212 protein-coding genes and 2 tRNA genes (2 of these 214 running past the window's edge) are annotated in these 224311 nt (G+C 64.9%); 108 read left to right on the top strand and 106 right to left on the bottom strand.

What is annotated here, in order from left to right; translation table 11 throughout:
* The 4 genes from infB to rimP form a co-directional block, all read right to left on the bottom strand.
* Positions 1-2505, bottom strand: the 5' portion of a protein-coding gene (gene infB / locus ACTUWL_RS16095; protein ID WP_021082644.1) for a translation initiation factor IF-2. It extends 198 nt beyond the left edge of the window; only the first 2505 of its 2703 coding nucleotides appear in the window; it begins with the start codon at positions 2503-2505; the stop codon falls past the left edge of the window.
* Positions 2506-2613: 108 nt separating this feature from the next.
* On the bottom strand, positions 2614-3300 hold the full coding sequence (locus tag ACTUWL_RS16100; protein ID WP_021082645.1) for an RNA-binding protein: 687 nt from the start codon (positions 3298-3300) through the stop codon (positions 2614-2616).
* A gap of 15 nt (positions 3301-3315) precedes the next feature.
* Positions 3316-4929: a transcription termination factor NusA gene (gene nusA, locus ACTUWL_RS16105; RefSeq protein ID WP_021082646.1), complete on the bottom strand. Its 1614-nt coding sequence runs from the start codon at positions 4927-4929 to the stop codon at positions 3316-3318.
* 3 nt (positions 4930-4932) lie between these two features.
* Entirely contained in the window at positions 4933-5721 is a 789-nt protein-coding gene (rimP, locus tag ACTUWL_RS16110) for a ribosome maturation factor RimP (RefSeq protein WP_021082647.1), read from the bottom strand.
* Between the two features lie 347 nt (positions 5722-6068).
* Here rimP and ACTUWL_RS16115 point away from each other — a divergent pair, with 347 nt between their 5' ends.
* Complete coding sequence (locus ACTUWL_RS16115; RefSeq protein ID WP_021082648.1) at positions 6069-7139, top strand: DUF2336 domain-containing protein; 1071 nt, start codon at positions 6069-6071, stop codon at positions 7137-7139.
* A gap of 129 nt (positions 7140-7268) precedes the next feature.
* Positions 7269-8111 (top strand): phytanoyl-CoA dioxygenase family protein, encoded by an 843-nt coding sequence (locus ACTUWL_RS16120; RefSeq protein WP_021082649.1) that lies wholly within the window; start codon positions 7269-7271, stop codon positions 8109-8111.
* A gap of 113 nt (positions 8112-8224) precedes the next feature.
* On the opposite strand, the gene ACTUWL_RS16125 is transcribed toward ACTUWL_RS16120, so the two are convergent.
* From ACTUWL_RS16125 to murJ, 16 genes are all read right to left on the bottom strand, one after another.
* Positions 8225-8965 carry a tRNA (guanine(46)-N(7))-methyltransferase TrmB gene (locus ACTUWL_RS16125; RefSeq protein ID WP_035653716.1) on the bottom strand — a complete coding sequence of 247 codons (741 nt, stop codon included), beginning with the start codon at positions 8963-8965 and terminating at the stop codon, positions 8225-8227.
* Positions 8962-10086, bottom strand: a complete 1125-nt coding sequence (locus tag ACTUWL_RS16130) for a M20 family metallopeptidase (protein WP_035653778.1) — start codon at positions 10084-10086, stop codon at positions 8962-8964. The genes ACTUWL_RS16125 and ACTUWL_RS16130 overlap by 4 nt, the downstream gene beginning before the upstream one ends.
* A gap of 106 nt (positions 10087-10192) precedes the next feature.
* A complete protein-coding gene (locus ACTUWL_RS16135) occupies positions 10193-10609 on the bottom strand; it encodes a helix-turn-helix domain-containing protein (RefSeq protein WP_021082652.1) in 417 nt (138 codons plus the stop codon).
* 260 nt (positions 10610-10869) lie between these two features.
* On the bottom strand, positions 10870-12483 hold the full coding sequence (gene lnt, locus ACTUWL_RS16140) for an apolipoprotein N-acyltransferase (protein WP_021082653.1): 1614 nt from the start codon (positions 12481-12483) through the stop codon (positions 10870-10872).
* Entirely contained in the window at positions 12480-13592 is a 1113-nt protein-coding gene (locus ACTUWL_RS16145; RefSeq protein ID WP_021082654.1) for a hemolysin family protein, read from the bottom strand. The genes lnt and ACTUWL_RS16145 overlap by 4 nt, the downstream gene beginning before the upstream one ends.
* A gap of 1 nt (position 13593) precedes the next feature.
* Positions 13594-14091: an rRNA maturation RNase YbeY gene (gene ybeY / locus ACTUWL_RS16150; protein ID WP_035653718.1), complete on the bottom strand. Its 498-nt coding sequence runs from the start codon at positions 14089-14091 to the stop codon at positions 13594-13596.
* Positions 14092-14159: 68 nt separating this feature from the next.
* Positions 14160-15155 (bottom strand): PhoH family protein, encoded by a 996-nt coding sequence (locus ACTUWL_RS16155; protein ID WP_021082656.1) that lies wholly within the window; start codon positions 15153-15155, stop codon positions 14160-14162.
* A gap of 65 nt (positions 15156-15220) precedes the next feature.
* The gene (gene miaB / locus ACTUWL_RS16160) at positions 15221-16609 is read right to left on the bottom strand and encodes a tRNA (N6-isopentenyl adenosine(37)-C2)-methylthiotransferase MiaB (RefSeq protein ID WP_021082657.1); all 1389 of its coding nucleotides are present in this window, start codon (positions 16607-16609) and stop codon (positions 15221-15223) included.
* A 58-nt stretch (positions 16610-16667) separates the two neighbouring features.
* Positions 16668-17366, bottom strand: coding sequence for an HAD family hydrolase (locus ACTUWL_RS16165; RefSeq protein ID WP_021082658.1), 699 nt, complete (start codon positions 17364-17366; stop codon positions 16668-16670).
* Between the two features lie 24 nt (positions 17367-17390).
* Positions 17391-17843: a Fur family transcriptional regulator gene (locus ACTUWL_RS16170; RefSeq protein ID WP_021082659.1), complete on the bottom strand. Its 453-nt coding sequence runs from the start codon at positions 17841-17843 to the stop codon at positions 17391-17393.
* 68 nt (positions 17844-17911) lie between these two features.
* Positions 17912-18397: a ribosomal protein S18-alanine N-acetyltransferase gene (gene rimI, locus ACTUWL_RS16175; RefSeq protein WP_021082660.1), complete on the bottom strand. Its 486-nt coding sequence runs from the start codon at positions 18395-18397 to the stop codon at positions 17912-17914.
* Positions 18394-19089, bottom strand: coding sequence for a tRNA (adenosine(37)-N6)-threonylcarbamoyltransferase complex dimerization subunit type 1 TsaB (gene tsaB, locus ACTUWL_RS16180; protein ID WP_021082661.1), 696 nt, complete (start codon positions 19087-19089; stop codon positions 18394-18396). The genes rimI and tsaB overlap by 4 nt, the downstream gene beginning before the upstream one ends.
* Positions 19090-19175: 86 nt before the next feature.
* On the bottom strand, positions 19176-19745 hold the full coding sequence (locus ACTUWL_RS16185) for a NifU family protein (protein WP_021082662.1): 570 nt from the start codon (positions 19743-19745) through the stop codon (positions 19176-19178).
* Between the two features lie 142 nt (positions 19746-19887).
* Positions 19888-20382 carry a universal stress protein gene (locus ACTUWL_RS16190; protein ID WP_021082663.1) on the bottom strand — a complete coding sequence of 165 codons (495 nt, stop codon included), beginning with the start codon at positions 20380-20382 and terminating at the stop codon, positions 19888-19890.
* Between the two features lie 87 nt (positions 20383-20469).
* The gene (gene trpS, locus ACTUWL_RS16195; RefSeq protein ID WP_021082664.1) at positions 20470-21522 is read right to left on the bottom strand and encodes a tryptophan--tRNA ligase; all 1053 of its coding nucleotides are present in this window, start codon (positions 21520-21522) and stop codon (positions 20470-20472) included.
* A 68-nt stretch (positions 21523-21590) separates the two neighbouring features.
* Positions 21591-23129, bottom strand: a complete 1539-nt coding sequence (gene murJ, locus ACTUWL_RS16200; RefSeq protein WP_035653780.1) for a murein biosynthesis integral membrane protein MurJ — start codon at positions 23127-23129, stop codon at positions 21591-21593.
* A 91-nt stretch (positions 23130-23220) separates the two neighbouring features.
* On the opposite strand from murJ, the gene ACTUWL_RS16205 reads away from it, so the two are divergent.
* Positions 23221-24222: an adenosine kinase gene (locus ACTUWL_RS16205; protein WP_021082666.1), complete on the top strand. Its 1002-nt coding sequence runs from the start codon at positions 23221-23223 to the stop codon at positions 24220-24222.
* Positions 24223-24421: 199 nt separating this feature from the next.
* Here ACTUWL_RS16205 and ACTUWL_RS16210 read toward each other — a convergent pair whose 3' ends face one another.
* The gene (locus tag ACTUWL_RS16210) at positions 24422-26155 is read right to left on the bottom strand and encodes an AMP-binding protein (protein ID WP_106940531.1); all 1734 of its coding nucleotides are present in this window, start codon (positions 26153-26155) and stop codon (positions 24422-24424) included.
* A gap of 126 nt (positions 26156-26281) precedes the next feature.
* The gene (locus ACTUWL_RS16215) at positions 26282-27475 is read right to left on the bottom strand and encodes a serine hydrolase domain-containing protein (protein ID WP_021082668.1); all 1194 of its coding nucleotides are present in this window, start codon (positions 27473-27475) and stop codon (positions 26282-26284) included.
* 337 nt (positions 27476-27812) lie between these two features.
* Between ACTUWL_RS16215 and ACTUWL_RS16220 the strand changes: the two genes are divergently transcribed.
* From ACTUWL_RS16220 to ACTUWL_RS16230, 3 genes are all read left to right on the top strand, one after another.
* On the top strand, positions 27813-28136 hold the full coding sequence (locus tag ACTUWL_RS16220; RefSeq protein ID WP_021082670.1) for a hypothetical protein: 324 nt from the start codon (positions 27813-27815) through the stop codon (positions 28134-28136).
* A 184-nt stretch (positions 28137-28320) separates the two neighbouring features.
* Positions 28321-29814: an NAD-dependent succinate-semialdehyde dehydrogenase gene (locus tag ACTUWL_RS16225; RefSeq protein ID WP_021082671.1), complete on the top strand. Its 1494-nt coding sequence runs from the start codon at positions 28321-28323 to the stop codon at positions 29812-29814.
* A 673-nt stretch (positions 29815-30487) separates the two neighbouring features.
* Entirely contained in the window at positions 30488-32482 is a 1995-nt protein-coding gene (locus tag ACTUWL_RS16230) for a TonB-dependent receptor (protein ID WP_021082672.1), read from the top strand.
* A gap of 43 nt (positions 32483-32525) precedes the next feature.
* Here ACTUWL_RS16230 and ACTUWL_RS16235 read toward each other — a convergent pair whose 3' ends face one another.
* Positions 32526-33425, bottom strand: coding sequence for an amino acid ABC transporter substrate-binding protein (locus ACTUWL_RS16235; protein ID WP_021082673.1), 900 nt, complete (start codon positions 33423-33425; stop codon positions 32526-32528).
* Positions 33426-33563: 138 nt separating this feature from the next.
* Between ACTUWL_RS16235 and ACTUWL_RS16240 the strand changes: the two genes are divergently transcribed.
* Both ACTUWL_RS16240 and ACTUWL_RS16245 read left to right on the top strand, forming a co-directional pair.
* Entirely contained in the window at positions 33564-34256 is a 693-nt protein-coding gene (locus ACTUWL_RS16240; protein WP_021082674.1) for a GntR family transcriptional regulator, read from the top strand.
* A 54-nt stretch (positions 34257-34310) separates the two neighbouring features.
* Complete coding sequence (locus ACTUWL_RS16245) at positions 34311-35687, top strand: NAD(P)/FAD-dependent oxidoreductase (RefSeq protein ID WP_035653721.1); 1377 nt, start codon at positions 34311-34313, stop codon at positions 35685-35687.
* Here ACTUWL_RS16245 and ACTUWL_RS16250 read toward each other — a convergent pair.
* The 3 genes from ACTUWL_RS16250 to ACTUWL_RS16260 form a co-directional block, all read right to left on the bottom strand.
* The gene (locus tag ACTUWL_RS16250) at positions 35684-37837 is read right to left on the bottom strand and encodes an SLC26A/SulP transporter family protein (protein ID WP_021082676.1); all 2154 of its coding nucleotides are present in this window, start codon (positions 37835-37837) and stop codon (positions 35684-35686) included. The genes ACTUWL_RS16245 and ACTUWL_RS16250 overlap by 4 nt on opposite strands.
* A gap of 315 nt (positions 37838-38152) precedes the next feature.
* Complete coding sequence (locus ACTUWL_RS16255; RefSeq protein ID WP_021082677.1) at positions 38153-38959, bottom strand: crotonase/enoyl-CoA hydratase family protein; 807 nt, start codon at positions 38957-38959, stop codon at positions 38153-38155.
* 46 nt (positions 38960-39005) lie between these two features.
* Entirely contained in the window at positions 39006-40046 is a 1041-nt protein-coding gene (locus ACTUWL_RS16260; RefSeq protein WP_021082678.1) for a zinc-dependent alcohol dehydrogenase, read from the bottom strand.
* A 303-nt stretch (positions 40047-40349) separates the two neighbouring features.
* On the opposite strand from ACTUWL_RS16260, the gene ACTUWL_RS16265 reads away from it, so the two are divergent.
* A complete protein-coding gene (locus ACTUWL_RS16265; RefSeq protein WP_106940575.1) occupies positions 40350-41678 on the top strand; it encodes an IS1182 family transposase in 1329 nt (442 codons plus the stop codon).
* Between the two features lie 255 nt (positions 41679-41933).
* Here ACTUWL_RS16265 and ACTUWL_RS16270 read toward each other — a convergent pair whose 3' ends face one another.
* Complete coding sequence (locus tag ACTUWL_RS16270) at positions 41934-42638, bottom strand: YggS family pyridoxal phosphate-dependent enzyme (protein ID WP_021078140.1); 705 nt, start codon at positions 42636-42638, stop codon at positions 41934-41936.
* Positions 42639-42747: 109 nt separating this feature from the next.
* On the opposite strand from ACTUWL_RS16270, the gene ACTUWL_RS16275 reads away from it, so the two are divergent.
* From ACTUWL_RS16275 to holA, 5 genes are all read left to right on the top strand, one after another.
* Positions 42748-44439: a sensor domain-containing diguanylate cyclase gene (locus tag ACTUWL_RS16275; RefSeq protein WP_021078141.1), complete on the top strand. Its 1692-nt coding sequence runs from the start codon at positions 42748-42750 to the stop codon at positions 44437-44439.
* 363 nt (positions 44440-44802) lie between these two features.
* Positions 44803-47406: an MASE1 domain-containing protein gene (locus ACTUWL_RS16280; RefSeq protein ID WP_021078142.1), complete on the top strand. Its 2604-nt coding sequence runs from the start codon at positions 44803-44805 to the stop codon at positions 47404-47406.
* A 325-nt stretch (positions 47407-47731) separates the two neighbouring features.
* Positions 47732-50368, top strand: coding sequence for a leucine--tRNA ligase (gene leuS, locus ACTUWL_RS16285; protein ID WP_021078143.1), 2637 nt, complete (start codon positions 47732-47734; stop codon positions 50366-50368).
* On the top strand, positions 50355-50909 hold the full coding sequence (gene lptE / locus ACTUWL_RS16290) for an LPS assembly lipoprotein LptE (protein WP_021078144.1): 555 nt from the start codon (positions 50355-50357) through the stop codon (positions 50907-50909). The genes leuS and lptE overlap by 14 nt, the downstream gene beginning before the upstream one ends.
* 8 nt (positions 50910-50917) lie before the next feature.
* Positions 50918-51949 carry a DNA polymerase III subunit delta gene (holA, locus tag ACTUWL_RS16295; protein ID WP_021078145.1) on the top strand — a complete coding sequence of 344 codons (1032 nt, stop codon included), beginning with the start codon at positions 50918-50920 and terminating at the stop codon, positions 51947-51949.
* Positions 51950-52105: 156 nt separating this feature from the next.
* On the opposite strand, the gene ACTUWL_RS16300 is transcribed toward holA, so the two are convergent.
* From ACTUWL_RS16300 to mnmE, 5 genes are all read right to left on the bottom strand, one after another.
* The gene (locus ACTUWL_RS16300; RefSeq protein ID WP_021078146.1) at positions 52106-52996 is read right to left on the bottom strand and encodes a ParB/RepB/Spo0J family partition protein; all 891 of its coding nucleotides are present in this window, start codon (positions 52994-52996) and stop codon (positions 52106-52108) included.
* A gap of 144 nt (positions 52997-53140) precedes the next feature.
* A complete protein-coding gene (locus ACTUWL_RS16305; protein ID WP_035650830.1) occupies positions 53141-53992 on the bottom strand; it encodes a ParA family protein in 852 nt (283 codons plus the stop codon).
* Between the two features lie 31 nt (positions 53993-54023).
* Positions 54024-54689 carry a 16S rRNA (guanine(527)-N(7))-methyltransferase RsmG gene (rsmG, locus tag ACTUWL_RS16310; RefSeq protein WP_035650833.1) on the bottom strand — a complete coding sequence of 222 codons (666 nt, stop codon included), beginning with the start codon at positions 54687-54689 and terminating at the stop codon, positions 54024-54026.
* A 172-nt stretch (positions 54690-54861) separates the two neighbouring features.
* The gene (mnmG, locus tag ACTUWL_RS16315) at positions 54862-56745 is read right to left on the bottom strand and encodes a tRNA uridine-5-carboxymethylaminomethyl(34) synthesis enzyme MnmG (RefSeq protein WP_021078149.1); all 1884 of its coding nucleotides are present in this window, start codon (positions 56743-56745) and stop codon (positions 54862-54864) included.
* Positions 56746-56979: 234 nt separating this feature from the next.
* The gene (gene mnmE / locus ACTUWL_RS16320; RefSeq protein ID WP_035650836.1) at positions 56980-58305 is read right to left on the bottom strand and encodes a tRNA uridine-5-carboxymethylaminomethyl(34) synthesis GTPase MnmE; all 1326 of its coding nucleotides are present in this window, start codon (positions 58303-58305) and stop codon (positions 56980-56982) included.
* Here mnmE and ACTUWL_RS16325 point away from each other — a divergent pair.
* Positions 58205-58558 (top strand): hypothetical protein, encoded by a 354-nt coding sequence (locus ACTUWL_RS16325; RefSeq protein WP_291734456.1) that lies wholly within the window; start codon positions 58205-58207, stop codon positions 58556-58558. The genes mnmE and ACTUWL_RS16325 overlap by 101 nt on opposite strands.
* A 49-nt stretch (positions 58559-58607) precedes the next feature.
* Here ACTUWL_RS16325 and rho read toward each other — a convergent pair whose 3' ends face one another.
* Both rho and hemJ read right to left on the bottom strand, forming a co-directional pair.
* Positions 58608-59873: a transcription termination factor Rho gene (gene rho / locus ACTUWL_RS16330; protein ID WP_021078151.1), complete on the bottom strand. Its 1266-nt coding sequence runs from the start codon at positions 59871-59873 to the stop codon at positions 58608-58610.
* 251 nt (positions 59874-60124) lie between these two features.
* On the bottom strand, positions 60125-60547 hold the full coding sequence (hemJ, locus tag ACTUWL_RS16335; protein WP_035650863.1) for a protoporphyrinogen oxidase HemJ: 423 nt from the start codon (positions 60545-60547) through the stop codon (positions 60125-60127).
* A gap of 464 nt (positions 60548-61011) precedes the next feature.
* On the opposite strand from hemJ, the gene ACTUWL_RS16340 reads away from it, so the two are divergent.
* The 4 genes from ACTUWL_RS16340 to dnaQ are packed head-to-tail and all read left to right on the top strand — an operon-like array spanning position 61012 to position 63856.
* Entirely contained in the window at positions 61012-61848 is an 837-nt protein-coding gene (locus ACTUWL_RS16340) for a pyruvate, water dikinase regulatory protein (RefSeq protein ID WP_021078153.1), read from the top strand.
* Positions 61849-61858: 10 nt separating this feature from the next.
* A complete protein-coding gene (locus ACTUWL_RS16345; RefSeq protein ID WP_021078154.1) occupies positions 61859-62467 on the top strand; it encodes a Maf family protein in 609 nt (202 codons plus the stop codon).
* Between the two features lie 37 nt (positions 62468-62504).
* Entirely contained in the window at positions 62505-63104 is a 600-nt protein-coding gene (coaE, locus tag ACTUWL_RS16350) for a dephospho-CoA kinase (protein ID WP_021078155.1), read from the top strand.
* A gap of 29 nt (positions 63105-63133) precedes the next feature.
* Positions 63134-63856: a DNA polymerase III subunit epsilon gene (gene dnaQ / locus ACTUWL_RS16355; protein ID WP_021078156.1), complete on the top strand. Its 723-nt coding sequence runs from the start codon at positions 63134-63136 to the stop codon at positions 63854-63856.
* A gap of 132 nt (positions 63857-63988) precedes the next feature.
* On the opposite strand, the gene secB is transcribed toward dnaQ, so the two are convergent.
* Entirely contained in the window at positions 63989-64477 is a 489-nt protein-coding gene (secB, locus tag ACTUWL_RS16360) for a protein-export chaperone SecB (RefSeq protein WP_021078157.1), read from the bottom strand.
* 418 nt (positions 64478-64895) lie between these two features.
* On the opposite strand from secB, the gene ACTUWL_RS16365 reads away from it, so the two are divergent.
* Genes ACTUWL_RS16365 through ACTUWL_RS16375 form a run of 3 tightly spaced genes read left to right on the top strand, consistent with a single transcriptional unit; the run spans position 64896 to position 67781 of the window.
* Positions 64896-65600: a Tim44/TimA family putative adaptor protein gene (locus ACTUWL_RS16365; protein WP_021078158.1), complete on the top strand. Its 705-nt coding sequence runs from the start codon at positions 64896-64898 to the stop codon at positions 65598-65600.
* Complete coding sequence (mltA, locus tag ACTUWL_RS16370; protein ID WP_021078159.1) at positions 65578-67197, top strand: murein transglycosylase A; 1620 nt, start codon at positions 65578-65580, stop codon at positions 67195-67197. Before ACTUWL_RS16365 ends, mltA begins: the two co-directional genes overlap by 23 nt.
* On the top strand, positions 67194-67781 hold the full coding sequence (locus ACTUWL_RS16375; RefSeq protein WP_021078160.1) for a Smr/MutS family protein: 588 nt from the start codon (positions 67194-67196) through the stop codon (positions 67779-67781). The genes mltA and ACTUWL_RS16375 overlap by 4 nt, the downstream gene beginning before the upstream one ends.
* 15 nt (positions 67782-67796) lie before the next feature.
* Here ACTUWL_RS16375 and ACTUWL_RS16380 read toward each other — a convergent pair whose 3' ends face one another.
* From ACTUWL_RS16380 to hslV, 4 genes are all read right to left on the bottom strand, one after another.
* Positions 67797-68921, bottom strand: a complete 1125-nt coding sequence (locus ACTUWL_RS16380) for a hypothetical protein (protein ID WP_021078161.1) — start codon at positions 68919-68921, stop codon at positions 67797-67799.
* Positions 68922-69072: 151 nt separating this feature from the next.
* The gene (hslU, locus tag ACTUWL_RS16385; RefSeq protein WP_021078162.1) at positions 69073-70377 is read right to left on the bottom strand and encodes an ATP-dependent protease ATPase subunit HslU; all 1305 of its coding nucleotides are present in this window, start codon (positions 70375-70377) and stop codon (positions 69073-69075) included.
* Positions 70378-70488: 111 nt separating this feature from the next.
* A complete protein-coding gene (locus ACTUWL_RS16390; protein ID WP_021078163.1) occupies positions 70489-70974 on the bottom strand; it encodes a GNAT family N-acetyltransferase in 486 nt (161 codons plus the stop codon).
* Positions 70975-70976: 2 nt separating this feature from the next.
* A complete protein-coding gene (gene hslV, locus ACTUWL_RS16395) occupies positions 70977-71534 on the bottom strand; it encodes an ATP-dependent protease subunit HslV (protein ID WP_021078164.1) in 558 nt (185 codons plus the stop codon).
* 182 nt (positions 71535-71716) lie between these two features.
* On the opposite strand from hslV, the gene hisB reads away from it, so the two are divergent.
* The 7 genes from hisB (at position 71717) to coaA (ending at position 76495) form a co-directional block, all read left to right on the top strand.
* Positions 71717-72310 carry an imidazoleglycerol-phosphate dehydratase HisB gene (hisB, locus tag ACTUWL_RS16400; protein ID WP_021078165.1) on the top strand — a complete coding sequence of 198 codons (594 nt, stop codon included), beginning with the start codon at positions 71717-71719 and terminating at the stop codon, positions 72308-72310.
* An 88-nt stretch (positions 72311-72398) separates the two neighbouring features.
* A complete protein-coding gene (locus tag ACTUWL_RS16405) occupies positions 72399-72929 on the top strand; it encodes a DUF2628 domain-containing protein (RefSeq protein WP_021078166.1) in 531 nt (176 codons plus the stop codon).
* Positions 72926-73576, top strand: a complete 651-nt coding sequence (gene hisH, locus ACTUWL_RS16410; RefSeq protein ID WP_021078167.1) for an imidazole glycerol phosphate synthase subunit HisH — start codon at positions 72926-72928, stop codon at positions 73574-73576. Before ACTUWL_RS16405 ends, hisH begins: the two co-directional genes overlap by 4 nt.
* Positions 73573-74304, top strand: a complete 732-nt coding sequence (hisA, locus tag ACTUWL_RS16415; RefSeq protein WP_021078168.1) for a 1-(5-phosphoribosyl)-5-[(5-phosphoribosylamino)methylideneamino]imidazole-4-carboxamide isomerase — start codon at positions 73573-73575, stop codon at positions 74302-74304. Before hisH ends, hisA begins: the two co-directional genes overlap by 4 nt.
* Positions 74305-74313: 9 nt before the next feature.
* Positions 74314-75090 carry an imidazole glycerol phosphate synthase subunit HisF gene (hisF, locus tag ACTUWL_RS16420; RefSeq protein ID WP_021078169.1) on the top strand — a complete coding sequence of 259 codons (777 nt, stop codon included), beginning with the start codon at positions 74314-74316 and terminating at the stop codon, positions 75088-75090.
* Between the two features lie 109 nt (positions 75091-75199).
* A complete protein-coding gene (locus ACTUWL_RS16425) occupies positions 75200-75523 on the top strand; it encodes a phosphoribosyl-ATP diphosphatase (RefSeq protein WP_021078170.1) in 324 nt (107 codons plus the stop codon).
* Between the two features lie 15 nt (positions 75524-75538).
* Entirely contained in the window at positions 75539-76495 is a 957-nt protein-coding gene (coaA, locus tag ACTUWL_RS16430) for a type I pantothenate kinase (protein WP_021078171.1), read from the top strand.
* A 168-nt stretch (positions 76496-76663) separates the two neighbouring features.
* On the opposite strand, the gene ACTUWL_RS16435 is transcribed toward coaA, so the two are convergent.
* From ACTUWL_RS16435 to ACTUWL_RS16445, 3 genes are all read right to left on the bottom strand, one after another.
* Positions 76664-78916 carry a PAS domain-containing hybrid sensor histidine kinase/response regulator gene (locus ACTUWL_RS16435; protein ID WP_021078172.1) on the bottom strand — a complete coding sequence of 751 codons (2253 nt, stop codon included), beginning with the start codon at positions 78914-78916 and terminating at the stop codon, positions 76664-76666.
* Between the two features lie 103 nt (positions 78917-79019).
* Positions 79020-79538 carry a hypothetical protein gene (locus ACTUWL_RS16440; protein ID WP_021078173.1) on the bottom strand — a complete coding sequence of 173 codons (519 nt, stop codon included), beginning with the start codon at positions 79536-79538 and terminating at the stop codon, positions 79020-79022.
* Positions 79539-79668: 130 nt separating this feature from the next.
* Positions 79669-81219 carry a YifB family Mg chelatase-like AAA ATPase gene (locus ACTUWL_RS16445; protein WP_021078174.1) on the bottom strand — a complete coding sequence of 517 codons (1551 nt, stop codon included), beginning with the start codon at positions 81217-81219 and terminating at the stop codon, positions 79669-79671.
* Between the two features lie 223 nt (positions 81220-81442).
* Between ACTUWL_RS16445 and ACTUWL_RS16450 the strand changes: the two genes are divergently transcribed.
* Positions 81443-82186: a hypothetical protein gene (locus ACTUWL_RS16450; RefSeq protein ID WP_448214046.1), complete on the top strand. Its 744-nt coding sequence runs from the start codon at positions 81443-81445 to the stop codon at positions 82184-82186.
* Positions 82187-82260: 74 nt separating this feature from the next.
* On the opposite strand, the gene ACTUWL_RS16455 is transcribed toward ACTUWL_RS16450, so the two are convergent.
* The 4 genes from ACTUWL_RS16455 to rsmI form a co-directional block, all read right to left on the bottom strand.
* On the bottom strand, positions 82261-83232 hold the full coding sequence (locus ACTUWL_RS16455) for an MBL fold metallo-hydrolase (protein ID WP_021078176.1): 972 nt from the start codon (positions 83230-83232) through the stop codon (positions 82261-82263).
* 188 nt (positions 83233-83420) lie between these two features.
* The gene (gene gshB / locus ACTUWL_RS16460; RefSeq protein ID WP_021078177.1) at positions 83421-84368 is read right to left on the bottom strand and encodes a glutathione synthase; all 948 of its coding nucleotides are present in this window, start codon (positions 84366-84368) and stop codon (positions 83421-83423) included.
* A 30-nt stretch (positions 84369-84398) separates the two neighbouring features.
* The gene (locus ACTUWL_RS16465) at positions 84399-84797 is read right to left on the bottom strand and encodes a YraN family protein (RefSeq protein WP_021078178.1); all 399 of its coding nucleotides are present in this window, start codon (positions 84795-84797) and stop codon (positions 84399-84401) included.
* Positions 84784-85737, bottom strand: coding sequence for a 16S rRNA (cytidine(1402)-2'-O)-methyltransferase (gene rsmI, locus ACTUWL_RS16470; RefSeq protein WP_021078179.1), 954 nt, complete (start codon positions 85735-85737; stop codon positions 84784-84786). Before rsmI ends, ACTUWL_RS16465 begins: the two co-directional genes overlap by 14 nt.
* A 218-nt stretch (positions 85738-85955) precedes the next feature.
* Here rsmI and ACTUWL_RS16475 point away from each other — a divergent pair, with 218 nt between their 5' ends.
* Entirely contained in the window at positions 85956-87161 is a 1206-nt protein-coding gene (locus ACTUWL_RS16475; RefSeq protein ID WP_021078180.1) for a penicillin-binding protein activator, read from the top strand.
* A 309-nt stretch (positions 87162-87470) separates the two neighbouring features.
* Here ACTUWL_RS16475 and hemW read toward each other — a convergent pair whose 3' ends face one another.
* Genes hemW through rph form a run of 3 tightly spaced genes read right to left on the bottom strand, consistent with a single transcriptional unit; the run spans position 87471 to position 89975 of the window.
* Entirely contained in the window at positions 87471-88628 is a 1158-nt protein-coding gene (gene hemW, locus ACTUWL_RS16480; protein ID WP_021078181.1) for a radical SAM family heme chaperone HemW, read from the bottom strand.
* The gene (gene rdgB, locus ACTUWL_RS16485) at positions 88615-89250 is read right to left on the bottom strand and encodes an RdgB/HAM1 family non-canonical purine NTP pyrophosphatase (RefSeq protein ID WP_035650842.1); all 636 of its coding nucleotides are present in this window, start codon (positions 89248-89250) and stop codon (positions 88615-88617) included. The genes hemW and rdgB overlap by 14 nt, the downstream gene beginning before the upstream one ends.
* 11 nt (positions 89251-89261) lie before the next feature.
* Positions 89262-89975: a ribonuclease PH gene (gene rph / locus ACTUWL_RS16490; RefSeq protein WP_021078183.1), complete on the bottom strand. Its 714-nt coding sequence runs from the start codon at positions 89973-89975 to the stop codon at positions 89262-89264.
* Between the two features lie 182 nt (positions 89976-90157).
* On the opposite strand from rph, the gene hrcA reads away from it, so the two are divergent.
* Positions 90158-91246, top strand: a complete 1089-nt coding sequence (gene hrcA / locus ACTUWL_RS16495; RefSeq protein ID WP_021078184.1) for a heat-inducible transcriptional repressor HrcA — start codon at positions 90158-90160, stop codon at positions 91244-91246.
* Between the two features lie 163 nt (positions 91247-91409).
* Positions 91410-92015, top strand: a complete 606-nt coding sequence (grpE, locus tag ACTUWL_RS16500) for a nucleotide exchange factor GrpE (protein WP_021078185.1) — start codon at positions 91410-91412, stop codon at positions 92013-92015.
* Positions 92016-92054: 39 nt separating this feature from the next.
* Here the strand turns inward: grpE and ACTUWL_RS16505 are convergent, their stop codons facing one another.
* The 4 genes from ACTUWL_RS16505 to ACTUWL_RS16520 all read right to left on the bottom strand — a co-directional run bounded on the left by ACTUWL_RS16505 (position 92055) and on the right by ACTUWL_RS16520 (position 95175).
* Positions 92055-92477 (bottom strand): VOC family protein, encoded by a 423-nt coding sequence (locus ACTUWL_RS16505; protein WP_021078186.1) that lies wholly within the window; start codon positions 92475-92477, stop codon positions 92055-92057.
* Between the two features lie 76 nt (positions 92478-92553).
* Entirely contained in the window at positions 92554-93408 is an 855-nt protein-coding gene (locus tag ACTUWL_RS16510) for a helix-turn-helix domain-containing protein (protein WP_021078187.1), read from the bottom strand.
* 21 nt (positions 93409-93429) lie between these two features.
* Positions 93430-94140, bottom strand: coding sequence for a bifunctional nicotinamidase/pyrazinamidase (gene pncA / locus ACTUWL_RS16515; RefSeq protein WP_021078188.1), 711 nt, complete (start codon positions 94138-94140; stop codon positions 93430-93432).
* A gap of 99 nt (positions 94141-94239) precedes the next feature.
* Positions 94240-95175 carry a hypothetical protein gene (locus ACTUWL_RS16520; protein ID WP_021078189.1) on the bottom strand — a complete coding sequence of 312 codons (936 nt, stop codon included), beginning with the start codon at positions 95173-95175 and terminating at the stop codon, positions 94240-94242.
* A 577-nt stretch (positions 95176-95752) separates the two neighbouring features.
* On the opposite strand from ACTUWL_RS16520, the gene dnaK reads away from it, so the two are divergent.
* From dnaK to ACTUWL_RS16560, 8 genes are all read left to right on the top strand, one after another.
* A complete protein-coding gene (dnaK, locus tag ACTUWL_RS16525; RefSeq protein WP_021078190.1) occupies positions 95753-97654 on the top strand; it encodes a molecular chaperone DnaK in 1902 nt (633 codons plus the stop codon).
* A 160-nt stretch (positions 97655-97814) separates the two neighbouring features.
* The gene (dnaJ, locus tag ACTUWL_RS16530) at positions 97815-98942 is read left to right on the top strand and encodes a molecular chaperone DnaJ (RefSeq protein ID WP_021078191.1); all 1128 of its coding nucleotides are present in this window, start codon (positions 97815-97817) and stop codon (positions 98940-98942) included.
* Positions 98943-99042: 100 nt separating this feature from the next.
* Complete coding sequence (locus ACTUWL_RS16535; protein ID WP_021078192.1) at positions 99043-99645, top strand: class I SAM-dependent methyltransferase; 603 nt, start codon at positions 99043-99045, stop codon at positions 99643-99645.
* A gap of 43 nt (positions 99646-99688) precedes the next feature.
* Positions 99689-100267, top strand: coding sequence for an NADPH-dependent FMN reductase (locus tag ACTUWL_RS16540; protein ID WP_021078193.1), 579 nt, complete (start codon positions 99689-99691; stop codon positions 100265-100267).
* 6 nt (positions 100268-100273) lie between these two features.
* A complete protein-coding gene (pyrF, locus tag ACTUWL_RS16545; protein WP_021078194.1) occupies positions 100274-100996 on the top strand; it encodes an orotidine-5'-phosphate decarboxylase in 723 nt (240 codons plus the stop codon).
* 23 nt (positions 100997-101019) lie between these two features.
* The gene (locus ACTUWL_RS16550; RefSeq protein WP_021078195.1) at positions 101020-101316 is read left to right on the top strand and encodes a DUF1330 domain-containing protein; all 297 of its coding nucleotides are present in this window, start codon (positions 101020-101022) and stop codon (positions 101314-101316) included.
* Positions 101317-101379: 63 nt separating this feature from the next.
* Entirely contained in the window at positions 101380-102192 is an 813-nt protein-coding gene (dapB, locus tag ACTUWL_RS16555; protein ID WP_021078196.1) for a 4-hydroxy-tetrahydrodipicolinate reductase, read from the top strand.
* A gap of 46 nt (positions 102193-102238) precedes the next feature.
* Positions 102239-102862: a 2,3-bisphosphoglycerate-dependent phosphoglycerate mutase gene (locus ACTUWL_RS16560; RefSeq protein WP_021078197.1), complete on the top strand. Its 624-nt coding sequence runs from the start codon at positions 102239-102241 to the stop codon at positions 102860-102862.
* A gap of 201 nt (positions 102863-103063) precedes the next feature.
* Here ACTUWL_RS16560 and purH read toward each other — a convergent pair whose 3' ends face one another.
* The 3 genes from purH to ACTUWL_RS16575 form a co-directional block, all read right to left on the bottom strand.
* The gene (purH, locus tag ACTUWL_RS16565; protein ID WP_021078198.1) at positions 103064-104656 is read right to left on the bottom strand and encodes a bifunctional phosphoribosylaminoimidazolecarboxamide formyltransferase/IMP cyclohydrolase; all 1593 of its coding nucleotides are present in this window, start codon (positions 104654-104656) and stop codon (positions 103064-103066) included.
* Between the two features lie 303 nt (positions 104657-104959).
* Positions 104960-106711: a heparinase II/III family protein gene (locus tag ACTUWL_RS16570; RefSeq protein ID WP_021078199.1), complete on the bottom strand. Its 1752-nt coding sequence runs from the start codon at positions 106709-106711 to the stop codon at positions 104960-104962.
* A 136-nt stretch (positions 106712-106847) separates the two neighbouring features.
* Entirely contained in the window at positions 106848-108194 is a 1347-nt protein-coding gene (locus ACTUWL_RS16575) for an RsmB/NOP family class I SAM-dependent RNA methyltransferase (RefSeq protein ID WP_021078200.1), read from the bottom strand.
* 186 nt (positions 108195-108380) lie between these two features.
* Between ACTUWL_RS16575 and ACTUWL_RS16580 the strand changes: the two genes are divergently transcribed.
* The 4 genes from ACTUWL_RS16580 to ACTUWL_RS16595 all read left to right on the top strand — a co-directional run bounded on the left by ACTUWL_RS16580 (position 108381) and on the right by ACTUWL_RS16595 (position 113261).
* Entirely contained in the window at positions 108381-108608 is a 228-nt protein-coding gene (locus tag ACTUWL_RS16580) for a DUF1674 domain-containing protein (RefSeq protein WP_021078201.1), read from the top strand.
* A 189-nt stretch (positions 108609-108797) separates the two neighbouring features.
* Entirely contained in the window at positions 108798-110918 is a 2121-nt protein-coding gene (locus ACTUWL_RS16585) for a GumC family protein (protein ID WP_021078202.1), read from the top strand.
* 315 nt (positions 110919-111233) lie between these two features.
* Positions 111234-112547 carry a glycoside hydrolase family 5 protein gene (locus ACTUWL_RS16590; RefSeq protein ID WP_021078203.1) on the top strand — a complete coding sequence of 438 codons (1314 nt, stop codon included), beginning with the start codon at positions 111234-111236 and terminating at the stop codon, positions 112545-112547.
* A 105-nt stretch (positions 112548-112652) separates the two neighbouring features.
* Complete coding sequence (locus ACTUWL_RS16595; RefSeq protein ID WP_199196596.1) at positions 112653-113261, top strand: thermonuclease family protein; 609 nt, start codon at positions 112653-112655, stop codon at positions 113259-113261.
* Between the two features lie 51 nt (positions 113262-113312).
* Here ACTUWL_RS16595 and ACTUWL_RS16600 read toward each other — a convergent pair whose 3' ends face one another.
* The gene (locus tag ACTUWL_RS16600) at positions 113313-113828 is read right to left on the bottom strand and encodes a L,D-transpeptidase (protein ID WP_021078205.1); all 516 of its coding nucleotides are present in this window, start codon (positions 113826-113828) and stop codon (positions 113313-113315) included.
* Between the two features lie 365 nt (positions 113829-114193).
* Entirely contained in the window at positions 114194-116140 is a 1947-nt protein-coding gene (gene acs / locus ACTUWL_RS16605) for an acetate--CoA ligase (RefSeq protein ID WP_021078206.1), read from the bottom strand.
* Positions 116141-116889: 749 nt separating this feature from the next.
* Here acs and ACTUWL_RS16610 point away from each other — a divergent pair.
* The gene (locus tag ACTUWL_RS16610; protein WP_021078207.1) at positions 116890-118086 is read left to right on the top strand and encodes a DNA topoisomerase IB; all 1197 of its coding nucleotides are present in this window, start codon (positions 116890-116892) and stop codon (positions 118084-118086) included.
* Between the two features lie 168 nt (positions 118087-118254).
* On the opposite strand, the gene ACTUWL_RS16615 is transcribed toward ACTUWL_RS16610, so the two are convergent.
* The 4 genes from ACTUWL_RS16615 to tsaD all read right to left on the bottom strand — a co-directional run bounded on the left by ACTUWL_RS16615 (position 118255) and on the right by tsaD (position 122060).
* On the bottom strand, positions 118255-118668 hold the full coding sequence (locus ACTUWL_RS16615) for an EVE domain-containing protein (protein ID WP_021078208.1): 414 nt from the start codon (positions 118666-118668) through the stop codon (positions 118255-118257).
* A gap of 96 nt (positions 118669-118764) precedes the next feature.
* Positions 118765-119877, bottom strand: coding sequence for an alpha/beta hydrolase (locus ACTUWL_RS16620; RefSeq protein WP_021078209.1), 1113 nt, complete (start codon positions 119875-119877; stop codon positions 118765-118767).
* 118 nt (positions 119878-119995) lie between these two features.
* Positions 119996-120973 (bottom strand): NAD(P)H-dependent glycerol-3-phosphate dehydrogenase, encoded by a 978-nt coding sequence (locus ACTUWL_RS16625; RefSeq protein ID WP_021078210.1) that lies wholly within the window; start codon positions 120971-120973, stop codon positions 119996-119998.
* A 13-nt stretch (positions 120974-120986) separates the two neighbouring features.
* A complete protein-coding gene (gene tsaD, locus ACTUWL_RS16630; RefSeq protein ID WP_021078211.1) occupies positions 120987-122060 on the bottom strand; it encodes a tRNA (adenosine(37)-N6)-threonylcarbamoyltransferase complex transferase subunit TsaD in 1074 nt (357 codons plus the stop codon).
* A 195-nt stretch (positions 122061-122255) separates the two neighbouring features.
* Here tsaD and ACTUWL_RS16635 point away from each other — a divergent pair, with 195 nt between their 5' ends.
* The 5 genes from ACTUWL_RS16635 (at position 122256) to ACTUWL_RS16655 (ending at position 127273) form a co-directional block, all read left to right on the top strand.
* The gene (locus ACTUWL_RS16635; RefSeq protein ID WP_035650881.1) at positions 122256-122996 is read left to right on the top strand and encodes a uroporphyrinogen-III synthase; all 741 of its coding nucleotides are present in this window, start codon (positions 122256-122258) and stop codon (positions 122994-122996) included.
* Positions 122997-123186: 190 nt separating this feature from the next.
* On the top strand, positions 123187-124461 hold the full coding sequence (locus ACTUWL_RS16640; protein ID WP_021078213.1) for a COG4223 family protein: 1275 nt from the start codon (positions 123187-123189) through the stop codon (positions 124459-124461).
* Between the two features lie 20 nt (positions 124462-124481).
* Positions 124482-126227, top strand: coding sequence for a heme biosynthesis protein HemY (locus ACTUWL_RS16645; protein WP_021078214.1), 1746 nt, complete (start codon positions 124482-124484; stop codon positions 126225-126227).
* 108 nt (positions 126228-126335) lie between these two features.
* Positions 126336-126411: transfer RNA gene (locus tag ACTUWL_RS16650), tRNA-Thr, on the top strand.
* Positions 126412-126607: 196 nt separating this feature from the next.
* On the top strand, positions 126608-127273 hold the full coding sequence (locus ACTUWL_RS16655; protein ID WP_021078215.1) for a hypothetical protein: 666 nt from the start codon (positions 126608-126610) through the stop codon (positions 127271-127273).
* A gap of 31 nt (positions 127274-127304) precedes the next feature.
* Here the strand turns inward: ACTUWL_RS16655 and ACTUWL_RS16660 are convergent, their stop codons facing one another.
* Positions 127305-128306, bottom strand: a complete 1002-nt coding sequence (locus tag ACTUWL_RS16660) for a hypothetical protein (protein ID WP_021078216.1) — start codon at positions 128304-128306, stop codon at positions 127305-127307.
* A 466-nt stretch (positions 128307-128772) separates the two neighbouring features.
* Between ACTUWL_RS16660 and ACTUWL_RS16665 the strand changes: the two genes are divergently transcribed.
* Positions 128773-129267, top strand: a complete 495-nt coding sequence (locus ACTUWL_RS16665) for a hypothetical protein (RefSeq protein ID WP_021078217.1) — start codon at positions 128773-128775, stop codon at positions 129265-129267.
* A gap of 178 nt (positions 129268-129445) precedes the next feature.
* Here ACTUWL_RS16665 and ACTUWL_RS16670 read toward each other — a convergent pair whose 3' ends face one another.
* Positions 129446-129907 (bottom strand): hypothetical protein, encoded by a 462-nt coding sequence (locus tag ACTUWL_RS16670; protein ID WP_146160376.1) that lies wholly within the window; start codon positions 129905-129907, stop codon positions 129446-129448.
* A gap of 247 nt (positions 129908-130154) precedes the next feature.
* Positions 130155-131207 (bottom strand): polysaccharide deacetylase family protein, encoded by a 1053-nt coding sequence (locus ACTUWL_RS16675; RefSeq protein ID WP_021078219.1) that lies wholly within the window; start codon positions 131205-131207, stop codon positions 130155-130157.
* Positions 131208-131424: 217 nt separating this feature from the next.
* Between ACTUWL_RS16675 and ACTUWL_RS16680 the strand changes: the two genes are divergently transcribed.
* Together ACTUWL_RS16680 and ACTUWL_RS16685 are read left to right on the top strand one after the other, a co-directional pair.
* Positions 131425-131730, top strand: a complete 306-nt coding sequence (locus ACTUWL_RS16680) for a hypothetical protein (RefSeq protein WP_021078220.1) — start codon at positions 131425-131427, stop codon at positions 131728-131730.
* A 104-nt stretch (positions 131731-131834) separates the two neighbouring features.
* A complete protein-coding gene (locus ACTUWL_RS16685) occupies positions 131835-132050 on the top strand; it encodes a cysteine rich repeat-containing protein (RefSeq protein ID WP_021078221.1) in 216 nt (71 codons plus the stop codon).
* A gap of 124 nt (positions 132051-132174) precedes the next feature.
* Here ACTUWL_RS16685 and ACTUWL_RS16690 read toward each other — a convergent pair whose 3' ends face one another.
* Positions 132175-133854: an MFS transporter gene (locus tag ACTUWL_RS16690; RefSeq protein WP_021078222.1), complete on the bottom strand. Its 1680-nt coding sequence runs from the start codon at positions 133852-133854 to the stop codon at positions 132175-132177.
* Positions 133855-134005: 151 nt separating this feature from the next.
* Here ACTUWL_RS16690 and ACTUWL_RS16695 point away from each other — a divergent pair, with 151 nt between their 5' ends.
* The 7 genes from ACTUWL_RS16695 (at position 134006) to ACTUWL_RS16725 (ending at position 141826) form a co-directional block, all read left to right on the top strand.
* Entirely contained in the window at positions 134006-135379 is a 1374-nt protein-coding gene (locus ACTUWL_RS16695; protein ID WP_021078223.1) for a branched-chain amino acid ABC transporter permease, read from the top strand.
* A gap of 85 nt (positions 135380-135464) precedes the next feature.
* Positions 135465-136850 (top strand): cytochrome P450, encoded by a 1386-nt coding sequence (locus tag ACTUWL_RS16700; RefSeq protein ID WP_021078224.1) that lies wholly within the window; start codon positions 135465-135467, stop codon positions 136848-136850.
* 34 nt (positions 136851-136884) lie between these two features.
* Positions 136885-138294: an adenylate/guanylate cyclase domain-containing protein gene (locus ACTUWL_RS16705; RefSeq protein WP_021078225.1), complete on the top strand. Its 1410-nt coding sequence runs from the start codon at positions 136885-136887 to the stop codon at positions 138292-138294.
* Between the two features lie 118 nt (positions 138295-138412).
* The gene (locus tag ACTUWL_RS16710; protein ID WP_021078226.1) at positions 138413-138916 is read left to right on the top strand and encodes a tellurite resistance TerB family protein; all 504 of its coding nucleotides are present in this window, start codon (positions 138413-138415) and stop codon (positions 138914-138916) included.
* Positions 138917-139143: 227 nt separating this feature from the next.
* Complete coding sequence (locus ACTUWL_RS16715) at positions 139144-139923, top strand: SDR family NAD(P)-dependent oxidoreductase (RefSeq protein WP_021078227.1); 780 nt, start codon at positions 139144-139146, stop codon at positions 139921-139923.
* A gap of 161 nt (positions 139924-140084) precedes the next feature.
* The gene (locus ACTUWL_RS16720; protein WP_021078228.1) at positions 140085-140900 is read left to right on the top strand and encodes a glutamine amidotransferase; all 816 of its coding nucleotides are present in this window, start codon (positions 140085-140087) and stop codon (positions 140898-140900) included.
* A 116-nt stretch (positions 140901-141016) separates the two neighbouring features.
* Positions 141017-141826 carry an enoyl-CoA hydratase gene (locus ACTUWL_RS16725; protein WP_021078229.1) on the top strand — a complete coding sequence of 270 codons (810 nt, stop codon included), beginning with the start codon at positions 141017-141019 and terminating at the stop codon, positions 141824-141826.
* A gap of 140 nt (positions 141827-141966) precedes the next feature.
* On the opposite strand, the gene ACTUWL_RS16730 is transcribed toward ACTUWL_RS16725, so the two are convergent.
* Positions 141967-142042, bottom strand: a tRNA-Ala gene (locus tag ACTUWL_RS16730).
* Positions 142043-142340: 298 nt separating this feature from the next.
* Between ACTUWL_RS16730 and ACTUWL_RS16735 the strand changes: the two genes are divergently transcribed.
* The 3 genes from ACTUWL_RS16735 to ACTUWL_RS16745 are packed head-to-tail and all read left to right on the top strand — an operon-like array spanning position 142341 to position 143887.
* On the top strand, positions 142341-142631 hold the full coding sequence (locus ACTUWL_RS16735; RefSeq protein ID WP_021078230.1) for a YggT family protein: 291 nt from the start codon (positions 142341-142343) through the stop codon (positions 142629-142631).
* 34 nt (positions 142632-142665) lie between these two features.
* Positions 142666-143001 carry a DUF167 domain-containing protein gene (locus tag ACTUWL_RS16740; protein ID WP_021078231.1) on the top strand — a complete coding sequence of 112 codons (336 nt, stop codon included), beginning with the start codon at positions 142666-142668 and terminating at the stop codon, positions 142999-143001.
* A 1-nt stretch (position 143002) separates the two neighbouring features.
* A complete protein-coding gene (locus ACTUWL_RS16745; RefSeq protein WP_021078232.1) occupies positions 143003-143887 on the top strand; it encodes a bifunctional methylenetetrahydrofolate dehydrogenase/methenyltetrahydrofolate cyclohydrolase in 885 nt (294 codons plus the stop codon).
* Between the two features lie 135 nt (positions 143888-144022).
* Here ACTUWL_RS16745 and ppa read toward each other — a convergent pair whose 3' ends face one another.
* Together ppa and ACTUWL_RS16755 are read right to left on the bottom strand one after the other, a co-directional pair.
* The gene (gene ppa / locus ACTUWL_RS16750) at positions 144023-144553 is read right to left on the bottom strand and encodes an inorganic diphosphatase (RefSeq protein WP_021078233.1); all 531 of its coding nucleotides are present in this window, start codon (positions 144551-144553) and stop codon (positions 144023-144025) included.
* Between the two features lie 166 nt (positions 144554-144719).
* The gene (locus tag ACTUWL_RS16755; RefSeq protein WP_021078234.1) at positions 144720-145229 is read right to left on the bottom strand and encodes a GNAT family N-acetyltransferase; all 510 of its coding nucleotides are present in this window, start codon (positions 145227-145229) and stop codon (positions 144720-144722) included.
* A 361-nt stretch (positions 145230-145590) separates the two neighbouring features.
* Between ACTUWL_RS16755 and ACTUWL_RS16760 the strand changes: the two genes are divergently transcribed.
* From ACTUWL_RS16760 to ACTUWL_RS16770, 3 genes are read left to right on the top strand one after another with little or no spacing between them, the layout of a single operon-like run.
* Complete coding sequence (locus tag ACTUWL_RS16760) at positions 145591-146058, top strand: DUF2269 family protein (protein WP_021078235.1); 468 nt, start codon at positions 145591-145593, stop codon at positions 146056-146058.
* A gap of 16 nt (positions 146059-146074) precedes the next feature.
* Positions 146075-147403 (top strand): SDR family oxidoreductase, encoded by a 1329-nt coding sequence (locus tag ACTUWL_RS16765; RefSeq protein ID WP_021078236.1) that lies wholly within the window; start codon positions 146075-146077, stop codon positions 147401-147403.
* Positions 147404-147461: 58 nt separating this feature from the next.
* Positions 147462-147869, top strand: coding sequence for a thiol-disulfide oxidoreductase DCC family protein (locus ACTUWL_RS16770; protein ID WP_021078237.1), 408 nt, complete (start codon positions 147462-147464; stop codon positions 147867-147869).
* Between the two features lie 99 nt (positions 147870-147968).
* Here the strand turns inward: ACTUWL_RS16770 and ACTUWL_RS16775 are convergent, their stop codons facing one another.
* The 6 genes from ACTUWL_RS16775 to ACTUWL_RS16800 all read right to left on the bottom strand — a co-directional run bounded on the left by ACTUWL_RS16775 (position 147969) and on the right by ACTUWL_RS16800 (position 154822).
* A complete protein-coding gene (locus tag ACTUWL_RS16775; protein WP_021078238.1) occupies positions 147969-149216 on the bottom strand; it encodes a flavin monoamine oxidase family protein in 1248 nt (415 codons plus the stop codon).
* 177 nt (positions 149217-149393) lie between these two features.
* Positions 149394-151217: a translational GTPase TypA gene (gene typA, locus ACTUWL_RS16780; RefSeq protein WP_021078239.1), complete on the bottom strand. Its 1824-nt coding sequence runs from the start codon at positions 151215-151217 to the stop codon at positions 149394-149396.
* Positions 151218-151563: 346 nt separating this feature from the next.
* A complete protein-coding gene (locus ACTUWL_RS16785; protein ID WP_021078240.1) occupies positions 151564-151833 on the bottom strand; it encodes a hypothetical protein in 270 nt (89 codons plus the stop codon).
* Positions 151830-153275 (bottom strand): radical SAM protein, encoded by a 1446-nt coding sequence (locus tag ACTUWL_RS16790; protein WP_021078241.1) that lies wholly within the window; start codon positions 153273-153275, stop codon positions 151830-151832. Before ACTUWL_RS16790 ends, ACTUWL_RS16785 begins: the two co-directional genes overlap by 4 nt.
* On the bottom strand, positions 153256-153975 hold the full coding sequence (locus ACTUWL_RS16795; RefSeq protein ID WP_021078242.1) for a prolipoprotein diacylglyceryl transferase: 720 nt from the start codon (positions 153973-153975) through the stop codon (positions 153256-153258). The genes ACTUWL_RS16790 and ACTUWL_RS16795 overlap by 20 nt, the downstream gene beginning before the upstream one ends.
* A gap of 82 nt (positions 153976-154057) precedes the next feature.
* Complete coding sequence (locus tag ACTUWL_RS16800; protein ID WP_021078243.1) at positions 154058-154822, bottom strand: Crp/Fnr family transcriptional regulator; 765 nt, start codon at positions 154820-154822, stop codon at positions 154058-154060.
* A 199-nt stretch (positions 154823-155021) separates the two neighbouring features.
* Between ACTUWL_RS16800 and ACTUWL_RS16805 the strand changes: the two genes are divergently transcribed.
* Together ACTUWL_RS16805 and ACTUWL_RS16810 are read left to right on the top strand one after the other, a co-directional pair.
* Positions 155022-155396: a response regulator gene (locus tag ACTUWL_RS16805; RefSeq protein ID WP_021078244.1), complete on the top strand. Its 375-nt coding sequence runs from the start codon at positions 155022-155024 to the stop codon at positions 155394-155396.
* 90 nt (positions 155397-155486) lie between these two features.
* A complete protein-coding gene (locus tag ACTUWL_RS16810; protein ID WP_035650892.1) occupies positions 155487-156587 on the top strand; it encodes a hypothetical protein in 1101 nt (366 codons plus the stop codon).
* A 7-nt stretch (positions 156588-156594) separates the two neighbouring features.
* Here ACTUWL_RS16810 and ACTUWL_RS16815 read toward each other — a convergent pair whose 3' ends face one another.
* The 3 genes from ACTUWL_RS16815 to ACTUWL_RS16825 form a co-directional block, all read right to left on the bottom strand.
* Positions 156595-157593 (bottom strand): N-acetylmuramoyl-L-alanine amidase family protein, encoded by a 999-nt coding sequence (locus ACTUWL_RS16815; RefSeq protein WP_021078246.1) that lies wholly within the window; start codon positions 157591-157593, stop codon positions 156595-156597.
* A gap of 138 nt (positions 157594-157731) precedes the next feature.
* Positions 157732-159294 carry an alkaline phosphatase D family protein gene (locus ACTUWL_RS16820; protein ID WP_021078247.1) on the bottom strand — a complete coding sequence of 521 codons (1563 nt, stop codon included), beginning with the start codon at positions 159292-159294 and terminating at the stop codon, positions 157732-157734.
* A gap of 497 nt (positions 159295-159791) precedes the next feature.
* A complete protein-coding gene (locus tag ACTUWL_RS16825) occupies positions 159792-161198 on the bottom strand; it encodes a TAXI family TRAP transporter solute-binding subunit (RefSeq protein WP_021078249.1) in 1407 nt (468 codons plus the stop codon).
* A gap of 313 nt (positions 161199-161511) precedes the next feature.
* Between ACTUWL_RS16825 and ACTUWL_RS16830 the strand changes: the two genes are divergently transcribed.
* Positions 161512-161817 (top strand): 4a-hydroxytetrahydrobiopterin dehydratase, encoded by a 306-nt coding sequence (locus tag ACTUWL_RS16830; RefSeq protein WP_021078250.1) that lies wholly within the window; start codon positions 161512-161514, stop codon positions 161815-161817.
* 82 nt (positions 161818-161899) lie between these two features.
* Positions 161900-162280: a YkvA family protein gene (locus tag ACTUWL_RS16835; RefSeq protein ID WP_021078251.1), complete on the top strand. Its 381-nt coding sequence runs from the start codon at positions 161900-161902 to the stop codon at positions 162278-162280.
* A 100-nt stretch (positions 162281-162380) separates the two neighbouring features.
* On the opposite strand, the gene ACTUWL_RS16840 is transcribed toward ACTUWL_RS16835, so the two are convergent.
* Positions 162381-163361, bottom strand: a complete 981-nt coding sequence (locus ACTUWL_RS16840) for an NADPH:quinone oxidoreductase family protein (RefSeq protein WP_021078252.1) — start codon at positions 163359-163361, stop codon at positions 162381-162383.
* 105 nt (positions 163362-163466) lie between these two features.
* Between ACTUWL_RS16840 and ACTUWL_RS16845 the strand changes: the two genes are divergently transcribed.
* The 6 genes from ACTUWL_RS16845 (at position 163467) to argG (ending at position 169232) form a co-directional block, all read left to right on the top strand.
* Entirely contained in the window at positions 163467-164306 is an 840-nt protein-coding gene (locus tag ACTUWL_RS16845; protein ID WP_021078253.1) for an SDR family oxidoreductase, read from the top strand.
* A 180-nt stretch (positions 164307-164486) separates the two neighbouring features.
* Positions 164487-165080, top strand: a complete 594-nt coding sequence (locus ACTUWL_RS16850; protein ID WP_373011371.1) for an invasion associated locus B family protein — start codon at positions 164487-164489, stop codon at positions 165078-165080.
* 74 nt (positions 165081-165154) lie between these two features.
* On the top strand, positions 165155-166369 hold the full coding sequence (gene rlmN / locus ACTUWL_RS16855) for a 23S rRNA (adenine(2503)-C(2))-methyltransferase RlmN (protein WP_021078255.1): 1215 nt from the start codon (positions 165155-165157) through the stop codon (positions 166367-166369).
* 125 nt (positions 166370-166494) lie between these two features.
* Positions 166495-166980 carry a hypothetical protein gene (locus ACTUWL_RS16860; protein ID WP_021078256.1) on the top strand — a complete coding sequence of 162 codons (486 nt, stop codon included), beginning with the start codon at positions 166495-166497 and terminating at the stop codon, positions 166978-166980.
* 39 nt (positions 166981-167019) lie between these two features.
* A complete protein-coding gene (locus tag ACTUWL_RS16865) occupies positions 167020-167802 on the top strand; it encodes a phosphatase PAP2 family protein (RefSeq protein WP_021078257.1) in 783 nt (260 codons plus the stop codon).
* Between the two features lie 92 nt (positions 167803-167894).
* Positions 167895-169232 (top strand): argininosuccinate synthase, encoded by a 1338-nt coding sequence (gene argG, locus ACTUWL_RS16870; RefSeq protein WP_021078258.1) that lies wholly within the window; start codon positions 167895-167897, stop codon positions 169230-169232.
* A gap of 170 nt (positions 169233-169402) precedes the next feature.
* Here argG and ACTUWL_RS16875 read toward each other — a convergent pair whose 3' ends face one another.
* Complete coding sequence (locus ACTUWL_RS16875; RefSeq protein ID WP_021078259.1) at positions 169403-169990, bottom strand: TetR/AcrR family transcriptional regulator; 588 nt, start codon at positions 169988-169990, stop codon at positions 169403-169405.
* Between the two features lie 95 nt (positions 169991-170085).
* On the opposite strand from ACTUWL_RS16875, the gene ACTUWL_RS16880 reads away from it, so the two are divergent.
* Positions 170086-170451: a hypothetical protein gene (locus ACTUWL_RS16880; protein WP_021078260.1), complete on the top strand. Its 366-nt coding sequence runs from the start codon at positions 170086-170088 to the stop codon at positions 170449-170451.
* Between the two features lie 114 nt (positions 170452-170565).
* A complete protein-coding gene (locus ACTUWL_RS16885; RefSeq protein ID WP_021078261.1) occupies positions 170566-172323 on the top strand; it encodes an alkaline phosphatase in 1758 nt (585 codons plus the stop codon).
* Positions 172324-172473: 150 nt separating this feature from the next.
* Here the strand turns inward: ACTUWL_RS16885 and ACTUWL_RS16890 are convergent, their stop codons facing one another.
* The 3 genes from ACTUWL_RS16890 to ACTUWL_RS16900 all read right to left on the bottom strand — a co-directional run bounded on the left by ACTUWL_RS16890 (position 172474) and on the right by ACTUWL_RS16900 (position 177841).
* Positions 172474-174774, bottom strand: a complete 2301-nt coding sequence (locus ACTUWL_RS16890; RefSeq protein ID WP_106940270.1) for an OmpA family protein — start codon at positions 174772-174774, stop codon at positions 172474-172476.
* Between the two features lie 329 nt (positions 174775-175103).
* Positions 175104-175490 (bottom strand): VOC family protein, encoded by a 387-nt coding sequence (locus tag ACTUWL_RS16895; RefSeq protein ID WP_021078877.1) that lies wholly within the window; start codon positions 175488-175490, stop codon positions 175104-175106.
* Positions 175491-175696: 206 nt separating this feature from the next.
* A complete protein-coding gene (locus ACTUWL_RS16900; RefSeq protein ID WP_021078876.1) occupies positions 175697-177841 on the bottom strand; it encodes a hybrid sensor histidine kinase/response regulator in 2145 nt (714 codons plus the stop codon).
* Positions 177842-178206: 365 nt separating this feature from the next.
* Here ACTUWL_RS16900 and ACTUWL_RS16905 point away from each other — a divergent pair, with 365 nt between their 5' ends.
* From ACTUWL_RS16905 to ACTUWL_RS16915, 3 genes are all read left to right on the top strand, one after another.
* Complete coding sequence (locus ACTUWL_RS16905) at positions 178207-178494, top strand: FeoA family protein (protein WP_021078875.1); 288 nt, start codon at positions 178207-178209, stop codon at positions 178492-178494.
* Positions 178491-180365, top strand: a complete 1875-nt coding sequence (feoB, locus tag ACTUWL_RS16910; protein ID WP_021078874.1) for a ferrous iron transporter B — start codon at positions 178491-178493, stop codon at positions 180363-180365. The genes ACTUWL_RS16905 and feoB overlap by 4 nt, the downstream gene beginning before the upstream one ends.
* A gap of 103 nt (positions 180366-180468) precedes the next feature.
* The gene (locus tag ACTUWL_RS16915) at positions 180469-183219 is read left to right on the top strand and encodes a bifunctional acetate--CoA ligase family protein/GNAT family N-acetyltransferase (RefSeq protein ID WP_021078873.1); all 2751 of its coding nucleotides are present in this window, start codon (positions 180469-180471) and stop codon (positions 183217-183219) included.
* 12 nt (positions 183220-183231) lie between these two features.
* Here the strand turns inward: ACTUWL_RS16915 and ACTUWL_RS16920 are convergent, their stop codons facing one another.
* On the bottom strand, positions 183232-184122 hold the full coding sequence (locus ACTUWL_RS16920; protein WP_021078872.1) for a LysR family transcriptional regulator: 891 nt from the start codon (positions 184120-184122) through the stop codon (positions 183232-183234).
* Positions 184123-184228: 106 nt separating this feature from the next.
* On the opposite strand from ACTUWL_RS16920, the gene ACTUWL_RS16925 reads away from it, so the two are divergent.
* The 9 genes from ACTUWL_RS16925 to ACTUWL_RS16965 all read left to right on the top strand — a co-directional run bounded on the left by ACTUWL_RS16925 (position 184229) and on the right by ACTUWL_RS16965 (position 191940).
* Entirely contained in the window at positions 184229-185098 is an 870-nt protein-coding gene (locus ACTUWL_RS16925) for an SDR family oxidoreductase (protein ID WP_021078871.1), read from the top strand.
* Positions 185099-185141: 43 nt separating this feature from the next.
* Entirely contained in the window at positions 185142-185615 is a 474-nt protein-coding gene (locus ACTUWL_RS16930) for an AtaL-like protein (RefSeq protein WP_021078870.1), read from the top strand.
* Between the two features lie 70 nt (positions 185616-185685).
* Positions 185686-186354 (top strand): NAD(P)-dependent oxidoreductase, encoded by a 669-nt coding sequence (locus ACTUWL_RS16935; RefSeq protein WP_021078869.1) that lies wholly within the window; start codon positions 185686-185688, stop codon positions 186352-186354.
* A gap of 405 nt (positions 186355-186759) precedes the next feature.
* A complete protein-coding gene (locus ACTUWL_RS16940) occupies positions 186760-188217 on the top strand; it encodes a helix-turn-helix transcriptional regulator (protein ID WP_021078867.1) in 1458 nt (485 codons plus the stop codon).
* A 123-nt stretch (positions 188218-188340) separates the two neighbouring features.
* Positions 188341-188523, top strand: coding sequence for a CsbD family protein (locus tag ACTUWL_RS16945; RefSeq protein WP_021078866.1), 183 nt, complete (start codon positions 188341-188343; stop codon positions 188521-188523).
* Between the two features lie 68 nt (positions 188524-188591).
* Positions 188592-188918 (top strand): CsbD family protein, encoded by a 327-nt coding sequence (locus ACTUWL_RS16950; protein ID WP_021078865.1) that lies wholly within the window; start codon positions 188592-188594, stop codon positions 188916-188918.
* A 426-nt stretch (positions 188919-189344) separates the two neighbouring features.
* Complete coding sequence (locus ACTUWL_RS16955) at positions 189345-189839, top strand: hypothetical protein (protein WP_203368942.1); 495 nt, start codon at positions 189345-189347, stop codon at positions 189837-189839.
* Positions 189840-189923: 84 nt separating this feature from the next.
* A complete protein-coding gene (locus ACTUWL_RS16960; RefSeq protein ID WP_021078863.1) occupies positions 189924-190181 on the top strand; it encodes a GlsB/YeaQ/YmgE family stress response membrane protein in 258 nt (85 codons plus the stop codon).
* A 55-nt stretch (positions 190182-190236) separates the two neighbouring features.
* Entirely contained in the window at positions 190237-191940 is a 1704-nt protein-coding gene (locus ACTUWL_RS16965) for a sensor histidine kinase (protein ID WP_146160374.1), read from the top strand.
* A 193-nt stretch (positions 191941-192133) separates the two neighbouring features.
* Here ACTUWL_RS16965 and ACTUWL_RS16970 read toward each other — a convergent pair whose 3' ends face one another.
* From ACTUWL_RS16970 to sdhC, 4 genes are read right to left on the bottom strand one after another with little or no spacing between them, the layout of a single operon-like run.
* Positions 192134-192919, bottom strand: a complete 786-nt coding sequence (locus ACTUWL_RS16970) for a succinate dehydrogenase iron-sulfur subunit (protein ID WP_021078861.1) — start codon at positions 192917-192919, stop codon at positions 192134-192136.
* Positions 192920-192937: 18 nt separating this feature from the next.
* Entirely contained in the window at positions 192938-194776 is a 1839-nt protein-coding gene (sdhA, locus tag ACTUWL_RS16975) for a succinate dehydrogenase flavoprotein subunit (protein WP_021078860.1), read from the bottom strand.
* A 3-nt stretch (positions 194777-194779) separates the two neighbouring features.
* On the bottom strand, positions 194780-195154 hold the full coding sequence (gene sdhD / locus ACTUWL_RS16980) for a succinate dehydrogenase, hydrophobic membrane anchor protein (RefSeq protein ID WP_094194339.1): 375 nt from the start codon (positions 195152-195154) through the stop codon (positions 194780-194782).
* Between the two features lie 14 nt (positions 195155-195168).
* A complete protein-coding gene (gene sdhC / locus ACTUWL_RS16985) occupies positions 195169-195567 on the bottom strand; it encodes a succinate dehydrogenase, cytochrome b556 subunit (protein ID WP_035651297.1) in 399 nt (132 codons plus the stop codon).
* Positions 195568-196258: 691 nt separating this feature from the next.
* On the opposite strand from sdhC, the gene ACTUWL_RS16990 reads away from it, so the two are divergent.
* On the top strand, positions 196259-197119 hold the full coding sequence (locus ACTUWL_RS16990; RefSeq protein WP_035651319.1) for a sulfite exporter TauE/SafE family protein: 861 nt from the start codon (positions 196259-196261) through the stop codon (positions 197117-197119).
* Between the two features lie 6 nt (positions 197120-197125).
* On the opposite strand, the gene ACTUWL_RS16995 is transcribed toward ACTUWL_RS16990, so the two are convergent.
* Together ACTUWL_RS16995 and ACTUWL_RS17000 are read right to left on the bottom strand one after the other, a co-directional pair.
* A complete protein-coding gene (locus tag ACTUWL_RS16995; protein WP_021078856.1) occupies positions 197126-197623 on the bottom strand; it encodes a hypothetical protein in 498 nt (165 codons plus the stop codon).
* Positions 197624-197649: 26 nt separating this feature from the next.
* The gene (locus tag ACTUWL_RS17000) at positions 197650-199179 is read right to left on the bottom strand and encodes a malonate--CoA ligase (protein ID WP_021078855.1); all 1530 of its coding nucleotides are present in this window, start codon (positions 199177-199179) and stop codon (positions 197650-197652) included.
* A gap of 87 nt (positions 199180-199266) precedes the next feature.
* Between ACTUWL_RS17000 and ACTUWL_RS17005 the strand changes: the two genes are divergently transcribed.
* Positions 199267-200028: an SDR family oxidoreductase gene (locus ACTUWL_RS17005; protein WP_021078854.1), complete on the top strand. Its 762-nt coding sequence runs from the start codon at positions 199267-199269 to the stop codon at positions 200026-200028.
* A gap of 201 nt (positions 200029-200229) precedes the next feature.
* Here the strand turns inward: ACTUWL_RS17005 and ACTUWL_RS17010 are convergent, their stop codons facing one another.
* Positions 200230-201630, bottom strand: coding sequence for an MFS transporter (locus ACTUWL_RS17010; protein WP_021078853.1), 1401 nt, complete (start codon positions 201628-201630; stop codon positions 200230-200232).
* 323 nt (positions 201631-201953) lie between these two features.
* On the opposite strand from ACTUWL_RS17010, the gene ACTUWL_RS17015 reads away from it, so the two are divergent.
* The 3 genes from ACTUWL_RS17015 to ACTUWL_RS17025 all read left to right on the top strand — a co-directional run bounded on the left by ACTUWL_RS17015 (position 201954) and on the right by ACTUWL_RS17025 (position 204117).
* Positions 201954-202508: a fasciclin domain-containing protein gene (locus ACTUWL_RS17015; RefSeq protein ID WP_021078852.1), complete on the top strand. Its 555-nt coding sequence runs from the start codon at positions 201954-201956 to the stop codon at positions 202506-202508.
* Between the two features lie 179 nt (positions 202509-202687).
* The gene (locus ACTUWL_RS17020; protein ID WP_021078851.1) at positions 202688-203320 is read left to right on the top strand and encodes a cytochrome b/b6 domain-containing protein; all 633 of its coding nucleotides are present in this window, start codon (positions 202688-202690) and stop codon (positions 203318-203320) included.
* Positions 203321-203331: 11 nt separating this feature from the next.
* Positions 203332-204117 carry a molybdopterin-binding protein gene (locus ACTUWL_RS17025; protein ID WP_021078850.1) on the top strand — a complete coding sequence of 262 codons (786 nt, stop codon included), beginning with the start codon at positions 203332-203334 and terminating at the stop codon, positions 204115-204117.
* Between the two features lie 32 nt (positions 204118-204149).
* Here the strand turns inward: ACTUWL_RS17025 and ACTUWL_RS17030 are convergent, their stop codons facing one another.
* The 3 genes from ACTUWL_RS17030 to ACTUWL_RS17040 form a co-directional block, all read right to left on the bottom strand.
* A complete protein-coding gene (locus ACTUWL_RS17030; RefSeq protein WP_021078849.1) occupies positions 204150-204869 on the bottom strand; it encodes a hypothetical protein in 720 nt (239 codons plus the stop codon).
* A gap of 70 nt (positions 204870-204939) precedes the next feature.
* Entirely contained in the window at positions 204940-206121 is a 1182-nt protein-coding gene (locus ACTUWL_RS17035) for a YbfB/YjiJ family MFS transporter (protein ID WP_021078848.1), read from the bottom strand.
* 89 nt (positions 206122-206210) lie between these two features.
* On the bottom strand, positions 206211-207074 hold the full coding sequence (locus ACTUWL_RS17040) for a DMT family transporter (RefSeq protein WP_021078847.1): 864 nt from the start codon (positions 207072-207074) through the stop codon (positions 206211-206213).
* Positions 207075-207223: 149 nt separating this feature from the next.
* On the opposite strand from ACTUWL_RS17040, the gene leuB reads away from it, so the two are divergent.
* Positions 207224-208336: a 3-isopropylmalate dehydrogenase gene (gene leuB, locus ACTUWL_RS17045; RefSeq protein ID WP_021078846.1), complete on the top strand. Its 1113-nt coding sequence runs from the start codon at positions 207224-207226 to the stop codon at positions 208334-208336.
* 146 nt (positions 208337-208482) lie between these two features.
* Here the strand turns inward: leuB and ACTUWL_RS17050 are convergent, their stop codons facing one another.
* Together ACTUWL_RS17050 and ACTUWL_RS17055 are read right to left on the bottom strand one after the other, a co-directional pair.
* A complete protein-coding gene (locus ACTUWL_RS17050; RefSeq protein WP_021078845.1) occupies positions 208483-208890 on the bottom strand; it encodes a hypothetical protein in 408 nt (135 codons plus the stop codon).
* A gap of 177 nt (positions 208891-209067) precedes the next feature.
* Positions 209068-209862, bottom strand: coding sequence for a hypothetical protein (locus ACTUWL_RS17055; protein ID WP_106940268.1), 795 nt, complete (start codon positions 209860-209862; stop codon positions 209068-209070).
* 115 nt (positions 209863-209977) lie between these two features.
* Here ACTUWL_RS17055 and ACTUWL_RS17060 point away from each other — a divergent pair, with 115 nt between their 5' ends.
* Together ACTUWL_RS17060 and ACTUWL_RS17065 are read left to right on the top strand one after the other, a co-directional pair.
* Positions 209978-211012 carry an aspartate-semialdehyde dehydrogenase gene (locus tag ACTUWL_RS17060; RefSeq protein ID WP_021078843.1) on the top strand — a complete coding sequence of 345 codons (1035 nt, stop codon included), beginning with the start codon at positions 209978-209980 and terminating at the stop codon, positions 211010-211012.
* Positions 211013-211037: 25 nt separating this feature from the next.
* Positions 211038-211589 (top strand): TIGR00645 family protein, encoded by a 552-nt coding sequence (locus ACTUWL_RS17065; protein ID WP_021078842.1) that lies wholly within the window; start codon positions 211038-211040, stop codon positions 211587-211589.
* Positions 211590-211598: 9 nt separating this feature from the next.
* Here the strand turns inward: ACTUWL_RS17065 and ACTUWL_RS17070 are convergent, their stop codons facing one another.
* The gene (locus ACTUWL_RS17070; RefSeq protein WP_021078841.1) at positions 211599-212255 is read right to left on the bottom strand and encodes a carbonic anhydrase; all 657 of its coding nucleotides are present in this window, start codon (positions 212253-212255) and stop codon (positions 211599-211601) included.
* A gap of 145 nt (positions 212256-212400) precedes the next feature.
* Between ACTUWL_RS17070 and ACTUWL_RS17075 the strand changes: the two genes are divergently transcribed.
* Positions 212401-213279: an HpcH/HpaI aldolase/citrate lyase family protein gene (locus ACTUWL_RS17075; RefSeq protein WP_021078840.1), complete on the top strand. Its 879-nt coding sequence runs from the start codon at positions 212401-212403 to the stop codon at positions 213277-213279.
* Positions 213280-213447: 168 nt separating this feature from the next.
* Here ACTUWL_RS17075 and ACTUWL_RS17080 read toward each other — a convergent pair whose 3' ends face one another.
* From ACTUWL_RS17080 to ACTUWL_RS17090, 3 genes are all read right to left on the bottom strand, one after another.
* The gene (locus ACTUWL_RS17080) at positions 213448-214236 is read right to left on the bottom strand and encodes a hypothetical protein (RefSeq protein WP_021078839.1); all 789 of its coding nucleotides are present in this window, start codon (positions 214234-214236) and stop codon (positions 213448-213450) included.
* 94 nt (positions 214237-214330) lie between these two features.
* On the bottom strand, positions 214331-214933 hold the full coding sequence (leuD, locus tag ACTUWL_RS17085; protein WP_021078838.1) for a 3-isopropylmalate dehydratase small subunit: 603 nt from the start codon (positions 214931-214933) through the stop codon (positions 214331-214333).
* Between the two features lie 187 nt (positions 214934-215120).
* Positions 215121-215519, bottom strand: coding sequence for a metallopeptidase family protein (locus ACTUWL_RS17090; RefSeq protein ID WP_021078837.1), 399 nt, complete (start codon positions 215517-215519; stop codon positions 215121-215123).
* A gap of 101 nt (positions 215520-215620) precedes the next feature.
* Between ACTUWL_RS17090 and ACTUWL_RS17095 the strand changes: the two genes are divergently transcribed.
* The 5 genes from ACTUWL_RS17095 to ACTUWL_RS17115 all read left to right on the top strand — a co-directional run bounded on the left by ACTUWL_RS17095 (position 215621) and on the right by ACTUWL_RS17115 (position 218689).
* A complete protein-coding gene (locus ACTUWL_RS17095) occupies positions 215621-215947 on the top strand; it encodes a hypothetical protein (RefSeq protein WP_035651290.1) in 327 nt (108 codons plus the stop codon).
* A gap of 15 nt (positions 215948-215962) precedes the next feature.
* Positions 215963-217024: an AraC family transcriptional regulator gene (locus ACTUWL_RS17100; protein ID WP_146160373.1), complete on the top strand. Its 1062-nt coding sequence runs from the start codon at positions 215963-215965 to the stop codon at positions 217022-217024.
* A gap of 114 nt (positions 217025-217138) precedes the next feature.
* Positions 217139-217555 (top strand): hypothetical protein, encoded by a 417-nt coding sequence (locus ACTUWL_RS17105; protein ID WP_021078834.1) that lies wholly within the window; start codon positions 217139-217141, stop codon positions 217553-217555.
* A 79-nt stretch (positions 217556-217634) separates the two neighbouring features.
* Positions 217635-218024 (top strand): PRC-barrel domain-containing protein, encoded by a 390-nt coding sequence (locus tag ACTUWL_RS17110; RefSeq protein ID WP_021078833.1) that lies wholly within the window; start codon positions 217635-217637, stop codon positions 218022-218024.
* 68 nt (positions 218025-218092) lie between these two features.
* Entirely contained in the window at positions 218093-218689 is a 597-nt protein-coding gene (locus ACTUWL_RS17115) for an HdeD family acid-resistance protein (RefSeq protein WP_021078832.1), read from the top strand.
* A gap of 30 nt (positions 218690-218719) precedes the next feature.
* On the opposite strand, the gene ACTUWL_RS17120 is transcribed toward ACTUWL_RS17115, so the two are convergent.
* Positions 218720-218992, bottom strand: a complete 273-nt coding sequence (locus ACTUWL_RS17120) for a hypothetical protein (RefSeq protein WP_021078831.1) — start codon at positions 218990-218992, stop codon at positions 218720-218722.
* 253 nt (positions 218993-219245) lie between these two features.
* Here ACTUWL_RS17120 and ACTUWL_RS17125 point away from each other — a divergent pair, with 253 nt between their 5' ends.
* Together ACTUWL_RS17125 and ACTUWL_RS17130 are read left to right on the top strand one after the other, a co-directional pair.
* Positions 219246-219488, top strand: a complete 243-nt coding sequence (locus tag ACTUWL_RS17125; protein WP_021078830.1) for a hypothetical protein — start codon at positions 219246-219248, stop codon at positions 219486-219488.
* Between the two features lie 127 nt (positions 219489-219615).
* A complete protein-coding gene (locus ACTUWL_RS17130) occupies positions 219616-219957 on the top strand; it encodes a hypothetical protein (RefSeq protein WP_021078829.1) in 342 nt (113 codons plus the stop codon).
* Between the two features lie 75 nt (positions 219958-220032).
* On the opposite strand, the gene ACTUWL_RS17135 is transcribed toward ACTUWL_RS17130, so the two are convergent.
* Positions 220033-220326 carry a DUF1330 domain-containing protein gene (locus tag ACTUWL_RS17135; RefSeq protein WP_021078828.1) on the bottom strand — a complete coding sequence of 98 codons (294 nt, stop codon included), beginning with the start codon at positions 220324-220326 and terminating at the stop codon, positions 220033-220035.
* Positions 220327-220486: 160 nt separating this feature from the next.
* Here ACTUWL_RS17135 and ACTUWL_RS17140 point away from each other — a divergent pair, with 160 nt between their 5' ends.
* Positions 220487-221074, top strand: a complete 588-nt coding sequence (locus tag ACTUWL_RS17140) for a hypothetical protein (RefSeq protein ID WP_021078827.1) — start codon at positions 220487-220489, stop codon at positions 221072-221074.
* 49 nt (positions 221075-221123) lie between these two features.
* Here the strand turns inward: ACTUWL_RS17140 and ACTUWL_RS17145 are convergent, their stop codons facing one another.
* The 4 genes from ACTUWL_RS17145 to trmD all read right to left on the bottom strand — a co-directional run.
* Positions 221124-221336, bottom strand: a complete 213-nt coding sequence (locus ACTUWL_RS17145; RefSeq protein ID WP_021078826.1) for a hypothetical protein — start codon at positions 221334-221336, stop codon at positions 221124-221126.
* 109 nt (positions 221337-221445) lie between these two features.
* Positions 221446-222852, bottom strand: a complete 1407-nt coding sequence (gene leuC / locus ACTUWL_RS17150) for a 3-isopropylmalate dehydratase large subunit (RefSeq protein ID WP_021078825.1) — start codon at positions 222850-222852, stop codon at positions 221446-221448.
* Positions 222853-223214: 362 nt separating this feature from the next.
* On the bottom strand, positions 223215-223595 hold the full coding sequence (gene rplS, locus ACTUWL_RS17155; protein ID WP_021078824.1) for a 50S ribosomal protein L19: 381 nt from the start codon (positions 223593-223595) through the stop codon (positions 223215-223217).
* A 109-nt stretch (positions 223596-223704) separates the two neighbouring features.
* Positions 223705-224311 carry the 3' portion of a tRNA (guanosine(37)-N1)-methyltransferase TrmD gene (gene trmD / locus ACTUWL_RS17160; RefSeq protein WP_021078823.1) on the bottom strand. Its footprint extends 155 nt past the window's final position, so only the last 607 of its 762 coding nucleotides appear in the window; its start codon lies beyond the right edge, outside the window — the gene reads right to left on this strand; its stop codon occupies positions 223705-223707.

The raw sequence follows: 224311 nt of genomic DNA on the forward strand, positions 1-224311 counted from the left end.
GCGTTCCACGGTGCCGTCGGTGACGCGGCAACCCGCGACCTTGCCGACCTTGGAAATGTTGAACACTTCCAGGATCTGCGCGTTGCCCAGCATGGTTTCGCGCAGCGTGGGCGCGAGCAGGCCGGACATCGCCTTTTTGATGTCATCCACGAGGTCGTAGATGATGTTGTAGTAGCGGATTTCGATGCCGTTGCGCTTGGCGGCGGCCGCGGCTTCCTTGTTGGCTCGGACCGAGAAGCCGATGATCGCGGCGTTGAAGCCTTCCGCCAGCGTGACGTCGGACTCCGAGATGCCGCCGACGCCGGCATGCAGGATGCGGGCGGCGACTTCGTCGGTGCCGAGCTTCTCCAGCGAGCCCAGGATCGCTTCCAGCGAGCCCTGCACGTCGGCCTTGACGATCAGCGGGAACTCCTTGCGGCCCGCGGTCTTGAGCTGCGACATCATCTGCTCGAGCGAGCCGCGCATGCCGGAGATCGAGGCAGCCGCATTCTCGCGCTTCTGGTGCGCGCGATAGCTCGTGACCTGGCGGGCGCGGGCTTCGTTCTCGACCACGGCGAGACGATCGCCGGCTTCCGGCGGACCGTTGAAGCCGAGCACCTCGACCGGCACGGACGGACCGGCCTCTTCGAGATTCTCGCCCTGGTCGGAGATCAGCGCGCGGACGCGGCCCATCTCGGCGCCGGCCACGATGATGTCGCCGACGCGCAGCGTGCCGCGCTGCACCAGCACGGTCGCGACCGGACCGCGGCCGCGATCGAGCTTGGCTTCGATCACGGTGCCTTCCGCCGGACGCTCCGAATTGGTCTTGAGGTCGAGGATTTCGGCCTGCAGCGCGATCATCTCGAGCAGCTTGTCGAGATTGGTCTTGTTCTTGGCCGAGACCTCGACGTCGACGACGTCGCCGCCGAGCGATTCGACCTGCACCTCGTACTGCAGCAATTCGGTGCGCACGCGCTCCGGCCGCGCATCGGGCTTGTCGATCTTGTTGATCGCCACGATCATCGGCACCTTGGCCGCCTTGGCGTGGTTGATCGCTTCGATCGTCTGCGGCATCACGCCGTCATCGGCCGCGACCACCAGCACGACGATGTCGGTGACCTTGGCGCCGCGGGCGCGCATCGCGGTGAATGCGGCGTGGCCGGGCGTGTCGATGAAGGTGATCTTGGTGCCGGTCTCCGGCGAGGTCACCTGATAGGCGCCGATATGCTGGGTAATGCCGCCGGCTTCGCCCGACACCACGTTGGCGTGGCGCAGCGCGTCGAGCAGCGAGGTCTTGCCGTGGTCGACGTGACCCATGACGGTGACGACAGGCGACCGCGGCTCGGTATCGGTGGAATTGTCGACGACGTCGAACAGGCCTTCTTCCACGTCGGACGCGGCGACGCGCTTGACGCTGTGGCCGAGCTCTTCGGCGATCAGCTGCGCGGTGTCGGCATCGATCACGTCGGTGATCTTGTGCATCGCGCCCTGCTTCATCAGCATGCGGATGACGTCGACCGCGCGCTCCGACATGCGGTTCGCGAGTTCCTGGATCGTGATCGCTTCCGGGATGGTGACTTCGCGGATCAGCTTTTCCTTGGGTTCGTTCGACGCATGGCCCTTCAGGCGCTGGGTGCGGCGGCGGAACGAGGCGATCGAACGCTCGCGGACGTCGTCGGCGTTGAGCGCAGTGGTCAGGGTGAGGCGGCCGCGCTCTTTCTGCGGGCCGGGCTTGTGGGTGGTCTTCGGAGCCGCGACGGGGCGCACGGCGCCGCCGGGGCGGCGCACCATGCGCGGACCTTCGTCTTCGTCGGGCCCGGCCGCAACCGCCGCCGGCCTCGGCGCAGAGGCCGGTGTGCGGGCGGTTGTGGTGGTCGTCGGGCGTGCTGCGGGCGCACGGGCGGCCGGAGCAGATGCAGCAGGTGCTGATGTCGCGGGTCTGGCCGGTGCAGCGGCGGGCGCCGCGCCGGGCTTCGCCTCGCCTTCGCCGAAGCGGCGCTTGGCCTCGACCTCGGCCTTGCGCTTGGCCTCTTCCTCGTGGCGATGACGTTCTTCTTCCGCCTTGCGGCGGACCTCGGCGGCCTCGCGCTCTGCCTTCTCCGCAGCTTCGCGGACGGCACGGCGCTTGGCCTCCTCTTCAGCCTGGCGGCGCTCCTCGATGTCGCGCTGGCGGGCATCGGCCAGCGCGCTGGCACGCGCGGAACGCTCGTCTTCAGTCAGGGTCGGCAGCACCACGCCGGAGCGGGTGTTGCGCTGTTGCTGGCCGGGAGGCGGGCCGGAGGGGCGGCCCTGCGGCGGCCGGGGGGCCGGAGCCACCGGCTTTGCAACCACGGGCTCGGGCGCATGCGCCTCGCCGGGACCATCGCCACCGACGCGGCGCTTGCCGCGCTTCTCGACCACGACCTGCTTGGTCCTTCCGTGGCTGAAGCTCTGGCGCACGGTGCCCGTCTCGACGCGCGGCTTCAGCGACAACGTCTTGCTCGGGACACTCAAAGTCTTGTCGCCAGGGGTCTTGGTATCAACCATTCAGCAGTCCTAATCTCGTTTCGCTGTGCGTTTGCCGCACAAATCCTTCAACGTGTCGTCGTTTGCTGAGCATGGTCCGGTCGGAAAGACGGCGTCCGCCTTCCTGGATCACGCTCTGGAATTTCTGGCCGCTTCGGCGGTCTTGTCGTCGTCGGCCATCCGGTATCGGACCAGCATCTGGCAGCGCGACAGGAACGTCTTGCTCGCTGGGCCCGCGAGCAGCGCAGCATGTATCACATTTGACCGCCCAAGTGCCAAATCCAATTCTTCCGACGTCAAAACATTGACGACGGCCATTACCGGCGATTCACCACGTTTTTCGCCCCTTTGCCTGACGATCGCGTCCAATTTGCGGATTCCGTCCGCTGCGCCGTCGGAAGCGTGGATCAGGGCTGCAGTTTCGTTCCGGTTGAGTGCGTCCTCGACCTTGCCGAAGCCCGCGACGACCTGACCGGCCTTGGCGGCCATCGCCAGGGCCTCAGTGACGCTGCGCACCAGCAGTGCCTCGGTGTCGGTGGGAAGGGTCGGCGCGACACGGACATCGCGCTTGAATCCCTTGCTAAATTGGTGACGGCGGACCGCTTCCGCAACGCTGCGCCGCGACGCGGAAATCCATAATCCGCGGCCGGGCAGCTTGCGCTTCAGATCCGGGATCACCTCGCCCGTGGGCGCGACGACGAACCGGATCAGCTCGTCGATCGGACGCACCTCGCGGCTGACCGCGCACATCCGCGTGGTCGCGGACTTCTGTGTCCGCGGCCCATCGTCGAGATCGGGGTCAGCCTGAGCGAGCATCCGTAGGTCATCTCCTTACGACGCCGTTTCTGCTTCGGCGGCGTCGGCCTCCTCGGCAGGCTTGGCGAGGTCGGCCTCGGTGATCCAGCCGGCCTTGAGGCGGGCCTGCATGATCAACGACTCGGCCTCGTCGCGCGAAATCTCGATGCCATCGAGGAACCCGGCATGCTTGGTCGGCTCGCCGCCTTCCTTGCGCTCGGTCCAGCCGACCAGATCGTCGGTGGCGCAGCCGGCGAGATCCTCGACGGTCTTCACGTCGTTCTCGCCGAGCTTCACCAGCATCTTGCCGGTGATGCCGGGGACGTCCTTCATGGCGTCCTCGACGCCGAGTTCCTTGCGCTTGGCTTCCAGTTCGGCCTCGAGCTGCTCCAGATATTCGCGGGCGCGGGTCTGCAGCTCGGTGGCGGTCTCCTCGTCGAAACCTTCGATACCGGCCAGTTCCTTGACGTCGACCATCGCCAGTTCCTCGACCGAGGTGAAGCCTTCGGAGGCGAGCAGCTGGCCGACCACCTCGTCGACATTGAGCGCTTCCATAAATACGCGGGTCGAGTTCTCGAAGTCGGCCTGGCGGCGCTCCGACTCCTCCTGCTCGGTCAGGATGTCGATGTCCCAGCCGGTCAGCTGCGAGGCGAGGCGGACGTTCTGGCCGCGGCGGCCGATCGCCAGCGACAGCTGGTTGTTGGTGTCGGGAACCACGACCTCGATGCGCTCGCGGTCTTCGTCGATCACGACCTTGGCGACTTCGGCCGGCGCCAGCGCGTTGACGACGAAGGTCGCGATGTCGGGCGACCACGGAATGATGTCGATCTTCTCGCCCTGCAGCTCGTTCACCACGGCCTGCACGCGCGAGCCGCGCATGCCGACGCAGGCGCCGACCGGGTCGACCGAGGAATCGCGCGAGATCACGCCGATCTTGGCGCGCGAGCCGGGATCGCGGGCGACCGCCTTGATCTCGACGATGCCGTCATAGATTTCCGGCACTTCCTGCGCGAACAGCTTCGCCATGAACTGCGGATGGGTGCGCGACAGGAAGATCTGCGGACCGCGGGTCTCGCGGCGGACGTCGAAGATAAAGGCGCGGACGCGGTCGCCGTTGCGGAACACTTCGCGCGGCAGCATCTCGTCGCGGCGTACGATCGCTTCGCCACGGCCGAGGTCGACGATCACGCTGCCATATTCGACGCGCTTGACGATGCCGTTGACGATGTCGCCGATGCGGTCCTTGAATTCCTGGTACTGCCGGTCGCGCTCGGCCTCGCGCACCTTCTGCACGATCACCTGCTTGGCGGACTGCGCCGCGATGCGGCCATATTCCAGCGGCGGCAGCGTGTCGGCGATGGTGTCACCGACCTGGGCGCCCGGATTGGCGCGCTGCGCGTCGAACAGCGAAATCTGGTTGGAGGAGTTCTCGACGACGTCCACCACCAGCATGTGGCGGGTCAGCCGCAATTCGCCCTTCTTGGCGTCGATCTCGGCATGGACGTCGGTCTCGCTGCCGTAGCGAGCGCGGGCGGCCTTGGCGATGGCGTCTTCCATCGCCGCGATCACGATGGAGCGGTCGATCGACTTTTCGCGCGCAACTGCGTCTGCGATCTGCAGCAGTTCGAGTTTGTTGGCGCTGACTGCCATGGCTTAGTCTCCTTCGAATGGATCGATCTCGCCACGGCGCGCGCGCTCGGCGGCCAGGCGGTGCTTTTTGGTATTGGTCGGGGCCGGCTTCTTGTCGGGCTTGTGACCAGGCTTTTGATCGGGCTTGGGTTTCGGCTTCTGGCTCTTCGCCGGATCGCTCTTCTTGGCGTGGGCCGGCTGCGGCGGCGCGAGGCCGAGCTCGCGGCGCAGCTCGCGCTCGGCGGCCTTGCCGCGGCGCATCGATTCCTCGATCAGCTCGTCGGTCAGCACCAACCGCGCGTCTGAAATGTCTTCCATCACCAGCAGGACTTCAGCGTCCTCGGTCGGACGCGGATCGTCGCGCTTGACGCGTACTGCATTGCCCTCGACGCCGGCGAGCAGGCCGCGAAACCGCTTGCGGCCCTGGTGCGGCACCGCCATCTCGATCTTGACGAGATGCCCGGTGTAGCGCTCGAAGTCGGAGCGGCGCACCAGCGGGCGGTCGATGCCGGGCGACGAGATTTCCAGCCGGTAGGCGCGCTCGATCGGGTCGGCGACATCGAGCACCGGCGACAGCGCGCGCGAGATCGCCTCGCAATCCTCGAGCTGCATCGAGCCGTCGGGCCGTTCGGCCATGATCTGCACGGTGCAGCCGGCGTCGCCCGAGACCTTGATGCGCACCAGGCGATAGCCCATGCCCTGCAGCACCGGGACTGCGACCGCGGCGACGCGCGCCGCGACCCCGGGCTCGACGACGAGCCTCGGCTCGGCGAGCAGTTCGGTGTCCACGGACGTGGCGGTCGGATCGGTCATATCCAGTGTCAAAGGCTGTCTAGGTCTACAGGTTTGTCTGAGGTCTGTTGTGTTGTTCAGGTGGCCTTAAGGGGCCGCTAACGCTACCCAAACTGGATCCGGCCTCGCTGGGTCCCGTCAGGTAATAAAAAAGAGCGGGTCCCGGGGGGCCCACTCTCCTACGCGATCGTATGAGATACCATAAGTTGCGCTGGATATAGCCCTTTTGCCGGGGTCCGGCAAGGCCTCCGGACCGGGCGGAAGGCGATTTTGCCCCTCCCCGGGTGCAGGTTCGACCTAACCCTCCGTTTACGAACGGGACCATAGATTGCCGAAAATCGGCAGAAGTCGCCGGTTGGACAAGGCTCATGACGACAGCGCCCGCGCTGATCCCGGAACTCGACGACATCGTTCGCCGTGGCGACCCCAAGCGCCGCGCCGAGGCCGCGCGGCGGCTCGGCGAATTGTTCCTGCAGGGCGCTGCGAGCTTCCGTCCCGACCACATCGACCTGTTCGACGGGGTGCTGACCAGTCTGGTGCCGCACGCAGAGCTGGCGGCGCGGATCGATCTCGCCGAACGGCTCGCGCCGCTTACCAACGCGCCGCGCCACCTGGTCGGGCAACTCGCCCGCGAGGACGAGGTCGCGATCGCGGGGCCGGTGCTGCGCAAATCGCCGGTGATTGACGACAAGGTGCTGGTCGAGATCGCCAATGCCAAGGGCCAGGGTCATCTGCTGGCGATGGCCGAACGATCCCGGCTTTCGACCGCGCTGACCGATGTCATCGTCCGCCGCGGCGATCGCGATGTGATCCGATGTGCGGCCGGCAATGAAGGGGCCGCGTTCTCGGACGCGTCCTTTACGACGCTGGTGCGGCGCGCCGGCCAGGATGGCGTGCTGACGCTGCGGATCGGCCGCCGCGACGATCTTCCGCCCGAACATCTGAAGAGCCTGCTGGCCGGTTCGATCGACGTGATCCGCCGGCGGCTGCAAGTCGTCGCCAAGCCGGAGCGGCAGGCCGAGATCAAGCTGGCGATGAGCGAGATCGAGGGCGTCGTCGCGCAGGTCGAGGGCCGCGACTTCGCCGCCGCGCAGCGCACGATCCTGGCGCTGCATCGCGCCGGCGAATTGAACGAGGCCGCGGTGGCAGGCTTCGCAAAGGCCTTCAAATATGAGGAATGCGTGGCCGCGCTCGCCGCGATGACCGCCGTGAAGATCGTCACGCTCGATCGCCTGATCGCCGGCGACCGCTACGACCCGATCCTGATCGCCAGCAAGACGATCGGCTTCGAATGGCCGACCGTGCGCGCCCTGATCCTGATGCGGCTCGGGCCCAACCGCGTGCCGTCGCCGGCCGATATCGAAGGTGCGCGGGTGAACTTCGTCCGCCTGATGCCATCCACTGCGCAGCGCGTCGTGGATTTCTGGAAGTCGCGATAAATCGTTCGCGTCGCAATTCATTTTCCGCGCGGCGACAAATGGATTGCTGCCGTCAAGGCGCTTTCCAAGCCTCCATGCCGACAGCTATGCTTTCCGCAAGGCGCGACACAGCGCCAACGGGAGATCGCCATGCTGACGGACGCCGACATTCAATCGCACGCCGCACGGATCCGCGACGACGGATACACCGTGATCGAGCGCGCCGCCTCGCCGGAGCTGGTCGAGGGATTGAAGGCGGCGGTCCTGCGGATCGAGCGCGAGCACAATCTCGGCCTTGCCCGGACCTCGTTCGAGGGCTTCAAGACGCTGCGCATCAACAACCTCCTGGCCTATGACGATCTGTTCTGGGAGGTGCCGCTGCATGAGAACGTGCTGCCGGTGGTCGAACGCGTGCTGGACAAGGAATGCCTGCTGTCGTCGTTCTGCTCGCTGGTGCTCGGCCCCGGTGAGGTGGCGCAGCCGATTCATGAAGACACCCAATTGATTCCGCTCCCGCGGCCGCACATCCCGATCACGATCAACGCGATCTGGGCGCTGTCCGATTTCCGCGACGACAACGGCGCGACGCGGATCGTCCCTGGCAGCCACAAATTCGATTCGTCGCCGGAATATGGCAAGCACTACGACGCGGTCACCGCGACCATGCCGGCCGGCAGCGTGATGCTGTTCGACTCTGCGCTGTGGCATGGTGGCGGTGCCAACACCAGCGACACCAGGCGCTTCGCATTCTCCTGCGCCTATTGCTGGGGCTGGATGCGGCAGCAGGAGAATTTGCAGCTCGGCATTCCGCGCGAGACCGCGGCGCGCTTCCCGCGCCGCTTGCAAGAGTTGTGCGGCTACAGCGTCTACAAGGGCCAGTTCGGCCACATCGACAATCACGATCCGATCGAACTGCTCGGTCGCGAGCGCGGCAAGCGCATGGTGTGGGAGGCGACCGACGTCAGGAAGGCGCGGATGGCGGGGCAGGGATAATCTCGTCATTCCGGGGCGCGCCTTTTGGCGCGAGCCCGGAATCCATTTCTCCGTCGGCGCATGTGGCGCAATGGATTCCGGGCTCGCGACTTCGTCGCGCCCCGGAATGACGATTAGCCCAATCGCCGAAACCTCAGATACGCCGCCTTGCGCCCTTCGCGCTCGGCCTTGGCGCCGTAGCGCGTCATCGTGTAGTTCGGCCACGGCTCGAGCCAGTCGATCGCGCGCTCGGCGAGCCAGGCGAAGTCGGGCGAGCGCATCAGGTGCGCGAGCGTCCAGGCGCAGTAATCGTCGATGTCGCTGACGAAGCGGAACTCACTGCCGGGCGGCAGCAGCCGCGTCATCGCGGCGACCGTCGCATCCTGCACGAAGCGCCGCTTCCAGTGCCGCCGCCTCGGCCAGGGATCGGGATGAATGAGGTCAATGCGCGTGAGCGAGCGCGGAGGGGCCCAGGCCAGCAGTTCCGCCGCATCGCCGGCGAACAGGCGGATGTTGCCGATATTCTGTGCCTCGATCTGGGTCAGGATCTTCGCCATCCCGTTGACATAGGGCTCGCAGCCGATGAAGCCCATGTTCGGAAAGGCCTGCGCTTCCGCGATCAGATGCTCGCCGCCGCCGAAGCCGATCTCTAGCCTGACATTCTCGATGCCGTCATCGAACAATTCGGTCAGCGCCGCGGGCGCGGGCGCCGAAATGTCGATCGAAAGATGCGGCAGCAGATTGTCGATCAGGTCGGCCTGGTGCGAACGCAGCTTGTGGCCCTTGCGCCGCCCGAAGAACGAGCCGCGCGAATGGGCCATCGCGCCGTCCTCCGGGCAATCGCGATCGTTGGTGTCGTTCGGAGCCGGTGTCATCGCAGCGTCTGATAGAGCCGGTAGAGCAGGCGCGCGCGGGGCTCGATCGAGGAGATGTAGAGCTGCTCGTAATGGGTGTGTGCGCCCTTGCCGTCGACGCCGAGGCCGTCGAGGGTTGCAGTATGCGGTGCGGTGAAATTGCCGTCGGAGCCGCCGCCGGTGAACACATCGAGCAGCTCGAAGCCGAGTTCGGTCGCAAGCTCCCGGGCGTGTTCGTAGAGCGCTGCGCCGGCATTGCTCTTCTCATAGGGCGGACGGTTTAGTTCCCCGGTCACCTTCACGCTGACGCCCTCGGTGCGCGAGGTGATGCCGAGGATCTTCGGCACCAGCTCGTCGGCGTCGGCCATGGTCGGCACGCGCATGTCGACTTCGGCATAGGCCTCTTCGGCGATCACATTCGGCTTGGTGCCGCCGCGGACCACGCCGACATTGACGGTGACGCCGCGTTTGAGATCGTTCATCGCCTCCAGCGTCTGGATCACATTGCCGAGTTCCCGGATCGCGCTGCGGCCGTCTTCGGGGCGGGTGCCGGCATGCGCAGGCGCGCCCTTGATGGAGACGTCGAACCGCGCGACGCCCTTGCGCCCGGTGACGATCTTGCCGCCGTCGCGCGCCGGCTCGGTCACCAGCACGTATTTCGCCTTGCGGCCCTCGGCCTCGATCAGCGCGCGCGAGGTCGGGCTGCCGATTTCCTCGTCCGACACGTAGAGCTGGGTGATGCCGAGCGGCGGGCGCGCGTCATCGGCGCAGATCCGCCGGAACGCATGGTAGGCGAGATAGGCGCCGCCCTTCATGTCGTAGATGCCCGGGCCGAACGCGACGTCGCCGTCGATCTTGAATGGTAACCGTTCGATGAATCCCATCGGATGAACTGTGTCGAGATGGCTCAACACCAGGATGCCCGGGGCGTCCTGCCCCCAGGACGAGCGCGCGACGAGATGATCGCCGCAGCCGTCGCGTCCCGCAACGCGGTCGACGGTGGCCGGCAGGTCGCGATAGCCCGCGGCGACGAGATCAGCCAATCTGTTGACCTGATCCGGCCGCTCCGTCGGCGATTCGATCTCGACCCAGCGGCGAATGCCGTCGAGGATAGCAGCGGTTTCGAACGGGTTGCTGGACATGCTGTTGTCGTCGCCTGCGAATTGCTTTGTCATTCAGCGCACGCCTCGGCGTGCGCCGGAATGACATATTCCAGATTTGATGATCTCTCAAACGGATAAGGCTGAATCAGACCTGTTCGGCAGCCTCGCGCGCCGCGATCTGCTCGACCAGTTCGACGATGCTGCGGCGGAGCTTGGCGTCCGCGATCCGCGTGAACGCGCGGGTCAGGGCCAGGCCTTCGGCGGTTGCCAGAAAATCGGACACATAGGCCGGCGAGGAGCCCTCGCTGAAGCCGTCGGCGGTCTTGACGCCGCTCGGGCCGCCGTCGAACAGGAAAGAGACCGGCACCTGCAGGATCTCGGAGATCTGCTGCAGCCGGCTGGCGCCGACACGGTTGGTGCCCTTCTCGTATTTCTGCACCTGCTGGAACGTCAGGCCTAACGCCTCGCCCAGTTTCTCCTGGCTCATGCCGAGCATGATGCGTCGCATACGGACGCGGCTGCCGACATATTTGTCAACAGGATTGGGCGCTTTGGTGGACATCTCCAACTCTCCTAAGGGATTGCGCGCCCGGGGGTGAGGCAAGTTGGACGTGGAGTATGCCTCAGGCGCCGGTGCCGTCAAATCCTGCAAGGAGGATCGGGACGAAATGCGGACAATTTGCGCAAAGGGGCTGACTTGGCTTGTGATTTCGCGTGGACCCGTACAATGCGAAGTGCACGGTCGATCTGTCAACTGGTGGAATCGCGCTGAGGTAAATTTCGACGTTTTTTCGGGTTCGCGACAACCGGCGATATGCAGGATCAGGCTTTTCGCCTGACAAAACGTCTCCGCAATACGATTGCGAGGGCAACCAACACAATCACGGCGGCCGGGATGTTCCCGGCACGCGCATAGATCGTCGGCGCGATCGCCGCCGGCAGGCCGGCATCGAGCACGCCTTCGACGCCGAGCCCGAGTTGCGCGACGATCCGCCCGAGCGGGTCGATGACGGCCGAGACGCCCGTGTTTGCGGCACGCACCAGCGGCAGGCCTTCCTCGATCGAGCGCAGCCGGGCCTGTTGCAGATGCTGATAGGGGCCGGTCGAAATCCCGAACCAGCCGTCATTGGTGACGTTGACGATCCAGCCGGGACGCTCGTCGCGGCTCACGACATTGCCTGGGAAGATCGCCTCGTAGCAGATCAAGGGCAGCGCGCGCGGCGCATTCGGAATGTCGAGCGTGCGGCGGATCGTGCCGGGAATGTAGCCGCCCTGCACCTTGGTGAGCTGCACGAGGCCGAGCTTCTCCATCCAGTCCTGGAACGGCAGATATTCTCCGAATGGGACGAGGTGCAGCTTGTCGTAGACCGCGAGCACGCTGCCGTCATGGTCGATGACATAGATCGAATTATAGGCGCGGGTGATGCGGACGTTCGGCGGCAGATCGGGCGCGCGCACCGAGCCGGTGATCAGCACGGTTCCCTTCGGCAGGAGATCGGCGATCTGCGCCATCGCGTCGGCTTCCTTGGTCAGGAAGAACGGAAACGCGGATTCCGGCCAGATCAGGATGGTGGAGTCGCTCACGCCGGTCGAATGCGGTCCGGAGGCGCGATCCGACAGAGTGAGATATTTCTGCATCACCGCCGCCTTGGCGGAGTAGTTGAACTTGGCATCCTGCTGCAAATCGGGCTGCATGATGCGCAGCTTGACCCCGGCGACCATGCTGGTCGGCTGCTGCGAGAGGCGGACTGCGCCGAATGCCAGCATCGCGGCGAGGACCAGCACCGCTGCCACCGGCGCACGCCACGGCTTGCGGCCGCGTGAGGCGCCGTCGATCAGCACGGCCGGGCTTGCGAAGATCGCGACGGCCAGGAACGTCATGCCCCACAGTCCGATCAGCGACGCGGCCTGCGCGAGCGCCAGCGGCTCGGTCAGCGCGTAGCCGAACGCATTCCACGGAAAACCGCTGAGCAGATGGCCGCGCAACCACTCTGAAATGGTCAAGCCGACCGCAAGCGCCAGCACGCGCGAGGCGTCGCGCGGCCAGATCAGCCGTGCCAGCGCGAAGCCGAAGGCGGTGAACAAAGCGAGATAGGCGGGGAGGCCGAGCACCGCGAACGGCGTCAGCCAGGCGAAGGTGTCGGCATCGACGAAGAAAGCGTAGCCGATCCAGTACAGCCCCGGCACGAAATAGCCGAGGCCGAACCAGAAGCCGGACAACGCTGCGGCGGGCACGCCGCGCCAGCGTCCGGCAGCAGCGCCGTCAATCAGCCAGACCGCGATGGAAAAGGTCAGGAACAGCACCGGCCAAGCGTTGAACGGCGCCATCGCCAGCGCGGACAACGCGCCGGCTGCGAGCGCGAGCACCGCGCGCTTCCATCCCCAGGTCAAAATGATCGCAAGCCCGACCGAGCGGAGTTTGTCTGACAGCCTCACTGCGGACCGGCTCCCTCGCCGGGCGGCGGCATGTTGTCATTGGCCTGCGGGTTTCCGGAGTCCGGTGCCTGCTCGCGGCGCCGCTCGCGTTCCTTGCGCGGCGCCGGCCGTTCCTTGCGCGTCGTGATCCGCACCCGCTTGACCCGCCGCGGATCAGCATCGAGCACCTCGACCTCGTAATTGCCGGGACCGGAAATCACCTCGCCGCGCACCGGCAGGCGGCCGACGAACGACACCAGATAGCCGCCCAGCGTCTCGACCTCCTCGCCGGCCTCGCCGGTCACGAAGTCTTCGCCGATCACCGAACGGACATCGTCGAGGCTCGCGCGCGCGTCGGCGATGAAGGAGTTGTCCGGCTGGCGAACGATGGACGGCGGCTCGTCGGAATCGTGCTCGTCGTCGATCTCGCCGACGATCTGCTCGACGATGTCCTCGATCGACACCAGCCCGTCGGTGCCGCCATATTCGTCGACCACCAGCGCGAGATGGATCCGCGAGGCCTGCATCTGCGCCAGCAGGTCGATCGCGCGCATCGACGGCGGGATATAGAGCAGCTTGCGGATGATATGGGCCTCGGCCAGCGGCAGCGCGAGATCGACGCTGCGCAGGTCGAGTCCGGCCGGAAACGGCTTCTTGCGCTTCGTCTTGGTCGCATCGGTGACGCGCGCCTTCGCGGTCATGAAGGCGAGCAGGTCGCGGATGTGCACCATGCCCTCGGGGTCGTCGAGGGTTTCGTTGTAGACGACGAGCCGCGAATGCGCCGCGCTCTCGAACAGGCTCATCAATTCGCCGAGCGGAATGTCGCGTTTGACCGCAACGATGTCGGCGCGGTGAATCATGACGTCGGCGATCCGCCGCTCGTTGAGCGAGAGTATGTTGCGCAGCATGGTGCGCTCGATTGCCGAGAAGCCGACGTCGTCGGGCGTCGAGGCGTCGAGCACCACCTGCAGATCGTCGCGCACCGAGCCGGCCTTCCAGCCGAACAGCGTGCGGATCGCGCGTACCAGCCAGCCTTCGGCTGCCGGGCGCTGCACCTCGCCCTCATGCACCACGGCGGGCAGGTTGCTCACGTTGCGCGGATTGTCGTGGGTCGGTTCGGAATCCGGCATGTCAGGCGTTCCGATCCGCATAGGGGTCGGGAATGCCGAGGGAGGACAGGATCTCGCGCTCGAGCGACTCCATGTCCTCGGCATCGTCGTCGTTCTCGTGGTCGTAGCCGATCAGATGCAGGAAGCCATGCACCGCGAGATGGCTCAAATGATGGTCGAACGGTTTCTGTTCGTCATCGGCCTCCCGCCGCGTCGTTTCATAGGCGATCGCGATGTCGCCGAGCATGCGCGGGGCATCGTCGGGTCCGCCGCCGCCTTCCGGCTGCAGTGCCGGAAACGACAGCACGTTGGTCGGCTTGTCGATACTTCGCCAGTTGGCATTGAGCGTGCGGATGCCGGAATCGTCGGTCAGCATCACCGCAAGCTCGGCGCCGGCGACATCGGCGTCGGCGATTTCGGCGGCAGCCTCGATGGCGCGATGAATCACCGCGTCGGCATTGGGCTCGGCCTGCCAGCATTCGGCGGTGACCAGAACCTCGGTGGCAGGAAAAGCGGACACGTTGGTTTCAAAATCCGCGTTATGGCCGGAACCCGCATCGTGCGGGCTCGCAGCCGAAGCTATTGGGCTCAAGATCTGGCGTTTGCCGGCTTTTGCGGCAATCCCTCATAGGCGGCCACAATGCGCGCCACCAATTCATGGCGGATGACGTCCTCGGCCTTGAAATGCACCTGCGCGATGCCTTCGACGCCGTCGAGCAGCTTGACGGCCTCGGCAAGGCCGGAGGTCTGGCCGTTCGGCAGGTCGATCTGCGAGGGGTCGCCGGTGACGATCATCCGGCTGTTCTCACCGAGACGCGTCAGGAACATCTTCATCTGCATCGAGGTGGTGTTCTGCGCCTCGTCGAGGATGATGGCGGCATTGGTCAGGGTGCGGCCGCGCATGAAGGCGAGCGGCGCGATCTCGATCTCGTTGCCCTGCAATGCACGCTCGACGACGCGGGCGTCCATCAGGTCGTACAGCGCATCATAGATCGGGCGCAGATACGGATCGACCTTCTCCTTGAGGTCGCCGGGCAGGAAGCCGAGCCGCTCGCCGGCCTCGACCGCGGGCCGCGTCAGGATGATGCGGTCGACCTCCTTGCGCTCGAACAGCTGCGCGGCATGGGCGACTGCGAGCCAGGTCTTGCCGGTGCCGGCCGGGCCGATGCCGAACACCAGCTCATGCCGCTTCAGCGCGCGGATGTAAGAGTCTTGCGCCGCGGTGCGGGCGCGCACCGGACGCTTGCGCAGGTTGATGGTCTCGAAGGTCGGCTTGGCGGTCTTGTTGTCGAATTCGAACAGCGAGCCCTGCGCGATCACGGCGCGGATCGCGCCTTCGACTTCGCCCTGATCGAGGTCATGGCCCGCGACGGCCTGGGCATAGAGCGTTTCCAGCACGCGACGGGCAGCGTCGCAGCCGTCGCGGGAGCCCGCGATGGTGACGTGGTTGCCGCGGGAATCGACCACGACGCCGAGCCGCCGCTCGATCAGCGCCAGATTCTGTCCGTAGGGGCCGACCAGCGCGGATGCGGCACGGTTGTCGTCGAAATCGATGACGACCTGAGTCTCAGGAGGCATTTGCATGTCGCGGTCAGGTTTGCGGCTGGGAGCAAGCGAAGGCGAATCCGATGCGCTTTTGGGCAAGGATTTCAGGCTCCAATGGTCTGCGAAATGAGGCCGGGTGCGGGTTGCGTTGCGAGTTCGCCGATCAGGCTGTAGCGCTCGAGGCTGTCGATCCGCACGGAGCGGACCTGGCCGATGATGTCGGGCGAAGCCATCACATGGGCGGGCTGCAGATAGGCAGTGCGGCCGACGATCTGGCCAGGATTGCGCGCGGCGCGCTCGAACAGCACATCGACTGTTGTGCCGATCGCAGCACGGTTGAAGGCCGATTGCTGGCTGTCGATCAATTCCTGAAGCCGCCCCAAGCGCTCGTCCATCTCGGCTGCTGACACCGTCTCCCGCATCTCCGCCGCCGGCGTGCCTGGCCGTGGCGAATACTTGAATGAATACGCCGCAGCGTACCCGATTTGCGTGACAAGCGCGAGGGTGGCGGAAAATTCTTCTCTGGTCTCGCCGGGGAAGCCCACGATAAAATCCGATGAAAAAGCAATGTCTTGCCGGGCAGCCCGGAACCGGTCGATGACACGGCAGTAGTCATCGGCGGTATGCTTGCGGTTCATGGCGGCAAGGATCCGGTCCGCCCCCGATTGCACCGGCAGGTGCACGAACGGCATCAGCTGGGGCAAATCGCGATGCGCCGCGATCAGCGAATCGTCGACGTCGCGCGGATGACTGGTGGAATAGCGCAGCCGTGTGACGCCCGGAATCTCCGCGAGCCGCTGCAGTAATCTGCCGAGCGGCCAGACGCCGCCGTCGGGGCCTTCGCCGTGATAGGCGTTGACGTTCTGTCCGATCAGCGTGAATTCGCGTACGCCGTTGTCGGCGAGCTGCTTCACGTCGTCGATGATCCTGGCGACCGGACGCGAGACTTCCGCGCCGCGCGTATAGGGCACCACGCAGAAGGTGCAGAACTTGTCGCAACCTTCCTGCACCGTGACGAAGGCGGAGATGCCGCGGGCGCGGATCGCATCCGGCTTCGGCTGCGGCAGGAAGCCGAACTTGTCCTCGACCGGGAATTCGGTCTCGACCGCGCGGCCGTTTTCCTTTGCGCGCTTCAGCAGTTCAGGCAGATGATGATAGCTCTGCGGTCCGACCACGATGTCTACGGTCGGGGCGCGGTGGATGATCTCGGCGCCTTCTGCCTGCGCGACGCAGCCGGCGACCGCGATCTTCATCTCGCGGCCTGCCCGTGCGGCCTCGTCCTTGGCGACGCGGAGCCGTCCGAGTTCGGAATAAACCTTTTCGGATGCCTTCTCGCGGATGTGACAGGTGTTGAGGATCACGAGGTCGGCGTCCTCAGCACTCGCGGTCTCGACAAAGCCTTCGCCGGCCAGCGTGTCCACCATGCGCTGCGCATCGTAGACATTCATCTGGCAGCCATAGGACTTGATGTGCAGCTTGCGCGGCGTCGTCATGGAACCCTGAATACGATAAGGAAACGGCGCCATCCGCGCGCCGGTGCTGAAATATAGCCTAAACCGGCGAAAATCCAGCGATCGAGCCGTGTTTTTGGCCGGCTTTGGCGATCAAATCGGGCAATTGGCGCATATCGGAGAAGGTGAAGGCCGCGCCGGCCTGGCGCAGCGTGGCCTCATGTTCCGCCGTGCAATGGCTGCCGCCGTGGAAACCGAGCACGGTCATGCCGGCGGCGCAGGCGCCGGTGACGCCGGCCACGCTGTCCTCGATCACGACGCAGCGTTCCGGCCGTGCGCCCATCTGTTCGGCCGCAAACAGGAACAGATCGGGCGCCGGCTTGCCGCGCGTGACCTGGGTGGCGGAGAAAATGTGCGGCGCGAGCTGGTCGTAGAGCCCGGCGCAGGTCAGGCCGTGATGGATCTTCTCCGGCGTGCCGCTGGAGGCCACGCATTTCGGCAAGCCGAGCGCTGTGATCGCATCGCCGACATTCGCGATCGCGTTGAGATCGTCGGCGTACAAGCTCAGTGTCGCGTGCTTGACCTCGGCCTCGAACGTATCGGGCAACGCGCGACCGATTTCGCTTTCGACGATCCGCCGGGCCTCGCGATCGGACACGCCGAGGAAGCGCTTCAGCACGCCGTCCGGCGTGATCGGAAAACCGTGCCGCGTCAGCGTGTCCGCATGCGCGCGACAGGAGATCACCTCGCTGTCGACAAGCACGCCGTCGCAATCGAAGATGACGAGATCGAAGCTCATGGTGTGGCGACGTGTGGCACGCGCCTACGACTTGCTGTCGTCGTCGAGCGGCACGCAATACAGCTCGAGCCGGTGATCGACCAGCTTGTAGCCGAGCTTGCGCGCGATCTCGGCCTGCAGCTTCTCGATCTCCTCGGAGGTGAACTCGATCACCTTGCCGTCGCGCAGATTGATCAGATGGTCGTGATGGCTCTCGGGCATCTGCTCGTAGCGCGCGCGGCCTTCGCGGAAATCGTGACGCTCGATGATCCCTGCATCCTCGAACAGCTTGACGGTGCGATAGACCGTCGAGATCGAGATCTTGTCGTCGACCGCCACGCAGCGGCGGTAGAGCTCCTCGACGTCGGGATGATCCATCGCTTCCGCCAGCACCCGCGCGATCACGCGGCGCTGTTCGGTCATGCGCATGCCGGTCGCGGCGCAGCGCGCCTCGATGCCGGTATTCTTCGGCGCAGGCGGGATTTTCACCGTGGTCATGGGTCTCAGGCCGTATTCTTCAAACCTTGGGCAGCAGAGCAGGGCGCTGTTCTGCCATCGCGCCGATGTTACGACAAGTCGCGCCGCATCAGAAGCGCGTTCAAATGTTCCCCGCCGGGCTGCTTGTAATAGCGTTCGCGGCGGCCGATCACGCCGAATCCGGCCCTTTCATAGAGCCGTCGCGCCGGCGCATTGTTCTCTTCCACTTCGAGGAAGATGGTGCGGATGCCGCGGCCGGCAAGATGGCCGAGATGGGTCAACAGCAGGTCGCGCGACAGGCCGCGCCCGCGCTGATTGGAATCGATCGCGATCGACAGGATTTCGGCTTCGTCCGCCGCCATCCGCGACACCGCAAAGCCGATCACCTTGCGGCCCTGCCGCAGCCGGTGCACCAGCGTGTTGCGCTCGGTCAGCATCGCCTCGAATTCGCCTTCGCCCCAGCCGCGATGAAACGACGCGCCGTGCAGTTGGGCGAGTCGCGCCGCATCACGCAGGGATGCGGGCTCGACCGCGGGCGTAGCGCCGCCCCACCATCGCGACAGAAAGCCGATCATGTCGAAGGCGGCGCGCTGATGACGAGGCGATCCTTCGGCGGCTTCGCATCGGGTGCGCGCAGATAGAACGGACGCGGCGGCGCGGTGTCGGGATCGATCGCCGCGCCGACCCAGGCGACCCAGATGATGTCGGGCGCCGGCTGCCGGTCGACCATGACCGGCGGCGGTGTATCCGCAGGCCAGCGCTCGGCGAGAATATTGGCGGCGTTGCCGACCAGATGCAGCGCGCCGTATTGAGAGGCCGCGAGCGCTTCCGCGATCGGCGCAACCTTCGGCTTGAGGATCGGGCCACCGTCGCCGGCCACCAGCTGGAAATAGACGTGATCATGCCGCGCATCGATCGCCGACAGGATCGCGGGTACGCCATTCTCGGCAACCACGGGCGCAGCGTAGGCGGTGAGCGTCGACAGCCCGACCACCGGTTTCGCGGCTGCCAGCGCGATGCCGCGCGCCGCCGAGAGGCCGACGCGCAATCCGGTGAAACTGCCGGGACCGGTGGTGACGGCGATGCGGTCTAGCGCGGCAAAGCCGATGCCGCTCGCCTTCATCACCCGCGCGATCAGCGGCATCAGCGCCTCGGCATGGCCGCGCTGCATCGCCTGCGATTCAATGGCGATGGTATTGCCGGAGGTGGTGTCGAGCACCGCAGCGGAGCAGGCGTCGAGCGCGGTATCGATAGCGAGAATCATCATGGGAGGGCGAATGGCGAGTGGCGAATAGCGAAAGGACTATCAGGGTGGACCCCTATTCGCCATTCGCTACCCACCATTCGCCTCCATCACATCGGCCGGACTTCCTGCACGTCGGGCACGAAGTGCCGAAGCAGGTTCTGGATGCCGTGCTGCAGGGTGGCGGTCGATGACGGGCAGCCGGCGCAGGATCCCTTCATGTTGAGATAGACGATGCCGTCCTTGAAGCCGCGGAAGGTGATGTCGCCGCCGTCATTGGCGACCGCCGGACGCACCCGGGTCTCGATCAGGTCCTTGATCTGCTCGACCGTCTCGGCGTCGGCCTCGTCGAAGAACTCGTCTTCCTCATCACGCGCATCGTCGTTGCCAATGGTGCCGTCGGCGAGCAGCGGCGCGCCGGACATATAGTGCTCCATGATGGCGCCGAGGATCGCGGGCTTGAGGTGTTGCCAGTCGCCGTCCGCCTTCGTCACGGTGACGAAGTCGGCGCCGTAGAACACGCTGGTGACGCCTGATACGGCGAACAGCCGTTCGGCGAGCGGCGAGCGCGCGGCGGATTCGGCCGACGAGAATTCCATGGTGCCGGTGTCGAGCACCGTGCGGCCCGGAATGAATTTCAGGGTGGCGGGATTGGGGGTGGCTTCGGTCTGAATGAACATTTGCTGTCTCCGGCGTCGCCGGTTCAAGGCCGGCGCGTTGGGTTCCCCTACCAAATGGCAACTAAAAAGCCGTCGATCAAGCCGCAAAACCGCGGTTCCGGCCCGCGATCCATGCCCTGGGAGGGGTTTCAGGTCGAAAACCTTACGACAGGGCGTCGATCTCGGCGTCGGTCAGCCCGCCCGGCACGATGGTCACGGGGATCGGGAACGCGCCCATGGCATTGGCCATGGTGGTGATGATCGGCCCGGGGCCCTCGGCGCCCGGATTGGCGGCCAGCACCAGCATCGCGATATCGACGTCCTGGTCGATCACGTCGAGGATCTGCTCGGTCGGGTCGCCCTCGCGAATCACCCGCTCCGGGGTGATCGCGGCGATCCCGTTGGCGCGGCCGGCGGCGCGGTCGAGCGCCTCGTTGGCGGCTTCCTCGGCCTCGGCGCGCATGATGTCGGCGACCCCGAGCCATTGCTGGTTCTGGTCCTCGGTCTCGATCACCCGCAGCATCACGACGCCGCCGCCGACCCGGATCGCCCAGCGGCTGGCGTAATACACCGCGCGGTCCCATTCCGCCGTGTCATCGACGATGACGAGGCATTTCGGCTTGTGACCTGTTTCGTAGCTGCGTCGCTGGGTGGTCATGCATGTCCCGGTGCTGAACCAAGCCAACCCATGCTGCCACACTCCCTCGCCGTTTGGGAGAGGGAGCGCGCAGATCTGCCGGTGATGTCAGCGCGCTCGGATGAAGCCGACGATGTCCTTGGTCATCCGCATGGTCTCGTCGGCGATGACCCGTGCGCGGTCGGCGCCGTGGGCCAGGATCGAATCGACATGGCCGGGATCGGCAACCAGCCGCTTCATCTCACCGGCGATCGGCGCCAGTTTCGCGACGCAAAGCTCGACCAGCGCGTTTTTGAAGGTGGAGAACTGGCCGCCGCCGAACTGGTTGAGCACCTCCTGTTTGGTGATTTCGGCGAGCGCCGCGTAGATGCCGACCAGATTGTCAGCCTCGGGACGCGCCTCGAGGCCCTTTTCCTCCGACGGCAGCGGCTCCGGATCGGTCTTCGCCCGGCGAATTTTCTGCGCGATGGTCTCGGCGTCGTCGGTGAGGTTGATGCGCGAATTGTCCGACGCATCCGACTTCGACATCTTCTTGGTGCCGTCGCGCAGGCTCATCACCCGTGTCGCCGGACCCGTGATGAACGGCTCCGGCTGCGGGAAATAGAGGCCTTCGTTGAAGCCGCGGCTGCGGATCGAATCGCCGAAATCGTTGTTGAACTTCTGCGCGATGTCACGGGACAGTTCGAGATGCTGCTTCTGGTCCTCGCCGACCGGCACGTGGGTGGCGCGGTACAGCAGGATGTCGGCCGCCATCAGCACGGGATAGTCGTAGAGACCGACCGAAGCGTTCTCGCGATCCTTGCCCGCCTTCTCCTTGAACTGGGTCATCCGGCTGAGCCAGCCGACACGGGCGACGCAGTTGAAGATCCATGTCAGCTCGGCATGGCCGGCGACCTGGCTCTGGTTGAACACGATGTGCTTGTTCGGATCGATGCCGGCGGCGATGAAGGCCGCGGTCACCTCGCGGGTGTTGCGCGCGAGCTCGGCCGGGCCGCCCCAGACGTCCGCTCCTTGCGTGATCGCGTGCATGTCGACGACGCAATAGATGCAGTTATGGGTCTGCTGCATCTTCACGAAGTTGACGATGGCGCCGAGATAGTTGCCGAGGTGCAGATTGCCCGTCGGCTGGACGCCTGAGAAAACCCGTTCAACGAACGCCATGGTCTCGATTCCCGGAAATGGGGCTGCTTTTGCAGCGTCGTTTGCCATTTAAGCCCTGCCTGCGCAAGTCAGGCGGGGCGCCTTTGCCTGACGGCGTTAACCGCCTCGCGCCAGCCGGCGACGCCGAAAAGCTGCAACAGGAGCCCATAACCGGCGATGCCGGCCGCGATCAGCACAACGAGCGACGCCGCCTGCACGAAACCGTGTGCGCCCGCCGCCGGCAGGGCCGTCTCCGCGAGCCACAGCAGGGCGCCCATTGCGAGCGCCGCGGCCAGGATGCGGGGCAGCCGGCGGCGCGCCGCGGCATCGATTGAAAAGCCGAATGTTGTGGCCCCCTTGCGGATCAGCGCCAGCGCATTGCTCCAGGCGCCGAACGCAATGCCGGCGGCAATTCCGCTGGCGCCGAAGATATGGCCGAGCAGGAAGGCCGCCGCAATCGCGACCACGATGGCCTTCAGCGTCGCAAACAGCGGCGTCAGCGTGTCCTCGCGCGCAAAGAACGCCGGCGACAGCGCCTTCACCAGCACGTGCGCCGGCAGCGCCAGCGTCAGCCAGGTCAGCGCCTGTGCGGTGGCCGCGCTATCCTCGGCGGTGAAAGCGCCGTGCTCGAACAACATCCGCACGATCGGTCCGCTCAGCACCATCAGGCCGAGCGTCGCCGGCAGCGCCAGCCCGGCCGCGAGCTCCAGGGCGCGTGATTCCGCATGCGCGATGGCCGACTGCTCGCCGCCACGCACGGCGCGGGTCATCTCCGGGATCAGCACGGTGCCCATGGCGACGCCGACGATGCCGAGCGGCAGCTCGAGCAGCCGGTTGGCGAAATAGAGCCAGGACACCGCCGATGGCGAGGTGGAGGCGATCACCGCGCCCGCCACCATGAGCCATTGCGGCGCGCCGCTCGCGACCATGCCGGGGACCGCGCGGCCGAGAAAGCCGCGCATCTCGGGATCGAAGGAGACGCGCAGCGGTGCGGCGAGCTTTGCCCCGCGCAGCGCCAGCATCGACAGTTGCAGGAAGCCGGCGACGCCGATCGTCGCGGCCATGACGAGCGCGGCCTGCACCGGGTCCTGCTGCCGCACCAGCAGCACCGCCATGACCGCGATCAGCGCGATGTTGAACAGCAGCGGTGAGAACGCCGTCAGGACAAAGCGGCCCTGCGCGTTGAGCAGCGCCATCATCACGGTGACCGGGCCGGCGAAGGCGAGATAGGGCAGCATCAGCCGTGCATCGTCGACGGCGAATTGCAGCGTGTAGCGGCCGACGAAGCCGGGCGCGATCGCCGTGATCACCAGCGGCATCACGACGCCGATCACGAGTGCGGCTGCGATCACGGCGGCGCTGACGGTGCCGAGCACGCGGCCGGCAAACGCTGTTGCCGCGTCCATGCCGTGCGCATCGCGCGCCTTCAGCCATGCGGGCACCAAAGCGGCGTTCAAACCGCCCTCGGCCAGCAGCCGCCGCACAACGTTCACGAGCTGAAACGCCGCCAGGAACGCATCCGCCACCGGCCCCGCGCCCAGCAGCGCCGCGATCACGGAATCGCGCACGAAACCGAGCAGTCGTGAAGCCAGCGTTCCCGAGGAGACGGTGAGGAAGGAGCGGAACATCGGGCCTGTATAGCAGCCGCTTCCCTTGCTGGCGCTAGCCGTAACGTGATAGGCCGCGCTCTTGTTGGTGGCGTTCACACAGGGCAAGTTGATGGCTGACGCAAAATATGACGTTCTCGGGATAGGCAATGCGATCTTCGACGTGCTGGTGCAAACGGATGAGGCATTCCTTGCCCGTCACGGCATGACCAAGGGCTCGATGCAGCTGATCGACGAGGCGCGCGCCACCGCGATCTACACTGACATGGGGGTCGCCACCGAGATGTCGGGCGGCTCTGCCGCCAACACGATCGTCGGCGTCGGCAATCTCGGCGCTCGCGCCGCCTATGTCGGCAAGGTCAAGGACGACCAGATCGGCAAGCTCTACACCCACGACATCCGCGCCGCCGGCGTCACCTTCGACACCGCGCCGGCCAAGACCGGCCCGGCCACCGGCTGCTCCTACATCCTGGTGACGCCGGACGGCGAGCGCACCATGAACACCTATCTCGGCGCCGCGCAGGACCTGACGCCCGACGACATCGATCCGGCTCAGATCGCCGCCGCCGGCATCATCTATCTCGAAGGCTATCTCTGGGATCCGAAGAACGCCAAGGACGCCTTCGTGAAGGCCGCGACGATTGCGCATGGCGCCGGTCGCCAGGTCGCGCTCACGCTGTCGGATTCGTTCTGCGTCGACCGCTACCGCGACGAATTCCTCGACCTGATGCGCAAGGGCATCGTGGATCTGGTGTTCTCAAACGAGTCCGAGCTGCACTCGCTGTACCAGACCGCCGATTTCGACACCGCGCTGAAGCAGTTCGGCAAGGACACCAAGCTCGGCGTCGTCACCCGCAGCGAGAAGGGCTGCGTCGTGATCTCAGGCGACGGCGTCGTCTCGGCGCCGGCCTATCCGATCGACAAGCTCGTCGACACCACCGGCGCCGGCGACCTGTTCGCCGCCGGCTTCCTGGTCGGTCTCGTCCGCAATGTCGGTCATGAGAACGCCGGCCGTCTCGGCGCGCTCGCCGCCGCCGAAGTGATCCAGCACATCGGCGCCCGGCCGCTGGTGTCGCTGAAGGAGCTGGCGAAGGCGAAGGGGCTGCTGGTTTAGGCGGCCCTGTCCTTCAACCTCCCCTGCGGTGGAGGGATAGCGATAGAAACGTCGCTCCACCCTCGTCATTCCGGGGCTCGCCGAAGGCGAGAGCCCGGAATCCATCGGGCCGCATCACGCGTGGAGCAATGGATTCCGGGTTCTCGCTTCGCGAGCCCCGGAATGACGGCGCGGCAAGCGAGAGAGGGAGAAGCGAGCATCAAGCCGTCTTCGCGGCCTTCAATCCCAGCCGCTGCTCCACGGCGTCGCGCATCACGAATTTCTGGATCTTGCCGGTCACCGTCATCGGGAATTCCTCGACGAACTCGACATAGCGCGGGATCTTGTTGTGGGCGATCTGGCCCTGGCAGAAGGCGCGCACCTCGTCTGCCGTGAGCGTTTCGCCTGACCGCACGCGAACCCAGGCGCACAGCTCCTCGCCATAGCGCTGATCGGCGACGCCGAAGATCTGCACGTCCTGGATCTTCGGATGGCGGTAGAGGAACTCCTCGATCTCTCGGGGATAGAGATTCTCGCCGCCACGGATCACCAGGTCCTTGATGCGGCCGACGATGTTGCAATAGCCCTCGTCGTCGATCACCGCGAGATCGCCGGTGTGCATCCAGCCATTGGCGTCGAGCACATCGCCGGTCTTCTCCTTCTCGTCCCAATAGCCGAGCATGACGCTGTAGCCGCGGGTGCACAGTTCGCCGCGTTCGCCGCGCGGCACCACCTTGCCGTCGAGATCGACCACCTTGACCTCGACATGCGGATGGATGCGGCCGACCGTAGAGACGCGGCGCTCCAAGGGATCGTCGGTCGCGCTCTGGAAGCTCACCGGGCTGGTCTCGGTCATGCCGTAGGCGATCGTCACCTCGCGCATGTTCATCTCGGTGTTGACGCGCTTCATCACCTCGATCGGGCAGGGCGCGCCGGCCATGATGCCGGTGCGCAGCGAGGACAGATCGAAGCGAGAGAACTCCGGATGGTCGAGCTCGGCGATGAACATGGTCGGCACGCCGTAGAGCGTGGTGCATTTCTCCTGCGCGATCGTCGTCAATGTCGCGAGCGGATCGAAGCCCTCGCCGGGATAGACCATGGTGGTGCCGAGCGTGACCGAGGCGAGATTGCCCATCACCATGCCGAAGCAATGATAGAGCGGCACCGGGATGCAGATGCGATCCTGCTCGGTCAGGCGCATGGCGCGGCCGGTGAAGTAGCCGTTGTTGAGGATGTTGTGGTGGGTCAGCGTCACGCCCTTGGGCGAGCCGGTGGTGCCGCTGGTGAACTGGATGTTGACGGGGTCGTCGAATTGCAGGCTCGCGCCGAGCGCGACAAGCTGCTCGCGGTGGCGTTCCCCGCCCATCTGCGCGACCTGCTCGAACGGAATCGTGCCCGGCGCCGCCGGTCCGCCGATCTGGATCACGGCGCGCAATTGCGGCAGCCGCGCCGAGCGCAGCTGGCCGGGCTCCGCGCTCGCAAGCTCGGGCAGCAGCGTGTTCAGCATCTCCATATAGGCCGAGGTCTTGAACGCGGTCGCCGTCACGATCGCGGCGCAGCCGACCTTGCCGAGGGCGAATTCGAGCTCGCTCAAGCGATACGCCGGATTGATGGTGACGAGGATCAGCCCGGCCTTCGCGGCGGCGAATTGCGTCAGCGTCCATTCCGGCCGGTTCAGCGACCAGATGCCGATCCGCTCGCCGCGTTGCAGTCCGAGCGCGAGGAAACCTGCGGCGACCGCCTCGACCCGTTCGGCGAATTCGTTCCAGGTCCAGCGGACATTGTGGCTGGGCGAGACCAGCGCCTCCCGATCGCCCCAGCGCGCGCGGGCGCGGTCGAGGCTGCGGCCGATGGTTTCGCCGAGCAGCGGCGTATCGGAAATGCCGCAAACATAGCTGTCTGCCTTGCTGTCTCCCTTGGGGGTGGGTGCCAAATTCGTCCTCCTCACGGTCATGTTCGTGTCGTCGCACTTTTTGCGCGATCTTAGTCGTTTGGCGCCGACGGGACAGGCCCGACCTATGGCGGGTATGAAAAATCCCTCCCCGCGAGAGGAGGGATTTCGCGTTGCTTGGCTGGAACCTTACGCCGCTCGCTGCTCGCTGCCGGCATCGAGCCCGGCATAGATGCCCTTCTCGAAGCCTGCGAAGGCTTCCAGGCTGTGCTTGTCGGCGAACGGCAGCAGCTGGGTCAGGATCACGCCGCAGACATCGCGCGACGGATCGATCCAGTAATAGGTGTTGGCAAGGCCAGCCCAGGCGAGGCTGCCGGGGCTGCGGCCTTCCGGCGTCTTGGCGGTGTTGATAAGGAAGCTCAGCCCCCACTTCTTCACCTGGTCCGGATAGAGGTCGACATCGTTGGTGTAAGGCGGCGCCGCCGTCGTCATCTTGCTGACGCTGAGATCGCCCATCTGGTTCTGCCCCATCGCCGCGACGGTCTCGGGCCTCAGCAGCTGGTTGCCGTTGCCTTTGCCCTTGTTGAGGATCATCCGGCAGAACTTGATGTAGTCGGCCGCGGTCGAATACAGCCCGCCGCCGCCCATGTGGAATTCCGGATTCTGCTCGAGCTCGAACGGCATCGCCGCCAGCGCTCCGTCCTCGCCCCGCGCGTGCATGCCGACCAGCCGCTTGCGCATGTCGTCGGAGATCTTGAAGCCCGTGTCGCTCATGCCGAGCGGCGCGAACATGTTGTCACGCAGATAGGCATCGAGCTTCTTGCCGGATGCGGCTTCGACGGCCTTGCCGACGAAGTCGATATTGATGCCGTATTCCCAGCGGGTGCCCGGATCGCTCGCGAGCGGCGTCTTCAGTGCGGCATTCAGGCAGGAGATGATCCCGGGCGTGCCGGTCTTCTCCATGTATTTCCCCATGTCGGCGTTCCACAGGTCGTAGCAGAAGCCGGCGGTGTGGGTCATGAGCTTGCGCAGCGTGATCGGCGCCTTCGCCGGCCGCAGCTTCGGCTCGCCCTTGGCGTCGAAGCCCTCGAGCACCTGCGGTGCGGCGAGATCGGGCAGCAGCTTGCCGATCGGCTCATCGAGCGACAGCTTGCCCTGCTCGACCAGCTGCATCGCGCCAGCTGAGGTCACCGCCTTGGTCATCGATGCGATCCAGAACACGCTGTCGGCGGTCATCGGATCGCTCTTGGAGAGGTCGCGCTTGCCGAAAGCGCCCTCGTAGATCACGTCCTTGCCGGTGGCCGCGACCGCGACCACGCCGGGAATCTCCTTTGCCTCGCTCTTCTGACGCAAAACCTGATCGATCTGAGCCTTGCTCTGCATTGGGCTTCCTCCGGTGGGTTTATTTGTTTTGAAGTGGGCGGATCATCCTCCCGCTCGTCGGGTCTCGCAAGGCGGGCAAGCGATGCGATTGTGTCGCGATGTCGTGAAAGCCCGGGTCGCGGGAACGAAGACGTTCACCACGAGCGCAGATTTTGCGGTGGACTCCGCGCAAGTCCCGGTGACCCGCAGGGGTGGCCACGGTAACGTGATCGGCAGACTGATTTTCGGACCTGATTTTTTGCATTAACGCATTCAGATCGCTGCACAAACGGCGCGGCGGATTGGGCCTGATTTGACGAAAAGGCTCGTCATTTTCGGCCCTTGCGGGGACGCAGCAATGATTTCGACATGGAGTGAATGGAAGCGCTATCCGCGGCCGGGCCGCGGCGAGAACATCGAGGCGCCGATCAGCCCGGGCCTCTATGAGGTGCGCTACGCAGGTACCGGCGCGCTGCACTCGTTCGAGGCAGTCGACAATGTCGCACAGGCGCTGGCGCTGCTGCAGACCGGAACCAGGTCGTGGTTCGGCCGTCGCGATGCGCGGGCCGAGGCCGATCTCGAGTATCGGACCTGCGCGACCTCGACCAAGGCGGATGCCAAGGCTGCGGCCGAGCGCATGATCGGCCGTCGTGAAACCTACATGTCCGGCGGCGCGATCTGACGACATTCCCCAGTGCGCAAATTGCGCAGCTGCGGTTGGATGCCCTGCATCGCCGGGGAACAACAGCTCGCAACGGTGTCGCGTTTGAGTCCAAGCAGGGTCGCGCCGGCGGCCAGTGCATCGCAGCGGCTTTCCGCCTATATAGGCGGCCAATACCCTCCAAAGACATTCCAGGAGTAACGCCATGACCCCGCCCGCTGCCGTACGCGCCACGCAATCCGCCGCTTCCCTGCACGACCGCCTGAAGGATCCGTCACTGCTGCGCGACCGCTGCTATATCGACGGCGCCTGGGTCGGCACCCCCGAATTCGCCGTCAACAATCCGGCCACCGGCGTCGAACTGATCAAGATCGCGCAGCTGGGCGCCGACGATGCAACCAAGGCCGTCGAGGCTGCGCAGCGCGCGTTTCCGGCCTGGGCCAAGCTGACCGCCAAGCAGCGGTCCAACATCCTGCGTAAATGGTTCGACCTGATCATCGCCAACCGCGAGGATCTCGCGCTGATCCTGACTTCCGAGCAGGGCAAGCCGCTCGCGGAAGCGCTCGGCGAGGTCGACATCGGCGCCGCCTATGTCGAATTCTTCGCCGAGGAGGCGCGCCGCGTCTATGGCGAGACCATTCCGACCCAGCGTGCCGACGCGCGCCTGCTTGCGATCCGGCAGCCGATCGGTGTCTGCGGCGCCATCACGCCGTGGAACTTTCCGAACTCGATGATCACCCGCAAGGTGTCGCCGGCGCTGGCGGCCGGCTGCACGGTGGTGCTGAAGCCCGCCAACGAGACGCCGCTGTCGGCGCTCGCGCTCGCGGTGCTGGCCGAGAAGGCCGGCGTGCCGAAGGGCGTGCTCAACATCATCACCGGCGATGCGCCTCCGATCGGGCAGGTGCTGTGTGAGCATCCGGCGGTGCGCTTCGTCGGCTTCACCGGCTCGACCAATGTCGGCAAGATCCTGTATCGGCAGGCCGCGGTCGGCGTGAAGAAGCTCGGCCTCGAGCTCGGCGGCAACGCGCCGTTCGTGGTGTTCGACGATGCCGACATCGACGCCGCGGTCGAAGGCGCCATCGTCTCGAAGTACCGCAACATGGGCCAGACCTGCGTCTGCGCCAACCGTCTCTATGCCCAGGACAAGATCTACGACCAGTTCGTCTCGAAGCTGTCGAAGAAGGTCGCCGAGATGAAGATCGGCGACGGCACGGAGGCCGGCGTGACCCAGGGGCCGCTGATCAACATGAAGGCGATCGAGAAGGTCGAGCGTCACATTGCCGACGCCGTGAAGGGCGGCGCCAAGATCGTGACCGGCGGCAAGCGCTCCGCGCTCGGCCGCAGTTTCTTCGAGCCGACGGTGCTGTCGGACGTGCGGCCCGACGCGCTGGTGGCGCAGGAGGAGACCTTCGGCCCGCTCGCGCCTGTGATCCGCTTCAAGGACGAGGCCGACGTGATCGCGATGTGCAACGCCTCGCCGTTCGGTCTCGCCTCCTACTTCTATTCGCGCGACATCGGCCGGGTCTGGCGCGTCGCGGAAGCGCTGGAATCGGGCATGGTCGGCGTCAACTCCGGCCTGATCACGACCGAGGTCGCCCCGTTCGGCGGCGTCAAGGAAAGTGGCCTCGGCCGCGAAGGCTCGCGCCACGGCATGGATGAATATGTCGAGATCAAATACGTGATGATGGCCGGCGTCTGATCGCCGTCATCGTGTGCTCGCTCAAGCCCGGCTCTGATTGAATCAGGGCCGGGCTTTTGTTTGATCACACGCTCTTGTCGATCGTTTGCCGACATTCAGAGGCTGCGACAATTCACCGCGTTCGACCGCGACGGCGATCGCATCGAGAATCTCTCTAATCTCGAAATGGTTGTCTGAAGGCCGCATAAGCGCGCAGCCTTCAACGAAACAATGATCCAAGCGTGGAATCTTCCACATCGATGTCGCAGCGTGCGGCCAAGCTTCGTCCCCTCTCTTAGATGCGTTCTAGTTGGCGTCACAGCGCATGCTGTTTATGCCCCGGTGGGTCGCGCTCGAACTCTGACGATGTTCGACGCGAAACCAAGAAGAAGACTCTGGGGACTTCATGCTCGTCACCTCAAACGTTCCATGCGCATTCCGACTGGCATGCGCATCTCTGCTGCTGACTGCAATTCCTTCGCTCGCGCAGACGCTGGAGCAGCCACCCGCAAGCGGTGCCACGTCCCTTCCGCCGGTCGTCGTGGCCGCGCCACAGCATCGAAGCACGCCGGTTCGCAGGCCGTCATCGTCGCGGTCGGCGCGCTCGTCGGCATCGCATCAGGCGAGCAGGCGTGAGCACGCGCCGACACCAGCGGCCACACCGACCGCCGGTGCGCAGCAGGCGGCGTTGCCGGTGCCCTATATCGGCGGCCAGGTCGCGCGCGGCGGGCAACTCGGCCTGCTCGGCAACAAGGACTATATGGACACGCCGTACAGCCAGACGAGCTACACGGAGAAGACGATCCGCGATCAGCAGGCGACCAGCGTCGCGGAAGTGCTGACGAATTCCGATCCGTCGGTGCGCGCAGCGATCGGCAGCAGCAACCGCTACGATGCGTTGACCATCCGCGGTTTCCGGATCGAGAACAGCGAAATCGCCTTGAACGGGCTCTACGGTCTGGTGCCGGCCTATCGCGTCAACCCGGCGCCGCTCGAGCGTATCGAGCTGCTCAAGGGACCGGCTGCCTTCCTCAACGGCATGGCCCCGCAGGGGAGCATCGGCGGCACGGTCAATGTCGTGACCAAGCGGGCAGCGGAAGACCTCACGCGCCTGACCGCCGGCTACATCTCGGATGGACGATTCGGAACGGAGCTCGACCTCGCGCGCCGCTACGGCGAACAGAAGGAGTGGGGCGTTCGCTTCAACGGAGGAATCGACGGCGGCAACACCACCATCGACCGGCAATCCGCGCGCAACGGCTTCGGCTCGCTTGGCGTAGACTATCACGGAGAGCGATTCCGCTGGTCCGCGGACATCATCTCCCAGGACGACTGGATGAAGGCGGCGCAGCGCGGCTATACGCCGGTGTCCGGCATAGCCCTTCCGAACGCACCCGATCCGCGCATCAATCTGGCGCAGCCATTCGACTACGCGCGGTCGCGCAGCCTGACCGGACTGACCCGTGCGGAATACGATCTGAGCAACAATGTCACCGTGTTCGGTGCGATCGGCGGCAACGAATTCCGCTACGACAAGCGGGAAGATCCGGGCGCGACGATCCTCAACACAGCGGGCGATGCGTTGGGCACATCCCGCTTCCAGACCGGCAAGTCCGAGTCGATCTCCGGTGAGGCCGGCGTGCGCGCGCGTTTCGATACCGGCCCGATCGGCCATGAGGTGGTGGTCAGCGGCAGCGCGCAGAACCGGACCGATTGGCTTGGCCAGACCAACTACGGGACCTATCTCACCAACATCTACAGTCCGACCCTGCTGGCGACCGCGGGCACGCCGGTATCGACATTCCCCGAGGGCAAGTCCGGCTTCCTCGGGCTGCGCAGCGTCGGCGTCGCCGATACGCTCACGACGATGGGCGGGATGCTGCAACTGATCGTCGGCGCACGCCAGCAGCAGGTGATCGCAAACAGCTACGCGCCGGTCAGCGGGCTGGAGACAACGCATTACGACCAGAGCGCGACGTCACCGTCGATCGCCCTCGTGGTCAGGCCTGTCAAGCAGCTGTCGCTTTATGCGAACTACATCGAAGGCCTGTCGCCCGGGCCGACGCCGCCCTCCGGCGCGGTCAACACCAGCGCGGTGTTTGCGCCCTTCAAGACTCGGCAGGTCGAGGTCGGCACCAAGCTCGATTTCGGCGGCTTCGGTGCGAGCCTTGCGGCGTTCCAGATCAGCCAACCGAGCGGCGTGATCGACCCGCTCACCAAGATCTACAGCCTCGACGGTCAGCAGAGAAATCGCGGCATCGAGCTCAATACCTTTGGCGAGGTCGCGCCGGGCGTGCGCGTCCTCGGCGGCGTGACCTGGCTCGATGCCCGGCTGACCCAGACCCAAGGCCATCTCTACGACGGCAATCATGCGATCGGCGCGCCCGGCCTGCAGGGCAATCTCGGCGTCGAATGGGATACGCCCTTCGTGCCCGGCCTCACCGCGACGGCGCGCGCGATCTACACCAGACGGGCCTATGTCAGCGCCGACAACACCCAGAGCGTCCCCGACTGGGCGACCTTCGACATCGGTGCGCGCTATGCGACGACGCTCGCGGGGCGTCCGACCACGTTCAGGGCGCAGCTGACCAACCTGTTCGACAAGCATTACTGGATCGGCAATCCGACCGGCTATGTGATCAGCGGCATGCCGCGCACGTTGTGGCTGTCGATGACGGTCGATTTCTAGGAGAAATGCCTGTGACCATCGCACGCGACCGTGCGATGGCCGGTCACACGCCCTTGTCGTTCGGGTTGGCCACCGCGTCCTTCAGCGGCGCCGTCATCGGGAAATTCAGGTTCACGTTCTTCGGCGGAATCGGCCGCGTGAACCATTTGGCGTAGAGCTCCTGGAATTCGCCGCTCTTCATCATCGCGGCCAGCGTCTTGTCGACCAGCGCCTTGAACTCCGGATCGCCCTTGCGAAGGATCAGTCCGTAGGGCTCGGTGCGCAGGCTGTCGTCGATGATGCGCCAGTCCGACGGGGTGGGGCTGCCGGCGATCAGGCTCGCCAGCAAAATGTCGTCCATCACGAAGGCCTCGCTGCGCCCGGTGGTCAGCGCGAGGAACGACGCGGCATGGTCCGGCGTCAGGATGTTCTTGGTCTGAAAGTTGTTCGCTTGGGCGCGCGCACTCAACAGCCCGATCGAGGTCGAGCCCGAGGTCAGCGAGACCGGCCGGCCGCCGAGGTCCTCGAAGGCCCTGATCGGCGCGTCCTTCCGCACGACAGCGCGGATGCTCGACACGAAGATCGTGTCACTGAAGGCGACGACCTTCTGCCGCTCCAGCGTGTTGGTCGCGGGTCCGCAGACGATATCGATGGTCCCGTTCTCGATCAGCGGTATCTGGGTGGAGAGCTGGATCGGCTGCAGCCTGGTCTGCAGCGCGGGCAGCTTCAGCTCGCCCTTCACCGCATCGACGATCCGCGCGCAGAGGTCCATCGCGAAGCCAACCGGCTTCTGGTTGTCGTCGAGATAGGAGAACGGTACCGAGACGTCGCGGTGCCCGAGCCGGATTTCTCCGGTGTCGCGGATCTTGGCCAGCGTGCCGTTGGGGGACTGCGCCTGCGCCGGAGCGGAGACCGCCGCTGAAAGAAATGCTGTATAAATCAATGTCTTGACGGGTCGATTCATCAGGCGCTCGCAGATCTCGATAGTTCTGGATACGATCGGTCAAGATTTTATACACAGCATTGCATAATCACCAAACAGATTTTATACAATCCTGGCTCAGTCGGATATCTCAGTCCGAGCTCACCAGCGAGACGCCGCATGGAACCTGTAACCGCCGCAAGCCATCGAGGAGCCGGGCCCCACGGTTCCGCGCCGGACACCGTGCGCGAGGCGCTGCGGGTTGCGATCAGCTCCGGCGAGCTGGCGCCCGGATTGCAGCTGCGCCAGGACGAGCTCGCCGCGCGGTTCGGAACCAGCCGCATCCCGGTGCGCGAGGCGTTGCGCCAGCTCGAGGCCGAAGGTTTTGTCACCTTCCTGCCGAATCGCGGCGCTGTCGTTTCTGACCTGTCGATCGACGAGGTGATCGAGCTGCTTGAGATCCGTATCGCGCTCGAGTGCCATGCCTTGCGCTTGGCGATCCCCGCGATGGGCGTGATCGATCTCGAGGAGGCAACGAAGATACTTCGTGCCTACGACGCCGAGCCCGATCCCGCGCAATGGGGCGCCTTCAACTGGAAATTCCACGCCACGCTCTATGCGCCGTGCAATCGTCCGCGCCTGCTCTCCATGATCGAGGCGAATTACGGTCATGTCGGCCGCTTTACCCGGGCACTGGTGTCGCAGGCGACCGGCAAGGAGCGTCCGCAGCGCGAGCACTACAGGCTGCTTGAATTCTGCCGCGACGGCGAGGTCAAGAAGGCCGTCCGGCTGCTGCGCGATCATATCGAGGAGACGCAGAAGACGTTGCGCTCGGCGCAGCGCCAGGCGTTGCGCGATGCTGCTCCGGTCTGATCGACATCAGGACCCAATGAACTATTGCCGGCGCCGCCGCGGGCCGATCGGAGAATGCGTGTGAAGACCAATGACGTCGAAATCCTGGTGATCGGTGCGGGCATTGTCGGCATCGCCACGGCCTACTACCTCGCCGTCCAGCACAAGCGTTCGCGCCTGTTGATCGTCGATGAGGGACAGCCGATGGCGCTGACCTCGGCGCAGTCGGGCGAGAACTACCGCAATTGGTGGCCGCATCCGACGATGGCGGACTTTACCAATCACTCCACCGATCTGATGGAGGAGATCGCGCGCCGCAGCGACAACCGCATCCACATGACGCGGCGCGGCTATCTCCTGGTCACGCGTGAGACGAAGTCCGACGAGCTGTTGCAGCAGCTCTACGCCGGCTATGGCGCACAGGCCGCCAAGCTGATCCGCCTGCATGAAGGCGCAAGCCGCGGCTATGTGCCGCCGCATTCGGCGGACTGGCAGACCGCGCCTGACGGCGTCGACGTGCTGCTCGGCCGCGACCTGATTCAGCCGCACTACCCGACCTTCGACAAGGAGGTCTCGACCGCGCTGCATATCCGCAGGGCGGGTGACATCAGCGGTCAGCAGCTTGGCCAGTACATGCTGGAAACCATGCGGCCGTTGGGCGCGCAATTCCAGCAGGCCAAAGTGGTCGGCCTTGCGAAGGCCGATCGCTTCGCCGTCGAGGTGCTGGCCGATGGCGTGCGACAGACCATCAGGGCCGATATCATCGTCAATGCCGCGGGCCCGTTCGCCGCGCAGGTCGCGGCAATGCATGGCGAGCGGCTTCCGATCGTCAATGTGCTGCAGCAGAAGATCGCGTTCGCCGACCGTAACCGCGCGGTCGATCGCAAGATGCCGTTTGCGATCGATCTCGACGGCCAGACGTTGGCATGGTCCGACGACGAGCGCGCGGAGCTCGCGGCGGCGCCGGAATTCGCGCGCCTGCTGGCGCCGATGCCGGGCAGCATCCATTGTCGGCCCGACGGCGGCGATCACGGCGAGTGGATCAAGCTCGGCTGGGCCTTCAACGAAGAGCAGATCACCGCGCCGGTCCGCGAGCCGGAGCTGAATTCCTATTTCCCCGAAGTCGTGCTGCGGGCGGCGAGCCGGCTGCAGCCGCGCCTTGCGCAGTATCTCGCTGCGTTGCCGCGCGACCGGGTGCACTACGGCGGCTACTATCCGATGACGAAGGAAAACTGGCCGCTGATCGGCGCCGCGAAGACGCCAGGCGTGTTCCTCGCCACTGCGCTGTCCGGCTACGGCACAATGGGCGCCTGCGCTACAGGCGATCTCTGCGCCTGTGCCGTGGTCGGCGCGCCGGTGCCCGCCTTCGCCCGCAGCCTCTCGCTCGCGCGCTATGACGACAAGGCGCTGATGGATCAGCTCGCGGCGAGCGAAAGCCGGGGACTACTTTAGCGCCGCAGCACCGCGATGGTGCGGTTCGCGAAAGTCAGCCGCTCCGCCATGACCGACACGAAATAGGTCAGCAGCTTGTGGCTGAGCTCGGGGTCCTCGTCGCGGATCGCCGCGAACTGGCGGGTGTTCAGCACATAGAGCACGCTCGGCATCTCGGCCTGGATTGTGGCGCTGCGTGGAGTGTTCGCGACGAGGCCCATCTCGCCGATCGTGGTGTAGCGGCCGAGGCTGCGCACGCGCGTGGTGCGGCCGTCGTCGGCGGGCACCATGATGCCGACGCGGCCGTCGAGGATGAAGTGCATGGAATCGGCGGCGTCGCCGGCGTGCACGATGACCTCGCCGGCGTCGACCTCGATCCGCTGGCAGCGCCGGATCAACGTATCGGCATCGCCTTCATTGTCGAGCAGCCCGGTGAACCAGCCGCGCAGATCGGCCTCTTCCTGCGCGAGGTCCTGGTGCTGTGCGATGATCTGGTTCTCGCACCATTCCAGCGCATGATCGAGCTCGTCGATCACGGAGACGCCCTCGGTAATGAAATCGCTGGCGCGCAGCACCTGTTCGGCCTTGGCCGACAGATGCACCAGCACCAGCTCGACGCCGACCTCATGCGCGCTGCGCTTGATCTGCGCAAAGCTGTAGGCCGCCGATGAATCGACGCCGGTGACGAGCTTGAAGTCGAACAGCAGGTAGCGGCACTCCGCCCGCTCGCGCAGCAGCGCCTTGACGTGCTGGTACAGCCGGTTGGCGGAGCCGAAGAACAGGTAGCTCTGCAAGGTCAGCCCCTGGATCTTGCCGCCGTGCGCCTGCAGCACGTTCCGGTCGTCGCGCGAGCGATCCAGCGAGCTGCGGTACTCCGAGCCGTCGAAACCGTATTTGATCGCCTCGACCCGCGCTGCGCTGAGCGCAAAGGTGGCGCAGCCGATGATGACGCCGATCAGGATGCCGGGCACGAAGCCCCAGGCCACGATGATGACGATGATCGCGAGCAGCGAGACATACTCGGTCTTCGACAGCCGCTTGCGCGATTCGATCATCCATTTGTGCAGCTGGTCGGCGCCGAGATAGATCAGCAGCCCGCCGAGCACGAATTTCGGCATGTAGCCGGGCAGCTGCGGCGCCACCGCCAGCATCAGCAGCGAGATCGCGGCGACCGTCAGTCCCGACAGCGGGCCACGCCCGCCGCTGGAGAAATTGAGGATCGAGCGGCTGACCGAGATGCAGCCGGCATAGCCGGCCAGCGCGCCGGTCAGGATATTGGCGAAGCCGGTGATGTTGAGCTCGCGCTCGAGATTGGCCTCGCGATGCACCGCGACCTCGATGCCGGTGGTGTTGAACAGCGTGCTCGCCGCCGTGACGAAGACCACGGCGATCAGGTTGCCGAGCAGATCCGGCACCGCCGACCACGGATAATGCGCAATCTCCGCCGCGTGCCACGGCAGCATGAAGGTCGATGCCGGCGGCGGCTCGAAGGTCCAGCCGGTCAGGTGAGCTTCCTCTGGCGTGATGCCGATGATCCAGAACACCAGATGCGCCACGATCACCCCGCCGACCAGGATGATCGGCAGCCCAAACGGGGTGCGCGATCGATGCCAGGTCAGATACAGCACCAGCGCCATCGCGCAGGCGGCGCTGAGCTCGGAGATCGTGATGATATTGGTGAAGTGGATGAGGGTGCCGAGCTGCACGGGGTAACCGGTGATCACCCTGATTGCGCCGAGCACGATCAACAGGCCGGTCGCGCCGAGGAATCCGCCGACCACGGGGTAAGGCACGTAGCGGATGGCGCGGCCGAACCGCGTCAGCCCGAGGCAGCACAACACGATGCCGGTGACGATGGTCGAGAGCCCCAGCGTGATCAGCACTGGTGTGAGCAGCGGCGCAGTCGGGTTGGCGGCGCCGATGCGCTCGACCAGCGAGGCCATCAGGATGCCGGTCACCGCCGCGGTGGAGCTGTCAGGGCCGGCGACTGCGAACGGCAGCGAGCTGCCGAGCGCGATCAAGGTCGCAAGCACCGCCGACGAGATGAATGTCGCCGCGATGCCGTATGACAGATAGGGCGCCAACGGTCCGGCGAAGATCAGCAACGCGTAGGACAGGCCGAAGGTGATGCCGAGCACACTGGCCGCGCTGCCGCCGAGAATGTCATGCATGGCCCGCCGCGCTCGCGAACCGAAATAAAGCGATCGACCAATCACGTTGAAAAATGTCCTGAACTTCCGACGCCAGTGGTAGACGAGCCCGGCGCAGGACGACAACAGGATTTTTGTGACAACCGCTTCTCAATGCGCGCATTTTCAGCGTCGCCCTGCTTGTGGGCCGACGATCGCAACGCGCTGCTCGATGCCGGGCTCGTCGAGCAGCGCACGCTGGGTCGCGACGATGTCGCCGACGGTGATGGCAGGGAAGCATGGCCTGCAGTGCCTTCCCGTCCGCGGCTCGATGCGCGCCGGGTTGGTCGAGCCGGGCTACCCGTTCCCGTCCTCGGTGCCGAACGCGCCGTGACGGCCGATGCCCGAGGCAAAGCGCGTCGCCCCCGACAGCGTCTCGCCTGAGGCGATCACGTCGAGCCCGCCGCGCATTTCGTTCCTGATCGCCTCTTCCTCGTCGAGGTCCCATTGCCGCAGTGCCGACAGCCGGTCGGCCCGCATGCAGGTCTGCGGGAATTTCGCGATGTCCTTGGCAAGCGCGACGGCGTGCGCGCGCGTCTCGCCCTTCGGCACCAGCCGGTTGGCAAGTCCCATGCGATGCGCCTCGGGGCCACCGACCGGGCGTCCGGTGAGGATCAGATCGATCGCCTGCGAATGGCCGATCAATCGCGGCAGGCGGATGGTGCCGAGATCGATCAGCGGCACGCCGAAGCGGCGGCAGAACACGCCGAAGGTCGCGTCCTCCGCGACCACGCGCATGTCGGCCCACAGCGCAAGCTCCATGCCGCCGGCGACCGCAAAGCCCTCGATCGCGGCAATGACTGGCTTCGAGAGCCGCAGCCGGCTCGGCCCCATCGGCGCGATCGTGTTGTGGCCGCCGACCTCGCGCTTCTTCTCGGGATCGCCCGCCGCCACCGCTTTCAAATCGGCGCCGGCGCAGAAATAGCCGCCGGTGCCGGTGAACACCGCGACCGATGCGCTGGCGTCGGCGTCGAAGGCGAGGAATGCGTCATACAGCTTGCGTGCTGTCGCGCCGTCGACCGCGTTGCGGTTGTGCGGGCGGTTGATTGAGATGATGGTGACGGGACCATCGCGCTCGACGAGCACGGTATCTGCATCGGACATGGGTCGCTCCCTGGCTTGTTGGTTGGAGCGAGCCTAACGGTCCCTCTCAGGCAATGCCATCGCGAACGAAGGCGACGCGAATGGTCGGGTCGCCGATCGCCTCATGCGCGTCGTCGAAACGGACGCGGCGCGTGATCACATGCTCGGGATGGTAATGACCTGCCGCAACATGGGCGACGCAATCGGGCAAATCGGCGCGGACATTGACACGCGAGACCCTCAAGGTGATGCCGACGCCGTACATGTGCCGGAGCGGCACCGGCGTGGTCTCGGCGAAGTCGCCATACATGCGCTGGCAGACGCCGTTCGGTTCCGTCGCGCGGAATGCCAGCAGGATGCTGGCGTCGGTCGCAGCCGCATCGATCACGATCGGAAACAGGCCGGGCGGCTCCATCATGAGGCCGGCCGGCGCTTCGACGACGTCGGCGCCGAGCGACTTCGCCTTTGCGAGGCGCGGCGCATGATCGTCGAGATAGACGACGCGGCCCGCGCCATGCGCCACCGCCGCCTGCACCGCGAACATCGCGAGCGATTGCGCGAAGCCGCCGATCACCAGCACATCCGCGCCGGGCCGCTGCTCGAGCCAGCGTGTCACCGCGCTGAAGCCGTCGGTCGCGCCGTCGGCCAACCCGGCGGTTTGCGAGAGGGGATGGCCTTCGGGCTGGCGGACCAGCATGTGATCGGCGAACGGAACGCGGATCAGGTCGGACAGTCCGCCGCCATATTCGACGCCGCAGACCGGCTTCAATCCGTAAGACGACCGGAACGGCACCGCCGCGCAGGCATTGGTGTGGCCGCGCCGGCAGCGGTCGCAGGCGCCGCAACTGATCTGGAACGGAACGATGACGAGATCGCCGGGCGCGAAATTCTTCACCTGATCGCCGACGGCGGTGATGCGGCCGGCGGTCTCGTGCCCGAGCGCAAACGGACCGGGCAGCCGCGATCGGCCGTGGACGATCGCAAGATCGAGATCGCAGCGCGTCACCGCGAGCGGCTGCACCAGCGCGTCGCGATCATCTTGCAGATGGGGCTCGGGAACGTCCCACCATTCGACCTTGTTGCCGCCGACATAAGTCAATTGCCGCATCGCGTGCTCTCCGCTTTGGACGGAGAGTGCCGGGAGGCAGGTGCGGCGACAAAAGGTTTGTCTTCAACGGAGATGAATGGAATTCACCTGTGCCGTCGAGCGAAGCGGCGCGGCGTGTCTAACCCGTCATCTTGAGGAGCCGCGAAGCGGCGTCTCGAAGGATGCACGGCCATCAGCAGGGCCGTCGCCCCTTCGAGACGCGCTCCTCAGAGCGTGTGAATTTTTGTGGCTTGGGCGAAAGATGTAGCGGGAGGGATGGGGGATGTGATTCCCTGCAATCGCTGAATTGCGGGAGAGCGGGAGATGGCTGAAGACCAGCTGTTTGGAGAACTGCCGGAGCAGCCGAAGCCGCAAACTGATGCGGCGCCAGCGGGTTTGCCGCGTCTGCGCGAGCCGCAGCGCGATCAGATTGAACTGCGGGCGGTGGATATCGATAGCCTGATCGGGGAAGATCATCCGGCGCGGGTGATCTGGTGCTATGTCGACGGGCTCGAGCTGCGCGAGCTTGAAGATCGGATCAAGGCGCGGGGCGAGAGGCCGGGTCATCCGGCGACGTCGCCACGGCTTTTGCTGGCACTGTGGCTCTATGCGACCAGCGACGGGGTAGGAAGCGCTCGCGCCCTGGAGCGGCTGTGCGAGAGCCACGATGTCTATCGCTGGCTGTGTGGCGGGGTCTCGGTGAACTACCATACGCTGGCGGACTTCCGGGTCGGATGCGCCGATCTGCTCGATCGGCTGCTCGCCGAACATCTTGCGGCCTTGGCGGAGGTGGGCCTGGTCGACCTCAGCAAGCTGGCGCAGGACGGCGTGCGGATCCGGGCGAGCGCCGGGGCCGCCTCGTTCCGGCGAGAACAGACACTCGATCACCATTTGGAGACCGCGCAGACGATCGTGGCGGAGCTCAAACGCGAGGTCGAGGCGCGCTCCGATGCCAGCAACCAGCGCATCAAGGCGGCCAAGGAGCGAGCGGCGCGTGAGCGCACCGAACGCCTGAAGGCAGCGCAGGCCGCGCTCGCCGAGATCAAGCGGCAGCGCCAGGCGCGCGAAGACAAGCGCAACAACGGCAAGACGCCGAAGGAGCCGCGCGCCTCTACGACGGACCCCGACGCCCGCGTCATGAAGATGGCCGACGGCGGCTTCCGGCCAGGATACAATGTGCAGGTGGCGAGCGCGGCCGGCGAGCAGATCGTGGCCGGGCTCGACGTGACCAATATTGGTTCCGATCGCGGCCTCATGCAGCCAATGCTAGATCGCTTGCGCGCGCGGACCGGCCGCCTTCCGGGCCGCCATCTCGTTGATGGCGGCTTTGGCAGTGCCGAGGACATCGAGTGGGCGCATGATCAAGGGGTTGAGGTCTATTGTCCGCCCACGCAATCCAAGCACGGTACCGATCCCTACCTGCCGCGGCGCGGCGACGGCCCGGGCGTGTTGGCTTGGCGGGCACGGATGGCAAGCGAGCCGGGCAAGGCCCAGTACAAGCTCCGATCGATCTGCGAGTGCATCCACGCTCGATGGCGCAACTGGGGCCTGCGGCAACTCACCGTACGCGGCCTTGAAAAGGTCCGTGCCGTCGCGCTCTGGTTCGCCCTCACCAACAACGTCTTACAAGGGCATCGGCTCTACAGCGCTTAAACACCACATCGGCCACCCGGCCGCAGCTGCGCAAAAAACCAAACCCACCCGACCTACAGACGTAAAAGGCAAAACCCGAAAGCTTCACAAGCTGTCAGGATGACGGGTTTACTGACGGCGTACAGACAATCCGCATCGTCGTCCTGGCGAAAGCCAGGACCATACGCCGCGGCCTCAGGAAGAGGCATGCGGCTAGATATGGAGCCTGCAACTGACTTCGGTGGTTATGGGTCCCGGCCTTCGCCGGGACGACAATTAGTTATGCGGCTTCGTCCGCGTGCCGAAGATCGCCGAACCCACCCGCACGTGGGTGGCGCCCATCGCGATTGCCACGGGGAAATCCGCGCTCATGCCCATCGAGAGATTCTTCAAGCCATTGCGCGCAGCGATCTTGGCGCAGAGCGCGAAATGCGGAGCCGGCGCCTGGTCGACCGGCGGAATGCACATCAGTCCCGAGATCGGCAAATCATACTTTTCGCGGCACGCCGCGATGAAGGTATCCGCATCCTGCGGCGCGACGCCGGCCTTCTGCGACTCCTCACCGGTATTGATCTGGACGAACAGTTCCGGGCGCTTGCCCTGATTTTTGATTTCCTTGGCTAACGCTTCGCAAATGCTGGCGCGGTCGACCGAATGGATCGCATCGAACAGCGCAACCGCCTCCTTCGCCTTGTTCGACTGCAACGGCCCGATCAGATGGAGCAGCACGCCCGGATGAGCCTTGATCAGCTCCGGCCACTTGCCCTTGGCCTCCTGCACGCGATTTTCGCCAAATACGCGATGGCCGGCGCCGATAATCGGCAAAATTGCGTCGGCCGCGAAGGTCTTCGACACCGCGATCAGCGTCACCGACGCGCGGTCGCGCCGCGCTTCCTTGCAGGCATGCGTGATCGCCTGCTCCACGGCGGCGAGACCATGTGGTGAATCAGCCGATAACGGCGTGGTCGGGCTTTGCGTCATGCTTGTGCCGTTCTCTGACAAGATGCGGGGGTTGGCTCGAATTTTACCAAATTCGGGAAAGGCTTTTTGAAGCCCTGCATTCTACCTTGCGCGCGGGCAAGGGAATAGAATGTCGGGCGTTACTTTCAACCGCAACCGGGTCAGGCTCAAGAAGGTTCTGGGTATTCGTGCCCGGCTCGCCCTGCTTGCGGTGATGCTGGTCGCGCCGCTGATGCTCGATCGCGTCCGCACCCTGGAAGATTCCCGCAGCAAGCAGATCGCGCAGGCCGCCGCCGGCTATGCCAACCTCACCGCGCACGCCGCCGAGACCCAGCGCGAGGTGGTCTCCTCGGTCGAGACCATGCTGAAATCGGCGGCCTATATCCGCGCCTCCAGCGGCATTGGGCAGAGCTGCGAGGTGCTGCGCGCCAGCCTGCCGACGGTGCTGCCCTGGATCCGCAGCATCATGTTCGTCTCCCGGGACGGCGTCGTGCAATGCTCGACGCTCAACATGCAGGTCGGGCTCAATCTCGGCGATCGCGAATATTTCAAGAAGGCGCAGGACAACCGTGGCTTCGTGTTCAGCGACTATCTGCGCGGCAGGACCAACGGCCGGCCGATGATGATGGCCGCCTATCCGGTGGCGGCGATCAATCCGGAGCAGGATGCCGTCGTGGTCGCCGGCATCAACATCGACTGGCTGTCGCAGATCATGGCCAATCTCGGCGGCCAGCCCGGCATGTCGGCCGTGCTGGTGGACAGCACCGGGGTGGTGATCGCCGCTCCATCGGATCATGCCAGCCTGATCGGCCACTCGCTCGACACCATCCCTCTGATGTCGGCGATTGCCGAGAAGGCGCTGAGCTACGACGAGCCGTCCGGCACGGTGTCGTTCACGGCCGCCGATGGCGCGCAGCGCACGCTGAGTTTCGCCCGCATCGTCGGAACGCAGTCCCGCCTGATCGTCAGCATGGACGAGGCCAAGGTAACAGCGGCGATCAACCGCGAGATCCGCACCGCCTATCTGCAGCTCGGCTTCGTCTGCTTGTTCGTGCTGCTCGGCGCCCTGGTCGGCGCGGAGCGGCTCGTCATCCATCCGATCGAGCTGATGACCGGCATGGCGCGGCGATTCGGCGAGGGCGACTGGTCGGCGCGCGTCGCCAAGCACAAGCTGCCGTCGGAATTCGTCCCGCTGGCGCGCGCCTTCAACGCGATGGCCGCGCAGCTCAGCCAGCGCGAGCGCGAGCTCGTCGAGTCCAACGACCGCCTCACCGTGATGGCCTCGATCGACGCACTGTCCGGCCTTGCCAACCGGCGCGGCTTCCAGAGCCGGCTCGATTTCGAGTGGATGCGGGCGCAGCAGTATGAATGCGAACTGTCGCTGATGATGATCGATGTCGATCACTTCAAACTCTACAACGACACCTACGGCCATCCCGAAGGCGACGCCTGCCTGACGCGGATCGGTGAGGTGCTGTCCGGAATCGCCGCCGACACGATGGGCTTCGCCGGCCGCTATGGCGGCGAGGAATTCTGCCTCTTGCTGCCGAACACCGACGCCGCCCATGCGCTCGCGATCGGCGAGACCGTGCGCACCGCGGTGCTCGGGCTCGCCGTGCCGCACGCGCCCTCGAGCCATTGCGTCGTCACCGTCAGCGTCGGCGTCGCAACCACAAAGCCGAACGAGACCCAGCGCCCCGGCGACCTGATCGAAGCCGCGGATGCCGCCCTCTACGCCGCCAAGCGCCGCGGCAGGAATGCCGTGATCGAGCACGGCTTCCTGCAGACGCTGGATGAAGCCGGGATGGCGCTGGCGAGCTAGCTGCATCGCCCCGTGCAGGTGGAGCATCTGATCCCTCGCGCCAACAGGCAGAATAACTGCCGGTGCTCTCATCGACACGCAGCGGATCGTACCCAATTTGTATTCCGGATTCCGCCGTGACCTGTTTCGGATCCCGGTGCGCCACCGCTATTAGGTCAATGGTGTTGCCCGATAGCCCCCTCGTTCCGAAATTGCCGGGCGCCCCTCTACTCACTATCGTGCGGCCATGCTTTGGTCAAAACTGCGTTGAGTGCTTGGCGGGAACATCGACGCCATGACGATGCGATTCGCCTCTTTTGGTGACACTGGATCAGGGGACAGGTCGCCACCGCATTCTTGAAATGCCCTCGGCAAAGGCTTGCGATGGAAAGGGCAACGTTCGATCAGGCCAGGGTGCTCGCTTTTGGCGACGCTCGGAGCATTGCGACCTACGCGGTCGAAATCCTGATCATCGCCGCGATTTATGGCGGCCTTGCCGAAGCCGCGCGACTGGTTCCCGCGATCAACCCAACCGCGACACCGCTATGGCCGCCGACCGGGCTTGCGCTCGCGCTGGTCCTGCTGCGCGGCTACCGGATCTGGCCGGCGATCCTGATGGGGGCCGTCTCTCCCTACTTCATGGCCGACCGATCGCTGCTGGAACTTGGCACCGCCGGGACCGGCAGCCTGCTTGCTGCATGTGCCGGGACATGGCTGATCGACCGTTGGTCGAACGGTCGCCAGACGTTTGCCACGCCTGTCGGTGTCGCAAAGTTTGCAATCATTTGCTTTGCGCCGACGACGATCGTCAGCTCAGCCATTGCCTCGGCCGGCTCTGCGCTCGCCAATGAATCGAGCCTCTCCGATTCCGTCGGCGCCGGGGTGACCTGGTGGCTTGCGGACGCTGCCGGAGCGCTGGTGATTGCTCCGCTCATCGTGCTCTGGGCGACGATGCCCTTCCGCATTCCTTCCAAATGGAAGCTGCTGGAATCGATCGCGGTCCCCGCTCTCGCCGGCATCGTCGGAATCGTTGCTTACAGCCCGCTCATCGGCAGCGACCTCATCAGCCCCGACCTCGACGTGCTGCTGCCGCATCGGAGCCTTCTGGGCTTTCTGGCTCTACTCCCCTTGATCTGGGCCGGACTGCGCGGCGATCGACGCACCGTGTCGACGGCTGCGTTCATTTTCGTCGGCATGGCCGTATGGGGGTTCTCGGTCGGGAATGAGCCGTTTCCGAAAACGGATCCGAATGGCGCACTGTTATCCTTGCTCGTGCTTTCGATCAGCGCATCGGCAGCTCCTCTTGCGCTGGCAGCGGCCATTGCGACGCGCCAGACCGCGGAAGCCCATCTCCTTTCTGTCCGGGACCAACTGAACGATCAACTTGAACGGAAAGCCCTGGCGCTCGACAACATCAGGCGGCATTTCCAGACCCTTATCGAAGGCGTCGTCGACTATGCGATTTTCGCGCTCGATCGCGAGGGACACGTCACGAGTTGGAACAGCACCGCTCAAAAGATCATCGGCTACAGCTCGGACGAAATCATCGGCAAGCATTTTGGAATTTTCTATCGGCCGGATGAACGCCGCGCGGGTTCGCCCGCACACGCGCTGGAGACGGCAATCGAAAGAGGCAAGTACGACGTCGAGGGTTGGCGGATCAGAAAGAATGGCACGCCGTTCTTCATCACGGGCTCCGTGTCGTCGAGCCATGATGACGCAGGAAACCTGATCGGCTTCATCAGTATTCTGCGCGACGCAACCGAGCGGCGCGACGCGGAGGAGAAGCTGGTTCAGGCCCGCGAACAGCTCGCGATGTCGCAGAAGATGGAGGCGATCGGCAAACTGACCGGCGGGATTGCGCACGACTTCAACAATCTGTTGATGATCATCGGAGGCAGCGCCCAGATCTTCACGCGCCTGCTTGATCCGAAACTGCCCAAAGCAATCGAAGCCATCCAGACCGCGGCCAAACGCGGCGAGAGCCTCACGCGCCAATTGCTGACCTTCTCTCGTCATCAGCATCTCAGCCCGACGGTCGTCGATCTGAACGCGTCCATCAAGAACATGCGGACGATGATCGAGAGCTCACTGCGCGGAAACATCGTCTACAACGAGAACGTCGGTGAGGGCATAGCGTCGGTCAAGGTGGACCTCGCCGAGCTGGAGCTCGCGATCGTCAACATCGCCGTCAATGCGCGCGATGCAATGCCGAGCGGCGGCACGTTCACCTTGTCCGTCCATGCGGTGACCGCGAACCAGGAGACCGGCGGCGATCGCCGCGCAAAGGCTTTCTTTGCCATCGCGCTTGGCGATACCGGCACCGGTATTCCGCCGAATCTTCTGTCCAAGATGTTCGATCCGTTCTTCACGACCAAGGAGGTCGGCAAGGGGACCGGGCTCGGCCTGTCCCAAGTCTATGGCTTCGCGCATCAGGCTGGCGGAACGGTGACGGCGGACAGCAAGGTTGGTCAGGGAACGACGATTACAATCTATTTGCCGTCCTGCGCAGACGAGCAGACCGCCAGCAAAGACCTCGCCGCCGCCAGAGCAAGGCCGAGACAGCCGCAGCGGCAGACGGTTCTCGTTGTCGACGATAGCCCCGAAGTGGCTGACGTCACATCCTCGCTGTTCGAGCATCTGGGCTATGAAACGATCTATCGGGATTCGGCCGAAGCGGCGTTGAAACTGCTCGATGCCGGCACCAGGATCGATCTCGTCTTCAGCGATATCGTCATGCCAGGAACCATCGATGGCGTCGGGCTCGCGAGAGAAGTGCGGTCACGCTACCCGGGTTTGCCGATCGCCCTGACAACCGGTTACAGCGATGCCGCAAATGCAGCACCGCCGAGCCTGAAGATCCTCCGCAAGCCGTTCGACACCGAGGCACTCAGGGATTTCATCCAGGATCTTGCGCCCCCGAGATCAGCGCGATCATCCGTCGTACCTCTAGCATCAAACACGACCGACGCTTTGCGCAGACATTGACGCCCTCGGCTAAGCACCGGATCGCGTCGCGAAAATGCGGAACCTTGACCACCGGCGAAGCTGTACATTCGGTGTCGTCCTGGCGAAGGCCAGGACCCATTACCCCCGCGGCTGATGATTGCGCGAAGCTGGGGCCGCGACCCCTTTCCCAACAAACGCCTGTGGTTATGGGTCCTGGCTTTCGCCAGGACGACGGGAAGACTGCTGGCGGCGCCCCGGCATGAGCATTTGCCGGGCCCCAAGCCGTTGACCCCATGGGCGTTTTTGTGGCCTAGTCCGCCGTCCCCGGATGGGACCCGAAAATCACCGAAAACCCTGCGATTTCATGACCGCCGAACGCTACAACGCCCGTGAATCCGAACCCCGCTGGCAAGCCATCTGGGACGAAAAGGCGATCTTTGCCTCCAAGAACGACGATAAGCGGCCGAAATATTACGTGCTCGAGATGTTCCCCTATCCGTCGGGGCGCATCCATATCGGCCATGTCCGCAATTACACGCTCGGCGACGTGCTGGCCCGCTTCATGCGCGCCAAGGGTTTCAACGTGCTGCACCCGATGGGCTGGGATGCGTTCGGCCTGCCGGCCGAGAACGCCGCGATCGAGCGCAAGGTGGCGCCGAAGGCCTGGACCTACGACAACATCGCCGCGATGAAGAAGCAGCTGCGGTCGATCGGGCTGTCGCTCGACTGGTCCCGCGAGTTCGCGACCTGCGACCCCAGCTACTACAAGCATCAGCAGAAGATGTTCCTGGACATGCTGGCTGCCGGCCTCGCCGAACGCGAGAAGCGCAAGCTGAACTGGGACCCGGTCGACATGACCGTGCTCGCCAACGAGCAGGTGATCGACGGCCGCGGCTGGCGTTCGGGCGCCGTTGTCGAACAACGGGAAATGAGCCAGTGGGTCTTCAAGATCACGAAGTACGCGCAGGAGCTGCTGGACGCGCTGGATGGTCTCGACCGCTGGCCCGACAAGGTGCGGCTGATGCAGCGCAACTGGATCGGCCGCTCCGAGGGCCTCTTGATCCGCTTCGCGCTGGATCCGGCAACCACGCCGGCCGGTGAGAGCGAGCTGAAGATCTTCACCACACGGCCGGACACGCTGTTCGGCGCAAAATTCATGGCGATCTCGGCGGATCATCCGCTGGCGCAGGCCGCTGCCGCGAAGAATCCTGATCTCGCCGCGTTCATTGCCGACATCAAGAAGATCGGCACCGCGCAGTCGATCATCGACACCGCCGAGAAGCAGGGCTTCGACACCGGCATCAAGGCGGTGCATCCGTTCGATCCGAGCTGGAAGCTGCCGGTCTATGTCGCGAATTTCGTGCTGATGGAATACGGCACCGGCGCGATCTTCGGCTGCCCCGCGCACGACCAGCGCGACCTCGACTTCGTCAACAAGTACAATCTCGGCAACGTCCCGGTGGTCTGCCCTGAAGGGCAGGACCCGAAGACCTTTGTCATCACCGACACCGCCTATGACGGCGACGGCCGCATGATCAATTCGCGCTTCCTCGACGGCATGACCATCGAAGCTGCCAAGGAAGACGTTGCGAAACGGCTGGAGAGCGAAGTCCGCGGCAACGCGCCGGTCGGCGAGCGTCAGGTCAATTTCCGCCTGCGCGACTGGGGCATTTCGCGCCAGCGTTATTGGGGCTGCCCGATCCCGGTGATCCATTGCCCCAAATGCGACGTGGTGCCGGTGCCGGACGATCAGTTGCCGGTGACACTGCCGGAGGACGTCTCCTTCGACAGACCGGGCAACGCGCTCGACCATCACCCGACCTGGAAGCACGTCAACTGCCCGAAGTGCGGCGGCAAGGCGGTGCGCGAGACCGACACGATGGACACCTTCGTGGACTCGTCCTGGTACTTCGCGCGCTTCACCGATCCGTGGAACGAGACCGCGCCGACCACGCCGGCGATCGCCAACCGGATGATGCCGGTCGACCAGTACATCGGCGGCGTCGAGCACGCGATCCTGCATCTGCTCTACAGCCGCTTCTTCACCCGCGCGATGAAGGCCACCGGCCACATCGACATGTCGGAGCCGTTCGCCGGCATGTTCACCCAGGGCATGGTGGTGCACGAGACCTACCAGAAGGCCGACGGCAGCTGGGTCACCCCGGCCGAGGTGAAGATCGAGGTTGATGGTAACGCTCGCCGCGCGGTGCTGCTGGCGACCGGCGAAGACATCGAGATCGGCCCGATCGAGAAGATGTCTAAGTCGAAGAAGAACACCGTCGACCCCGACGACATCATCGCGAGCTACGGCGCCGACGTGGCGCGCTGGTTCATGCTGTCGGACTCGCCGCCGGACCGCGACGTGATCTGGAGCGACGAGCGGGTGCAGGGCGCCGCCCGCTTCGTGCAGCGGCTGTGGCGGCTGGTGAACGAATCGGCGGAGATCGCCAAGGCGGCGCCGGCGGCCCGGCCGGCTTCGTTCGGACCCGAGGCGCAGGCGCTGCGCAAGGCGGCCCATGGCGCGCTCGACAAGGTGTCGTCCGGGATCGAGCGGCTGCATTTCAACGTCTGCCTCGCCCATATCCGCGAATTCGCCAATGCGCTGGCCGAAGTGCTGGCCAAAGGCGACAAGCCGGCGCCGGATGTCTCTCCGGACGTTGCTTGGGCCGTCAAGGAGGCTGCGACGATCCTGGTCCAGCTGTTCTCGCCGATGATGCCGCATCTGGCCGAGGAGTGCTGGGTGGTTCTGGGCCGAACCGGGCTGGTTTCCGAGGCCGATTGGCCGCAAATCGAGCGCGATTTGCTGGTCGAAGACAGCGTGACCCTGGTCGTCCAGGTCAACGGTAAAAAACGAGGTGATGTCACCGTGCCACGCACCGCCCAAAATGCGGAGATAGAGGCTGCCGTTTTGGCGCTCGATGCGGTAAAAGCCGCCTTGGACGGCAAACCCGTCCGCAAGGTGATCGTGGTGCCCATGAGGATCGTCAATGTTGTCGGCTAGGATCAGGATCGCCGCCCGGTTTGTAGCCGTGGCCGCCTTGGCCGCGCTGACGGCCGGATGCTTCCAGCCGATGTATGCCGAGCGCACCCTCGACGGTTCGCCCGCGCTGCGCGAAAAGCTGATGGGCGTCGAGGTTCCGCCGGTCGACAAGCCGAATGCCTCCCGCGAGGCCCGGGTCGGCGTCGAGGTCCGCAATGCCCTCGCCTTCAAGCTCTACGGCACCGCCACTGGCATGCCGCCGACGCACCGGCTGGTGCTGCGCTTCACCACCAGCCGCTCCTCGCTGATGATCGACCCGGCCACCGCGCTGCCGAGCAGCGAGAACTATGGCGTCGACGCCCAGTTCAACCTGATCGAGATCGCCTCGAACAAGTCGGTCATGACCGGTACCACGTTCTCGCGCGTATCCTATGACATGCCGGGCTCCTACCAGCGCTTCGCTCGCACCCGCGCCCTGCGCGACGCAGAGGACCGCGCCGCGCACGAGATCGCCGACAATATCCAGACCCGGCTCGCCTCGTTCTTCTCCAGCGGGACCTGATCGACGCATTGGTCGCACTTCGCGGAAAAGAGATCGACAGCTTCCTCGCCCGGCCGGACGCCGGACGACCGATCATCCTGCTGTACGGCCCGGACTTAGGGCTGGTACGCGAGCGCGCCGACGCGTTGATGGCCTCCGCGGTCGACGATCCCAACGATCCGTTCTCGCTGGTGCGGCTCGATGGCGACGAACTCGCCGCCGAGCCGTCGCGGCTGGTCGATGAAGCGATGACGGTACCGCTGTTCGGCGGCCGCCGCGCCATCCGCGTCCGCGCCGGCTCGCGCAATTTCGCAAGCGGCGTCGAGACGCTGACCGAGACCGCCGCGCTGAAAGACTGCCGCATCGTGATCGAGGCCGGCGAGCTCCGGCCGGAATCGCCGCTGCGCAAGATCTGCGAGCGCGCCAAGAACGCGGTCGCGATCGGATGCTATCCCGACACCGAACGCGACCTGACCAAGTTGATCGAGGAAGAGCTCCGCGTATCCAACCTGCGGCTGGCGAGCGATGCGCGCGCGGTGCTGATGTCGCTGCTCGGCGGCGACCGCATGGCCTCGCGCAACGAGCTGCGCAAGCTCGCGCTGTTCGCGCACGGCAAGGGCGAGATCACGCTCGACGACGTCATGACCGTGGTCTCCGACGCCTCCGAGCTGAAGCTCGACCCGATCGTCGACGGCGCCTTCGCCGGCAATGCCGCGCTGGTGGAAAGCGAGTTCACGAAGGCGATGGTCGCCGGCACCTATCCCGGCGTGATCATCTCGGCTGCGCAGCGCCAGGCGGCGTGGCTGCACAAATCGGCGCTGGCGATCGCGGACGGCACGCCGGCATCCGCGGTGCTCGAAGGCGGATTTCCGCGGCTGCATTTCTCGCGCAAGCCCATGGTCGAGATCGCGCTGCGCAATTTCACCCCGCCGCGGCTGGTGACCATCATCGATCAGCTCGCGACCGCGGCGCTCGACATGCGCAAGCAGGCTTCGCTCGCCGCGGTGATCGGGCAGCGCGCGCTGCTCTCGATCGCGGCGAACGCGAAGCGGCGGGGATAGCCGGGACGTCGCAACCACCGTCATTGCGAGGAGCTCGCGACAAAATTGCGAAAGCAATTTTGCGCTGAAGCGACGAAGCAATCCATCGCTCCGCACATGCAGAGAAATGGATTGCTTCGCTTACGCCCGCAATGACGTGGAGAGATGTCGGATGAGCTAACCGCCCTCGAGCCGCCGCACCACTTCGTCGAGCTGCTCGAGGTTGCGGTAGTTGATCTGCACGGTGCCGCCGGGATCACGATGGCTGACGGTGACGGCGAGGCCGAGCGCATCGCTGACGCGCTTCTCCAGCGCCAGCGTATCGGCATCCTTGTCGACCTTGGCCGCGCTGCCAGAACGCGCCTTCTGCGGCTTGCGCTCCGGCACGCCCTCCTCATGCGCCAGCGCCTCGGCCTGGCGGACGTTGAGGCCCTCGGCAACGATGCGCTTGGCGGCAGCCAGCGGATCCGGCACGCCGATCAGCGCACGGGCGTGGCCGGCGGAGAGATCGCCCTTGGAGATCAGCGCCTGCACCTCGCTCGGCAATTTGGTCAGCCGCATCATGTTGGCGACATGGCTGCGGCTCTTGCCGACGATCTTGGCGATCTCTTCCTGGCTGCGTTTGAACTCGTCGGCGAGCGCGTGATAGCCCAGCGCCTCTTCCATCGCGTTGAGGTCTTCGCGCTGGACGTTCTCGATGATCATGATCTCGAGCGCGTCGGAATCGGAGACCTCGACCGGCACGATCGGCACTTCATGCAGACCGGCAAGCTGCGAGGCACGCCAGCGCCGTTCGCCGGCGATGATCTCGAAACGGTCCTGCGCGCCCTTGATCGCGCGCACCACGATCGGCTGGATCACGCCGCGCGCCTTGATCGAATCGGCAAGTTCGCCGAGCTCGGCATCGGCGAAGCTGCGCCGCGGATTGCGCGGGTTGGGTTTGAGGAATTCGATCGGCACCTTGCGCTGCGTGCGCGGCCGCTCGACATGCGCGGCCGCCTCGCCGCCGACGTCTCCGATCAGGCTTGCCAGCCCGCGCCCCAGTCGCGAACGCGCTTCATCGGCCATTGTTGCGAGCTCCCTTGGATTCACACGCAGTACTCCGAACTTCGATATCTGGATTGTAGGATGGGCAGAGCGCAGCGAAACCCATCATTCTCGTTCAGTGCCGCGATGGGTATCGCTTCGCTCCACCCATCCTACACATCGCCCTCAATGCGCGCGCAGCTCGCGCTCGCGCTGGATCACTTCGGTGGCAAGCTTGAGATACGCGTCGCTGCCGGCGCATTTGAGATCGTAAACCAGCACCGGCTTGCCGTAGGACGGCGCTTCCGAGATCCGCACGTTGCGTGGGATCATGGTGTCATAGACCTTGTTGCCCATGAACTGGCGCACGTCGGCAACCACCTGGTTGGAGAGGTTGTTGCGCGAGTCGAACATGGTCAGCACGATGCCGTGGATCGACAGGGTCGGATTGAGCGTCGAGCGCACCTGCTCCACCGTCTGCAGCAATTGCGACAGACCTTCGAGCGCGAAGAACTCGCATTGCAACGGCACCAGGATCGCGTCCGACGCGGCCATCGCATTGACGGTAAGCAGATTGAGCGAGGGCGGGCAGTCGATCAGCACGTAGGTGTAATCGGAGTCCGGCGAGACGTTGTTGTTCAATCCTGCGATCGCGTCGCGCAACCGGAAGGCACGGCCCGGCGTGGTGCCGAGCTCGAGCTCGAGACCGGAGAGATCCATGGTGGATGCCGCAATGTGCAGCCGCGGCACTGCGGTCGCGACTACGGCATCGCGCAGCGGCGCTTCGCCGATCAGCACGTCGTAGGTCGAGCAGCTGCGGTTGCGGCGATCGATGCCGAGACCGGTCGAGGCGTTGCCCTGCGGATCGAGATCGACGATCAGGACGCGCTCGCCAATCGCAGCGAGTGCGGTCCCAAGATTGATCGCTGTGGTGGTCTTGCCGACGCCCCCCTTCTGGTTGGCGAGCGACAGGATGCGCGGATGGCCCGGCGCTTGGAGCGCCTTATCCCCTTGATAAACCTCGTCCATCACAGTCATACCAAAATACCATTTGCTCTTGCGGAGTCCCCTAGCGCCGCTCGATTGACCCGAGTTCGACGATCCAGCCCTGTCCGCCGGTCCGGCTGGCGTGTAGCTTTGGCTCAATAGTCCAATATTTAGTGGCCTCGGTCAATTCGGCCTCTACATCTTGACCCTTCAAAAACAGCGCCTTGGCGCCCTTTTTGACCCACGGCTCCGCAAAGCCGATGAGTTGATGTAACGGAGCCAGCGCCCGTGCGGTGACGCAATCGATGGGCCCCGCGATTCTATCCACAGTATCCCCGATATCAGCCAGATGCACCGTCCCAGGCGACGCCGTGACGCGGACAGCCTCACGCAGGAACGCAGCTTTTTTGGCAATTCGCTCAACCAAGTGGATGGACGCGCCAGGCGTCTCAGCCAATGCACAGGCAAGCACGACGCCGGGGAAGCCGCCGCCGCTGCCGAGATCGACCCAGGACTTCGCCGTCGGCGCGAGACTCAGGAGCTGAAGCGAATCGGAGATGTGGCGGGTCCAGAGATTCGGCAGCGTGGACGGCGCGACGAGATTGGTCTTGGCCTGCCACTCCAGCAGGAGAGCGACGTAGCGATCGAGCCGGGCTTCCGTTTCACGTGAAACAGGAGTCAGCGCGAGTGCCGCGGCTTTGTCAGCTGCGGAGATTTCGAGGTCTGCGGAACGGGAAATTGAAGCCATTCTCTTGAATGCCAGGTTGGTGTTCGTCATTGCGAGCCAACGGGTCGCGCTTAGGCTCCCCGATGACAGGCTCCACGAAGCGATCCATCTCACAGCTCGCGCAGACATGGATTGCTTCGTCGCTTCGCTCCTCGCAGTGACGGCGTGAGGCCGCGCTGTTTCACGTGAAACGTCAGGCGCTGACCTTGGCCGATTTCCGTCGCGCCTCGCGTCGCAGATAGGCCGCCAGGATACCCAACGCCGCCGGCGTCATGCCGTCGATCCGGCCCGCCTGCCCGACTGTTCGCGGCTGCGCTTTCTGCAGCTTGGCGCGCGCTTCGTTCGAGAGACCGGGCACATCGGCGTAATCGACATCGGTCAGCACCAGGCCCTCGTCGCGCCGGAAGGCATCGACGTCCGCGGTCTGGCGCTTCAGATAGACATCGTATTTGGCGTCGATCTCAAGATGGACCGCGATCGCCGGGTCAATGGCCGACAGCTCCGGCCAGATCGCCTGGACCGCCGGCCACTCGATCTCCGGATAAGCCAGCAGCTCAAAGGCCGAGCGGCGATGGCCGTCGCGATTGAGCGAAAGCCCGTGCTTGGCGGCCTCGTTCGGTGTGATCGCCAGCGACTTCGCCAGTGTCTTGGCGGCGTCCAGGGCTGTCATCTTGGTCCTATGACGCTCCGCGCGCGCCATCCCGACGCATCCGAGCGCGATGCCCTTGTCGGTCAGCCGCTGGTCGGCGTTGTCAGCCCGCAGCGTCAGCCGGTATTCGGCGCGCGAGGTGAACATCCGATAGGGCTCGGTGATCCCCCGGGTCACGAGATCGTCGATCATCACGCCGAGATAGCCGTCCGCGCGGTCGAACACGATCGGGTCGGCGCCGCCGGCCGCCAGGGCGGCGTTGAGGCCGGCAACGATGCCCTGCCCCGCCGCCTCTTCGTATCCCGTGGTGCCGTTGATCTGGCCGGCCAGGAAAAGCCCACGCAGCCGCTTGGTCTGCAGGGTCGGATCGAGCTCCCGCGGATCGACATGATCGTATTCGATCGCATAGCCGGGCCGGACCATCTTCACCCGCTCGAGGCCGGGGATGCTGGCGAGGATCGCGAGCTGGACCTCTTCCGGCAGCGAGGTCGAGATGCCGTTGGGATAGACCGTGTCGTCGTCGAGTCCTTCCGGCTCCAGGAAGATCTGATGGCCGTCGCGATCACCGAAACGGACGATCTTGTCCTCGATCGAGGGACAATAGCGCGGTCCGGAGCTCTTGATCTGGCCGGAATACATCGGTGAGCGGTGCACATTGGCCCGGATCACGTCATGGGTCGCCGGCGTGGTCCGGGTGATGCCGCACTGGATCTGCGCGGTCGTGATCCGGTCGGTCATGACCGAAAACGGCTCCGGCGGATCGTCTCCGGGCTGCATTTCGACCGCCGACCAGTCGATCGTGGTGCCGTCGAGGCGCGGCGGAGTCCCCGTCTTGAGCCGGCCGAGCACGAAGCCTGCCCGCTCGAACGACGCGGACAGACCCATGGCCGGCGCCTCACCGACCCGGCCCGCCGGCCAATTCTTCTCGCCGAGATGGATCAGACCGCGCAGGAAGGTGCCGGTCGTGATCACAACCGCACCCGCGGACAGCTGCCGGCCGTCGCCCAGGCGAATGCCGGTGACGCGCCCCTCGACGACGATCAGCTCGTCCGCCTCGCCCTCGATGACACTGAGGTTCGCGGTCTCGGTGATCGCGGCCTGCATCGCGGCCGCATATAGCTTGCGGTCGGCCTGGGCCCGCGGACCACGGACGGCGGGACCCTTGCGGCGATTGAGCATCCGGAACTGGATGCCGCCGGCATCGGCGACCCGGCCCATCAGACCATCGAGCGCATCGACCTCGCGCACCAGATGACCCTTGCCGAGCCCGCCGATAGCGGGATTGCAGGACATCGCGCCGATGGTCGCGAAACGATGCGTCACCAGGGCCGTCTGCGCGCCCATCCGGGCAGCCGCGCTCGCGGCCTCGCAGCCGGCATGGCCGCCGCCGATGACGATGACGTCGAATGAGTCTGCCCTGGAAGTCATGGCGGGACTTCTATCGCGGAGTGATGAAAGCCGGAAGAACGAAGTTGAGATCGGCTATCTGAGACCCGACCATCTGAGCGAAATATGGATTGATCCGGATCGCTCGCAATGACGAGCTCGAGCTGTTTCACGTGAAACAAGCGCGGTCACGTGAAGCCCAATGTTTCACGTGAAACGCGGGAGGCGAGTTAACCAATCCGAAACCATGTTTAACGTGAAACAAACCGGCCTCAGCTACTTCCCGACGCAGAACTCTCGGAAGATGACGTCCAGGATGTCCTCGACGTCGACCCGGCCGAGCAACCGACCGAGCGAATGGGCCGCCCTGCGAAGTTCCTCCGCTGCGAGCTCCTCGCCCTGCCCGACCACGTCGATGCTGCGCTGGAGCGAGTCGACAGTCTCCTGGAGCAACCCACGCTGCCTGGTCCGGCTGATCAGACCGCCTTCGCTGCTTCCAAAATAGTCGTGCGCGAAACCGACCAGTGCGGCGATCAGCTCGGACAGCCCATCGCCACGAGCGGCCGAGATCCTAAACTCGGGCTGACTGCCTCGCTCACCCGGCGGGGTCCTGACCAAGTCGATCTTGTTTCGCACCAGCCAGGTTGGCACCCCGCCGCTATGCCCGGCCTTGGCGTTGCCATTGTCGGCCAGCCACAGCACGAGGTCGGCTTCCGCAGCGCGGGCCCGGGCGCGGCGGACACCCTCCTGCTCGACCGGGTCGTTGGTTTCTCGGATCCCGGCGGTATCGATGACGGTGACGGGATAGCCGTCGAGATCAAGCTGCACCTCGATCACGTCGCGCGTTGTGCCGGCATGCGGTGAAACGATCGCGACCTCACGCTTGGCCAACTGATTGATCAGGGTCGATTTGCCGACATTCGGCGGACCGGCGATTGCAACCACCAGGCCGTCCCGCAGCCGTTCACTTTGGCCCTGCCCGGCAAGCACTTGCATGATCTCATCGTGCAGCGCCCGGATCCGCTCAAGCGCCGGTGCGATCAGTTCCGCGGGGACATCGCCCTCGTCCGAGAAATCAATGCCGGCCTCGATCAGCGCCGACGCCGCGATGATCCGCTCGCGCCAGTCGCGCGCGCGATCGCCGAGCAGCCCCTTCAGCTGCCGCAACGCCTGCCGCCGCTGGCGGTCGGTGTCGGCATGGATCAGATCGTCGAGACCTTCCGCTTCGGTCAGATCAAGCTTGCCGTTCTCGAAGGCCCGCCGCGTGAACTCACCGGGCTCAGCGGGTCGAACATGGTCGAATGCCGCGATGGCTTCGAATATCGCCGACAGCACTGCGCGTCCGCCATGGACATGAAATTCGGCGACGTCCTCGCCGGTCGCACTTGCCGGGCCAGGGAACCAGAGCACGACCGCATCGTCGATCGGTTGGCCGTCCGAATCGCGAAGCAGCGCCCGGGTCGCCATCCGCGGCGCCGGCCTCTTGCCCGCCAATCCCCCAATGACCGACGCGCCCATTGGGCCAGACAGCCTGACAATGGCGATCGCGCTCGGCGGCCGTCCGGAGGATAGAGCGAAGATCGTCTGGTCGCGCGGATGCATCGCTTATTTCTTCCCAAGCCAATCGGCAAAGGCAATGCCGCTCTCATTTCGCACGCAATATTGCAAAATGCTGCAATGCAATATGATCGAGAATCGTTGCAGCCGCCGCGCAGCAATTTTGCTGCGGCTCATCCGGCCCACCCCAGAAGTCTATATCTTAAATATAAACAATATCAGTAGCTTATATGAATATTCGGCGTACCGGCGGAGCTCGATTTATGCTGCAACTTGGTGCAGCAAATCCGCAGCATGAAAAAAGGCGCCCCGTTTTGCGGAGCGCCCTGTTCTCTTCGGCTGCAGCCTCAGGTGTTCATGGAATCGAAGAATTCCGAATTGCTCTTCGTGTTCCGGAGCTTGTCGAGCAGGAAGTCGATCGCATCCATGGTGCCCATCGGATTGAGGATGCGGCGCAGGACGTACATCTTCTTCAGCACCTGCGGATCGGTGATCAGCTCCTCCTTGCGGGTGCCGGAGCGGGCGATGTCGATCGCCGGGAAGGTCCGCTTGTCCGAGACCTTGCGGTCGAGGATCAGTTCCGAGTTACCCGTTCCCTTGAATTCTTCGAAGATGACTTCGTCCATGCGGCTGCCGGTATCGACCAGCGCGGTCGCGATGATGGTCAGCGAACCGCCCTCCTCGATGTTGCGCGCGGCGCCGAAGAAGCGCTTCGGACGCTGCAGCGCGTTGGCATCGACACCACCGGTCAGCACCTTGCCGGATGACGGCACCACGGTGTTGTAGGCCCGGCCGAGGCGGGTGATCGAATCGAGCAGGATCACGACATCGCGGCCATGCTCGACCAGGCGCTTGGCCTTTTCGATCACCATCTCGGCGACCTGGACGTGGCGCACCGCGGGCTCGTCGAAGGTCGACGACACCACCTCGCCCTTCACCGAACGCTGCATGTCGGTGACTTCTTCCGGGCGTTCGTCGATCAGAAGCACGATCAGATAGCAGTCCGGATGATTGGCGGTGATCGAGTGCGCGATGTTCTGCATCAGCACCGTCTTGCCGGTGCGCGGCGGCGCCACGATCAGCGCGCGCTGGCCCTTGCCGATCGGCGCGACGATGTCGATCACGCGGGCCGACAGGTCCTTCTTGGTGGAATCCTCAAGCTCCATGCGGAAACGCTGATTGGGAAACAGCGGCGTGAGGTTGTCGAAATTGACCTTGTGCTTCGACTTTTCCGGGTCTTCGAAATTGAGCGTGTTGACCTTCAGCAGCGCGAAATAGCGTTCGCCTTCCTTCGGGCTGCGGATGTGGCCTTCGATCGTGTCGCCGGTGCGCAGGCCGAAACGGCGGATCTGCGACGGCGAAACGTAGATGTCATCGGGGCCCGGCAGATAGTTCGCGTCGGGCGAACGAAGGAAGCCGAAGCCGTCGGACAGCACCTCGACGACGCCCTCACCGATAATGTCGGTCTCGGCGATCGCCAGCTGCTTGAGAATTGCGAACATCAGCTCCTGCTTGCGCATGGTGCTGGCATTCTCGACCCCATTCTCTTCCGCGAAGGAGACGAGCTCGGCCGGCGTTTTCGATTTGAGGTCCTGGAGTTTGATTTCCCGCATCGGGGTCGTCCTGTGAGGAAGTAAGTAGGGAAGGGGTGCGAGGTGGCTTGGAAAAAGCGGACGCCAAAGGAAGGTCCGCAGGTCTCAGCCAGGAAAGTGCCGTTTGGGCTTTCAAACCTGATGCGGCGCCGGCCCGAAAAGAACCGAAACGCGACCACATCCGCCTGCGTGGGGTGGGATAAAACCTATATAGAAAATCGATCCGTCCTTCGCAAGAAGGACTGAAGCATGCTTCTTGGGCATCGCAATGTCTAGAACGGCTTCACGACCACCATGATCACGATCAGGATCATCAGAAGCGTCGGCACCTCATTGATAATGCGGTAGAATTTCTGGGTTCGCTGATTCCGGTCCGCGGCGAAGTCCTTCACGCAGCGAGACAAAAAGCCGTGGATACCCGACATGGCGAGCACCAACGCAAATTTGACGTGAAACCAGCCCGATAGGTACCAGTGTCCGGCCCAGGCCAGATAAAGCCCGGCAAGCCAGGTCACGATCATCGCGGGGTTGATGATCGCCCGCAAAAGCCGCCGTTCCATGACCTTGAAGGTCTCGGACTGCTTCGAGCCGGCCTCGGCCTCGCAATGATAGACGAACAGCCGCGGCAGATAGAGCATTCCGGCCATCCATGAGATGACGGCAATCACGTGCAGCGCCTTGATCCAGTCGTACAACATCGCAGCGATGCCTTTCAGGGAACAGCTCGGCGGGAAACAGCTCGGACAGCCTCGGCGTTGCGAACTAAGCTTTGCAAGCGAGGGACGGATACATATCCGCACACACGGCTCTCCTAAACCTAATTAATTTTAGAATCTAAGGTTTGAGTCTTAGTGGCGGTGAATTTGACTCATGCAATACGATCCAGCCGTTCTTGCGGGCTTGTTCACATCCCTCAACATTCAGGCCGGCGGCGGCCGTTATCCGGAATCTATCCCTCAACTCAATCTGTTGCGGACCTCTGTGGCCAGCTTATGAAGAGACAAATCCACACCGGTTCACTATCATCTGTGCGATGACGTCGACTTATCCTTTTCGGCGGTGCTGTGAAGAAGGGGACGAGATATACAGGGACCTGGCGGCGGACCCGGAATCTTCTCCTCGACCTCCACAGGGATTCACAGGATAGACAGGGGCTCTGGTGCCGACGACATCCAATTATTTCCACCTCCATCTGGTGTCGGACTCGACCGGCGAGACGCTGATCACCGTGGCGCGCGCGGTCGCCGCGCAGTACGCCAACGTCACCGCGGTCGAGCATGTCTATCCCCTGGTGCGTAGCCAGAAGCAGCTTGATCGCGTGCTCGACGAGATCGAGGAATCGCCCGGCATCGTGCTGTTCACGCTGCTGGAGAAGGACCTGGTCGGACGGCTCGAAGGCAAGTGCAGGGAGATCAACGTTCCGAGCCTGTCGATCATCGGGCCGGTGATGCAATTGTTCGAGGCGTATCTGGGTGCTGCGACGACCGGGCGGGTCGGCGCGCAGCACGTGCTCAACGCGGAATATTTCGCCCGCATCGATGCGCTGAACTTCACGATGATGCATGACGACGGTCAGCATGTCGAAGGCCTCGAGGAGGCCGATGTGGTGCTGGTCGGGGTGTCGCGTACCTCGAAGACGCCGACCTCGATCTATCTCGCCAACCGCGGCATCAGGACGGCAAACGTGCCGCTGGTGCCGGGCATTCCGCTGCCGCACCAGCTCGAGACCCTGAAGAAGCCGCTGGTGGTCAGCCTGCACGCGACGCCCGAGCGCCTGATCCAGGTCCGGCAGAACCGCCTGCTCACGATGGGCGACCGCGACAACGACACCTATATCGACAAGCAGTCGGTGGCGGACGAGGTCGCCTTTGCCCGGCGCCTGAGCGCGAAATTCAACTGGGCGCTGCTCGACGTGACGCGGCGTTCGATCGAGGAAACCGCCGCTGCCGTGATGAAGCTCTATAACGACCGCCAGCGCGCGCGGCCGTCGGAGTGATCGCCAAATCATGAGCATCTGGCGTGGTCCCCAGGAGCTGATCCTCGCGTCGCAGAGCCGTGCGCGACGGATGCTGCTCGAAAACGCCGGTCTCGCCTTCGAGGCGTTGCCGGCCGATATGGACGAACGCGCGGTGCAGAAGAATTCCGGCCTTTCGGCGCCGGGCGAGGTCGCGTCGCTGCTGGCGCGCGAGAAGGCGCTGTTCGTCTCGAGGCAGAAACCTGGTCAATATGTCGTCGGCGCCGATCAGACGCTGGCGCTGGGCGAACGGATGTTCAGCAAGCCTGCCGGCCGCGCGCAGGCAGCCGAACAGCTCGGTCAGTTGGCAGGCCGGACTCATGAACTGCATTCCGCTGTCTCGGTGGCGCGCGATGGAAAGATCCTGTTCGACGATGTGAGCGTCGCCCGGATGACGATGCGCCAGCTCGCTGCCGGCGAGATCGAGGCCTATCTCGACCAGGCCGGGGAGGCGGTGACGACCAGCGTCGGCGCCTACCAGCTCGAAGGGCTCGGCGTGCATCTGTTCGAGCGGATCGAAGGCGACCATTTCACCATTCTCGGCCTGCCGCTATTGTCGCTGCTCGCATTCCTGCGCCGCGAGAAGCTGCTCGCGGTGTGAAGGTGCCGAGGCCCGGCGACGGAGAGATGCTGAACCGATGCTGATTTTGGGACTGACCGGCTCGATCGGGATGGGGAAATCCACCACGGCCAAACTGTTCATCGAGGCCGGCGTGCCGGTCTACGACGCCGATGCGGCCGTGCATCAGCTCTATGAGGGCGAAGCCGCGCCGGTGATCGAGGCCGCGTTTCCCGGCACCACCGCCAACGGCAAGGTCGACCGCGCAAAGCTCTCGGCCCGCGTGGTGCAAGACCCGGTGGCGATCAAGCAGCTCGAGCAGATCGTGCATCCGATGCTCGGCGCATCGCGCCAGAAATTCTTCGCCGACGCGGAGGCGGCCGGCGCGCCGATCGTCGTCCTCGACATTCCGCTGCTGTTCGAGACCGGCGGCGAGAAACGGGTCGATGCCGTCGTCGTCGTCACCACCTCGCCGGAACTGCAACGCGAGCGCGTGCTGGCGCGCGGCACCATGGATGCCGCCAAGCTGGAGGCCATCATCGCAAAGCAGATGCCCGATGCCGAGAAGCGCAAGCGCGCCGATTTCATCGTGGATACCTCGCACGGACTTGATCCGGTGCGGGCGCGCATCCGCGACATTCTGGCCGAGGTTGTTAAGATGCCGCAGCGGCGGGCCTGATTCGCCCGCGTTTCGGATTACCTCACGTCATGCGCGAAATCGTTCTCGATACCGAAACCACTGGCCTCGATCCGCTGCGCGGCGACCGGCTGGTCGAAATCGGCTGCGTCGAGATATTCAACCGCATGCCGACGGGGCAGACCTACCACGTCTACATCAATCCCGAACGCGACATGCCGGCGGAAGCATTCGCTGTGCACGGGCTGTCGACCGAGTTCCTGGCCTCCAAGCCGCTGTTCACCGAAGTGGTCGACGAGTTCCTGGCCTTCATTGGCGATACGCCGCTGGTGATCCACAACGCCTCGTTCGACATCAGCTTCATCAACGCCGAGCTCGACCGCATCAAGCGCAAGGCGATTCCGAAGGACCGGCTGGTCGATACGCTGCTGCTGGCGCGGCGCAAGCATCCCGGCGTGTCGAACCGGCTCGACGATCTCTGCTCGCGTTATCAGATAGACAATTCCCGCCGCACCAAGCACGGCGCCTTGCTCGACGCCGAGCTGCTGGCCGAGGTCTATATCGACCTGATCGGGGCGCGGCAGTCGCAGCTCATCCTGGCATCGGAAGCATCGGACGCCCGCGCGGGCAGCCACAGTGATGCGCCGCGGCGGCAGCGCGAGATCCCGCTGGTCGCGCGGGTCAGCGAGGTCGACCGGGAAGCCCACCGAGCCTTTGTCGCCACCCTGGGCGACAAGCCGATCTGGAACGATTATTTGCCGCCGCCGGCAGCTGCTGAAGCCCCGGCGGCTTGAAATCTCTGGTTACATTGTGGGCTGTAACTCTTCGTCATTGCGAGGAGCGCAGCGACGAAGCAATCCATCTATCCCTTCTGGGCACAATGGATTGCTTCGCTGCGCTCGCAATGACGGGGGTAGGGTACCCGATCAGCTCGGCTTTGCGCCGGATGCGGCCTGGGCGGCGGCCTGCCGTTCCATGTTCTGACGGTAGAGACCGACGAAGTCGACGGGGTCGAGCAGCAAGGGCGGGAAGCCACCGTCGCGCACCGAGGTCGCGACGATCTCGCGGGCGAACGGGAACAGCAGCCGCGGGCACTCGATCATGACCAGCGGGTGCAGGTTCTCCTTCGGTACGTTCACGATCCGGAAGACGCCGGCATAGGCGAGGTCGAAGCTGAACATCACCTTGCCGCCGGTCTCGGCCTTGCCCTCGATCGAGAGGATCACCTCGTACTCGTTCTCGGAGAGGTTGTTGGCACCGACATTGATCTGGATGTTGATCGCCGGCTGCTGCTGCTGCTGTCCGAGCGAGGCCGGCGCGTTCGGGTTCTCGAACGACAGGTCCTTGGTGTACTGCGCCAGCACGTTGAGCTGGGGAGCGGCCTGTTCGACGGGGGCGCCGTTGCCATTGGTCATGAAATGTCTCCTGGAGCAGCGCTCGATGGACAGGATGTCCGACGGCACGCGTTGAGGTTTGGAAATGCCGATGCCGGCGAGTGGCTATCATAGGCCCGGCTCGGTCCACAAGGACGACGAGCGCGCACGCCGCGGGGCGTTGCGGCCAAATCTCCGGCGAAGGCTTGTGAGCACAGCTCCGCCCAATCTCTTAACGGCTTCCTAAATTATTGAAGATGCGCGATTTCCAGGCAGGAACGGGTTTCCCCCCGGGGTTAAAACGCGCTACACTTGCCCGTGCCAAAAAGCGCCATTGGCCGGGCATAGTTTCGTGCCTACATGCTGCGGACTTAATCGGTGATCTAATCTCTGCCGTTCCCGACCGGGAACGCTTTGATGTCCGGCCCGTTGCCGGCAGAGACCAGAAAGCGAATTCGACGTGGATATCTACACCATCATCTTCCTGGCGCTGGCCGTATTTATCTTCCTGCGCCTGCGCAGCGTTCTCGGACAGCGCACCGGAAGCGAGCGGCCGCCGTATGATCGTGCAGCACCCAACGTCCTGCAGCGCGGCCAGGACAACAACGTCGTGCCGATCCCGGGATCGGTGATCGATCAGCCGGCTCCGGCCGCACCCGCCGAACCGGTCGAGCCGACCGAACGCTGGAAGGGTATCGCCGAGCCCGGCACGGCGCTGGCGCAGGGTCTTGATACGGTCGCCGCCCAGGATTCCTCGTTCGATCCGCGGCATTTCCTCTCGGGCGCCCGCTCGGCCTATGAAATGATCGTGCTGGCCTTCGCCAATGGCGATCGCCGTGCGCTGCGCGACCTGCTGTCGACCGAGGTCTATGAAAGCTTCGAGGCCGCGATCAAGGACCGCGAGAAGCACGAGCAGAAGACCGAGACGCGGTTCGTCTCGATCGACAAGGCCGAGATCGTCAGCGCGGAGACGCGCGATCGCTCGACCCAGCTGACCGTCCGCTTCGTGTCGCAGATGATCTCGGTCACCCGCGACAAGGCGGGAACCATCGTCGACGGCAGCCCGGACAAGGTCGCCGACATCACCGACATCTGGACATTCGCCCGCGACTCGACTTCCCGCGATCCGAATTGGAAGCTGGTTGGCACTGGAAGCGCTCACTAGACATCTCAGCTACGGGCGCCTCGCGATCGCGTGTTGCGCGCTCGCGGTTGTGTGCTCCACCGCGGCGATCGCCGCGCGCTACAGGTCGAGCCGGCACCCGCCGCTCCGGCACGAGCAGTCCCACCCGATCCCCTATCCCGATCTGGAATTGCCGCTGCAGGTCAGCGGCAGCCAGTATGAGCCGCTCGCCTGGACCAATGTCGCCGGCTGGGGCGACGACGATCATCTCGCCGCCTACAAGGCGTTCCGCACGAGCTGCAAGCCGATCGCGGCCCAGCAGGGCGCGCCGGCGGAATCGAAAGCGCTCGGCAGCTCGCTGCGCGATCCCTGCCGGATCGCCAAGGGGCTCGAGCTCAGCGACGGCGTCAAGGCAAAGGAATTCTTCGAGCAGAACTTCGTGCCGCTGCGGATATCGCGGCTCGGGGAGGAGGCCGGCTTCGTCACCGGCTATTACGAGCCGGTGCTCGACGGCTCGAAGACGCAGACCGAGGTCTACAACGTTCCGGTCTACCGCCGCCCGTCCAACCTGTTCGTGCGCGGCAAGACGCAAGCCTCCGTCGGCCTGCCCAACAGCGGTCCGGTGTACCGCAAGATCGGCCGGCGCAAGCTCGTACCGTATTACGACCGCGCCCAGATCGAGGACGGTGCGATCGCCGGTCGCGGGCTCGAGATCGCCTGGCTCAAGAGCCAGACCGATCTCTTGTTCGCCCAGATCCAGGGTTCGGCGCGGATCAAGTTCGAGGACGGCACCACGCTGCGCATCAATTACGACGCGCATAATGGCTACCCCTATACGCCGGTCGGACGCGTCCTGATCGACCGCGGCATCATCCCGCGGGAGCAGATGTCGATGCAGAAGATCCGGGAGTGGATGGAGCAGAACCCCGAGGGTGCCAACGAGGTACGGCGGCAGAACCGCGCCTATGTGTTCTTCCGCGAGGTGCCGCTGTCGGACAAGGACGAAGCGGTCGGCGCGCAGGGCGTGCCGCTGACGCCCGGTCGCTCGATCGCGGTCGACAAGGCGCTGCATGTCTACGGCACGCCGTTCTTCATCGCCGGCCAGCTGCCGATCGAATCCGAGCTGTCGAAGACCCCGTTCCACCGGCTGATGATCGCGCAGGACACCGGATCGGCGATCGTCGGCCCGGCGCGCGCCGATCTCTATTTCGGCGCCGGCGCCGACGCCGGAAAGGTCTCGGGCCGGCTGCGGCACAATATGCAGTTCGTGATGCTGGTCCCGAAAGGTCTCGATCCCGTCGCGCGCGGCCGCAAGCTGCCGATCCCCGACGAGCGGCCGTCGGCCAAAATTGCGAAGCTGTTTCCGCAGACCGATCCGCAGAAGGACAAGCCGGCGGCGAAACCTGCTGACGCGCCGACGGGGACCATCGCCAAGGCCGGCAGCAAGGACGCGGCCAACAGCGCCGCCAGGAGCCCGGCGGCGAAGGACGCCGCGCCCGCCGCTGCTCCAACAACAACCCCTGTCGCGCAGGCCGCGCCTGTGGCAGAACCAGTGCCGTTGCCGGTCGCCCGGCCTGACATTCCGCAGCAACCGGAGAAGCGGCGCACCAGGCGCTATCGCCATCACCGCGAGCAATGAAACGACCCGCGCCGATCCCCGACCTGTCCGCTCCGTCGCGGCGCAAACGCGCGCTGAGCGAGGAGGAACGTGCGCTCTGGGAGAGCGTCGCGAAACAGGTCAAGCCGCTGCGCAAGCGACCCGCCGCACCGAAGGCCCACGCCGTCGCGGCTGATCCCGCCAGCCATCACGCCGCGGCCAAGCCGATTCCGGTCAAGCCAACGGCACCTGCAAAGGCCGTGTCGACACCGCGCCCACAGCCGCCGCTGGCGCCGATCGGCCGCCGCGATCGCGCGAAACTGTCGCGCGGCAGGCAGGAGATCGATGCGCGGCTCGATCTGCATGGCATGACCCAGATGCGCGCGCATCGCGTGTTGTTCGCCTTCCTGCAGCGCGCGCACTCCGAGGGGCTCACCTTCGTGCTCGTCATCACCGGCAAGGGCAAGGTCGGTGGTCTCGAGTCCGAACGCGGCGTGCTGCGCCGCCAGGTGCCGGAATGGCTCAGCCTGCCGGAATTCCGCTCGCTGGTGGTCGGCTTCGAGGAAGCGCATATCGGACATGGCGGCGAGGGCGCGCTCTATGTGCGGGTTAGGCGCGCGCGCTGAGCATGATCCGGAAGATCAGAATGGACGCACGATCCCGACGCGCGGGATCAGCGTGATGATCCAGCCGAGAATTGTCGTCTTGCGATCGTCCGCCGCGATCATCGGCACGTCCTTCGACGCCGGCAGCATCTTCACGGCGTGCAGCATCAGGAACATGCAGACCGCCCAGTTCGAGATCCAGCGCGAATAGTCGAACACGGTCACGAACATCACGACATAGCCGGCGCTTATCATGACGAGCGCGGCGAGCACGATGCGGCGATGCAGTTTGCTGGCTAGCGCTTCGATCAACCGCGAGAAATAGCGCCACAGCGGCGCATGCAGCCAGATCAGCAGCGCGAACACCGGAATGCCGAGGATATTCGAGGGCATCCGCGCCCAGGTGTCGGCGAACTCCTTCGACAGCGGCTGGTACCAGATGTAGCCGAACTGCAGCAGATCGGTCCGCGATGGATCGGCCATCCGGCTTTGCAGGTGGCGGAGGAATTCGTCATAGGGCACGTCGACGGTGCCTTCGAATTGCGCGACCAGGAACAGGATGCCGACCGCGGCGAGCGCTACAAGCCCGACGGCGATGTTTCGCGGCGTCGTGCCCTGCATCAGATAGAAGCGCAGCACCACGATCGCTGCGATCGCTGGCACATACATCAGGACGAAGATGTGATGAACCAGGATCAGCACGATCGAGAACAGCGCTGCAATCAGCACGTACAGGACCGAGCGCGCCGGGATCAGCAGCAGCACGATCGTCAGCGCACAGCCATAGATGTCGAAATGGCCGAGCGTGTGCATGAAGTTCTTCAGGAAGAACGGCGACCCGGCGATGAACACGAACAGCGGCTGATGCGCGTCGTCGAAGCCAAATGTGCGGTGAAAGAGTTTGAGGAACAGTCCAAGCGTCAACAGCCAGATCGCGCCGGCCAGCGCGAACACCAACCACACCGGCACCTTGTCGGTGAACAGCGACACGATCGCCCCGACCAGCGCGCGCTTGGTGAAGCCGTAGTGATAGTCGACCAGCAAGTGGATGTAGGGGACGAAGGGCGGCAGCGCGATCTTGTGCAGGAACACCCCGACCAGCACGGCCGCGTTGACGGCCAGCATCAGGCGCCAGGGGTTTTGCGTCACCCACAGATTCATTGATCGCCCACTCTCGTCGTCCCGGCGAAGGCCGGGACCCATAACCACCGATGGTAGTTTTAGAAGGAATGTCGGCCCGAGTCTTGGTCACTGCTGACTTCGGGGGTTATGGGCCCCGGCCTTCGCCGGGGCGACGAGAGGCTGCAACCGCCTACAAAATAAACCGGCTGAGATCGGCGTTCTTCGCGAGATCGCCGACGTGCTTGGTCACGTAGTCGGCGTCGACCTGGATGGTCTCGCCGTGGCGATCCGGGGCGGTGAAGGAGATCTCGTCGAGCACCCGCTCCATCACGGTCTGCAGCCGCCGCGCGCCGATATTCTCGACCGTGGAATTGACCGCCACCGCGACGTCGGCAAGCGCGTCGATCGCGCCGTCGGTGATGTCGAGCGTCACGCCCTCGGTCTTCATCAGCGCGACGTATTGCTTGATCAGCGAGGCCTCCGGCTCGGTCAGGATCCGGCGCATGTCGTCGCGGGTCAGCGCCTGCAGCTCGACGCGGATCGGCAGGCGGCCCTGCAGCTCCGGCAGCAGGTCCGACGGCTTGGCGATGTGGAAGGCGCCGGATGCAATGAACAGGATGTGGTCGGTCTTGACCGCGCCGTGCTTGGTCGAGACCGTGGTGCCCTCGATCAGCGGCAGCAGATCGCGCTGCACGCCCTCGCGCGAGACGTCGCCGCCGGCGCGGTTCTCGCGCACGCAGATCTTGTCGATCTCGTCGAGGAACACGATGCCGTTGTTCTCGACCGCGTTGATCGCCTCCTGCACCAGCTGGTCGGTGTCGAGCAGCTTGTCGGATTCCTCGTTGACGAGAATCTCGTGCGAGCCTTCCACGGTCAGGCGGCGGGTCTTGCTGCGTCCGCCCATCTTGCCGAAGATGTCGCCGAGCGAGATCGCGCCCATCTGGGCGCCGGGCATGCCGGGGATCTCGAACATCGGCATGCCGCTGCCCGACGACTGGGTCTCGATCTCGATTTCCTTGTCGTTGAGTTCGCCGGCGCGCAGCTTCTTGCGAAACGATTCACGCGTTGCCGGGCTCGATCCCGGGCCGACCAGCGCATCCAGCACGCGCTCCTCGGCGGCGAGCTGGGCGCGGGCCTGGACGTCCTTGCGCTTGCGCTCGCGGGTCTGCGCGATCGCAACCTCGACCAGGTCGCGGACGATCTGCTCGACGTCGCGGCCGACATAGCCGACCTCGGTGAACTTGGTGGCCTCGACCTTGAGGAACGGTGCGGCCGCGAGCTTGGCCAGCCGCCGCGCGATCTCGGTCTTGCCGACGCCGGTCGGCCCGATCATCAGGATGTTCTTGGGCAGAACTTCCTCGCGCAGGGAGCCGGCAAGCTGCAGCCGCCGCCAGCGGTTGCGCAGCGCGATCGACACCGCACGCTTGGCGTCGGCCTGGCCGACGATGAAACGGTCAAGTTCAGAAACGATTTCGCGGGGGGAGAAGTCGGTCATTGGCTCTAGCTAGGTTGAAACAACTGTCTCGGCAAGCGCCGTTCCGCGCCTGTTGTTTGAGCATGATCTTTTCGGAAAACCGCTTCGCACTTTTCCGGCTCATGCTTTGGTTCATTTGTCGCGGACCATCAATAGCGCCGGCCCGTCAGGCGTCTCGACCATGCCGGCTTCCTGGAAGCCGGCCTTCGCATAGGCGCGCACGGCGCGGGCATTGACCGGATTGGGATCGGCGACGATGCGCGGCGCGCCCCGTGCCAGCCGTTCCTCGACAAAGGCGCGGATCAGCGCCGAGCCGTGGCCACCGGCCATCATATCCGGTTCGCCGATGAAGAGATCGATGCCGCGGGTGCCCACAGGTTGCACGCCGAGGCCGCAATTCCATTCCGTCAGGTCGTAGCACTGCAGGTAACCAAAATCGTTGCCCTCGGCGGCGACGATGAACTGGTCCATCGCCGGCTCGCCGAGGTCGCCGCTGACCAGCGCGTATTGCTCAGCCGGATCGCCCCACCACTCCCGGACATGCGGATGCGCCAGCCACAGCTTGATCAGTGGCAGGTCGGCCGTCGTCATCGGGCGGAAATGATAGCGGCCGGCCATGCTCAGCCGCCGATCGTCTCGATCGTCACGTTGCGGTTGGTGTAGACGCAGATATCGGCGGCGATATCCAGCGCGCGGCGGACGATGGTCTCGGCGTCCTTCTCGGTATCGACCAGCGCACGGGCTGCGGCGAGGGCATAATTGCCGCCGGAGCCGATCGCCATGACGCCGGATTCCGGCTCCAACACGTCGCCGGTGCCGGTCAGCACCAGGGAGACGTCCTTGTCGGCCACGATCATCATGGCCTCGAGCCGGCGCAGATAGCGGTCGGTCCGCCAGTCCTTGGCGAGCTCGACGGCTGCCCGGGTCAGTTGCCCCGGATATTGCTCCAGCTTGCTTTCCAGCCGCTCGAACAGGGTGAAGGCGTCGGCGGTGGCGCCGGCAAAGCCGCCGATCACGTCGCCCTTGCCGATCCGGCGAACCTTCTTGGCGTTGGCCTTGATCACGGTCTGGCCGATCGAGACCTGCCCGTCGCCGCCGATCACCACCTTGCCGCCCTTGCGGACGGTGCAGATCGTGGTGCCATGCCAGACCGGCAGCTCGTTTTGGGATGCTTGCATAGGTTACCTCTCTCGGGGGCAGATTTAGGTGGTCTGCAAGAGGGTTACAATCGGCCGATTTGGCGCGGAATCTCGGTCACCATAGGCCGAAGTTGGGCACTTTTGGCGTCATCCCGCAGTAGCGAAGGTGACATCAGCCTGTTAAAAGACCGGCGTTTTCGGCACGGGAAAGCTCAATCTTCATGCGCACGGCAACCATCAAGCGCAAGACCAAGGAGACCGACATCGAGGTGACGGTCAACCTCGACGGGGCAGGCGTATCCACGGTTTCGACCGGGATCGGCTTCTTCGACCATATGCTCGACCTCCTCGCCCGGCATTCGCGCATCGACATCACCGTGAAGGCGGATGGCGATCTCCATGTCGATTACCACCACACCACGGAAGACGTCGGAATCGCGCTCGGCCAGGCCGTCAAGCAGGCGCTCGGCAACATGGCCGGCATCACCCGCTACGCCTCGATCCACATGCCGATGGACGAGACGCTGTCGCGCGTCGTGATCGACATTTCCGGCCGCCCGGTGCTCGTGTTCAAGGTCGAGTTCCCGCGCGACAAGATCGGGGAGTTCGACACCGAGCTGGTGCGCGAGTGGTTCAACGCCTTCGCGATGAACGCCGGCGTGACTCTGCACGTCGAGACCCTATATGGCGAGAACAGCCATCATATCTCCGAGTCCTGTTTCAAGGGTTTGGCGAGGGCGCTCCGGACCGCGGTTGCGATCGATCCGCGCGCCCAGGGCGAAGTGCCCTCGACAAAGGGTCAGCTCGGCGGCTGATCCGCGGGAGCATGAATCCGGGCACGGTGCCACCGGTTTTCCCGGAGATCATGCGGCAAGTAAGAGTCCATCCTCGGCGGAGCGTTCGATGCCGGTCTATACAGTGCATGCCCCCGTGGCCCACGGCGCCGATCTCGCGGTGACCGACAAATTCGTCTTCGTGCGCGACGGCTTCCATGTCTGGGCCGCCGTCGCGGGTGCGCTCTGGCTGGCCTGGAACAGGCTCTGGCTGGCGCTGATCGGCTGGATCGTCCTTACCTTCGCGATCGATTATGCGCTGGCCAAGCTCGGGATCGGCCGCGGCGCGATCGTGCTCGTCGATCTGGTGTTGATGGTGCTGATCGGGCTGGAGGCCGCAACGTTGCAACGCTGGACGCTGTCGCGGCGCAAATGGCGCCAGCTCGACATCGTGCTCGCCGACAATGTCGATGCCGCCGAACGCCGCTTCTTCGAGCGCTGGACCGCGCGGCATCGCGGCGTCGTCAACGACCAGCGCGCGGTCGATCGCGGCGGCCCGCCGCCGACCCGGGATGTTCCGGGTCAATCATTCTCAAAACCCCCGCCGATGCCGCAGGGCGGCATCATCGGATTGTTTCCAGAGCCAGGAGGATCACGATGACCGTCGCAATCATCGATTACGGCTCCGGCAATCTGCATTCGGCGGCGAAGGCCTTCGAGCGCGCCGCGCGCAGCATGGAGGATCCGCAAGCCATCAAGGTGACGCGCGATCCCGACGCGGTGTATCGCGCCGATCGGATCGTGCTGCCCGGTGTCGGCGCGTTCGCCGATTGCCGCCGCGGCGTCGACGCGGTCGACGGCATGCTGGAAGCGCTGACCGAGGCGGTGCGGGTCAAGGCGCGGCCGTTCTTCGGCATCTGCGTCGGCATGCAGCTGATGGCGACGCGCGGCAAGGAGCACGTGATCACCGAAGGCTTCAACTGGATCGGCGGCGATGTCGTCAAGATCGAGCCGCGCGACGAGAACCTGAAGGTCCCGCACATGGGCTGGAATACGCTCGACATGGTGCGCGAGCACCCGGTGCTGGAGCGGCTGCCGCTCGGGCCGAAGGGGCGCCACGCCTATTTCGTGCACTCCTACCACCTCAACGCCGCCAACGAGGCGGACGTGCTGGCGCGCGCCGACTATGGCGGGCCGGTGACCGCGATCGTCGGCAAGGACACCGCGATCGGCACCCAGTTTCACCCCGAGAAGAGCCAGCGCTTCGGCCTCGCTCTGATCTCCAATTTCTTGAAGTGGAAGCCGTGATTCTCTTTCCAGCGGTTGATCTGAAGAACGGCCAGTGCGTGCGCCTGGAGCAGGGCGACATGGCGCGCGCCACCGTGTTCAATCTCGATCCGGCGGCGCAGGCTGCAAGCTTCGCCGCGCAGGGCTTCGAATATCTCCATGTCGTCGATCTCGACGGCGCGTTTGCCGGCAAGCCGATGAATGCCCATGCGGTGGAGGCGATGCTGAAGGCGGTCACTATGCCGGTGCAGCTCGGCGGCGGCATCCGCGACCTCACAACCATCGAGGCCTGGCTCGACAAGGGCATTACGCGCGTCATCATCGGCACGGCCGCGGTGCGCGATCCCGAGCTCGTGAAGGGCGCAGCGAGAAAATTCCCCGGCCGCGTGGCGGTGGGCCTCGACGCGCGCGACGGCAAGGTCGCGGTCGAAGGCTGGGCCGAGACCTCGCATGTCACCGCGCTCGAGATCGCGCAGCGTTTCGAGGATGCCGGCGTTGCCGCGATCATCTTCACCGACATCGCGCGTGACGGGCTGCTTAAGGGCCTCAACCTCGATGCGACCATTGCGCTCGCCGACCGCATCTCGATCCCGGTGATCGCCTCCGGCGGCTTCGCCTCGATCGACGACGTCAAGGCGCTGCTTGAGCCTCGTGCCAAAAAACTCGCCGGCGCCATCGTCGGCCGCGCGCTCTATGATGGACGACTTGATCCCGCCGCCGCGCTTCAACTGATCCGTTCCGCGGTCTAGGAGACTGCCATGTTCAAGGTTCGCGTGATCCCCTGCCTCGACGTCAAGGACGGGCGCGTGGTCAAGGGCGTCAACTTCGTCGACCTGCGCGACGCCGGCGATCCGGTCGAGGCCGCGATCGCCTATGACGCCGCCGGCGCCGACGAGCTGACCTTCCTCGACATCACCGCCACCCATGAAAACCGCGGCATCATGCTGGACGTGGTGCGGCGGACGGCGGAGGCCTGCTTCATGCCGCTGACCGTCGGCGGCGGCGTCCGCACCGTCGACGACATCAAGACCCTGCTGCGATATGGCGCCGACAAGGTCTCGATCAATTCGGCGGCGGTCAGCCGCCGCGAGTTCGTCAAGGAAGCCGCCGAGAAGTTCGGCGAGCAATGCATCGTGGTTGCGATCGACGCCAAACGGGTCAAGCGCGCCGGCGGCTCCGACCGCTGGGAGATCTTCACCCATGGTGGGCGTAATGCCACCGGGATCGATGCCATCGAATATGCCCAGGAGGTCGTAGCCCTCGGCGCCGGCGAAATCCTGCTGACCTCGATGGACCGCGACGGCACGCGACAGGGCTTTGATCTGCCGCTGACCCGGGCGATCGCGGACAGTGTCCCCGTACCGGTCGTCGCGTCCGGCGGCGTCGGCAATCTCGATCATCTCGTCGATGGCGTCCGCGAGGGTCACGCCACCGGTGTGCTGGCCGCGTCGATCTTCCACTTCGGGGAATTCACCATCCGCCAGGCCAAGGATCACATGGTGCGCGCCGGCCTGCCGATGCGGCTCGATCCCTAGCGCGTGGCTCGGAAACACAGTGATCTGGGACTCCTTGTCACAAAAATGCTAAGTCCCCAGTTAGGGATGGCACCTTGGCGGTGCCGATGCGCATGCTTGAGTTGAGTTGATGTCGCGTTTCACGGTCCACGATCTGGCCGCCACCATCGACGCCCGCGCTGCATCGGGCGGCGAGGCGTCCTATACCCGCAAGCTGCTCGACAAGGGCGCGGAGCACTGCGCCAAGAAACTGGGCGAGGAAGCGGTCGAGACCGTGATCGCCGCAGTCGAGAATGACCGCGATCATCTCATCGCGGAAAGTGCCGATCTGGTGTTTCACCTGCTGGTTCTCCTGAAATCACGCGGCGTGAAGCTGGAGGATGTCGAGGCTGCGCTGGAGAAGCGCACCGCGATGTCCGGACTGGAAGAGAAGGCATCGCGCAAGCGCGATTGATCACGGGAGGGCCTCATGGACATCCGGGCACCAGATCAACAGTACAACCCCTACCGCGTCTTCACGCGCCAGCAATGGTCGCATCTGCGCGACGATACGCCGATGACGCTGGAGCCCGGCGAGTTCGACCGCCTGCGCTCGATGCACGACCGCCTCGATCTGCAGGAGGTCGAGGACATCTACCTGCCGCTGTCGCGGCTGCTCTCGATCTATGTCGATGCCACCCAGCGGCTGTATTATTCGCAGCGCCAGTTCCTCGCGATCCGCGATCGCAAGATGCCCTACATCGTCGGCGTCGCCGGTTCAGTTGCGGTCGGCAAGTCCACCACCGCGCGCGTGCTGCAGGCGCTCTTGGCGCGCTGGTCGCCGCGGCCGAAGGTCGATCTGATCACGACCGACGGTTTCCTGTTTCCCAATGCCGTGCTCGAGCGGCAGGGCATCATGCAGAAGAAGGGCTTTCCGGAAAGCTACGACCTGCCGACGCTGCTGTCGTTCCTCAGCGACATCAAGGCCGGACGGCGCCGGGTGCGCGCGCCGGTCTATTCGCATCTGACCTACGACATCGTGCCGAACAAATGGGTCGAGATCGACCAGCCCGACATCCTGATCGTCGAGGGCGTCAACGTGCTGCAGACCGGGCGGCTGCCGCGCGACGGCAAGGCGGTGCCGTTCGTGTCCGACTTCTTCGACTTCTCGGTCTATATCGACGCCGACGAGGCCGTGCTGCGGAACTGGTACATCAAGCGCTTCCTGGCGCTGCGCGATACCGCGTTCACGGATCCCCGGTCCTACTTCCACCGCTATGCGCTGCTGTCGGACGAGGAAGCCACCGCGACCGCGATCGCGATCTGGGAGCGCACCAACCTCGCCAATCTCGAGGACAATATCCTGCCGACCCGCCCGCGCGCGACCCTGATCCTGAAGAAGGGGGCCGATCATGTGGTGCAGTCGGTCGCGCTGCGGCGGCTGTAATTCTTAGCCACTCAAGCTTGCCACATCACAGCTGTCGTCCCCGCGAAAGCGGGGACCCATAGCCACAGCTGTTTGCGATTCGCAGGCTGTGGCCGCAACCGATCGCCAAACTCGCTTCAGTGGTTATGGGTCCCGGCCTTCGCCGGGACGACGCGGAATTTGCGGCACCTACGCCGCGATATGCCGCCCTGCGGCGAGGCCCGCGAGGGCTTCTTCCAGCTTCTCGCGGTCGAGCGGCTTGATCAGGAAGCCGTCCATGCCGGCCTCGAAGCAGGCATAGCGATCTTCCACCATCGTGTTGGCGGTCAGCGCCAGGATCGGCGTCCGGCGTCCGGACAGCCCGCCGGATTCTTGCGCGCGGATCTGCCTGGTGGTCTCGATGCCGTTGAGGCGCGGCATCTGGATATCCATCAGCACGAGATCGTAAGGCGTGCCGGCCGATGTCGCCGAAAGCCAGGATTCCATCGCCTGCTCGCCATTGGTCGTGATGACCACGTCGTGGCCGAGCCGCGCGAGCAGCGAGCGCATCAGGAGCGCGTTGATCTCGTTGTCTTCCGCAACCAGGATCGAGAGCCCCTTGCCTGCCGGCGCGGCCGCCGGTGCGGTCGGCGCGGGCTCGGTGACAGCCTCGATCACAAGGCTTGGCGCGGCGATTTCCGGTGACGCGGTCAGGCGCGCGGCGAGCGACGATGCGCGCAATGGCTTGACCAGATAGCCGGTGAACATCGCTGTCTCGAAGGCCGCGAAGTCCTGCCGCGTCGCCGGTGTGACCATCACGATGCGATGCGTTGCGTGGATGCGGGCCGCTTCGGCGAATGCCTCGATCGCCTGCGTGCCGAGCGTGTGGTCGATCAGCACCGTGTGCCAGCTTCGCTCCGGCAGCAGCGCTTCGGCGACATCGGCATCCGACACGATGCAGGTCTGCGCGCCCCAGCGCTGCAGCCGCCGCGAGATCAGCGACGCCTCGATGCTGTGCGGCGCGACCAGCATGATCGACTGGCCGGCGAGATCGGGCGCGGTGAAGCCGTCGGCCTCGCCGGTGTCGGCGGCGGCGAGCGGGATCGACACCTCGAAGGTCGAGCCTGAACCGGGCGTGCTTGCCAGCGTGATGCGGCCGCCCATGCGCTTGACGATGCGGTCGCTGATCGAGAGGCCGAGACCGGTGCCGCCATAGCTGCGGGCGATGCGGTCGTCGGCCTGCTCGAACTCCCGGAAGATGCGCTGCTGCGCCTCCGGTGCGATGCCGATGCCGGTATCGCGAACCAGGAAGCTGATCTCGTTCGGCCAGATCCCGGGCTCGACGATCAGCGCCACGCCGCCGGTCGCGGTGAACTTGATGGCGTTGCCGGCGAGATTGAGCAGCACCTGGCGCAGCCGCGCGGCGTCGCCGGTCACCTGCATCGGCAGCCGCTCGTCGACATAGGCGGCGATCTCGATGCCTTTGGTTTGCGCGCGCGGCGCCAGCAGTTCGGTGATGTCCTCGATCAGGCCGGACAGCGCAAAGGCGCGGTGTTCGAGATCGATCTTGCCGGCTTCGATCTTGGAATAGTCGAGCAGCTCCTCGATCAGCGCCATCAGCGCATCGCCGGAGGTCTTGACCGCCTTGACGTAGGTCACCTGCTCCGGCGTTAGCTGCGTGTCCATCAACAGCCCGCTCATGCCGATGATGCCGTTCAGCGGCGTGCGGATCTCGTGGCTCGCCATCGCCAGGAAGCGCGACTTGGCGCGGTTGGCGGCGTCGGCCTGATCACGCGCCTCGGCCAGCGCGCGCTCGCTCTCGGTGCGGTCGGTGACGTCGCGGCCGACGCTCTGCATCTCCGCCGGCGCGCCGGCATCGTTGCGCACGAGGCCCTCGCGCCAGGCGATCCAGCGCGGTCCGAGCGGTCCGTCGATCTTCTGGTCGTAGACCCGCGTGCCGTTGGATTCGAGCGCGGTGTCGCCCTGCTCGAGCACCTTGAGCGTGTCGGTGCTGCCGATCAGTTCGCTGCGGGAAGTCTGCGCCAGCTCGCAATAGGAGTCGTTGGCATAGGTGATGCGGCCGTCGAGGTCGCGCAGCACGATCAAATCGTCCTGCGCCTCGAACAGGGTGGAGGCGCGCTGCTCGGCTTCCTGCAGTTCCCAGTTGCGGTCGGCCATCGCCTCGTTGTGCATGGCGATGGTGCGCAATCTCGTGCGCATCAGCCGCAGGCGGATGCCGAGCGTCACGATCCAGAGGCAGGCCAGCGCGAACAGGAAGCTGACGCCGATCGCGAATGTATTGGGGTCATAGCCGCTCTGTTGCGAGAGGGCGCCGGAAATGAAGCCGAACGCGCTGCCGAACGCGATGGAGAAGATCGTGAAGGAGCGGATGATCGTCGCGACCCAGGAATGGCGCCGCAGGAAGCGGCGAAAGCGCAACTTGATCCGGAAGAAACGCCCCATCAATGGTGGTCCTGAGAGTACCCGTTCTGGTGCCGACGATGCGTCGGCGATCTTGCAAAGTGCTTGAGGTTGGTGGCCTTTTCGGGCAGCCCTCGGAACAGGGTTAGCGGAGGGTTAACTGCGCCATGGTCTGGCGGCGGAAGCGCGTGTGAGGTGCGAGCGATGCCGCGTCGAGGCGGCGATGGCCGCCGCGGGCGCTGACGATCAGGGCCGCGGCATCGCGCGCGGAGAACGTCTTCGACTGCACGTAGACGCGGTAATCGAACGGACCGTCGTGGGAAAGATAGATGACCGGACCGGTTGCGGTCGGCTCGCTCGAAATCCCGATCAGCTGCGGCACCGCGTTGCTTTCGCAGGCGCCGGCCTCGGCATCGTCGATGTCGTCGATCACGGTGAAGTCGGCCGCGTCGGCGCTGTCGGCGATCCGGACCCGGACGGTGGCAAGGTCGGGGTCGTCGGTGAAGCTGACGTGAAGCTGCGCCTGCCAGGGCACCGATGCGATCTGCATCGTGGCGCCGCCGGCCTCGATGCAGGGCCGGGGACCCGGCAGGAATTCAGCGCGGGCAAATACCGCGGCCACGGCAAGCGGGACCACCGAGGCCAGAACCTTCATACGCAACATGACACAACTCGCTCGACCCAAGCGTGCCGCGGATCGCGGTGCTTATGGTTTGCGGAGCGTAAATGAGAGTGGTTACCGTGCAGTTGACGCGCGCGATTCCGCCGCGAATTGAAACAGGCTTGGGTCTTGGTCAGGCGGCGCGGCGCAAATCGTCGGCCAATGCACGATAGGACAGCGCTTCGGCGAGGTGCAGCCGGCCGATCGTCTCCGCGCCGTCGAGATCGGCGAGCGTGCGCGCCACCCGCAGCACGCGGTGATAGCCGCGCGCGGTGAGGCGCATGGTGTCGGCCGCCTCGCGGAGCAGCTTCTGACCGTGCGCGTCGGGCTGCGCGATGGTCTCGAGCAGCGCGCTCGGTGCTTCCGCATTGGTGCGGATCTGCGGCATGCCGGCCGCAGCATAGCGTGCGAGCTGGATGTCGCGCGCCGCCGCAACACGCGCGGCGACCTCGGCCGAGCCCTCCGCCGGCGGCGGCAGGATCAGGTCCGCCGCGGTCACGGCGGGCACCTCGATCCGCAGATCGATGCGGTCCATCAGCGGGCCCGAGATCCGCATCTGGTAGTCGGCGGTGCAGCGGTCGACAGGTGCGCGCTTGCAGGAATAGCCGGGCTCATAGGCGTGGCCGCAGCGGCACGGGTTCATCGCCGCGACCAGCATGAAGCGCGCCGGATAGGTCACGCGATGGTTGGCCCGGCTCACCGAGACCTCGCCGTTCTCCAGCGGCTGGCGCAGCGAATCCAGCACCCGCGGATCGAACTCCGGCAATTCGTCGAGGAACAGCACGCCCTGATGCGCGAGCGAGATCTCGCCCGGCTTGGCGCGCATGCCGCCGCCGGTCAGCGCGGCCATGCTGGCGGAATGATGCGGGCTGCGGAACGGGCGCCGCGCCGTCAACGCGCCGTCGCGGATCTCGCCGGCGACGGAGGCGATCATCGAGACCTCGAGCAATTCGGACGGCGACAGCGGCGGCAGGATCGAGGGCAGCCGCGCCGCCAGCATCGACTTGCCGGCGCCGGGCGAGCCGATCATCAGCAGATGATGCCCGCCGGCGGCCGCGATCTCGAGCGCGCGCTTGGCGCTCTCCTGGCCCTTGATGTCGCGCAGGTCGAGCAGCGTTTCCTCGCGCGCCTCGTTCTGGTCTTGCACCTTCGGCTGCGGCCGCGACAGCAGCTGCGTGCCCTTGAAGTGGTTGGCGATCTGGATCAGCGAGTGCGCCGCGATGATCTGGATGTCCGGGCTTGCCCAGGCGGCTTCCGAGCCGCAGGCGGCCGGACAGATCAGCCCCTCGTCGCGCGAATTGGCGCCGATCGCGGCGGGCAGCACGCCCGCCACGGCTGCGATCGAGCCGTCGAGCCCGAGTTCGCCGAGCACGGTGAAGCCGCTCAGCGCATCCGGCGGGATCGCCCCGATCGCCGCCATCAGGCCGAGCGCGATCGGCAGGTCGTAATGGCTGCCCTCCTTGGGCAGGTCGGCCGGCGCGAGGTTGACCGTGATGCGGCGGGCGGGCAGCGCCAGCCCCGAGGCGATCAGTGCCGAGCGCACCCGCTCGCGCGCCTCCGACACCGCCTTGTCAGGCAGGCCGACGATCGTAAACGCCGGCAGTCCCGGCGCGACCTGGACCTGCACGTCGACCGCGCGGGCCTCAATCCCCTCGAATGCGACGGTGGAAACCCGCTGGACCATGCTGCCCCTATCTTCCGCAATTAAGGGTAGTGGAAACTGGTGGAAAGCGCAAGAACATTACGGGAACAAACTTCAGCGGCAACCTCCTCATGGTAAGGATGCTGCCGACGAAGCTCTTGTGAACTGAAGTGAGGGCAATGTGTCCCGTTACAGCCAACTCTACATTGATCAAGCAGGACCGGTATCGGACAGCCCGCGCGCTCGCCGACGCGTCGGAAAGCTGATGGAGAGAGTCAGCACCGACGACACCACGCCAGAACTGCGAGATCTCTTGGAGCGCGAGTTGGGAATTCGGGTAAAGGCTACCTACAATATCGAATGGATCTCATTTTGCGAGAAATGCGACGTTCGCGACTTTCTTGATTGCATTACACTCGCCAATACTTTCTTCGTAAAGAGAGGCCAATCGGCCGGAGCACGCCTTTGGCAGCTGGAGGTTCGGCGCATCTTTACTGAAGAACGCCTTGCGTATGAAATCGATGAAAGTTGCGTTGTCCATCCAGCCGTAGACCAAGAATTTCAGAGGAACCGTCGGTCCACCTTGGCTGGACTCCAGAATGCCCGATATTCGAACAGCCTAGCGGCATTCGAACGAATATCCGACCAACTGGCGGAGCAGCCTCCTAATGGAAAAGACGCTTGGCGAGCAATTTTTAGCGCGGTAGAGGGGCTTTTTCGTCTGATGTTTCCTTCTGCGCCCCAGTTAAATGCCGGAGCTGCGGAAACTCACCTAGGTTCGACTATTCAGCAGACGCACGCGAACGACGCAACCGCAATGCGAGCAGCTAACAAACAGCTGGCATCGTTCAGGGACTGGATAGATTCCTCGCACAATTATCGCCATGAGCAGGGTAGTGAAGAGCCGGTTCAGCCGCCCATTGATCTCGCGATTTTGGCGATAAGTAATGGTACCGCGTTCTTGCGCTGGCTTATTCACTTGGATCAAGCAAATAGCGCTAAGCCTTGAAGGTGCCTGATGTGAGATATTGTTAGCTTTTCCGTGAGGGTGACAAGCTGTCACCCTCACGGAGCCTCGTACGATTACAGCGTCATCTGCATCGGCTCTGGATAGTAATGAAAACCCTCGCCGGCCTTGGCGACGTGGCCGTAGCCGGGCCAGGCGAAGTGATAGGACATCACAGGCGTCTTGTTGGCGGCCAGCGTCTCCAAGAGCTTGACCCGCGAGGCCGCCGCCTGCTTCGGGTCGGTGTCATAGGAGAATTCCATCCGCGGCCGCTCCAGCAGCAGCACCGCGTGATGCGAGAGGTCGCCGAGGAAGGCGAACGACTTGCCGCCCGAGCTCACCATGAAGATGGTGTGGCCCACGGTGTGGCCGGGCGCTGCGATCGCGGTCACGCCGGGCAGGAATTCCTGGCCGTCCTTGAAGAACACGATGCGGTCGCGCACCGGCAGCAGGTTCTTGCGGGCGTGCACGACGAAGTCCTTCAGCGGACTGCCCATCTTGCCTTCGTCGGTCCAGAAATCGAGATCGCTCTGCGCGATGTAGTATTGCGCATTCGGGAACAGCGGCTTGTCGTCGGCGCCGACGATGCCGCCGATATGATCGATATGGGCGTGCGACAGCACGACGGCGTCGATGTCCTCCGGCTTGATGCCGGCTTCCTGCATGCTCTTCTGCTGCCGGCCGGTGGTCGGACCGAACGCCTTGGAGGTGCCCATGCCGGTATCGAACAGGATCAATTTGTCGCCGGTGTTGACGATCGGCGAATTCTGCTCGAGCACGACATTGTCGGGCGAGAGAAAATTGTCGGAGAGCATCTTCTTCACCTCTTCCTTCGGCACGCCGGTGAAGGTGCCGGAGGGATCGCCGAGCGGAAGCGGACCGTCGGAGACGACGGTCACTTCGGCATCGCCGAGCACGAAGCGGTGCCAATAGGGTGTCTGGGTGCCGAGCTTCGGCGCGCGCGCCGAAGCGGTGCCGCCGAGCAGTGTGCTGGCGCCGAGACCGGCGCCGAGCGCGAGCAAGGATCGTCGTGAGACATTGAGCGTCATAACGTCTTCCTCCAAATTTTTATGAGTTTGTTGCGTTGTCGCCCGCGTTGGCCCGCCGCTTGACCTGACACAGGCAAGAGGATGCTGCCCGCGCCTGCGCAAGCTGGCAAGAAGAATAAGGAGAGCGCAGGCGCGACAAAGCGCTGGCTCAAATTCAGCCGGCATGTGCAACGCACAAGGGAGGAGGATTATTTCGCGGCGCGCTTCTTCTCGATGGTATCCCAGATCATCGCCGCGACATCGGGACCATTGAGCCGCTGGATGGCGCGGATACCGGTCGGCGAAGTCACGTTGATCTCGGTGAGGTTGCCGTCGATCACGTCGATGCCGACGAACAGCAGGCCGCGCTCGCGCAGCGCCGGTCCGAGCGTGGCGCAGATTTCGCGCTCGCGATCCGACAGCTCGGTCGCCTTGGCCGCGCCGCCGCGCACCATGTTGGAGCGCAGATCATCCGCCGCCGGCACGCGGTTGACGGCGCCGGCGAATTCGCCGTCGACCAGGATGATGCGCTTGTCGCCATGCTTCACCTCGGGCAGGAAGCGCTGGATCACCCAGGGCTCCTTGAAGGTGACCGAGAACATGTCGAACAGCGAGCCGAAATTCATGTCCTGCGGCATCACGCGGAACACCGCGGCGCCGCCATGGCCGTGCAACGGTTTCATGACGACGGCGCCGTGCTGGTCGCGGAACGCATTGATCTCGTCGAGGTCGCGCGAGATCAGGGTCGGCGGCATCAGCTGCGGGAAATTCATCACGAACAGCTTTTCCGGCGCGTTGCGCACGCTGGCCGGATCGTTGACCACCAGCGTGTTCGGATGGATGCGCTCCAGAAAGTGCGTCGAGGTGATATAGGCGAGGTCGAACGGCGGATCCTGCCGCAGCAGCACGACGTCGAAACCGTTGAGCGCCTCGCGCTTCGCTTCGCCCAGCGTGAAGTGATCGCCGACCTCGTCGCGCACGGTGAGCGGCTGCACCGGCGCCACCAGCTCCTCGCCGCGCAGCGACAACTTGTCGGGCGTGTAATAGGAGATGCCGTGGCCGCGCTTCTGGGCTTCGAGCAGCAGCGCAAAGGTCGAATCGCCGCGGATGTTGATGCGCGCGATGGGATCCATCTGGACGGCGATCTTCAATGTCATAGGCGTATCCCGAGAGGTCTGAGGGTAACTTTAAGGGCTGGCGTCGAATGCCGCTAACAGATGGCGCGGCAGGCTCCTCGGCGCAATCAGCACGGCATCGAACCTGAGGTCAAATTCGGCATGTTCGGGATGCGCCATCAGCCAGGCCTGGGCGGCATTGACGATGCGCTGCTGCTGGCGCGGCGTCACCGCATAGGCGGCCTCATCGAGGCTGGCGCGGGCCTTGACCTCGACGAAGGCGACGAGGTTGCGCCGGCGCACGACGAGGTCGATCTCGCCATAGGGGGTGCGGAAGCGCCTTGCCAGGATGCGATAGCCCTTGGCGATCAGCAGGGCCGCGGCGCGGCTCTCGGCCGACAGGCCGGTGCGGAAAGCGGCGACGCGCTCGGGCGAGGCGCTGTCAGTCTTCGCGCTGTCAGTTTTGGCCATCGCCGTCCCCGACGGTTTTGGCGAGCTCGAGGGCGCGGGCATAGACCTCGCGGCGCGGCCGGCCCGACAGCTCGACCGCATGCGCGACCGCATCCTTGACGCTGCCGCGGGCGAGCTGCGCGCGCAGCAGGTCGTCGAGCGCATTCTCATCCATCACCCCGGCATCGTCCGCCGGCGGCCCGATCACGAGCACGAATTCGCCGCGCGTCTCCAGCGCGTCCGCGTTTGCCGCAAGCTCGGCGACCGGCGCGCGCTTGACCTCCTCGTGCAGCTTGGTCAGCTCGCGGCAGATCGCAGCATCGCGATCACCCATGATCGCGGCGAGGTCGCGCAGCGTGTCCTGCACGCGATTGCCGGATTCGAACATCACAAGCGTCGCATCGATTCGGGCGAGCTCATTGAGCCGCGCGCGGCGCGCATGCTCCTTCGCCGGCAAAAATCCCTCGAAGAAGAACCGGTCGGTCGGCAGCGCCGCAACCGACAGTGCCGTCAGCACCGATGACGGCCCGGGCACCGCGATCACGGCATGCCCGGCGGCGCAGACCTCGCGCACCAGCTTGAAGCCGGGGTCCGATATCAGTGGCGTACCGGCATCGGATACCAGCGCGATCGCGGCGCCCTGCGCCAGCCGCTCGAGGATCTTGGGACGGGCCTGCGCGGCATTGTGCTCATGATAGAGCGCGAGCTCCGCGCTGATCGCGTAACGCTCGGTCAGCCGGCGCGTAATCCTGGTGTCCTCGCAGGCGATGACATCGACCCCCGCCAGCGTCTCCAGCGCCCGCAGGGTGATGTCGGCGAGGTTTCCGATCGGGGTCGCCACCAGATGAAGCCCGGGCCTGGCCTTGGGTGCGGCCAGCTGCTGGCCGCCGATCGAAAAGCTTCTGGCGGCAACGCCCGTCGTGGCATCCGAATGGTGGAGGGAACTGGCTTTTGCGCGCATAATGGCAATCTAGAGGGACGGCGGCGCTTCCGCCATCCGCAAACGGCGGCGGAGAGGCCGTCGCCAGGGAAGGAAATGAAGGCAGCGGCAAGGGCGCCGCGGGGCCATAATCCTTTTGTTTTAGTTAACTATTCGCCGACAATATGCCTGAATCCACCCGCCTCATCAGGGCTGGGTGGAGTCCTGGCCGATCATGGTCGGCCAAGAGAAGAGAGACGATGGAAGGCCCGCATCACCGCAAGTCCCCACCCGATGGCACGACCCGGCGAACCGCGCTTGGTCTGATTGCAAGCGCGCCGTTGCTCGCGGCCTGTTCCGGTATCCAGCAGAGTTTAAGCCAGTTTTCCAGCGGTAACCCGGAAGGCGTTCCTGCCGGTCCGCAGCAGCAACCGCAGGCGGTCGGGACCGGACAGGTCAAGATCGGGCTGATCCTGCCGCTGTCGGCGGCAGGCAATGCCGGGCTCGCCGCGCAGTCGATGCGCAACGCCGCCGAAATGGCGCTGGCGGAATTCCAGAATCCGAATATCCAGCTCCTGATCAAGGACGATGGCGGCAGCCCGCAGGGCGCCGCGCAGGGTGCCCAGCAGGCGCTGTCCGAAGGCGCCGAGATCATCCTGGGGCCGCTGTTCGCAGGCTCGGTGCCATCAGTCGCGCAACTGACGCGGCCGCGCGGCACCTCGGTGATCGCCTTCTCCACCGATTCGAGCGTCGCCGGTCGCGGTGTCTATCTGCTCAGCTTCCTGCCGGAATCCGACATCAACCGTATCGTCGATTACTCCGCGGGCATCGGCAAACGCTCGTTCGCCGCGATGGTGCCGGACAACGCCTATGGCAACGTGGTCGAGGCCGCGTTCAAGCAGGCGGCCGGCCGCAAGAACGGCCGCGTCGTCGCCTTCGAGAAATATGGCGCGGACCGCGCCGCCGCGGCGCGGACGGTGGCGCAATCGCTCGGCCAGGCCGATGCGCTGTTGATTGCCGACGATGGCGATTCTGTTGTCGCGACCGCCGACGCGCTGACCGCTGCCGGCGCCAATCTGCGCAACATCCAGCTGCTCGGCACCGGGCTGTGGGACAATCCGCGGGTGTTCGCGAGCCCGGTCTTGCAGGGCGGCCTCTATGCGGCACCCGATCCCTCCGGCTTCCGCAGCTTCGCCGGCCGCTATCGCACCAAATTCGGCGGCGAGCCGGTGCGCACCGCGACGCTCGCCTATGACGCCGTGGCGCTGATGGCGGCGCTGGCACGCACCCAGGGTGCGCAGCGCTTCGCGCCGGAGACGCTGACCAATCCGTCCGGCTTTGCCGGCATCGACGGCCTGTTCCGTTTCCGCTCCGACGGCACCAACGAGCGCGGCCTCGCGGTCATGAAGGTGGCATCCGGCGGCAGCACGCCGGTTGCGGGTTCGCCGAAGAGTTTTGGGGCTTAATTTTCGTCAGCCGGTCGAACCGTCTTGTCGAGCGTCGGTGCCCGCCGGCTGCTTTGCATGGGGTTGTTTTCGATATTTTGGCAGCGGATGCCTAAAGCGGGATGAGTTTCGGTGGAATCGGCTTAGCCCGGTCTTGGTTCACCTCTCCCCGCCGGGGAGAGGTCGGATTGCGAAGCAATCCGGGTGAGGGCTCTTGCTCTCTCGATAGACCGTAAACCCTCACCCGATTTGCTGCGCAAATCGACCTCTCCCAAGGGAGAGGTGAATCGTGTTCGTGGCCAAACCGATTCAACCCAACTTCATGCCGATCTAAGCCGCGAGATCCGCGACGACGGCGTCGAGCACCGGGAAGCCCGATTTGGTCACGCGCAGCCGTCCGTCGGCATCGACGGCGATCGCGCCTTCCTCGCGCAGCATCGCGATCCGGTGCGGATCGAGCTTTCGGCCGGAGAGCTGCGCATAACGCTTGGGATCGATGCCCTCGGCGAGCCGCAGTCCCATCAGCAGGAATTCGTCGGCGCGCTCCTCGCTGTTGAGGCTGTCATCGGTGACGACGCCATGACCGCGCTCCTCGACATTGAGCAGCCAGGCCTCGGGACGCCGCTCGGTCGCGGTCGCATGCCTGACGCCATCGATGTCGAGCCTTCCATGTGCACCGGGGCCGATGCCGGCATATTCCTCGCCGCGCCAATAGACCAGATTGTGCTTGCACTCGGCGCCGGCGCGCGCGTGGTTGGAGATCTCGTAGGCCGGCAATCCCTCGCGGGCACAGACCTCCTGCGTCACGTCGTAGAGCGCGCGCGAGGTCGCTTCATCCGGCGTCTGCAATTTGCCGGCGGCGTGCAGCCCGAAGAACGGCGTGCCTTCCTCGATCGTGAGCTGATAGAGCGACAGATGCTCGGCCGCTTCCGAGATCGCCTGCTTCAATTCATCGGCCCACATCCGCGGCGTCTGGTCGGGGCGGGCGTAGATCAGATCGAACGAGTAGCGGTCGAACGCCGAACGCGCGATCGCAACCGCATCGAGCGCCTCGCGCGCGGTGTGCAGGCGGCCCAGTGCCTTCAGCGACGCGTCGTCCAGCGCCTGCACGCCGAGCGAGACGCGGTTGACACCGGCGGCACGATAGCCGCGAAAGCGCGTCGCCTCGACGCTGGTCGGATTGGCCTCGAGCGTGACCTCGACGTCGCGCGCGACATGCCAGTGCTTGCCGATCGCATCGAGCACGGCGCCGACCGTCTGCGGCTGCATCAGCGACGGCGTGCCGCCGCCGAGGAAGATCGAAGTGACCTCGCGCCCCGGCACCCGCGCCGCCGTGGTCTCGATCTCGCGGGCGAAGGCGCGCACGAAGCGCGCCTCGTCGACCGGCGCATGCCGCACATGGCTGTTGAAGTCGCAATACGGGCATTTCGACAGGCAGAACGGCCAGTGCACGTAGACGCCGAAAGCTTCTCGTTCAGCGTGGCTCAAGGCAGATCTCCGCGAGCTTCACGAAGGCGCGGGCGCGATGCGACAGGCCGAGCCCGAGCGGCGGCAAGCCGTGTTTCTCGATGCTGGTCATCTCGCCGAAGGTCCGCGTGTAACCGTCGGGCAGGAACGCCGGATCATAGCCGAATCCGGCAGTGCCGCGCGGCGGCCAGACCAGGGTTCCATCGACCCGGGCCTCGACCTCTTCGAGGTGATCGTCGGGCCAGGCCACGCACAGCGCGGAGACGAAATGGGCCTTGCGCTGCTCCGGTGCGGTGGCGCCGCGCTCCTGCAGCAGCCGCTCGATCCGCGTCATCGCCGCCATGAAGTCCTTGCCCTCGCCGGCCCAGCGCGCCGAGTAGATTCCCGGCGCACCGTCGAGCGCGTCGACCACGAGGCCGGAATCGTCGGCGAAGGCCGGCAATCCGGTCGCCTTCGCTGCGGCGATCGCCTTGATCGCCGCATTGGCGCGAAAGCTGTCGCCGGTCTCCTCGGGCTCAGCCAGATCGAGCTCGCCGGCCGACACCGCCTCGACGCCATGCGGCGCCAGCAGTTCCCGCATCTCGGCAAGCTTGCCGGGATTGTGGGTGGCGATCACGAGCCTTCCGGTGATTCGGCGATGCATGACCAATCTGACTACGCCACCGCGATCTTTTGCAAGTCGACCAGACGCGCGACACCTTTGCGTGCCAAGGCCATCAGCGCCAGGAATTCGTCTTGCGAGAACGGCGTCTTCTCGGCGGTGCCCTGCACCTCGATGATGCGGCCGTCGCCGGTCATGACGAAATTGGCGTCGGTATCGGCCTCGGAGTCCTCGGCATAGTCGAGGTCGAGCACCGGGGTGCCCTGGTAGATGCCGCAGGAGATCGCCGCCACGTTGTCGCGCAACACGTTGGTCTTCAGCATGTTGCGGGTCTTCATCCAGTTGATGCAGTCGGCCAGCGCCACCCAGGCGCCGGTGATCGAGGCGGTGCGGGTGCCGCCATCGGCCTGGATCACGTCGCAATCGACCGTGATCTGGCGTTCGCCGAGCGCTTCGAGATCGACGGCGGCGCGCAGCGAGCGGCCGATCAGCCGCTGGATCTCGACCGTGCGGCCGCCCTGCTTGCCGGCGGAGGCCTCGCGGCGGGTGCGTTCCAGGGTGGCGCGCGGCAGCATGCCGTATTCGGCGGTGACCCAGCCGCGGCCCTGGCCCTTCAGCCATGGCGGCAGCCGCTCTTCCAGCGTCGCGGTCACCAGCACATGGGTATCGCCGAACTTCACCATGCAGGAACCCTCGGCATATTTGACGACGCCGCGTTCCAGCGACACGGGGCGCAGTTCATCGGGCGCACGGCGGCTTGGCCGCATGAAATCCTCCAAAAATCCGACAGATAGAGCTGGGCGTGCTTGTAGGAGGGGCAGGGGGCAGCGGCAAGGGTCTTGGCGAGGGTTTTCGGCCCCGGATTGGTCCGGTACCAGAGGGCCGAATGCATGCTTGTCACCGGCCTCCCGGATCGACAAATTAGGTAGCAATTGTGAGGGACTGGAGTGTGACTCACCACGATCCGATCGGCCTGATCGCGCCGCATGCCGGGCTTGCCCAGCTCAACGAGCGTTCGCGGGATATTTTTCGTCAAATCGTCGAAAGCTATCTGGCGACCGGCGAGCCGGTCGGCTCGCGCAACATTTCGCGCCTGATCGCATTACCGTTGTCGCCGGCCTCGGTCCGCAACGTGATGTCGGATCTCGAGCAGCTCGGCCTGATCTATGCGCCGCATACCTCGGCCGGGCGGCTGCCGACCGAACTCGGGCTGCGTTTCTTCGTCGACGCCCTGATGCAGGTCGGCGACCTCACCGAGGCCGAGCGTCAGTCGATCCAGACCCAGCTGGCCGCGGTCGGCCGCGCGCAATCCGTCGAGGCGGCGCTCGGCGAAGCCTTGACGCGGCTGTCGGGGCTGACCCGTGCCGCGGCTGTCGTGCTGACGCAGAAATCGAATGCGCGGCTGAAGCACATCGAATTCGTGCGGCTGGAGCCGGAGAAGGCGCTGGTCGTGCTGGTCGGCGAGGACGGCCAGGTCGAGAATCGCGTGCTGGCGCTGCCGCCGGGCGTTCCGTCCTCGGCCCTTACGGAGGCGACCAATTTCCTCAATGCCCGGATCCGCGGCCGGACGCTGGCCGAAGCGCGGCTCGAGCTCGAGACCGCATTGACGCAGAACCGAGCCGAGCTCGATCAGCTCACCCAGAAAGTGGTCGCGGCCGGCATCGCCAGCTGGTCCGGCGGCGAGAGCGAGGACCGCCAGCTGATCGTGCGCGGTCACGCCAATCTGCTCGAGGATCTGCATGCGCTCGACGACCTCGAGCGGATCAAGTCGCTGTTCGACGATCTCGAGACCAAGCGCGGCGTGATCGACCTGCTCGGCCGCGCCGAGCGCGGCGAAGGCGTGCGGATCTTCATCGGCTCGGAGAACAAGCTGTTCTCGCTGTCGGGTTCCTCGACCATCATCGCGCCCTATGGCGACGCCCAGGGCCGGATCGTCGGCGTGCTCGGCGTGATCGGCCCGACGCGGCTGAATTATGCGCGGGTGATTCCGACCGTCGATTATGCCGCGCGCATCGTCAGCAAGATGCTGGGCGGCTGACTGGGCTGGATTTCGCTTTCATTTGAAGGGTTTTCTTGACCCGAACCGGAGATCCCTGTTGCCGAAGCCGGATGTTGCGCTTGATTTTCGCCGCCTAAAGCACGATATCCCGGCAAGCAATCCCCAAGATTTGAACCGACGCGAGTTTTCGAGAAGGCACGCCATGACCGATCCGAACCGGGCCAATGACAACACCGAGAATTCGGCGCCGACGGGTGAGCCCGTGGTCTCGAAGCCCTACATCATGCCTGACGATCCCGAGGTGGGATCGGCCGAGGCGCTGGCCAAGGAACTCGCCGAGGCGAAGGACCGCACGCTGCGCACGCTGGCCGAGATGGAGAATCTCCGTCAGCGCACCCGCCGCGAGGTCGCCGATGCCAAGACCTACGGCATCACCGGCTTCGCCCGCGACGTGCTCGATATCGCCGACAATCTGCAGCGCGCGATCGATGCCGTGCCGGCCGAGACCAAGGAATCCGCCGATCCCGGCCTGAAGGCGCTGATCGAAGGCGTCGAGCTGACCGAGCGTTCGCTGCTCAACGCGCTGGAGAAGAACGGCGTCAAGAAGTTCGATCCGATCGGCGAGAAGTTCGATCCGAACTTCCAGCAGGCGATGTTCGAAGTGCCTGATGCGTCGGTGCCGTCGGGCACCGTGGTGCAGGTGGTGCAGGCCGGCTACATGATCGGCGATCGCATCCTGCGTCCGGCGCTGGTCGGCGTCTCCAAGGGCGGCGCCAAGGCTGCACCAAGCGCCGACATCACGGTCTGATCCGTCCGACCTTCGAACGATGAGCGCGCTGTCGTGGATTCACGGCAGCGGCTTCTCATGCGCCTTCGGCCAGTAGGTTCCGAAGCTCCAGAGGTTTCCTTCCGGATCGCGGCAGGCGAAATCACGGCTGCCATAGTCGGTGTCGCGCAGTTCCATCTCGATCTTCGCCCCCGCCGCCTTGGCCCTCGCATGCAGGGCGTCGGGATCGTCGACCGCGACATAGATCGAATCGGTGCGCCGGCCATCCATGCCCCCGATCAGCTTGCCATAATCATCGTCGCGGCTCTGGCCGAGCATCAGGATCGAGGAACCGTAGGCCAGTTCGGCGTGATGGATCACCCCGTCGTGGCGATAGACGACGTATTCGGTGAACCCGAATGCCGCCTTGAACCAGCCGACCATCGCCTCGGCATCCCTGCAACGTATCGTCGGGAAGATGCGGGGCGGTTCGATGTTGCTCATGATTGCGCGTTTCCTTTGTTGGTCGCCGGATGGCGCCAATATGCGTAAGGCTGAGTGTCACCGGCTTGAAGGTTTGTTACCGGTCGGCCAGCAGATCGCCGGAATGCGCCAGCCGGCTGTCGGTCATCGCCAACCGGCGTGCCCACGCCGTCGGCGGTTCCCCGGCGAATTCGACAAATTCGCGGACGAGATGGGCCTGGTCGGAATAGCCGCTTTCGGCTGCGATCGCCGCCCAGGCGCGCGGCCCGCCGCGCTGTGCGATCCGGCAGGCCTGGTGAAAGCGCATCATCCGCGCGAGCGATTTGGGGGCGAGGCCGAGCTCCGATCGAAACCGGTCGACGAGGTGCTTGCGGCTCCAGCCGATCTCAGCGGCGAGCGTCGTGATCCTGACCGTGCCCGCGGATCGCGCCAGTCTGCGATAGGCGGCCGCGATCTCCGGCGATGGCGCATGGTTCGCGCGACGAAGCACGAAGTCCTCGATCAGGTCGAAGCGGCGCTGCCAGCAGGTCGTATTGCCGAGCCGCTCGCGGAGCCGCCGCCCCTCGTGGCCGAGCACGTCGCCGAGATCGATCATCCGCCCGGCGAGCTCGGTGACGGTGCCGCCGAAGAAGCGATAGGCGCCGAGCGGCGTGAAATCCACCTGCACGCATTCGGCCCCGCCGTCGGACTCGATATAGACGGGCCCGGCGTGCAGGCCCGCGGCGAAGCTGAGCTGCCGGTCGGACGCACCGGGCTCGCGCGCCAGCGCGATCAGGAACGGCGTGCCGAAACTGACGATCAGCGGGGCGATCAGCGGCGCGGTCTGCCGCCGCGAATAGCGGCCGGCGACGGCCTCGCGATAGCCGGTGATCCCGACAATCAAGCCCGCCATGCGCGGCGACGGCGAGCGTCGCGCGAAGTCGAATGCGACCGGCGCTGAGACAGCGGCCATGCGGGCCTCGCAGCGAAGATCTTAGGCGATATCCGCCGACTGGATGCGCTTGACGCCGGCCTTGGCCATGTCATCCCACGCCTTGGCCAGCGATCCCTGGGTGTCTATGCCGCGGCACGCGTCTTCCACGACATAGGTTTCGAAGCCGGCCTTGCGCGCGTCGAGCGCGGTCCACGCCACGCAGAAATCGGTGGCGAGCCCGGCCACGAAGACCCGCTCGACCTTGCGCGCTTTCAGATAGGCGGCAAGCCCGGTGGTGGTGTTGCCGTCGGCTTCGGTGAAGGCGGAGTAGCTGTCGACGTCCTTGTGAAAGCCTTTGCGGATGATCAGCTCGGCCTGCGGGATCGCGAGATCCTTCGACAGGCCTGCGCCGTCGGTGCCCTGCACGCAGTGGTCGGGCCACAGCACCTGCTTGCCATAGGCGAGGTCGATGGTCTCGAACGGCTTCTTGCCCGCATGGACCGAGGCAAAGGACACGTGGCCGGGCGTGTGCCAGTCCTGCGTCATCACCACATTCGCGAAGCTCTTGGCGATCTTGTTGATGACAGGCACCACCTGGTCGCCTTCCTTCACCGCGAGACTGCCGCCGGGCAGGAAGCAGTTCTGGACGTCGATCACGAGCAGCGCGGCACCATCGTCCGGCTTGATCGCGGCCGCCCAAAGATGTTTGGGAACCAGGGTCCCCAGCACCAACGTGCCGAGGCCTGCAACCACCTGTCGTCGATCCAACATCGCGCCCCTCCTCGCTTTGCGTGATACTGCGCGAGGAGGCTAGTTCCGTTCGGCGAACGACGAAAGTGGGATTTTTCCGACCGGGCCGCGAAAGGCCGGTCAGCCGCGCGGCTGGATGCCGTCGCGCACCGCGCGGAAGCGCGGGAAGGCCTTCTCCCAATCGGTGCGCGGTGAGCTGCCGATGACGCGCACCGACGTTTGCGCGCCGAACCGCAGCCACTGCACGATGGTCACCGGGGTGTTGTCCTTGCCGCTGATGGCGTCGATCCGGGTCTCGAAGCCGGGCTGGCCGTCGATCCGGATCGGCTCGGACATGGTGATCCGCCCGTCGCGCACGCCGGGGATCGTGGTCGCGATCTGCTGGGCGAAGCGGCCGCGGTCGTCGGGCGTGGCGGGGGCCGACCCGATGACGCCGAGCAGCATGAAGGGCTTGGTCTCGAGGCTCTTGTCGTCGCCGTCGGCCATCAGCAACGCTGCGCCCGGCGCCAGCATGCGGATGTTCTTGAAAGCGCTGAGCTCGGTGACCTTGAACGGCATCATACCGAGCTGCTCGTCGACCGGCACCTCGTTGCGGATCTGGGCCGAGGCGAACATCTGCCGCACGGCGTCGTCGGTGTAGATCCTGCTGGCGTTCTCCGGGACCTGCACCGCGACATAGCCGGAGAAGGTCGGTCCCGGCAGGATCATGGAATAACGCCGCACAGTGCTGGCGCCATCGCGCGCGCTCTCCACGGTGTAATAGGCGAGGCCGGCCGGCGTCTCGAGGCTCTCGGGCTTGATGTTTCCGGTGCCGGCGGGGTTGGCCTTGAAGGCGGTCACGACCTCGTTGTAGGCGTCCGCCGGCAGGTCCGCGATCAGGACCTTGACGCCCTGATCCTCGGTCTCGAAGCCGATGAACGACTTGGCCCGGACGAGGCCCACCAGCGGCTTCATCCCGACATGCGCGCCCGGCGGAAACACCACGTCGGCGGCGAAGCCACGACAGGTGGCAGCAATCAGCAAGGCAACCGCAACGAGAACTCGAAAAGGCGTCATGGGGGATCTACCGGTTTTGCTTGGTGGCCGCGCAACGGGGCCGGTGCAGGGCTGGATGGCCTCTTTCAGTCGGACCGCTTTTAGCGGTTTTGATGACCCTGCAACAGGTCGCCAAATCTCCGCTTCGAGCCCACAGGCTCGATTCCGTGGGCTTTTCGCCCCGATTGGCTGGCACTTTCCAGTTTCCCGACATTTCCAAGAATGGTGGCCAGCGGCCAAACAGCGCGCCCTCGACCCGTGCGCCGCTCTCGCATACGATGTTTGTGAGTGTTCACTCAACAGCGCAGACGTCGCGTCTCCGACGTTCGGGTCGACGGCCGGCGGCATCATTGCCGATTTGTTAACTCGGCGGGGGCGCTGGTTGCCACTTGAACCGGCGCCGCGGTCGGACTGACACAATCTTTCAAACGTCAGTCTTTTCAGGCCTCAACGTTGCGTCCAGTCCTTGCGGGCAGAACCCTCTCTCCTATATCAGGCTCACCGTCGCAATATCGCGAGTATGTGAACGTCTGGGGGTTCGGTACGGAGCGCCGTCAGGGCCCAACCAACCTGCCGTAGCAAAGAGGATATCAAAATCATGGGTAAGGTCATTGGGATCGACCTCGGCACCACGAATTCGTGCGTCGCCGTAATGGATGGCAAGAACGCCAAGGTGATCGAGAATGCCGAGGGCATGCGAACGACGCCGTCGATCGTTGCCTTCACCGACGATGGCGAGCGCCTCGTCGGACAGCCGGCGAAGCGCCAGGCGGTGACTAATCCCGAGCGTACGTTCTTTGCGGTGAAGCGCCTGATCGGCCGCCGCTATGACGACCCGATGGTCGAGAAGGACAAGAAGCTCGTTCCCTACAAGATCGTCAAGGCATCGAACGGCGACGCCTGGGTCGAAGCCGACGGCAAGACCTATTCGCCCTCGCAGGTCTCGGCCTTCATCCTGCAGAAGATGAAGGAGACCGCTGAGGCGCATCTCGGCCAGAAGGTCGATCAGGCCGTCATCACCGTTCCCGCTTATTTCAACGACGCGCAACGTCAGGCCACCAAGGATGCCGGCAAGATCGCCGGCCTCGAAGTGCTGCGCATCATCAACGAGCCGACGGCTGCCGCGCTCGCCTACGGTCTCGACAAGTCGAAGTCCGGCACGATCGCCGTGTACGACCTCGGCGGCGGCACCTTCGACGTCTCGATCCTCGAGATCGGCGACGGCGTGTTCGAGGTGAAGTCGACCAACGGCGACACCTTCCTCGGCGGTGAGGATTTCGACATGCGCCTGGTCGGCTATCTCGCCGACGAGTTCCAGAAGGAGCAGGGCATCAACCTGCGCAACGACAAGCTCGCTTTGCAGCGCCTGAAGGAAGCTGCGGAGAAGGCCAAGATCGAGCTGTCGTCGACCACGCAGACCGAAATCAACCTGCCGTTCATCACGGCTGACCAGACCGGTCCGAAGCATCTGACGATGAAGCTGACTCGTGCCAAGTTCGAGGCGCTGGTGGCCGATCTCGTCGAGAAGACCATCGAGCCGTGCCGCAAGGCGCTGAAGGATGCCGGCCTGACCGCCGGCGAGATCGGCGAAGTGGTGCTGGTCGGCGGCATGACCCGCATGCCGAAGATCCAGGAAGTGGTGAAGCAGTTCTTCGGCAAGGAGCCGCACAAGGGCGTCAATCCCGACGAGGTCGTCGCGATCGGCGCTGCGATCCAGGCCGGCGTGCTGCAGGGCGACGTCAAGGACGTGCTGCTGCTCGACGTGACCCCGCTGTCGCTGGGCATCGAGACGCTGGGCGGCGTGTTCACCCGCATCATCGACCGCAACACCACGATTCCGACCAAGAAGAGCCAGGTGTTCTCGACCGCCGAAGACAATCAGGGCGCCGTGACCATCCGCGTCTTCCAGGGCGAGCGTGAGATGGCGGCCGACAACAAGATGCTCGGACAGTTCGACCTGATGGGCATTCCGCCGGCTCCGCGCGGCATGCCGCAGATCGAGGTGACCTTCGACATCGACGCCAACGGCATCGTCAACGTCTCGGCCAAGGACAAGGCGACCGGCAAGGAACAGCAGATCCGGATCCAGGCATCCGGCGGTCTGTCCGAGGCCGACATCGACAAGATGGTCAAGGACGCCGAGGCCAACGCGGCCGAGGACAAGAAGCGCCGCGAGGCAGTCGACGCCAAGAACCATGCCGACGGCCTGGTGCATTCGACCGAGAAGGCTCTCGCCGAACACGGTTCGAAGATTCCGGAGACCGATCGCCGGGCGATCGAAGATGCCGTCAGCGACCTCAAGGAGGCCCTGAAGGGCGACGACGCCGAGGCGATCAAGGCCAAGACCAACACGCTGGCGCAGGCTTCGATGAAGCTCGGCGAGGCCATGTACAAGCAGCAGGCCGAGGCCGATGCGGCCAAGGACGCTGCCAAGGATGACGTTGTCGACGCGGAGTTCACCGAGGTCGACGACGACAAGAACAACAAGAAGTCTGCCTGAGCGGGCTTGCGATCATGACCCTCACGCCAAAGAGCACGCGCCGCGTCTCGGAGGAGTGGGGGTCATTTTTCTTTAAGGCGATCGCTGCATCTTCCAGACAGGCGCAATCCTTGACGCGATCCTATTGGCGATCGCGATGAACTTCGGACGGAATTGAAGGATGTCCACCAAGCGCTGCTATTACGAGACCCTCGAGGTCGAACGGAACGCGGACGAGACCAAGCTCAAATCGGCTTTCCGCAAGCTCGCGATGAAATGGCACCCGGACAAGAATCCCGGCGACGCCACCAGCGAAGTCCGCTTCAAGGAAATCAACGAAGCCTATGAGGTCTTGAAGGACGGCGACAAGCGCGCCGCCTATGACCGTTTCGGCCATGCCGCCTTCGAGCAGGGCATGGGCGGCGGCGGCCCCGGTTTCGGCGCTGGCTTCGCCTCCTCCTTCTCCGACATCTTCGAGGATCTGTTCGGCATGGCCGGGCAGCGCCGCAGCGGCGGCCGCGAGCGCGGCGCCGACCTGCGCTACAACATGGAGATCACGCTCGAGGAGGCCTTCCAGGGCAAGACCGCGCAGATCGAGATCCCGGTCTCGGTGACCTGCGAGTCCTGCTCCGGCACCGGCGCCAAGGCCGGCACCAAGCCGAAGACCTGCTCGCATTGCGGTGGCGCCGGCCGGATTCGGCAGGCCCAGGGCTTCTTCACGCTGGAGCGGACCTGCCCCGGCTGCCAGGGCCGCGGTCAGATGATCGAGGATGCCTGCACCTCCTGCGCCGGTTCCGGCCGGGTGACGCGCGAGCGCACGCTCTCGGTCAACATTCCTCCGGGGGTCGAGGACGGCACCCGTATCCGGCTCGCCGGCGAAGGCGAGGCGGGGGTCCGCGGCGGGCCGCCCGGCGACCTCTACATCTTCCTGTCGCTGACCGCGCACCAGTTCTTCCAGCGCGACGGCGCCGACCTGCATTGCCGCGTGCCGATCTCGATGGTCACCGCAGCCCTCGGCGGCGAGTTCGAGGTGCCGACCATCGACAAGGGCCAGACCAAGGTGAAAGTGCCCGCCGGCACCCAGTCCAGCCGGCGATTCCGCATCGCATCGAAGGGCATGCCGGTACTGCGCTCGCGCCAGACCGGCGACATGTATGTCCAGGTCGTGGTCGAAACCCCGCAGAATCTGACCAAGAAGCAGCAAGAATTGCTGATGGAGTTCGAAAAACTCTCGTCCGGCGCAACCCAGCCGGAGGCAGCGGGTTTCTTCTCTAAGGTCAAGGACTTCTTCGGAAGTCGCTCCGTCTAGCCGGAGTCGTTACGCTTGACCGTAACGACTTCGATCTATACGTGTTTATGACTGTTTTCTGACAACCGCTCGATTGTGCGCGGTCCCGCCTGGTAGCGACATGCCTCTGCAATCGTCCGTGCGTGCGTCGAAGAAGCCCCTCCGTCTCGACGACGAGGTTCGTTTTCTCCGTTCATGGATCGAGAAGCCGCTGCACATGGGCGCGGTGATGCCGTCCGGACGGCTGCTCGCGCGCACCATGGCGCAATATGTCGATGCTGACGCCGAAGGGCCGGTCGTCGAGCTTGGGCCCGGCACCGGAGCGATCACCAACGCGCTGATCGAGCACGGCGTCGATCAGAAGCGGCTCGTCCTGGTTGAGTATAATCCCGGTTTCTGCGCGTTGCTGCGCGAACGCTATCCGCAGGCCAAGGTCGTGCAGGGCGACGCCTACAGGCTCCGCGACACGCTGTGGGACGTCATGAAGTCTCCGGCGTCGGCCGTGGTCTCCGGCCTGCCGCTGGTCACCAAGCCGATGCTCACCCGCCTGAAGCTGATCCGCGACGCCTTCCTGGCTCTCGCGCCCGGCGCGCCCTTCGTCCAGTTCACCTATTCGGTGGCGCCCCCGATTCCGAAGTCGCTGCCCGGCGTGTCCACAGAGGCCTCGGAGCGGATCTGGATGAACCTTCCGCCGGCGCGGGTCTGGGTGTATCGCAAGGGTTGATCGCCCCGCGCCGGGGTGCACGCCCTGGACCTGCGACTTCAAAATGTCCGCGCTGAAAATCCTCGTGATCCCGGGATCGCTTCGATCCGGCTCGCTCAACACGAAGCTCGCCGCCGTGCTGGCGCACGAGCTCGCGCAGTCGGGCGCCGACGTCAGCCGCATCTCGCTCGGCGACTTTCCGTTGCCGATCTATGACGGCGACCTGCAGGCCAAATCGGGCGTGCCGCAGCACGCCGTCAATCTGAAGCGGATGATCGGCGCCCATCATGGCGTGCTGGTCGTGACGCCGGAATACAATTCCTCGGTGCCGGCGCTGGTGAAGAACACGATCGACTGGGTGAGCCGCGTGCAGGACCCGCAAGAGGCCCGCGGCCAGGTGTTCCGCGAGCGCGTGTTCGCGATCGCTGCGGCATCCGGCAACCGGCTCGGCGGCATCCGCGCGCTGGCGGCGCTGCGCCTGATCCTGTCGGCGTGCCACGCCACCGTGATCCCGAACCAGCTCGCGCTGTCATTCGCCGAGCAGGCCTATGACGATATGGATCGTCTGAAGCACCAGGCCGACATCGACACGATGCGCGCGCTGGTGCGGCAGCTGATCGACCATTCTCAACGCATGATGTGAGGTGACATGCAGCCAGCCAAGATCGCTTCAAAGATCGCTCCGAAAGATCGGTTGATTGTGGCGCTCGATCTGCCGTCCGTCGCCAGCGCCGAGGCGATGATCGACCGGCTCGGCGACAGCGTCACCTTCTACAAGATCGGCTACCAACTCGGTTATGCCGGTGGCCTCGCGCTGGCGAAGCAGCTCGCCGGCAGCGGCAAGAAGGTGTTTCTCGATCTCAAGCTGCACGACATCGGCAACACCGTTGCGCGCGGGGTCGAGAGCGTCGCGGCGCTCGGCGCGACCTTCCTCACCGTGCATGCCTATCCGCAGACCATGAAGGCGGCGGTCGATGCGCGCGCCGGCTCTGGCCTCAAGATCCTCGCGGTGACGGTGCTGACCTCCTACGACGACAGCGACCTGCACGCCGCAGGCTACCGCCTCAACGTCTCCGATCTGGTCGAGGCGCGCGCCAGGCAGGCACAGGCGCTCGGTGTCGACGGCCTCGTCAGCTCGCCCGAGGAGGCCGCCGCCCTGCGCAAGATCGTCGGCGATCAGATGAACCTGGTGACGCCGGGCATCCGCCCCGCGGGCTCGGCGACCGGCGACCAGAAGCGCATCATGACGCCGGCCCGTGCCATTGCCGCCGGCGCCGACTATCTGGTGGTTGGCCGCCCGGTGATGGAAGCCGCCGATCCGAAGGCCGCAGCCGAGGCCATTCACGCCGAGGTCGCCCAGGCACTGACCTGAACCAACAACACGGGAGAACAGAGATGGCGAAGGGATACTGGATTGGACGCGTCGACGTTCACAATGACGAGGGCTACAAGCCCTACATGGCCGCCAACCCGGCCATCTTCCAGAAATTCGGCGGCAAGTTCATCGTCCGTGGCGGCAAATTCACCAGCGTGGAAGGCCAGAGCCGCTCGCGCAACGTCGTGATCGAATTCCCGGACTATCAGACTGCCCTGGCCTGCTACAACTCGCCGGAATACCAGGCGAACATCAAGGTGCGGCAGCCCCATTCGATCGCCGACCTCATCGTCATCGAGGGACACGACAACCCGTAGCCTGGCAGCCGGTTCGGTTGCCGGAACAGCCATGGCTCGCTATACGGCATGCAGAGGTGAGCCATGGCTGACATGCGTTTGATCGTTGCGGGAGCCGGCGGCCGGATGGGCCGCACGCTGGTGCGGGTGATTGACGAAACCCCGGGGGCGGTGCTGGTCGGCGCGCTGGAAGCGCCGGGCTCGGAATTGCTCGGCAAGGATGCCGGCGTGCTTGCCGGTCTCCCCGCCAACGGCGTCAAGCTGTCGGCCGATCTGTGGTCGATGTCGGCCAACGCCGACGGCATCCTCGATTTCACCGTGCCGGCCGCGACCATCGCCAATGTCGCGATCGCGGCCGAACGCGGTCTGGTTCACGTCATCGGCACCACCGGCCTGTCGCCGTCCGATGATGCGGTGATCCGCAGCGTCACCGACCGCGCCATCGTGGTGAAGTCGGGCAACATGAGCCTCGGCGTCAATCTGCTCGCGGCGCTGGTCAAGCGCGTCGCGCAGTCGCTCGACCAGAGCTTCGACATCGAGATTCTCGAGCTGCACCACAAGCAGAAGATCGACGCGCCATCGGGCACCGCCTTGATGCTCGGCGAAGCCGCCGCCGCCGGCCGCAAGATCGCGCTGGAGCAGCATTCGGCGCGTGGCCGCGATGGCCTGACCGGCGCGCGGCGCGCCGGTGACATCGGCTTTGCATCGTTGCGCGGCGGCACCGCGGCCGGCGATCACAGCGTGATCTTTGCCGGTCCTTCCGAGCGCATCACGCTGTCGCATCATGCCGAGGATCGCGCGCTGTTCGCGCAGGGCGCGCTGAAGGCGGCGCTGTGGGCGCATGGCAAGAAGCCCGGCATGTATTCGATGACCGACGTTCTCGGGTTGAGCGACTGAGACCGCTCGACGAGATCAAATCCAAATCAGCGAAACGGAATCTGAAATGAGTGATCGTCTTCTTGTGCTGGTTCGTCACGGTCAGAGCGAATGGAATCTGAAGAACCTGTTCACCGGGTGGAAGGACCCTGACCTCACCGAGCAGGGCATCCGTGAGGCCAGGGACGCGGGCCGCAAGCTGAAGGCGCAGGACCTGTCGTTCGACGTTGCCTTCACCTCCGACCTGACCCGCGCGCAGCATACGCTGAAGCTGATGCTGGAAGAGATCGGCCAGACCGGACTGCCGACGACGAAGAATCTCGCGCTCAACGAACGCGATTACGGCGATCTCTCGGGCCTCAACAAGGATGACGCCCGCAAGAAGTGGGGCGAGGACCAGGTGCTGATCTGGCGCCGCTCCTACGATGTGCCGCCGCCCGGCGGCGAAAGCCTGAAGGACACGCTGGCGCGCACGCTGCCTTATTACGTGCAGGAGATCTTGCCCGGCGTGCTGCGCGGCCAGCGCACGCTGGTCGCCGCTCATGGAAATTCGCTGCGCGCGCTGATCATGGTGCTGGAGAAGTTGTCGCCGGAGCAGATCCTGAAGCGCGAGCTCGCGACCGGCGCGCCGGTGGTCTATCGGCTCAATGCGGATTCCACCGTGGCCTCGAAGGTCGATCTGGCGGGCTGAGCTAAGCGATGGACCCGTCATCCCCGCGCAAAGGCTCTGCCTTTGTCGCTGGAGGAGCGCGCCCTTGCGCGCGTCTCGCAGGATGCACGGCCACCAGCCGGGCCGTCGACCCTTCGAGACGGCCGCTGTGCCGCCTCCTCAGGGGTGACGGTGAAGGAGTGTGCGCCTCCTGATCTAGGCAGGGGCGACCATGCTGCTAGATCAATGCCGGAAATGCCGCACGCCGGTGAACACCATGGCGATGCCGTGCTCGTCGGCGGCCTTGATCACCTCGTCGTCGCGCATCGAGCCGCCGGGCTGGATCACCGCGGTGGCGCCGGCCTCGATGCAGGCCAGCATGCCGTCGGCGAACGGGAAGAACGCATCTGATGCGACCACCGAACCCTTGGTCAGCGGCTCGGCGAGCTTCAGCTCGGCCGCGGCATCCAGCGCCTTGCGCGCCGCGATGCGCGCGGAATCGACCCGGCTCATCTGGCCGGCGCCGATGCCGACGGTGGCGAGATCTTTGGCGTAGATGATGGTGTTCGACTTGACGTGTTTTGCAACGCGGAAGGCGAATTTGAGATCGCGCAGCTCGGCGTCGGTCGGCGCGCGCTTGGTCGCGACCTTCAGATTCATGTCCTCAACCACCGCATTGTCGCGGCTCTGCACCAAGAGGCCGCCGGCGACGGTCTTGGCGGTGAGACCGAGCGCGCGCGGGTTCGGCAGACCGCCGGCAAGCATGAGGCGCAGATTGCGCCGGCCGGCGATGATCGAGATCGCCTCCTCGGTCGCGTCGGGCGCGATGATCACCTCGGTGAAGATGCCGATGATGGCGCGCGCCGCGTCCGCATCGAGCGTGCGGTTGACCGCGATGATGCCGCCATAGGCCGAGGTGGAGTCGCAGGCCAGCGCACGAGCATAAGCAGTCGCGAGATCGGGACCCTCGGCGACGCCGCAGGGATTGGCGTGCTTGACGATGACGCAGGCCGCTGTGCGCTGCGGGTCGAACTCGCCGACGCATTCGTAGGCCGCGTCGGTGTCGTTGATGTTGTTGTAGGACAATTCCTTGCCCTGCAGCTGCCGCGCGGTGGCAACGCCCGGCCGCTTCTCCGGCGTGGCATAGAACGCCGCGGTCTGGTGCGGGTTCTCGCCGTAGCGCAGCGACTGGATCAGCCTGCCGCCGAAGGCGCGGAAGTCCGGCGCCTTGGTATCGAGCTGCACGGCAAACCAGTTCGAGATCGCGGCGTCATAGGCCGCGCTGCGCGCATAGGCCTTGGCGGCGAGCCGCCGGCGCAACTGAAGCGAGGTCGCGCCCTTGTGCACGGCGAGCTCGTCGAGCACCGCAGAATAGTCGCTCGCCTCGACCACCACGGCGACGTCGTCATGGTTCTTCGCCGCGGCGCGGATCATCGCAGGGCCGCCGATGTCGATGTTCTCGATGCACTCCTCGAAGCCGGCGCCTTTGTCGACGGTGGCCTCGAACGGATAGAGGTTGACGACCAGGAGATCGATCGGCGCGATGCCGTGCGAGGCCATCGCCGCGGCGTGCTCCTTGTTGTCGCGGATCGCGAGCAGGCCGCCATGCACCTTCGGATGCAGCGTCTTGACCCGGCCGTCCATCATCTCGGGGAAACCGGTGAGCTCGGAGACGTCCTTGACCTGCAGCCCGGCCGCCGCGATCGCCTTGGCGGTGCCGCCGGTCGAGACCAACTCGACGCCCTGGTCGGCCAGCGCCTTGGCGAAATCGATCAGTCCGGTCTTGTCGGAAACGGACAACAGAGCGCGGGTCACGCGGCGAAGCTGCTCGGTCATATCGGAAAATCCTTGGCGGTTAAGGCAGCCGGGTAGCATGGTTTTATGCGGCACGAAACCGGTTCCGGACGCCGATTCCCGGGAAATTGGCCCTTCACCCTGAGAGAATGTGAAGGGACGGCTCACAAACGTTCAGCGTCGTCCTGGCGTAAGCCAGGACCCATTACCCCAGCCGCTAGTTGTTGTCCGACGCTGGGGCCACCATCCCGCACACAATCAAATTTGGTGGTTATGGGTCCTGGCCTTCGCCAGGACGACGGGGTGGAGAGGCCGCGCGCTGCGGATCGCGCGTTTTCGCTGCCGCTACAGCGGCAGTTCCGGCTCGCGGCGGGCGTTGCGGCGGGCGTTGGTGGCGGTGGCCGAGGTCGAGGAGCGGACGAAGCTCCAGCGGATGGTGGCGGCGTGCCTGGCGTCCTGCCGGATCACGATCTGCGAGGTGCGGCGCGGGCCGTCATTGCCGGCCAGGAACACGCTGTCCTCGAGGTCGACCTTGTCGTCCATCGCCTCGAAGGTCCAGACGTCGCGGTTTGGCAGCACCAGCATCACGCCGCGCGCATCCGACAACCGGCTCGCCTTCACCGAAGGGTGCAGATGGAAGCGCAGCGCGAAATCGGCCTCGCTGCCCTTCATGCGGCCGCCCGGCGCCGGCGACAGCGAGTCCTCGCCTTCGAGTCGCGTGCCGTCCTGGGAGACCATCAGCACGCGGCGATGGATCACGCCGAAGCGGGAGAGATAGCCGTCATGCGAGGCGGTGAGCACGTCGCCGCCGGGAACGGCTTCGCGGTAGCTCTCGACATTGCTGGGCCCGCTGGTGATCGGCGCGCCGCGCAGCAGCCGCTTCATCGCCGACAGCTCGACGAACTGGCACGACGAGGTGTCGTGATAGGTCAGCGTCGAATGCGCTGCGGTGGAGCGCGCGAACGGCCGCCAATTGTCGCGCCCGGTCGACGGCATGCCGCAATTGACGACGATGCGGCTCGGTCCCGAGGAGAGCTCGAACGACAGGCAGCCGGCATGTGCATCCTGGCTGACGCTTGCCGGCGGCGGCGGACCGGTGTCGATGATCAGCGTGGTGTTGCCGGCATCGAGACGCTGGAAGCCGGTGTGCGGCATGCTCGCCATCGGCACGCCGCGGGTGTCGTCATAGGCGAGCAGCGTCGCGACCAGATCGGACGGCGCGGTCGACATGCCGTTGAACAGCGCGAAGCTGCCGTCGCCGTGCCGGAAGAAGCGCAGCATCGGCATCATGCGGTCGATCGCGTTGAGCAACGCCGGCGGCGGCGCGATGTTACGTGCCGCAAAGGTCTGCCGCAGCGGCAGGAGGTCGCTGAGCAGCTCGACCAGCGCGCCGGGATTGCGCGAGATGTGGCCGCCATCGGGCAGGATCTGGCGCTGCAATTCGTCCGACAGCCTGCGGGTCGCCGACTTGATATTGCGTGCCTGGTTGGCGAGGCAGAGCGAGGCGTAGCACAGCGCGATCAGCACCTGCAGCCGCGGCACGCCGTCATTGTCGAGCGTGGAGTGGCGCAGGTAGCGGATCTCGCGCGCCAGTCCGCGGAGATACTTGCGGTAGAATTTTCCATCGGTGTCGCCGAGCACCAGGGGAGCCTGCGACAGCAGCGAGATCACGCGCCGCGCGCGCACATCGGCGCGCCGTTCCAGCGGCCGCTTGCGGGCCTGGTTGGAGATCCAGTCGTCGACAAGCGAGCGGGCATTGGCGCGGGTCAGCGCGGTGTCGGCGGCGCGCAGATGGCGCAGCCAGCCGAAGCCGAGCAGGGCGGCTTCCCAATCCTCCGACGGCGGTTCCAGATCGAAGATCGAGCGGCCGTGGCAGGTGACGATCTTGCCGGCGAACACGAATCGCCCGGCATAGATCTCGGCAGCGCGGGTGGCGTCGGCGGTCCGCAGGTCGTGCGGCGCGATGATCAGCCGGTCGGTGCGGCCCGGCCACAGCCGCGACAGCGCGACCGTGCTGCCGCTGGCGCGCGCGAGCATGCTGCGGGCGAAGCGGCCAGCAATCAGCGTCGAGATGCGTCTGCTTTGAGCGACCGACACGCCTAACCTTGCGGGGAGGAAATTTTCAACGAATCCTTATTTAATCCGGAAACGCGGCCAAGACACCTTCTTGATCAAGAAGACACCCTCTTGATACCGCGCGAATCACTTCGAGCTTAGAAGGCTGAGGTTAAAATCAGGACTTAACCAGCCGGGCTGCGTAAAAGCCATCCAGCCCGCTCAGCCGCGGGTCGGCGTTGGGCAGGTGGCTCGGCAGGGTGCGCAGGTCGCCGTCGGCGGTAATGATGTCGTCGAGGCCGGCGACCTCGCTCTTCTCGACCGGCGCACGGCGCAGGCCTGATTCGCTTGCCAGCAGCGCGGCGATCGCGTGCTCGCCTTCCTCCGGCTCCAGCGAGCAGGTGCAGTAGACCAGCGTGCCGCCGGGCTTCAGCAGATGGGTGGCCTTTAGCAGCAGCCGCTTCTGCAGGGCCGAGAGCGCGGCGATGTCGCCTTCCTGGCGCAGCCAGGCGACGTCGGGATGCCGGCGGATGGTTCCCGTCGAGGTGCAGGGCGCATCGACCAGGATACCGTCAAAACTCGCGGCCTCGGCGGGCCATTCGGCCGCGTCGGCGACAACAGTCTCGGCCTGCAACGCCAGCCGCGTGAGATTTTCGCGCAACCGCGCGACCCGCGCCGGCGAGCGGTCGACCGCGGTGACCTGCGCGCCTGCCAGTGCGAGCTGAGCCGTCTTGCCGCCGGGCGCGGCGCAGAGGTCCGCGACCTTCTTGTCCTTGATGTCGCCGAACAGCCGCACCGGCAGCGCGGCGGCGGCGTCCTGCACCCACCATTGGCCTTCGGCAAAGCCCGGCAGCATGGTGACGGAACCCTGCAGCAGCGTGCGCACGGTTCCCGTCGGCAAGACCTCGCCGTGCAGGCGGCTCGCCCATTGCGCGGCGTCGGACTTCACCGTGAGATCGAGTGACGGCTCGTGGCCGAGCGCCAGCGCCATCTCGCGCGCGGTGGCCTCGCCGTAATGCGCGTTCCAGCGCGCCAGCATCCATGGCGGCAGGTCCAGCGTCTGCGTGCTGATCTCGTCGATCAGCCCCTGGGCCTCGCGCGCGCAGCGGCGCAGCACGGCGTTGACGAGCCCGGCATACTTCGCGGCACGGCGGTCCGACTGCACCAGCCGCACCGAGAGATCGACTGCGGCATGGTCAGGCACGTCCATCCAGAGGATCTGCGCGGCGCCGATCAACAGCGCGCTCTGCGCGCGCGGCGCATCGGTCGGGATGCCGCGATCGAGCAGGCGCGACAACAGATGGCCGAGCGTGCCGAGCTTGCGCAGGATGGTCGAGACCAGCCGGCGCATCAGCGCGCGGTCGCGATCGGCCAGCGATTTCAGGCCGGGATGCGCGCCGGCGCCGTCGAGCTGATCATCGAGTGTGCGGTGCTTGTGCAGCACGCCGTCGAGGATGTCGGCCGCGATGCGGCGCGCCGCGAGACCGGGGACTTCGGCAGGAACTGCAAATCTTGAAGGAGGCATGAAGCGGAGATATCTCGAAGGTGCTGAGTTACATTCGGCTCATGCCCATCAACTCGAAAACACCTCTGGCATGCGAATATGCCAAATGTAAGAATCGCCTCGCGGATTTCTTGATCGTGATGCCGTCACCGAGCCAGCACGGAAGTACGAATTCGCAGGCGGAAAGTTTTGCCAAGAAGGCTTGCCATGTCTGAGAAATCGCCATCGTCAACGCCGCCGGAACCCGCGCCGCGCAAGCCGCTGACGCCGGCCGCGCAGCGCGCGCTCGCCGAGGCCGCGGCGCGGCGCAAGGCTGCCGAGGAGCTGGCCGCGAACGATGCCGCCGCACGCCCGAAGGAATTCCAGGGTCCGAAGGGTCCGGAACCGACCCGTTATGGCGATTGGGAAACCAAGGGCATCGCCTCGGACTTCTGAAGCGGGATTCCGGACAACAATCGACGCAAGCAACATGCCGCCGAACATGAGCTGATCATGGAAGAAAGCCGGGGGGCATTGTAAGCATATCATGGTATCTAATTACCAAGTAACCCGCGATTAACCGTACTCATCATACGTTGCGGGGCAATCGCCCTGTGTGTTGAGTTAACTAGGTTGGAATGCGGCATGTCGATTCAGCAGACAGAGGGAGCAACAGCACCCTATCGCGACCTGTCTCAATCCAGCGACAAGGTCTCGGAGGGCGTCGACCTGAAGGATGTCATCGGCATCCTCTTGCGGCGCAAGCACTGGATCTTTGCGATATGCGGGGCGTTTTGCGTGGTGGCGGCCACGTATCTCATGATCGCGCGACCGGCCTACACCGCGGTAGCCCAAGTTTACGTCGATCCCCGCGATCGCCCAACGCCGCAAGAAGGATCGGCGGCCCAGAACTCCGTGCCTGGCGACGGCCTGCTCCTCGTCGAAAGCCAACTGAAGATAATCACCTCGAACGAAGTCCTGACGCGTGTCGTCGATGAAACCGGACTGGCCAACGACCCCGAGTTCAACGGCAAAGGCGGCCTCGGCTCGAAGATCAGGTCGCTGTTCGGGATGGGGTCATCCGATCCGCCCGAACTGACGGCATTGCGGAATCTGCGCCTGAAGACGGCAGTGAAGCGAAACGACCGCTCCTTCGTCATCGACATCATGGTTTCCGCGGACACGGCGGCACGAGCAACAAGGCTCACCGAAGCCGTGGCCAATGCTTATCTTGAGGAGCAAGCCAAGGCGAATTCCACCTTCAATCGCCGCATTTCAGAGGCGATCACCTCACAACTGGCGCGGATGCGCGATGCAGTGAGCCAGTCGGAGCGAGCTGTCGCCGCTTACAAGGCCGCCAACAATCTGGTCGGCACCCGCAACAGGCTGGTGACGGATCAAGAGCTCGACGAAGCCAATACCCAGCTGACCAATGCCAAGGCCAAGCTGAGCGAAGCGCAGGCGCGCGTCAAACTGATCGATGCCATCGTCTCCGGCGGCGCAGGCCTGGAGGCTCTGCCCGAGGTCGTGCAGTCCGGTACGATCACACAATTGCGCGCGCGAGCGGCGGACATCGTCCGCGACGAAGCGCAGCTGGCGCAGATCAACGGTCCCAATCACCCCGCGCTGCAGGCGGTCCGGGCGCAGCTTCGTGACGTCCAGACCGCGATCAAGGACGAGGTCAAGCGGATCGCCGAGGCGGTCCGTTACGTCGCGACGAGCGAGCGGACGAATGTCCAGGAACTCCAGGCGCGTTTCGATTCGCTGAAGGCGTTGTCGCAGACGAACGACAAGATCATCGTGCCGTTGCGCGAACTGGAGCGCAAAGCGGACTCCGATCGCGCGGTCTATGAGATGTTTCTGGCGAAAGCCAAGACTGCACACGAACAGCAGGTCGTCGACACCACGAATATCCGGTTGATTTCCCCTGCGTCGCCGCCCCAACGCAAGAGCTGGCCGCCGACCATGATCATCATGGCCGCGGCGCTGTTCGGCGGGTTGACGCTGGGCGTTGCCGCGGCCCTGGCGCGGGACAGTCTTGCTGCGCGCGGCCGGCGACTACCAAAGCCGAACGAGGTGCCGCCGGGACCGGATGAGGTGCCGCCGAGACCGATCGGAAAGCGCATCGACCCGTCAACGTCATCGCTGCACTCCATCCTCCGTCCTGCCGCGGCGAGTCGCCAAGAACAGTTGTCGCGTCTTTCGGCGGAACTGCTCGCAGCGCCTGCGGGCCGTTCCATCCTGCTGGTTCGCACCTCGGAAGAAGAATCGCTCAGCCTGATCGCACTGGAGTTGGCGCGCGCCGTCGCCGAGACGGAACAGAAAGCCATCGTCATCGACGCCGATCTGATGCAGCACCCGGTCACATCGCGTCTGCGTTTCGACCAGCGGCCGGGAATTCGCGATATTCTGGCCGGCACGTCGTCGATCAGCGATGTGGCCTGTCCGCTGGGCAAGACCAACATCAAAATCGTCCCTGTTGGCCTCGCGGCAATGGTTCCACCGGATGACCGGATACTGAACACACTCTCCGAGGCGCTGAACGAGGCGCGCGATTTCGATCGCGTCATCATCGATGGCGGCGAACTCGGCAGCACGTCGTCCGAATACGGACTGTACGCCATGGCTGACGAAGTCATCTTCCTGGCGTCGACCGGCGATAGCAGGATCGATGACGTCCTGGTTCATGCTGACTTGTTGCGACATCATCGGATCAAGGCGAGGACGATCTTTATCGAACGCAACGCAGAGGCGCTGGTCGCGTGAGCGCGAAAGGGCACGTCATCGGCGACGTGAATTCGACGTCACGTCCAGCGTCGCTCGATGGAACTATTCGACTCGGCTTGCCTTTTGCCGGCCCCGCATTCGAAAGATGCAAGCCGTCGATGTTGTTCCGCTATTCTTCGTATCCGCAAATGTCGGGATTTTCTCTTCCTGTATGAGGCGTTCAAGCGGCTCGAGCCGCGTGTGGTCATCCCGATGGCAAATCTGCTGCTTTGTCTTCGCCATCCTCATGATCGCTGTTTCAACGCTGTTCCGCAGGGAGGATGTGCGAACGCAGTGTGTGAGCTGAGGTGAGACATGGCCGGACTTGCGCTGGACCATCACATGGATCCGCCAGCCATCATCATGCGGGCGGCCGACAGCCGGGGCGCGGCGCAGGCAGGGCGACGCCTGCCCGCCGGCTTTTTGAGCACAGCGGGGAGTCAGATCGTTGACAACGCCGGCCGCAACGTGCGCATCGCCTCGATCGGTTGGAACGGCACCGACGGCCGCCCTGGTGCAACACTCTCCGGCCTGTGGCGCGTCAGCTACAAGACCGTCCTGGACTCCATCGCCGCGGCCGGATTCAACACCGTCCGCATCCCCTGGACCGACGCGGGCCTGAATGCACCCCTCGACGGCTACAAGGACGAGCTCGGCTGGGTCAACGCGACGTTGAACCATGATCTGGTCGCAAGTCAGTCTCCTGACCCGGCCGGGCGCTACAGATTTGTGACGACCCTGCAGCTGTTCAAAAAGGTCGTCGCTTACGCCGGACAGATCGGCCTGAAAGTGATTTTCGACCATCACAGCAACCAAGGGACGGCAGGGCAGCAGAAGAACGGTCTTTGGTACGACCTCGGGCCGGGATCGGATGGGACCGACGGGGTCATCACCGGCAAGGTGACCGCGGAAACGTTCAAGCGGAATTGGCTTCAGATGGCGCGGACATTCGCAGGAAACGCGACGGTCATCGGCTTCGATCTGCACAACGAGCCGAACGGCGACCGGGGGCACATCACGTGGGGAGACGGTGGGCCAACCGATATCAAGGCCATGTGTGAGAGCGTCGGCTCGGCGATACAGTCGATCAACAACGGTGTCCTGATCATTTGCGAGGGGCCTGAATTCTACGCACCGCCGCCGCCGGCATCGGGCATGGATCCGAGATACGCCGCACCGGCGGGCAATTTGACTGCGGCGGGCGCCAATCCCGTGAGATTGCCGATTCCGAACAAGCTTGTGTACTCGGTTCACGAATACCCGGATGAGGTTTCCGACATTGCCCGATGGGGGCTGGCCGAAGCCGGATCGGACTACGTCGATCGAATGAACCGCACCTGGGGATATCTGGTGCGAGACAATATCGCGCCGGTATGGATCGGCGAGATGGGATCGTCGATGAGGACGCCCGTCAGCCGAGATTGGGCCTGGACGCTGATCCGCTACATGAACGGCGAATATGCCGATCAGGGCGGCCCCCGCTTCGACGTAGGTCAACAACCCATCAGCGGCAGCTGGTGGGTGATCGGTCCATCCGATGATCCGCCCTATGGTCTGCAGACGAGTTGGGGAATCGGAAACTATCGTCCCGAGCAGCGCGAAATTACGGATCGCATGTTGATGCGGTAGGCTAAGCTGGCCGAATTATCGCGGCAACGACGGCCGGGTTGATTTCGGGCCGGTTCTCAAGATGCCGTCCAGGTCCAGCGCTTTGTCGAGGTCATCCCGCCGAACATGCCCCCGTACGAAAGAACAAACGCCTCTCGTGCGCAGGGACGTCCGCCGTTCAGCCGATCGCCTTTGGGGCGGCGTTTCTCGACGGCGCTGCCATGGGTGTTCGTTCTCGGCATCGCCGCCGGCAGCATGTTGCCGATCCGCCGCTGGGCGCCTGAATGGGTGCCTTTGCCGTCGCACTGGTCGTTGAGCCGGTCGCGCGATGCCGATGTGATCCGGCAGCGGGCCGGCGCACCTGACGTTCGCCATGCTGTCGATGTCGTCAGGACGATCGATGGCGACACGTTCGAGGCGCGGGTGCATCTCGCGCCGGGGCCCGATCTGTATACGCGGGTCCGGCTGCGCGGCATCGATGCGCCGGAGCTGAAGGCGTCTTGTGCGCGCGAGCTGCAGATGGCGCAGGCGGCGACGGTGGCGCTGCGCGATCTGCTCGGCCAGGGCGATGTCACGATCTACAATATTGGTCCCGACAAATATCAGGGACGCGTCGTCGCCGATGTCGCGACGAAGAAGACCGACAACGTCTCGGCGGCGCTGCTCGCTGCCGGCCATGCGCGCGCCTACAACGGCGGGCACCGCTTCGGCTGGTGCGGATACTTCGGGCGCTAAACAAAAAAAAGCCGCGCATCGGCGCGGCTTTTCGGTGAAACGCTCGCGCAATCAGCGGGTGACGACGACGGTCGTGCCGACCGAGACGCGCGAATAGAGATCGGTGATGTCGGGGTTCAGCATGCGGATGCAGCCGTAGGAGACGAAGCCGCCCACCGAGCCCGGCACGTTGGTGCCGTGGATGGCGTATTCGCCGCCGGCCAGCGTCATCGCGGCGACGCCCATCGGGTTTGCCGGCGAACCGCCGGCGATCACGTTCGGAATGCTCGGCTTGTCGCGCTTGACTTCGGCGGGCGGCGACCAGGCCGGGTTGCGATACTTGCCGTCGATCCGGGTGGTGCCGGCCCACTGCTTGCCGGACTTGCCGACGCCGACCGGGTAACGCATCGCGTGGCCGGAATCGAGAATGAGATAGAGCCGCCGTTCGTTGGTCTTCACCACGATGGTGCCCGGCTCATAATTGTCAGCGTGGATCCCGACCATTTCCGGCCGTGCCTCGGCCGTCTGCGACATCAAGACAACGGCACCAAGGGTGGCAGCGAACGCCACCGCAAACTTCATCGACATCAACCTCTCCACTTCCCAACAGCTCCCGCTGGGGAGCCAAAAACCAAGATGCAGAGCCCTGAAAAAACCGGGCCCGCCGGTCTCGCGCACGCAATGTTAACCGCGTGTCTTAACCGGGTGGTTTCACGCCGGCCGCGAGACACGTCCAGATGGCGGGCAGAAAAGGAAAAGTTGGGATCAAAGTAAATGACTTGAAAACAACACTTGGCCACAAACGCGCCGCACTGGCGCCTTGCCTCTGACAATCCCGTGAAATGGCCGATTCCAGCGCGTTTTCGAGCGACGTGGAGAATGCGAAAGGCCGCGGCAGTGATCGCGCGCGGCCCTTCTTGGCTTTCCGATACTGTCGTGGCTGGCCTTTACGCCTACGCGCCCTTCTTGTTCTGCCGGTTCTGCACGAGGTCATCGACCACGGCGGGATCGGCGAGGGTCGAGGTGTCGCCGAGGCTCGACGGCTCATCCTCGGCGATCTTACGCAGGATGCGGCGCATGATCTTGCCGGAGCGCGTCTTCGGCAGGCCGGGCGCGAACTGGATCAGATCCGGCGAGGCGATCGGGCCGATGTCCTTGCGGACCCAGGCGACCAGTTCCTTGCGCAGCGCCTCGGTCGGCTCGGTGCCCTTCATCAGCGTGACATAGGCGTAGATGCCTTGGCCCTTGATGTCGTGCGGATAGCCGACGACAGCGGCTTCCGACACCGCCTCATGTGCGACCAGCGAGCTCTCGACCTCGGCAGTGCCCATGCGGTGGCCCGAAACGTTGATGACGTCGTCGACGCGGCCGGTGATCCAGTAATAGCCGTCGGCGTCGCGCCGGCAGCCGTCGCCGGTGAAATACTTGTTCTTGTAGGTCGAGAAATAGGTCTGCTCGAAGCGCGCATGATCGCCATAGACTGTGCGCATCTGGCCCGGCCAGGATTTGATCAGGCAGAGATTGCCAGAGGTCTCGCCCTCCAGCGTCTTGCCGTCGGCGTCGACGATCTCGGGCACCACGCCGAAGAACGGCCGCGTCGCCGAGCCCGGCTTCAGCTTGGTCGCGCCGGGCAGCGGCGTGATCAGGATGCCGCCGGTCTCGGTCTGCCACCAGGTGTCGACGATCGGACAGCGGTCGTCGCCGACCACGCGGTGGTACCACTCCCAGGCTTCCGGATTGATCGGCTCGCCGACCGAGCCGAGCAGGCGCAGCGACTTGCGCGAGGTCTTCTTCACCGGCTCGTCGCCGCCCTGCATCAGCGCGCGGATCGCAGTCGGCGCGGTGTAGAAGATGTTGACCTTGTGCTTGTCGACCACGTTCCAGAAACGCGAATTGTCCGGGTAGTTCGGCACGCCCTCGAACATCAGCGTGGTCGCGCCGTTGGCGAGCGGCCCGTAGAGGATGTAGCTGTGGCCGGTGACCCAGCCGACGTCGGCGGTGCACCAGTAGACGTCGCCCTCGTGATAGTCGAACACGTATTGATGCGTCATCGACGCGAATACGAGATAGCCGCCCGAAGTGTGCAGCACGCCCTTCGGCGTTCCGGTCGAACCCGAGGTGTAGAGGATGAACAGCGGATCCTCCGCCTTCATCGGCTCGCACGGGCATTCATTGGTCACCATCTCGGCGGCCTCGTGATACCAGAGGTCACGCGTCGGATTCATGTCGACCTTGCCGCCGGTGCGCTTCACCACCACGACCCAGTCGACGCCGCCGACTTTTTCGATCGCGGCATCGACATTGGCCTTCAGCGGCACCTTCTTGCCGCCGCGCAGGCCCTCGTCGGCGGTGATGACGACCTTCGAATCGCAGTCCTTGATGCGCTGGGCGAGGCTGTCGGGCGAGAAGCCGCCGAACACCACCGAGTGGATCGCGCCGATCCGCGCGCAGGCCAGCATGGCGTAGGCGGCTTCCGGAATCATCGGCAGATAGATCGTGACCCGGTCGCCCTTGCCGACGTTCCGGGTGCGCAGGATGTTGGCCATCTTGCAGACTTCGTCATGCAGCTGGCGGTAGGTGATGTGCTTGGACTCGGAGGGATCGTCGCCCTCCCAGATGATCGCGGTCTGGTCGCCGCGCTTCTCCAGATGGCGGTCGATGCAGTTCCAGGCGACGTTCAGCTCCCCATCCTCGAACCATTTGATCGAGATGTTGCCGGGCGCGAAGGAGACGTTCTCGACCTTGGTGAATGGCTTGATCCAGTCGATCCGCTTGCCGTGCTCGCCCCAGAAGCCGTTCGGGTCCTTGACCGAGCGCGCGTACATCTCGCGATATTTTGCGTCATCGACGTAAGCACGCTTGGCCCAATCGGCCGACACGTCATAGATCTTCTCGGACATAGGTTTCCTCCACTCATGCCGATCGCGAACCACGCGACGGCAAGCCGTCTTGATCATTGTTGCAATTATGCGTTGCCGCGTTCCGGCCTCGCAAGGAAAAAGGACTGTCACTTTCGTCGCGCAGAAACCGCAGGACATCCCGCCGGCTTCCGCACCTGATAGGACGCTTACCGCGCCTCGTTGACGATGGAAACCTATGCTCCATCGCCTGCATCAGGTCACCGGTCTCTTGGTCGTAGTAGTGCTGTGCTCTGCGCCTCCCCGCCACCCACCGCGACAAACTCGAACGACGTACGGCGTCGATTTTGACGGGCGGCTTTGGGCATTCAACGAACTGTCGTGTGCCGGCGCGATGATCTGCGTCAACAATCGGTCCTTCGGCGTCTCGCGCGGCCTAACGGCGCCCGTCGAGGCACTTGTTGCTGCCCGCAGCCTAGGATCGAGGGCGTCGCCGGGACGGCACGATCCGGCCTGTCCGGTGCGGCAGATCGTCCGAGTTCGGCCCATCGGAATCCGGTTCCCGGACGCTGTTCCCGCTATTTTGACCGAACCCGGACAGGCTGAAATCAAGGTTAGCCGGCGAATGGCACCCATGAAAGGTATTTAGAAACCATTGATAACCGATTCGCGACTCGCAATGTCAGTCTCCACGCCCTAAATCGCCATTCCGAGGCCGGACGGCCTCACCGGAACGAAGCCCGAAGCAACGGCATTACCGGGAGAACAGCGGAACAAGGCGTCTGAAGAGTATGATGGATCAGCAGAACATCGCGGCTGTGCGGCCCATGTCCGCCGATCCCGCTGTCGCCCTGGCGAAGGCGCTGGGTCAGTGGCCCAAGCAGCCGCAGGCAAAGTTGCGGCCGCAGGCAAAGCTGCAGCCACCTCGGGCAAAGCTCAAGTTCGAGACGCCCGCCGCCATCAAGACCTCGGTCGAGGATCTGGCGCGCGATCTCGGCCTGCGGCTCGGCGACCAGAACGAGCTGACCATCCGCCGCATCAAGCGCGGCAAGACCTATTCGTTCGTTCGCGCCAATGGCTCGCGCGTCCGGGACGCCCGCACCATCCGCCGGCTGCACGCGATGGCGATGCCGCCGGCCTATCGCCAGGTGCGCTACTCCACCGATCCGAACACGCATCTGCAGGCGGTCGGCCTCGATGCGGCCGGACGGTTGCAATACCGCTATCATGCCGATTGGGAGAAGGTCCGCGAGCAGCGCAAGGCGCACCGCCTGGGCAAGCTGGTGGCCGCGCTGCCGAAGATCCGGCGCAAGGTCTCGGCGTTCCTGTCCGGCGACGAGCCGACGCGCGAGTTCGCGCTTTCGGCGGTGATCGAGCTGATCGCGCGCACCGCGATCCGGCCCGGCAACGAATCCTATGCCCGGCTCAATGGCACCCGCGGTGCCACCACGCTGCTGAAGTCCAACGTCACGCTGGAAGACGACAGCCTGGTGCTGACCTTCAAGGCCAAGGGCGGCAAGGCCGTGCGCAAGGAATGCGACGCGGCCAAGCTGGTGCGTGCGATCGGCATCCTGCGCGGCGTTCCGGGCAAGCGCATGTTCCAGTATTACGACCGCTCCGGCGTCGTCCGCGCGGCCTCGACCACGGCTGTCAACGCGTTCCTGCGCGAGCTCGCCGGCATCAAGATCTCGCTGAAGGATTTCCGCACCTTGATGGCGTCGGCCGTCGTCGTGGAATCGCTGTCGCGGATCACGCCGGCCGCCAGCCAGCGCGGCCGCAAGCGCCAGGTGCTGGACGCGATCCGCGCCGCGGCCGACCAGCTTTCCAACACGCCGGCGATCTGCCGCAAGAGCTACGTCCACGACACCATCGTCACCGCGTTCGAGGACGGCATCCTCGAGCGCTTCGCCGCGACCATGGGCGGCTACCGCACCCAGAGCAAGCGCGAGCAATTGCTGGCGCAGGTGGTGATGGCGGCGGGGGCGTAAGCCCAGAATCCAACTCGACGTCGTCCCGGCCAAGCGAAGCGCGAGCCGGGACCCATAAACACAAATGTTCAGTATGTAGAACGCTGGGGCCACACCTCTGCGCGACACAGAGAGTTGTGGTTATGGGTCCCGGCCTTCGCCGGGACGACAGCAGAGTATGCTGGAACGCTACAGTCCGCCCATCTTGCAGACGTATTTCCATTCCTCCGCGGTCACCGGCTGTACCGAGAGCCGCGAATATTTCACCAGCGCCATGTCGGCGAGCTTCTTGTCGGCCTTGATCGCGGCCATCGTCACCGGCGTCTTCAGCGGCTTGTCGGCCTTGATGTCGACGCAGACGAACTTGCCGGTCTTGTCGGTCGGATCGGGATAGGCTTCCTTGACGATCTCGGCGATGCCGACGATCTCCTTGCCCTCGTTGGAATGATAGAAGAACGCCTTGTCGCCCTTCTTCATGTTGACCAGGTTCTGCCGCGCCGTGAAGTTGCGCACGCCAGTCCAGGCCTCGCCCTTCGCGCCCTTGGCGACCTGCTGGTCCCACGACCAGACCGACGGCTCGGATTTCACCAGCCAGTAATTCATCGCGACTCACCCCGTTCCTGAACGCCGATTGAGCGGCAATCTACAGGCAGCCGGACGCCCGCGACAAGCACAGGCATCTGGTCTCGATGGCAGCGCTCACTGCTTCAGATATCGATCGAAGAATTTGGCGATATCGGTGAAGGCTTCCTTGGTCTCGGGCGCATCGATGTTCATCTGGTATTGCGCGTGGGATTGCCCTTCATAGACATTGAGGTCGGCGATCACGCCGGCGCGGCGCAATTTGCGGTGGGTGCGAACCGTGTTGCTGAGGAACAAATCGCGCGTCCCCGACGTCAGGATGGTCGGCGGGAAACCCTTGAAGTCACCGTAGATCGGCGAGATGTAGGGATTCTTCAGGCTGGTCCCGTTGGCATAGAGCCTGGCCGCGCGGCCGAGCCAGCCGTCCCAGGTCACCAGCACATTGTCGACCCACTCATTGCCGGCGTAGCTGTCGCCGATCTTGTCGATATCGGACCATGGCGTGCCCGGCGCGATGGCGGCGGGCAGAGGCAGCTTCTCATCCTTCGCCCGCAACACCATCGCGAGCGTCATCGCACCGCCGGTCGAGGTGCCGAAGATCGCCAGCCGATGGCGCTCATGCGATTTCAGGACCTCCTTCCACACCGCCATCGCGTCGTCCATCGCGGCCGGATAGGGGAAGTCCGGCGGCATCCGGTAGTCGACCGAGATGACCTTGTAGCCGCCGAAGCCCGCCATCATGATGGCTTCCGGCAGCGCGGCTTCGCCGGGGCCGAACACGTAGCCGCCGCCGTGCACATGGATCAGCAGGCGCCGCCGGTTCTCGAGCGCGATCTTGTTCGGCGTCACGACATAGCAGTGCACGCCGGCGATTGTTTTCTCCTCGACCTTGACGCCGAGCTTCGCCTTCATCGCCGGGATATTCGCGATGGCTTGCTTGGCGCGGCGATCGATCAGCTCCTTCCATTCCGCTGATGTCTTCGGGTCGGCGTTGAAATGCGGCGGATAGGCCGTGCCGATCATGGCCTGCATCTCGGGAGAGACGTCAGCGGTGGGGTTACCGATCGACTTGAGCGGCGCGACCCGCTTGCCGCTGTCGGCATTGGCGGCCGCCTCACTCTTGGCGAGTTCGTCGTAGGAAGCGGCGGTTTGGGCGTGGGCAGTGATGGACGAGGCGGCGAGGGCGAATGCGAAGCAGATGGGAACGATGGCGCGTTGCGGTTGACGCATGTGTTTTTCCCTTGGGATCCGTTGCTCGACTGCTAAGACCGGGATCCGACGGTTCGCCGCCACGCTAGTACGGCGCGCGCGGATCGTGAAGCTCCACCTCGCGCACCTGTGACGCGCGCTACTCGGCCTTGAAAGGCCGTGTCAGCAATCCTTCGATCACCGCATCGATCGTCAGCCGGCCGCTCAGGATCGCGGCGACCGCGTTCGACACCGGCATATCGACCTTCTGCGCAGCGGCGAGCTCGCACAGCACCGGAGCGGTGAACGCGCCTTCGGCAAGCTTGCCGACCGGCGCTGCTTCGCCGCGCCCGAGCGCGAGGCCGAGTGCGAAATTGCGCGATTGCGCGGTCGAGCAGCTGAGCAAGAGATCGCCGAGCCCCGACAGGCCGGACAGCGTCTCGGTGCGCGCCCCGCAGGCGCGGCCCAACCGGGCGAGTTCGCTGAAGCCGCGCGTGGTCAGTGCGGCGAGCGCAGAGGCGCCGAGCTCCTTGCCGACGACGATGCCGGCCGCGATCGCCAGCACATTCTTGGCCGCGCCGCCGATCTCGACGCCGCGCACGTCTGACGTGTGGTAGGGCCGGAACGTCGCCGAACCGAGCGCCTGGACCAGCGCACGTGCAAGCGCCTCATCCTTGGCAGCCAGCGTCACGGCGGTAGGCAATCCGCGCGCGACGTCGTCGGCAAAGCTCGGTCCCGACAGGATCGCGGGCACCGCGCGCGGTGCGGCCTCCGCAACCACCTCGGTCATGAACTTGTGCGTGCCGTGCTCGATGCCCTTGGCGCAGGCGATGACAGGTGTGTCGGGTTCGAGGTACGGCGCAAGGTGTCCGACCGCCGCGCGCAGATGCTGCGCCGGGGTGACCGCGAGGATGATGTCGGCGCGTGCGGCGGCGGAGATATCCGACGTCACCGCGATGCCGGGCTGAAGCTGGACACCAGTCAGCTTCGGATTGACCCGCGTCGCCTCGATCCGCGCCGCATGCCCGGCATTGCGCGCATACAGCGTCACCTTGCGTCCGGCGCGCGCCGCGACCTCGGCCAATGCCGTGCCCCAGGCGCCGGCACCGATCACGCTGACTGACATATGCGCGGGCATCCGACCCCTCGGTTCAATATCCGGCGCGGCTGTTGGCGTGGCCGGCCGGCGCCTTGGCGTTGGCATCGAGCAGCCAGCGCGCGCGCGGCGGCGCTTCCATCGTGTCGGTGAGTCCGAGCGCCATCCGCTCGGCGCCGGCCCAGGCGATCATCGCGCCATTGTCGGTGCAGAGCGCCGGCGGCGGGATGATCAGCGTGGTCTGCGCTTTCGCCGCGACATCCTGCAACGCGCTGCGGATGGCGTGGTTGGCGGCAACGCCGCCGGCCGCGACCAATGCGCGCGGCGTGCCGAACCGTTCCTGGAACAACCGCAGGCCGACGGTCAGCCGGTCCGCGGTCGCTTCCAGCACCGCGGCCTGGAAGCTCGCGCAGAGGTCGCTGATGTCCTGCGGCTCCAATGGCTCCAGCCGGCTCGCCTCGTTGCGCACCGCCGTCTTCAGTCCCGACAGCGAGAAATTCGCATCCGGACGGCCGAGCATCGGGCGCGGAAAGGCAAACCGCGTCGGGTCGCCGTCGGCCGCCGCGCGCTCGACCTGCGGTCCGCCGGGATAGGGCAGCGACAGCATCTTCGCCACCTTGTCGAACGCCTCGCCCATCGCATCGTCGACCGTGGTGCCGAGCCGGACATATTCGCCGACCCCGACCACGGCGACGATCTGGGTGTGGCCGCCCGAGGCCAAGAACAGGCAATAGGGAAACGCCAGCGCGCAGGTCAGCCGCGGCGTCAGCGCGTGCGCCTCGAGATGGTTCACCGCGATCAGCGGCGTGTCGTGCACCATCGCGATCGCCTTCGCGGTGGTGAGACCGACGATCACGCCGCCGATCAGGCCGGGGCCGGCGGCCGCTGCCACCGCGGACAATTGGCCGTAGCCGACGCCGGCCTCCTTCATGGCGGAGGCGATGATACCGTCGAGCAGGTCGACATGGGCGCGCGCCGCGATCTCCGGCACCACGCCGCCGAAGCGGGCGTGCTCGTCGGTCTGCGAACGCACGACGTTGGAGAGGATCTTGGCCTGTCCGTCAGCCTGGCGCTCGACCACGGCGGCTGCGGTTTCATCGCAGGTGGTCTCGATTCCCAACACCAGCATCGGCGGTTCGTGTCCCAATTTCGGCCCTTGTGCTACCAGCATGATCCGGACCGGCCGGAACCGGTTTCCGGCCAGATCATGCCCATCAAATGTCCTCTCCGGGGTAGCATTGCGAGGTCGCAAAGTGCAATCGGTCGCCAAGGACCAACAAGGTCCAATCTGCAGGGGCCAATTCGCAAGGCGGGAGGCCTGACCCTGACCATCCTTGTCACACGACCGCATCCGGATAGTGCCGCGACGCTTGCGACGCTGCGCCAGCGCGGCTTTGATGCCCTCGCGGCGCCGGTGCTGCGCTTCGAGCCGTTGCCGTTCCATGATGACGACGATGCCGAATATGACGCGGTCATCCTGACCAGCGCCAATGCGCTGCGCGCGGTCGATCTCGGTGCGAGCCGGCTGATGCCGCTGCCGCTGTTCGCGGTGGGGACGCACACCGCGGACGCCGCACGTGCCGCCGGCTTCGACAAGGTGATCGTGGCCAAGGGCGACGCGGTGAGCCTGCGTGATCTCGTGCTCGCGCGGGTCAAGGCCGGCGAGCTGCCGGCATCCGCCACGCTGCTCTATCTCGCCGGCGCCGACCTGTCGCGCGATCTCGCCGGTGAACTGGGCGAGCGCGGGTTAAGCGTCGTCACCCATACCACCTACCGGATGGCGCCGGTGGCCGGCTTTCCAAGGGAGGTCAGCGACGCCTTCATGGCGAACCGGATCACAGCGGTGCTGCATTATTCCCGGCGCAGCGCGCAGGCCTTCCTGGACACGATCCGGGCCGACGGCCTGGAGATTTCGGCGCTCGCTTTGCCGCAGTGCTGCATCTCGGCCGCGGTCGCCGCGGTGCTCCATGACGCCGGTGCGACCAAGGTGGTGGTGGCGGCGCGGCCGGACGAAAACGCCCTGCTGGAGGCGCTCGACCGCACAATGCGGCCGTCACTCGAATAATTCTTTCGTCGGACCATGATGTTAGGCAATGCTCCGGGTTTCGGATCGTGCTCTAAGACCATGGCCGATCCTGACGGAGCGGTTCGCGTTAAGGTAACGCCACCAAACAACTCGATGACGGCATGATCCGATTCAATCGGATCGGATCATGCTCTAGAATGTGCGGCCAGTAGTTTTGAGGACCCTCGCGATGGCTGAAGAAAGGCCCGACGACCCAGGACCTTCGCCGGATTCCCGGCCCAAGCGCGCACCGCCGACCATTGATCTTCAGGCGACCGAAATCTCCAGCGAGCCGTCAAGGACCGAGGCGACCGAGGAAGCCGCCAAGGAAATTGGCAAGGAAACTGGCGAGGAAACCGCTGGCCATGCCGGCGAGGCGGCTGCGCCCGGGGCGGAGCCTCATCCCGATCCTGCGCCTCACACAGAGCCGCAACTCGAGGCCGCCTCCGCGGCACCGGAGGCCGAGCGGCCGCGGCCGGTGTCGCCCTGGGTGGTGGCGCCGGTGTCGGGCGCGGTCGCCGCCGCGCTGGTGATCGGGGTCGGCTGGCTGCTCGGCTGGCCCTCGGTGCCGCCGGCGTCCGCGCCGCAGCCCAGCGCCGCAACGGTTGACGAACTCGGTGCGCGCCTGGCCGCGCTCGAAGCAAAGGCGAGCCGGCCAGCCGCTGCGGTCGCCGATCCCGCGGCAACCGCAAGGCTCGAGGCGCTCGACAAGTCGATCGCCGTGCTGCGTACCGAGCTCGCCGCGACGCGGGCGCAATCCGACAAGCTCGCCGCTGCGGTGAATGACGCGAAGGCCGCGCCGCGCGATGGCGCGGCGGCGCCCGACATCTCCGGCCTCACGGCGCGGATCGACAGGGTCGAGGGTGCGGTGAAGGCGCAGGGCGCCGCGATCGCCAAACAGGACGGCAAGATCGCCGACACCAAGGCCGAGGCGAAGGCGGATGATGTGCCGCTGCGCCGCGTGGTTGCGGCCTCGCTGCTCGACGTCGCGGTGCGTCACGGCGATCCCTACGGCTCGGCGCTCGAGGCCGCGAAGGCCATCGCCGACAATCCCGATATGCTGAAGCCGCTCGAAGTCTTCGCTGCGTCAGGCGTGCCGAATCCGAACGCGCTGTGCCGCGAGCTGATCGAGATCGTGCCGCAGCTTGCTCCGCCGCCGCCGGAGGCCGCGGCCGCCAGCGCCGGGCTGGTCGATCGTCTGCAGGCCGGCGCCTCCAAGCTGATCCGCATCGAGCGGACCGACGGCACCGGCACCGACCGCGGCAGCATCGTCGCGCGCGTGACATCGGCCGCCGTGCATAATGATCTCGCATTGACCGAACGCGAATTGAAGTCGTTGCCGCCGGCCGATCGCACCGCGGCGCAAGCCTGGCTCGCCAGGGTGGACGCACGCCGTGCCGCGCTCGACGCGTCGCGTAAATTTGCCGACAACGCCATGGCGGCGCTCGCCACGGTCAATCAATAGCTTCTTGCAATAGGTTCTTGATGATCCGGATCATTCTGTTCCTGCTGCTGATCGCGCTCGCTGCAGCGGGTGCCGCCTGGTTGGCCGATCAGCCCGGCGATCTCGTGCTGAATTGGGGCGGGTTGCGTCTGACGTCCAGGCAGCCGATGTACCTGCTCGGCCTCGTCATCGTCGTCGCAATGGTCGCCGGCATGATCCTGCGCGGACTGTGGAAGATCCCGGGCCGCATCCGACGCGGCCAGCGCGAGCGGCGCCACGCCCGCGGCCGTCACGCCATCACGCAAGGCCTGCTCGCGATCGGGCATGGCGATTCGTCGGCGGCGCGTGCCCATGCCGAGGTGGCGCGGCGCCACGCCGGAGGTGATCCGCTGGCGCTGTTGCTGCACGCGCAATCGGCGCAGCTCGACGGCGATCGCGACGGCGCGCAGCGCGCCTTCCGCGCCATGGCCGAGCGCGCCGACACGCGGCTGCTCGGCCTGCGCGGCCTGTTCATCGAGGCACAGCGCGCCGACGATCCGGTGGCGGCCGTGATGATCGCCGAGGAGGCGCTGAAGATGTCGCCGTCCTCGTCATGGGCCTCGCATGCGGTGCTCGGCTTCTGCTGCGCCAAGGGTGACTGGGCCGGCGCGCTGTCGATCATCGACAACAACCAGACGGCCGGATTGATCGACAAGGCGACCTATCGGCGGCAGCGCGGCGTGCTGCTGACGGCGCGCGCGCTGGAGTTGGAGACCGTCGATCGCGACCTGTCGCGCTCGAGCGCGATGGAGGCCGTCAAGCTGGCGCCGACGCTGATCCCCGCCGCGGTGCTCTCGGCGAAGTTCGAGAGCGAGGCGCATCAGGTGCGCCGCGCCATGCGCATCGTCGAGACCGCGTGGCTCAAGCAGCCGCATCCCGATCTCGCCGACGCCTATTCGCATGTCCGGCTCGGCGATTCCGCGCGGCAGCGGCTGGTGCGCGTCGAGACGCTGGCGGCCAAGACGCCGGGCAACATCGAGGGCGCGCTGGCGATCGCGCGCGCCGCGATAGATGCGGCCGAATTCGGCAAGGCGCGTGCGGCGCTGGAGCCGTTCACAGCCGCGCCGACCCAGCGCGTCGCGCTGCTGATGGCCGAGATCGAGCGCAGCGAGCATGGCGACAGCGGCCGGGCACGGGCCTGGACCCTGCGCGCGGTGCGCGCGCTGCATGATCCGGTGTGGACTGCCGACGGCTATGTCTCGGATCGCTGGCGTCCGGTGTCGCCGGTCACCGGCCGCTTCGATGCCTTCCAGTGGCAGACGCCGGTGGCGGCGCTGCCGTCCGACAAGGGCAATGCGATCGAGCCCTCGCCGTTCGAAGAGGCGATGCTGGCGCCGCGTCGGGTCGAGCCGCCCAAGGAGCTGGCCATCGAGCCGCCGTCACCCAAGCCGGTTGAGCCGGTCGAGGCCAAGCCGGTCGAGCCGGCCACGCCGTCCGTGCAGGACAACGCCCCGGCGCCGGCGGCCAGCGACGCCGAGCCGGTGCCGCCTGAACCCGCCGCGCCGGAGCCGGTTCCACCCCCGGCCACTGAGGCGGCGCCCCCGGCCCCGGCCCCGCTGTTCCGGTCCCGGACTGATCTGCCCAAGGCGGCGCCGGCGCCGATTCCGGCCGTGATTCCGATCGTCCGGGCTCCCGACGACCCCGGGGTCGATGAGGACGGCCCGGTGGACGAATTTGCGGAACAAATCGGCCCTCCCAAGGCCCAGGCGGGCGGTTGGCGCGGATTTCTGTCACGTTTGGGAAGCTAATTCGGGGTTAGGTAACGGCTGTGCGGTTTAATAACCGCATCTTCTTGCCAATCGGGGTCATGCCCGATATCAGGTGGCGCGCAAGCTCAGGCCGTTGCCGAACGGTTCGCCGCAATAGCTCAGTTGGTAGAGCACGTCATTCGTAATGACGGGGTCGGGGGTTCGAGTCCCTCTTGCGGCACCATTCTCAGACTAAGCCCTTCAATTCTTGCGATCTTCCGGGCGGAAATTGTTTCTCCGTGTAGGTGCTGATCCCAATCCTGCTACACGGCGGAGTGTGGATCTGGTGGCGCACGAGCTTGGTCAAGTTGGGCGCCGCAATTACTGGATATACCGTAAACGCGTCGACCATGGACGCGACCGCAGCACGAGCCTGACCGATGAGCAGCACTCAGACCGAAGCCGAGATTAGGAGCGGCTTGAAGCGCGGGAAGGTCATACTGCCATGGAGCTTGCTCCGGTCGGTCGGCAATTCGCGAGCCGCAAAGCTAACCGTGCTCATTCCGCTGATCGGCTATTTGATCTTGCTGAATGACGACATCGTTGCGCATCTTACGCTGTCGAAGGATGTGTTTGACGACGCTGCCGACCATACATTGACGCGATTGCTTGCAGTTTATGTCGGCCTTGTATTCATCGCGATTGCCTCAGCCGTATTCGCAATACGATGCCCCGGCGAAGTGAAGCGGTATGGCTCTCCCGAAGAGTACATCGCGGGCGACGAACCGTCGGTGAGCGACAAGCAAATAGCGATCATCGAAAGGAAATTGGAGGTCGGCGACGATATCGCGCGCAAAGACAGTAGCGAATATGGCGCGTACTATTTTGGCAGGCCGAACCCTGATCTAGAGGAACTGCGGCGGAACGGACGCGAATTGCTTCGCATACGAATGAACCTCTTCTATGAGATGCTTGACCGGTCTCGCCCGATATCTCGATGGATCGCGGCAATTTTCTTTCTCGCGGGGTTTATCTGCTTGTCGATCCCTTCGATGCTTGTGTTTATCAAAGTCAGCAAGGTTTTGTTTCACAAGATCGGTGCTTAAGGATGTCAGGACCTACATCATTGGATCGGCGCTACTCGAAGATCATTGGTGTCCGCTCAGGATCGAAATGAAAAAGCTTTATTGTCGGTACAACGTCATCGGCACTCGCGGTCATTTTTATTGGTCCATATACGTCTGTGCCACACGCCATCCCCGCCACGATAGGCGGGTTGTACCACCGCCGTATCAAAACAAGCGCCTCTTCTCCGGGATTTAAGTCGATCAGATGCTTTTTGTTGATGTCGAACTGTGACGGCTCCGGCCGAGTAGGCATCGGTCCGATTGCTTCGACGATGACCTTTACGTTCCTTTGAGTCTTGGCGGACATATTCCTTATCAGCGCTCGATACTCCCAAAACGTTCCGGGTATTTGCTTTCCGGTTTCGTCCCTCATCGGTTCGATTGACCAAAACCTTCTATTGGGATTAGCTTGGTCGAAAATGATCTTGATCGGCCGCTGAACTAGTGGAAATTGTCCGAATATCTGGTTCCTAGAGAACCTGACGCCGACCCACGCCATTGGGCCGAACTCGCGGCTTGTGGGACCCTTCCAGTGAGCCGCAGTCCGTGGAAGATGACTACGATCAAATACGATCTCAACTTTGTCCCACGTGTCCGGAGGGATAGGCTTTTCTGGGGTAGTGGCCGTTCCTGCTAAGCATTCCTCGCCCCAAGAACTGAGAAGCGAGTTTCGCAGAGCTTTATGGATTTCGTTGTCGAGCCGACGCGCAAGCCAGTCGTAAACGAGGTTCGAGGTATCAATGGTTGTTTTTAATTGACTCTCCCGCCACTCGCTTTCCTCGAAAATCAGAAAAAATGCTTCTCTTGCATCGATGTCCGGCGCAGGGTCTTGGGTCGGTGCAACTTGGCGTTGTCCATGCAATTCGATTTGCGATCGTTGGATCAGTACTTCTCGTTGACGAAGCTGGTACTCCGGAATGGCCATGCCGCCCCTATCAAAATGGGCTTCGGACGGCTCTCGGCGGAGATAGTTTCGGAAGCCTACGATGATATTGAAAAGCTTACGTGGCATGTCTGCCTCGGATAATGGGCGTATCAGAGCTATTAAGGTAAGAAGTCCGTTAGACACCGGTAGTGGGCCTTTGTGTTCTAGCTGATCAGACCTCCCTCGCCAGCTATGCGACGTGCACTAACGTCGAGACAGTGGCGCGCTGCTCTGATGGCTCTTTCACGATCCGAACCTCTTAGCAGTCGCTGGAAACGCGTCCTGCGCCACTCCTCAATGCGACGAAGGCGGCCTCGTCGGCCACCCAGCAACACTGACCCTTCCAAGCTCTCGCACGCCACGGTCCTCCCGCTCAGGTTGAAAGCGTAACGGAACTCACCGTAGGCGCAAGCTCCGTGCCTGCTCCCGCCGCCCCGCAGTTTCTGGTGATTACGGGCGCTGATCCTTGCTGAAAGTCAGCAAATCACTTAGGGAGGATTTCGCGCGTCGAGTTCTGCATCAGCCATGCACATGTTGTTAACAGGTGTCTCCGATGGCCTCTGCTCGCGAAATGCTCGCTGTCAGCAGCGATCCGGTCAAGGTCCGTAACCTTGCCCTCAGCCTTCTCGCGATGAGGAAGGTGGCTGAAAATCTCTTCAGTGAGTGGGAGTTGACATTTCTGCTCGACACTGTCGAGCAGGCGGAAAAGGTTATCGCGCTCAGTCCAAAGGAGCGCAAAGACCTCAAATTTAGCGAGAAGCACGCTGAGGCGCGTCTCGCGTTGCGCGACTTTCGCCTCACCTCCCGACAGGCAGAAAAGCTGTTCGAAATTCGCGACGGCGTTACCCTGTACGGTGACATTGCTGGCATCAGCGTTCGCAACCTGATCGTCCGATGCTACGAAGCACGTGGGTGCGGACTCGTAGAGAGCGATGACGAATATATCGAGGGCCTTTGGAAGAGTGGGGTGACCAAGCTTCGTCTTCGCGATCTCATGCGGCTCAAGAGGTGCAGCATCGAACTCAACGAGCTCGAGCCCTACATGTAAGGCTGCGTGATGAGCACCCAGGGTCAGATTTCGGATTAATCTCGGCAGTTCAATTTTCGCTTTCAATGGTACACGATCCCCGGCACGAAACTCGCGGATCAGCGCGTTTAGGCGGAAAATGCTGGGTTTGGAGGAGGGGTTTCGTTCCCTTCTTGCGGCACCCCAGAACATCTTCCACCTAGATCCGCGCGCCGCACAGTCCACTCGCGACCGCGACCAGTCCGACCGCGGCGAGGCCGGTTGCCCAGATCCGGTTGGCGATCGCGGTGGCCGCGCCGTGCGCGATCAGGACGCCGCGCAATCCCGAGGTGAGATGGGCAAGGACGAAGAAGACGCCGAGCGCGTAGTGCGACACCAGGCGGATGCTCCAGGCGTCGTGGATCAGGCCGGTCGGTGCCCCCGACGCACGCGCCCAATTGGTATCTATGTGGTTCACGGCCCGCGCGGAGACGAGTGCGGAATTCAGATGGGTTACGATGAACGCCGGGAGGTACACGCCGGAGCCGATCTGAAACACGCATCCGCCGGCCGCGCTCCAGCGCCAAGCCAGCCGCATGCCGACGGCGGCCTGGAACGGCATCAAGGCGGCGAGGATTGGTTCGATCACGGAGGAGCGATAGACCGTGCGTCCTATCTTCATCACGGTGCCATGCATCTTGGGCCCGAGCAGCCCGACGGGTCAAGCTGCCTTGTCGAGCGCCGGCACCCGCCAGCTCCTTTGCATGGGGTTGTTTCGATATTTTGGCTGCGTACATCTGAAGCAGGAATTTCGCCACCATTGCCCGTGGTGATCTGCCGGTAGTCGACGCCGACACCACGAACGAAAGCGCCCCCGGATCGGATCCAGGAGCGCCCTTGGGTTGAGTGTGTTCGGCGTATTCGCGGGGTTACTCGGCCACCGTCTGCACGACGTTGCCGATCGGCCGGCCCGATGCGACCGGCTTCTCGGTCTTCGCCATCATCGCGTCGTATTCCGGCAGCGTCTCGATCTGGGTCTTGGCCTTCATCCAGACCACCTTGTAGCCGCCGGCCTTCAGCTTGCGCAGCAGCGTCGGCAGCGCCTGTGCGGTGTGCTTCTGCAGATCGTGCATCAGGATGATGCCCTTGTGCTCCTTGTCGAGCTTGGTCATCACGTTGTTGATCACTTCGTCGGAGCTCTTGGACTTGAAGTCGTTGGAGTCGACGTCGACCGAGAACATCGCGATGTTGCGGGTGCCGAGATAGGCGGTGGTCGCCGGCGTGTGCGCCAGTGCCGGGAAGCGGAAGAACGGAGCCGGATTGGCGCCGAGTGCCAGCTTCACCGCGCTAAAACCCTTCTCGATCTCGTCCTTGGCCTGCTGCTCGGTGATCTTCTTGCTCGCCAGATGCGCGTGCGACCAGGTGTGGGCGCCGATGGTGTGGCCGGCGGCGGCGACCTGGCGGAGGATATCGGGGTGATAGGTGGTGTGCAGGCCGATCGGGAAGAACACCGCCTTGGTGCACTCGTCCGCCAGCGCCTTGAGCACGGCGGGCGTGGTCGGCCACGGACCGTCGTCGAAGGTCAGCACCACCTCATGGTCGGTCAGGAAGTCATATTGCTTGTACTGCAGGAAGCCGAAGCCCGGGCCGCCTGTGGTGTCGACCACGACGGTGCGGCTGATGCCGAGCCCATCGGGATTGGCGCATTTTGGCATCGCCACGACCGGAGCGGGCGCCGGTGCAGGGGCAGCGGCCGGGGCCGCCGCCTGGGTGGCGTCGGCGCGCTTCGAGAGCGCGGCGGTCGTGTCGACATCGTCTCTGGCGGCCTGCTTGGCCGCTGTGGGCAGCGGATCGGCCTGGCTTGCTGCCGTTGTCTGCGGAGGCGCCGCGTCGGCACGCGGGGAGGAGGTCCAGAACCACACGCCGGCGATCACGATCGCCGCTACAACACTGGCCAGCATCAGGCCCAACGCACTACGCATCGCTACACACTCTCTCGGACTTAAGGATACGCCACAGCCGTAACGAGCGATTAATGCCAACAAGGTCTTAACGCGATCCCAACAAGGCGCCAGGACCGCAAGAAAAAGCGTGCTTTACCGATGCGTGATGGTCGTCACAGTCATCGGGTGCGCGCTCAAGCAGGATCGGACATCAGACAACGGGCGCCGCGATCGGTGGCGCCGATGGGAGCCGATCATGACCACCATTTTCAAAGGCCGGGTTCTTCGGGGCGGAGCACTTGGACGTGGCGTTCGCAGGACCGCCGTCGTGCTGGCGGTTGCGGCGAGCGTCTCGTCGCTGACCTCGAGCGCGAGCTTCGCATTCAGCGCCGAGGCGCAGCAGATGTGCACCGGTGACGCCTTCAGCCTGTGCAGCTCCGAGATCCCGAACATCCCGAAGATCACGGCGTGCATGGTCAAGAACCGCTCCCAGCTGACCAGTGGCTGCCGCGTCGTGCTGGATCGCGATCTCGCGGCCCAGCGCCGGGCCGCCGCCGAGTGATTGCAGTGCACCAATGGACTTCGCCGTGGGCGGCGAAGCCGCAGGGCTTCTTTGCCGCCCTGAAACGCTATAGAACCAGCGTCGCATTCCTTAGAGGCTTTGTGATGACCCGATTTCTGTTCGCCGCCGTTCCGCTGGTTCTGCTGACGTCAGCGGTCTCAGCACAGCAGCAGGGGCGCGATGCCTGCTCGCGCGATGCCTCGCGGTTCTGCCGCGCCCATCTCGGCGAGGGCGATCAGGTCGTGCTGGCCTGCCTGAAGGAGCATCGCAGCCGTCTCAGCAAGGCCTGCCAGCAGACGCTCACCGACAACGGGCAGTAGCGCCATCATCGTCATTCCGGGGCGCGCCGCCTGGCGCGAGCCCGGAATCCATTCCAACGCTGGACTCGCGGCCCGATGGATTCCGGGCCCATCGCTGCGCGATGTCCCGGAATGACGACGGAGTCTACGTACTACTCCCCGCCGCGGTCGCGACCACCGGGATCACCTCCTTGGCGGCGCGATCCGGGGTCTCGTCCTTCCAGCGGACCGAGCCGAACGGCCGTTCCAGCATCCGCCGCACCCGGATCGGATCCGCGCCGATATGGAAGTCGGCCGCCTTCTGGTGCAGCTCGCGCTCGATCTGGGTGGCGCGGTTGCGCTGGCGCAGGAAATCGAGCCAGGTCGGGCAATGATAGCGCTCGGTCCACAATTCGGGATCGGCGATGTCGCGCGCGATCGACCAGCCATAGGCGCCGTTGCGCTGGCGACTCAGCTGCACGTCCTGCATCACATTGTGGAAGGCGCGCGCCTTGTCCTGCGCCACCCGGTACTCGATCTCCACCACCAGCGGCCCGCTGCGCGCGGTCAATTGCAGCCGCACCTCGGGATCGGCCAGGGCAACCGTCGCGTCCTCGTTGCGCGCGCCGACCGGCGGCATCCGCAGCCAGATGCCGAGCAGCGGCGACAGCAGCATCAGGCCGGCGGAGATCAACAGCGCCGTCTCGACACCACCGAGGTCCGTGATGCGGCCCCAGCACCAGCTTCCGATCGCAATGCCGCCGGCGATCGAGGCCTGAAACGCCGCAAGCGAACGGCCGGCGACCCAGCGCGGCGCCGAGAGCTGCACGCCGATATTGAACAGCGCGATGGCCAGCATCCATACCGCACCGGCGACCACCAGCGCGGCTGCGGTGATCACCGGCTGCTTGCTCACCGCGACGATCGCGATCGCAACGCCCATCAGCAGCGCGCAGGTCCGCACCGCGGCCTCGCCGCTGAGCCGGCTGCGGATCTCGCTGATGTTGAGTGCGCCGATCACAGCGCCCATGCCGAAGGCGCCGAGCATGATGCCGTAGGTCTGCGCGCCGCCATGCAGCAAATCGCGCGCCACCAGCGGCATCAGCGCCGAGACCGAGCCGCCGATGATGCCGGTCACCATGGTGCGGGTCAGCACGATCTTGATCGACGGCGAATTGGTGATGTAGCGCACGCCGGAGACGATGGCGCGGTTCAGCCGCTCGCGCGGCAGCCGCGACGGTTCGCTGACGCGATTCCACAGGAACAGCACGACCAGCAGCGGCAGGTACAGGACAGCGTTGGCCGCGAACGCCGCCACGGCGCCCGCGGAGGCCACCACGATGCCGCCGATCGCAGGACCGAAGCTGCGCGCGATGTTGTAGCTGATGCCGTTCAGCGCGACCGCGGCGGGCAGCGTCTCCGACGGCACCTGCTCGCTGACCGAGGATTGCCAGGCCGGGCCGAACAGCGCCATGCCGCTGCCGACCACGAAGCACAGCGCGAGCAGGATGTTCGGCGTCACCAGATTGAGCCAGGCCAGCACCGTCAGCGTGGTCGCGCCGGAGAGCGCGATCGCCAGCGACACCAGCGCGACGATGCGGCGGTCATGCATGTCGGCGATGGCGCCGGCCGGCATCGAGATCAGCATCACCGGCAGCATCAGCGCGGTCTGCACCAGGGCGACCTTGTCGGCCTCCGCGGTCATCTGGGTCATCGCCCAGGCGGCGCCGACGCCCTGGATCAGGATGCCGAGGTTGGAGAGCAGGCTCGCGAGCCAGATCCGCCTGAAGATTGAATGCCGCAACGGTGCAGTGATACGGTCTGGTCGATCCGGCGGTTCGGTCATATCCGGTTCCGGTTGGCCTGCTATGGTTTGTTGAATGATTCCGGCTGCATCAACTGATGCCCGGCAAACGCGTGTCCTGTCCAGCGATTACGGTATCCTCGCGGGCTGTAGGACACAGCTAAAGCCCTGAAAGGCTTGGGGAAGGGGATCAATGGCGCTGTCGCGGCGGAGATTTTTTCAAGGAGCCGGCGCCCTGACGCTGCTGGCGGGCCGCCTCGCCGCCCCGGCTTTTGCCCAGCCGGCGCCGGCCGGCGACATTCCGCCGACCCTGCCGCCGATCCTGTTCGTGCACGGCAACGGCGATCATGCCGCGCTCTGGATGACGACGCTGTGGCGGATGGAGTCCAACGGCGTGCCGCGCGAGCGCATGGCCGCGATCAACTTCACCGATCCCTTGGCGCGCGCCGACGACAAGGTCGAGCAGGCGGGCCGTTCCTCGACCGAGGACCAGCGCCGCGCGCTCGCCGAGGCGGTCAGGGAGCTGAAGCAGACCAGCGGCGCCACGCGGATCGCGCTGGTCGGGAATTCCCGCGGCGGCAATGCGATCCGCAACACCATCAAGAATGGTGGCAGCGGCGACATCAGCCACGCGGTGCTGTGCGGCACGCCCAATCACGGCGTCTATGCATCCGACGACGGCCTCGGCAACGAGTTCAACGGGCGCGGTCCGTTCCTGCGCGGGCTGAACGATGGCGACAGCGAGGTGACCGCGGGCACCGCGTTCCTGACCTTGCGCAGCGACGGGCTCGACAAATATGCGCAGGCCGACGGCCGCTTCATCGGCAAGCCGGGCACGCCGACCAACGTCACGACCGACGGCCCGGCGCTGAAAGGCGCGACCAATCTGGTGCTCGGCGCGGTCGATCATCGCGAGACCGCGTATCATCCGCGCGCCTTTCGCGAGATCTACAAATTCATCGCCGGACGTGAGCCGTCGCGGATCGAGATCGTGCCGGAGACGGCGGTGCGGCTGAGCGGCCTCGTCACGGGCACGCCCGGCGGCGTGCCGACCAACCGGCCGGTGCCGGGCGCCGTGGTCGACATCTATCATGTGTCGGCGGAAACCGGCGAGCGCCTCGGCGGCCCGCTGCACAGCTCGCAGACCGGCGCCGATGGCCGGTGGGGGCCGGCGCAGGTCGATCCGTCCTGGTCGCTCGAATTCGTGCTGACCTCGCCTGATGCGGTGACGACGCATATCTATCGCTCGCCGTTTCCGCGCTCCTCCGACATCGTGCATCTGCGCGCCGCGCGGCCCATGCTGCCGGCCGATGCCGGTGCAGGCGCCGTCGTGCTGATGTCGCGGCCGCGCGGTTATTTCGGATTACCGCGCGATATCGTGCTGTTCGACGGCAAGGAGCCGGCCGACGTCAAATCCGGCGTGCCGACCGACGCGGTGACGACGTTGCGGCTCACCGCGGCCGAGATCGGACGTCCGGTTGCCGCAATCTTCAACGCCGAGCGCATTGTGATGCGGAGCTGGCCGGCGTCGGAGAACCGGATTGCAGTCGCCGAGCTGACTTATTAGGTCTTGTGGAAGGGGTCCGCGCGCCTTCACGGCGCCGGGATCGCATGGCCGGATCGGCCGTTGCGTGAGGCAGGAAGCGAGGACCATGAGCATAGCTGAAGTCTACGATATCACGGTCACGCGGCGGCCCCTGGTCCCGCCGGCGCCGCCGCGCGCCCCCGCCGACATGGGCGCGTTCCAGCGGATGCGGGTGATGCGCAACTCGCCGATCGAGACCTGGGGCCAGCGCGCCTATGAGGACGACATCGTTCAGGGCCGCTTCCTCAATCACTCGAGCTTCATCCTCAACACGCCGGATGCGATCCGCCACGTGCTGGTCGACAATTACGAGAACTACACCCGCACGCCCGCCGGCCTCCGTGTGTTGCGTCCGATGCTGGGCGAGGGACTGCTGATCGCCGAGGGCCGCGCGTGGAAGCATCAGCGCCGCACCCTGGCGCCGGCGTTCACGCCGCGCGCGGTGACGACGCTGGTGCCCTACATGATCGCGGCGGTCGACGAGACTATCGGCAGGCTGAAGATCGCGAGCGGCGGTCCGGTCGATCTGCGCGAGGTGATGCAGCGCATGACGCTGGAGATCGCCGGCCGCACCATGTTCTCGTTCGGCATGGACCGCCACGGCGCCGCGCTGCGCGACTTCGTGATGGAGTATGGCGACACGCTGGCGCGGCCGCATATGCTGGACCTGCTGTTGCCCCTGAACTGGCCGACCCCGCAGGATTTCCGGCGCGCCCGCTTCCGCAAGCGCTGGACCGCATTCGTCGGCCAGCTGATGGCCGAGCGCCGCGCCGCCGGCAAGGATGACAATGCGCCGGCCCGCGACCTGTTCGACCTGATGGGCGCTGCGCGCGATCCTGAGACCGGTCAGGCCTTCACCGATGCCCAGCTCGGCGACCAGGTCGCGACCATGATCCTGGCCGGCCATGAGACCACCGCGACCGCGCTGTTCTGGGCGCTCTATCTGCTGGCGCTCGATCCAGAGACCCAGGAGCAATTGGAAGCAGAAGTCAGGAACGTGGCGACTTCAGGCGCGCTGGACTTCGAGAAGCTGAAGTTCACCCGCGCCGTGATCGACGAAACCATGCGGCTTTATCCGCCGGCGTTCCTGATCGCGCGTGCCGCGGGCGGTCCCGACACCATCGAGGGCCGTCCGGTCAGGAAGCATGACGTAATCCTGATCGCGCCGTGGCTGTTGCACCGGCATGAGAAGCTATGGCGCGATCCGAATGCTTTTGTGCCACAGCGTTTCATGACGGGAACACCGCCCGATCGCTTCGCCTATCTGCCGTTCGGCGTCGGCGCGCGGGTCTGCATCGGCGCGCATTTCGCGCTGGTCGAGGCGACGCTCGCGCTCGCGAAGATCATCGGCGCGTTCCGCGTCGCGCTGGCGGACAAGGATCCGGTGATTCCGATCGGCGTGGTGACGACACAGCCGAACCGATCGCCGGTGTTCACGATCAAGCCGCGCTGACCGTGCGCGGCGTCTCCCAACATAGGTGGTCACCATGAGCGACACGCAGGCCCACTTCGCAGTCCTCAGGCAGACGGCCGATCCGGCCGTCGTCGACGCCATGCAGCAGCTGATCGCTGATGGCGATGATCGCGAGCTCAATCGCATCAACGTGCTGGATTTCTCGCGCCGCACCGGGCTCGACGAGGAGAAGGCGATTTCCGGCTTCTTGCACGCCTCGCGGCTCGGCCTGTTCGACATGAGCTGGAACGTGCTGTGTCCGGGCTGCGGCGGCGTGCTCGATGCCCACACCACGCTGAAATCGTTGCGTCATGACGACTACAATTGCGCGTTGTGCGCGGCCGGCTATGAGGTCTCAGTCGACGAGCTGGTCGAGGTCGCCTTCACCGTCAGCCCGCGGGTCCGCCACATCGCCGCGCATGATCCCAACACGCTGCCGATCTGGGAATACTTCCGCCAGGTGTTCTGGAGTTCAGGGATCGAGCTCGACGAGAGCTCGGTGTCGACCCTGATCAATGAGGTCACGCTGGAGGGGCTCGAGCTGCCGCCCGGCGAAAAGGCGATCCTGTCGCTCAACCTGCCCAACGAGTTCATCATCGTGTTCGAGCCGGTGACACATTCGGCGCACTTCTTCGCCATCGAGGGCGAGCCGACCACCGAGCGTCAGCAATTCTCGATCGCGTTCAACAAAACGCATGCGCCGACCGGCACCTCGACGATGCGGCCGGGGCCGCTGCGGCTTTCGCTGGAGAATCACGCCGACGTTCGCGTGCTGCCCTCGGTGTGGGTCGCCGGCGATCCGCTGCACAAGCTTGTCGGCAAGCGCAAGCCGATCCTCACCGCGAAACGGATGCTGTCGAACCAGACCTTCCGCGACGTGTTCAAGGCCGACAATCTCACCGGCGACCAGCGGCTGAAGATCACCGCGCTGACTTTCCTGTTCACCGATCTGAAGGGTTCGACCGCACTCTATGAGCGGGTCGGCGATCTCGCCGCGTTCGATCTGGTGCGCGCGCATTTCCACGCGCTGCTCGAGATCATCGCTTCCGAGCGCGGCGCGGTCGTGAAGACGATCGGCGACGCCGTGATGGCGACCTTCATCCGGCCCGAGCATGCATTGTCGGCAGGCTTGCGGATGCGGGCCGCGATGAAGCAGCTCAACACCGAGCGCGGCAAGGAGGATCTGATCGTCAAGATCGGCATCCACGAGGGGCCGTGCCTCGCGGTGACGCTGAACGAGCGGCAGGACTATTTCGGCCAGACCGTGAACATTGCAGCCAGGGTGCAGAGCCTGTCGACGTCACAGGAAATCCATTTGACCCAGCCGGTGATGGAATCGGCTGAAGTCGCAGGCATCCTCGATCGCGCCGCGATCAAGCCGATCCAGAAGGAAGCGGCATTGCGCGGCATTGCCGACAAGCTCGTGGTGTACGAGATACCGTAGTCATATTGCGGAAACGTAATGCTTGCCGAAACGTAATGCCGCAGCGGGGACCTGCGCGGATTGCGCCGGTTCTGTTTCCACGCCATATAGGTTTCAGCTTCATTCGACAGAGAGAGCGATGCTCGACGGACTCCGCCAATTCATTGCCGATATCGTCTCCCCCGATGCCCGGGCCGACCGCAGTTTCGATGACGGCGACTATCGCTTGGCGGCGACCGCGCTGCTGGTGCATGTCGTCTCGCTGGACGGCGAGCCGACGCCGACCGAGACGCGCAAGCTGCACAGCCTGATCGAGAGCCGTTTCCAGCTCGATCCCGGCACCGCCGACAAGTTGATCGCTTCCGCGATGCGCGTCGAAGGCGAGGCCGTGGATCTCTATCACTTTACCAGCGTGATCATGCGCTCGGTGAATGAGGAGGGGCGGCTGCGCATCGTCGAGATGATGTGGGAGCTGGTCTATGCCGACGGCCAGGTCAGCGAGTTCGAGGACAATGTGGTCTGGCGCGCCGCCGACCTGCTCGGCATTTCCTCGCGCGACCGCATCGACCTCAAGCACAGGGTCGCCGAGAAGCAGGCCGAGCTGCCGAAGGGCCCCTGGGGCACGGCAGACGCGGCAATTTGACAGGGTCGGCTGCGCAAGCGGGTGCATCGTCGCCGGCATCACGGATGACGAAATTTTAATTTCCGCCGCGATCGGGGGCGATCCGACTGAAAATCGGTAGTTTCGTCCCGAAACCAGCGCCTCAGCCGCTATCCACAAGCCCATACACGGCTTGCGTCGCACCGCATGCCTATGCTCTCGTCGCCCCGCAGGGAACCTCACTAGAATTTGCAGTAAGAGTTTGAAACGTGACTGAGCGTGTGACGCTGATAACCGGGGCATCGGCGGGCATAGGCACCGAACTGGCGCGCGTGTTTGCATCAAAGGGGCACCGCGTGGCGCTGGTGGCGCGGCGCGCCGATCGCCTGACTGCGCTCGCCGACGAGCTTGGGGCCAAGGGCGGCGCGGCCCCGATCGTGATCCCCTGCGATCTCCAGCAGACCGATGCGGGCGACCGGATCGCGCAGGCCCTGACCGAGGCCGGGGTCGAGGTCGAATATCTCGTCAACAATGCCGGCTTCGGCCTGTTCGGCCTCGCTGTCGAGCGTGACCGTGCCGAACAGCTCAACATGATCAGCGTCAACATCCGTGCGCTGACCGACCTGACGCTGCGCTTCGCCGACCAGCTGATCCGCAATCGCGGCGGCATCCTCAATCTCGGCTCGATCGCGGGATTCCTGCCGGGCCCCGGCATGGCCGTGTACTACGCCAGCAAGGCCTATGTGCTTTCATTCTCCGAGGCATTGCGCTGTGAGCTGGCGCCGAAAGGCGTGCGCGTTACCGTGGTTTGCCCTGGTCCCGTGCCGTCCGAATTCCAGGATCGCGCAGGGTTTGCCCCGGGATTCGATTCCGCGATCCTCAACGTTGCGCCTGATGAGGTCGCCCGCCAGGCCTATCGCGGCCTGATGGCCAACAAGCGCGCCGTGCTGCCCGGCGCCTTCATCAAGGTCGTGCCGTTCCTGCTCCGGCTGTTTCCGCGTTCGTTCATCCTGTCGGCGGTCGGCGGCTTTCAGCTCCGCAAGCGCTAGCCCCCTGAAGCGTTCCCTCGGTCGTCGTTAAGGCTGTCTCTGGCCCGCGATTTGCTTCGCGCGTGTGTGCGCAAACTCACACGATGTTAACGAGCACTTAGCTATGATCGCACCTTACGTGCCGAATCCTTAAGCAGAGGCCAAACCTTCAAGCAGAGGCAATGTCGTTCCGGTCTGACCAAAGCCGTGTCGTGGTACCCTTCGCAAACCGAAGGCCGACCGCGGTCACGCCGGTAGATCAGGTTTCGGATCAGGCTGCGCTAAGGCCGGTGCTGATCGTGCTGCATCAGGAGACCTCGACTCCCGGCCGGATCGGCAACGCGCTGCGTGCGCTGGGCTACCCCCTCGACATCCGCCGTCCGCGCTTCGGCGATACGCTGCCCGACACGCTCGAGATGCATGCCGGCGCGGTGATCTGCGGCGGCCCGATGAGCGCCAACGATCCCGACGACTATGTCCGGCGCGAGATCGACTGGATTTCCGTTCCGCTGCGCGAGCAGCGTCCGTTCCTCGGCATCTGCCTCGGTGCGCAAATGCTGGCGCGGCAACTCGGCGCGCGCGTCGCGCCGCATCCGCAGGGCCGTGTCGAGGTCGGTTACTACCCGGTCAGTCCGACGGACGCGGGCCGCGCCCTTTGCCCGGACTGGCCGGCGCGCGTCTATCATTGGCATGGCGAGGGCTTTCGACTGCCCGACGGCGCGGACCTGCTTGCGACCGGCGATGATTTCCCGGTGCAGGCGTTCCAGTTCGGCAACGCCTTCGGCCTGCAATTCCATCCCGATGTGACCTACGCGATGATGCATCGCTGGACCACGCGCGGTTGCGCGCGGCTGGATTCGCCGGGCGCGCAACCGGTCCATCAGCACTTCGCCGGGCGCGCCGTGCATGATGCCGCCGAGCGCGCGTGGCTGAAGCATTTCATCGACGGCTGGATCGCGCGCGTGCCGCGGCCGATGCTGCTGCAGGCGGCGGAATAGCCGCCGCGCGGAATTTCGCGCCGCCCTTTTCATTCTGATGGATGTGCTACTGTCGGCTGCCGCGCGTGGCTCGTATCGCCGTGCGAATTCATAACAACAAGGCCAGGGAGATCGCCGTGAGCTATCAGCACATCCTCTATGAGGTCAGCGACCGGATCGCGACCATCACGCTCAATCGCCCGGACCGCATGAATGCGTGGACCGCGATCATGGAGCGCGACGTGCGCCATGCGATGGAGGCGGCGGCGAACGATGACCATGTTCGCGTCATCATCCTGACCGGCGCGGGCCGTGGCTTCTGCGCCGGCGCCGACATGGAAGCGCTGCAGGGCATCGATCCCAACGAGGTCAGGCGTGGCGAGAGCATTCCGTTCGACATGAACCGCCGCGCCGACTGGCAGACGCGTTACGCCTATTACCCCGCCATCAAGAAGCCAGTCATCGCGATGCTCAACGGCGCTACCGCCGGCATCGGCCTGGTTCACGCGCTGTATTGCGATCTGCGCTTCGCCGCCGACAGCGCGGTGTTCACGACAGCCTTCGCGCGGCGCGGCCTGATCGCCGAGCACGGCATCAGCTGGATGCTGCCGCGCATCGTCGGCCATGCCAACGCGCTCGATCTGTTGATGTCGGCGCGGCGGGTGTCGGCCGCGGAGGCGCTGCGCATCGGCCTCGTCAACCGGCTCTCTTCGCCGGAGAAGCTGCGCGAGGACACCTATGCCTATGCCCGCGACCTCGCCGATTTCGTCTCGCCGAGCGCGATCGCGGTGATCAAGCGTCAGGTCTATGACGTGCCGTTCCAGACCCTCGCCGAGGCTACCATAGACGCCAACCGCGAAATGCAGATCGCGCTCAAGGGCAATGATTTCCGCGAAGGCGTCGCGAGCTTCGTGGAGAAGCGGCCGCCACGGTTTACGGGGACGTGAGGGGGATTGGGGCTGGCGGCGAGGCGTCGGAGAAGAGGGGTTTGGACCGGTCCGTCTTCGCCCTTTGGGCTTCGCCGGACACCACGCTTCGTCCTTCGGGCTCTGCGCGGCTGCGCCACGCGTAGCCCGAAGGCGAAGCGTGGTGGAGCCAGGCGGGATCGAACCGCCGACCTCGTCATTGCGAACGACGCGCTCTCCCAGCTGAGCTATGGCCCCATCGCGACCGGGTGTTGCTGAGTGTCCCGGCCGTCAGTCGGGCGCCATTTACAGTCCCGCCCAAGGCCAAGTCAAGAACGGCGAAACGGCTGTTTTCGACCTTTCCTGCCCGGAACTTCCCTTGTTTGCGGGGGGCCGAACCGATATTTAGAGCATGATCCGGACCCGGCGGGCCGCGTTAGCGAGAAGTACGCAGCGGTTTTCCGAGAAGATCCTGCTCAAACGAGAAGCGCGCTGGCGGTTCAAGTCCGGTTTCGTTGCGCTTTACCTGGTCGTCCCACCCGCGAGCCCCCATCATATGCGCGCTGTTCTCGACATCGTCATCATCGTCCTCGACCTTTATGTCTGGCTGCTGATCGCCTCGGCCATCCTGTCCTGGCTGGTCGCCTTCAACGTGGTCAACACGCGCAACCAATTCGTCTCGGCGGTGGCCGAGTTCCTCTACCGGATCACTGAGCCGGTGCTGCGGCCGATTCGCAATGTGATGCCGAATCTGGGCGGTCTCGATATCTCGCCGATTATCGTGATCCTGATCATCATGTTCATCCAGCGGGTGATCGCTTATTACATCTATCCCAACGTGATCTGATCCCTGGCGATGGACCGCTGCTGATGGATTGCTGATGGATCCTTGGCGCTATTCCACCGAGGGCATCAGCATCGCGTTGCGCGTGACGCCGCGCGGTGGCCGCGACGACATCGACGGGATCGAAACGCTGGCCAACGGCCGTTCGGTGGTGAAAGTGCGAGTCCGTGCCATCGCCGAGGGCGGTGAGGCCAACCGGGCGGTGACGGAGTTATTGGCGAAGGCGCTCGGCGTGCCCAAGGCCAGGGTGAAGCTGCTATCGGGGGCAACCTCGCGGCTGAAGCAGGTGGCTGTCGACGGTGACCCTAAGGGGCTTGGCGAAACGCTGAGAAAATTGACGGCGGCAAAGCCGAACCAAGAGACGAAGGACTGACATGACCGCCCGCATCATCGACGGAAAAGCCATCGCCGCCGAGCTTCGCGCCCGCGTCGCCGACGAGGTCGCCCGCGTCAAGCGCGACCATGCGCTCACGCCGGGGCTCGCCGTGGTGCTGGTCGGCCATGATCCGGCGAGCGAGGTCTATGTCCGCAGCAAGCACACCCAGACCCAGGCCGCCGGCATGGCCTCGTTCGAGCACAAGCTGCCGGAGGATGTGTCGCAGGCCGATCTGCTGGCGCTGATCGCGCGGCTCAACCGCGATCCGCTGGTGCATGGCATCCTGGTGCAGCTGCCGCTGCCGAAATCGCTGCACACCGAGACCGTCATCAATGCGATCGATCCGGCCAAGGATGTCGACGGCCTGCATCCGAACAATGCCGGCCGGCTCGCCGGGGGCCTGGCTGCGCTGTCGCCCTGCACCCCGCTCGGCTGCATCATCCTGACCAAGAGCGTGCATGCCTCGCTTGAAGGAATGAGCGCGACCGTGATCGGCCGTTCCAATCTGGTCGGCCGTCCGCTGGTGCAATTGCTGCTGAACGAGAACGCGACGGTGACGATCGCGCATTCGCGCTCGCGCGATCTGCCGAAACTCTGCGCCCAGGCCGACCTGGTCTATGCTGCGGTCGGTCGTCCCGAGATGGTGCGGGGCGACTGGATCAAGCCGGGCGCGACCGTGATCGATGTCGGCATCAACCGCATTCCGGTGCCCGGCGGCAAGCCGAAGCTGGTCGGCGACGTCGCATTCCAGGAAGCGCTCGGCGTCGCCGGCGCGATCACGCCGGTGCCGGGCGGCGTCGGACAGATGACGGTGGCGTGCCTTCTTGTCAACACGCTGCGTGCCGCCTGCGCGATCCAGGGCCTGCCGGCGCCGGCGGTGTGAGATAGCTGGGAAATCTCTCCGCAGTCATTGCGAGGAGCGAAGCGACGAAGCAATCCACCGTCCCACACGTGCGGTGGCATGGATTGCTTCGCTTCGCTCGCAATGACGGAAGAGCGCGCCGTATCGACTACGCCGTCACTTCTTCTTCGCCCGCTCGATGCCTTCGAGGATCAGTTTGCGGGCTTCGTCGGCGTCGCCCCAGCGCAGCACCTTCACCCACTTGCCCTTCTCGAGATCCTTGTAGTGCTCGAAGAAGTGCTGGATCTGCTGCAGCGTGATGTCGGGCAGGTCGCTGTAATTGTGCACCTTGTCGTAGCGCTGGGTCAGCTTCGAGGACGGCACCGCGATGATCTTCTCGTCGCCGCCGGCCTCGTCCTCCATCAGCAGCACGCCGACCACGCGGACGCTCATCACGGCGCCCGGCACGATCGCGCGGGTGTTGACGATCAGCACGTCGCAGGGATCGCCGTCGCCCGACAGCGTGTGCGGGATGAAGCCGTAATTGCCGGGGTAGCGCATCGGCGTGTAGAGGAAGCGGTCCACCACGAGCGTGCCGGCCTCCTTGTCCATCTCGTATTTGATGGGCTCGCCGCCGACGGCAACCTCGATGATGACGTTGACGTCGTGGGGCGGATTCTTTCCGATCGATATGGCGTCGATACGCATGGATTGCTCCGCGTGGCCTTCTGGAAGTTGAGAACGATGTGATTTTTTGGTTGGCGCCGCCAGGCCGCAAAACGACATCAGGCCCGGCCGTGGGGGCCGGGCTGGCCGTCGCGCGCAGCGCTCAGGCTGGTTTAGCCTTGCTGCAGCTGCGAGAGAAGCGGGATTTTCAGTTGGCCCAGGCGAAAGCGACCTTGTCGAGCGACTTCGGCCCGAACCGTTCCGAGGAGCGCGCCACCATCCGGCCGCCCAGCGCGCGGTAAAACTCGGTCGCCGGCTCGTTGTCGGAGAGTGCCCAGATCACCATGCTCTTCAGGCCGCTCTGCATCAGGTCGCGGCGGGCCGCGGCGAACAGGCGCCGGCCGAAGCCGAGGCCTTGGAATTCCGGCCGCAGATAGAGCTCGTAAATCTCGCCTTCGAAATGCAGGCTGCGGGCGCGGTTGCGGCCGTAATTGGCATAGCCTGCGATTCGGTCGCCGAACACCAGCACGCTGACGCGGCTGCCCTTGCGGATCGCGCTGTCCCACCACTGCGGGCCGCGGCGATTGATCAGCTTTTCGAGTTCGGCGCCGGGGATGATTCCCTGATACGCCGAGCGCCAGGCTTCGTCATGGGTAGACGCCACCGAGGCTGCGTCTGCAGCTTTGGCTGGCCGGACCTCGATTAGCGTTGTGCTCATGCATCCAATCAAAGCAAGTCGGAGGGCCGCCTTCAAGGTCCATCGTTAATTATCAGTTAACCTGTGGGTTTTTTGCATCAGTGTCATGAAAACTTGTGTCGAAAGAGGACACTTGCCAGGCTTGAGCGATCAATTGCCGATCCTGGCCTGTGCAAAGCGTGAATCGCGCGCACAGTATGATGGTGCCGTCGCTCGGAAAAAGCTCATTCGGGGCTGATTCGCCGCCAGGATCTGGCGTGCGATCCAAGCGCGATGTGGGTACTCCGAGTGCGCAGCCGCAGTGGATTTTTGCGCGCGCACGGTCTATGGCAGCGGCGATATCTGTGCGCGCCAAAACCAGCCCGATCGTGAGCGGACTGCGATGACGCTCTACTTCCTGATCAAGTATCTGCATGTGCTCGGCGCCATCGTGATCCTCGGCACCGGGACCGGCATCGCCTTCTTCATGCTGGCGGCGCATCGCACGCAAAGCGCGTCCTTTATCGCGCGCACGGCGTCGACGGTCGTGGTCGCGGACATGATCTTCACCTTGAGCGCGGTGTTGCTGCAGCCGGTGAGCGGCGGGCTGCTGATGTTGCTGTCGGCAACCAGCCTGACCGAGCGCTGGCTGTTGCTCTCGCTTGCGCTCTACGCACTGGCCGGCGTGTTCTGGGTTCCCGTCATCTTCATGCAGATGGAGATGCGCGACCTCGCGCAGGCGGCTGCCGATAAGGGGCTTCCGCTGCCGCCGCGCTACGCTGCGCTGTTTCGCCGCTGGTTCCTGTTCGGGATTCCCGGCTTCGGCTCGGTGATGATCATCCTCTGGCTGATGATCGCAAAACCATTCTAGAACATGATCCGATCTCATGAGTGACGATGCATCACACAATATCCTCGTGCTTGGCGCGTCGGGCCTGATCGGACGCTACCTCACCGACGATCTGAGGGCGCGCGGCTTTCACGCGATCGGGATCGCGCGGCAGTTCACGGCTGCACAAAAGATGAGCGCAGCCGATCTCGAGCTGCCACTGATGTCGATGGATGTCGCTGACCTGACGCAGCTGCTTCGCACCCACGAGGTCAATGTCGTCGTCAACTGCCTCGGCGTACTGCAGGACGGTCCGGGCAGCGACACAAGCGCGGTGCATCGCGACTTCGTGGCGCGACTGCTCGAAGCGATCCGCGACAGCCATCGCGCCATCCGTCTGGTGCACATTTCGATTCCCGGCAGCGCCGATCAGGATCGCACCGCCTTCAGCGCCACCAAGCGCAAAGCCGAACGGCTGATCGCGGCATCGGGGATCGCCCATGCGATCCTGCGCCCGGGCTTTGTGATCGCGCCATCGGCCTATGGCGGCAGCGCCATGCTGCGCGCGCTGGCGGCGCTGCCGGTGGATTTGCCGGCCGACGAGGCGGCGACGCCGTTCCAGCCGGTCGCGGTCGAGGACATCGCCGCCACCATCGCATGGCTCGCGACGCGCGATATCGACGACGAAGCGGTGCGCTCGGTGACATGGGACCTGATGCAGAAGCAGCCGGTCTCGCTCGGCGGCGTCATCGCCCAATTCCGCTGGTCGTTCGGCACGGCGAAGCAATTCCGTATCGCCTCGCCATCGTTCCTGATCGATCTCGGCGCCCGTCTCGGCGATCTCACAAACCGCCTCGGCTGGATGCCGCCGATGCGCTCCACTGCGATCGCCGAGCTGCGCCGCGGCGTCACCGGTGATCCCTCGCCCTGGATGCACGCGACCGGCATCGTGCCGAAGACGATCGCGCAAGCGGTCGGCGGCCGACCCGCGACGATCCAGGACAAATGGTTCGCGCGGCTGTTCCTGATCAAGGCGCTGATCTTCGCGAGCCTGGTGCTGTTCTGGGTCGCGTCCGGCTTCATCGCCCTTGTCATCTCCTATGACGCCGCCGCCGGCATATTGAGCGCGCATCATTTCCCGCCCGCTCTGGTCGGGCCGGTGACGGTCGGGACCAGCCTGATGGACATGAGCATCGGTGTATTGATCGCGATCCGCCGTGCCGCGGCGTTCGGTCTCGTTGCGGGCATCGTCGCCTCGCTGGGCTATATGTTCGGATCGGCGATCCTGACGCCCGACCTCTGGATCGAGCCGCTCGGCGCGCTGGTGAAGACCGGACCTGCGATCGTGCTGATGCTGGTGGCGCTCTTGATGCTGGACAATCGATAGCGTTTGCAAGCGAAGTGGGACCGGTTCGCGTGAAGAATACGCGTCGAAGGAAAACAAGATGAAGAGTTGGCCCGACGACGACGTGATCCTCTACGACGGCGTCTGCATCTTCTGCTCGCGCTGGGTCCGCTTCGTCGTCGCCCGCGACACGGCGCGCCGCTTTCGTTTCACGCCGATCCAGTCGGATTATGGCACCCGGCTTGCCAAGACCTTCGGCATCGACCCTGAGGATCCCGACACCAACGCCGTGGTCCATGGCGGCATCGCCTGGATGAAGTCGGATGCGGCGCTGACGGTGCTGAGCCATCTCCCCGGCTGGGGCTGGACGAGCGCGCTGTTCGCGGTGCCGAAGCCGCTGCGCGACACCGTCTACAGCCTCATCGCCCGCAACCGCTATCGCATCTTCGGGAAGTACGAGACGTGCTTCGTGCCGGACGCCGACATGCGGGCGAGGGTGCTGGAGTAGTTTCTGCCGTCACTGCGAGGAGCGGAGCGGCGAAGCAATCCACTCTATCCGTTCCGCGGCGCGATGGATTGCTTCGCTTCGCTCGCAATGATGATGTGGCTACTTTCGAGATACGAAAGCCAACACTTCCTTTGCCGCCCGCTCGCCCGAGTCCCGCGCGCCGTGCGCGGTCGAGAAGAAGTGCGGTGACGTCGCCTCGCCGGCGAAGAATAGCCGGCCGTCGACCGGTGCGGCGAGTGCGGCGCGCTTGTCGGCGTGGCCGGGCAGCGCGTGCGAGTAGGAGCCGCGGGCGAACGGGTCATGCGCCCAGCGGGATTCGCTGAGCGGCTTCAGCTTGCCGCGGAAATCATTGCCGAGGAAGGAGACGATCTCGTCGATGCTGTGCGCGGCGATGGCGCCGTCGCCGGCATCTTCGAGCGCTCGCGCAAAGCGGCCGCCGAAGAAGCCCTCGATGCAGGGCTGGCCGAACGGGCGGATGTGATAGGTGCCCATCTCGGTGCGCATGGTGGCGCCGCGCAGATTGCCTTCCTTCGGCAGCGCCTCGGGCTCGGCGAGCGCCAGCGTCACCTTGTCGGCAAGGCCGAGCGGCAGGCCGCGCGCGGCGTCGAGTTTTTCCGGCAGCGCCGGCGAGAAGCGGATCGCCGAGTCGGCGATCAGGTTGGTCGGCACGGTGACGATCACCTTGTCCGCCTCCAGCGTGCCGCGTGAGGTCTCGATGCGGATGCGCCTGGCGGAGTGATCGATCAGCCTCACCTCGCAGTTCAGCGCGACGGGCACCTGCTGACCATAGGCCTCGACCAGCGCGCCATAGCCGCGCCGCACCCGCCAATTGACGTTGCTGTCCTCATAGGCGTCGAAATCGAGAATCGAGAGCTGGTCGAGCTCGCAGCCGTTCACATAGGTCGAGATCGCATCGATCATCGGGTTCCAGCGATTGCCGGGCTCGAGGTAGCGATCGGCTGAGCCGTCCTTGCCGCCGCGCGCGGCCTGCTCGATGCGTTCGTAGAATTCGTCGAGCGCCAGCATGAACGCGTCGCGGTCGGCCTGCGGGAACGCCTTGCCATAGGCGCGCTCGCGCCACGGCGGCAGGTCCTTGTTGAGCTCGAAGCCGAGTTGCTCGGCGATGCCGACAAAGCTGTTCTGGTCGGCCGAATGCAGCCAGCCGCAGCCGACGTCGAACACCACGTCCGGTGCGGCCTGGATCGTATGCGCCCGGCCGCCGAGCCGATCGCGTGCTTCCAGGACGATGCTGGAGAGGCCGGTGCCCTCCAGCGCATGCGCGGCGCCGAGGCCTGCGGCGCCGGCACCGATGATGGCAACATCGACCGTGGAGGGAAGGGAACTCATGTCCCGGCTCTAGCACGTTCGCCGCCGGGCCTGAAGCGGCCTCACGCATGACTGTCATCGCCCGCGAAAGCGGGCGATCCAGTATTCCAGAGGCGGTTGTTATTGAACCGATAGGCTGCGGCGTACTGGATGCCCCGGTCAAGCCGGGGCATGACAGATTGCTTTGCGGGGCCGCTTTTACGCCACCGCTTCCTTGGCCTTTTCGGCGCGCTTGCGGTCGTTCGGATCGAGATGCTTCTTGCGCAGCCGGATCGACTTCGGCGTCACCTCGACGAGCTCGTCGTCCTCGATATAGGCCAGCGCCTTTTCCAGCGTCATCCGGATCGGCGGCGTCAGGCGCACCGCCTCGTCCTTCGAGGTGGTGCGGATGTTGGTGAGCTGCTTGCCCTTCAGCACGTTGATCTCGAGATCGTTGTCGCGGGTGTGCTCGCCGACGATCATGCCCTTGTAGACCTTCCAGCCCGGCTCGATCATCATCGGGCCGCGGTCTTCCAGCTTGAACATCGCGTAGGCCACCGCTTCGCCCTGGTCGTTGGAGATCAGCACGCCGTTGCGGCGGCCCTGGATCTCGCCCTTGTAGGCGGCATAGCCGTGGAAGATGCGGTTCATGATCGCGGTGCCGCGGGTGTCGGTGAGCAGTTCGCCCTGGTAGCCGATCAGGCCGCGGGTCGGCGCGTAGAACACCAGCCGCAGGCGGTTGCCGCCGGACGGGCGCATCTCGATCATCTCGGCCTTGCGCTCGCTCATCTTCTGCACGACGACGCCGGAATGCTCCTCGTCGACGTCGATCACGACTTCCTCGATCGGCTCTTGCCAGACGCCGGCTTCGTCCTTTTGCAGCACGACGCGCGGGCGCGACACCGAGAGCTCAAAACCCTCGCGCCGCATGGTCTCGATCAGGATCGCGAGCTGCAATTCGCCGCGACCCGAAACTTCCATCGAGTCCTTGTCGGCGGCTTCGACGACGCGCAGCGCGACGTTGCCTTCGGCCTCACGCAGCAGACGGTCGCGGATCATGCGGCTCGTCACCTTGTCGCCTTCAGTGCCGGCGAGCGGCGAATTGTTGACGATAAAGGACATCGACACCGTCGGCGGGTCGATCGGCTGCGCCTGCAACGGGGTGTCGACGGACGGATCGCAGAACGTATCGGCGACGGTGCCCTTGGTCAGGCCAGCAATCGCGACGATGTCGCCGGCTTCGGCTTCATCGAGCGGCGTGCGCTCGATGCCGCGGAACGCGAGGATCTTGCTGATGCGGCCCTGCTCGATCAGCTTGCCGTCGGCGCCCAGTACCTTGACGGCCTGGTTGGGCTTGATGCTGCCCGAGGAGATGCGGCCGGTGATGATGCGGCCGAGGAAGTTGTTGGCCTCGAGGATGGTGCCGATCATCCGGAACGGACCTTGCTCGACCTGCGGCGGCGCCACGTGGCGCACGATCAGGTCGAACAGCGGCTGCATGCCGGCGTCCTTCGGTCCATCCGGGCTATCCGCCATCCAGCCCTGCTTGGCCGACCCGTACAGGATCGGGAAGTCGAGCTGCTCTTCGCTGGCATCGAGCGCCGCGAACAGGTCGAACACCTCGTTGATGACTTCGGTCGGTCGTGCGTCGGGACGGTCGACCTTGTTGATCACAACGATCGGCTTCAGTCCGACCTTGAGTGCCTTGGAGACCACGAACTTGGTCTGCGGCAACGGACCTTCGGCGGCGTCGACCAGCACCAGCGCGCCATCCACCATGTTCAGGATGCGCTCGACCTCGCCGCCGAAATCGGCGTGGCCGGGGGTATCGACGATGTTGATGCGGATGTCTTTCCACTGCACCGAGGCGGCTTTCGCCAGAATGGTGATGCCGCGCTCGCGCTCCAGATCGTTGGAGTCCATGGCGCGCTCCGCAACCTTCTGGTTTTCGCGGAAGGTGCCGGATTGCTGCAGCAGGCGGTCGACGAGGGTGGTCTTGCCGTGGTCGACGTGGGCGATGATGGCGACGTTGCGAAGGTTCATGGCTCTTCTTCTGGTCGTGCAATGGTCAGATGCGCGATCTCGCCGAACCGATTTGGCCGGCCGCTCGCTCACGTGGCCCAATCGGGGCCCGGATCACGCTCATACCCAAGAAATTTGACGGGGACGCATCACCCCAAAAAGGAAGCCCGGTCAGAGGACCGGGCACCTTGCGCGTTGCGGCGCAATATAGTCAGAAAACGCCAAAAAACAACGGTTTGTTGGCGGTCTGGGAAGCTGATTTCGAGCCGGGAACCCGGGTTCTAACGGGTCAGAGCCCTGATTCGGCATCATTTCCAGGCCTGCCCGGATGATCAGCCCGAGCCCGTACAGCGATCAATGCCGACCTCTACCGCCCGGTGATCGCGGCGCGGATCAGCATCACGCCGGCAAAACCGACCAGCAGGCCGAGCAGGACCAGAGAAAGGATGGAGGGGTCGGGGCGCGACGAGGTCAGGGTGCCGACCCCGAACAGGATCGCGCAGAGCCCGGGGAGCAGCAGGAACACCCCGAACAGCGCCATGAAGGCGGTCGCGCAGCCGCCGCGTCGGGGCGGCAGCGGGGGAGGCAGCGAGGGCGGCGATCCATCCGGATTGATAGGCCTGCTGTCATCGCTCATCGCGGCACCTCCTCGCCCTGCCGCGCCTCGCGATAGGTCTGGCCGGCCAGGCTTGCGCGGATGCCGTCGATTTTTCCGTCGCGATAGAACAGGTTGTAGGTGTCGAACGGGATGATCGCGCCGCTTTCGGTGACGAAGTGGATGCAGCTTCGCTTGACGTTGCCGACGCAGAAGTTGAAGCGATCGAGGAACTGCACGATGGTGACGCGGAACACGTTCTCGTAGGTCAGCCCCTCCGGCACTTCGAAGCTCGGCAGGCAGCACAACAACTCGCAGACCCGCTCCGAGGTGTTCAGCGGCCCCGACGACAGCGAGAACAAATCGACGAATTTTTCCCGCAGCACCGGATATTTCTCCGGGCTGATCGTGTTCGGCATCACGGCGACGAGCTGCTCCTGCGGGATCAGCGAGGTCAGCGGCAGCACCTTGTCGCCGCTGCGCAGGCCGTAACCGATCGAGACGCTTTCGGGATTGCACGGCAGCGGGATCATGTCCTTGTCGCCGAACACTCCGGTTTCGATCACGCGCTGGCGGATCTCCGACAGCATGATGCGGTCGGTATCTTTGTTGAAGGCCTCGTTGCGGCCGGCGTCCTGCACCGGCTGCAGCGTGACGCCGCGGACACACTTCCAGGTCAGCGCATGACGGATGATGTCGCCGATTTCGGCGTCGTTGACGCCGCGCTTGATGGTGGCGACCAGCGTGGTCGAGACGCCGTAACGCTCGAGATTTTCCAGCGCCTGCTGGCGGATCTTGCGCAGATCGGCGCCGCGCAGATTGACCAGTGCCTCGCGCTTCAGCGAATCGAACTGCAGATAGACCTCCAGCCCGCGCTTGTTCGCGGCGAGCTTCGCCACGAAATCCGGCTCGCGCGCGATCCTGAGGCCGTTGGTGTTGATCATGACGTGGCGGATCGGGCGGGCGCGCACCGCATCCAGGATCGCGAAGAAATCCGGATGCAGCGTCGGCTCGCCGCCGGAGATCTGCACCAGGTCGGGCTCGCCCTCGCTCGCCACCAGCGCGTCCAGCATTGTCTCGATCTTGGCCAGCGGCGTGAAGCTTGAGCGTGCCGGCGAGGAATCCGCAAAGCACACCGGGCAGGTCAGGTTGCAGTGCTCCGTGATCTCGATCAGCGCCAGGCAGGAGTGCTGCTCATGGTCGGGGCACAGCCCGCAATCATAGGGACAGCCGAATTCGGTGTGGCGCTGGAAGGCGAGCGGCCGGTCGCCGGGCTTGATGAAGTCCTTGCACAGCCGCCAATAGGCCTGGTCGGTCGAGACCAGCGTCGACTGCACGCCGTGCTGCTTGCAGCGTTTCTCGTACCAGACCTCGTTGCCTGAGATCTGGATCTTGGTCGGCACCAATGTCAGGCAGGTCTCACAGAGCGACTGGGTCTGGCCCCAGAAGATGTAGGGGCGGGCCTTACGCAGCGGCGCGTTCATGCTTCACACTCACATTCGGCGCCGTCGCCAGCATGACGGCGGCATAGACCATGACAAACAGCGACAGCAGGTGGAACAGCGAGAACGGGCCGATCAGCGTGCCGTAGGGTTTGATGAACTCCCACAGGAAGCGCTGCAGGCCATAGTAGAACAGCACGAGGTAGAATCCATTGGTGATCACAGCGGCGTTGCGGTTCAATACGGCCCAGACGTAGAAGGCCGCGAACGCCGCCATTGCCAGGCTTTCATAGAGCTGCACGGGATGGCGCAGGATGCCGTCGCCGAAATCGTGGCCCCAGGGCAGCGTGGTCGGCGTGCCGTAGGTGAAATCCTCGAGCCCCGCGAAATAGCAGCCGAGCCGGCCGACCGCGATGCCGAGCGCGAGCGGGAGTGCGAAGCGCGCCCCGGTGCGCAGCGCAATGCCGTGCAGCCATTTGTAGAGCTCGATCGCGATGACGCCGCCGGCCAGCGCACCCTCGACCGAGCGGGCGATACCCGACATGCCCGAGAACCACAGGTTCAACGTGCCGAAGATGTAGGCGCCGATGCCGGCGCCGAACACCAGTGCGGCGATGTAGGGCAGCTCGAAGGATTGCCGCGGGAATTGCAGCCCGGGCCGGCGCGACAGCCACCACATGGCGATCGCGGCCGCGCCCCATGCTGCGATGTCGAAGATCGCGTGAAGTTCAGCCCCGCTCATCAGGCGAGTGTAGCGTGATTTTCGCGGCCCGCGATAGATGTTCCCCCTCGCCCCGCACTTGCGGGGAGAGGTCAGCTTGGCATCAATTGGCCGGGTTGTCCTCGCTCGGATACACCCCGCGCAGCACTTCCTCGAAGTGATCCTTCACCGCCTCGTTGCACATGCAGGAGCGTAGCTTGAGCTTGTCGGGATCGCGGATCACGATCGCGCCGCGGCGGGTATCCAGCACCCCTTCGGCCTTGAAGTTCTGGATCACCCGGCTGGTGTAGCTGCGGCCGACGCCGAGCAAGGTCGAGAGCTGCTCATGCGTCAGCGGCACCACGCCATTGCCATTGGTGCGTTCCATCGCCGACATGATCCATTTCGCGGCGCGCTGCTCGATCGAATGGATCGCGTTGCAGGCGGTCGACTGGAAAATCTGCGCCAGCATGCAGTCGGCATAGCGCGCGAAGATGTTGCGCACCGAGATCGAGGTCAGCTTGGCGGCGTCGAGCTTGCTGATCGGCAGCCGCACGAACGGCCCCCCGAACTTGACGGTGATGCGTGTGTACGCCGGCAGGAAGCCCTGGCTGACGATGCCGCCGACCGCGCCCTCGCGGCCGACCAGGATGGTTTCGACATCGCGCCCGTCCTCGTTGGCCACCATGTAGGACGCAAGGCTCGGTCCGCATGGGAAATGCACGATCTGGACGTCGTCGCCGGGATTGTAGAGCAGCTCGCCGGCCGCGGCCTCGACCTCCGCAAGATGCGGCGCGAGCAGCGCGTAGTCGGCGGCATTCAGCCGGCGCAGGAGATTGTTGAACGGCCGGTCGCTCGTCCCGGCCAAATCGGTCCGTTTGGCAATCATTGGAAAATCCTGGAAACCCAACGCCGACCATACTGAAAAAGTTCCAGCTTTTATGTTCACTAGTGAACAGACGCGACGGCGCGCGATGTGGTGGGTTTCATCCCGGGAACAGCCGGCGTGCTTTCGGGCGCCGGTCGCGGGCCATCCGGCCGGACTGATCCGGTCTCTCATCCATCATCGAAGAATTGGACACCGCGTCATGGAATCCGCTCCCAATGCCGGCATGCCCGGCGACGTCCTCGTGGTCGAGGACGACCCGATCATCTCGCTCTATTTTGAGGACACCATCCTGGGCTTCGGCGCCCGGACGGTGCGCACCGCCGCGAACGTCGCCCGCGCGCTTGAGCTGATTGCCGAACGCGCGCCGGATTTCGCGCTGCTCGACGTCGGCCTCGTCAGGGGCGAGAAGACGTTCGTGATCGCCGAGCGGCTCGATGCCCTGAAAGTGCCTTTCGCTTTCATCACGGGCTACGGCGCGGACATCAGGCTGCCGGAATCGCTTGCCGACAAGCCGCGGCTGGCCAAGCCGTGTTCGAGCGAGACGCTCGAGGCTGCGCTGAGAAACGAACTTTGACCGATTGCCGGGATTCGGCCTCGCGGTCTACGATCCGGGATGTCGGATTCGGTGACGCACGGGCCTCGGGAAGCCGTCATGGCAATCAGGATGGCGATCGGGATATCTGCCGCTGCGCGCGCCGCGGCGCTCTCTCTCGGACTGCTGCTTGCGCCGGTTGCGGCGGGTCCTGCCATTGCTGAGCCAGCCGCCCTCACGAGCGAGCAATCGGCCGCGCTCAAGGCCTACGACAATGCGCTGAAGAATTTCGTCTCGATCATGCGCCAGCGCCGCGCGCAGATCGATGCCGGGCAGTCGCTGCCGAACCTGCCGGGCCAGGCGATCTATCTGGCCCGTGTCGAGATGATGAGCACCTACAAGGATCTCACCGATGCGCTGCCGGCGCGGATCGGAAGGCCCAACAGGCTGGGAATCCCTCCGGCCTATTTCGATGCCGACAATGAGCCGCTGCTCGACGAGTACAAGACGCTGTTCGACGTCATGGAGGCGCCGCCCGCCGGTGCGCAAAGCTCCGATACGCCGTTCAAGGACGTGGTCGACCTGGCGACAGTGATCGCGCGCGCCAGGGGGCTCGATGCCGCTGACGCCGCTGTCGCCGGCCGTATCAGCCTTGGCCTGTTCTTTGCCGAGACGAACGGCAAGCAGAATGCCGGAAATGCGCGGTCGAACACCTACAAGGGCAGCCTGCAGACCGGCCCGTCCGAAGATCGCAACGGCCAGAAGAAGTGGGCCGCCATCAAGGGGTCGATCGCGGCCCTCGATCCTGCGCTGAGCCGTCGCGACGACAAGGAAGAGGCCCGAGCCGGCAATCTCGACCATCGGTTCAATCACTGGACCGCGGTGCGCGACGCGCTCATGAACGCACACGCGGACGTTTTCCCGCAGGTTCCGGCGATCGCAAAGGCGCTGCCCGATCCGATCGATCAAATGAAGCTCTTCGAGCTGATCCAGATCATTCCGACCCCGACGCGGGCCGCGCTGAAGTCGGGCAATCTGGTCGGCTACCGAATTTCCGACCCCAGGATCATGGGATATCTGCGCAACAACAGCATCTTCGCGTTCGGCCGGGCCGACAGGGCAAGAACATCGGCGACCTTCCGCGAAATCCTCGATGCGATGTGGCTGTTCAACGCCAAGTTCGAACAGGCGCTTGCCAGGCTCAAGGAGATCAAGGCAGGCAATCCAGGCTGAGTGGACGTCAGAGCGGACCGAGCAGGACCCACCGCGGGTCGCAGAACTCCTTCACGGCAGAGGCGACGCCGCTGGCGATCGCGTTGCGGCGCTCGGGCGAACCCATCTTGAGTTCCTCCTCCCGGTTGATGATCGAGCCCGCCTCCAGCAGGACGGCAGGCATCGCGGTCTTTCTCAGCACGATCAGCTCGTCATAGCTGTAGACGCCGGTGTCCTTGTTCAGCAGCGGATGCTGGTCGCGGCCCATGATGGGCTGGCTGTATTGCTCGGCATAGTGCAGCCCCTGGGCCTTCATTTCGCCGGCAACCAGTTCGGCGAACCGCAGGCTTGTCTTGAAGTCCGGATTCTCCCGGGACACGAACACGGAGTAGCCGCTGAAGCGGTCGCTGAAGTGGCTCTTCTTGCCCTCGAATTCCCAGTCCTCGAGCATCTTGTTGGGCACGGAGTCGTGGTGGATCGACAGCAGCAGATCCGCGTGCAGATTGTTGGCGGCGGAGACCCGCCTGAACAGGCTGGGTCTCGCTTTGCCTTCGGTGAGAAGCAGCCTGGTTCCGGTAAAGCCTTCGGCCTTCAAGGTCTCCTCGATCTGCCGCGCAAGGCGTAGGTTGAAGTTGAATTCGGCGACGTTGCGCGCGCTCATCGCGCCTTCCGATTCCGCGGTATGGCCGACATCGAGGACGACCCGGAATGTCGCGGGATCGCATTTGCCTGCGGTCGGCTTGAGAGCGGAAGGTGGCAGGGCGACCGGTCCCAGCGCGGCGAGCCGCGTGACGCGGTGCTTGGCTGGCGCGCGGTGCTTTGCGAGCTTGGCCGGCCTTGTCGCTGTCGCGCGCTTGGGCGGCTTGGCGTGCTTGGGTGAGCTCTTGAAGAAATCCGGCAGCCAGCCGGCCTCGCTGATGTCGGTCGGCAGCAGCGCGAGCACCGCTATCGCAACAACAAGCAGGCGGCGAGGCCGAAGCCCCGCGACGATGCCACCGAGCACGCGAACGGATTCGCAGCGCCTCATGCTCCGCCCCTCCGGGCCCCCAGCATAACGGCTCTGTCACCGGTACCGGAAGAGGCAGGTCGCGTCCATCCCCTGTCAATCGCGCCGCCCTTGCCTCACGCCAGGGCGGCGTCCGGTTCCGTCGCAGCTGCGGGGCGATTACACCGGCTTCGGATCGAGCGTGATGGCCCACAGCTCGGCGTCGACGCGATCGCGCAGGCTCACCGTCATCTGCCCGCTCTTGCCGTCGATCTTGACGTGGCCGAAGAACTGCATGCCGGCCGACGGCGGCAGGTTCTGGTTGGCTTCGCCCGGCGCCTTGACGAACTTCACCTCGGGACCAAACGTGTTGTCGAGCTCGTTCGGCCCGAACGTGCCGGCGTGCAGCGGGCCGGAGACGAATTCCCAGAACGGATCGAACTCCTGGAACTGGGCCTTGTTCGGATTGTAGTAGTGCGCGGCCGCATAGTGCACGTCGGCGGTCAGCCACACCGTGTTGACGATCCCGGCGGTCTTGATGAAGCGCAGGATGTCGGCGATCTCGAGCTCGCGGCCGCGCGCCGGTCCGTCGCCCTGCGCAAACGCCTCCGAGCCCTTCTTGTTGGTCGCATCGTCATAGACGATCAGCGACAGCGGCATGTCGGAGGCGATCACCTTCCAGGTGGCGCGCGAGTTGAGCAGCGCGCGCTTCAGCCAGGCCATCTGGTCGGGTCCGATGAAATAGGCATCGGGACCGTAGGTCTCCTGCAGGTTCGGACCATTCGGGCCGCGATAGCTGCGCTCGTCGAGCATGAAGACGTCGAGATGCGGACCGTAGCTCAGCGTGCGATAGACCCGGCCGGGCTCGACGATGCTCTCGCGCATCGGATACATCTCGTGGAAGGCCTTTGCCGCGCGCGCGGCGAGCACGGTGATGTCGCGCTCCTTGTAGGCCGCCGGCAGCTGCTTCGACAGCGACCAGTTGTTGGTCACCTCGTGATCGTCCCACTGCACGAAGATCGGCACCTCGGCATTGAAGGCGCGCAGATTGCTGTCGAGGAAATTGTATTTGTGCGCGGCGCGGTACTCGTCGAGCGTCTCGGCGACCTTGGCCTTCTCCGGGATCGTGATGTTCTTCCAGATCTTGCCGTCGGGGAGCTTCACCTCGGACGGGATCACGCCGTCGGCGTAGATGGTGTCGCCGGAATGCAGCAGGAAATCCGGATTGTGCTTCTTCATCGCGGCGAAGGTGATCATGCCGCCGTCGTCGGGGTTGATGCCCCAGCCCTGGCCGGCGACGTCGCCGCCCCACACGAAGGAGACGTCGCGGCGATCGCTCGGCGCGGTACGGAAGCGGCCGACCACAGGCTCGCCGGCAATGTCGATATGGGCGAGGTCGCGGAAGCGGACCCGATAGAAGATGTCCTGGCCGGACGGCAGGTTCTCCAGCAGCATCTTTGCCGTGAAGTCGCTCTCCGGCAGCGCCGTGATCGGCGGCAGCGCGCGGGCGTCCTTGAACGATTCCGTGGTGGCGACCTCGACCATCATCTGCGACGGCCGGTCCGCGCGCGCCCACACCACACCGCCGTCGATGCCGACATCGCCGGACTGCACGCCATGGGTGATCACGGGGCGATCGGCGGCGCGCGACAGATACGGCATCGCGATCACGCCGACGCCGGCCGCAGCCGTGGTGGAAAGAAAGCGTCGGCGGGTGAGGTTTCGCGAGAACCGGATCGTCATGGGGGCCTCCTTAAGGTCACAGCGACAATGCGACGCGGGCGAGCAGAGAGGTAGGAAAATTCCATGACGGTGAGATTACAGCGGGCGTGGTCAGGCGCGGCGGGTGACCGCTTTTGGGGATGTGAGGGAGAAATTTTCCCCTCGTTTGGCTAGTTCAAGTAGGCGGCGATGCCGCAGATGATCAGCATCACAGCGAACGCTGCGAGACCGAGATAGAATTCTCGCACTGAGAAAACCTTAAAGGCATTTAGCCATGATGAGGGGGAAAACACCGTTATATTGAGCCTGCGTCTCAGGCGGTCTTGCATCAAAGCGTAAAAGCCTAGCGCCACGCACATTGCAACGCCCAACGCTACACCAGTGAAAGTGTTAAGCAGCATGCCGTCTACTAGACCCTGCAACCAGCACCAGTCACGCTTTTTCGTCTGTTTGCACCACCGGTCGTCTCCGCCGTCATTCCAGGAACGACGCTCAAGAACCGGACGCGAGTAACCAAGTTACGCCGTGCCCGCCGCCCTGAATTGCGTCGCAGTCCGCTGCAGATTCTGCGGCATGCTCAGCAGCAGCGCCTTGCGGTCGGCAACCGCGTTGTGGAACTGCTCCAGCGCGATGTTGAATGCGGTCAGCGTGCCTTCCTCGATCGCGCCATGCTCGAAGCAGTCCAGCGTGTGGCGCAGGATGTCGTCGGCCTCCGCCTGCAACTGGTCGAGCTCTTCGGTCGAATCGCTCTGCCGCGCGGTCTTCAGCATCTCGAGCAGGCGCTCGCGCTGCGAGGTGTTGGTGTTGCGCTCGTCCTGCTTGAGATAGCCGGCGAACCACGCGCCGGCCGAGCCCATCGCGGAGAACGCCATCAGACTCCACCAGATGTAGTCGCTGTAGCGGTCGAGGAAGGTCTTCTCCTCGCCGTCGACGAAGGCGGCCGCGCCCGGATGTACCGGAATGGTGGCATCCTTGTCGGTGTCGGGGGTCTCGATCTTGGCGGCGAGCGGGAAGTCGTTCTTGAGCGACTGCCGGATCGCGAACAATTGCCGGGTGAAGGCTGCGACCGTCGCGTCCGACAAGCCCTTCCGCGCCACGATGTGGTGCGAGAAGCTGATCGTCTTCACCTCATCCTCGGGCCGGTCGGCCGAGCCGAGCGAGCCGGCGGGGATTTCAGCGGCCTCATAGGCCGGATGGTTCTGCGCGATCGCCTCGGACGCATCGATCGGAAGGAAAGTCGGCTCGCCGCCGTCCTTGGTCGATGCCGTGATCGCATCGATCGTGACTTTGCTGTTGGCCGGGCCGACGGCGAGATAGGCGTCGGCCTTCAGGTTCTTGATGGCGTCGACCGCCTCATTGGCCGGGAATTGCACGATCTCGACCTTCATCGGGTCGACGCCGTATTGCGTCAGGATCAGCTTCAGCAGATTGACATTGGCGGGGGTACGGCCGACGACGCCGATCTTGCGGCCGGCGAGTTGCGCGATCTTGGTGATCTTCGCAGCCTTGCGGCCCTTGCCCTTTGCAGAGGGTGGAACCCACATCACCACGACATTCTTGCGCAGCACCGCGACGGCTTGTGCGTTCTTCGGCACGTCGAGGTCGCCGCGAATGATGGCGAGATCGGCCTTGCCGTCGGCCAGCGTCTGCGCGCTGGCGCTGGCGCCGTCGGTCTGCACCGGTCGGAGTTTGACCTGGGTATGCTGCTGGTTGTTGAAGGCCTGCGCCAGCGCCTGCACGACCTTGAGGTCATCGCTGTTCGCAGGGCCGACCGCGATCTTGAGCGTCACCGGACGCACCGCGAAATAATAGCCGGCGATCAGCGCGCCGACGATGGCGAGCGCGCCTGCGATCAAAACGAACATCAGCCGGCGCTTGGCGGAGCGCAACGGCTTGGGCGATATGCTGGCGGAGCCGTCTGTCATCGATCTCGCAAACAATCGTCGGGGCTCAATCTCGCAAAACTACCAACGCGCACATATCCTGCTTTTGTAGCAAATTCCTGGGCCCACAGATGTTACATCTCCGTCATGGTTACCAGCGGCGATAGGACGCGATTTCGGCCCTAATTTCGGCTTGGATCCCATCCCGGAGGCCGCTTGGCAGGGCGTTTTCCCGCGAAGTGGACACCGGTTCGCGCGAGAAAACGCGTCAAACCTGGAATCTAGAGCCCCGTTCCGATTCAATCGGAACGGAAAAGGCTCTAGGTTAAGGTCGGCGGCAAACGGGAGTGTTACCATGGTCGAAAAGCTGTCAGCGGAAGCAACAAAGGCCGCGCTCTGGGAACTGGCCGGCTGGACCGAGCTGGCCGGACGCGAGGCGATTGCAAAGACCTTCGTATTCAAGGACTTCAACGAGGCCTTCGGCTTCATGGCGCGCGCTGCCCTGGTCGCCGAGAAGAACGACCATCACCCGGAATGGAAGAACGTCTACAAGACGGTCGAAGTCGTGCTGGCGACCCACGACGTCGGCGGGGTGACCAAGCGCGATATCGACCTCGCCAAGGCCATGAATGCGATCGCAAGGCAGCTCGGGGTCAACTGACCCTGCTGCTCCACAACCTTGCGGCCGCCATTCGACGTCCCCAGATTCGTAAGCGTTCGCCGCAGGAGTAGGGAACCTTGCGATGGCAACGACTGAACACAGCGTGGGATTTGAGCCTGCCGACCGGCTGGCGCAGGACCGCGAGAGCGTGCGCCGCCGCTTCTGGGTCAAGTTCAAGAAAGTGGTGATCCGGCTGCCCTTCGCCGAGGATCTGCTGGCCGCCTATTACTGCGCGTTCGACCGGCAGACGCCGCGCCATGTGCAGGCGGCTCTGCTCGGCGCGATCGCCTATTTCATCCTGCCGTTCGATTTCATCCCGGACATGTTGCCGGTGCTCGGCTTCACCGACGATGCCGCGGTGCTCGCCACCGCGATCCGCATGGTGGCAAGCCACATTACGCCGGAGCACCGCGAAGCCGCACGCGCTGCGCTGAAGCGCGGGGTGCCTGAAAACGCGGAATAAGCTGTGGCCCGGATGAATCGAAGCGCAATCCGGGTTCTCCTCACAGTCGAACGAGCAGTCCCGGATTTCGCTACGCTCCATCCGGGCTGCACGATCCCGCTCAGCTGCCCGGATGCAGGATCACCTTGCCCATCGCCTTGCGGCCGGCGAGCACCTTCAGCGCTTCCGCGGTCTGCGACAGCGGGAAGGTGCGGTCGACATGCGAGGAGATCTTCCCTTCCGCAGTCCACTGCACGAGCTTCTCGAGGTTCTTGCGGTTCTTCTCCGGATTCTGCCGCGCCCACGCGCCCCAGAACACGCCGCGGATATCGCAGCCCTTCAGCAGCGCGAGGTTGAGCGGGATCTTCGGAATGTCGCCGGCGGCAAAGCCGATCACCAGGAAGCGGCCTTCCCATGCGGTCGAGCGCAGCGCGGCTTCGGCATAAGAGCCGCCGACCGGATCGAACACGATGTCGGCGCCCTTGCCGTCGGTGAGCTTGCGCAACCCTTCCTTGAGATCTTCCTTGGCGTAGTTCAGCGTCAGCTCGGCGCCGTGCTGCTTGGCGAAGGCGAGCTTCTCGTCCGACGATGCGCAGGCGATCACCTTGAGGCCCATCAGCTTGCCGAGCTCGCATGCCGCAAGGCCGGTGCCGCCGGCGGCCCCTAACACCGCGAGCGTTTCGCCCGGCTTCGGGCTGGCGCGATCTTCCAGCGCATGCAGCGCGGTGCCGTAGATGATGATGATTCCTGCGGCGCGGTCGTAATCGAGATTGTCGGGAATCTTCACGATCGTATTCGCCGGCAGCGCGATCTTGTCGCGCGCACCGTTGTGGCCGCATGACGCCACGACGCGATCACCGACTTTGAGATCAGTGACACCAGCGCCGACGCTCTCGATCACACCGGCGACTTCGGCAGCCGGTGAGAACGGGAACGGCGGCTTGATCTGGTACTTGCCCTGGATCATCAGGATGTCGAAGAAGTTCAGCGCCGCCGCCTTGATCGCGATCACGGCTTCGCCGGGACCCGCCACCGGATCGGGCACGTCCGCCAGCACGAGATCGTCGGGTTGACAGTATTGCGAGCAGAGGATGGCTTTCATGGACACACCTGAGTTTCGGACGCAGAAAGAGCTGCAAGATCTTGGACTACAAGCTTCATGCCGGATTTGCGGCGGAGCGACAATACAGTGCGGAGGGATCAAACTATGTTTGAAAAAGGCCTGCTAGCGAAAAAGCGCATCCTGATCACCGGCGGCGGCTCCGGCCTTGGCGCCGCGATGGGCGCCCGCTTTGCCGAACTCGGCGCCGAACTGATCATCTGCGGGCGGCGCGAGGCGCTGCTGGAGGAAACCGCAGGCAAATTCCGCAGCGCGTTCGGCGCCAGGGTCTCGACCGCGCGCTGCGATATTCGCGATGGCGCCGCGGTCGAGGCGATGATGGACCAGGTGTGGCAGGACGCGCCGATCGACGTGCTGGTCAACAATGCTGCCGCAACCTTTATTGCGCAGAGCGAACATTTGTCATTCCGCGCCGCGGACGCGATCCTCGCACCGACCCTGCATGGAACGATGTACTGCACGCTCGCCGCCGGCCGCCGCTGGATCGAAGGCAAGCACAAGGGCGTGGTGCTCTCGATCCTGTCGACCTCGACCATCACCGGCCGCGCCTTCACGGTGCCGTCGTCGATGGCCAAGACCGCGGTGCTGGCGATGACCAAGAGCCTCGCCGTCGAGTGGGGCCCGAAGGGCATCCGCACCGTGGCGATCGCGCCGGGTGCATTCCCGACGCCGGGTGCGACCGGTCAACTGCGTCCCGAAGGGCGCGGCGAGACCTGGTCGCATCGCAATCCGCTCGGCCGTGCCGGCGAGCATTCGGAGCTTGCTAATCTCGCGACCTTCCTGATCTCGGATCAGGCCGGCTACATCAATGGCGAGATGGTGGTGCAGGACGGCGGCTCGCATTTGCGCAGTTCCGGTGCCGAGGACCTGCTGCAATGGACCGACGCGCAGTGGGAGAGCCAGCGCGCGGCGCGCGCCAAGGGTTGATGAAGGCTGATGCGCGATCACAAGCGCTGAGTAAGAATGGATGCGCGTGCGGCTGTGGCCGAGGCGCATCCAGGCCGAACTGCCTTCCCAAAAAAGCGTTTCCCGGTTATCCATCCAAGCCGGCGGAGGGGGAATCGCCGGGCCATCTTGCAGTCACAATGATGGGGGAACCAGTTGGCCGTGCGGCAGATTCTGACATCACTGGCGGCTTGTGTCCTGTGCGGGATCATCTCCCTCGCGCCGACGCAGGCTGCGCCCAAGAAAGATGCGGCCAAGGAAGCGGCCAAGCCGGCGCCTTCGGCCGCCGCGGCTGCGGCCGGCGGTGCGGAGCCGACCTTGATCGGCCAATTCGGCACCTGGGGCGCGTACACCGCCTCGCCCAACGGCAAGAAGGTGTGCTTTGCGCTCGCCAAGCCGTCCTCGTCGAAGACCAATCCGCCGAACCGGCCGCGCGATCCGGCCTATGCCTTCATCTCCACCCGTCCGGCGGAGAAGGTCGTCAACGAAGTCTCGATCATGATCGGCTACACCGTGAAGCCGGGCTCGGAATCGACGTTGCAGGTCGGCGGCGGAACCTATGCGATGTACACGCAGGGCGATGGCCTCTGGATCAAGAATGCGGCCGAGGAGGAGCGGATGGTGGAAGCCATGCGCAAATCGGCCGATCTGACGGTAAAAGCCGTCTCGGCGAAGGGTACCGAGACGATCGACAGCTTCTCGCTGAAGGGCTTGGCGCAGGCGCTCGACCGGCTGGGGCAGGACTGCCGGCGCTAGGGCCGGCTCGGAAACGCAAAATCGAGGTATTTCGTGGCTTTCCAGCACCGGCTGGAAGGCCTATTTGAGGTTTCATGACCGACACCGCAACCACCAAGGCCGGGTCCGGCGCCAGCGCGCTGGTCGAAAAAGTTCCGCTCGAGACCTATGTGCCGCCGGCCAAGCCGTCGCTGATCGGGCTGTCGCGCGCCGAAATAGCCGATCGCCTGGGCGAGATCGGCGTGCACGCCGGCCAGCGCAAGATGCGCACCCAGCAGCTCTGGAACTGGATGTATTTCCGCGGCGCCAAGAGCTTTGCCGAGATGACCAACGTCTCGAAGGACATGCGCGCCGAGCTCGAGAAGCATTTTACCGTCGACCGTCCCGAGGTGGTCGCCGAGCAGATCTCCAATGACGGCACGCGCAAATGGCTGCTGCGGCTGCCGAGCGGCGACAAGGTCGAGCGGGCGCATGAGGTCGAGTGCGTCTACATCCCCGAGACCGATCGCGGCACGCTGTGCGTTTCCTCGCAGGTCGGCTGCACCCTGAACTGCTCGTTCTGCCACACCGGCACGCAGCGGCTGGTGCGCAACCTCACTGCCGGCGAGATCGTCGGCCAGGTGATGGTGGCGCGCGACCGGCTGAACGACTGGGCCGACCGCGAGGACGGCACGCGCCGCGTCACCAACATCGTGATGATGGGGATGGGTGAGCCGCTCTACAATTTCGACGCGGTGCGCGATGCGCTGTTGATCGTCGGCGACAATGAAGGCATCGGCATTTCCCGCCGCCGCATCACGCTGTCGACCTCGGGTGTTGTGCCGAACATCAAGCGCACCGGTGATGAGATCGGCGTGATGCTGGCGATCTCGCTGCATGCGGTGCGTGACGAATTGCGCAACGAGCTGGTGCCGCTGAACCGCAAATATCCGATCAAGGAGCTGTTGCAGGCCTGCCGCGATTATCCCGGCGCCTCGAATGCACGGCGCATCACCTTCGAATATGTGATGCTCAAGGGCGTCAACGATTCGCTCGATGACGCCAAGCTCCTGGTGAAGCTGCTCAAGGGCATTCCGGCGAAGATCAATCTGATCCCGTTCAATCCGTGGCCGGGCACGGCCTACGAATGCTCGGACTGGGAGCAGATCGAAAAGTTCTCCGAATACATCTTCAACGCCGGCTATTCCTCGCCGGTGCGCACCCCGCGCGGCCGCGACATCCTCGCCGCCTGCGGCCAGCTCAAGTCGGAGACCGAAAAGCTCTCCGCCCGCGAGCGCCAGGCGCTGCGCGCGATGGCGATGACGGATTGAAAGCCGTGAGCGACAACGCTCCCCACGGCGTCATTGCGAGCGAAGTGAAGCAATCCATGTCCGAGCTTGCTGAAGGATGGATTGCTTCGTCGCTTCGCTCCTCGCAATGACGGAGGAGTGCTAGCATGGCCTTGATCGGCCGCCTGTTCGTCGTCGCGTTCGGTTTCCTGATGGCCTGCTTCGTGGCCGGGATCATCGTGGTCGGCGCGGTGCTGTATCCCGAGATCTCCGATTTCGGCGGCCAGATCGACCAGAGCGCGATCGACATCGTGCTCGGCTTCGGCTTCATCTTCATCTCCGGCTTTGCGCTGTTGCCGGCGCTGATCGTGGTGCTGATCACCGAAGCGTTCTTCATCAGGAGCGTGCTAGCTTATGCGATCGGCGGTGCGATCGTCGGCGCAGCCTGCTATCTCGGCCTGATCCCGTTCGATCCCGATACGGTGCAATTCCACGGCATCGTGCGCCGGCACATGGAGATCATGACCGGCGCCGGCATCGTCGCGGGTCTGGTGTACTGGCTGATCGCCGGCCGCACCGCCGGCGCCTGGCGCGAGCCGCCACGCCCCCTGCCGCCGCCCCCGCCATTGCCGTCGCAATCGCCGCGGCCGTGAAGCTTCCCATGCCCTCTCGCCTCGGCTAAACCGCGCGCCATGAACCGGACCGGACTTTTCATTGCGCTGGCGCTGGCGCTCGTCGTCGGCATCCTGTTCGGGATTTATCCCGAGCTCGACCTCAAGCTGGCGGCGCTGTTCTACAATGCCGCGCAGAACACCTTCCCCGTGAAGCTCGATACGGTGGCGCAGTTCGCGCGCGATGCGGCGATGTGGATCGCATGGGCGCTGGTGCTGCCGGCGATCGTGACCATCGTCTGGAAATTCATCCGGCCGGACCGGCCGATGCTGATGTCCGGCCGCGCCGCGGTGTTCCTGCTCACCACGATGCTGCTCTCGGCCGGCGTGCTCACCAACCTCACCTTCAAGAACTATTGGGGCCGGCCGCGGCCGGTGTTCGTGACGCAGTTCGGCGGCGACCTTGCATTCAAGCCGTGGTGGGACCCGCGCGGCGGCTGCCCGCGCAACTGCTCGTTCTTCTCCGGCGAGGGCGCCACCGCGTTCTGGACCTACGCGCCGGCGGCGCTGACGCCGCCCGCCTGGCGGCCGCTGGCCTTTGCCGGGGCGACCGTGTTCGGCATCGTCACCAGCGCCCTTCGCATGGCCTTCGGCGGTCATTTCTTCACCGATGTCGCGATCGCCGGCCTGGTGTCGTTCTTCACCGTCTGGCTGTTTTATGCGCTGATCTACCGCTGGGCGGCGACTCGGTTGACCGACGCCCAGGTCGATGCCGCGCTGACGCGGCTCGCGATGCCCGGCTACCGCTGGATGCAGCGCTGGCGCCGCGGCGGCAAGGCGGAGCCCAGCCAGCCCGAGGCTTGATCAGGGGCCTGATTAAAGGCGTGCCCCCGCTTCGGAAATTTGTTATCGCGACTTCCAGAAACCTCATCCATTTCGACCGATTGGACTGTCCCATGAGCACGATTCTGAAAAGCCTGCCCACTGGCGAAAAAGTCGGCATCGCGTTCTCGGGCGGGCTCGACACCTCGGCGGCGCTGCTCTGGATGAAGCTGAAGGGCGCCAAGGTGTTCGCTTACACCGCCAATCTCGGCCAGCCCGACGAGGCCGATTACGATGCGATCCCGCGCAAGGCGATGGATTTCGGCGCCGAGAAGGCGCGCCTGGTCGACTGCCGCACCCAGCTGGTCCACGAAGGCATTGCCGCGATCCAATCCGGCGCGTTCCATATCTCGACCGGCGGCATCACCTATTTCAACACCACGCCGCTTGGCCGCGCGGTGACCGGCACCATGCTGGTCGCGGCGATGCAGGAGGACGGCGTCAACATCTGGGGCGACGGTTCGACCTTCAAGGGCAACGACATCGAGCGCTTCTATCGCTACGGCCTGCTGACCAATCCGAGCCTGCGCATTTACAAGCCCTGGCTCGACCAGCAGTTCATCGACGAGCTCGGCGGCCGCGCCGAAATGTCGGCCTTCATGACCGCGCAGGGCTTCGCCTACAAGATGAGCGCGGAGAAGGCCTATTCGACCGACAGCAATCTGCTCGGCGCGACGCATGAGGCCAAGGATCTCGAGAGCCTGTCGAGCGGCATCACCATCGTCAATCCGATCATGGGCGTGCCGTTCTGGCGCGCCGATTGTGATGTGAAGCCCGAGAAGGTCGTGGTGCGCTTCGAGGAAGGCCAGCCGGTCGCGCTGAACGGCAGGAGTTTTGCCGATCCGGTCGCGCTGTTCCTGGAAGCCAATGCGATCGGCGGCCGCCACGGCCTCGGCATGAGCGACCAGATCGAGAACCGCATCATCGAGGCCAAGAGCCGCGGCATCTACGAGGCGCCCGGCATGGCGCTGCTGCACATCGCCTATGAGCGGCTGGTCACCGGCATCCACAACGAGGATACGATCGAGCAGTACCGCATCAACGGCATGCGGCTCGGCCGCTTGCTCTATCAGGGCCGCTGGTTCGATTCGCAGGCCTTGATGCTGCGCGAGACCGCGCAGCGCTGGGTCGCGAGCGCCGTCACCGGCGAGGTGACGCTCGAACTGCGCCGCGGCAACGACTACTCGATATCAAACACCGAGAGCCCGAACCTGACCTATGCGCCGGAGCGGCTCAGCATGGAGAAGGTCGAGGACGCCGCCTTCACGCCGGCCGACCGCATCGGCCAGCTCACGATGCGCAACCTCGACATCGCCGACACCCGCGCCAAGCTCGGCGTCTATAACAAGACCGGACTGATTTCGAGCGGCGAAGGCGCACAGATTTTCCAGCTCAAGAACGACAAGGATTGAGCTGGGGCTGCCCGTCGTCGCACACTTGCTGTCGTCCCGGCGAAAGCCGGGACCCATAACCACAGGATCGCGTTGTTAGAGCGAGCTGTGGCTCCAGCGTTGCGCAACAATTGACGGTCGTGGTTATGGGTCCCGGCTTTCGCCGGGACGACGCGGGGAGAGGGCTGGGCTTACTTCACCCTCAGCGCATCCAGCAGCGAGCCGAACGCCCGCGCATAGTCCGTGCCGGTCTTGCCGATGTCGGGCCCCGCGGACACCGCGACCGCTGCTTCCGTCACCGCACCCAGCAACAGCCGCGCCAACGGCTCGATCGGTTGTTTCGCGATCACGCCGGCCTCCATCGCGGCCGCCAGCGCGCGCGGAAACTTGCCGCCGAAATGTTTGGCGTCGATCTCGCGCCAGCGCTCCCAGCCGAGCACGGCCGGGCCATCGCGCAGGATGATCTGCCCGGTCGGGCCCTTCGCGCACGCCGCGAAATAGCCCTGTGTGCCCGCGGCCATCGCCGCGAGTGGATCGTTCTCGGCGCGCGAGATGCGGTCGAGATCGGCGACGAGGTCGATCGACACCTGCTCGAACACCGCCTCGAACACCGCCTCCTTGGTCGCGAAGTGATGATAGACCGCGCCCTTTGCAACCCGCGCGCCGCTTGCGATGTCGTCCATCGTCGCGGCCGCAAAGCCGCGCTCGCCAAAGATGCGGCGCGCCGCCTTGACGATCGAGGCTCTGGTCTTCTCGCGCCGTTCGGCCTGGGTTGCCATCACGCATGTCTAGCCCAGGTTCCGCAGCGACGCCAGTTGACTTACAGACTATCAGTCGGTATTTACCGACCAATAGTCGGTAAATGGAGAGTGCCATGCCTTCCCTCAAGACGCTGCAAGCCTTCGCGGACACGGTCGAAGCCAACGACCATGTCGGCGCCATCAGGAACTTCTACTCCGCCGATGCCCGCACCCAGGAGAATGACGGCGAATGGCGCGTCGGCCGCGAGGCGCTGGCGGCGCGCGAGGCGGCGGTGCTGGCCGCGGTCTCCGGTGTCAAGACCACGCGGCTCGGGCCGTTGCTGCTCGACGGCGACCATTCGGCGATCTGCTGGCGGTTTGAATTCACGGCTAAGGACGGCAAGGTCCGCAGCATGGAGGAGGTCGCCTGGCAGACCTGGCGCGGCGAGGAATTGGTCGAGGAGCGCTTCTTCTACGATCCGCAGCAGATGGCGCGCTGACCCGCCGCCCGCCGTTGCGGCAATAGGTCCCGCCGCCGCCTCATTGCGGCGTCATCCGCCACCATTAGCCTCCGCCCCCGACGCGCAGTGTACGCAAGGGGCGGAGCATCGATCATGATCAAGTCAGTCGCTGGCGTGGCGGTCACGCTATTGTTGTCGGCTACGGCCGCGCTCGCCCAGACCATCTATCCGATCGATCGTGCGGATATTCTCGTCGGCGCGAAATTCGACTTCAAGGTCGAGCTTGCCGGCGTCGTCGATCAGGCCAGGTTGAAGGTGACGCTGAACGGCGCGGACTATGCCGCGGTGTTCGGCCAGAGCGGCATCTTCACCGCGCGCGAAGCCGGCAAGGACCAGTCGGCCTTGCTGCTCCGTGATGTCTCGCTCGACAACGCCGGCCCGATGACCGTCGAAGTCAGCGACGGCACGCAGAGCCGCACCGTGACCTGGACCGTCTACGACAGCGGACCGCGCAAGGCGAAGAACGTGATCTTGTTCATCGGCGACGGGATGTCCCCGGCACACCGCGTCGCCGCGCGAATCCTCTCCAAGGGAATTGCGGAAGGCAAGAGCCGCGGCAAGCTCGCGATCGACGACATGCCGCAGATGGCGCTGGTCGCGACCGCGGGCTCGGATTCGATCATCACCGATTCCGCGAATGCCGCGAGTGCCTACGCCACCGGCCACAAGGCCGCGGTCAACGCGCTCGGCGTCTACGCCGATCGCACGCCCGATCCGCTCGATGATCCCCGGGTCGAGACCATCGCGAGCCTGGCCAAGCGCCGGGCGGGCCTCGCCATCGGTATCGTCACCAACACCGAAGTCGAGGATGCCACGCCGGCCGCGATGCTCGCGCATACCCGCCGCCGCGCTGCCTATGACGCGATCGTCGCGCAATATTTCGACGCCAAACCCGACGTGCTGATGGGCGGCGGCTCCGCGAACTTCCTGCCGCAGTCCGCGGCGGGATCGAAACGCAAGGACGATATCGATTATCTCGCGCGCTTCCGCGACGCCGGCTATCCGCTTGCGACCACGGCAAGCGAGCTGAATGCGCTCGCAGCCAAGCCGGACACCCGCAAACTCCTCGGTCTATTCGCGACCGGCAACATGGACGGCGCGCTCGACCGCAAGTTCCTCAAGGGCGGCGGCGTCAAAAAATTCCCCGAGCAACCCGACCTGACCGCGCAGGTCCAGGCCGCGCTCACAATCCTGTCGAAGCACGAATCCGGCTTCTTCCTGATGGTCGAGTCCGGCCTGATCGACAAATACGCCCATCTGCTCGACATGGAGCGTGCGGTCTACGACACCATCATGCTCGACAATGCGGTGCGATTGGCCAAGGACTGGGCCAAGGCGCGTGGCGACGATACGCTGATCCTGGTCGTGGCCGACCACAACCATCCGAACAGCCTGGTCGGCACCATCAACGACGACATGGCGGCCGTGCCCAACGTACCGCTGCGCGAGCGCGTCGGCGTCTACGAGAAGGCCGGCTTTCCGAACTACCCGGCGCCCGATGCCGAGGGTTATCCGTCCCGTGTCGATGTCTCCAGGCGGCTCGCGATCTTCTCGGCCAGCCTGCCCGACCATTACGAGACGTTCCGTCCCAAGCTCGACGATCCGAACGAGCCGACCGTGAAGGGCGATGCGCCCGACACCTTCAAGGCCAACGACAAATACAAGGACGTTCCCGGCGTCGTGCTGCGCTTCGGCAATCTGCCGGCGATGATCGGTGCCAGCGTGCATTCCGGCGAGGATGTCATCCTCACCGCCACCGGGCCGGGCAGCGAGCGCGTCCACGGCTCGATGGACAACACCGAGGTGTTTCGCGTGATGGTCGAGGCGCTGGGGCTGGGCGCGGGGAAATAAATTCGCCGTCATTGCGAGGAGCCACCCGGTCCTGGATGACGGGCTTCGCTCCGCGCGCAATGACGGGGAGGGCCAAGCCATCGTTACTCCGCAAAAACAAGAATGGCCGGGATTGCTCCCGGCCATTTGGTCTCGTGATGTCTCGCCGTCTCAGCGCGGAGCGGCGGAGGCGCCGGTGAGCAGCGGGGTGATGCGGCGGACGGTGACGCGCCGGTTGATGCGGCTCGGTCCGTCGGTCTGCTCCTTCAGATATTGCGAGCCGTAACCCTGCGAAGTCAGGTTCTCGGCCGGCACGCCGAACTGCTGCGTCAGCAATTCGGCGGCAGACTGCGCGCGGCGGTCGGACAGCGACAGATTGTCGGTGTCGTTGCCGGTTGCGTCCGTATGGCCTTCGATCAGGAACACCTCGCGCGGATTGCGCTGGATGGCCCGGTTGAGGCCGTCGGCAATCACCTGCAGCCTCGCCGCCTGGTCGGGTGGGATGGTCCACGATCCAGAGTCGAAGTTGATCGTGTTGACGTCGATGCTCGGCATCTGCATGCGGACATTGGGGCTGTAGCGGATCTCGTCGAGCGAATAGCGTCGCTCGATCCGCTGCACCGGCGGTGCCTCCATGGTCTCGTAGATCACGTCGGGCGACGCTTCCTGAGCGTCGACGATGTAGCGATCATAGGGAATGTTGACCACCGGCGGCGGCACGTCGACATAGAAGCCACCGACCGCACGCGGATCGCGATAGGTGTTGTCGATGATGACGATCTCGCGCCCGCCGGGATCCCGGCGGATTCGGCGCAGCATCTGGCCATCGGACCCGACCACGGTGATGATCTCGCTGCCGTCGGGACGAATCACGATGGTCCGGGTCTCGCCGCCGATCGTCTCGGTGCGGATGTCACGCGCGCCGTAGCGGAAGCGATAGACGTCGTCGCCACGAACATAGGCCTGTCCGCTCGGGTCGCGGATGATGACCCGGTCCGGCTCGGTGTAGATGGTGCGGCCGTCTTCGACCACTTCCTGCCGCTGGCCGCGCAGATCGGCGATACTCCCGCCGAGGATGGCGCCGGCCACCACGCCCGCACCGACCGCAGCGCCGATGGCGAGCGGGGTGATATTGTCATGGCGCGGCGGTGGCGGCAGTGGCGCTGCAACGGCGGGCGCAGCCCGGAATGCCGGCGCAACCGTCGGCGGGGCGTATTGCGCCTGGCCGGGCGGCGGCGTTGCGGCTGCCGAGCCGGGGACGACCGACGGTGCCGGTGCGCCCATGGCGGCGCCTTGGGCGGGCGATACGCCGGGCGCAGCACCCGGGCGTGCCTGTTGAGCCGGAGCCGGTGCCGCACCAGGGGCACCCATTGCCGCTCCAGGGGCCGCCGGCGTTCCGGGCGGTGTGGCTGGACGTCCCTGCTGGCCCGGAGCCGGCGTCGCAGCGGGTGGCGTCGGAGTGGGTGTGGTCGCGCCGGGTGGGGTCGCGGCGGGCGAGGTGCCCGGTCGCGCCGGCGCGCCTGCTGCCGGAGGCGTCGTCGCCGAAGGCGCGGGCGTTGCCGGAGAGGTGGTCGCGGGCGGCGTGCCCGGAGGTTGCTTGGCTCCGCCGGGACGTTCGCCGGCAGGACGTTCGCCAGCAGGGCGTTCGCCGCCGGGACGTTCTCCGCGGAGGCGTTCGGCCGGCGCCGGTGTCGCAGCTCCCGGAGCTGGTGTTGCCGCTCCCGGTGTCGGTGTCGCGGACGGCGTGCCGGGGCGTCCCGCTGGAGCGGCGCCTGGCGCGGGTGTCGGCGGCGTATGCGCCGCACCCGGTGCGGCCGGAGTGGCTCCAGGCACTGGCGTCGGCGGCGTGCCCGGCCGCTGCGGTGCTGCCGCGGGTGGCGGCGTCGGCGTCGGATGTGCGGGCGCCGCTGCCGGCGGCGGCGTCACAGGCTTCGCGGGAGCAGCCGCGGGCGGCTCCGGCCGTGCAGGCGCGGGCAATGGCGCCGGCTTTGCGGCCGGCGGTTCGGGTCGTGCAGGTGCCGCGGCCGGCGGCGTGACCGGATGCGCGGCCGGCGGTTCAGGCCGTGCGGGAGCCGGGGGCGGCGCCGGATGCGGTGCGGCCGCAGGAGGCGGCGTCGGCTTTGGAGGCGCTGCGGCAGGCGGTTCGGGCCGCGCCGGCGCTGCGGGCGGGGCCGGCCTTGCGGCCGGCGGCTCCGGCCGTGCAGGTGCTGCGGCCGGCGGCGGAGCCGGATGCGCGGGTGGCGCGGCAGCTGGCGGTGGCGCTTGCGGATGTGGCGCTGCGGCCGGCGGTGCCGGATGTGCAGGAGCGCCGGGCGCCGGGTGCGGCTTCGGCTTTCCGTCTGGTCCGAGTTCTTCCTTCTGCTGCGCCTGTGCGACGACCAGCGGCGAATTTTGTGCGTGCGACGCTGAGGTGGCGAACTGCATCACCGTCAGCGCAGTCGTGGCAAGCAGCACGAGACGAAGCTTTGTCATGATCTTGGAGTCCCCGGCGGAAAGTCTGGGCAGGAAGGAAAGTCAGAACCGAACAATTCGGCAGGACGATGAATTGCCAGCCGTTAGGCCGGATTGTGGCGAGTGCCGAATCATCGGCGAAGTTTATTTCGACATTATAACGGGTTGCATGTGGCTTTGTTCACTAGACATTCAGAAGAAACGCTTCGACACACTCGCAATCGATGTGGAACTGAGGCGCGCGCGTGATCGATCGCCGGGCGGGTCGATCTGTCGCAGGTCGCATGCAGGATGGTCCGGACGGCCCGCGCGCTGTTGATTCGGCGTTGCCCGGCCAATTCGTCCGGCCGCTATTCGGGCGTGTGGCAGACCGCCTCGATGTTGTGGCCGTCGGGATCGAGCACGAAGGCCCCGTAATAGGTCGGGTGATAATGCGCGCGAATGCCCGGCGCGCCGTTGTCGCGGCCGCCGGCCGCCATCGCGGTCTTGTAAAAGGCGTCGACGGTGGCGCGGTCCTTGGCGGTGATGGCGATATGCACCGGCTTGTTCATCGCGCCTTCGCCGCCGATCCAGAAATCCGGCTTGCCGTTGGCGCCGAAGCCTGCCGTCGGCGCGTGCCCGGTTACTTCCGCGGGCACTTCCATGATCAGGCCGTAATCAAGCGGCGCCAGCGCCGCCTGGTAGAACGCCTTCGCGCGTTCGTAGTCAGAGACCGAAAAGCCGATATGGTCGATCATCGCGAGCCTCCCTTGTTGCGGCGAATCTCTGTCCGCGTTTTCGTTTCACCCTTCCTTGAAAAGTGGAAGTGAAGATGTGGCCCGGATGAAGTGAAGCGCAATCCGGGGGCTGCTCTAGCCGCCGATGGTCTCTCCCACGACCGAAGCCGGTGGCTATGGGTTTGCCAGGACGACAGCGAATGTGTGGCACGCGCACGCGATTCACTTCACCCCGCCGGCGCCTGATCCCGCCGTAGCCGGCGCGAGCGCGCGGCCTTGTGTAGCACGCGTGCCAGTTGCTCGGCCGAATAGGGCTTCTGCAGCAGCTCGAAGCCGCCGCTGCCCTGCTGCGACAACACCTGGCTGTAGCCGGAGGCGAGCACGATCGGCAGATCGAGCCGCTGCCGGCGAATCTCCTCCGCAAGTTCGATGCCGCTCATGCCCGGCATCACGACATCGGTGAACACGAGGTCGAACCTGCCGGGGTCGACGGCCAGCTCTTCCAGCGCGTGGGTGGCGTTCTCCACCAAAACACAGGTGCAACCGAGCTGGGTCAGCGTGTCGGCGGCGAACTTTCCGACCTCGGCGTTGTCCTCGACGATCAGGACCGACGCATTGGTCGGATCGACCGGAGGCGCATCCTCGGTGAGCGGCGATTGCGCGTTGTGCCTGCCGACCACGCGCGGCAGATACAGCGTGAATGTCGAGCCCTTGCCGATCTCGCTGCTGACGGTGACCTCGCCGCCGGATTGCTTGGCGAAGCCGAACACCTGCGACAGGCCGAGACCGGTGCCGTGACCGACCTCCTTGGTGGTGTAAAACGGCTCGAAGATCCGGCCGAACAGCTCCTGCGGAATTCCGACGCCGGTATCGGCCACCGACACCGCGACATAGCCGTGCGGACTCGGCGGCATGCTCGTCCCGGGCGGCAGATCGTCCACGGCGCGGACCGCGATCGTGAGCCGGCCGACGCCATCCATCGCGTCGCGCGCATTCACCGCCATATTGATGATGGCGGTCTCGAACTGGCCGGCATCGGCGTTGACGAGGCAGGTCTTATCGGGCACCTGCGCCGTGATCTCGATGCGCGAACCGATCAGGGTGGCGATCATCTCGCTCAGGGTGCGGACGTTCTGGCAGGCGTCGAACACTTCGGGCTTGAGGGTCTGCCGGCGCGCGAACGCCAGCAGCTGGTTGGTCAGCTTGGCGGCGCGGTTCACCGTGTTGGAGATCGCATCGATGTAGCGCTGCCGTCGCGGCTCCGGCAGGTCCGGCCGCCGCAACATGTCGACCGATGCGCGGATCACGGTGAGCAGATTGTTGAAGTCGTGCGCGACGCCGCCGGTGAGTTGCCCGAGCGCTTCGAGCCGCTGGCCGTGCCGCAGCGCATCCTCGGCCTCGATCCGCCGGTTGGCCTCCTCCTCCAGCCGCTCGGTTCGCTGGTAGGCCAGCGCCAGCAGGCCGAACAGCAGCGCGGTGGCCGGGATGCCGAAGATCAGGTGCTGGGCCATGGTGTTGATCCAGCGCGCCCGGATCGCCGAGGTTTCGAGACCGGCGCTGACATAGATCGGGTATTCGGACAGCCGCTCATAGCGCATGCGCCGCTCGATACCGTCGACGGGGGAGCGGATCGTCATGGTGCCGGCCAGCGGATTGGCGGCCATCTGCTGTCCGAGCGGCCCGCTCGGCTCGAATCTGACGTCGTGGTCGACGACGGGGAAATGCGCCAGCACCGCGCCATCGGTCCGGATCAGAGCCAGGAAGCTGCCGGGCTCCCGGCCGATCCGCGCATAGAAGTTCTCGAAATACTCCGGAAGCACCGAAGCCTGGATCACGCCGGCAAAGCTGCCATCCGCGTTGCTGCGGCGCCGGCCGACGCTGAAGAACCGCGCGCCCTGATAGGGCGGCCGCGGGGTCAGCACCTCGCCGATAAAGGTGCCGATGTCGCGCTCGGCATGGATCCGGAAGTAGTCCCGATCCGAGAAATCGACGTCGGGGGCCGGCTCGACCAGGCTGTTGACCAGGGCATGGCCGCTGGCATCGAACACCCAGATCGATTTCACCTGGGGAAGCGTATCGGCGACCTGGCGCAGCCGCTCGTGCAGGCTCTTCTCGCGCGCGGCGATGTCGGCGTCGCTCATCCCGCGGACGACCTCGGTGATCTCGCCCAGGCTGCGGTCGATGGTCTCGAACACCTTGAGCGCGTGTTCATGGGTGACGTCGAGGGTCCGCTGGATTTCCTGGTCGGCGGCGTCGCTGTTTGAAACCCGGGACATCGCCGAAGCGAACAGGAACAGCGCCAGCGGAAGGGCCAGCGAGGCGGCCATCATCCATCGCAGCAGTATCAGCGAATTGCGTTGTGCGGTCGGCACGGGCGCTCCGGCTCCTTGCGGAGCTTAACGCAAACCATTGTGCCGGAGGAAGCAAATCCCCGCCCCGGAGGCTCATCCAACGTCCGCGGGCAGCGAAAGGCGGTTAGGGGCGATCGGCCGGCCGCCGGTTGATATTCGGGCCCGGCGCGGACGGCGATCCCGCCCGCGTGGGAGCCGAATGTCCGTTGGCCCGCGTGCCGGCCCCGAGGCCGCCGCCCGGAGGGATCACGACCTCGTTAGCTGGAGCGCGGCGGTCAAGCGGAAATCCGGCCGGGATGACGATCGCAGGGGCTGTTTTTAGGAGTTCTAAAACCTCTCACGGGCAAATGCTTGACCCTGCGACTACCTGCTGAAAAACAGGCCGCATGACAGGCGATCCAGGCACTTCCCAGGTTAATGTTCAGGACACCCGGCTCGGACATGCGGATCGCGGTTTTGTCGGAAAGATCATCAGGCTCGATGCGCTCGTGACGGGTTCATCGCTCTCTCCGCAGGAGCTGGAGCAGCGCCTGGTGGAGATGGGATTTGTCGAGGGCGCGCGCGTGGAAATCCTGCATGAGGGCACGATCCGGCGGGATCCGATCGCGGTACGCGTCGACAACATCACGATCGCGCTGCGCCGGAGCGAAGCCATGGCTGTGATCGTCGAATGACCACTGCATCCCTGCGACTGGCGCTGGTCGGTGCGCCGAACACCGGCAAGACCTCGCTGTTCAACCGGCTGACCGGCAGCACCCAGAAAGTCGCCAATTATCCCGGCGTCACGGTCGAGCGCAAATCCGGCGGCTTCGTCACGCCGGAGGGCCGCAGCGTGACGGTGCTCGACTTGCCCGGCACCTATTCGCTGCGCGGCCGCAGCCCGGACGAAGAGATCACCCGCGACATCGTGCTCGGTCGTTTCGACGGCGAGGCGGTGCCCGATCTCGTGCTCTGCGTCGCGGACGCCACCAATCTGCGGCTGACCTTGCGCCTGGTGCTCGAATTGAAGCGTGTCGGCCGGCCGATGATGCTCGTGCTCAACATGATCGACATTGCGAAGCGCCGCGGCGTGACGATCGATCTCGATCGCATGTCGCAGGAGCTCGGCCTGCCGATCGTGACCGCCGTCGCGGTCCGCAAGGGCGGCGTCGACGAGCTCCTGAAGCGGACCGACGAATTCCTGGCAACGTCGCACCAGGCCGCGGCCAGCGAATGGACGACGCCGACGATCGCCGATCTCAAGGCCGCCCAGCGCGAGGCCGACCGCATCATTGCCGCGGCGGTGACGCTGCCGACCAAGCCCGACACGCTGACCAACCGGATCGATTCGGTCGTGCTGCATCCGGTCTGGGGTCTCGTGATCCTGGCCGTGATCCTGTTCGTGATGTTCCAGGCGGTGTTCACCTGGGCGCAGCCGGCGATGGAGCTGCTGTCGGACGGCTTTGCCGCGCTCGGGCAACTGATCCACGACCTGCTGCCCGCGAGCTGGGGCCTGTTGCAGAGCTTCCTGCAGAACGGCCTGATCTCGGGCGTCGGCAGCGTCATCGTGTTCCTGCCGCAGATCATCATCATCTTCCTGTTCATCCTGCTGCTGGAAGATTTCGGCTATATGGCGCGCGCCGCGTTCCTGATGGACCGCATCATGGGCGGCGCCGGGCTGCATGGCCGGGCCTTCATTCCGCTGCTGTCGAGCTTCGCCTGCGCCATTCCCGGCATCATGGCGACGCGGGTGATCGACAACCGCCGCGACCGCCTGACCACGATCCTGATCGCGCCGCTGATGACCTGTTCGGCGCGAATTCCGGTCTACACGCTGATCATCTCGGCCTTCGTTCCGGCGACCACGCTCTGGGGGTTCGTCAATCTGCAGGGGCTCGTGATGTTCGGCCTCTATGCCGCCGGCATCACCAGCGCGCTGACGGTCTCGGCGGTCGCGAAATTCTTCCTGTGGCGCGACCATGCGCCGGCGCCGTTCATGCTGGAGTTGCCCGACTACAAGATGCCGCGGCTGCGCAGCATCGCGATCGGCGTGTTCAACCGCGCCAAGATGTTCCTGTATCGCGCCGGCACCACGATCCTCTCGATGATGGTGCTGATCTGGTTCCTGGCCTCGTTCCCGCAGGCGCCCACCGGCGCCGAGGGGCCGGCGATCAACTACAGCTTCGCCGCGATGATCGGTCATGCGCTCGAGCCGCTGCTGCGGCCGATCGGCTTCAACTGGCAGATCGCGGTGGCGCTGATCCCGGGCATGGCGGCGCGCGAGGTCGCGGTCGCCGCGCTCGGCACCGTCTATTCGATCGAGGGCGGCAAGGAAGCCGCCGACCAGATCGGCCAGGTGCTGGCGCAGAAATGGACGTTGGCGACCGCGCTGTCGCTGCTGGTCTGGTACATCTTCGCCCCGCAATGCGCCTCGACATTGGCGGTAATCCGCCGCGAGACCGGCGGCGCGAAGTGGATGGTGGTGACGTTCATCTACATGCTCACGCTGGCCTATGCCGCGAGCTTCCTGACCTTCAACCTGGCGCAGGCGCTCGGCCTTCATTGAAGGGGCCGTTGCGGCAGCGATGCGTGCAACAGGCCGAGCGACGAAGTAGAGTTCATCCGGGGGCGCCTCACGCGCGTCCACGGGTTCCCTGCGAGATCACGCAATGTCGACCTACGGCCTGGAGCGGCTCTTTTCGCCTCGAAGCATCGCGGTGGTCGGCGGCAGCCCGCGGCCGTCGTCGCTCGGAGCGGCGGTGCTGCGAAACATCAAAGCGAGCGGCTTTGCCGGCAAGGTCGGCGTCGTCAACCGGCAGTATGCCGATGTCGACGGCGTGCCGACCGTTCCGGACCTGAAATCGCTGCCATTCGTTCCGGATCTTGTCGTTATCAGCGCGCCGGCGGCGGCGGTTCCGGAGATCGTGGCGGAGGCGGGCTTGGCCGGCGTTGCCGGCGCGGCGATCCTGTCGGCTGGTCTCGGCTACGGCGCGGGTTCGCTTGCGGAGATCGCGGGGCAGACCGCGCGGCGGCACGGCATGCGCCTGTTCGGGCCGAACTGCCTCGGCGTCATGGTGCCGCGCGCCAAGCTCAATGCGAGTTTCGCCTCGCACCAGCCGTCCGACGGACATGTCGCGTTGATCTCGCAGTCCGGCGCGGTCGCATCGGCGATGATCGAGTGGGCGGCGGAGCGGCGGCTCGGCTTCTCCGGCATTGCCTCGATCGGCGACCAGCTCGACGTCGACGTCGCCGACCTCTTGGATTATTTCGCGCTCGACGACCACACCAGCGCGATCCTGATCTACCTCGAGGCGGTCAAGGATGCGCGCAAGTTCATGTCGGCGGCGCGCGCCGCGGCGCGGCTGAAGCCGGTCATCATCGTCAAGTCCGGCCGGATGGCGCAGGGTGCAATCGCCGCTGCGACCCATACCGGGGCGCTGGCCGGCTCCGACGCGGTCTATGACGCCGCGTTCCGCCGCGCCGGCATGCTGCGCGTCTACGACCTCCGCCAGTTGTTCGATTGCGCCAAGCTGCTCGGCCGCGGCTTCGTGCCGCGCGGCAACCGGCTGGCGATCCTGACCAATGGCGGCGGGCTCGGCATCCTCGCGACCGACCGGCTGGCCGAGCTCGGCGGCGTTCCCGCGACCTTGACGGCGGAGACCATCGAGCGGCTCGACAGGATGCTGCCGTCGGGCTGGTCATGCGCCAATCCCGTCGACATCGCCGGCGATGCCGATGCCGCCCGCTACGTGGTGGCGCTCAACGCGCTGCTCGATGACGCCAATTGCGATGCGGTGCTGGTCGCGAACGTGGAAACCGCGGTGGCGCCGGCCGAGGGCATCGCCGAGGCGGTGGCGCAATGCGTGCGTGAGCGCAGGTCGAAGCGCAGCGCGGTCGCCGCCCTGGTGCTCGCGGCATGGGTCGGCGCCGACGAGCGCACCGGCGCGATCTTCGAGGCGGCGCGGATTCCACATTTCCCGACCGAGGACGATGCGGTGCGCGCCTTCATGTATCTGGTGCGCTATCGCGAGGCCTCCACCGCGCTCGCCGCGACCCCGCCGGGCGTCGCGTCGGTGTTCACGCCGGAGACGGCGGCGGCACGGCACGTGGTCGTGAACGCGTTGTCCGAGGGACGGGCATGGCTCGACCCGGCCGAGATCGTCGCCCTGTTCGAGGCCTATCGCATTCCGATCGTAACGACGCTCGTCGCCGACAGTGCCGAGGACGCTGCCGAGAAGGCGGCGCCGTTCCTGGCCGAGGGGCATGCGATCGTGGTCAGGGTGTTCTCGCGTGACATCAGGCACGCATCCGATGTCGGCGGCGTGATTCTCGATTTGCGGACCAAAGACAGCGTCATCGAGGCCGCCAGGACGGTCATGGACCGCGCACGAAGCGCACGGCCGGACGCCATCCTGCGAGGTGTGACGATCCAGCCGATGATCGTGCGGCGCGCGGCGCGCGAACTGATCCTCGGTATCGCCGACGATCCGACCTTCGGTCCGGTGATCGTGTTCGGCCGCGGCGGTCCCGCGGTCGAGGTGATCAACGACAAGGCGCTGGCGCTGCCGCCGCTCGACATGAATCTCGCCCGTGAGCTGGTCGGACGGACCCGCGTCTCGCGGCTGCTCGGCGGCTATGGCGATATCCCGGCGGTCCCGGCCGATGTGGTACCGCTCACTTTGGTCAAGCTCGCGCAGATGGCCGCCGACATTCCCGAGGTCGCCGGGCTCGATATCAATCCGATGCTGGCGGACGAGACCGGCGTGCTCGCGCTCGATGCGCGGGTCGCGATCCGCAAGCCCACGCGGCTGTTCGCCGGCCACACGCGGCTCGCGGTCAGGCCCTATCCGTCGCAATGGGAGGGCGAGCTCGCGTTACGTGACGGCTCGCGCGTCACCGTGCGCCCGATGCGGCCGGAGGACGAGCCGATGGTCGATGGCTTCTTCAAGCGCGTGAGTGCCGAGGACCTCAGGCTGCGCTTCTTCCATGCGATGAAGGAATTCTCGCACGCCTTCATCGCGCGGCTCACCCAGCTCGACTATGCGCGCGCGATGGCATTCGTGGCGCTCGATCCAACCACCGGCGAGATGATGGGCGCGGTCCGGCTGCATTCGGACTCGCTGTACGAGAACGCCGAATACGCGATCCTGCTGCAGTCCGATCTCAAGGGCAAAGGGCTCGGCTGGGCGCTGATGCAGCTCCTGATCCACTATGCGCGGTCGGAAGGGTTGAAGCGCCTGTCCGGCCAGGTGCTGACCGAGAACACCACGATGATCGGGATGTGCCGCGATCTCGGCTTCACCGTGGCGATGGATCCGGAGGATCACAGCATCGTCGACGTCGTGCTCGACCTCCGCAAGCCGGGCATCGATGCGGTCGGCGCCGATATCCTGATCCGGCCGGGGGCGGCTGGTGGTTGAACCTGCCGCCGCTCAGTCGATGAATGATGCAAGTTCCTCGGGGGTCCCGGAGGGAAACGCTTCCTTGAGACAATCGAGAAAGGCGGCTACGCGCGCGCTGAGCAATCTCCGCGACGGATAGAGCGCCCAGAGAACGATGTCGGGTCCGTCGACATCGCCCCAATGGACGAGCTTGCCGGCTGCCAGATCGCGGCTCACAAGCGAAATGGGAAGTCGCGCGGCCCCGACGCCTGCGCGAACCGCGTCGCGGATCATGATGAGCGAGGACAGGCGCAGCACCGGATCGGTCTTGATCCGATCGGTCCGGCCCTGCGCCGTCATGTCCCAGTCGGAGCCTTGATCGCTCGCGCCACGCACCACGGTCGGTGCGGCATTATCGCCCTTCGGACGAGGCAGGGTCGGGTTCGCCACCACCACAAGTCGGTCGCGCATCAGGACCCGACCGACCAGCGTCTCGTCAGGATCCGGGTTGACCCTGATCACCAGGTCGTAGCCTTCCTCGATCATGTCAACCGAACGGTCCTCGGTCGTGACCTCGAGCCGGACCTCCGGATATTTCAGCGCGAATGCGGCGGCGAGTTTCCCCATCGCGGTCTGCGAGAACAGGAGAGGCGCGCTGATCCGCAGTCTGCCACGCGGCTTGTCGGCTCCGGATGAGATCGCAGCGGCCGTCTCGTCGAGCTCCGCGAGCAGCGCGCCGGTCCGTTCGTAAAGCGCACGTCCCTCCTGGGTGAGTTTCAGCGTGCGGGCGCCGCGCTCGAACAGGCGCAAGTCGAGGCCGCTCTCCAGCTCGGAAACCCGGCGGGAGAGCGTGGCCTTAGGGCGGCCGGACGCCCGGGCGGCGCGGCCGAACCCGCCATGGCGGGCGACCAGGTTGAAATCGGCGAGGGCAAGTAGATCCATATGTTCCACCAATGGGACACGCTGTCTAAATATAACATCTATCGATCCATCAGTGGATCACTAGTTTCGGGATGTCTACCAACCATCCCAAAACGGAGTGATCCCAATGACCATCCTCGTTACCGGTGCCACCGGCACCGTCGGCCGCAACGTCGTCGAACAGCTCGTCAAGCGCGGCGCCGAGGTCCGCGCCCTCGTCCGTGATCCGGCGAAGGTCGACTTCCCGGCAGGCGTGACCGCCGTGAAGGGCGATCTGCTGGATGTCGATTCGCTGCGCAGCGCATTCTCCGGTGTCTCGACCCTGTTCCTGCTCAACGCCGTGGTGCCCGACGAATTCACCCAGGCGCTGATCGCGCTCAACCTGGCGCGCGAGGCTGGCGTCGAACGGCTGGTCTATCTCTCGGTGATCCACAGCGACGTCTACGTGAACGTGCCGCACTTCGCCGGCAAGTTCGGCGTCGAGCGGATGATCGAGGCGATGGGCTTTGCGGCCACCATCCTGCGTCCCGCCTACTTCATGAACAACGAGCACACGATCAAGGACGTGGTGGCTGGCTACGGCATCTATCCGATGCCGATCGGCGACAAGGGTCTCGCCATGATCGACGCGCGCGACATCGGCGAGATCGCCGCCATCGAACTCGTCCGCCGCGAAACCTCCGCGACGCCGCTGCCGCTGGTCCGGATCAATCTGGTCGGTCCGGATACGCTGACCGGCGCCAAGGCCGCTGCCGTCTGGTCGGAGGTGTTGGGCCGCACGATCGCCTATCCCGGTGCCGACACCGCCGGCTTCGAGAAGAACCTCCGGCAGTTCATGCCGAGCTGGATGGCATTCGACATGCGGCTGATGGGCGAGCGCTTCCTCACCGACGGAATGCTCCCCGGTGCCGGCGACGTCGAGCGCCTGACCACCTTGCTCGGCCGTCCGCTGCGCACCTACCGCGACTTCGTCGCCGAGATCACGGCCGCTGCCTGAGCGCAGCGGTCCCACCCGAACCCGCAGACCACGGAATACGACCATGATCTACTCGACCGCCACCGTCCCGGTGAATCCGGAAGGCGAAAGACCGCTGACCCGCGCGCAAGCCTGGAAGGGTCTCGTTCTCAAGGCCCGCGATGCCAGGCAGTTCCTGCCGCCGAATCTCTGCACCCGCTGCGAAGTCGTGGAGGAGAGCGCGACGCACATCGTGCGCGAAGCCGCCATCGCAGGCGACGATCTCCGCGAGATCATTACCTTCGAGCCGGAGAACAAAGTGACCTTCTTCCAGGCCATTGGTCCGCGCGAAGGTGCCATCGTCAACGAACTCTTCGTCGACGATGCCGGTGCGCTGCAATTGAAGTTCTATTGCTACACCGGCTTGCGCGGCAAGCAGCCGAATGGCTCCGAAGAGCAGGCCGAGCAGAGGCAGTTCGACAGCGACAAGGGCTACAAGGCGGCACTGCTGTCCACGCTGAAGCGCATCCGCGAACTGCTCGCGGAGGACAAGCTCTGAACATCACCGGAAACAGCAACGATGGGACGGTCTCCTGACGAGGCCTCCCGCTTCATTCAAGGAGACTCTCATGAGCAATTCTCAAGGCAGCGCCACCCGACCGGCAGCGGCGCGGATACTGGTTCTCGGCGGGACCGGCGGCACGGGCCGCGCGATCGTCGCGCAAGCCCTGGCGCGCGGACACGACGTCACCGTCCTTGCTCGCTCGCCCGAGAAGGCGGGCAATCTTGAAGGCGTCAAAATCGTCGCCGGCGATGCCCGCGACGAGCGAGCCCTGCGTCAGGCCCTGAAAGGCCAGGACGCCGTGATCAGCGCGCTCGGTACTCCGGCGAGTCCGTTCCGCGAAGTCACGTTGCTCTCGACCGCGACGCGCGCGCTCGTCGCCGCGATGAAGGCCGAACGGGTCTCGCGACTCGTCTGCATCACCGGCATGGGCGCCGGCGACAGCAGGGGACATGGCGGATTCGTGTTCGACAACGTCATCTACCCGCTGCTGCTCCGCAAGGTGTACGCGAACAAGAATCGCCAGGAGGCGATCGTCAGGGATAGCGGCCTGGACTGGGTGCTGGTCCGTCCGTCCGTTCTCAGCAACAAGCCGGGCGGACAGCCGGTGCGCGCGCTCACGGACCTATCCGGCTTCCATGGCGGAACGATCGCCCGCACCGACGTCGCGAGCTTCGTCCTCGATCAGGTCGGCAACGATGCGTGGCTGCATCGTGCTCCGTTGATCACGTGGTGAGGTCGGCTGCCGCGCGAGGCAAATGCGGCCGCAGCTTCCGCTGCGGCCGGGCGCCGGCAATCAGATCTGGCGTTCGACCATCTTGAACTTGAGCTCGGCGATCGCTTCGGAGGGATTGAGGCCCTTCGGGCAGGGTGGAACCAAAACGACCGAACGAGATTGTAACGGGATCGAATGTCTTCCCCACATCACGCCTCAAGGCCTATCGATGTCCAACAAACGGTCCGGGACTCCTGTTGCAAAAGTCGATTCCTGGGACCGTCTTGGAGAGGGTTGTCGCAACGCTTAGCGGTCCAAGGGTTTCCGCCGGAAGGCGACACGGGGTGAGCTTGCGGGCATGCTTGGTTCGCTGTGAAGCGTCGTGATTGTCGGTCCGTCGTTCAACCATACTGTCGAGAACGGATCTTGACGCATACGATCGATCGTTCGCAGCTTCAGAAAATCATTGCCGGCCTGAGTGAAGGCGTGATCCTTATCGAGCCGGACCAGACCATTACCTGGGCGAACGAATCCGCCCTGAAGATGCATGGTGTGGAAGAGCTCGCCCAGCTCGGGACGTCCGTCGACGAGTACCGCAAGAACTTCGTGCTGCGGTACCGCAACAATCACCTGCTTGGCAAACGCAAATATCCTGCCGAACGGGTTGTCGCAGGAGAGACATTTGTCGATGTTGTCGTCGCCGTCGCCCCTCGGGCCAGCAACGATACGGAGTGGGTGCATCAGATACGAAGTCTCGTCATTACTGACACCAAGGGAAACCCCGATTGCCTGGTGCTGGTGATCGCCGATGTGACCGAGCGCTATGCCGCAGAGGCCCGCTTCGAGCGTACCTTCAACGCCAATCCTGCCCCGGCCTTCATCTGTCGGCTGGCGGACCAAATCCTCGTCAAGGTCAACCAGGGTTTCCTGGATATGTTGGGGTATGCGCGCGACGACGTTTTCGGCCGCTCGCTCGCGGAGGTCGGCCTACTGAACGGGGTCGAGAAAGCCGAGACGATTCAGGAGCGCCTCGCCGAGGGCAGGACGATTCCACAAACGGAGGTGCAGCTTCCGCTGCGCTCGGGTGGATCGAAACTCGTGATTCTGGCCGGCCAGCCAATCGAAATCGGCGACGACGCTTGTATGCTCTTTACGTTCGCCGACCTGGATGCGCGTGCCAAGGCCGAGTCCGCGTTGCGCCAGAGTGAAGAGCGGTTTGCCAAGTCGTTTCAGCTCTCCCCGGTGCCGACGGCGCTGCTGAGGATGGATGGCCATACGTTCCTCATGGTCAACGAAGCATTTGTCGCTCAGTTCGGGCACACCAGCGCCGAACTGATTGGTCGAAGCCTCGGTGAAATGCGGCTTTGGGCACGGCCAGAAGCTCAAAGTCAGTTCGAACGTGAGATTGAGCAATCCGGTCACGTTTCCAAGTTGGAGGCCTGTCTTGCCAGCAAGAACGGCAACGAACTCGATTGTGTCGTCTCTGCCGAGACTGTGACAATAGGCGACCAGATCTGCGCACTCGCCACGTTTCTGGATATCACGGACCGGAAGCGCTCCGAGCGCGAGCTTGTGCAGGCGATCGAGGCCGTCATGACCGATGCCTCATGGCTTAGCAAGGGCATTCTGGAGAAGCTCGCTGCTTTCCGTCGGCCAGGCAGATCGGAAGATTCTAAGCCGGCGGAGCAGCTGTCGGCGCGCGAACGCGAGGTGCTGGTGCTGATCTCCCAAGGCCTCAGCGACGCTGCGATTGGCAAGCGGCTTCGGCGTTCGCCCAATACGGTGCGCAATCACGTGGCGTCGCTCTATCGAAAGCTCGGCGTTCACCGTCGGACTGACGCCGTGATCTGGGGACGCGAGAACGGCTACATCGCCAGAAAATAGAGATGCTAGTACGGATTCACCACCGAACTGGTGCAATCAGTTCATTGTGCTTGAAGCCGTGTTCCCCACCTACTCCGCGATGAACGAGTTCACTCGCGACAACTCAACGGAGAAGGCTTCATTATGGACAAGAATCGCATCAAAGGCACCGCCGAACAGATCAAGGGTTCCATCAAGGAAGCGGTCGGCAAGGTGACCGGCAACGACAAGCTGACGGTCGAAGGTAAGGCCGAGCAACTGGCCGGCAAAGCGCAGGCTCAGGTCGGCAAGGCAAAGGATGCTGCCCGCGATTTGCTCAAGAAGTGAAGAGCCCGCGTTGCCTGTGCTCGTCGTGGTGTTCCAGCAATTCAGGTTAGACAACAGGAGTGATGACGATGGATACGGACCGCATCAAGGGAGCAGCGAAGGAGTTCGGTGGGAAACTGGAAGAAGCCGCCGGACATGTAACCGGCAATCAGGATATCCGCGCGGAAGGCGTTGCGCGTCAGATCGAGGGCAAGGGACAGAACCTTTACGGCCAGGCCAAGGACGGTTTGCGCGATGCCGGTGATCTCGCAGGCCAGATGTACGACGAAGGTCGTCGCTATGCGCGGCGCGGCTCTCGGGATGTTGGCGAGGCTGTCGGAAGTTATCCATTGGCGTCGGTACTGATTGCGGGCACGGTGGGCTTTCTCGCCGGCATTCTGATCAGCCGTCGCTGACCGGGGGGTATCATGACGATATATTATGACGGCGGCCCGGCCCGGGCGGTCGACTCAAACGCTCGCCTGGCTTGGGCTTCGTCCACGATCTCCTGGGGCGCTGTCCTGGCAGGCGTCGCGGCCGCTCTGGTTACGCAACTCACGCTTTCGGTTCTGGGAGTCGGGATCGGGCTTGCCAGTCTCACCTCAGCTTCGACCGGTGGAGCTGATGCCGGTTCGCTGTCACTCGCAGCGGCGATCTGGTGGATCGGTTCTGGGTTGCTGGCATCCTGCGCGGGTGGCTACATCGCGGGCCGCATGTGCAGCAGCGCGATGGCCGCAAAGGCAGGCTATCATGGTCTGATTTCATGGGCCGCTGCGACACTCGTGATGATCTGCCTGCTTAGCTCCGCGATCGGGGGCCTGCTCGGTGGTGTATTTGGCGCAATGAACAATGTGCTCGGCGGTACCGCGCACATGGTCGGTGGTGCCATGCAAACCGCGAGTGCCTCGGTGCCGAATTCAGTTGATAGCTTGTTTCCGGACATCGAGCGACAGATCCGGGCATCGACCGGTGGTCAGGATCCGGCCCAGCTTCGCGACACCGCGGTGAACGCCGTGCGTGCCGCTCTGATCGGTGACAAGGCCCAGCAGGAGCAGGCGGTCGAGCAGGCCGCGCAGGCTCTGGCGCAGGCGCAGGGTATCTCGTCCGACGAGGCCAAGGCGAAGGTGCAGGACTATCAGCGCAAATATGAGCAGTCTGTTGCAGACGCCAAAGCCAAGGCCGCACAAGCAGCCGAAACTGCCGCCCGGGTCGCTTCGCGCGGTGCGCTAGTTGCATTCTTTGCACTTGTGCTCGGCGCACTCGCCGCCGCGCTTGCCGGCCGCTTCGGTGGCGCACGATCGCGAAACGATACCTCTGATGCATGGGCAAAGCGGTGACACCGCTTGCGCACTGCCGCAGCGGACAAACCGACCGTCCGTGGACGATGATCGTTCGCGGCTAATTTGGAGAGAACAGACATTATGGGTATCATCTGGACCATCATCATCGGCTTCATTGCCGGCTTGATCGCCAAATTCATCATGCCGGGTCCCAACGAGCCGAGCGGCTTCATCATGACCACGATCCTCGGCATCGTCGGCGCGGTGGTCGCAAACTATCTGGGTCAGGCGCTCGGCTGGTACGGCCCCGGCCAGGGAGCAGGTCTGATCGGCTCGGTCGTCGGCGCTATCATCGTCCTGTTCTTTTGGGGCATGATCTCGAGCCGCCGCGCCTATTGATCTCGGGTGCGCCCTCAGGTCTCGAGCAATCGACGGCCTGAGGGCGCTCAGCGGCTTGCTGGCCAAGGGTTACCGCACGGCCCAGTCTTATGCCTGCGGCCGCTTTGCGACGGGACGTCTGAAACTAGCCCTTGACGTCAACACGGCGCGCCTTTTGGTGGCAAAAGCCTCGTTCTCGGTTTTGCCATCAATCCAGATTTTGCGCCGACGAGGCATGTCAGTGTTTCTCTCGCCCATCACGGAGTCGCAGCGGCTCGAAGCGCTCGACGGCTACGACATCCTCGACACCTCGCCGGAGGTCGGGTTCGATGATGCCGTCTTGCTGGCTCGCCAGATATGCAACACTCCCATCGCCTTGGTGAGCCTGGTCGCTTCGAAGCGACAATGGTTCAAGGCAGCGGCAGGGCTCGATCTCCGCGAGACGCCAATCGAGCAATCGGTGTGTGCTCATGCGTTGCGGCAGGCGGATACGTTGATCATTCCAGACCTGTCCCTGGATCCTCGCACTCGGACCAATACCTTGGTCACCGGCGCGCCGTTTATTCGCTTCTATGCCGGAGCTCTGCTGAAGACCCGGTCGGGGATCGCGATCGGCACGCTTTGCGTTATCGACACCGTGCCTCGTCCAGGGGGGCTGACGGAGCAGCAGACATTCTCTCTCGAAGCCCTCGCTCGGCAAGTCATGACGCAGCTCGAGTATCGGCGTACGATGATCAAGGCAGAACATGCCGCTCTCGAAGAGCGTGATGCGGCGGCGGCCTCGACTGCGCGTGCGCTGGAGAGCGAACGGTTAGCTGCTCTGTTGAGGGCCAGCGAGACGCGATTGCGCATGGCTCAGGCGGCCGGGCGAATTGGAAGTTTTGAGCTTGATATCGCGACCGACCGGCTCACGGTGACGGATCAGTTTTGCCTTATCTTTGGATTGCCGATCATGCCTACCGTGAATGCGCCGGACATCGAGCGTCTGATCCATCCCGGCGACGAGCATCTGATCTCCGACCGGGGCAGCCGCGAGAGCGGCGAGATGGCGTTGTACACGGAGTATCGCGTCCGCAAGCCTCAGACCGGCGACGTGGCCTGGATATCTCGCAGCGCGATGCTGGTCCGCAACGCGAATGGCGTCACCATCCGCGTGCTCGGAACAGTTTGCGACATCACCGAACGCAAGAACATCGAGGAGCGGCAAAGAATTCTCAACGACGAACTTGGCCATCGCCTCAAGAACACCTTGGCGTTGGTGCAGGCCATCGCGAGACAGACTCTCCGCAACGCATCCGACCACGAAGCAGTTGAAGCTTTCGAACGGCGGATCGATGCGCTTGGACGTGCGCATGACGTCTTGCTCCAGCATAGCTGGTCGGCTGCTGATCTACGCCAACTGGCCGCGAACGTACTGGGCTTGCACGGCGCGGCATCTCGGTTTCACCTCGATGGCCCCCGCTTGCGGCTGACGGCGAAGGCTGCGCTGTCAACGTCTCTCGTGCTCCATGAACTGGCGACCAATGCAATCAAGCATGGTGCCCTCTCGGTCTCTACCGGCTATGTGCGGCTATCATGGGAGATCGAACCGGATTGTCTCATCGTCAAATGGACCGAGCACGACGGACCGCCGGTTGTCGCGCCGACCAAGATCGGACTTGGTTCTCGCCTCATCGACATGGGCATTATCGGCGGAAGCCGCTCAAGAAAGCGCTATGAGCCGTCCGGCCTGGTGGTTGAGTTCCGTGCTCCGCTTGCGGCAATTGACGACGGTTCCTGATGCCGGCGACCGCGCCACGGGGATCAGGTGAGGCCTCGCTCGACCACCGGCGTGGTTGCTCACAAGAGAAACGGTGCGGCCCGCTGCTTCGCACGTGCCGTACGGCGGCCCGACGTCGGATATCGATGCCGACGTCGTTCAGCGCTTGAGAGCATGCTATGAAGAAGAAGCCGCCAGCGCCGGCGGCCTCAAATCAGATCTGGCGTTCGACCATCTTGAACTTGAGTTCGGCGATCGCTTCCGAGGGGTTGAGACCCTTCGGGCACGCCTTGGCGCAGTTCATGATGGTGTGGCAGCGATAGAGACGGAACGGATCCTCGAGATTGTCGAGCCGCTCGCCGGTCGCTTCGTCGCGGGAATCGGTGACCCAGCGCGTCGCCTGCAGCAGCGCGGCGGGGCCGAGGAAGCGTTCGCTGTTCCACCAGTAGCTCGGGCAGGAGGTCGAGCAGCAGGCGCACAGGATGCACTCGTAGAGACCGTCGAGCTTTTCGCGGTCCTCGTGGCTCTGCCTCCACTCCTTCTGCGGCGTCGGCGTCGTGGTCTTTAGCCACGGCTCGATCGAGGCATACTGGGCGTAGAAATTGGTGAGGTCGGGGACCAGGTCCTTGACCACCGGCTGGTGCGGCAGCGGATTGACCTTCACCGCGCCTCCGGCGCCGACATCGTGCATCGACTTGGTGCAGGCCAGCGTGTTCTGGCCGTCGATGTTCATCGCGCAGGAGCCGCAGACGCCTTCACGGCAGGAGCGGCGGAAGGTCAGCGTAGGATCGATGTGGTTCTTGATCCAGATCAGACCGTCCAGCACCATCGGGCCGCAATCATTGGTGTCGACATAATAGGTGTCGACGCTCGGATTCTTGCCGTCGTCCGGGTTCCAGCGATACACCCGGAATTCGCGGGTCTCGGTGGCGCCGGCCGGCTTCGGCCAGGTCTTGCCGCCGGAAATCTTCGAATTCTTCGGAAGTGCGAATTCAACCATGCTTGCTCGCCTTCGTTCTCAGTAGACCCGCGCCTTCGGCGGGATGTACTGCACGTCATTGGTCATCGTGTAGCTGTGCACCGGACGGTACTCGATCGCGGTCTTGCCGGCCGGATCGATCCAGGTCAGCGTGTGCTTCATCCAGTCCTTGTCGTTGCGGTCCGGGAAATCCTCGCGCGCATGCGCGCCACGGCTTTCGGTGCGGTTGGCCGCCGAATCCATCGTCACGACCGCCTGCACGATCAGATTGTCGAATTCCAGCGTTTCGATCAGGTCGGAATTCCACACCAGCGAACGGTCGGAGACCGAGATGTCGCTGACGCCGCCATAGACCTTGTGGATCAGGTTCTGGCCTTCCTGCAGCACGTCGCCGGTGCGGAACACCGCGCAATTGTTCTGCATCACATGCTGCATGCTGTCGCGCAGCTTCGCCGTCGGCGTGCCGCCGGAGGCGTGGCGGAAGTGATCGAGCCGGCCGAGTGCGCGGTCGGCCGAATCCTGCGGCAGCTCCGGCTGCTTGGCGTTCGCAGTCAGCTTGTCGGCGAGCCGCAGGGCGGCGGCGCGGCCGAACACCACGAGGTCGATCAGCGAGTTGGAGCCGAGGCGGTTGGCGCCGTGGACCGAGACGCAGGCCGCTTCGCCGATCGCCATCAGGCCCGGCACCACCGAATTGTCGTCGCCGTTGCGCTTGGTCAGCACCTCGGCGTGATAGTTCGTGGCGATGCCGCCCATGTTGTAGTGCACGGTGGGCACGATCGGGATCGGCTCGCGGGTGACGTCGACATTGGCGAAGATCTTCGCCGATTCCGAGATGCCCGGCAGCCGCTCGTGCAGCACCTTCGGATCGAGGTGGTCGAGGTGCAGGAAGATGTGATCCTTCTTCTTGCCGACGCCGCGGCCTTCGCGGATCTCGATCGTCATCGCGCGCGAGACGACGTCGCGCGAGGCGAGGTCCTTGGCCGACGGCGCGTAGCGCTCCATGAAGCGCTCGCCTTCGGAATTGACGAGATAGCCGCCTTCGCCGCGGGCGCCCTCGGTGACCAGGCAGCCCGAGCCGTAGATGCCGGTCGGATGGAACTGGACGAACTCCATGTCCTGCAACGGCAGGCCGGCGCGAAGCACCATGCCGCCGCCGTCGCCGGTGCAGGTGTGCGCCGAGGTGCAGGAAGCGTAAGCGCGGCCGTAGCCGCCGGTCGCCAGGATCGTGGTCTGGGCGCGGAAGCGATGCAGCGTGCCGTCGTCGAGCTTGAGCGCGATCACGCCGCGACAGACGCCCTGGTCGTCCATGATCAGGTCGATGGCGAAGAATTCGATGAAGAACTCGGCCGCGTGGCGCAGCGACTGGCCGTACATCGTGTGCAGCATGGCGTGGCCGGTGCGGTCGGCGGCGGCGCAGGTGCGCTGCGCCTGGCCCTTGCCGTAATCCATGGTCATGCCGCCGAACGGGCGCTGGTAGATCTTGCCGTCCTCGGTGCGCGAGAACGGAACACCCCAATGCTCGAGCTCATAGACCGCGTCGGGCGCGTTGCGCACCATGTATTCGATGGCGTCCTGGTCGCCGAGCCAGTCCGACCCCTTCACGGTGTCGTACATGTGCCAGCGCCAATCGTCCGGGTGCATGTTGCCGAGCGAGGCCGAGATGCCGCCCTGCGCCGCAACGGTGTGCGAGCGGGTCGGGAACACCTTGGTGATGCAGGCGGTGCGCAGGCCCGCTTCCGAGCAGCCGACCACGGCGCGCAGGCCCGCGCCGCCGGCGCCGACCACGACGACGTCGTAGGTGTGGTCCTGGATCGGATAGGCCTTGCCGTTGGTGGCCGGGCCGCCATTGGTGGCCTTGCCGTTTCCTTCACCGGCCATGGGTCAAACTCCCGACGACAATTTGAGGATTGCGTAGATCGAGGCCAATGCGACCGCGACGCAGAAGAAGTTGTTCGCCATCACGCTGGCGATCTTCAGCTTCTCATTGTGGATGTAGTCTTCGATCACGACCTGCATGCCGATCTTCATGTGCCAGGTGCTGGCGACGATGAAGAGCAGCAGGATGATGGCGATCGGGATCGAGCCGAGGATCTGCGCTGCGCCGGCATGGTTGCGGCCGATCAGCATGATCACCACGACGATCACGGGGACGATCAGCAGCGTCATCGCAACTGCGGTGAGGCGTTGACGCCAGAAATCGGAGGTGCCGGTATGCGCGGAGCCAAGGCCGCGGACGCGTTCCAGCGGCGTGCGCATCGAGGAAGGGCCGCTCATCGTCCACCTCCAACCGCGTAGGCAACGATCCAGACCAGCACGGTCAGCGAGATGCCGGCGACCAGCGCGCCCCAGGTGAGGGCTTCGCGCTCATTGGCCTTGAAGCCGTAGCCGAGGTCCCAGACGAAATGCCGGATGCCGCTGCACAGATGGTGCATCAGCGCCCATGTGTATCCGAACACGATCAGCTTGCCGATCGCGCTGCCGGTGAAGGCCTGAACGTTGGCGTAGGCAGTCGGGCCGGAGGCGGCGGCGATCAGCCACCAGGCGAGCAGCAGGGTGCCGAAATAGAGTGCCACACCTGTGGCACGGTGAACGATGGACAGCGCCATCGTCAGCGTCCACCGGTAGGTCTGCAAATGGGGTGAAAGCGGTCGTTCGATCCTGGCGGTCATCGGCGGGCTTTATGTTGCGAGGGACCGCGGCCGGCCCATCGGGGAACGCGGTAGAGGAGTTCTATTTACGGACTAGGATCACCCCGCGCAACGGCCAATTAGCCTTCGCTCGAACCGAAGTTCATTGTTAGACTTGCCGAATTCTGGTTGATCCGCAGCGTGGTATACTAAATGCAAGGCGAGGTGAACAAAGAAGTGAATCTCTGTTCGAACATCCTAAGGAGCCCGCTCAGCTGACCGTTGACGGGGTCCGGAAGGCGTCGATCCTGCCCCATTGTTCCGCCGGATAATCGACAAATGCCCTGATCTTAGGTGATCGAAGCCATGACGGCTGAGGCATCTGACCCGCCTGTTTCGGCGCCATTCGCGGCCGGATAAGAGGCGCTGCAAGTTTGCGCTGGCGACCGCAGGACTGCATGCGCCGAACCGCCACGTGCACGATGCCAGCGTCATACCGCACCGCACCAATCAGAGCGTCGGGGCCATTCACCCAGAGCCGACCGGATATGCGGAAGTTGCGATTCGCCCTGATGCCGTTCGACAAGGCGCCACCCGAGATTCCGCATGAGCACCCGCGTGGCGGCGCTGATACTCCTGAATCTGAAAAGCGGCTATTGCTCGCGATGGACCGTCGCGAGACGCCGCCGAAGCACCTGCTCCGGCAACACGCAGCCTGATGCGCAAGAAAAAGATGATGGCCGGCCTCGATCCAAGAGAACTACTCGAACTCGCACTGCTGCTGATCGCGGTCGGCGCGTTGTCCGGCTTTCTCGCCGGCCTGTTCGGCATCGGCGGCGGCGCGATCCTGGTGCCGGTGTTCTACGAATGCTTTCGCCTTGCCGGCGTCCCGCTCGAGGTACGGATGCCGCTGTGCATCGGCACCTCACTCGCCATCATCATTCCAACCTCGCTGAGCTCGTTTCGCGCCCATTATCGCCGCGGCGCGGTGGACATGGAGATCCTGAAGCGCTGGTGGCTGCCGATCATGATCGGCGTCGCCGCCGGCAGCGTCACCGCGCGCTTCGCGCCGGAGCGGCTGTTCAAGATCGTGTTCGTGATGGTGGCCTGGTCGGCGGCGGCGCGGCTGCTGTTGGCGCGCGAGACCTGGAAGTTCGGCGACGACGTGCCGAAGGGTTTTCTGATGCGCGTCTATGGTTTCTTCGTCGGCCTGCTGTCGACGCTGATGGGCATCGGCGGCGGCCTGTTCGCCAATCTGCTGATGACGTTCTATGGCCGGCCGATCCACCAGGCGGTCGCGACATCGTCCGCGCTCGCGGTGCTGATCTCGATCCCCGGCGCGCTCGGTTACGTCTATGCCGGCTGGCCCGCCGCCGCGCGCTTTCCCGACGTCGCCGCGCTGCAACTGCCGTTCGCGCTCGGCTACGTCTCGCTGATCGGTGCGCTCTTGGTGATGCCGACCACGCTCGTCACCGCGCCGCTCGGCGTCAAGGTCGCGCACGCGCTGTCGAAGCGCGCGCTCGAGGTGGCGTTCGGGGCCTATCTCTTCATCGTCGGCGGACGGTTCGTGATCAGCCTGCTGGGCGGACACTAACCGCACTCAGTCCTTCAACCGGACCTCGCTATTGCCCCAGTACCGCATATCGCCGATCCCTTCGATACGATCCATATCGGAGAGCACCTTCAAGCGCGCGGCGGTCGCTTCATGACTGATAGCCCAGCCAAGTTCCTTGTAGCGTTCTTCTGCAATGGTCACGAACCACAGGACCTTCCGCCACCGCGGCTTCAAAAGCGACATGATGACTTCGTCAAGCTGATCTTCGGTCACCGAAGACGGAAGATTCACCTCGCTCCATGTTAATTCGCTGCAAAGTATGCTTGGCCTCTGTTCCTCCGTGGGTGGAAGCAAATCCGGATACTGCTCGCAAATCGGAAAGAGAAGCTTGTCCTCAAGGTCCGCAATGATCGCCTGAACCGAATCATCGAATCGAATCCGTTCCTGCTTGCCAAGCCCTGCGATGTTCCTTTCAGCCTCGTACATTGCGTCCAAAGCATCGAAGATCTGCAGACAGATCTTCTCGGCATATTCGCGGTTCATCCTTCCCTCGCGAAATTCCGCTTTCCTCAGGCCTTCGAATAGATATCCTTATACGTGTCCCGCAGAATATTCTTCTGCACCTTGCCCATCGCGTTGCGCGGCAATTCGTCGACCACGAAGACGCGCTTGGGCATCTTGAATTTGGCGATCCGGCCGTCGAGCGCCTTCAGCACCGAGGCCTCGCTGACATCGGCGCCCTTGCTGCACACCAGGACGGCGGTGACGCCTTCGCCGAAATCGGCATGCGGCACGCCGATCACGGCCGACTCGATCACGCCCGGCATGGCGTCGATCTCGCTCTCGATCTCCTTCGGGTAGGCGTTGAAGCCGCCGGAGATCACGAGATCCTTGCCGCGGCCGAGGATGTGGACATAGCCCTTGTCGTCGATCTTGCCGAGGTCGCCGGTGATGAAGAAGCCGTCGGCGCGGAATTCGGCCTTGGTCTTCTCCGGCATCCGCCAGTAGCCTTGGAACACGTTCGGGCCCTTGACCTCGATCATGCCGATGGTCTCCCGCGGAAGCTCCGTGCCGGTCTCGGGATCGGTGACCCGCACCGTCACGCCGGGCAGCGCGAACCCGACCGCGCCGGGCACGCGGTCGCCGTCATAGGGGTTGCTGGTGTTCATGTTGGTCTCGGTCATGCCGTAGCGTTCCAGCACGGCGTGGCCAGTGCGGGCGGACCACTCGCGATGGGTGTCGGCGAGCAGCGGCGCGGAGCCCGAGATGAACAGTCGCATGTGCCTGGTGACGTCCTTGTTCAGGCCGGGGTTCTGCAGCAGGCGGGTGTAGAAGGTCGGCACGCCCATCATCACGGTGGCGCGGGCCATCAGCTTGAGGATCGCATCCGGATCGAACTTCGGCAGGAAGATCATCGAGGCGCGTGCGAACAGCGTCACGTTGCTCGCCACGAACAGGCCGTGGGTGTGATAGATCGGCAGCGCGTGGATCAGCACGTCCTTGTCGGTGAAGCGCCAGTAGTCGACCAGCGAATAGGAGTTCGAGGCGAGATTGTCGTGCGACAGCATCGCGCCCTTGGAGCGGCCGGTGGTGCCGGAGGTGTAGAGGATCGCCGCGAGGTCGTTGTTTTCGCGCGGCACCGTGGCGAAGTCCTTCGGCGCCTTGTCGGCGGCCTCGGTCAGCGAGCCCTTGCCGGTTGGATCGAGCGTTTCGACCTTCGCGCCGACCTTGGCGGCGATCGCCTTGATGCCCTCGAGCTTGGCGGGATCGCAGACCACCAGCGCCGGCTCGGCGTCAGAGATGAAGTATTCGAGCTCGTTCAGCGTATAGGCGGTATTGAGCGGCAGATAGACGCCGCCGGCGCGCACCGTGGCGAGATACAGCACCAGCGCCGAAACCGACTTCTCGGTCTGTGCCGCGACCCGGTCGCCCGGCTTGACGCCGCGCTCGACCAGCACGTTCGCCATCTGGCCCGCGCGCGCGATCAGATCGCCATAGGTGATGCGGCTGCCGTCGAGCTGCTCGATCGCGAGCCGGTTGGGATCGTCGAGGCCGTCGAACAGGCGGGAAAACAGATTGGCGTTGGTGGTCGTGTTCATGCAACATCCCCTGAGGGGCGAAAGCGCCGGTAAAACTCCGGCTGGATTAGCAAAAACGCCCTTCGGAAAGCAACGGAGACAGTTTGCATGACAAATCATGGGAAACGCGTGGCCTGGGTCACCGGCGGTGGAACGGGAATCGGTGAATCCGGGGCGGAATTCCTGGCGGCGGACGGCTGGACGGTGGTGATTTCAGGCCGCCGCAAGGAAGAGCTGGACCGCGTGGTGGCCAACATCACGAAAAAGGGCGGCAAGGCCGAGGCGATCCCGCTCGACGTCAGCAACAAGGCCGACGTCAACAAGGCTGCCGAGACGATCATCGCCAAACACGGCCGCATCGACCTGCTGGTCAACAGCGCCGGCATCAACGTGCCGAAGCGCAGCTGGGCCGACATGGAGCTGGAAGGCTGGGACAAGCTGGTCGAGGTCAACCTCAACGGCGTGCTCTATTGCATGCGGGCGGTACTGCCGACGATGCGCAAGCAGCAGGACGGCTGCATCATCAACGTCGCCTCCTGGGCCGGCCGCCACGTCTCGAAGATGCCGGGCCCGGCCTACACCACGACCAAGCACGCGGTGCTGGCGCTGACCCATTCCTTCAACATGGACGAATGCGTCAACGGCCTGCGCGCCTGCTGCCTGTCGCCGGGCGAGGTCGCAACCCCGATCCTGAAGCAGCGGCCGGTGGTGCCGAGCGAGGCCGAGCAGGCCAAGATGCTGCAGCCCGAGGATTGCGGCCGCACCATCGCCTTCGTCGCCAGCATGCCGGCGCGGGTCTGCATGAACGAGATCCTGATCAGCCCGACGCACAACCGCGGATTCATTCAAACGCCGGCGAACAGGGATTAAGCGCGGTCCGTCCTCTCCGTCCTCCTGAAAGGGGGGGCGGGCGAGGGGGCACTTGCACGATTTCGGAATATTGGAAATGTATCCCTGATTTGCCCGACGTGTCAAGCTGCCGTCGGACGGCGGCCCGCCGTCGGCTGCTTTGCATGGGGTTGTTTTTCGATATTTTGGCCCCGCGCATCCGCGCTACGGATCAGTAGCGGATCACTCGCTGATTTCGTTCAGCTCCTTGCCGGTATGCTCCGGCACGAACAGGAACACACCGATCGCCATCGCGAGCATCAGCACGGGGATGCAGAGGAACGCCAGCGCGAACGAACCGGTGTGCTGCTGCAGCGCGATCGAGACGAAGGGAAACAGCACGAAGCCGACCAGATAGGCGATCGCCCAGACCACGCCGTTGGCGGCGCCGCGGATCCGGGTCGGGAAGATCTCCGCCGTCAGGGTCGTGCTCGGTCCCCAGAAGCCGAGGAAGCCGAGACACCAGAGCAGGCCGAACGCCCATAGCAGCACGCGGTCCTCGGAATAGACCCAGAGCGTCATGAAGATCGCGCCCTCGATCAGGGTCACGATGAAGGTGCGGCGGCGGCCGATCTTGTCGATCAGCCAGCCGACCAGGCAGAGGCCGAGAAAGCCGCACAGGCCGTAGAACACATAGAAGAGGCTGTATTCGGTGGTCGACCAGTGCTTCTCGGTCGACAGGTACAGCGGCATCCAGGCGCCGACGGTGCCGTAGATGCAGGTCGAGGCGCAGGCAACGAACAGTGCGACCAATGTCGAAGGCAGCACGTCGGGCATGAACACCTGGCTGATGCCGACCGACTTGGCCTTTGTGAACCAGTTGCGGTCGTCGTCGCTGACCGTGCCGCCGCGTGCCAGCGTCTCCGAGATACGCCGCTTGCGGTCTTGCGAGCGCACCCAATAGGGCGATTCCGGACAGGTCGAGCGGATGTAGATCGCCAGCAGCGCGATCACGCCGGGCACCATCACGGCGATGCGCCAACCGAAATTGGCGGCGACGAGACCGGTGATCGCGCCGGCGAGCGTGGCGCCGATGCACCAGGCCGAGCGGGTGATGCTGATGACGCGGCCGCGCAGCCGCGCCGGCCAGGTTTCCGCCACCAGCATCGAGCCGAGCGACCATTCGCCGTTGAGCGCGAAGAACAGCAGCGAGCGCGCGATCACGAACACTGCGAATGTCGGCGACAGCGCCGCAACCGGCATCAGCAGCGAGAACAGCGCGATGTTGACCGCGAGCAGTGTGCGGCGGCCGTAGCGGTCGGCGAGCCACGGCCAGAAATAGAGCCCGGCGATGCCGACGAACAGCGCGATCTGCATGCCGGAGCGATACTCCGGCAGGGTGAGCTGGAATTCCTTGATCACCATCGGCGAGATCAGCGCGAAGATCACGCCGTCCATGCCGTCGAAGCCCCAGCCGAGCGCGTTGGCGGTGGCGATGTGCCAATGGGTCTTCGTCAGCTCGGTGCTGCCGGCGACGGCGCGGTAGTTGGCGTATTGCAGGTGTTTCTGTTCGAGCGGACCGACATCGGTATCCGCATCGCTCACCGTAGGCGCGGCGTGTCCGTCAGCCGTGATGCTGCTCATGCTGCCTCCCCCGACTGCTCTCTGCGAAGCTGTGCCGCAATCTCAGGCTGAACCAATCGAGCGGTGGCGGCAAGCAAATTGCTCGCGGCATCGCACCCGACCATTCCGCTGAATGGAATGCGCGACGCAGCGCGCGGCGTGGCGCCTACGAAGCGCGAGCCAGCCGGTTTCAGGAATCACAAAGAATTATGTTCGGAAACCGCCCCGAAAACCTCCCGTAGCTCAGGCCAACGACGACGCTTTCATCAACCCATTCGCGCCGTTGTTGCCCCTTCATCGCCGGTGCCGATGCGCCGGCAGGATTACCCACCGGGAGACGAACCATGTCGAAGCGTATTGCCTATCTCGCTGCCGCCGCCTTCAGCGCCCTCACGATCGCCGCTACCGTCGTGGCGCCGGTCCGCGCCGAGGAGAAGACCGTGATGGTCGGCGGCGCCGCGATGTTCCCGTCGAAGAACATCGTCCAGAACGCGGTCAATTCGAAAGACCACACCACCCTGGTTGCCGCGGTGAAGGCCGCCGGCCTGGTCAGCACGCTGGAAGGCAAGGGCCCGTTCACGGTGTTCGCGCCGACCAACGCGGCGTTCGAGAAGCTGCCGGCCGGAACCGTCGACAATCTGGTCAAGCCCGAGAACAAGGCGACGCTGACCAAGATCCTCACCTACCATGTGGTGCCCGGCAAGCTCGAGGCCTCCGACCTCACCGACGGCAAGAAGCTGAAGACGGCCGAAGGCGAGGAACTGACCGTCAAGAAGCAGGATGGCAAGGTCTTGATCGTCGATGCGAAGGGCGGCACCTCGATTGTGACGATCCCCAACGTCAACCAGTCGAACGGTGTCATCCATGTGGTCGACACCGTGCTGATGCCGGCGACCTGACACCCGGCGGGTCGGCTTAGTCCCTGAACGCCTTGCGACATGCGAGCCGGAGCCTCGCCCCGGCTCGCATTTTTGTGACCAGACGGGAAGCTGTATATCGAACTGATGAGGCGCGACCCCGTAACGGAACGCAGGTTCCCGGCGTATAAGCCGGTAACGACCACCAGCAGAGACATTCCATGACGAGCCTCGCCGTCAGCGACCACCAGGCAGAAACCGCAACGCCGGCGAAGGTGATCCAGCCGGTCTGGGTGCGGATCGTGCACTGGGTCAACGCCGTCGCGATGATCCTGATGATCATGTCGGGCTGGCAGATCTACAACGCCTCGCCGCTGTTCAGTTTCACGTTCTCCCACAGCATCACGCTCGGCGGCTGGCTCGGCGGCGCGCTGCTCTGGCACTTCGCCGCGATGTGGCTGTTGATGGTCAATGGCCTGACCTATCTGGCGCTGGGTTTTGCGACCGGCCGCTTCCGCAAGAAGCTGCTGCCGATCACTCCCGGTGGCGTGATTGCCGACACCAAGGCGGCGCTGACCTTCAAGCTGTCGCATGACGATCTCAGCAAGTACAATTCGGTGCAGAAGCTGCTCTATGCCGGCATCATCACCATCGGCGTCGTCATCGTGCTGTCCGGCCTGTCGATGTGGAAGCCGGTGCAATTGCACTGGCTGGTGTCGCTGTTCGGCGGCTACGACATCGCCCGCTATGTCCACTTCACCTGCATGGCGCTGATCGTCGCCTTCCTGGTGATCCATGTCGCGCTCGCGCTGCTGGTGCCGAAGAGCCTGCGCGCTATGATCATCGGACGCTGAGGGAGGATAAAATGGGCCGTCTCCGTAATCTCCTGATCCCCGGTGTCGACAAGAAGCTGCTGGTCCGCGACGCGGTGAAGACGATGCCGGAACTGACGCGCCGCCGCTTCATCACGGCGGGCACCAGCCTCGGTGCGCTGACGCTGCTGACCGGCTGCGACGTGGTCGATTCCTCGTCGGCCGAGGAATTGCTGAAGAGGGTCTCGAAGTTCAACGACGCGGTGCAGGCCTGGATGTTCAATCCGGATGCGCTGGCGCCGACCTTCCCCGAGAGCATGATCACCAAACCGTTCCCGTTCAACGCGTATTACGACCTTGACGATGCGCCTGTCGTCGCGGCGGCGGACTGGAAGCTCGAGGTGCGCGGGCTGGTCGACAACAAGAAGTCGTGGACGCTCGACGAACTGTACAAGCTGCCGCAGGTCAAGCAGGTGACGCGCCACATCTGCGTCGAGGGCTGGAGCGCGATCGGCAGCTGGACCGGAACACCGCTCCGCGACTTCCTCAAGCTCGTCGGCGCCGACACGCGGGCGAAGTATGTCTGGTTCCAGTGCGCTGACAAGGACGGCTACAATTCACCCTTGGACATGCGCACAGCGCTGCATCCGCAGACCCAGATGACGTTCAAATTCGCCGACCAGATCCTGCCGCGCGCCTACGGTTTTCCGATGAAGATCAGGGTGCCGACCAAGCTCGGCTTCAAGAACCCGAAATACGTGCTCTCGATGGAAGTCACCAACGACTACAAGGGCGGCTACTGGGAAGATCAGGGCTACAATTCGTTCAGCGGAAGCTGACTGCCGCGTGCGCCGGCACGGCGCATCGTCTGCTACTTGACCGCCGTGGCCTTTGGTGACGGGAGCATGCGCTTGTTCAAGCGCCAGCCTGCATCGGTCAGCTGCAGGTCCGCATCGCGCGTCGTCAACCCGCCGGACTGGTCTTCCCCGTGCAACGTCACGCGAAGCTTGATGCGGGCGTCGCCATCCCAGGCGACGAACTTCCACTGTTCATAGTCCTTGGCCTTGTAGCTCCATTCCAGGCGAAGCGCGCCATTCTCAATCCGGTAGACCGCGATATCTCGATCCGTACTCCAGGCTTCGCTGCTGAATGCGACGACCAGACGTTCGCCATTCGGCGAAAGATGCGGCGAGTCATCCATATTCGTGGCTGCGCCCGTCGTCCCGTTTACGACGAGAACCGAATTTGCCTCGTAGAGGCGGGCGGTCAGGACGAACAAGTGCAATCCGGGGTAGTATGCTTCGAGTCGATAGTCGACGCATTTTTCCGCATTGCCTTCCTCGCAGGCACGATTGTTGCTCAAGAGTGATTTGGTCTTTCCATTCTGGAGCGAGATGCGCAGTGCATCGCCGCTGCGTACGGCGATGCCCTTCATCCGGGAAAGGCACTTCGCCTCGAGTGCTGCGACGTCAGGGCGTCGTGTCGAGATGTCGGCCTTGCAATGAATCGCGTCGATTTGCGCGGGTGATTGGGCGCACGCGGGCGCGCCGCCGCAGAGCGAGAGAAAGAAAATCAAGGCCGGGATGCGCATGTCGGACCTTCAAAATGAGGAAATTCAACGGCTGTACTGCGCGCAGCGTTGATCCGCTCTTGAGGACACTTTACTGCCGACCGAGCCGCGGCTGAAACGCCGATAATGTCGCACCCAGCATCAGCATCGCGGCCGAGACGTTGAGCGCAACCGACAGATTGCCGACCGCATCCGTGATCGCGCCGACTACGATCGGGCCGAGCGTCTGGCCGATGCCGAAGGCGATGGTCATGGCCGCGATCGCGGTGGGCCAGGATTGCGGCGGGTAGTTGAAGCGTACGAAGGCGGTGGTCGAGCCGACCACAGCGAAGAAGGCGACGCCGAACACCAACGCCGAGACCGCCAGCAGCAGCGGCGAATGCCCGAAGATCGGCAGGCTGGCGCCGAGCGCATTGACGCCGAGGATGATCGTGGTGGCGAGCCCGCCGCGGTCGAGCGCCAGCACGCGCCGCCAGACCCAGGGCGTGACGAAGGCGCTGACGCCGATCAGGCTCCAGAACGCGCTCTGTGCCACCGCGCCGCCGCCACCGTCGCGGACATAGGCGATCATGAACGTCATGTAGGCGATGTAGCCGGCGCCGAACAGGAAGTAGGCGGCGAGGTAGATCAGGACCGGCGTGATCGCGAACTTGGTCCGCACGAAGCCGCCGGCGGTCGCGTCGGCGTGGAACGGCGCAAGCCACAGCGGCACGGTCATGATCACCGAGAGCAAGGTCATCGCCCACCACACGATCCACCACGAGCCCGCGCCGAAACCCTGCAGCACGAACGGCGCGATCAGGCCGGATGCGAGGATGCCGACGCCCGGCCCGGCATAGAACAGGCTGAGCAGGAAGTTGGCGCGCTCCGGCCGCGACTGCGCAATGGTTGCCGCCAGCGCGCCGCCGCCGACGAAGCCGATCGCGGCGGCGAAGCCGACCAGCAGGCGGGCAAAGCTCAGCACGGCAAAATTGCCCGAGATGGCGCACAGCGCCAGCGACAGCGCGCAGGCCACCGTCGACCAGCGCACCGACGCGGTGAGCCCGAAGCGCTGAATCAGGCGCGAGGCGCACAGCGCACCGACCAGATAGCCGGCGGCATTGATCGTGTTCATGAAGCCGGCGGCGGAATACGACCAGGCCAGCTGCTCACGCATATCAGGCAGCACCAGCGAATAGGCGAAACGGCCGATGCCGAGACCGACCGTCGGTGCAAGCGATAGAATCAGGATCAGCCGCGCGGCATGCGCGTAGGATGGGGCGGGGGCTCTCACAATTCACTCCGGCAATAGCGCCATTCTGGCAGGCCGCGGCGGTCCTGCCCAGCACCGCGGGCGGCAACACTGTCTTGCGTATCGGGCAATCAGGCGATCAGGACCAGCGCGACGCCGGCGACGGTCAGCAGGGTTCCGGCGACGATCCGCGGTGTGATCTCGATATGCTTGAGCATGACAGCGCTCATCGCCACGGTCACCAGCGGGTAGATCGCAGCGAGCGGTGCCACCAGCGTGATCGGGCCGTTGCGGACCGCGGCGAACAGGCTGAGCGCGCTGAGCCCGTTGCTGATCCCGGTCAGCATGAACCAGAGCCGCCCCTCGCGCGGCGCCTGCACCAGGAAGCTGCCCTTGCGGATCCGTTGCACCGTCAGCACCACCAGCGAGGACATGACGTAGCCGACCAGGCAAGCCCAGAGCGGGCTCGGCCAGACGGCCAGCCCGAGCTTGGCGATCGGCGGCACGATGCCGCGCACCAGCGCGCTCGCGAGCGGCAGCAGCAGGGCCCAGCTGCGCCAATGCCCGAGGTCGCGCGGCCGGGTCACGGTGATCACGGCGGCGCCTGCGACCGCGACGACGAGGCCGAGTAGCTGCTGCGGGTGCAGCGGCTCCTGCAGCAGCATCACAGCGGCGGTGACGGCGAACAGCGGCGCCAGATTGCCGAGCGTCGAGGTGATGACCGGCCCGAGCGCCCGGTTCGAGGCGAAGGTCAAAAGCGTCAGCGAGGCCGGGAAGAACAGGCCGATCGCCATGAAGATCGGCAAGGCCCGCCAGACCACCGGCTCGCCTTGCAGGATCAGCGGCGACAGCAGCAGGAACAGCAAGGTGAAGGAGGGCACGCTGATCGCGGCGCCCGACAGCGGTTCGACGGTGCGTAGCCCAAGCTGCGCCAGCACCACGCCGGCGCCGAGGAAAATGGCCGAGGCGAAGGCGTAGATAATGGCTGCGGTCATGAGTCCGTCTTGTTGGCTTCTTGAGGCGCGGTTTGGCTCGCTCAAGAGCCATTTTGGCCCTGCTCAGGGTGCCTTGCCAATCGGTGCGGGGCGTTTTAGCACTCGCGCCAGACGATGACGGGCATGCCCGATTGAATGAGGTAACGACCATGGCGACCCATAAACTGCTGCTTCTCCCCGGCGACGGCATCGGCCCCGAGGTGATGGCCGAGGTGCAGCGCGTGATCGACTGGCTGAATGCGCAGGGCATCGCCAGGTTCGAGACCGAGCAGGGCCTGGTCGGCGGCTCCGCCTATGACGCGCACAAGGTGTCGATCTCGGAAGCCGACATGGCCAAGGCCAATGCGGCCGACGCCGTGATCTTCGGCGCGGTCGGCGGTCCGAAGTGGGACAGCGTGCCCTATGAGGTGCGCCCGGAGGCCGGCCTGCTGCGGCTGCGCAAGGATCTCGGCCTGTTCGCCAATCTGCGACCGGCAGTGTGCTATCCGGCGCTGGCGGATGCCTCGAGCCTCAAGCGCGAGGTGGTCGAAGGCCTTGACATCATGATCGTGCGCGAACTGACCGGCGGCGTCTATTTCGGCGAGCCGAAGACCATCACCGATCTCGGCAACGGCCAGAAGCGCGCGATCGACACCCAGGTCTACGACACCTTCGAGATCGAGCGGATCGGTCGCGTTGCCTTCGAGCTGGCACGCAAGCGCAAGAACAAGGTGACGTCGATGGAGAAGCGCAACGTCATGAAGTCGGGCGTGCTCTGGAACGAGGTCATGACCCAGGTCCATGCGCGCGAATACAAGGACGTCACGCTGGAGCATCAGCTCGCCGATTCCGGCGGCATGAACCTGGTCAAGACGCCGAAGCAGTTCGACGTCATCGTGACCGACAATCTGTTCGGCGACATGCTGTCCGACATCGCGGCGATGCTGACGGGCTCGCTCGGCCTGCTGCCGTCGGCGTCGCTCGGCAAGGAGGACGCCAAGACCAAGGAGCGCAAGGCTTTGTATGAGCCGGTGCACGGCTCGGCGCCCGATATCGCAGGCCGAGGCCTCGCCAATCCGATCGCGATGATCGCCTCGTTCGGCATGGCGCTGCGCTATTCGTTCGGCATGGGCGATCTCGCCGACAAGGTCGATGCCGCGATTGCCGCCGTGCTCGCCAGCGGCCTGCGCACCGCCGACATCAAGTCGGCCGGCACCACGCCGGTCAGCACCGCGCAGATGGGCGAGGCGATCCTGACGGAATTGCAGAAGCTGCACGCGTAACGGTTACGCTGCAGCCACAAATGCGATGTCGTCCCGGCGCAGGCCGGGACCCATTACCCCAACTGGATGTGTGGCGCGATGCTGGAGCCACAGCTTGCTCCTACGGCAAGCTGTGGTGGTTATGGGCTCTGGGACGACGAATAATCTCAGTACAGCGGGAAGGTCCGCGGATAGCCGCCGAGGTCGGACGGCGGACTGAGCGGCTGACGATCGATCGGGCGGTTGTTGTTCTCGCGCGCGAACGAGGGATAGCCGACATCCGGCGGGTACGCATAGTCGTTGAACTTGCGGTCGCCCGGCAGCACTTCGGTGCCGGCGTCGAGCCACGAGCGCGTGGTGACATAGACACGGGTACGCGGGCCCTGCTGATAGACCCGGTTCGGGCCCTGCGCGCCGTAATAGCGGCGGCCGTCGCGGTCATACTGCTCTTGCTGCTTGCGCTTGCTCGGGGTGTCCTGCGCGCTGGCAGCGGTCATGCCGAACGCGGTTGCGGTGACGGCAGCCGCAGCAAGCAACACCACGAGCTTGTTCGCGGCAGGGAGTTTCAAGGTCATCGCATCCTCGTCATTACGGCCCCGTCGGGGGCTGGCGCGTCCGCCAAAATCACTTGGAACACATTGTAGCCATGGTGGGGAGGCCGTCACTAGGTCAATTGCGCCACACCAGGCGAGATAATGCGTGTCCGGACGCAAAAGTTTCATGAAAACCAGTGCCTTGCCACGGTCTCGCCATCAAAGCGCGCCGCGCAGCAGCGGGTTCTCGTTGCCCGTCACCCAGTCGGCCGACAAAGCGGGCAGGCCGGACGTAACGCAGTCGGTGCGCTTGAGCTCGGCATGCGCGAACAGCGCGGCGAGCCGCGGATCGTTGCCCGCAGCCAGCAGCGTCAGGCGGTTCAGCATGCAGACGATCGCGGCGCGCCGGGCCGGCAGGCTGTCGCCCTGGCAGGTCCAGCCGGAAATTCTCAGGTCGGGCGCGTCGGCCTGCTTGAGGAAGCCGAGGCAGGCGCGGCTGCCGTCCTGGCGGGCCGGGCGCAGCAGGGTGACGCTGCCGAACTTGCTGTCGACGATGCCGGCGGCCTCGAGCCCGCGGTCGCCGCCGGGGTCGAGCCGCCCGGCAATCTCGGTCACCGCAGGCCCCATGGCCTCGCCGCCGGGACGGTAGATCTCCAGCTCGGCTGCCAGCACGCCATCCGCGTCGGCCCACCGGAAGATATCCTTGCGGCCGCCCTCGGGATGCCGGAAGATTTCGTAAGCCTCTGTTTTATCTCGTTGATCCAGCTTGCTGATGGCGAAGGCCGGTGCTTGGCGGCCGGCCAGGCTCCAGCCCGCGGCAGCGGGTGCCGCTACCGCCGTTGCGTCGGGCAGCTGCCGCCATAGATAGGCGCCGAGGACGACGAACAGCGCGAGCACGGCGGCATAGGCAAACAGCCCGGAGAGCGTGGCATACACCTCGTCGACGAAGCTCGTCAGCGCAGACGGATTTCTCGTATGATGGGGTGCGGCCGGATCGGCCCGGAATAAATGCATCAAAACGCTCAAAGCTACGCAACGTTGTCTTGACGGGGTTTCTCGCATAGAAGCGCTGCCTCTTCCCTTTCCGCGAGCAGCGGGGGAACGGGCATATTTCGTCGGAGAGTGAACGATGGGTTACAAAGTCGCGGTGGTCGGTGCGACCGGCAATGTCGGGCGCGAAATGCTCAACATTCTCGACGAGCGCAAATTCCCCGCCGACGAGGTCGTGGTGCTGGCCTCGCGCCGCAGCGTCGGCATCGAGGTCTCCTATGGCGACCGCACCCTGAAGGTGAAGGCGCTCGAGCATTATGATTTCTCCGACATCGACATCTGCCTGATGTCGGCCGGCGGCTCGGTGTCCAAGGAATGGTCGCCCAGGATCGGCGCGGCCGGCGCTGTGGTGATCGACAATTCGTCGGCCTGGCGCATGGATCCGGACGTGCCGCTGATCGTGCCGGAAGTGAACGCAGATGCGGCCGCCGGGTTCACCAAGAAGAACATCATCGCCAACCCGAACTGCTCGACCGCGCAGCTCGTCGTCGCACTGAAGCCGCTGCACGACAAGGCAACGATCACCCGTGTCGTGGTGTCGACCTATCAATCGGTGTCGGGCGCCGGCAAGGACGCGATGGACGAGTTGTTCTCGCAGACCAAGGCCGTCTACACCAATGACGAGCTGATCAATAAGAAGTTTCCCAAGCGCATCGCCTTCAACGTCATTCCCCAGATCGACGTCTTCATGGAAGACGGCTTCACCAAGGAAGAGTGGAAGATGATGGCGGAGACCAAGAAAATTCTTGATCCCAAGATCAAGCTGACCGCGACCTGCGTGCGCGTGCCGGTGTTCGTCGGTCACTCCGAGGCGGTCAATGTCGAGTTCGCCAATCCGATCACCGCGGACGAGGCGCGCAACATCCTGCGCAATGCGCCGGGCTGCCTCGTGATCGACAAGCACGAGCCGGGTGGCTACGTCACGCCCTATGAGGCCGCCGGTGAGGACGCGACCTATATCAGCCGCATCCGCGAGGATGCGACGGTGGAGAATGGTCTCGCGTTCTGGTGCGTATCGGACAATCTGCGCAAGGGCGCGGCGCTCAATGCCGTGCAGATCGCCGAGGTCCTGATCAACCGCAAGCTGATCACCGCGAAGAAAAAAGCGGCGTAAGGCAGATCAAACCGGGGTCGGAACCATGTCGGAACAATCGGCTCCCACCCCAGCAAGTCCGGCGACGCCGCGCATCATGCGCGGCTTCGAATATGTGCTGTTCAACAGCCGCTGGCTGATGGCGCCGTTCTATGTCGGCCTGGTCGTGGCGCTCGCGGTGCTGCTGCTGAAATTCGCGCGCATGCTGTGGGAGTTCGTGCTGCATGCGTCCGGCTACAAGTCGACGGAAGTCATCCTCGACGCGCTGGCGCTGATCGACGTTACGCTGGTCGCCAACCTCATTCTGATCGTGGTGTTCTCGGGCTACGAGAACTTCGTCTCGCGCATCGACACGTCAGGCAACCCGAACTGGCCGATCTGGATCACCAAGATCGACTTTGCCGGGCTGAAGCAGAAGCTGCTGGCCTCGATCGTCGCGATCTCGGCGATCCACGTGCTGGAAGCGTTCCTGAACATCGATTCCGCGTTCGACGCGACGCGGATGACGTGGCTCGTCGCCGTGCACCTGGTGTTCGTGATCTCGGCGCTGTTGCTTGCGCTCTCCGATCGCTGGGGCAACGCTCACGACGAGGCGTAGCCGAAAGCGCTACTCGCCGGCCTTCAGGGCTTCAGTGACGCTGATGAATTCCTTGGCGACCCGGTCGAGCACGAACAGCGAGCCCTCGGCGACGCCGAAATAGGCGCCGTGCAGCTGCATCTCGCCGTTCTCCACGCGTTCGCGGACGAACGGGAAGGTCATCAAATTCTCCAGCGAGCGGAACACCGCGGCCTTCTCGATGCGGGTGACGAAGTCCTGCATGCTCTCATGGTCGCGCTGCTCGACCACCTCGCCCGGCTTGATGAACATCTGCATCCATTTGCCGATGAAATCGCCGGGGGTCAGCGGCTTGATCTTGTCGACGAAGGCGCGGATACCGCCGCACTGGGCATGGCCCAGCACCACGATGTTCTTCACCTTCAGCACGGTCACGGCGTATTCCAGCGCGGCCGACACGCCGTGGGCGTTGCTGTCGGGCTGATAGACCGGAACCAGATTGGCGATGTTCCGGACCACGAACAATTCGCCCGGACCCGCGTCGAAGATCACCTCGGGCGAGACGCGGGAATCGCAGCAGCCGATCACCATGGTTTCGGGAAACTGGCCGCGTTCCGACAGGTCCCGATAGCGCGACTGTTCAGTCGGCAACCGCTGGGTCGCGAAGGTCCGGTAGCCGTCGATCAACTGCTTCGGAAAGAATTTCATGGCCTCTGGCTAACCACATGCCGATGACGGGGACAAGACTTTCGGCGTGCCGCCTGAGATGATACGGCAGCGCTGAAGCATGGTTCCTGCCACGATGCCCAAACAATGGACAGCGGCGGAGCCCAAGCCCCGCAGGAGAATGCCGATGATCCGCCCGCGCCGCAGCCTGTTGTTCATGCCGGGATCGAATGCACGGGCGCTGGAGAAGGCCCGCACGCTGCCCGCCGACGGTATTATCCTCGATCTGGAGGATTCCGTTGCCCCCGACGCCAAGGCCGTCGCCCGCGAGCAGATCGCCAAGGCGGTCGCCGCCAGGGGTTTTGGCAAGCGCGAGGTGCTGATCCGCATCAACGCGCTCGATACGCCCTGGTGGGTCGACGACATCGGCATGGCCGGCAAGGCGCAGCCTGACGGCATCCTGGTTCCCAAGATTTCCACCGTGGACGACCTCAACGCTGTCGCCGATCGCCTCAGCGACATCAATGCTCCTGCCTCGATCCGGGTCTGGGCCATGATCGAGACCGCACGCGCGGTGCTCGACGCCGACAAGCTCGCGGCCGCATCGAAGGATTCCGAAATCCGGCTCGCCGGCTTCGTGTTCGGGCCGAACGATATCGCGCGCGAAACCCGGATCCGGATGAAGCCGGGACGCGCGGCGATGATCCCGATGATCACGCATTGCATCCTCGCGACCCGCGCACACGGGCTCGAGATCCTCGACGGCCCCTATGGCGACATCAGCAACATCGACGGCTTCGCGGAGGAATGCGCGCAGGGCCGCGATCTCGGTTTCGACGGCAAGACGCTGATCCACCCGAGCCACATCGACGCGTGCAACGCGATCTTCACGCCGCCGGAGGCCGAAGTCGCCGAGGCCCGCAAGATCATCGCAGCCTTCGCACAGCCGGAGAACGTCTCGCGCGGCGCGATCCAGCTCGACGGCCGCATGGTCGAGCGCCTGCACGCCGAGATGGCCAAGCGCACGATCGCGATCGCGGATGCGATCGCTGCGTTGGGGCATTAGCGGCAGGTGATCTTCCCTTCTCCCCATGTGGGAGAAGGTGGCGCGAAGCGCCGGATGAGGGGTTGTCTCCGCTTGCGAGATTCTCCCGTGTGGAGAGAACCCCTCACCCCGCTTCGCTGTGCGAAGCGACCCTCTCCCACAAGGGGAGAGGGTGCAGCAGTGAGAGCGTCAGCTGCCGAACTTCTCCGCCGCCCAGGCATAGAGGCTGCCCGGGATTGGCGCCTCCTTGCCGCGTCCCTTCGGCGAGATGTGCAGGCCGATGATGCCCGGATCGTTCAAATAGCGCGAAAAATCCGACGGCTCGAAGAACAGTTTTGGTTCGGCGTGCACCGCGTAGAACGATTGCTTCGGCAGCGCGTGCTGTAGTTCGCCTTCGCGGCGCGCGAGCGCGGTGAGCGCGGCCGGGCCGAAGATCGCGACACGGATGTCGGAGAGGCGATTGGATTTGCCACGCAGCCGGCGCATCGCGAAGGTCAGGCGGTGACGCAGCGCCAGCCAGTCCGGCGTCAGCTCATCCTGCTGCATCAGCGCTTCGAAGGCGCGCACGATCGGATCGTTGTGCGGCAGATACAGCACGGAGTTGCCGAGCTGCCGCGGCCGCTCCCAGGCGAAATAGGGCTTTGCCGGGTCGATCTCGACGGGCTTGAGCAACAGCACATCGGCATCGAGCCAGAGGCCGGCGCGCTGCTTCATCAGCCGCATCCGGAAGAAGTCGCTGAATTGCAGGATGGTCCAGTCGCGCCACGAACCGTCCGGCTCGGCCGGACGCAGCCTCTCCGAGAACGCATATGGCAACACCGCTTCGGCTGCGGCATTGCCGACGCCATCGGGCAGGCCGGGGACGGGATCGAAACTATAGACGGTGACCTTGTGCCCGGCCGCCAGCTGCGAGCGCAGGCAGGTCCGGCGCAGCGCGTCCATCGAACCGTGCCAGAAGGTGACGATGTCAGGCAGCATGCGCGTCAGCTATCACTGGTGTGCGAACGGGTAGCGCTGCAAAGAAAAGCCCCGGCGCCTGACGGCACCGGGGCGCGATGATCATGCGCCGAGCTCAAGCCCAGGCACGCTCCTTGAGCTTGGCTTCAAAGCTGTCGATCGACTTCTTCTTCTCCATCGTCAGGCCGATGTCGTCGAGACCGTTGATCAGGCAGTGCTTGCGGAACGGATCGATCTCGAACTTGACCTTGCCGCCGTCGGGGCCGCGGATCTCCTGGCTGGGGAGGTCGATGGTCAGCGTCGCGTTGGCGCCGCGCTCGGCATCGTCGAACAGCTTGTCGAGGTCTTCCTGCGACACGCGGATCGGCAGGATGCCGTTCTTGAAGCAGTTGTTGTAGAAGATGTCGCCGAACGAGGTCGAGATCACGCAGCGGATGCCGAAGTCGAGCAGCGCCCAGGGCGCGTGCTCGCGGCTCGAGCCGCAGCCGAAATTGTCGCCGGCGACCAGCACCTTCGCATTGCGATAGGCGGACTGGTTGAGGACGAAATCGGGGTTCTCGCTGCCGTCATCCTTGTAGCGCTGCTCGGAGAAAAGCCCCTTGCCAAGGCCGGTGCGCTTGATGGTCTTGAGGTACTGCTTCGGAATGATCATGTCGGTGTCGACATTGATGATCTTCAGCGGTGCCGCGACGCCTTCCAGCGTGGTGAACTTGTCCATCGGTGCTCTTCCCGGGCAAAAACTAGGGGATACGGGCCGGTTGTTTATCGCGAATGTGACAGCGGTAAAAGGCTCATTTCTGCAAAGCTGGAGCCCATTCCGCTCCGATGGAGCGGAACGGGCTCCAGATTCTTGTTTTGACGCGTTTTCTTCACGCGAACCGGGGGCCACTTCGCTCGAAAACGCTTTACCCCGCATCGGCCTCAATCGCCTCCATATCGGCGTCGGAGAGGCCGAAATGGTGGCCGATTTCGTGGATCAGCACGTGGCGCACGATGTGGCCGAGGGTCTCGTCGTGTTCCGCCCAATAGTCGAGGATCGGCCGGCGGTAGAGCCAGACCAGGTTGGGCAGCCGGGCCACGTCGCCATGGCTCTGCTGCGGCAGGCCGATGCCGTGAAACAGGCCGAGCAAGTCGAATTCGCTCTCGGCCTGCATCTCGTCGAGCACCTCGTCGGTCGGGAAGTCGTCGACACGGATGATCAGGCCCTCGCAGAGGGCCCGGAACGTCCGAGGCAGGCGCTCGAAAATCTCGTGCGCCATGGCTTCCATCTCGGCCAGCGAGGGGGCCTTTGCTGTGGTCCACATGACACTCCTTTAGCGCGAGTGCTATCGGCGGCGCCAGTGCAGTTGACCTTGGCGGCGCAATGGGAGACCGTGCGGCCGATAATCGGGGCTCGGGTGGCGTGATGAAAAGGATCGTGGCGGCAGCGCTGTTGGCAGCATCAGTCGGGCTCCTGCTTCCGGCCGAAGGGGCCCGGGCGCAGAGTGCGGCGGCTGAAGCGCGCATCGGTGAGACGGCGCCGGTCGCACGCGAGCGGGTGGTCGAGCACCGCCGGTTGAGGCGCGTACCGATCTACCGCTCCCGGCCCGATCATTGGGAACCGGATGTGATCCCGCGCTACAATCCCGGTCCGAACGCCGTGCGCGATTGCACCGCGACCTATGTGCAGGAGCACCGGCCGAGCGGCACCGTGATCACGCCGCGCATGAACTGCTTCTGGCGGCCGGGCTAGGACTTGGGCGTCAGCTTGGCCGATGCCGCGATGATCCCGCCGGGCCCGGACGACAAGGTTTACCCGGTCATCAAGCTCGCCATGATCATCGACGCGCTGGCCGCGGAGGGAATCCCTGCGCGGGATGCGCTTGCAGGCGTGCACCTCTCCAGTGAGGCAATCTCCTCGCCCGCGACGCGGATCTCGCTCAATCAGGTGATTGAGGGCTACCGCAACGCCGACAGGCTCTCGCACGATCCTCACTTCTCATATCACGCGGGCTTGCGGTTTCATCTCTCGGCATATGGGATGTATGGGTTCGCGATCCTCAGCAGCATGGATTATCGCCAGACCATGCAGTTTGCCGAGAAGTACCATCAGCTCGCGACGCCGCTCGCCGAACTTCATTTCAAGGAAGAGGGCGGTTGCGGAGTCTGGACCATCAATCCGATGCCGCATTCGCGCATGGATGCCTCCCTCTACAGGTTCGTGTTGGAAACGCAGTTCGGCATTTGCATCTCGCTTCAGCGCGACGTCATGGGCTCGTCGTTTGCGGCAAGAGAGCTCCACGTGACATACCCTCGGCCCGACGATGCGGCGAAGTATCCGGAAGTCTTTGGATGTCCGGTGTCGTTCGGCCAACCCGACAACCGGATCGTGTTTGACGCGACCTGGCTCGATGGCACGCCAAGGCTTGGGAACGAGATCACCTACGCGACGGTGGTCGGGCTGTGCGATCATCTGATGGATGAGCTCAAGCTTGGCGCCGGGGTCGCCGGCAAGGTCCGGCGCGTCCTCCTGACCAATCTGATGCGACCGCTCAACTTTGCTCAGATCGCCCACGACGTAAACATGGGCGAGCGCACGCTGCGACGGAAGCTGCGCGAGGAGGGCACGTCGTTTCGCGAGTTGGTGGATCAGTTGCGAATGGACATGGCCATCAAATATCTGCGCGATACCGACCTGACCGTCGAGGCCATCTCGGAGTCGCTGGGCTTCAGCGATGCCGCCAATTTCAGGCAGGCGTTCCGCCGCTGGACCAACGCGGCACCGCAAGCCTACAGGAATATTTCCGGCAAAGCCGCGATGCCGGCCTGATCGGCCGAACGATTGGCCGGATGGCACCGGTTGTTTGGCCGGATCCAACCGTTTCGCGAACCGCGCGGCCGTCTACTCCTGATTGCGATCCCGACTCGTGACAGGAGGCTCAAAATGGGCGAACGCATCGATCAGTTCTGCGAAGATCTTCGGCAAAAGCTCACCATGGCCGACAGCGGCCTGGAGGGTCTGAAGGCAAAGATCAGCGGCAAGGCGGCACACGTCGAGCAGGACGTGCAGAGCCATCTCGACCGGGTTCACAAGCGCGTCGAACAAGGCCGCAGCAAGATCGCGGCCGCTCAGGCCGACATCAAGGAGTGGGCCGATCAGAAGAAGACCGCCACCGGCGACAGGATCGCCGAATGGAAGGCGAACCGCGAACTCAGCAAGCTGCAGGATCGCGCCGCCAAGGCCGAACGGTATGCCGCAGCCGCTTCGGACGTTGCCGTCGCCGCCCTCGACGAGGCGGAGGAGGCTTCGCTCGAGGCTTGGCTTGCCCGCCAGGATGCCGACGCGGCTTCGGCGAAATAACCCATCGCTGCTGTGCGGGGCCCGTCAACTGGGCCCCGATCCGGTCAATAACCAACGTGACCACATCGGGAAGATTCTCATGAAGCGTAGGATTATGGTTTTCATCGTCGGCATCGGTTTGACGATGCCGGTCGTTGCCCTGGCACAAGTCGCCGGATCGACGCTGCTCGGCGTCAGTTACGGCGAACTGCGCGACGTGACGGTCGGCTGGAGCGCCAAGCGTCTGATCCTGGGGCATCCGGTCTACAACAACATGGATGAGCGCATCGGTGCGATCGAGGACATCATCGTCACGCCCGACAAGTCGGTCTCTTACGCCATCATCAATGCCGGCGGGTTCCTGGCGGTCGCCAAGCACAACGTCGCCGTTCCGGTCTCGCAGTTCAAGCTGGATGGCGAAAAGCTGATCCTGCCCGGCGCGACCAAGGACGCCTTGAAGGCATCGCCCGCGTTCGAATACGCCAACTGAATCGCTTCCCAACGGAGGCGATTGCCGCAACGGCAAGCGCCTCCGATAGAACCCGATGGAGACGTATGATGGCTGATACGCATGCTCGGAGCGGACCGGGGAACGATCTTCCTCTTCCTGGACTGTTGCGCTCACTCGCGGATAATTGGTGGCTTCTGCTGTTGCGCGGCCTGGCCGCCGTCGCCTTTGGCATTCTGGCGATCATTTGGCCCGGCCTGACGCTGATCACATTGACCTGGCTGTGGGGCGCCTACGCGCTGAGCGACGGTGTGATTGCGATATGGGCTGCCCTCAACGCCTCCGGCGGCGACGCCGGCCCGCGTTGGTGGCTGGGCCTCAGCGGCATCGCCAGCATCCTCGCCGGCGTGGTGGCGTTCTGGTACACCGGAATGACCACGGTCGTGCTGCTGATGTTTATCGCCGCCTGGGCCATCGTCATCGGTGCAACCCAGATCTGGGGCGCCATCGCGCTGCGCAGCGTGCTGCAGAACGAATGGCTGCTCATCCTCAACGGAATCCTGTCGATTGCCTTCGGCGTCATTCTGATGGTGCAGCCAGGCGCCGGTGCTCTGGCGGTAGTCTGGATGATTGCCTGGTTTGCGATCTTCTTCGGCTGTCTCTACATCGCGCTCGCCTTCCGGCTGCGGCAGTACAAGCGCGGCTAGAGCATGGTCCGAAGCGGCGCACATTTCGGGTCATTTGCGTAGCGCGCGGATCAGTCCGGCACCGACCACGAGCGCCGATGCGCCATAGACGATGATGGCCATGGCGAGCCGCGTCAGCGGGCCGGCGGTGCCAGTGCCGGTGCCCGGGCCTTGCGATGCCGCTGCGATGTCGGATACCAGCCAGATCGCCGACGCGAGCAGCGCGAGGTATCCGAAGCGTCGCCTCGTTGCTGATGAGTCTGCCGGAACCTGTACAGCAGTGCCTACGGCAGATGTCAGGTGGCCGCTCACGTTCGATTGCATCACGGCAATCTCCGGCAACAGAAACACGCAAGATACGACGGTAGCCGATGCCGGGTTTCGCGAGCGCGCGAAAAATCACGCGCTGCGGCGGAACCTGAGCGCGTCAGCGGCATTCATCATCGTGGCGCAGTTATTCACTTCCCGCTCACGTCATCCGCATTGTGCTTGCGATCTGCGTCGCGGCAACGGGGGTCGATTCGAATGCGAGTCGTCGTTGCAGGACGTGACATCCAGCAATCAAGGAGATTAGCGCATGAAGGTGATGAAGGTTCTGGGGCTTGCGGCGATCGGTGCCGTGCTGGTCTTGGCGGCGCCGGCCGAGCGCGCGAGCGCGATGTCGCTCACGACGCCAGGCACCGCCGCAACGGTTCAGGACAATGCGAACCAGACCACCACGCAGGTACGCTATGGCCATGGTCGTGGTCATGGCTGGCACCGCGGCTGGCATCGCGGGCATCACCGTGGCTGGGGCCATCGCCGCCACTGGCGCCGCTGATCGCGCGGCGTATCAGCGCAGTTGAGACACAGGCCCGTGAGCAGCGGGCCTGTCGTCGTTCTCAGCCATCAAACCGGCAGATTCGCGCGCGCGAGATGATCTCGATCGCAATCTGCAGGAGTTGATCATGATGAGATGGATCGGTGTTGCCGCTGTCGCTTGTGCATTCGCGTTGACGGCGCCGGCCTCGGCAAAGGCCGCGGCATCAGCCAAGCCGCAGGCTGCGGCACAAGGGCAAGCGGGCAAGGCGACGGACTTCAGCGCCCAGCGCCATCATCGCCATTACCATCACCACCGCCACCATTATCACCGCGGCTACCGTTCCTATTACCGACCGTACTACCAGCCCTATCCGGCCTATCGGCCGTACGGCTCCTATTACTATGGACGGCCTTATTATTATCAGCCCTACCCCTACGCGGCGCCGGCGCCGTTCACCTTTGGCTTCGGGTTCGGCCCGTACTGGTGACGAACCACGTCGCACGATGCGCGGCACAAATGGCGCAACAGGAGAGCGGCTCCAATCGGAGCCGCTTCGGCAGTGTCATGGTGCAAAGCCCTTCGCTAGCAGCACAATGCCTTGCGCACCGGCCTTGCGATCCCGGGAGATCTCGACGTATTCGGGCGATTCCGACCAGGCGCGGAATGCCGCCTCGTCAGGGAATGACATCAGCACCAGCTTGTCGCGGTCCCAATTGCCTTCAAGGACCGCGGGATGTTCGTCGGCCGACAGCAGCCGCCCGTTGAACTTCCTGAACACATCGAAGAAGCGTGCCTGATACCGATCATAAGCGGCGCGGTCGGTCATCTTGAGTTGCACGATCACATAGACAGTCACCGACGTTCCCCTCCGGACTTTTTGCCGCACGCGCCTTGCGCGTTCATGGCGCATTCAGTTGCGCGTTTCTAGCGTCGTGCCGGGAGCGACTGCAATGAACGCAATGCGACCGGCTGCCATGCAGCGCGGCTGTCATCGCTGTTGTCAGGGAGGATCAGAGATGAGGGAGAGCACTTTGCGGTGCGGGCTGCTGCGCCGTCTCGGTGTTGCGGCGGCCGCGGTCTTGGCATTGTCGATCGCCTCGCAGCAACGCGCCGAAGCGCTGTCGGTGGCGAGCCCGGGCACCGTGCCCGCGGCAAAATCTGCGGCCGATGCCATGACGACCCAGGTTCGGCATGGCGGTGGCGGCGGTCACGGCGGCGGCGGATTTCATGGCGGTGGTTTCCACGGCGGTGGATTTCACGGCGGTGGTTTCCATGGCGGCGGTTTCCGCGGCTTCCATGGTGGCGGCTTCCGCGCCGCGCCGGCGTTTCACGGCGGCTATCGCTATGGCGGCTTCCATCGCCATTATGGTGGCTACCACCGTTTCCATGGCGGCGGTTACCGTTACGGCTACCGGCCCTATTACCGGCGGCACTTCCACCATCGCCGCTACTTCTACGGATCGTCCTACTATCCCTATTATTACCCGGCCTATTACCATCACCATCGTTGCCGGGTGATCTGGACCTATTACGGGCCGCGCCGAATCTGCCGGCCGTGGTGGCATCACCGGCACTATTGGCGGCCGTACCGGGTCTACTGGTGACGCCTGAAAACGACAGCGGGCGCCTCGCGGCGCCCGTTCACTTTTCAGGCTAATCCCAGTTTTTCAGCTTCCAGGATTTGATCTTCCAGGGCGTCAGGTTCTCCATCCGCCATTGCGTCCACCGCTCCGGCGGCCAATGGCTGAGGCGGGAGGTCTCCTTGACCTCGGGAAGCGGATCGATGATGCGCGCTGCTCCGCGACGGCGGTGCTTCTGCCGCGTCGCCTCGCTGATCATATCGACGAATTCGGGTTTGTCGGCCACGGCACGCACTCCCAGCGAAGGCTTGTTTCGCAAGGAGGCAGTGTGCGTGCGCGCCGTTAACGAGCCGTTTCCGCAACGGCTCGAGCTTGAGGCAAAAACCGCGCTTGCCTTACCGCCAGTCGCGGACGTCGACGAAGTGACCGGCGATCGCGGCGGCCGCGGCCATCGCGGGCGACACCAGATGGGTGCGGCCCTTGAAGCCCTGGCGGCCCTCGAAGTTGCGGTTCGAGGTCGAGGCGCAGCGCTCTTCCGGCTTCAGCTTGTCCGGGTTCATCGCCAGGCACATCGAGCAGCCCGGCTCGCGCCATTCGAAGCCGGCCGCAATGAAGATCTTGTCGAGGCCTTCGGCTTCCGCCTGCTCCTTCACGATGCCCGAGCCCGGCACGATCATCGCGTTGACGTTGGCGTTGACCGTCTTGCCTTCGGCGACCTTCGCAGCAGCGCGCAGGTCTTCGATGCGGCCGTTGGTGCAGGAGCCGATAAAGACGCGGTCGAGCTTGATGTCGGTGATCTTGGTGCCGACGGTCAGGCCCATATATTTCAACGCGCGATGCTTGGAGAGCCGCTTGGCCTCGTCCGCGATCTTGTCCGGATCCGGCACGAAGCCGGTGATCGAGATGACGTCCTCGGGGCTGGTGCCCCAGGTCACGATCGGCGGCAGCTTGGCCGCGTCCAGCCGCAGCTCGTGGTCGAAATGCGCGCCCTCGTCGGAGCGCAGCGTCTCCCAGTAGCGCATCGCGGCATCCCAGGCGGCACCCTTCGGCGCCTTCGGGCGGTCGCGCAGGAAGTCGAACGCCTTCTGGTCGGGCGCCACCAGGCCGGCGCGCGCGCCGCCCTCGATCGACATGTTGCAGACCGTCATGCGGCCTTCCATCGACAGTGCACGGATCGCCTCGCCGGCATATTCCAGCACGTAGCCGGTGCCGCCGGCGGTGCCGATCTCGCCGATGATCGCCAGGATGATGTCCTTGCCGGTCACGCCTTCGGGCAACTTGCCGTCGACGATCGCGCGCATGTTCTTGGCCTTCTTCTGGATCAGCGTCTGCGTCGCCAGCACGTGCTCGACCTCTGAGGTGCCGATGCCATGCGCGAGCGCGCCGAACGCGCCATGCGTCGAGGTGTGGCTGTCACCGCAGACGATGGTGGTGCCGGGCAGCGTGAAGCCTTGCTCCGGGCCGATGACGTGGACGATGCCCTGACGCTTGTCGAACTCGTTGTAATATTCGATGCCGAATTCCTTGGCGTTCTCCGCCATCACCCGCATCTGCTCGATGCTCTCGGGGTCGGGGTTCGGCTTCGAGCGATCGGTGGTCGGGATGTTGTGGTCGACGACCGCGAGCGTCTTCTCGGGCGCGTGCACCTTGCGGCCGGCGGCGCGCAGGCCTTCGAACGCCTGCGGCGAGGTCACCTCGTGCACCAGATGGCGATCGATGTAGAGCAGGCAGGTGCCGTCCTCGGCCTCATGGACCAGATGGTCGTTCCAGATCTTGTCGTACAGCGTGGTCGGTCTTGACATGAGCTTCAGCTCCAGAAGAAATTCAGTGTTGAATGGTGTGAGCGCGTCTTGAGCGCGCGAGCAGGCGAAAGCGTCCAGGCAGCGTTACGCTGCGCGTCTAAGCTCAGACGTTGCCGACGTCGCAAACCGCCCGAAGAAGCGGCCGGGCAGCCGCGAGCGATCGTCGATCACGACGCGCTTGCAGGTCTGACTTGGGCAGCACTGGTTTGCTTGATCCGGAACCATTCTAAATTTCTAACACAGGGCTCGCGCCCGCGACAATCGATCGATGCGCGGGGTGCTACGTCAGATAGGTATGCCGCAACGAAAAAGCGCGGGGCAGGCCCCGCGCTTTTGGTCACATCCCCTTTTAAGGGAAACGTTTACTCGCCGACGGCGGTCTGGCGGTCCTGCTTCTCGACGATGCGGGCCGACTTGCCGCGCAGGTTGCGCAGGTAATAGAGCTTGGCGCGACGCACCTTGCCGCGACGCACGACCTTGATCGAGTCGATCATCGGCGACATCACCGGGAAGACGCGCTCGACGCCCTCGCCGTACGAAATCTTGCGCACGGTGAAGCTCTCGTTGAGTCCCTGGCCGGAACGGCCGATGCAAACGCCTTCATAGGCCTGCACGCGGGTGCGCTCGCCTTCGACCACCTTCACGTTGACGATGACGGTGTCGCCGGGCCCGAATTCCGGAATGGTCTTGGTGGCGGCGAGCTTGTCGAACTGCTCTTTTTCGAGCTGCTGAATAAGGTTCATCGAAATCTCCATCGGCGGCGCGCCCAGCCTTTGGCGGGCTGCGCAAACGTCCATCTATCCTGCGCGTGTGCGGATTAGGCCGTGCCTATAAGGCAAAGCGCAGGGTTTGTCACCCGTCTGTCGTGTTTTTTGTCCGTCGCGGCGCGGCTTTTTGGCCGGCACGCCTGGCCCAGAGATCGGGCCGCCGGGCCGCCGTGAGGGCCTCGGATTGGGCCAGCCGCCAGGCCGCGACCTTGGCATGATCGCCGGAAACGAGGATTTCCGGGATCTGGCGGCCCTCGAACTCCTGCGGACGGGTGTATTGGGGGTATTCCAGTAGTCCTTCGGAGAAGCTCTCCTCGGTTCCCGAGGCCAGCTTCCCCATCACCCCCGGCAGCAGGCGGACGCAGGCGTCGATCAGGGTCATCGCGGCGATTTCGCCGCCGGACAGCACATAATCGCCGATCGAGACCTCCTCGAGCCCCCGCGCCTCGATCACCCGCTGGTCGATGCCCTCGAAGCGGCCGCAGACGATCAGGGGGCCGGGCCCGGCGGCAAGTTCCATGACCTGGGTCTGGGTCAATGGCCGACCGCGCGGGCTCATCAGCAGGCGCGGCCGGCCTGGGGCGACGTCAGCGGCGTCGATCGCCGCCGCCAGCACGTCGGCGCGCAGCACCATGCCCGGACCGCCGCCTGCCGGCGTGTCGTCCACGCTGCGATGCCTGTCGGTCGCCGAC

The organism is Bradyrhizobium sp. WCU1, assembly GCF_053474805.1.

What these genes read in the sequence shown, in the direction of transcription:
- hslU (WP_021078162.1), bottom strand. Translation starts at nt 70,377, where the DNA reads ATGACCGACTTCTCCCCCCGCGAAATCGTTTCTGAACTTGACCGTTTC.
- rdgB (WP_035650842.1), bottom strand. Translation starts at nt 89,250, where the DNA reads ATGCATCGCCGAATCACCGGAAGGCTCGTGATCGCCACCCACAATCCC.
- ACTUWL_RS17095 (WP_035651290.1), top strand. Translation starts at nt 215,621, where the DNA reads ATGAAAAGGATCGTGGCGGCAGCGCTGTTGGCAGCATCAGTCGGGCTC.
- ACTUWL_RS16170 (WP_021082659.1), bottom strand. Translation starts at nt 17,843, where the DNA reads ATGACCACGGTGAAAATCCCGCCTGCGCCGAAGAATACCGGCATCGAG.
- grpE (WP_021078185.1), top strand. Translation starts at nt 91,410, where the DNA reads ATGACCGATCCGAACCGGGCCAATGACAACACCGAGAATTCGGCGCCG.
- ACTUWL_RS16520 (WP_021078189.1), bottom strand. Translation starts at nt 95,175, where the DNA reads ATGACGCCTTTTCGAGTTCTCGTTGCGGTTGCCTTGCTGATTGCTGCC.
- ACTUWL_RS16705 (WP_021078225.1), top strand. Translation starts at nt 136,885, where the DNA reads ATGAGCGACACGCAGGCCCACTTCGCAGTCCTCAGGCAGACGGCCGAT.
- ACTUWL_RS17005 (WP_021078854.1), top strand. Translation starts at nt 199,267, where the DNA reads ATGACAAATCATGGGAAACGCGTGGCCTGGGTCACCGGCGGTGGAACG.
- ACTUWL_RS16245 (WP_035653721.1), top strand. Translation starts at nt 34,311, where the DNA reads ATGCGTGTGAAGACCAATGACGTCGAAATCCTGGTGATCGGTGCGGGC.
- acs (WP_021078206.1), bottom strand. Translation starts at nt 116,140, where the DNA reads ATGTCCGAGAAGATCTATGACGTGTCGGCCGATTGGGCCAAGCGTGCT.
- ACTUWL_RS16145 (WP_021082654.1), bottom strand. Translation starts at nt 13,592, where the DNA reads ATGCCGGATTCCGAACCGACCCACGACAATCCGCGCAACGTGAGCAAC.
- ACTUWL_RS16610 (WP_021078207.1), top strand. Translation starts at nt 116,890, where the DNA reads ATGATGGATCAGCAGAACATCGCGGCTGTGCGGCCCATGTCCGCCGAT.
- hisH (WP_021078167.1), top strand. Translation starts at nt 72,926, where the DNA reads ATGACCGTCGCAATCATCGATTACGGCTCCGGCAATCTGCATTCGGCG.
- ACTUWL_RS16615 (WP_021078208.1), bottom strand. Translation starts at nt 118,668, where the DNA reads ATGAATTACTGGCTGGTGAAATCCGAGCCGTCGGTCTGGTCGTGGGAC.
- gshB (WP_021078177.1), bottom strand. Translation starts at nt 84,368, where the DNA reads ATGACATTGAAGATCGCCGTCCAGATGGATCCCATCGCGCGCATCAAC.
- ACTUWL_RS16270 (WP_021078140.1), bottom strand. Translation starts at nt 42,638, where the DNA reads ATGACGCAAAGCCCGACCACGCCGTTATCGGCTGATTCACCACATGGT.
- ACTUWL_RS16275 (WP_021078141.1), top strand. Translation starts at nt 42,748, where the DNA reads ATGTCGGGCGTTACTTTCAACCGCAACCGGGTCAGGCTCAAGAAGGTT.
- miaB (WP_021082657.1), bottom strand. Translation starts at nt 16,609, where the DNA reads ATGACGACGCCGCGCAAGCTGCACATCAAGTCCTATGGCTGCCAGATG.
- ACTUWL_RS16680 (WP_021078220.1), top strand. Translation starts at nt 131,425, where the DNA reads ATGACCACCATTTTCAAAGGCCGGGTTCTTCGGGGCGGAGCACTTGGA.
- ACTUWL_RS16960 (WP_021078863.1), top strand. Translation starts at nt 189,924, where the DNA reads ATGGGTATCATCTGGACCATCATCATCGGCTTCATTGCCGGCTTGATC.
- ACTUWL_RS16945 (WP_021078866.1), top strand. Translation starts at nt 188,341, where the DNA reads ATGGACAAGAATCGCATCAAAGGCACCGCCGAACAGATCAAGGGTTCC.
- ACTUWL_RS16300 (WP_021078146.1), bottom strand. Translation starts at nt 52,996, where the DNA reads ATGGCCGATGAAGCGCGTTCGCGACTGGGGCGCGGGCTGGCAAGCCTG.
- ACTUWL_RS16655 (WP_021078215.1), top strand. Translation starts at nt 126,608, where the DNA reads ATGAGCAGCACTCAGACCGAAGCCGAGATTAGGAGCGGCTTGAAGCGC.
- ACTUWL_RS16100 (WP_021082645.1), bottom strand. Translation starts at nt 3,300, where the DNA reads ATGCTCGCTCAGGCTGACCCCGATCTCGACGATGGGCCGCGGACACAG.
- ACTUWL_RS17125 (WP_021078830.1), top strand. Translation starts at nt 219,246, where the DNA reads ATGAAGGTGATGAAGGTTCTGGGGCTTGCGGCGATCGGTGCCGTGCTG.
- ACTUWL_RS17120 (WP_021078831.1), bottom strand. Translation starts at nt 218,992, where the DNA reads ATGCAATCGAACGTGAGCGGCCACCTGACATCTGCCGTAGGCACTGCT.
- ACTUWL_RS16225 (WP_021082671.1), top strand. Translation starts at nt 28,321, where the DNA reads ATGACCCCGCCCGCTGCCGTACGCGCCACGCAATCCGCCGCTTCCCTG.
- ACTUWL_RS16575 (WP_021078200.1), bottom strand. Translation starts at nt 108,194, where the DNA reads ATGCCTCCTTCAAGATTTGCAGTTCCTGCCGAAGTCCCCGGTCTCGCG.
- ACTUWL_RS16280 (WP_021078142.1), top strand. Translation starts at nt 44,803, where the DNA reads ATGGAAAGGGCAACGTTCGATCAGGCCAGGGTGCTCGCTTTTGGCGAC.
- ACTUWL_RS16810 (WP_035650892.1), top strand. Translation starts at nt 155,487, where the DNA reads ATGGCGATCGGGATATCTGCCGCTGCGCGCGCCGCGGCGCTCTCTCTC.
- dnaQ (WP_021078156.1), top strand. Translation starts at nt 63,134, where the DNA reads ATGCGCGAAATCGTTCTCGATACCGAAACCACTGGCCTCGATCCGCTG.
- rsmG (WP_035650833.1), bottom strand. Translation starts at nt 54,689, where the DNA reads ATGGCTTCAATTTCCCGTTCCGCAGACCTCGAAATCTCCGCAGCTGAC.
- ACTUWL_RS17000 (WP_021078855.1), bottom strand. Translation starts at nt 199,179, where the DNA reads ATGAACACGACCACCAACGCCAATCTGTTTTCCCGCCTGTTCGACGGC.
- ACTUWL_RS16265 (WP_106940575.1), top strand. Translation starts at nt 40,350, where the DNA reads ATGGCTGAAGACCAGCTGTTTGGAGAACTGCCGGAGCAGCCGAAGCCG.
- ACTUWL_RS16345 (WP_021078154.1), top strand. Translation starts at nt 61,859, where the DNA reads ATGAGCATCTGGCGTGGTCCCCAGGAGCTGATCCTCGCGTCGCAGAGC.
- ACTUWL_RS16835 (WP_021078251.1), top strand. Translation starts at nt 161,900, where the DNA reads ATGGCAACGACTGAACACAGCGTGGGATTTGAGCCTGCCGACCGGCTG.
- ACTUWL_RS16670 (WP_146160376.1), bottom strand. Translation starts at nt 129,907, where the DNA reads ATGAAGATAGGACGCACGGTCTATCGCTCCTCCGTGATCGAACCAATC.
- ACTUWL_RS17050 (WP_021078845.1), bottom strand. Translation starts at nt 208,890, where the DNA reads ATGACCTTGAAACTCCCTGCCGCGAACAAGCTCGTGGTGTTGCTTGCT.
- ACTUWL_RS16755 (WP_021078234.1), bottom strand. Translation starts at nt 145,229, where the DNA reads ATGAGCACAACGCTAATCGAGGTCCGGCCAGCCAAAGCTGCAGACGCA.
- ACTUWL_RS16130 (WP_035653778.1), bottom strand. Translation starts at nt 10,086, where the DNA reads ATGTCCAGCAACCCGTTCGAAACCGCTGCTATCCTCGACGGCATTCGC.
- ACTUWL_RS16440 (WP_021078173.1), bottom strand. Translation starts at nt 79,538, where the DNA reads ATGTTGCGTATGAAGGTTCTGGCCTCGGTGGTCCCGCTTGCCGTGGCC.
- ACTUWL_RS17110 (WP_021078833.1), top strand. Translation starts at nt 217,635, where the DNA reads ATGAAGCGTAGGATTATGGTTTTCATCGTCGGCATCGGTTTGACGATG.
- ACTUWL_RS16505 (WP_021078186.1), bottom strand. Translation starts at nt 92,477, where the DNA reads ATGAGCAACATCGAACCGCCCCGCATCTTCCCGACGATACGTTGCAGG.
- ACTUWL_RS16405 (WP_021078166.1), top strand. Translation starts at nt 72,399, where the DNA reads ATGCCGGTCTATACAGTGCATGCCCCCGTGGCCCACGGCGCCGATCTC.
- ACTUWL_RS16115 (WP_021082648.1), top strand. Translation starts at nt 6,069, where the DNA reads ATGACGACAGCGCCCGCGCTGATCCCGGAACTCGACGACATCGTTCGC.
- ACTUWL_RS16995 (WP_021078856.1), bottom strand. Translation starts at nt 197,623, where the DNA reads ATGAACCGCGAATATGCCGAGAAGATCTGTCTGCAGATCTTCGATGCT.
- ACTUWL_RS16785 (WP_021078240.1), bottom strand. Translation starts at nt 151,833, where the DNA reads ATGAGCGATGACAGCAGGCCTATCAATCCGGATGGATCGCCGCCCTCG.
- ACTUWL_RS16925 (WP_021078871.1), top strand. Translation starts at nt 184,229, where the DNA reads ATGACCATCCTCGTTACCGGTGCCACCGGCACCGTCGGCCGCAACGTC.
- ACTUWL_RS17130 (WP_021078829.1), top strand. Translation starts at nt 219,616, where the DNA reads ATGATGAGATGGATCGGTGTTGCCGCTGTCGCTTGTGCATTCGCGTTG.
- ACTUWL_RS16590 (WP_021078203.1), top strand. Translation starts at nt 111,234, where the DNA reads ATGGCCGGACTTGCGCTGGACCATCACATGGATCCGCCAGCCATCATC.
- ACTUWL_RS16205 (WP_021082666.1), top strand. Translation starts at nt 23,221, where the DNA reads ATGGCTGACGCAAAATATGACGTTCTCGGGATAGGCAATGCGATCTTC.
- rimI (WP_021082660.1), bottom strand. Translation starts at nt 18,397, where the DNA reads ATGATCGGCTTTCTGTCGCGATGGTGGGGCGGCGCTACGCCCGCGGTC.
- argG (WP_021078258.1), top strand. Translation starts at nt 167,895, where the DNA reads ATGAGCACGATTCTGAAAAGCCTGCCCACTGGCGAAAAAGTCGGCATC.
- ACTUWL_RS16235 (WP_021082673.1), bottom strand. Translation starts at nt 33,425, where the DNA reads ATGAATCGACCCGTCAAGACATTGATTTATACAGCATTTCTTTCAGCG.
- ACTUWL_RS16815 (WP_021078246.1), bottom strand. Translation starts at nt 157,593, where the DNA reads ATGAGGCGCTGCGAATCCGTTCGCGTGCTCGGTGGCATCGTCGCGGGG.
- leuC (WP_021078825.1), bottom strand. Translation starts at nt 222,852, where the DNA reads ATGTCAAGACCGACCACGCTGTACGACAAGATCTGGAACGACCATCTG.
- ACTUWL_RS17025 (WP_021078850.1), top strand. Translation starts at nt 203,332, where the DNA reads ATGGGCCGTCTCCGTAATCTCCTGATCCCCGGTGTCGACAAGAAGCTG.
- ACTUWL_RS16875 (WP_021078259.1), bottom strand. Translation starts at nt 169,990, where the DNA reads ATGGCAACCCAGGCCGAACGGCGCGAGAAGACCAGAGCCTCGATCGTC.
- ACTUWL_RS16220 (WP_021082670.1), top strand. Translation starts at nt 27,813, where the DNA reads ATGATTTCGACATGGAGTGAATGGAAGCGCTATCCGCGGCCGGGCCGC.
- ACTUWL_RS16210 (WP_106940531.1), bottom strand. Translation starts at nt 26,155, where the DNA reads ATGACCGTGAGGAGGACGAATTTGGCACCCACCCCCAAGGGAGACAGC.
- rho (WP_021078151.1), bottom strand. Translation starts at nt 59,873, where the DNA reads ATGCGGGAAATCAAACTCCAGGACCTCAAATCGAAAACGCCGGCCGAG.
- pncA (WP_021078188.1), bottom strand. Translation starts at nt 94,140, where the DNA reads ATGTTGGATCGACGACAGGTGGTTGCAGGCCTCGGCACGTTGGTGCTG.
- ppa (WP_021078233.1), bottom strand. Translation starts at nt 144,553, where the DNA reads ATGCGTATCGACGCCATATCGATCGGAAAGAATCCGCCCCACGACGTC.
- ACTUWL_RS16765 (WP_021078236.1), top strand. Translation starts at nt 146,075, where the DNA reads ATGAGTGACGATGCATCACACAATATCCTCGTGCTTGGCGCGTCGGGC.
- sdhA (WP_021078860.1), bottom strand. Translation starts at nt 194,776, where the DNA reads ATGGCCGGTGAAGGAAACGGCAAGGCCACCAATGGCGGCCCGGCCACC.
- ACTUWL_RS16775 (WP_021078238.1), bottom strand. Translation starts at nt 149,216, where the DNA reads ATGAGTTCCCTTCCCTCCACGGTCGATGTTGCCATCATCGGTGCCGGC.
- ACTUWL_RS16425 (WP_021078170.1), top strand. Translation starts at nt 75,200, where the DNA reads ATGTCGCGTTTCACGGTCCACGATCTGGCCGCCACCATCGACGCCCGC.
- secB (WP_021078157.1), bottom strand. Translation starts at nt 64,477, where the DNA reads ATGACCAATGGCAACGGCGCCCCCGTCGAACAGGCCGCTCCCCAGCTC.
- ACTUWL_RS16830 (WP_021078250.1), top strand. Translation starts at nt 161,512, where the DNA reads ATGGTCGAAAAGCTGTCAGCGGAAGCAACAAAGGCCGCGCTCTGGGAA.
- hisF (WP_021078169.1), top strand. Translation starts at nt 74,314, where the DNA reads ATGTTCAAGGTTCGCGTGATCCCCTGCCTCGACGTCAAGGACGGGCGC.
- ACTUWL_RS17020 (WP_021078851.1), top strand. Translation starts at nt 202,688, where the DNA reads ATGACGAGCCTCGCCGTCAGCGACCACCAGGCAGAAACCGCAACGCCG.
- mnmE (WP_035650836.1), bottom strand. Translation starts at nt 58,305, where the DNA reads ATGCATCCGCGCGACCAGACGATCTTCGCTCTATCCTCCGGACGGCCG.
- ACTUWL_RS16260 (WP_021082678.1), bottom strand. Translation starts at nt 40,046, where the DNA reads ATGCGGCAATTGACTTATGTCGGCGGCAACAAGGTCGAATGGTGGGAC.
- ACTUWL_RS16885 (WP_021078261.1), top strand. Translation starts at nt 170,566, where the DNA reads ATGATCAAGTCAGTCGCTGGCGTGGCGGTCACGCTATTGTTGTCGGCT.
- ACTUWL_RS16540 (WP_021078193.1), top strand. Translation starts at nt 99,689, where the DNA reads ATGTCCGCGCTGAAAATCCTCGTGATCCCGGGATCGCTTCGATCCGGC.
- ACTUWL_RS16250 (WP_021082676.1), bottom strand. Translation starts at nt 37,837, where the DNA reads ATGCATGACATTCTCGGCGGCAGCGCGGCCAGTGTGCTCGGCATCACC.
- ACTUWL_RS16445 (WP_021078174.1), bottom strand. Translation starts at nt 81,219, where the DNA reads ATGGTCCAGCGGGTTTCCACCGTCGCATTCGAGGGGATTGAGGCCCGC.
- ACTUWL_RS16895 (WP_021078877.1), bottom strand. Translation starts at nt 175,490, where the DNA reads ATGATCGACCATATCGGCTTTTCGGTCTCTGACTACGAACGCGCGAAG.
- ACTUWL_RS16135 (WP_021082652.1), bottom strand. Translation starts at nt 10,609, where the DNA reads ATGTCCACCAAAGCGCCCAATCCTGTTGACAAATATGTCGGCAGCCGC.
- ACTUWL_RS16585 (WP_021078202.1), top strand. Translation starts at nt 108,798, where the DNA reads ATGTCGATTCAGCAGACAGAGGGAGCAACAGCACCCTATCGCGACCTG.
- ACTUWL_RS16745 (WP_021078232.1), top strand. Translation starts at nt 143,003, where the DNA reads ATGACCGCCCGCATCATCGACGGAAAAGCCATCGCCGCCGAGCTTCGC.
- ACTUWL_RS16675 (WP_021078219.1), bottom strand. Translation starts at nt 131,207, where the DNA reads ATGCGTAGTGCGTTGGGCCTGATGCTGGCCAGTGTTGTAGCGGCGATC.
- ACTUWL_RS17115 (WP_021078832.1), top strand. Translation starts at nt 218,093, where the DNA reads ATGGCTGATACGCATGCTCGGAGCGGACCGGGGAACGATCTTCCTCTT.
- ACTUWL_RS17140 (WP_021078827.1), top strand. Translation starts at nt 220,487, where the DNA reads ATGAGGGAGAGCACTTTGCGGTGCGGGCTGCTGCGCCGTCTCGGTGTT.
- ACTUWL_RS16845 (WP_021078253.1), top strand. Translation starts at nt 163,467, where the DNA reads ATGTTTGAAAAAGGCCTGCTAGCGAAAAAGCGCATCCTGATCACCGGC.
- leuD (WP_021078838.1), bottom strand. Translation starts at nt 214,933, where the DNA reads ATGGACAAGTTCACCACGCTGGAAGGCGTCGCGGCACCGCTGAAGATC.
- ACTUWL_RS16455 (WP_021078176.1), bottom strand. Translation starts at nt 83,232, where the DNA reads ATGACGCTCAATGTCTCACGACGATCCTTGCTCGCGCTCGGCGCCGGT.
- ACTUWL_RS16800 (WP_021078243.1), bottom strand. Translation starts at nt 154,822, where the DNA reads ATGATTGCCAAACGGACCGATTTGGCCGGGACGAGCGACCGGCCGTTC.
- ACTUWL_RS16510 (WP_021078187.1), bottom strand. Translation starts at nt 93,408, where the DNA reads ATGGCCGCTGTCTCAGCGCCGGTCGCATTCGACTTCGCGCGACGCTCG.
- ACTUWL_RS16905 (WP_021078875.1), top strand. Translation starts at nt 178,207, where the DNA reads ATGACAGGCGATCCAGGCACTTCCCAGGTTAATGTTCAGGACACCCGG.
- ACTUWL_RS16915 (WP_021078873.1), top strand. Translation starts at nt 180,469, where the DNA reads ATGTCGACCTACGGCCTGGAGCGGCTCTTTTCGCCTCGAAGCATCGCG.
- rplS (WP_021078824.1), bottom strand. Translation starts at nt 223,595, where the DNA reads ATGAACCTTATTCAGCAGCTCGAAAAAGAGCAGTTCGACAAGCTCGCC.
- ACTUWL_RS16710 (WP_021078226.1), top strand. Translation starts at nt 138,413, where the DNA reads ATGCTCGACGGACTCCGCCAATTCATTGCCGATATCGTCTCCCCCGAT.
- coaA (WP_021078171.1), top strand. Translation starts at nt 75,539, where the DNA reads ATGGACATCCGGGCACCAGATCAACAGTACAACCCCTACCGCGTCTTC.
- tsaD (WP_021078211.1), bottom strand. Translation starts at nt 122,060, where the DNA reads ATGCTGGTGTTGGGAATCGAGACCACCTGCGATGAAACCGCAGCCGCC.
- ACTUWL_RS16165 (WP_021082658.1), bottom strand. Translation starts at nt 17,366, where the DNA reads ATGAGCTTCGATCTCGTCATCTTCGATTGCGACGGCGTGCTTGTCGAC.
- sdhC (WP_035651297.1), bottom strand. Translation starts at nt 195,567, where the DNA reads ATGACCGCCAGGATCGAACGACCGCTTTCACCCCATTTGCAGACCTAC.
- ACTUWL_RS16255 (WP_021082677.1), bottom strand. Translation starts at nt 38,959, where the DNA reads ATGTCCGATGCAGATACCGTGCTCGTCGAGCGCGATGGTCCCGTCACC.
- ACTUWL_RS16740 (WP_021078231.1), top strand. Translation starts at nt 142,666, where the DNA reads ATGGATCCTTGGCGCTATTCCACCGAGGGCATCAGCATCGCGTTGCGC.
- ACTUWL_RS16190 (WP_021082663.1), bottom strand. Translation starts at nt 20,382, where the DNA reads ATGACCACCCAGCGACGCAGCTACGAAACAGGTCACAAGCCGAAATGC.
- ACTUWL_RS16185 (WP_021082662.1), bottom strand. Translation starts at nt 19,745, where the DNA reads ATGTTCATTCAGACCGAAGCCACCCCCAATCCCGCCACCCTGAAATTC.
- ACTUWL_RS16760 (WP_021078235.1), top strand. Translation starts at nt 145,591, where the DNA reads ATGACGCTCTACTTCCTGATCAAGTATCTGCATGTGCTCGGCGCCATC.
- ACTUWL_RS16820 (WP_021078247.1), bottom strand. Translation starts at nt 159,294, where the DNA reads ATGACGATCCGGTTCTCGCGAAACCTCACCCGCCGACGCTTTCTTTCC.
- purH (WP_021078198.1), bottom strand. Translation starts at nt 104,656, where the DNA reads ATGACCGAGCAGCTTCGCCGCGTGACCCGCGCTCTGTTGTCCGTTTCC.
- ACTUWL_RS16325 (WP_291734456.1), top strand. Translation starts at nt 58,205, where the DNA reads ATGACCGACGCGCCCATTGGGCCAGACAGCCTGACAATGGCGATCGCG.
- ACTUWL_RS16920 (WP_021078872.1), bottom strand. Translation starts at nt 184,122, where the DNA reads ATGGATCTACTTGCCCTCGCCGATTTCAACCTGGTCGCCCGCCATGGC.
- ACTUWL_RS16690 (WP_021078222.1), bottom strand. Translation starts at nt 133,854, where the DNA reads ATGACCGAACCGCCGGATCGACCAGACCGTATCACTGCACCGTTGCGG.
- ACTUWL_RS16215 (WP_021082668.1), bottom strand. Translation starts at nt 27,475, where the DNA reads ATGCAGAGCAAGGCTCAGATCGATCAGGTTTTGCGTCAGAAGAGCGAG.
- ACTUWL_RS16770 (WP_021078237.1), top strand. Translation starts at nt 147,462, where the DNA reads ATGAAGAGTTGGCCCGACGACGACGTGATCCTCTACGACGGCGTCTGC.
- ACTUWL_RS16305 (WP_035650830.1), bottom strand. Translation starts at nt 53,992, where the DNA reads ATGACTGTGATGGACGAGGTTTATCAAGGGGATAAGGCGCTCCAAGCG.
- ACTUWL_RS16535 (WP_021078192.1), top strand. Translation starts at nt 99,043, where the DNA reads ATGCCTCTGCAATCGTCCGTGCGTGCGTCGAAGAAGCCCCTCCGTCTC.
- coaE (WP_021078155.1), top strand. Translation starts at nt 62,505, where the DNA reads ATGCTGATTTTGGGACTGACCGGCTCGATCGGGATGGGGAAATCCACC.
- ACTUWL_RS17040 (WP_021078847.1), bottom strand. Translation starts at nt 207,074, where the DNA reads ATGACCGCAGCCATTATCTACGCCTTCGCCTCGGCCATTTTCCTCGGC.
- ACTUWL_RS16475 (WP_021078180.1), top strand. Translation starts at nt 85,956, where the DNA reads ATGGAAGGCCCGCATCACCGCAAGTCCCCACCCGATGGCACGACCCGG.
- hslV (WP_021078164.1), bottom strand. Translation starts at nt 71,534, where the DNA reads ATGCAAGCATCCCAAAACGAGCTGCCGGTCTGGCATGGCACCACGATC.
- ACTUWL_RS17075 (WP_021078840.1), top strand. Translation starts at nt 212,401, where the DNA reads ATGATCCGCCCGCGCCGCAGCCTGTTGTTCATGCCGGGATCGAATGCA.
- tsaB (WP_021082661.1), bottom strand. Translation starts at nt 19,089, where the DNA reads ATGATGATTCTCGCTATCGATACCGCGCTCGACGCCTGCTCCGCTGCG.
- ACTUWL_RS17080 (WP_021078839.1), bottom strand. Translation starts at nt 214,236, where the DNA reads ATGCTGCCTGACATCGTCACCTTCTGGCACGGTTCGATGGACGCGCTG.
- ACTUWL_RS16840 (WP_021078252.1), bottom strand. Translation starts at nt 163,361, where the DNA reads ATGAAAGCCATCCTCTGCTCGCAATACTGTCAACCCGACGATCTCGTG.
- ACTUWL_RS16865 (WP_021078257.1), top strand. Translation starts at nt 167,020, where the DNA reads ATGAACCGGACCGGACTTTTCATTGCGCTGGCGCTGGCGCTCGTCGTC.
- ACTUWL_RS16660 (WP_021078216.1), bottom strand. Translation starts at nt 128,306, where the DNA reads ATGCCACGTAAGCTTTTCAATATCATCGTAGGCTTCCGAAACTATCTC.
- ACTUWL_RS17015 (WP_021078852.1), top strand. Translation starts at nt 201,954, where the DNA reads ATGTCGAAGCGTATTGCCTATCTCGCTGCCGCCGCCTTCAGCGCCCTC.
- ACTUWL_RS17090 (WP_021078837.1), bottom strand. Translation starts at nt 215,519, where the DNA reads ATGTGGACCACAGCAAAGGCCCCCTCGCTGGCCGAGATGGAAGCCATG.
- ACTUWL_RS16125 (WP_035653716.1), bottom strand. Translation starts at nt 8,965, where the DNA reads ATGACACCGGCTCCGAACGACACCAACGATCGCGATTGCCCGGAGGAC.
- ACTUWL_RS16695 (WP_021078223.1), top strand. Translation starts at nt 134,006, where the DNA reads ATGGCGCTGTCGCGGCGGAGATTTTTTCAAGGAGCCGGCGCCCTGACG.
- hisB (WP_021078165.1), top strand. Translation starts at nt 71,717, where the DNA reads ATGCGCACGGCAACCATCAAGCGCAAGACCAAGGAGACCGACATCGAG.
- ACTUWL_RS16930 (WP_021078870.1), top strand. Translation starts at nt 185,142, where the DNA reads ATGATCTACTCGACCGCCACCGTCCCGGTGAATCCGGAAGGCGAAAGA.
- ACTUWL_RS17060 (WP_021078843.1), top strand. Translation starts at nt 209,978, where the DNA reads ATGGGTTACAAAGTCGCGGTGGTCGGTGCGACCGGCAATGTCGGGCGC.
- ACTUWL_RS17030 (WP_021078849.1), bottom strand. Translation starts at nt 204,869, where the DNA reads ATGCGCATCCCGGCCTTGATTTTCTTTCTCTCGCTCTGCGGCGGCGCG.
- dnaJ (WP_021078191.1), top strand. Translation starts at nt 97,815, where the DNA reads ATGTCCACCAAGCGCTGCTATTACGAGACCCTCGAGGTCGAACGGAAC.
- ACTUWL_RS16625 (WP_021078210.1), bottom strand. Translation starts at nt 120,973, where the DNA reads ATGCCCGCGCATATGTCAGTCAGCGTGATCGGTGCCGGCGCCTGGGGC.
- ACTUWL_RS16550 (WP_021078195.1), top strand. Translation starts at nt 101,020, where the DNA reads ATGGCGAAGGGATACTGGATTGGACGCGTCGACGTTCACAATGACGAG.
- sdhD (WP_094194339.1), bottom strand. Translation starts at nt 195,154, where the DNA reads ATGCGCACGCCGCTGGAACGCGTCCGCGGCCTTGGCTCCGCGCATACC.
- lptE (WP_021078144.1), top strand. Translation starts at nt 50,355, where the DNA reads ATGTTGTCGGCTAGGATCAGGATCGCCGCCCGGTTTGTAGCCGTGGCC.
- ACTUWL_RS16600 (WP_021078205.1), bottom strand. Translation starts at nt 113,828, where the DNA reads ATGTCGATGAAGTTTGCGGTGGCGTTCGCTGCCACCCTTGGTGCCGTT.
- ACTUWL_RS16825 (WP_021078249.1), bottom strand. Translation starts at nt 161,198, where the DNA reads ATGACAGACGGCTCCGCCAGCATATCGCCCAAGCCGTTGCGCTCCGCC.
- ACTUWL_RS16645 (WP_021078214.1), top strand. Translation starts at nt 124,482, where the DNA reads ATGATCCGGATCATTCTGTTCCTGCTGCTGATCGCGCTCGCTGCAGCG.
- ACTUWL_RS16955 (WP_203368942.1), top strand. Translation starts at nt 189,345, where the DNA reads ATGAACAATGTGCTCGGCGGTACCGCGCACATGGTCGGTGGTGCCATG.
- ACTUWL_RS16375 (WP_021078160.1), top strand. Translation starts at nt 67,194, where the DNA reads ATGAAACGACCCGCGCCGATCCCCGACCTGTCCGCTCCGTCGCGGCGC.
- ACTUWL_RS16560 (WP_021078197.1), top strand. Translation starts at nt 102,239, where the DNA reads ATGAGTGATCGTCTTCTTGTGCTGGTTCGTCACGGTCAGAGCGAATGG.
- mnmG (WP_021078149.1), bottom strand. Translation starts at nt 56,745, where the DNA reads ATGACTTCCAGGGCAGACTCATTCGACGTCATCGTCATCGGCGGCGGC.
- ACTUWL_RS17010 (WP_021078853.1), bottom strand. Translation starts at nt 201,630, where the DNA reads ATGAGCAGCATCACGGCTGACGGACACGCCGCGCCTACGGTGAGCGAT.
- ACTUWL_RS16935 (WP_021078869.1), top strand. Translation starts at nt 185,686, where the DNA reads ATGAGCAATTCTCAAGGCAGCGCCACCCGACCGGCAGCGGCGCGGATA.
- ACTUWL_RS17070 (WP_021078841.1), bottom strand. Translation starts at nt 212,255, where the DNA reads ATGAAATTCTTTCCGAAGCAGTTGATCGACGGCTACCGGACCTTCGCG.
- dapB (WP_021078196.1), top strand. Translation starts at nt 101,380, where the DNA reads ATGGCTGACATGCGTTTGATCGTTGCGGGAGCCGGCGGCCGGATGGGC.
- ACTUWL_RS16735 (WP_021078230.1), top strand. Translation starts at nt 142,341, where the DNA reads ATGCGCGCTGTTCTCGACATCGTCATCATCGTCCTCGACCTTTATGTC.
- ACTUWL_RS16805 (WP_021078244.1), top strand. Translation starts at nt 155,022, where the DNA reads ATGGAATCCGCTCCCAATGCCGGCATGCCCGGCGACGTCCTCGTGGTC.
- ACTUWL_RS16720 (WP_021078228.1), top strand. Translation starts at nt 140,085, where the DNA reads ATGTCGTTCCGGTCTGACCAAAGCCGTGTCGTGGTACCCTTCGCAAAC.
- ACTUWL_RS16380 (WP_021078161.1), bottom strand. Translation starts at nt 68,921, where the DNA reads ATGAATCTGTGGGTGACGCAAAACCCCTGGCGCCTGATGCTGGCCGTC.
- ACTUWL_RS16685 (WP_021078221.1), top strand. Translation starts at nt 131,835, where the DNA reads ATGACCCGATTTCTGTTCGCCGCCGTTCCGCTGGTTCTGCTGACGTCA.
- nusA (WP_021082646.1), bottom strand. Translation starts at nt 4,929, where the DNA reads ATGGCAGTCAGCGCCAACAAACTCGAACTGCTGCAGATCGCAGACGCA.
- ACTUWL_RS16890 (WP_106940270.1), bottom strand. Translation starts at nt 174,774, where the DNA reads ATGACAAAGCTTCGTCTCGTGCTGCTTGCCACGACTGCGCTGACGGTG.
- rlmN (WP_021078255.1), top strand. Translation starts at nt 165,155, where the DNA reads ATGACCGACACCGCAACCACCAAGGCCGGGTCCGGCGCCAGCGCGCTG.
- ACTUWL_RS16790 (WP_021078241.1), bottom strand. Translation starts at nt 153,275, where the DNA reads ATGAACGCGCCGCTGCGTAAGGCCCGCCCCTACATCTTCTGGGGCCAG.
- trpS (WP_021082664.1), bottom strand. Translation starts at nt 21,522, where the DNA reads ATGGCGTTCGTTGAACGGGTTTTCTCAGGCGTCCAGCCGACGGGCAAT.
- rph (WP_021078183.1), bottom strand. Translation starts at nt 89,975, where the DNA reads ATGCGGCCAAGCCGCCGTGCGCCCGATGAACTGCGCCCCGTGTCGCTG.
- ACTUWL_RS17065 (WP_021078842.1), top strand. Translation starts at nt 211,038, where the DNA reads ATGTCGGAACAATCGGCTCCCACCCCAGCAAGTCCGGCGACGCCGCGC.
- ACTUWL_RS16950 (WP_021078865.1), top strand. Translation starts at nt 188,592, where the DNA reads ATGGATACGGACCGCATCAAGGGAGCAGCGAAGGAGTTCGGTGGGAAA.
- leuS (WP_021078143.1), top strand. Translation starts at nt 47,732, where the DNA reads ATGACCGCCGAACGCTACAACGCCCGTGAATCCGAACCCCGCTGGCAA.
- murJ (WP_035653780.1), bottom strand. Translation starts at nt 23,129, where the DNA reads ATGTTCCGCTCCTTCCTCACCGTCTCCTCGGGAACGCTGGCTTCACGA.
- ACTUWL_RS16435 (WP_021078172.1), bottom strand. Translation starts at nt 78,916, where the DNA reads ATGGGGCGTTTCTTCCGGATCAAGTTGCGCTTTCGCCGCTTCCTGCGG.
- ACTUWL_RS17055 (WP_106940268.1), bottom strand. Translation starts at nt 209,862, where the DNA reads ATGCATTTATTCCGGGCCGATCCGGCCGCACCCCATCATACGAGAAAT.
- ACTUWL_RS17105 (WP_021078834.1), top strand. Translation starts at nt 217,139, where the DNA reads ATGGGCGAACGCATCGATCAGTTCTGCGAAGATCTTCGGCAAAAGCTC.
- ACTUWL_RS16665 (WP_021078217.1), top strand. Translation starts at nt 128,773, where the DNA reads ATGGCCTCTGCTCGCGAAATGCTCGCTGTCAGCAGCGATCCGGTCAAG.
- pyrF (WP_021078194.1), top strand. Translation starts at nt 100,274, where the DNA reads ATGCAGCCAGCCAAGATCGCTTCAAAGATCGCTCCGAAAGATCGGTTG.
- ACTUWL_RS16620 (WP_021078209.1), bottom strand. Translation starts at nt 119,877, where the DNA reads ATGCGTCAACCGCAACGCGCCATCGTTCCCATCTGCTTCGCATTCGCC.
- ACTUWL_RS16580 (WP_021078201.1), top strand. Translation starts at nt 108,381, where the DNA reads ATGTCTGAGAAATCGCCATCGTCAACGCCGCCGGAACCCGCGCCGCGC.
- typA (WP_021078239.1), bottom strand. Translation starts at nt 151,217, where the DNA reads ATGAACCTTCGCAACGTCGCCATCATCGCCCACGTCGACCACGGCAAG.
- rimP (WP_021082647.1), bottom strand. Translation starts at nt 5,721, where the DNA reads ATGACCGATCCGACCGCCACGTCCGTGGACACCGAACTGCTCGCCGAG.
- feoB (WP_021078874.1), top strand. Translation starts at nt 178,491, where the DNA reads ATGACCACTGCATCCCTGCGACTGGCGCTGGTCGGTGCGCCGAACACC.
- ACTUWL_RS16120 (WP_021082649.1), top strand. Translation starts at nt 7,269, where the DNA reads ATGCTGACGGACGCCGACATTCAATCGCACGCCGCACGGATCCGCGAC.
- ACTUWL_RS16155 (WP_021082656.1), bottom strand. Translation starts at nt 15,155, where the DNA reads ATGCAAATGCCTCCTGAGACTCAGGTCGTCATCGATTTCGACGACAAC.
- rsmI (WP_021078179.1), bottom strand. Translation starts at nt 85,737, where the DNA reads ATGCGCGCAAAAGCCAGTTCCCTCCACCATTCGGATGCCACGACGGGC.
- leuB (WP_021078846.1), top strand. Translation starts at nt 207,224, where the DNA reads ATGGCGACCCATAAACTGCTGCTTCTCCCCGGCGACGGCATCGGCCCC.
- ACTUWL_RS16640 (WP_021078213.1), top strand. Translation starts at nt 123,187, where the DNA reads ATGGCTGAAGAAAGGCCCGACGACCCAGGACCTTCGCCGGATTCCCGG.
- ACTUWL_RS16795 (WP_021078242.1), bottom strand. Translation starts at nt 153,975, where the DNA reads ATGAGCGGGGCTGAACTTCACGCGATCTTCGACATCGCAGCATGGGGC.
- ACTUWL_RS16450 (WP_448214046.1), top strand. Translation starts at nt 81,443, where the DNA reads ATGGAGAGAGTCAGCACCGACGACACCACGCCAGAACTGCGAGATCTC.
- ACTUWL_RS16390 (WP_021078163.1), bottom strand. Translation starts at nt 70,974, where the DNA reads ATGGCCGGCCGCTATCATTTCCGCCCGATGACGACGGCCGACCTGCCA.
- ACTUWL_RS16880 (WP_021078260.1), top strand. Translation starts at nt 170,086, where the DNA reads ATGCCTTCCCTCAAGACGCTGCAAGCCTTCGCGGACACGGTCGAAGCC.
- ACTUWL_RS16595 (WP_199196596.1), top strand. Translation starts at nt 112,653, where the DNA reads ATGCCCCCGTACGAAAGAACAAACGCCTCTCGTGCGCAGGGACGTCCG.
- ACTUWL_RS16990 (WP_035651319.1), top strand. Translation starts at nt 196,259, where the DNA reads ATGATGGCCGGCCTCGATCCAAGAGAACTACTCGAACTCGCACTGCTG.
- ACTUWL_RS16860 (WP_021078256.1), top strand. Translation starts at nt 166,495, where the DNA reads ATGGCCTTGATCGGCCGCCTGTTCGTCGTCGCGTTCGGTTTCCTGATG.
- ACTUWL_RS16970 (WP_021078861.1), bottom strand. Translation starts at nt 192,919, where the DNA reads ATGGTTGAATTCGCACTTCCGAAGAATTCGAAGATTTCCGGCGGCAAG.
- ACTUWL_RS16700 (WP_021078224.1), top strand. Translation starts at nt 135,465, where the DNA reads ATGAGCATAGCTGAAGTCTACGATATCACGGTCACGCGGCGGCCCCTG.
- ACTUWL_RS16465 (WP_021078178.1), bottom strand. Translation starts at nt 84,797, where the DNA reads ATGGCCAAAACTGACAGCGCGAAGACTGACAGCGCCTCGCCCGAGCGC.
- ACTUWL_RS16240 (WP_021082674.1), top strand. Translation starts at nt 33,564, where the DNA reads ATGGAACCTGTAACCGCCGCAAGCCATCGAGGAGCCGGGCCCCACGGT.
- dnaK (WP_021078190.1), top strand. Translation starts at nt 95,753, where the DNA reads ATGGGTAAGGTCATTGGGATCGACCTCGGCACCACGAATTCGTGCGTC.